Annotated in this window: 192 protein-coding genes, 2 tRNA genes, 1 other RNA gene, 2 pseudogenes and 1 riboswitch (1 of these 198 only partly in view); of the genes and pseudogenes, 79 read left to right on the forward strand and 118 right to left on the reverse strand. The window is 59.9% G+C overall.

What is annotated here, in order from left to right; all coding sequences use genetic code 11:
* The 7 genes from glk to pyrC form a co-directional block, all read right to left on the reverse strand.
* Positions 1-451, reverse strand: the 5' end (the start) of a protein-coding gene (gene glk / locus CV013_RS00825; RefSeq protein WP_102153373.1) for a glucokinase. The gene continues 533 nt to the left of window position 1, outside the view; the window shows 451 of its 984 coding nt (coding positions 1-451); the start codon lies at positions 449-451; the stop codon falls past the left edge of the window.
* A gap of 15 nt (positions 452-466) precedes the next feature.
* Positions 467-2,272, reverse strand: coding sequence for a phosphogluconate dehydratase (edd, locus tag CV013_RS00830; RefSeq protein ID WP_102153374.1), 1,806 nt, complete (start codon positions 2,270-2,272; stop codon positions 467-469).
* Positions 2,273-2,278: 6 nt separating this feature from the next.
* Positions 2,279-3,721 (reverse strand): glucose-6-phosphate dehydrogenase, encoded by a 1,443-nt coding sequence (gene zwf, locus CV013_RS00835; RefSeq protein WP_190276555.1) that lies wholly within the window; start codon positions 3,719-3,721, stop codon positions 2,279-2,281.
* A 149-nt stretch (positions 3,722-3,870) separates the two neighbouring features.
* Positions 3,871-4,266 carry a secondary thiamine-phosphate synthase enzyme YjbQ gene (locus CV013_RS00840; RefSeq protein WP_223805363.1) on the reverse strand — a complete coding sequence of 132 codons (396 nt, stop codon included), beginning with the start codon at positions 4,264-4,266 and terminating at the stop codon, positions 3,871-3,873.
* Between the two features lie 23 nt (positions 4,267-4,289).
* On the reverse strand, positions 4,290-5,171 hold the full coding sequence (locus tag CV013_RS00845) for an HpcH/HpaI aldolase/citrate lyase family protein (protein ID WP_102153376.1): 882 nt from the start codon (positions 5,169-5,171) through the stop codon (positions 4,290-4,292).
* 21 nt (positions 5,172-5,192) lie between these two features.
* Positions 5,193-6,419, reverse strand: a complete 1,227-nt coding sequence (kynU, locus tag CV013_RS00850) for a kynureninase (protein WP_102153551.1) — start codon at positions 6,417-6,419, stop codon at positions 5,193-5,195.
* Positions 6,416-7,462: a dihydroorotase gene (pyrC, locus tag CV013_RS00855; RefSeq protein WP_102153377.1), complete on the reverse strand. Its 1,047-nt coding sequence runs from the start codon at positions 7,460-7,462 to the stop codon at positions 6,416-6,418. Before pyrC ends, kynU begins: the two co-directional genes overlap by 4 nt.
* A 39-nt stretch (positions 7,463-7,501) precedes the next feature.
* On the opposite strand from pyrC, the gene ygfZ reads away from it, so the two are divergent.
* Positions 7,502-8,242 carry a CAF17-like 4Fe-4S cluster assembly/insertion protein YgfZ gene (gene ygfZ, locus CV013_RS00860; RefSeq protein ID WP_102153378.1) on the forward strand — a complete coding sequence of 247 codons (741 nt, stop codon included), beginning with the start codon at positions 7,502-7,504 and terminating at the stop codon, positions 8,240-8,242.
* Positions 8,243-8,245: 3 nt separating this feature from the next.
* Here the strand turns inward: ygfZ and CV013_RS00865 are convergent, their stop codons facing one another.
* The gene (locus CV013_RS00865; RefSeq protein WP_102153379.1) at positions 8,246-8,641 is read right to left on the reverse strand and encodes a response regulator; all 396 of its coding nucleotides are present in this window, start codon (positions 8,639-8,641) and stop codon (positions 8,246-8,248) included.
* Positions 8,638-9,327: an HWE histidine kinase domain-containing protein gene (locus CV013_RS00870; RefSeq protein WP_123639989.1), complete on the reverse strand. Its 690-nt coding sequence runs from the start codon at positions 9,325-9,327 to the stop codon at positions 8,638-8,640. The genes CV013_RS00865 and CV013_RS00870 overlap by 4 nt, the downstream gene beginning before the upstream one ends.
* Before the next feature lie 142 nt (positions 9,328-9,469).
* Here CV013_RS00870 and CV013_RS00875 point away from each other — a divergent pair, with 142 nt between their 5' ends.
* Entirely contained in the window at positions 9,470-11,080 is a 1,611-nt protein-coding gene (locus CV013_RS00875; protein ID WP_102153552.1) for a bifunctional GNAT family N-acetyltransferase/carbon-nitrogen hydrolase family protein, read from the forward strand.
* Between the two features lie 9 nt (positions 11,081-11,089).
* Here the strand turns inward: CV013_RS00875 and CV013_RS00880 are convergent, their stop codons facing one another.
* Positions 11,090-11,536, reverse strand: coding sequence for a COG3650 family protein (locus CV013_RS00880; protein ID WP_102153381.1), 447 nt, complete (start codon positions 11,534-11,536; stop codon positions 11,090-11,092).
* A gap of 284 nt (positions 11,537-11,820) precedes the next feature.
* Here CV013_RS00880 and CV013_RS00885 point away from each other — a divergent pair, with 284 nt between their 5' ends.
* Complete coding sequence (locus CV013_RS00885; protein ID WP_102153382.1) at positions 11,821-12,207, forward strand: hypothetical protein; 387 nt, start codon at positions 11,821-11,823, stop codon at positions 12,205-12,207.
* A gap of 161 nt (positions 12,208-12,368) precedes the next feature.
* Here CV013_RS00885 and CV013_RS00890 read toward each other — a convergent pair whose 3' ends face one another.
* The 3 genes from CV013_RS00890 to CV013_RS00900 all read right to left on the reverse strand — a co-directional run bounded on the left by CV013_RS00890 (position 12,369) and on the right by CV013_RS00900 (position 13,778).
* The gene (locus CV013_RS00890; RefSeq protein WP_102153383.1) at positions 12,369-12,581 is read right to left on the reverse strand and encodes a cold-shock protein; all 213 of its coding nucleotides are present in this window, start codon (positions 12,579-12,581) and stop codon (positions 12,369-12,371) included.
* 222 nt (positions 12,582-12,803) lie between these two features.
* Complete coding sequence (locus tag CV013_RS00895) at positions 12,804-13,433, reverse strand: hypothetical protein (RefSeq protein WP_102153384.1); 630 nt, start codon at positions 13,431-13,433, stop codon at positions 12,804-12,806.
* Positions 13,434-13,460: 27 nt separating this feature from the next.
* On the reverse strand, positions 13,461-13,778 hold the full coding sequence (locus CV013_RS00900) for an HPF/RaiA family ribosome-associated protein (protein WP_102153385.1): 318 nt from the start codon (positions 13,776-13,778) through the stop codon (positions 13,461-13,463).
* Between the two features lie 138 nt (positions 13,779-13,916).
* Between CV013_RS00900 and CV013_RS00905 the strand changes: the two genes are divergently transcribed.
* The gene (locus tag CV013_RS00905) at positions 13,917-14,225 is read left to right on the forward strand and encodes an alkylphosphonate utilization protein (protein WP_102153386.1); all 309 of its coding nucleotides are present in this window, start codon (positions 13,917-13,919) and stop codon (positions 14,223-14,225) included.
* A gap of 237 nt (positions 14,226-14,462) precedes the next feature.
* Here CV013_RS00905 and CV013_RS00910 read toward each other — a convergent pair whose 3' ends face one another.
* From CV013_RS00910 to CV013_RS00935, 6 genes are all read right to left on the reverse strand, one after another.
* Positions 14,463-15,083, reverse strand: coding sequence for a GNAT family N-acetyltransferase (locus CV013_RS00910; protein ID WP_102153387.1), 621 nt, complete (start codon positions 15,081-15,083; stop codon positions 14,463-14,465).
* Positions 15,084-15,124: 41 nt separating this feature from the next.
* The gene (thiC, locus tag CV013_RS00915; protein WP_102153388.1) at positions 15,125-16,966 is read right to left on the reverse strand and encodes a phosphomethylpyrimidine synthase ThiC; all 1,842 of its coding nucleotides are present in this window, start codon (positions 16,964-16,966) and stop codon (positions 15,125-15,127) included.
* Between the two features lie 35 nt (positions 16,967-17,001).
* Positions 17,002-17,109, reverse strand: a riboswitch (TPP riboswitch).
* Between the two features lie 37 nt (positions 17,110-17,146).
* The gene (locus CV013_RS00920; RefSeq protein WP_123639987.1) at positions 17,147-17,839 is read right to left on the reverse strand and encodes a hypothetical protein; all 693 of its coding nucleotides are present in this window, start codon (positions 17,837-17,839) and stop codon (positions 17,147-17,149) included.
* A 122-nt stretch (positions 17,840-17,961) separates the two neighbouring features.
* On the reverse strand, positions 17,962-19,791 hold the full coding sequence (locus CV013_RS00925) for a DUF885 domain-containing protein (RefSeq protein WP_102153390.1): 1,830 nt from the start codon (positions 19,789-19,791) through the stop codon (positions 17,962-17,964).
* A 117-nt stretch (positions 19,792-19,908) separates the two neighbouring features.
* Positions 19,909-21,435, reverse strand: coding sequence for a flavin-containing monooxygenase (locus CV013_RS00930; protein ID WP_102153391.1), 1,527 nt, complete (start codon positions 21,433-21,435; stop codon positions 19,909-19,911).
* Between the two features lie 182 nt (positions 21,436-21,617).
* Positions 21,618-22,433 carry a MipA/OmpV family protein gene (locus CV013_RS00935; RefSeq protein WP_232806543.1) on the reverse strand — a complete coding sequence of 272 codons (816 nt, stop codon included), beginning with the start codon at positions 22,431-22,433 and terminating at the stop codon, positions 21,618-21,620.
* Positions 22,434-22,669: 236 nt separating this feature from the next.
* Here CV013_RS00935 and crtY point away from each other — a divergent pair, with 236 nt between their 5' ends.
* From crtY to CV013_RS00960, 5 genes are all read left to right on the forward strand, one after another.
* Positions 22,670-23,851 (forward strand): lycopene beta-cyclase CrtY, encoded by a 1,182-nt coding sequence (gene crtY / locus CV013_RS00940; protein ID WP_102153393.1) that lies wholly within the window; start codon positions 22,670-22,672, stop codon positions 23,849-23,851.
* Positions 23,848-25,341 (forward strand): phytoene desaturase, encoded by a 1,494-nt coding sequence (locus CV013_RS00945; RefSeq protein WP_102153394.1) that lies wholly within the window; start codon positions 23,848-23,850, stop codon positions 25,339-25,341. The genes crtY and CV013_RS00945 overlap by 4 nt, the downstream gene beginning before the upstream one ends.
* Positions 25,338-25,919, forward strand: coding sequence for an LOG family protein (locus CV013_RS00950; RefSeq protein ID WP_102153395.1), 582 nt, complete (start codon positions 25,338-25,340; stop codon positions 25,917-25,919). The genes CV013_RS00945 and CV013_RS00950 overlap by 4 nt, the downstream gene beginning before the upstream one ends.
* A 26-nt stretch (positions 25,920-25,945) precedes the next feature.
* Positions 25,946-26,998: a phytoene/squalene synthase family protein gene (locus tag CV013_RS00955; protein ID WP_102153396.1), complete on the forward strand. Its 1,053-nt coding sequence runs from the start codon at positions 25,946-25,948 to the stop codon at positions 26,996-26,998.
* Between the two features lie 85 nt (positions 26,999-27,083).
* Positions 27,084-28,994: an acetyl/propionyl/methylcrotonyl-CoA carboxylase subunit alpha gene (locus CV013_RS00960; protein ID WP_102153397.1), complete on the forward strand. Its 1,911-nt coding sequence runs from the start codon at positions 27,084-27,086 to the stop codon at positions 28,992-28,994.
* A 198-nt stretch (positions 28,995-29,192) separates the two neighbouring features.
* Here CV013_RS00960 and CV013_RS00965 read toward each other — a convergent pair whose 3' ends face one another.
* A complete protein-coding gene (locus CV013_RS00965; protein WP_102153398.1) occupies positions 29,193-30,461 on the reverse strand; it encodes a multidrug effflux MFS transporter in 1,269 nt (422 codons plus the stop codon).
* A gap of 89 nt (positions 30,462-30,550) precedes the next feature.
* Between CV013_RS00965 and dinB the strand changes: the two genes are divergently transcribed.
* Complete coding sequence (gene dinB / locus CV013_RS00970; RefSeq protein ID WP_102153399.1) at positions 30,551-31,678, forward strand: DNA polymerase IV; 1,128 nt, start codon at positions 30,551-30,553, stop codon at positions 31,676-31,678.
* Between the two features lie 42 nt (positions 31,679-31,720).
* Here the strand turns inward: dinB and CV013_RS00975 are convergent, their stop codons facing one another.
* From CV013_RS00975 to CV013_RS00995, 5 genes are all read right to left on the reverse strand, one after another.
* Complete coding sequence (locus CV013_RS00975; protein ID WP_223805361.1) at positions 31,721-32,203, reverse strand: NUDIX domain-containing protein; 483 nt, start codon at positions 32,201-32,203, stop codon at positions 31,721-31,723.
* Positions 32,191-32,811: a 6-phosphogluconolactonase gene (locus tag CV013_RS00980; protein WP_102153400.1), complete on the reverse strand. Its 621-nt coding sequence runs from the start codon at positions 32,809-32,811 to the stop codon at positions 32,191-32,193. The genes CV013_RS00975 and CV013_RS00980 overlap by 13 nt, the downstream gene beginning before the upstream one ends.
* A gap of 72 nt (positions 32,812-32,883) precedes the next feature.
* Positions 32,884-33,345, reverse strand: a complete 462-nt coding sequence (locus CV013_RS00985; protein ID WP_102153401.1) for a Dps family protein — start codon at positions 33,343-33,345, stop codon at positions 32,884-32,886.
* Between the two features lie 91 nt (positions 33,346-33,436).
* The gene (locus CV013_RS00990) at positions 33,437-33,997 is read right to left on the reverse strand and encodes a hypothetical protein (protein ID WP_102153402.1); all 561 of its coding nucleotides are present in this window, start codon (positions 33,995-33,997) and stop codon (positions 33,437-33,439) included.
* A 10-nt stretch (positions 33,998-34,007) separates the two neighbouring features.
* Entirely contained in the window at positions 34,008-35,333 is a 1,326-nt protein-coding gene (locus tag CV013_RS00995; protein ID WP_102153403.1) for an alkaline phosphatase PhoX, read from the reverse strand.
* A 247-nt stretch (positions 35,334-35,580) separates the two neighbouring features.
* Between CV013_RS00995 and msrB the strand changes: the two genes are divergently transcribed.
* The 5 genes from msrB (at position 35,581) to CV013_RS01020 (ending at position 41,594) form a co-directional block, all read left to right on the forward strand.
* Positions 35,581-36,027, forward strand: a complete 447-nt coding sequence (msrB, locus tag CV013_RS01000) for a peptide-methionine (R)-S-oxide reductase MsrB (protein ID WP_102153404.1) — start codon at positions 35,581-35,583, stop codon at positions 36,025-36,027.
* Positions 36,028-36,029: 2 nt separating this feature from the next.
* A complete protein-coding gene (locus CV013_RS01005; protein ID WP_223805360.1) occupies positions 36,030-37,520 on the forward strand; it encodes a protein adenylyltransferase SelO in 1,491 nt (496 codons plus the stop codon).
* A gap of 440 nt (positions 37,521-37,960) precedes the next feature.
* Positions 37,961-40,099, forward strand: coding sequence for a TonB-dependent hemoglobin/transferrin/lactoferrin family receptor (locus CV013_RS01010; RefSeq protein WP_102153405.1), 2,139 nt, complete (start codon positions 37,961-37,963; stop codon positions 40,097-40,099).
* 20 nt (positions 40,100-40,119) lie between these two features.
* On the forward strand, positions 40,120-41,094 hold the full coding sequence (locus tag CV013_RS01015) for a DUF6607 family protein (RefSeq protein ID WP_102153406.1): 975 nt from the start codon (positions 40,120-40,122) through the stop codon (positions 41,092-41,094).
* 29 nt (positions 41,095-41,123) lie between these two features.
* A complete protein-coding gene (locus CV013_RS01020) occupies positions 41,124-41,594 on the forward strand; it encodes a hypothetical protein (protein ID WP_102153407.1) in 471 nt (156 codons plus the stop codon).
* 62 nt (positions 41,595-41,656) lie between these two features.
* Here the strand turns inward: CV013_RS01020 and CV013_RS01025 are convergent, their stop codons facing one another.
* From CV013_RS01025 to CV013_RS01040, 4 genes are all read right to left on the reverse strand, one after another.
* The gene (locus CV013_RS01025; RefSeq protein WP_223805359.1) at positions 41,657-42,589 is read right to left on the reverse strand and encodes a DMT family transporter; all 933 of its coding nucleotides are present in this window, start codon (positions 42,587-42,589) and stop codon (positions 41,657-41,659) included.
* Positions 42,590-42,682: 93 nt separating this feature from the next.
* Positions 42,683-44,131 carry a UbiA family prenyltransferase gene (locus CV013_RS01030; protein ID WP_102153408.1) on the reverse strand — a complete coding sequence of 483 codons (1,449 nt, stop codon included), beginning with the start codon at positions 44,129-44,131 and terminating at the stop codon, positions 42,683-42,685.
* Entirely contained in the window at positions 44,121-45,383 is a 1,263-nt protein-coding gene (locus tag CV013_RS01035) for a glycosyltransferase family 39 protein (RefSeq protein ID WP_102153409.1), read from the reverse strand. Before CV013_RS01035 ends, CV013_RS01030 begins: the two co-directional genes overlap by 11 nt.
* A 49-nt stretch (positions 45,384-45,432) precedes the next feature.
* The gene (locus tag CV013_RS01040) at positions 45,433-45,816 is read right to left on the reverse strand and encodes a DMT family transporter (RefSeq protein WP_198591815.1); all 384 of its coding nucleotides are present in this window, start codon (positions 45,814-45,816) and stop codon (positions 45,433-45,435) included.
* 223 nt (positions 45,817-46,039) lie between these two features.
* Between CV013_RS01040 and CV013_RS01045 the strand changes: the two genes are divergently transcribed.
* Positions 46,040-47,233 (forward strand): glycoside hydrolase family 6 protein, encoded by a 1,194-nt coding sequence (locus CV013_RS01045; RefSeq protein WP_223805358.1) that lies wholly within the window; start codon positions 46,040-46,042, stop codon positions 47,231-47,233.
* Here CV013_RS01045 and CV013_RS01050 read toward each other — a convergent pair.
* Positions 47,230-48,273, reverse strand: coding sequence for a LacI family DNA-binding transcriptional regulator (locus CV013_RS01050; RefSeq protein ID WP_102153412.1), 1,044 nt, complete (start codon positions 48,271-48,273; stop codon positions 47,230-47,232). The genes CV013_RS01045 and CV013_RS01050 overlap by 4 nt on opposite strands.
* 154 nt (positions 48,274-48,427) lie before the next feature.
* Between CV013_RS01050 and CV013_RS01055 the strand changes: the two genes are divergently transcribed.
* From CV013_RS01055 to CV013_RS01065, 3 genes are all read left to right on the forward strand, one after another.
* Positions 48,428-50,899: a glycoside hydrolase family 3 protein gene (locus tag CV013_RS01055; RefSeq protein WP_102153413.1), complete on the forward strand. Its 2,472-nt coding sequence runs from the start codon at positions 48,428-48,430 to the stop codon at positions 50,897-50,899.
* A gap of 37 nt (positions 50,900-50,936) precedes the next feature.
* The gene (locus CV013_RS01060) at positions 50,937-53,597 is read left to right on the forward strand and encodes a TonB-dependent receptor (protein ID WP_223805357.1); all 2,661 of its coding nucleotides are present in this window, start codon (positions 50,937-50,939) and stop codon (positions 53,595-53,597) included.
* Positions 53,598-54,038: 441 nt separating this feature from the next.
* Complete coding sequence (locus CV013_RS01065) at positions 54,039-55,847, forward strand: sensor domain-containing diguanylate cyclase (protein ID WP_102153414.1); 1,809 nt, start codon at positions 54,039-54,041, stop codon at positions 55,845-55,847.
* 42 nt (positions 55,848-55,889) lie between these two features.
* Here CV013_RS01065 and CV013_RS15785 read toward each other — a convergent pair.
* Both CV013_RS15785 and CV013_RS16085 read right to left on the reverse strand, forming a co-directional pair.
* Positions 55,890-56,035 (reverse strand): annotated as a pseudogene (locus CV013_RS15785) (IS5/IS1182 family transposase); the annotation flags it as partial.
* Positions 56,030-56,175 (reverse strand): annotated as a pseudogene (locus CV013_RS16085) (IS5 family transposase); the annotation flags it as partial. The pseudogenes CV013_RS16085 and CV013_RS15785, both read right to left, overlap by 6 nt.
* Positions 56,176-56,473: 298 nt before the next feature.
* Here CV013_RS16085 and CV013_RS01075 point away from each other — a divergent pair.
* Positions 56,474-58,639 carry a TonB-dependent receptor gene (locus CV013_RS01075; protein ID WP_102153415.1) on the forward strand — a complete coding sequence of 722 codons (2,166 nt, stop codon included), beginning with the start codon at positions 56,474-56,476 and terminating at the stop codon, positions 58,637-58,639.
* A 9-nt stretch (positions 58,640-58,648) separates the two neighbouring features.
* On the opposite strand, the gene CV013_RS01080 is transcribed toward CV013_RS01075, so the two are convergent.
* Positions 58,649-59,428 (reverse strand): tyrosine-protein phosphatase, encoded by a 780-nt coding sequence (locus CV013_RS01080; protein WP_102153416.1) that lies wholly within the window; start codon positions 59,426-59,428, stop codon positions 58,649-58,651.
* Positions 59,429-59,771: 343 nt separating this feature from the next.
* Here CV013_RS01080 and CV013_RS01085 point away from each other — a divergent pair, with 343 nt between their 5' ends.
* Entirely contained in the window at positions 59,772-60,923 is a 1,152-nt protein-coding gene (locus tag CV013_RS01085; protein ID WP_102153417.1) for a phosphotransferase, read from the forward strand.
* An 18-nt stretch (positions 60,924-60,941) separates the two neighbouring features.
* On the opposite strand, the gene CV013_RS01090 is transcribed toward CV013_RS01085, so the two are convergent.
* The 18 genes from CV013_RS01090 to CV013_RS01170 all read right to left on the reverse strand — a co-directional run bounded on the left by CV013_RS01090 (position 60,942) and on the right by CV013_RS01170 (position 83,664).
* Positions 60,942-61,748, reverse strand: coding sequence for an enoyl-CoA hydratase/isomerase family protein (locus CV013_RS01090; protein ID WP_102153418.1), 807 nt, complete (start codon positions 61,746-61,748; stop codon positions 60,942-60,944).
* Positions 61,749-61,788: 40 nt separating this feature from the next.
* Positions 61,789-63,216, reverse strand: a complete 1,428-nt coding sequence (locus CV013_RS01095; RefSeq protein WP_102153419.1) for an aldehyde dehydrogenase family protein — start codon at positions 63,214-63,216, stop codon at positions 61,789-61,791.
* Positions 63,217-63,349: 133 nt separating this feature from the next.
* Positions 63,350-63,526: a hypothetical protein gene (locus CV013_RS15470; protein ID WP_157935716.1), complete on the reverse strand. Its 177-nt coding sequence runs from the start codon at positions 63,524-63,526 to the stop codon at positions 63,350-63,352.
* A 3-nt stretch (positions 63,527-63,529) separates the two neighbouring features.
* Positions 63,530-65,278: an N-acyl-D-amino-acid deacylase family protein gene (locus CV013_RS01100; protein WP_102153420.1), complete on the reverse strand. Its 1,749-nt coding sequence runs from the start codon at positions 65,276-65,278 to the stop codon at positions 63,530-63,532.
* A gap of 54 nt (positions 65,279-65,332) precedes the next feature.
* Complete coding sequence (locus tag CV013_RS01105) at positions 65,333-66,325, reverse strand: DUF7064 domain-containing protein (RefSeq protein ID WP_102153421.1); 993 nt, start codon at positions 66,323-66,325, stop codon at positions 65,333-65,335.
* A 13-nt stretch (positions 66,326-66,338) separates the two neighbouring features.
* Positions 66,339-67,451, reverse strand: coding sequence for a phosphotransferase family protein (locus CV013_RS01110; RefSeq protein WP_157935717.1), 1,113 nt, complete (start codon positions 67,449-67,451; stop codon positions 66,339-66,341).
* Positions 67,452-67,944: 493 nt separating this feature from the next.
* Positions 67,945-69,102 carry an acyl-CoA dehydrogenase family protein gene (locus tag CV013_RS01115; RefSeq protein ID WP_102153423.1) on the reverse strand — a complete coding sequence of 386 codons (1,158 nt, stop codon included), beginning with the start codon at positions 69,100-69,102 and terminating at the stop codon, positions 67,945-67,947.
* A gap of 95 nt (positions 69,103-69,197) precedes the next feature.
* A complete protein-coding gene (locus CV013_RS01120) occupies positions 69,198-70,220 on the reverse strand; it encodes a phosphotransferase family protein (protein WP_102153424.1) in 1,023 nt (340 codons plus the stop codon).
* 20 nt (positions 70,221-70,240) lie between these two features.
* The gene (locus tag CV013_RS01125) at positions 70,241-71,050 is read right to left on the reverse strand and encodes an SDR family oxidoreductase (RefSeq protein ID WP_102153425.1); all 810 of its coding nucleotides are present in this window, start codon (positions 71,048-71,050) and stop codon (positions 70,241-70,243) included.
* 13 nt (positions 71,051-71,063) lie between these two features.
* Complete coding sequence (locus CV013_RS01130; RefSeq protein WP_102153426.1) at positions 71,064-71,942, reverse strand: crotonase/enoyl-CoA hydratase family protein; 879 nt, start codon at positions 71,940-71,942, stop codon at positions 71,064-71,066.
* Between the two features lie 33 nt (positions 71,943-71,975).
* On the reverse strand, positions 71,976-73,091 hold the full coding sequence (locus CV013_RS01135; protein ID WP_321196987.1) for an acyl-CoA dehydrogenase family protein: 1,116 nt from the start codon (positions 73,089-73,091) through the stop codon (positions 71,976-71,978).
* A gap of 53 nt (positions 73,092-73,144) precedes the next feature.
* The gene (locus tag CV013_RS01140; protein WP_102153428.1) at positions 73,145-73,930 is read right to left on the reverse strand and encodes an SDR family NAD(P)-dependent oxidoreductase; all 786 of its coding nucleotides are present in this window, start codon (positions 73,928-73,930) and stop codon (positions 73,145-73,147) included.
* 26 nt (positions 73,931-73,956) lie between these two features.
* A complete protein-coding gene (locus CV013_RS01145; protein WP_102153429.1) occupies positions 73,957-75,216 on the reverse strand; it encodes an acetyl-CoA C-acetyltransferase in 1,260 nt (419 codons plus the stop codon).
* Positions 75,217-75,268: 52 nt separating this feature from the next.
* Positions 75,269-77,593 (reverse strand): CaiB/BaiF CoA-transferase family protein, encoded by a 2,325-nt coding sequence (locus tag CV013_RS01150; RefSeq protein WP_102153430.1) that lies wholly within the window; start codon positions 77,591-77,593, stop codon positions 75,269-75,271.
* A gap of 165 nt (positions 77,594-77,758) precedes the next feature.
* Positions 77,759-80,080, reverse strand: a complete 2,322-nt coding sequence (locus tag CV013_RS01155) for an enoyl-CoA hydratase-related protein (protein WP_102153557.1) — start codon at positions 80,078-80,080, stop codon at positions 77,759-77,761.
* Between the two features lie 369 nt (positions 80,081-80,449).
* Positions 80,450-81,088, reverse strand: a complete 639-nt coding sequence (locus tag CV013_RS01160; protein WP_102153431.1) for a TetR family transcriptional regulator — start codon at positions 81,086-81,088, stop codon at positions 80,450-80,452.
* Positions 81,089-81,260: 172 nt separating this feature from the next.
* Positions 81,261-82,034: an SDR family NAD(P)-dependent oxidoreductase gene (locus CV013_RS01165; RefSeq protein WP_102153432.1), complete on the reverse strand. Its 774-nt coding sequence runs from the start codon at positions 82,032-82,034 to the stop codon at positions 81,261-81,263.
* Positions 82,035-82,545: 511 nt separating this feature from the next.
* The gene (locus CV013_RS01170) at positions 82,546-83,664 is read right to left on the reverse strand and encodes an NAD(P)-dependent alcohol dehydrogenase (RefSeq protein ID WP_102153433.1); all 1,119 of its coding nucleotides are present in this window, start codon (positions 83,662-83,664) and stop codon (positions 82,546-82,548) included.
* A gap of 326 nt (positions 83,665-83,990) precedes the next feature.
* Here CV013_RS01170 and CV013_RS01175 point away from each other — a divergent pair, with 326 nt between their 5' ends.
* The gene (locus tag CV013_RS01175; RefSeq protein ID WP_102153434.1) at positions 83,991-85,070 is read left to right on the forward strand and encodes an AraC family transcriptional regulator; all 1,080 of its coding nucleotides are present in this window, start codon (positions 83,991-83,993) and stop codon (positions 85,068-85,070) included.
* Positions 85,071-85,241: 171 nt separating this feature from the next.
* Here CV013_RS01175 and CV013_RS01180 read toward each other — a convergent pair whose 3' ends face one another.
* From CV013_RS01180 to CV013_RS01210, 7 genes are all read right to left on the reverse strand, one after another.
* Complete coding sequence (locus tag CV013_RS01180) at positions 85,242-86,795, reverse strand: acyl-CoA synthetase (protein WP_102153435.1); 1,554 nt, start codon at positions 86,793-86,795, stop codon at positions 85,242-85,244.
* 3 nt (positions 86,796-86,798) lie between these two features.
* A complete protein-coding gene (locus CV013_RS01185; protein WP_102153436.1) occupies positions 86,799-88,070 on the reverse strand; it encodes a cytochrome P450 in 1,272 nt (423 codons plus the stop codon).
* A 73-nt stretch (positions 88,071-88,143) separates the two neighbouring features.
* Positions 88,144-90,279: a TonB-dependent receptor gene (locus tag CV013_RS01190; RefSeq protein ID WP_102153437.1), complete on the reverse strand. Its 2,136-nt coding sequence runs from the start codon at positions 90,277-90,279 to the stop codon at positions 88,144-88,146.
* A gap of 365 nt (positions 90,280-90,644) precedes the next feature.
* Positions 90,645-91,751 (reverse strand): ABC transporter permease, encoded by a 1,107-nt coding sequence (locus tag CV013_RS01195; RefSeq protein WP_102153438.1) that lies wholly within the window; start codon positions 91,749-91,751, stop codon positions 90,645-90,647.
* Positions 91,748-92,887 (reverse strand): ABC transporter permease, encoded by a 1,140-nt coding sequence (locus tag CV013_RS01200; RefSeq protein ID WP_102153439.1) that lies wholly within the window; start codon positions 92,885-92,887, stop codon positions 91,748-91,750. Before CV013_RS01200 ends, CV013_RS01195 begins: the two co-directional genes overlap by 4 nt.
* A complete protein-coding gene (locus CV013_RS01205; protein WP_190276554.1) occupies positions 92,884-93,888 on the reverse strand; it encodes an HlyD family secretion protein in 1,005 nt (334 codons plus the stop codon). Before CV013_RS01205 ends, CV013_RS01200 begins: the two co-directional genes overlap by 4 nt.
* Complete coding sequence (locus CV013_RS01210; protein WP_223805356.1) at positions 93,885-95,396, reverse strand: TolC family protein; 1,512 nt, start codon at positions 95,394-95,396, stop codon at positions 93,885-93,887. The genes CV013_RS01205 and CV013_RS01210 overlap by 4 nt, the downstream gene beginning before the upstream one ends.
* 128 nt (positions 95,397-95,524) lie before the next feature.
* On the opposite strand from CV013_RS01210, the gene CV013_RS01215 reads away from it, so the two are divergent.
* Positions 95,525-96,157, forward strand: a complete 633-nt coding sequence (locus tag CV013_RS01215) for a TetR/AcrR family transcriptional regulator (RefSeq protein WP_102153440.1) — start codon at positions 95,525-95,527, stop codon at positions 96,155-96,157.
* A gap of 449 nt (positions 96,158-96,606) precedes the next feature.
* Here CV013_RS01215 and CV013_RS01220 read toward each other — a convergent pair.
* Positions 96,607-96,680 (reverse strand) — tRNA-Gly (locus CV013_RS01220).
* Positions 96,681-96,989: 309 nt separating this feature from the next.
* Between CV013_RS01220 and CV013_RS15610 the strand changes: the two genes are divergently transcribed.
* On the forward strand, positions 96,990-97,481 hold the full coding sequence (locus tag CV013_RS15610; RefSeq protein ID WP_198591816.1) for a hypothetical protein: 492 nt from the start codon (positions 96,990-96,992) through the stop codon (positions 97,479-97,481).
* Positions 97,482-97,492: 11 nt separating this feature from the next.
* On the forward strand, positions 97,493-97,801 hold the full coding sequence (locus CV013_RS01230) for an I78 family peptidase inhibitor (RefSeq protein WP_102153442.1): 309 nt from the start codon (positions 97,493-97,495) through the stop codon (positions 97,799-97,801).
* Between the two features lie 3 nt (positions 97,802-97,804).
* Here CV013_RS01230 and tatC read toward each other — a convergent pair whose 3' ends face one another.
* From tatC to CV013_RS01275, 9 genes are all read right to left on the reverse strand, one after another.
* Positions 97,805-98,635 carry a twin-arginine translocase subunit TatC gene (gene tatC, locus CV013_RS01235; RefSeq protein ID WP_102153443.1) on the reverse strand — a complete coding sequence of 277 codons (831 nt, stop codon included), beginning with the start codon at positions 98,633-98,635 and terminating at the stop codon, positions 97,805-97,807.
* Positions 98,636-98,642: 7 nt separating this feature from the next.
* Positions 98,643-99,056: a Sec-independent protein translocase protein TatB gene (gene tatB / locus CV013_RS01240; RefSeq protein WP_102153444.1), complete on the reverse strand. Its 414-nt coding sequence runs from the start codon at positions 99,054-99,056 to the stop codon at positions 98,643-98,645.
* A 29-nt stretch (positions 99,057-99,085) separates the two neighbouring features.
* Positions 99,086-99,331 (reverse strand): twin-arginine translocase TatA/TatE family subunit, encoded by a 246-nt coding sequence (tatA, locus tag CV013_RS01245; protein ID WP_102153445.1) that lies wholly within the window; start codon positions 99,329-99,331, stop codon positions 99,086-99,088.
* Between the two features lie 64 nt (positions 99,332-99,395).
* A complete protein-coding gene (scpB, locus tag CV013_RS01250; RefSeq protein WP_102153446.1) occupies positions 99,396-100,031 on the reverse strand; it encodes an SMC-Scp complex subunit ScpB in 636 nt (211 codons plus the stop codon).
* Positions 100,028-100,834, reverse strand: coding sequence for a segregation and condensation protein A (locus CV013_RS01255; RefSeq protein WP_102153447.1), 807 nt, complete (start codon positions 100,832-100,834; stop codon positions 100,028-100,030). The genes scpB and CV013_RS01255 overlap by 4 nt, the downstream gene beginning before the upstream one ends.
* Entirely contained in the window at positions 100,831-101,847 is a 1,017-nt protein-coding gene (gene nagZ, locus CV013_RS01260) for a beta-N-acetylhexosaminidase (RefSeq protein WP_102153448.1), read from the reverse strand. Before nagZ ends, CV013_RS01255 begins: the two co-directional genes overlap by 4 nt.
* A 99-nt stretch (positions 101,848-101,946) precedes the next feature.
* The gene (locus CV013_RS01265; RefSeq protein ID WP_190276565.1) at positions 101,947-102,654 is read right to left on the reverse strand and encodes an SPOR domain-containing protein; all 708 of its coding nucleotides are present in this window, start codon (positions 102,652-102,654) and stop codon (positions 101,947-101,949) included.
* Between the two features lie 2 nt (positions 102,655-102,656).
* Complete coding sequence (argS, locus tag CV013_RS01270; RefSeq protein ID WP_102153450.1) at positions 102,657-104,402, reverse strand: arginine--tRNA ligase; 1,746 nt, start codon at positions 104,400-104,402, stop codon at positions 102,657-102,659.
* Between the two features lie 128 nt (positions 104,403-104,530).
* Positions 104,531-105,187 carry a hypothetical protein gene (locus CV013_RS01275; protein ID WP_102153451.1) on the reverse strand — a complete coding sequence of 219 codons (657 nt, stop codon included), beginning with the start codon at positions 105,185-105,187 and terminating at the stop codon, positions 104,531-104,533.
* Between the two features lie 75 nt (positions 105,188-105,262).
* Here CV013_RS01275 and ispH point away from each other — a divergent pair, with 75 nt between their 5' ends.
* The 3 genes from ispH to rnhA are packed head-to-tail and all read left to right on the forward strand — an operon-like array spanning position 105,263 to position 107,697.
* Positions 105,263-106,237, forward strand: a complete 975-nt coding sequence (ispH, locus tag CV013_RS01280) for a 4-hydroxy-3-methylbut-2-enyl diphosphate reductase (RefSeq protein ID WP_102153452.1) — start codon at positions 105,263-105,265, stop codon at positions 106,235-106,237.
* A gap of 15 nt (positions 106,238-106,252) precedes the next feature.
* Positions 106,253-107,236 carry a homoserine kinase gene (locus CV013_RS01285; protein WP_102153453.1) on the forward strand — a complete coding sequence of 328 codons (984 nt, stop codon included), beginning with the start codon at positions 106,253-106,255 and terminating at the stop codon, positions 107,234-107,236.
* Between the two features lie 17 nt (positions 107,237-107,253).
* Positions 107,254-107,697, forward strand: a complete 444-nt coding sequence (gene rnhA / locus CV013_RS01290) for a ribonuclease HI (RefSeq protein WP_102153454.1) — start codon at positions 107,254-107,256, stop codon at positions 107,695-107,697.
* Between the two features lie 133 nt (positions 107,698-107,830).
* Here the strand turns inward: rnhA and CV013_RS01295 are convergent, their stop codons facing one another.
* The 3 genes from CV013_RS01295 to CV013_RS01305 are packed head-to-tail and all read right to left on the reverse strand — an operon-like array spanning position 107,831 to position 110,077.
* Positions 107,831-108,007 carry a YegP family protein gene (locus CV013_RS01295; protein ID WP_102153455.1) on the reverse strand — a complete coding sequence of 59 codons (177 nt, stop codon included), beginning with the start codon at positions 108,005-108,007 and terminating at the stop codon, positions 107,831-107,833.
* A 49-nt stretch (positions 108,008-108,056) separates the two neighbouring features.
* Positions 108,057-109,175: an NAD(P)/FAD-dependent oxidoreductase gene (locus CV013_RS01300; protein WP_102153456.1), complete on the reverse strand. Its 1,119-nt coding sequence runs from the start codon at positions 109,173-109,175 to the stop codon at positions 108,057-108,059.
* A complete protein-coding gene (locus CV013_RS01305; protein WP_223805355.1) occupies positions 109,172-110,077 on the reverse strand; it encodes an alpha/beta fold hydrolase in 906 nt (301 codons plus the stop codon). Before CV013_RS01305 ends, CV013_RS01300 begins: the two co-directional genes overlap by 4 nt.
* 171 nt (positions 110,078-110,248) lie before the next feature.
* On the opposite strand from CV013_RS01305, the gene CV013_RS01310 reads away from it, so the two are divergent.
* The 7 genes from CV013_RS01310 to CV013_RS01340 all read left to right on the forward strand — a co-directional run bounded on the left by CV013_RS01310 (position 110,249) and on the right by CV013_RS01340 (position 117,654).
* Entirely contained in the window at positions 110,249-110,737 is a 489-nt protein-coding gene (locus CV013_RS01310) for an A24 family peptidase (protein WP_102153561.1), read from the forward strand.
* Positions 110,738-110,824: 87 nt separating this feature from the next.
* The gene (cpaB, locus tag CV013_RS01315) at positions 110,825-111,919 is read left to right on the forward strand and encodes a Flp pilus assembly protein CpaB (protein ID WP_102153457.1); all 1,095 of its coding nucleotides are present in this window, start codon (positions 110,825-110,827) and stop codon (positions 111,917-111,919) included.
* 64 nt (positions 111,920-111,983) lie between these two features.
* Positions 111,984-113,630, forward strand: coding sequence for a type II and III secretion system protein family protein (locus tag CV013_RS01320; protein ID WP_102153458.1), 1,647 nt, complete (start codon positions 111,984-111,986; stop codon positions 113,628-113,630).
* Positions 113,631-113,646: 16 nt separating this feature from the next.
* Positions 113,647-114,306 carry a CpaD family pilus assembly protein gene (locus CV013_RS01325; RefSeq protein WP_102153459.1) on the forward strand — a complete coding sequence of 220 codons (660 nt, stop codon included), beginning with the start codon at positions 113,647-113,649 and terminating at the stop codon, positions 114,304-114,306.
* A 1-nt stretch (position 114,307) separates the two neighbouring features.
* Positions 114,308-115,585 (forward strand): pilus assembly protein CpaE, encoded by a 1,278-nt coding sequence (locus CV013_RS01330; protein ID WP_102153460.1) that lies wholly within the window; start codon positions 114,308-114,310, stop codon positions 115,583-115,585.
* A 79-nt stretch (positions 115,586-115,664) separates the two neighbouring features.
* Entirely contained in the window at positions 115,665-116,636 is a 972-nt protein-coding gene (locus CV013_RS01335) for a type II secretion system F family protein (protein ID WP_102153461.1), read from the forward strand.
* Positions 116,637-116,646: 10 nt separating this feature from the next.
* Complete coding sequence (locus CV013_RS01340) at positions 116,647-117,654, forward strand: type II secretion system F family protein (RefSeq protein WP_102153462.1); 1,008 nt, start codon at positions 116,647-116,649, stop codon at positions 117,652-117,654.
* 57 nt (positions 117,655-117,711) lie between these two features.
* Here the strand turns inward: CV013_RS01340 and CV013_RS01345 are convergent, their stop codons facing one another.
* The 5 genes from CV013_RS01345 to CV013_RS01365 all read right to left on the reverse strand — a co-directional run bounded on the left by CV013_RS01345 (position 117,712) and on the right by CV013_RS01365 (position 122,245).
* Positions 117,712-118,203, reverse strand: coding sequence for a MarR family winged helix-turn-helix transcriptional regulator (locus CV013_RS01345; RefSeq protein WP_102153463.1), 492 nt, complete (start codon positions 118,201-118,203; stop codon positions 117,712-117,714).
* Positions 118,204-118,247: 44 nt separating this feature from the next.
* Positions 118,248-119,114, reverse strand: a complete 867-nt coding sequence (mtnP, locus tag CV013_RS01350) for an S-methyl-5'-thioadenosine phosphorylase (RefSeq protein WP_102153464.1) — start codon at positions 119,112-119,114, stop codon at positions 118,248-118,250.
* Between the two features lie 12 nt (positions 119,115-119,126).
* On the reverse strand, positions 119,127-119,999 hold the full coding sequence (locus CV013_RS01355; protein WP_102153465.1) for a crotonase/enoyl-CoA hydratase family protein: 873 nt from the start codon (positions 119,997-119,999) through the stop codon (positions 119,127-119,129).
* Between the two features lie 167 nt (positions 120,000-120,166).
* Positions 120,167-120,952, reverse strand: a complete 786-nt coding sequence (locus CV013_RS01360) for an SDR family NAD(P)-dependent oxidoreductase (RefSeq protein WP_102153466.1) — start codon at positions 120,950-120,952, stop codon at positions 120,167-120,169.
* 120 nt (positions 120,953-121,072) lie between these two features.
* Entirely contained in the window at positions 121,073-122,245 is a 1,173-nt protein-coding gene (locus CV013_RS01365) for an acetyl-CoA C-acetyltransferase (protein ID WP_102153467.1), read from the reverse strand.
* 398 nt (positions 122,246-122,643) lie between these two features.
* Here CV013_RS01365 and CV013_RS01370 point away from each other — a divergent pair, with 398 nt between their 5' ends.
* Together CV013_RS01370 and CV013_RS01375 are read left to right on the forward strand one after the other, a co-directional pair.
* Positions 122,644-125,709 (forward strand): TonB-dependent receptor domain-containing protein, encoded by a 3,066-nt coding sequence (locus tag CV013_RS01370; protein WP_190276553.1) that lies wholly within the window; start codon positions 122,644-122,646, stop codon positions 125,707-125,709.
* Positions 125,710-125,931: 222 nt separating this feature from the next.
* Positions 125,932-127,917 carry a tetratricopeptide repeat-containing sulfotransferase family protein gene (locus CV013_RS01375; RefSeq protein ID WP_102153469.1) on the forward strand — a complete coding sequence of 662 codons (1,986 nt, stop codon included), beginning with the start codon at positions 125,932-125,934 and terminating at the stop codon, positions 127,915-127,917.
* A gap of 56 nt (positions 127,918-127,973) precedes the next feature.
* Here the strand turns inward: CV013_RS01375 and CV013_RS01380 are convergent, their stop codons facing one another.
* On the reverse strand, positions 127,974-128,621 hold the full coding sequence (locus CV013_RS01380) for a 2OG-Fe(II) oxygenase (protein ID WP_232806544.1): 648 nt from the start codon (positions 128,619-128,621) through the stop codon (positions 127,974-127,976).
* A gap of 346 nt (positions 128,622-128,967) precedes the next feature.
* Between CV013_RS01380 and CV013_RS01385 the strand changes: the two genes are divergently transcribed.
* Positions 128,968-132,054, forward strand: coding sequence for a TonB-dependent receptor domain-containing protein (locus CV013_RS01385; RefSeq protein WP_223805354.1), 3,087 nt, complete (start codon positions 128,968-128,970; stop codon positions 132,052-132,054).
* Between the two features lie 96 nt (positions 132,055-132,150).
* Here the strand turns inward: CV013_RS01385 and clpB are convergent, their stop codons facing one another.
* Complete coding sequence (gene clpB, locus CV013_RS01390) at positions 132,151-134,730, reverse strand: ATP-dependent chaperone ClpB (RefSeq protein ID WP_102153471.1); 2,580 nt, start codon at positions 134,728-134,730, stop codon at positions 132,151-132,153.
* 290 nt (positions 134,731-135,020) lie between these two features.
* Between clpB and CV013_RS01395 the strand changes: the two genes are divergently transcribed.
* Both CV013_RS01395 and CV013_RS01400 read left to right on the forward strand, forming a co-directional pair.
* Positions 135,021-137,960 (forward strand): M16 family metallopeptidase, encoded by a 2,940-nt coding sequence (locus tag CV013_RS01395; RefSeq protein ID WP_102153472.1) that lies wholly within the window; start codon positions 135,021-135,023, stop codon positions 137,958-137,960.
* A 76-nt stretch (positions 137,961-138,036) separates the two neighbouring features.
* Complete coding sequence (locus CV013_RS01400; protein ID WP_102153473.1) at positions 138,037-138,342, forward strand: hypothetical protein; 306 nt, start codon at positions 138,037-138,039, stop codon at positions 138,340-138,342.
* A 76-nt stretch (positions 138,343-138,418) separates the two neighbouring features.
* On the opposite strand, the gene CV013_RS01405 is transcribed toward CV013_RS01400, so the two are convergent.
* The 8 genes from CV013_RS01405 to rpsU all read right to left on the reverse strand — a co-directional run bounded on the left by CV013_RS01405 (position 138,419) and on the right by rpsU (position 146,061).
* Positions 138,419-139,510, reverse strand: coding sequence for an acyltransferase family protein (locus CV013_RS01405; RefSeq protein ID WP_123639984.1), 1,092 nt, complete (start codon positions 139,508-139,510; stop codon positions 138,419-138,421).
* 28 nt (positions 139,511-139,538) lie between these two features.
* Positions 139,539-141,035, reverse strand: coding sequence for an Asp-tRNA(Asn)/Glu-tRNA(Gln) amidotransferase subunit GatB (gatB, locus tag CV013_RS01410; protein WP_102153475.1), 1,497 nt, complete (start codon positions 141,033-141,035; stop codon positions 139,539-139,541).
* Positions 141,028-141,168: a hypothetical protein gene (locus CV013_RS15475; RefSeq protein WP_157935718.1), complete on the reverse strand. Its 141-nt coding sequence runs from the start codon at positions 141,166-141,168 to the stop codon at positions 141,028-141,030. Before CV013_RS15475 ends, gatB begins: the two co-directional genes overlap by 8 nt.
* Positions 141,165-142,649 (reverse strand): Asp-tRNA(Asn)/Glu-tRNA(Gln) amidotransferase subunit GatA, encoded by a 1,485-nt coding sequence (gene gatA / locus CV013_RS01415; protein WP_102153476.1) that lies wholly within the window; start codon positions 142,647-142,649, stop codon positions 141,165-141,167. Before gatA ends, CV013_RS15475 begins: the two co-directional genes overlap by 4 nt.
* A 106-nt stretch (positions 142,650-142,755) precedes the next feature.
* Entirely contained in the window at positions 142,756-143,058 is a 303-nt protein-coding gene (gene gatC / locus CV013_RS01420; protein WP_102153477.1) for an Asp-tRNA(Asn)/Glu-tRNA(Gln) amidotransferase subunit GatC, read from the reverse strand.
* 41 nt (positions 143,059-143,099) lie between these two features.
* Positions 143,100-144,812 (reverse strand): DUF4153 domain-containing protein, encoded by a 1,713-nt coding sequence (locus CV013_RS01425; protein ID WP_102153478.1) that lies wholly within the window; start codon positions 144,810-144,812, stop codon positions 143,100-143,102.
* A 294-nt stretch (positions 144,813-145,106) separates the two neighbouring features.
* The gene (locus CV013_RS01430; RefSeq protein ID WP_102153479.1) at positions 145,107-145,679 is read right to left on the reverse strand and encodes an FKBP-type peptidyl-prolyl cis-trans isomerase; all 573 of its coding nucleotides are present in this window, start codon (positions 145,677-145,679) and stop codon (positions 145,107-145,109) included.
* Between the two features lie 175 nt (positions 145,680-145,854).
* Complete coding sequence (gene rpsU, locus CV013_RS01435; protein ID WP_095012790.1) at positions 145,855-146,061, reverse strand: 30S ribosomal protein S21; 207 nt, start codon at positions 146,059-146,061, stop codon at positions 145,855-145,857.
* 196 nt (positions 146,062-146,257) lie between these two features.
* Here rpsU and crcB point away from each other — a divergent pair, with 196 nt between their 5' ends.
* The 6 genes from crcB to CV013_RS01465 are packed head-to-tail and all read left to right on the forward strand — an operon-like array spanning position 146,258 to position 150,059.
* Positions 146,258-146,665, forward strand: a complete 408-nt coding sequence (crcB, locus tag CV013_RS01440) for a fluoride efflux transporter CrcB (RefSeq protein ID WP_102153480.1) — start codon at positions 146,258-146,260, stop codon at positions 146,663-146,665.
* Positions 146,662-147,831 carry an RluA family pseudouridine synthase gene (locus tag CV013_RS01445; protein ID WP_102153481.1) on the forward strand — a complete coding sequence of 390 codons (1,170 nt, stop codon included), beginning with the start codon at positions 146,662-146,664 and terminating at the stop codon, positions 147,829-147,831. The genes crcB and CV013_RS01445 overlap by 4 nt, the downstream gene beginning before the upstream one ends.
* 47 nt (positions 147,832-147,878) lie before the next feature.
* Positions 147,879-148,478, forward strand: coding sequence for an FMN-binding negative transcriptional regulator (locus CV013_RS01450; protein WP_102153482.1), 600 nt, complete (start codon positions 147,879-147,881; stop codon positions 148,476-148,478).
* On the forward strand, positions 148,475-149,125 hold the full coding sequence (locus CV013_RS01455) for an HAD-IA family hydrolase (protein ID WP_102153483.1): 651 nt from the start codon (positions 148,475-148,477) through the stop codon (positions 149,123-149,125). The genes CV013_RS01450 and CV013_RS01455 overlap by 4 nt, the downstream gene beginning before the upstream one ends.
* The gene (locus tag CV013_RS01460; RefSeq protein ID WP_102153484.1) at positions 149,122-149,352 is read left to right on the forward strand and encodes a hypothetical protein; all 231 of its coding nucleotides are present in this window, start codon (positions 149,122-149,124) and stop codon (positions 149,350-149,352) included. Before CV013_RS01455 ends, CV013_RS01460 begins: the two co-directional genes overlap by 4 nt.
* Positions 149,349-150,059 carry an ATP12 family chaperone protein gene (locus CV013_RS01465; protein WP_102153485.1) on the forward strand — a complete coding sequence of 237 codons (711 nt, stop codon included), beginning with the start codon at positions 149,349-149,351 and terminating at the stop codon, positions 150,057-150,059. Before CV013_RS01460 ends, CV013_RS01465 begins: the two co-directional genes overlap by 4 nt.
* Positions 150,060-150,530: 471 nt before the next feature.
* Here the strand turns inward: CV013_RS01465 and CV013_RS01470 are convergent, their stop codons facing one another.
* Genes CV013_RS01470 through CV013_RS01485 form a run of 4 tightly spaced genes read right to left on the reverse strand, consistent with a single transcriptional unit; the run spans position 150,531 to position 154,113 of the window.
* Positions 150,531-151,118 (reverse strand): ABC-type transport auxiliary lipoprotein family protein, encoded by a 588-nt coding sequence (locus CV013_RS01470; RefSeq protein WP_102153486.1) that lies wholly within the window; start codon positions 151,116-151,118, stop codon positions 150,531-150,533.
* A 25-nt stretch (positions 151,119-151,143) separates the two neighbouring features.
* Positions 151,144-152,094 (reverse strand): MlaD family protein, encoded by a 951-nt coding sequence (locus tag CV013_RS01475; protein WP_102153487.1) that lies wholly within the window; start codon positions 152,092-152,094, stop codon positions 151,144-151,146.
* A 10-nt stretch (positions 152,095-152,104) separates the two neighbouring features.
* Complete coding sequence (locus tag CV013_RS01480; RefSeq protein ID WP_102153488.1) at positions 152,105-153,004, reverse strand: ABC transporter ATP-binding protein; 900 nt, start codon at positions 153,002-153,004, stop codon at positions 152,105-152,107.
* Positions 153,004-154,113 carry an MlaE family ABC transporter permease gene (locus tag CV013_RS01485; RefSeq protein ID WP_102153489.1) on the reverse strand — a complete coding sequence of 370 codons (1,110 nt, stop codon included), beginning with the start codon at positions 154,111-154,113 and terminating at the stop codon, positions 153,004-153,006. Before CV013_RS01485 ends, CV013_RS01480 begins: the two co-directional genes overlap by 1 nt.
* 104 nt (positions 154,114-154,217) lie before the next feature.
* Between CV013_RS01485 and CV013_RS01490 the strand changes: the two genes are divergently transcribed.
* The 3 genes from CV013_RS01490 (at position 154,218) to CV013_RS01500 (ending at position 159,817) form a co-directional block, all read left to right on the forward strand.
* Positions 154,218-157,070 (forward strand): valine--tRNA ligase, encoded by a 2,853-nt coding sequence (locus tag CV013_RS01490; protein ID WP_102153563.1) that lies wholly within the window; start codon positions 154,218-154,220, stop codon positions 157,068-157,070.
* A 546-nt stretch (positions 157,071-157,616) separates the two neighbouring features.
* Entirely contained in the window at positions 157,617-158,351 is a 735-nt protein-coding gene (locus tag CV013_RS01495; RefSeq protein ID WP_102153490.1) for a 7-carboxy-7-deazaguanine synthase QueE, read from the forward strand.
* Positions 158,348-159,817 carry an MATE family efflux transporter gene (locus tag CV013_RS01500; RefSeq protein WP_102153491.1) on the forward strand — a complete coding sequence of 490 codons (1,470 nt, stop codon included), beginning with the start codon at positions 158,348-158,350 and terminating at the stop codon, positions 159,815-159,817. The genes CV013_RS01495 and CV013_RS01500 overlap by 4 nt, the downstream gene beginning before the upstream one ends.
* Positions 159,818-160,095: 278 nt before the next feature.
* Here the strand turns inward: CV013_RS01500 and CV013_RS01510 are convergent, their stop codons facing one another.
* The 5 genes from CV013_RS01510 to CV013_RS01530 form a co-directional block, all read right to left on the reverse strand.
* Positions 160,096-161,772 (reverse strand): ATP-binding protein, encoded by a 1,677-nt coding sequence (locus CV013_RS01510; RefSeq protein ID WP_102153492.1) that lies wholly within the window; start codon positions 161,770-161,772, stop codon positions 160,096-160,098.
* Positions 161,773-161,868: 96 nt separating this feature from the next.
* Positions 161,869-162,588, reverse strand: coding sequence for a TIGR02186 family protein (locus CV013_RS01515; protein WP_102153564.1), 720 nt, complete (start codon positions 162,586-162,588; stop codon positions 161,869-161,871).
* 32 nt (positions 162,589-162,620) lie between these two features.
* On the reverse strand, positions 162,621-163,538 hold the full coding sequence (locus CV013_RS01520) for a sulfite exporter TauE/SafE family protein (protein ID WP_102153493.1): 918 nt from the start codon (positions 163,536-163,538) through the stop codon (positions 162,621-162,623).
* Positions 163,539-163,584: 46 nt separating this feature from the next.
* Positions 163,585-164,721 carry a YML083C domain-containing protein gene (locus tag CV013_RS01525; protein ID WP_102153494.1) on the reverse strand — a complete coding sequence of 379 codons (1,137 nt, stop codon included), beginning with the start codon at positions 164,719-164,721 and terminating at the stop codon, positions 163,585-163,587.
* A complete protein-coding gene (locus tag CV013_RS01530) occupies positions 164,718-166,118 on the reverse strand; it encodes a glycosyl transferase family protein (RefSeq protein ID WP_102153495.1) in 1,401 nt (466 codons plus the stop codon). The genes CV013_RS01525 and CV013_RS01530 overlap by 4 nt, the downstream gene beginning before the upstream one ends.
* 95 nt (positions 166,119-166,213) lie before the next feature.
* Here CV013_RS01530 and nhaA point away from each other — a divergent pair, with 95 nt between their 5' ends.
* A complete protein-coding gene (gene nhaA / locus CV013_RS01535) occupies positions 166,214-167,446 on the forward strand; it encodes a Na+/H+ antiporter NhaA (RefSeq protein ID WP_102153496.1) in 1,233 nt (410 codons plus the stop codon).
* Positions 167,447-167,766: 320 nt separating this feature from the next.
* Here the strand turns inward: nhaA and nhaD are convergent, their stop codons facing one another.
* The 3 genes from nhaD to CV013_RS01550 all read right to left on the reverse strand — a co-directional run bounded on the left by nhaD (position 167,767) and on the right by CV013_RS01550 (position 170,710).
* Positions 167,767-169,077, reverse strand: a complete 1,311-nt coding sequence (nhaD, locus tag CV013_RS01540) for a sodium:proton antiporter NhaD (protein ID WP_102153497.1) — start codon at positions 169,075-169,077, stop codon at positions 167,767-167,769.
* 88 nt (positions 169,078-169,165) lie between these two features.
* Entirely contained in the window at positions 169,166-169,603 is a 438-nt protein-coding gene (locus CV013_RS01545) for a VOC family protein (protein ID WP_102153498.1), read from the reverse strand.
* Between the two features lie 132 nt (positions 169,604-169,735).
* Positions 169,736-170,710, reverse strand: a complete 975-nt coding sequence (locus CV013_RS01550) for a TorF family putative porin (protein WP_102153499.1) — start codon at positions 170,708-170,710, stop codon at positions 169,736-169,738.
* A 327-nt stretch (positions 170,711-171,037) separates the two neighbouring features.
* Here CV013_RS01550 and CV013_RS01555 point away from each other — a divergent pair, with 327 nt between their 5' ends.
* Entirely contained in the window at positions 171,038-171,796 is a 759-nt protein-coding gene (locus CV013_RS01555; RefSeq protein ID WP_223805353.1) for a metallophosphoesterase family protein, read from the forward strand.
* Positions 171,797-171,844: 48 nt separating this feature from the next.
* Here CV013_RS01555 and rnpB read toward each other — a convergent pair.
* From rnpB to CV013_RS01575, 4 genes are all read right to left on the reverse strand, one after another.
* Positions 171,845-172,258: RNase P RNA component class A (gene rnpB / locus CV013_RS01560), an RNA gene on the reverse strand.
* 49 nt (positions 172,259-172,307) lie between these two features.
* Positions 172,308-172,673, reverse strand: coding sequence for a carboxymuconolactone decarboxylase family protein (locus CV013_RS01565; RefSeq protein ID WP_102153501.1), 366 nt, complete (start codon positions 172,671-172,673; stop codon positions 172,308-172,310).
* Between the two features lie 77 nt (positions 172,674-172,750).
* The gene (locus tag CV013_RS01570; protein ID WP_102153502.1) at positions 172,751-173,458 is read right to left on the reverse strand and encodes an N-acetylmuramoyl-L-alanine amidase; all 708 of its coding nucleotides are present in this window, start codon (positions 173,456-173,458) and stop codon (positions 172,751-172,753) included.
* Positions 173,458-174,102, reverse strand: a complete 645-nt coding sequence (locus CV013_RS01575) for a histidine phosphotransferase family protein (protein WP_102153503.1) — start codon at positions 174,100-174,102, stop codon at positions 173,458-173,460. Before CV013_RS01575 ends, CV013_RS01570 begins: the two co-directional genes overlap by 1 nt.
* Positions 174,103-174,266: 164 nt before the next feature.
* Here CV013_RS01575 and purU point away from each other — a divergent pair, with 164 nt between their 5' ends.
* Entirely contained in the window at positions 174,267-175,142 is an 876-nt protein-coding gene (gene purU, locus CV013_RS01580) for a formyltetrahydrofolate deformylase (protein ID WP_102153504.1), read from the forward strand.
* 9 nt (positions 175,143-175,151) lie between these two features.
* On the opposite strand, the gene CV013_RS01585 is transcribed toward purU, so the two are convergent.
* Together CV013_RS01585 and CV013_RS01590 are read right to left on the reverse strand one after the other, a co-directional pair.
* A complete protein-coding gene (locus tag CV013_RS01585) occupies positions 175,152-175,541 on the reverse strand; it encodes a M67 family metallopeptidase (RefSeq protein ID WP_102153505.1) in 390 nt (129 codons plus the stop codon).
* Between the two features lie 13 nt (positions 175,542-175,554).
* A complete protein-coding gene (locus CV013_RS01590; RefSeq protein ID WP_102153506.1) occupies positions 175,555-176,754 on the reverse strand; it encodes a low temperature requirement protein A in 1,200 nt (399 codons plus the stop codon).
* Positions 176,755-176,877: 123 nt separating this feature from the next.
* Between CV013_RS01590 and CV013_RS01595 the strand changes: the two genes are divergently transcribed.
* The 5 genes from CV013_RS01595 (at position 176,878) to CV013_RS01615 (ending at position 181,280) form a co-directional block, all read left to right on the forward strand.
* Complete coding sequence (locus tag CV013_RS01595; protein ID WP_102153507.1) at positions 176,878-177,822, forward strand: RluA family pseudouridine synthase; 945 nt, start codon at positions 176,878-176,880, stop codon at positions 177,820-177,822.
* A gap of 141 nt (positions 177,823-177,963) precedes the next feature.
* Positions 177,964-178,857, forward strand: coding sequence for an RNA polymerase sigma factor RpoH (gene rpoH / locus CV013_RS01600; RefSeq protein ID WP_102153508.1), 894 nt, complete (start codon positions 177,964-177,966; stop codon positions 178,855-178,857).
* A 134-nt stretch (positions 178,858-178,991) separates the two neighbouring features.
* Positions 178,992-179,519: a ferritin-like domain-containing protein gene (locus CV013_RS01605; RefSeq protein ID WP_223805352.1), complete on the forward strand. Its 528-nt coding sequence runs from the start codon at positions 178,992-178,994 to the stop codon at positions 179,517-179,519.
* A gap of 139 nt (positions 179,520-179,658) precedes the next feature.
* Entirely contained in the window at positions 179,659-180,327 is a 669-nt protein-coding gene (mtgA, locus tag CV013_RS01610) for a monofunctional biosynthetic peptidoglycan transglycosylase (protein WP_102153509.1), read from the forward strand.
* Positions 180,328-180,332: 5 nt separating this feature from the next.
* Positions 180,333-181,280: a cation diffusion facilitator family transporter gene (locus tag CV013_RS01615; protein ID WP_102153566.1), complete on the forward strand. Its 948-nt coding sequence runs from the start codon at positions 180,333-180,335 to the stop codon at positions 181,278-181,280.
* A gap of 150 nt (positions 181,281-181,430) precedes the next feature.
* On the opposite strand, the gene clpX is transcribed toward CV013_RS01615, so the two are convergent.
* Both clpX and CV013_RS01625 read right to left on the reverse strand, forming a co-directional pair.
* Positions 181,431-182,696 carry an ATP-dependent Clp protease ATP-binding subunit ClpX gene (gene clpX / locus CV013_RS01620; RefSeq protein ID WP_102153510.1) on the reverse strand — a complete coding sequence of 422 codons (1,266 nt, stop codon included), beginning with the start codon at positions 182,694-182,696 and terminating at the stop codon, positions 181,431-181,433.
* A 193-nt stretch (positions 182,697-182,889) separates the two neighbouring features.
* Positions 182,890-183,594 carry an ATP-dependent Clp protease proteolytic subunit gene (locus tag CV013_RS01625; protein ID WP_102153511.1) on the reverse strand — a complete coding sequence of 235 codons (705 nt, stop codon included), beginning with the start codon at positions 183,592-183,594 and terminating at the stop codon, positions 182,890-182,892.
* Positions 183,595-183,814: 220 nt separating this feature from the next.
* On the opposite strand from CV013_RS01625, the gene CV013_RS01630 reads away from it, so the two are divergent.
* Complete coding sequence (locus tag CV013_RS01630; RefSeq protein ID WP_102153512.1) at positions 183,815-185,911, forward strand: TonB-dependent receptor plug domain-containing protein; 2,097 nt, start codon at positions 183,815-183,817, stop codon at positions 185,909-185,911.
* A gap of 96 nt (positions 185,912-186,007) precedes the next feature.
* Here the strand turns inward: CV013_RS01630 and CV013_RS01635 are convergent, their stop codons facing one another.
* The 3 genes from CV013_RS01635 to CV013_RS01645 all read right to left on the reverse strand — a co-directional run bounded on the left by CV013_RS01635 (position 186,008) and on the right by CV013_RS01645 (position 188,558).
* Positions 186,008-186,565, reverse strand: a complete 558-nt coding sequence (locus CV013_RS01635) for a CHAP domain-containing protein (protein WP_102153567.1) — start codon at positions 186,563-186,565, stop codon at positions 186,008-186,010.
* Between the two features lie 259 nt (positions 186,566-186,824).
* Positions 186,825-188,411, reverse strand: coding sequence for a trigger factor (gene tig, locus CV013_RS01640; protein ID WP_102153513.1), 1,587 nt, complete (start codon positions 188,409-188,411; stop codon positions 186,825-186,827).
* A 62-nt stretch (positions 188,412-188,473) separates the two neighbouring features.
* Positions 188,474-188,558: transfer RNA gene (locus tag CV013_RS01645), tRNA-Leu, on the reverse strand.
* A gap of 152 nt (positions 188,559-188,710) precedes the next feature.
* Between CV013_RS01645 and CV013_RS01650 the strand changes: the two genes are divergently transcribed.
* Together CV013_RS01650 and CV013_RS01655 are read left to right on the forward strand one after the other, a co-directional pair.
* Positions 188,711-188,896, forward strand: coding sequence for a hypothetical protein (locus CV013_RS01650; RefSeq protein WP_102153514.1), 186 nt, complete (start codon positions 188,711-188,713; stop codon positions 188,894-188,896).
* A 48-nt stretch (positions 188,897-188,944) separates the two neighbouring features.
* A complete protein-coding gene (locus CV013_RS01655; protein WP_102153515.1) occupies positions 188,945-189,223 on the forward strand; it encodes a DUF3297 family protein in 279 nt (92 codons plus the stop codon).
* 271 nt (positions 189,224-189,494) lie between these two features.
* Here CV013_RS01655 and CV013_RS01660 read toward each other — a convergent pair whose 3' ends face one another.
* Entirely contained in the window at positions 189,495-190,316 is an 822-nt protein-coding gene (locus tag CV013_RS01660; protein WP_102153568.1) for a CHAP domain-containing protein, read from the reverse strand.
* A gap of 125 nt (positions 190,317-190,441) precedes the next feature.
* Here CV013_RS01660 and der point away from each other — a divergent pair, with 125 nt between their 5' ends.
* On the forward strand, positions 190,442-191,821 hold the full coding sequence (der, locus tag CV013_RS01665; RefSeq protein ID WP_102153569.1) for a ribosome biogenesis GTPase Der: 1,380 nt from the start codon (positions 190,442-190,444) through the stop codon (positions 191,819-191,821).
* Positions 191,822-192,557: 736 nt separating this feature from the next.
* Here the strand turns inward: der and CV013_RS01670 are convergent.
* A complete protein-coding gene (locus CV013_RS01670; RefSeq protein WP_102153570.1) occupies positions 192,558-193,565 on the reverse strand; it encodes an isoaspartyl peptidase/L-asparaginase family protein in 1,008 nt (335 codons plus the stop codon).
* A gap of 103 nt (positions 193,566-193,668) precedes the next feature.
* Between CV013_RS01670 and CV013_RS01675 the strand changes: the two genes are divergently transcribed.
* The 4 genes from CV013_RS01675 to CV013_RS01690 all read left to right on the forward strand — a co-directional run bounded on the left by CV013_RS01675 (position 193,669) and on the right by CV013_RS01690 (position 197,095).
* Positions 193,669-194,187, forward strand: coding sequence for a GNAT family N-acetyltransferase (locus CV013_RS01675; RefSeq protein WP_102153516.1), 519 nt, complete (start codon positions 193,669-193,671; stop codon positions 194,185-194,187).
* Between the two features lie 222 nt (positions 194,188-194,409).
* Entirely contained in the window at positions 194,410-195,555 is a 1,146-nt protein-coding gene (gene ispG / locus CV013_RS01680) for a flavodoxin-dependent (E)-4-hydroxy-3-methylbut-2-enyl-diphosphate synthase (protein WP_102153517.1), read from the forward strand.
* Positions 195,552-196,307, forward strand: a complete 756-nt coding sequence (locus CV013_RS01685) for a hypothetical protein (protein ID WP_102153518.1) — start codon at positions 195,552-195,554, stop codon at positions 196,305-196,307. Before ispG ends, CV013_RS01685 begins: the two co-directional genes overlap by 4 nt.
* On the forward strand, positions 196,304-197,095 hold the full coding sequence (locus CV013_RS01690; RefSeq protein ID WP_102153519.1) for a murein L,D-transpeptidase catalytic domain-containing protein: 792 nt from the start codon (positions 196,304-196,306) through the stop codon (positions 197,093-197,095). Before CV013_RS01685 ends, CV013_RS01690 begins: the two co-directional genes overlap by 4 nt.
* 6 nt (positions 197,096-197,101) lie before the next feature.
* On the opposite strand, the gene CV013_RS01695 is transcribed toward CV013_RS01690, so the two are convergent.
* On the reverse strand, positions 197,102-198,520 hold the full coding sequence (locus CV013_RS01695) for a L,D-transpeptidase family protein (RefSeq protein WP_408056997.1): 1,419 nt from the start codon (positions 198,518-198,520) through the stop codon (positions 197,102-197,104).
* 169 nt (positions 198,521-198,689) lie between these two features.
* On the opposite strand from CV013_RS01695, the gene CV013_RS01700 reads away from it, so the two are divergent.
* The 4 genes from CV013_RS01700 (at position 198,690) to CV013_RS15485 (ending at position 203,529) form a co-directional block, all read left to right on the forward strand.
* On the forward strand, positions 198,690-199,589 hold the full coding sequence (locus CV013_RS01700) for a DMT family transporter (RefSeq protein ID WP_102153572.1): 900 nt from the start codon (positions 198,690-198,692) through the stop codon (positions 199,587-199,589).
* Between the two features lie 177 nt (positions 199,590-199,766).
* Positions 199,767-202,439 (forward strand): aconitate hydratase AcnA, encoded by a 2,673-nt coding sequence (gene acnA, locus CV013_RS01705; RefSeq protein WP_102153520.1) that lies wholly within the window; start codon positions 199,767-199,769, stop codon positions 202,437-202,439.
* A gap of 217 nt (positions 202,440-202,656) precedes the next feature.
* Entirely contained in the window at positions 202,657-202,962 is a 306-nt protein-coding gene (locus tag CV013_RS15480; RefSeq protein WP_157935719.1) for a hypothetical protein, read from the forward strand.
* Between the two features lie 201 nt (positions 202,963-203,163).
* Complete coding sequence (locus CV013_RS15485) at positions 203,164-203,529, forward strand: hypothetical protein (RefSeq protein WP_157935720.1); 366 nt, start codon at positions 203,164-203,166, stop codon at positions 203,527-203,529.
* A 578-nt stretch (positions 203,530-204,107) separates the two neighbouring features.
* On the opposite strand, the gene ruvB is transcribed toward CV013_RS15485, so the two are convergent.
* From ruvB to ruvA, 3 genes are read right to left on the reverse strand one after another with little or no spacing between them, the layout of a single operon-like run.
* Positions 204,108-205,136 carry a Holliday junction branch migration DNA helicase RuvB gene (gene ruvB, locus CV013_RS01715; RefSeq protein WP_102153522.1) on the reverse strand — a complete coding sequence of 343 codons (1,029 nt, stop codon included), beginning with the start codon at positions 205,134-205,136 and terminating at the stop codon, positions 204,108-204,110.
* On the reverse strand, positions 205,136-205,675 hold the full coding sequence (locus tag CV013_RS01720) for a DsrE family protein (RefSeq protein WP_102153523.1): 540 nt from the start codon (positions 205,673-205,675) through the stop codon (positions 205,136-205,138). The genes ruvB and CV013_RS01720 overlap by 1 nt, the downstream gene beginning before the upstream one ends.
* A 54-nt stretch (positions 205,676-205,729) precedes the next feature.
* Entirely contained in the window at positions 205,730-206,335 is a 606-nt protein-coding gene (ruvA, locus tag CV013_RS01725; RefSeq protein WP_102153524.1) for a Holliday junction branch migration protein RuvA, read from the reverse strand.
* A gap of 125 nt (positions 206,336-206,460) precedes the next feature.
* Here ruvA and CV013_RS01730 point away from each other — a divergent pair, with 125 nt between their 5' ends.
* From CV013_RS01730 to CV013_RS01765, 8 genes are all read left to right on the forward strand, one after another.
* A complete protein-coding gene (locus CV013_RS01730) occupies positions 206,461-206,811 on the forward strand; it encodes a hypothetical protein (RefSeq protein WP_232806545.1) in 351 nt (116 codons plus the stop codon).
* 52 nt (positions 206,812-206,863) lie between these two features.
* Positions 206,864-207,169 (forward strand): hypothetical protein, encoded by a 306-nt coding sequence (locus CV013_RS01735; RefSeq protein WP_102153526.1) that lies wholly within the window; start codon positions 206,864-206,866, stop codon positions 207,167-207,169.
* Between the two features lie 130 nt (positions 207,170-207,299).
* Positions 207,300-208,367: a chorismate synthase gene (aroC, locus tag CV013_RS01740; RefSeq protein ID WP_102153573.1), complete on the forward strand. Its 1,068-nt coding sequence runs from the start codon at positions 207,300-207,302 to the stop codon at positions 208,365-208,367.
* Positions 208,368-208,513: 146 nt separating this feature from the next.
* Positions 208,514-209,080 carry an alkyl hydroperoxide reductase subunit C gene (gene ahpC / locus CV013_RS01745; RefSeq protein ID WP_102153527.1) on the forward strand — a complete coding sequence of 189 codons (567 nt, stop codon included), beginning with the start codon at positions 208,514-208,516 and terminating at the stop codon, positions 209,078-209,080.
* Between the two features lie 116 nt (positions 209,081-209,196).
* Complete coding sequence (gene ahpF / locus CV013_RS01750; protein WP_102153528.1) at positions 209,197-210,798, forward strand: alkyl hydroperoxide reductase subunit F; 1,602 nt, start codon at positions 209,197-209,199, stop codon at positions 210,796-210,798.
* A gap of 119 nt (positions 210,799-210,917) precedes the next feature.
* Positions 210,918-213,116 carry a catalase/peroxidase HPI gene (gene katG / locus CV013_RS01755; RefSeq protein ID WP_102153529.1) on the forward strand — a complete coding sequence of 733 codons (2,199 nt, stop codon included), beginning with the start codon at positions 210,918-210,920 and terminating at the stop codon, positions 213,114-213,116.
* A gap of 82 nt (positions 213,117-213,198) precedes the next feature.
* Positions 213,199-214,170, forward strand: coding sequence for an oxygen-dependent tRNA uridine(34) hydroxylase TrhO (gene trhO / locus CV013_RS01760; RefSeq protein WP_102153530.1), 972 nt, complete (start codon positions 213,199-213,201; stop codon positions 214,168-214,170).
* A complete protein-coding gene (locus CV013_RS01765; RefSeq protein ID WP_102153574.1) occupies positions 214,160-214,795 on the forward strand; it encodes a glutathione S-transferase in 636 nt (211 codons plus the stop codon). Before trhO ends, CV013_RS01765 begins: the two co-directional genes overlap by 11 nt.
* 20 nt (positions 214,796-214,815) lie before the next feature.
* On the opposite strand, the gene CV013_RS01770 is transcribed toward CV013_RS01765, so the two are convergent.
* Genes CV013_RS01770 through CV013_RS01780 form a run of 3 tightly spaced genes read right to left on the reverse strand, consistent with a single transcriptional unit; the run spans position 214,816 to position 217,240 of the window.
* Positions 214,816-215,388, reverse strand: a complete 573-nt coding sequence (locus tag CV013_RS01770) for a Smr/MutS family protein (RefSeq protein ID WP_223805349.1) — start codon at positions 215,386-215,388, stop codon at positions 214,816-214,818.
* Positions 215,385-216,563 carry a murein transglycosylase A gene (gene mltA / locus CV013_RS01775; protein WP_102153576.1) on the reverse strand — a complete coding sequence of 393 codons (1,179 nt, stop codon included), beginning with the start codon at positions 216,561-216,563 and terminating at the stop codon, positions 215,385-215,387. Before mltA ends, CV013_RS01770 begins: the two co-directional genes overlap by 4 nt.
* Before the next feature lie 20 nt (positions 216,564-216,583).
* A complete protein-coding gene (locus CV013_RS01780) occupies positions 216,584-217,240 on the reverse strand; it encodes a Tim44/TimA family putative adaptor protein (protein WP_102153577.1) in 657 nt (218 codons plus the stop codon).
* Positions 217,241-217,468: 228 nt separating this feature from the next.
* On the opposite strand from CV013_RS01780, the gene secB reads away from it, so the two are divergent.
* The gene (secB, locus tag CV013_RS01785; protein ID WP_102153531.1) at positions 217,469-218,005 is read left to right on the forward strand and encodes a protein-export chaperone SecB; all 537 of its coding nucleotides are present in this window, start codon (positions 217,469-217,471) and stop codon (positions 218,003-218,005) included.
* 30 nt (positions 218,006-218,035) lie between these two features.
* Positions 218,036-219,643, forward strand: a complete 1,608-nt coding sequence (murJ, locus tag CV013_RS01790; RefSeq protein ID WP_102153532.1) for a murein biosynthesis integral membrane protein MurJ — start codon at positions 218,036-218,038, stop codon at positions 219,641-219,643.
* The last annotated feature ends 237 nt before the right edge of the window (positions 219,644-219,880 follow it).

Here is a 219,880-nt window from a genome sequence, read left to right on the forward strand (position 1 = left end):
GCCACAGATGCGCCACTCCCAGTCCGGTTCCGGGTCCGAGCACCGAAATCGTCCCATCGCTGGTCAGCGGTTCATCCGGCCCGGCAACGTACATGAACTGGTCTTCCGGCGCTCGTGCAACCGCGTGCGCCACCGCTTCGAAATCGTTGACGACGGTATAGCGCGGGCAACCGAGTTTTTCCGGGATCAGTTTGGGACGGATCAACCACGGGTTATTGGTGAACCGGATCACCTCGCCGCCGACCGGACCAGCAATGGCCATAGCCACTGCATCGGGCAACGTGCCCCCCATCCGCTGGCGAAAATCCTGCCAGGCCGTCTGAAAACTGGCGTGATCTTCGGTATGGAGCGTTTCCGGTTCGCCCAGTGTTATCGTGCCATCTTTGGCCACTTTGGCGATGGCGAAACGGGCATGGGTTCCGCCGATATCGACTGTGACGATCTCGCTCATCGCGCCATTTTCTCCTTACAATCCGGCCAGCGCGAGCATCGAGCTGGCACCCTTCTCCGCCGAATCCGCGTTGGCGCGGAACATTGCAAAGAACTCGCGGCCCATGCCATTCTCGTCCTCGGTAACGACAACCGGTTCACGCACGTCGAGGTCCGCCGTGGTCGAGAGCTCTCCGGTTCGCGCGCACAGCCGAACAATGTCGCCATCGCGCAGGCGTGCCAGCGGGCCACCGCCCAATGCCTCTGGCGTGCAGTGGATCGCTGCGGGCACTTTGCCGCTGGCCCCGCTCATCCGTCCATCGGTGACGAGCGCAACGCGATATCCGCGATCCTGCAACACGCCCAGAGGCGGTGTCAATTTGTGCAATTCGGGCATTCCGTTGGCACGCGGCCCCTGAAAACGCACCACGACCACGACATCGCGATCCAGTTCGCCCTTGCTGAAGGCATCGGCAACCGCCGCCTGCGTTTCGAACACGCGGCACGGCGCCTCCACGGTCCAGCGTTCGGGCTCGACCGCACTTGTCTTGAAACAGGCACGACCAAGATTGCCTTCGACCAGTCGCATCCCGCCATCGGCCTGAAACGGATCGCTGGCCGGACGCAGCATTTCGGGATCGCCGCTTTCCCCGACATCGCGCCATTCCAGCACATCGCCGTCCAGCCAGGGCTCCTGCGCGTAGATCGACAGATCGTCGCCCCCGACAGTCACGATGTCGCGATGCGCCAGCCCTTCGCTCAGCAGAGTGCCGATGACATAACCCATGCCGCCCGCGTCCTGAAAATGGTTCACGTCACCCGAACCATTGGGATAGACTCGGGTTACCAGCGGAACCACGCCCGACAGTTCGGCCAGATCGTTCCAATCGAACGCAATTCCCGCTGCCCGTGCCATAGCAGGCAAGTGAATGGCATGATTGGTCGATCCGCCGGTTGCGAGCAGACCGACTGCCGCATTCACAATGGCCTTTTCATCGATGCACCGGGCAAAGCTGTGCGCCGGATCATCGGCGATCTGCGCCAGACGGTGCACCGCAGCACGGGTGAGCGCCTGCCGCAAAGGCGTGCCGGGCTGAACGAAAGCCGAGCCAGGAATGTGCAGCCCCATCATCTCCATCATCATCTGATTGGAATTCGCTGTGCCATAGAACGTGCAAGTGCCCGGCGAATGATAACTGGCGCTCTCGCTATCCAGCAATTCGGCGCGGGTCGCCTTACCTTCTGCGTAGAGCTGGCGAACCTTCTGCTTTTGCTTGTTGGCGATCCCGGTGGGCATCGGGCCACTCGGAATGAAGATCGCGGGCAGATGGCCGAACCGTGCCGCGCCCATGAACAGGCCGGGCACGATCTTGTCGCAAATGCCGAGCAGGAACATGCCATCGTACATCGCATGGCTCATCGCCACGGTCGTGCTCAGCGCGATTACATCGCGGCTGAACAGCGATAGTTCCATCCCATCCTGACCTTGCGTAACGCCATCGCACATCGCCGGCGTTCCGCCCGCCACTTGGGCCGTCGCGCCGACCTCCCGCGCCCAGACCTTCATCTGCGGCGGATAAGTACCATAGGGCTGGTGCGCCGAGAGCATGTCGTTGTAAGCTGTGACGATGGCGAGGTTCGGGCCGCGATTGGTCTTGATCGCCTGCTGATCTTCCAACGCCGCGGCGAAACCGTGCGCGAGATTGGAACATGACAGCGAATTGCGATCCGGCTGCCGGTCCCGCTCGCGATCCATCAGATCGAGATAGCGCCGTCGGCTGTCGCGGCTGTTAGCGACAATGCGCTGGGTTACGCGGTGAACGGTGTCGTTGATATTGCTCATGATCGGTTACTCATCATGCCAGGTCACGCCGTCGCGCTCGGCCAGAGCGATGGCGGCGCTGGGGCCCCATGTTCCGGCGGCATAGGTTTTGGGGGTCTGCGCTTCCGCAGTCCATTCGGCGCGGATGCCGTCGATCCATTCCCACTGCGCCTCCACCTCGTCGCGCCGCACGAACAGCGTCTGATCTCCGACGATGAGATCGAGCAGGAGTCGTTCGTAAGCGATCCGCTTGACCGCACCGGCGAATGCATCGGGCATCGAAATGTCGAGCGGCACAGGGCGCAAGCGGATACCTTCGCGATCCAGACCGGGTACTTTGGCCATCAGCGACAAGTGCACGTTTTCTTCCGGCTGAATGCCGATAACCAGCCTGTTGGGTTGTGTCTTGGCCCCCTTGCCTTCGAAGATCGAAAACGGGATCGGGCGGAACTGGATCACCACTTCGGTCACGCGTTCGGGCAGACGTTTGCCGGTACGCAGGTAAAACGGCACCCCGTTCCAGCGCCAGTTATCGACGTGCGCCTTGATCGCGACGAACGTTTCGGTATCGGAATCTTTACCCAGTTCCTCGTCATATCCGGGCACCGACTTTCCACCGATGGCCCCGGCACGATACTGGCCGGTCACGGTTTCGCCGTCCTTCACCGGACGCAATGCGCGCAGAACCTTCACCTTCTCATCGCGCACGGCAGTGGAATCGAAGCTGGTCGGCGGCTCCATCGCGACCAGCGCAAGCAACTGGAGCATGTGGTTCTGCACCATATCGCGCAGCGCCCCGGAATCGTCGTAATACGCAACGCGCGATTCCAGCCCGACCGTTTCCGCCACGGTGATCTGGACATGCTCGATATAGTTCGAATTCCAGATCGGTTCGAACATGATATTGGCAAACCGCAGTGCGAGCAGGTTCTGCACCGTCTCCTTGCCGAGATAGTGATCGATCCGGAAAATCCGGTCTTCGCTGAATGCGGATGCGACGGCGTCGTTTATTTCCTCGCTCGTCTCCAGCGACGTGCCGAGCGGCTTTTCCAGCCCGATCCGCACGTTGGCGCCAGCCAGCCCCGCCGATTGCAAACCGGCAATGGTCGGCTCAAAAAGGCTGGGCGCGGTGGAAAGGAAAATGGCCAGCCCTTTCTGTGGCTTGCCAACCTTCTTTGCCAGCTCGTCAAAACCCTCAATCGTGGTCGCATCGAGCGCCTGATAGCTCAACCGATTGAGGAAATCGGCCATGCCGCCACGGCGGCCTGCGGGCAAATATTTCTCAAGCGCCGCACGCGCGAAGTTTCTGAACTCCGCATCGCTCATATCCGAACGCGCCGTCCCAACGATTTTCAGTTCAGGGTCGAGCAATCCATCGTGATCGAGCGCACATAACGACGGCAGCAGCATACGCTGGGCAAGATCGCCGGTGGCGCCGAACAGCAGCAGACGATCTGCGGTAAAGTTCATAATATCTGGCCTTGGGTCATGACACTCCGGCAGTAAGAGTAATCTTGTTGCGCTGCAGCATCATGGGTAGCAATCATTCGCCATGTGGCAAAGGGCAGCGGATATGTATTCATAACGCAGGAGCCGCCGACACGGTCCCTGCGCCCATGCTATTCCCCAATCGCTGTCAGCACCACTTCGCGCTGATGCGATTGCCCGCGAAATTCGGCGAGATAGATCGCCTGCCATGTACCAAGCAGCAGGCGACCGGCGGCAAAGGGAACTGTCAGCGCATCTCCCGTCACCACCGATTTAATATGGGCGGGCATATCGTCGGGCCCCTCGCAATCGTGTTCGTAGCGATCACCTTGCGGCACGCTCCGATCCAGCCACAGCAGCAGGTCGCGCTGAACAGAAGGGTCGGCATTCTCGCTAATCAGCAGCCCCGCGCTGGTATGGCGGCAAAACAGCGAGAGGGTGCCAGTGGCGATCCTGGTTTGATCCAGCCATCGCTGCACGTCACCCGAAACGTCCGTCAGGCTCTCTCCCGACGTTCTGATATGCAATCGTCCGTGCGCGATTCCGACGCTCAATCCGCCAGCCCCAATGTGCGGCGGGCCGCTTTCAGATGGGGAATATCGACCATTTTGCCATCGATCCCCACTGTTCCCAGATCGGGGTTGGCGGCAAACGCATCGACAATCCGCTGAGCAAAGGCGACCTCTTCATCGCTGGGCGTAAAGCTTTCATTGATCGGCGCGACTTGCGCGGGATGGATAGCCAGTCGCCCGGAAAAACCCTCTGCCCGCGCCGCGCGGCTGCTGGCGCGCAAACCATCCTCATCGCGGAAATCGGCGTGAAGTGTCTCTATCGCCGGCACCCCGGCAGCATGGGCCGCCATCAGCGTCAATGAACGGACAAGCTTGTAGGTAAAGCCCCATTCGCCATTCGTATCGCGGTTGCCAGTCGCGCCCAGCGCAGCGGCAAGGTCTTCCGCCCCCCAGGTCAGCCCGGCAAGGCGCGCCAGATCGGCAGTGGCATATTCGCTCAGACGGAATGGTGCGATGGCGGTTTCTGTTGCAACGGGAATGATACGGATCGATCCCGGCGCAATACTGTGCGCCAGCTCCATATGATCAAGCAAGCCGGAAAGCTTCGCGACACAGTCTGACCCATTCGTTTTGGGTTGAACAATACCATGCGGCGCACCCGGCACCACCGCCGCCAGATCGCCTTCCGTCATTCCCGTATCGAATGGGTTGACCCTGACCCAGAGCTGCGGAGCACCCGGCGCATCGCGGTCAAAATCGCGGAGGAATGCTGCAACCAGCTTCCGTGCGGCATCTTTTGCCGAAGGTGCCACGGCATCTTCCAGGTCGAGGATGACCGCATCGGCCCCGCATCCCGCCACTTTGGCCAGCTTCTTTTCGCTATCGCCGGGAATGAACAGAAACGATCTCAACAGCTTCATCAGGAATCCTCTCGATATATGTCAGGTCACGGCCGCGCGGACACGATATTCCGAACGATCCCATGCGCCAGTTTCCATCACATCTGCCAGTATCGCAACAGCGCCTGCGATATCGGCGTGACTGAGATAGAGCGGCGTCAGGCCAAAGCGCATGACATCGGGATCGCGGAAGTCGCCGATCACTCCACGCGCCTTCAACGCCTGCATGATCGCGTAACCCTCTCTGTGGCGATATGAGATATGGCTACCGCGCTTTTCAGGGGCGTCGGGCCCGGTCGCCGCAAAGCCGAACCGTTGAACCAGCGGCCCCATGCGATCCTCGAAGACTTCGGCCAGCGACAGGGACTTGGCGCGAATATGCGACAGGTCCGCCTGTTCCATCAGGTCCACCCCGACCTCCAGCCCGGCAAGCCCGATTACCGACGGCGTCCCAGTCAGAAAGCGCTCTATCCCCGGCGCCGCCTCGTATTCGTCCAGGAATGCAAATGGCGCGGAGTGGCCGAACCATCCCGATAATGCGGGCAGCGCATCCGCCTGATGCCGCCCGGCCACGAAGATGAAAGCCGGTGCACCCGGCCCGCCGTTCAGAAACTTATAACCGCAGCCAACTGCGAAGTCGGCATCAGCATCGGTGAGATGCAGTGGCATCGCACCGGCACTGTGACTCAGATCCCAGATAGCCAGCGCACCCTTTGCATGGATCGCCGCAGTGGTGGCCGCCATGTCGCGCATCGCACCGGTTTTGTAATGGACGTGAGTCAGCAGAACGGCGGCCGTATCCGCATCGATCGCATCGATCACTGCCTCCGGCTCAACCGCCTTCGCAACGATGCGACCACCGCTCAAACGGTCGAGGCCCTGCATCATATACAGATCGGTGGGAAAATTGCCGGTTTCACTCAGGATCGTCTGCCGCCCGGAATTGAGAGAAAGAGCCGCCGCCAAAGCCTTAAAGATATTGATCGAAGTGGAATCGCAGGCGACCACTTCGCCAGTCCGGGCACCGATCAGGCGCGCGATCTTGTCACCGATCCGCCGCGGCGCACTCACCCATTCGGCATCGTTCCACGATGCGATCAGCCCGTCACCCCACTCGCGCTCCACCACTTGCGCGATCCGCAATGGTGCAGCCTTGGGCAAAGCGCCCAGCGAATTGCCGTCGAGGTAGATAACCCCGGCGGGAAGCGCAAACTGCTCGCGAAAATGCGCCAGTGGATCGGCGGCATCACGGGCAGCCAGGTCGATCACTGGCGTATGCGCCACTGCAAGGTTTCACCTGCATGAAACGGAACCAGTTGCGTATCGCCAACATCGATAGTGTCGGGCACCTCCAGTTCGGCCCGTTCAAGGGTGATCGTGCCTTCGTTCACTGGCAAATCATAAAACGCCGGACCGTGAAGCGAAGCGAACCCTTCGAACTGCTCGAAAGCATCTTCTTCGGCGAATACCTGAAGATAGCTTTCAAGAGCATACGGCGCGTTGAAGATGCCTGCACAGCCACACGCGCTTTCCTTTACTTCGCGGGTATGGGGCGCGCTGTCGGTTCCCAGGAAGAATCGCGACGATCCCGATGTCGCCGCTTTCCGCAAAGCCAGACGGTGCGTCTCCCGCTTGGCAACCGGCAGGCAATAGGCATGGGGCCGGATGCCGCCGACCAGCATCGCATTGCGGTTGATATGCAAGTGCTGCGGCGTGATCGTAGCAGCCACGTTCGGGCCAGCACTCTCGACGAACTGCACCGCATCCTGCGTAGTGATATGTTCGAACACGATCTTGAGTTCGGGAAAATGGCGCAGGATCCGGCTCAGATGCCGTTCGATAAAAACAGCTTCCCGGTCGAACACATCGACATCGCTGTCAGTCACTTCGCCATGGATGCAAAGCACCATGCCGATGTCCTGCATCCGGCTGAGCACAGGGGCGAGCCGGGCAATATCGCTTACCCCATGAGCAGAGTTGGTCGTGGCATTGGCGGGATACAGCTTTGCTGCCGTCAATACTCCACGCGCAAACCCGTCTGCCAGATCATCGGGATCGGTCGCATCGGTGAGGTACGCCGTCATCAGCGGCGTGAAATGCGTCCCCGGCTCGATCGCGCAGAGTATGCGTTCGCGATAGGCATCGGCCAATGCGGTCGTCGTTACCGGCGGAGACAGATTGGGCATTACGATAGCGCGGGCGAACTGGCGGGCGGTGTATTGGGCCACCCCTTCCAGCATCGCGCCATCACGTAAATGAACATGCCAATCGTCGGGGCGGCGGATGGTGATGGAATCGGGAACGATGCTCATGGGGCTTCCCTTAGTCCGCCCAGCGCCTATCTGTCACCCATGCCCGCTACTCACCTCGCCCGCCGCGCCATAGTCCGTGTCTCCCCACAGGCAGCGGAGGAAGACGCCACAGCCTTTCTGCAAGGTCTGCTTACCAACGATGTGACTGGCGCTGGCCCCACTTATGCTGCCTTGCTGAGCGCGCAAGGCAAGACGATGTTTGACCTTATCGTGTGGCATGATGGAGCCGACGTCCTGATGGATTGCGAAGCCAACGTGGCCGACGATCTGGTCAAACGCCTTTCGCTTTATCGCCTGCGCCGCAAGCTTGATATTGCGGTCGATCCGGCCATCGCGGTCCATTGGCAACTGACCGGAAAAACAGGGCAGCCCGATCCCCGCCTGCCTGCGCTTGGCCACCGCTGGCTGGCCAGTGCGGGCCCAAGCAACCCGCCGGAGTTAGCGGCGGACGAACAATGGCTGGCCCATCGCCTGTCATGCGGAGTGGCCGAAGGGCGCGCAGAACTGGGCGATATTCTCTGGCTGGAAACCAATGCTGCGGAACTCAATGGCGTAAGCTTTAGCAAAGGCTGCTACATCGGGCAGGAAAACACGGCACGCATGAACTGGCGGCAAAAGGTCAACCGTCGCCTGATCGTGGTTCCTCTCAATCGATCTGACGAGAAGAGACAGGTCATCGCCTACCCTGAATTGGGCAAGGCAGTGGATCATTTACGGATCGAGGCAATTTCCCCTGACTGGGTTCCCCCATGGATGGACTTGACGCCACAAGCCAACTGACAGCTATCCGGCAGCGCGGGTTTGCTCAGGCACGCCATCAGGATCGAGAAGCTCCAGAGCTTTTTCGATCACGCGCGCCGAGGATGCAGGTTTCGGGACGAGTTCGGCCTGCAACTGCCGGATACGTTCATCCTGCCGATCCAGATCGCCTGAATGAAGCAGGTACGGGACACCCAGACGGCGCAACTCGGTTGCAATCGGCACACACGTATTCCCGGCCTGCAGCGTAACGTCCAGCACAGCGACGTCGGGCAAGCCATCGCCGCCCAATGCCGCAAAAGCCTGCTCCACGCAGGTCGTGGCGAGGCAGGCACAGCCCCTGTCCTCTGCAGCCATTTCCAGATCCATCAGGATCAGAGGTTCATCTTCCAGCAGAAGAATCAACGGACGATGGCTCATACACCAGCCCCCGGTATCGATGGCATATGCAGAGTGACATCAAGCCCATCGGCACACCAATCGCGTTTGATCGAACCACCTGCGGTACGTAGCAGGCGATCCATTATGGCATAGCCGGTGCCTGGACTTGCTGCGGCCCCAGCAGCCACGGATCCGCCGCGTTCACGCCAGGTAATCTCCAACGCATCATCGCGCCAATACCAGTCGAGATCGACAAACCCATCGGGCGTGGTCCATGCTCCGTGGCGATTGGCATTGTCGGCCAGTTCGAACAGAACCAATCCAACGGTCGAAACAGTCTGGAAGGGCACCTGCAATCCGTTACCTTTGAATCTGATCGTCCGCCCTTCGGCTACATATGGGTCCAGTATCGCACGGATCGCCTGCCCCAGTTCGATGCTACCGCTTGACGCTTCGTCCAGAGTAGTTTCGTAAGCACGACCCAGAGCCTGTATCCGCCCGTTGATTTCACCGGCAACGCTCTCGGCACCGCGCGCGCGACCGGTAATATTGACGATGCCCGAAATCACGGAAAACATGTTTTTGGTACGATGGGAAAGTTCACGCGCCATTTCGCGCGCATGACGTTCTGCCGACTGAGCACCAGACAGCATGTCGCCGTTGTTCATAATTCCGGAAGCGGTGCTGCCAGTTCCACCGGCATGAGCGACATCACGCTGTGTCACGAAACTCAAAACCTCGTCAGTTTTTCCCTTGATGTGATTTGCGCTTAACGCCGAAACTTACGAATGGTTCCTATCATTTATACAGCGGAAGAATGACAGCGGCTTGCGTTGTCAGACCAGCCTGATGCCCTATATCCATGCGATGGATCAGACCCGCTCGAAACTCGTCATTCGCAACGCCCACCCTAAAGACGCCCGCGCCGTCGCGGCCCTCTCCGCAAAGGTTTACGGCAAACACGAAGCATATAGCGCCGCGATGATCCGCGGGCAGATCAACAATTTTCCCGAAGGGCAATTTATCGCGGAATATGAAGGCAAAGCTGTCGGCTATTGCGGGACGATGATTATCGCGCAGGAAGTCGCGTTTGCGCCGCACACCTGGAACGAAATCACCGGGCAGGGTTATGCCAGTCGCCACGATCCCGATGGCGATGTACTCTATGGCGTCGAAGTCTGCGTCGATCCCGAATATCGCCGCCTGCGGATAGGGCAGCGGTTTTACAGGAAGCGGCAGGACCTGTGCCGTGACTGGGAACTGAAGGGAATCGCATTCGGGGGGCGAATGCCTGGCTTCTCGCGCCGTCGGAAAACCTATCGCAAGCCGGAAGAATACCTTGCGGCTGTGCTGGACAAGCAGGTGTCCGATACGGTCATCAACTTTCAGCTCAATCAGGGGTTCGAGCCGAAGAAGGTCTTGCGCGGCTATCACCCGGAAGACCGCGATAGCGGGGGCAATGCCGTGCTGATGTTCTGGCCCGATCCACTGGCACCGGAAGGCAATATCCACCGCACCCGCTCTCTCGCGGATCGTTTGCCCGAAAGCGTCCGGGTGGCGACAGTGCAATTCATGATGCGCCGGATTACGAGCATCGATGAGTTCGAACAGCAGGTGGAATACTGGGTCGATGTCGCCAGCGATTATGGCGCAGACTTCGTGATTTTCCCTGAGCTGTTTACCCTGGAATTGTTGTCGATCCCGGAAAAGCCATTACCCCCGGCCGAAGCGATCGAGGAGATTGCGAACTATACCGACCGCTTCAAGGAATTCATGGAACGGCTCGCTGTCAGTTATAACATCAACATCGTGGGGGGATCGCATCCGACCCGTGTTCCCAACGGCGAGGTCCGCAACATCGCATACGTCTTCCTGCGCGATGGGGCGGTGTATGAACAGCAGAAGCTGCACCCCACACCTTCCGAGCGCAAATGGTGGAACATCAAGGGGGGCTTTGGCGCCGAAGCCATCCCGACCGATTGCGGCCCCATCGGAGTGATGATCTGCTACGACAGCGAATTCCCCGAACTCGCACGCCATCTGGTGGATCAGGGCGCGCTGATGCTGTTCGTGCCGTTCTGTACCGACGAACGACGCGGATTTCTGCGTGTGCGGTACTGTTGCCATGCGCGCGCGGTGGAGAACCAGTGCTATGTCATCACCAGTGGCGTAGTGGGCAATATTCCGAACGTCGAGAATATGGATATTCACTATGCGGAAAGTGGCGTCCTGACTCCATCCGACTTCCCTTTCTCGCGAGACGGAGTGGCTGCCGATACTGCACCCAACACCGAAACCATCGCCATCGCAGACCTTTCGCTGTCGGCATTGCTCACCGCGCGACAATCAGGCGCCGTTCAAAACCTCAAGGATCGTCGCTTCGACCTGTATCGCACCCGCTGGATCGAACACGATGCCGATCACGAGCCAGGCCCGCCAGCCCATAATGCACCGGTGACATCGTCCACCGGTGGATAACGGCCAGTATCAGGGATTTTCAGGCCCGCTAAACGGCTTCTTCTCGGTCCATGCACAGCCGCTGCGCTGCTCACCTGCAATCTGCAGCGTTGCCACGAACGGATAGGTGCGGTCGCTCATTCCATCGGAGCATTTTCCCGGCGTTACTGCCAGCACCAACGGTGCCCCGCCATACATTCCACTCCACGACACGCCACCCCGCCCGGCAAAGCGTTCGACACCGATCGCTTCACCTTCGGTGCTTTCAGGCGTGGAATAGATCAGAGTCTGCCCCGCCACACTGCCGCCCCAGAACGGCTCAGTACCAGTAAAGCTTACCGTCTCGCTCTCACCGATTCCGGCGTAAGGGCTCCAGTCTTCGGCATCGCCAGGCATATTGCCTTTGCCGCCTGAGGCCGAGCATCCCGCAAGCGAAAGCAGAGAAAGCGAAAGGATCAGAGGAACGATGCGCTGCATAGGCGGTGTTGTCGCCTCAAGCGCAGCTTTTCGCAAGCCCACATCGGCCCGAGCGGAACGCTTATGGCTGGTCGTGCATTATCTCCGGCAACTACAGGGTGCGGAACAGGAGCAGGAAAATGCGGCAATTGCCGTGGGTTATTGGGGCAATCGCAGCCACAGTCGCCGGCGTGGTTTGTGGCATCACCATAAACACAAGTCCGCTTTCCCGATGGGACGGGCAAACGCTGGGAGAGTTCGCCAGCCATCAACCTCCTGCGATTTCGCCTGACCGATACCGCGAAATGCAAGGTCCACAGGATCGCTATGCGATGACAACGCCGGACGGGGTAGTACCGGTGGAACAGCTTTCAGACCGAGGCCTTTATGCCAACGATCGCTTCGCGCGCACCTGGTACGCCAATGAGCCTGAGTTCGCAGACAGCAACACACAACGGCCACAGGACAGAGCAGCAAGTGCCTCAGTCAGCGACAGTTCGACCGCATCCAAACTGACGAACAAGGTTCACGCTATGGCGAGCGGAACCAAGCCGCTCAAGCTGGCTCATCCGATTCAGATTGCCGATGCTCGCCCAATTCCGACCAGTGATGGCAATAGTGCAGATGGCCCGAAGGTCGTGGACATGAATGCCAACGTGGCCTCGCAACCTGCTGCACGGACAATCCAATAACACAATCCAATAACAAAGGGACATTCAAAGGCTTATCGGCCTTTGAATGTCCCTCTCATCCCCCAATGCGCTAGCCATTGAAGGATCCGGCGCGCGCCGTAATCGGGCGCGCGCACCAATCCCGCGCCGAAGCCCGCCAAAGCAGGCCCCGGCGCATCGCATCAGTCAGCAGAGGAAAGGTTTACAGCACTTTCCTTGCCATTACGGCCCTGCTCAACATCATAGTTGAGGCGCTGCTCTTTATCGAGCGTGTTCATACCGGCTGCCTGAACAGCGGTGATGTGCACGAAGCTGTCGGCCGAGCCATCGTCGGGCTGAATGAAGCCATAGCCTTTGTCGGCATTGAAGAATTTTACGGTGCCAGTCTTGGCCATTGGATGTTCCTTTCAATAGAACAGATAATCGCACGCGAAATTGCGTGCAGGTCGTGCGTCAAATCGTCCAAGGAAAGGAAGTCGTCGTCTGGTTTGCGCCGGGGCTGCGAGGCAGCAAGCGGCGGTCGGCAAATTCGAAGTCCATCGCAATATTCGATGTCAGCGTGAGCATGATAGCATAGATAGAGCGGTTCTCCTAATCTTACTCGCGTCAGGCTCGCGTCAGGCGCATCCTTCGCTGTAAGTGAGCTGCGGCATCAGCCCGACATGTATCGCATCGACTGTGCGGTCCGCGCCGATTTCGAACCGCATGCGCGGATCGTTACCCGGTTGAGTCAGATACTTGGCCGGTGCTTCGACATATTCGTGCGGGCTCGCCTTGAAGCCCGGAAAATCGCGCAACACTTTCGCTTCGCTATCACCCGGCCCGATGCCTTCGACCAGCTTGACCTTCGACCCGCGTGAGATTGTGATCCGGCGCACCTGCCCGTCCTCCACAATCGCATAGGCATCGGGATATTCGGGCGAGGTGTAGATCAGGCAGGTATCGCTAGCCTGTGCCCCTCGCATCGCGAAATCGCTGCCTTTGGGCACAGGCTTGCCGATAGTGAGATCGCCCAACCCCTCAAGCCTGAGCGTGTTGGTTGCCACCGGCATCGCCGTGGCAGGCTGAGTCTCCGATTGAGCCGCAGCCTCCGACGCTGTCGGCAATGCTTCGCTGGCCGCAGCGGCGGGGGCAGAGCTGGCACTGGCACCAGCCCCTTCGCTCGATGCGGCGCTCTGGTCCGACTGGGAACATCCAGCCAGCAATGCCAGCGAAGCGAATGGGGCGATCAGGGTGCTCGTTTTCATAGCGATCTCACAAATTCGAAGCGGGGTTCAACGCGTGCGGTTGGCTTTGCCGAAATGCCTCTCCAGCAACGCGGTCAGTTTGCTGGCGGCATCGCGCGCGGCATTGTCCACGGTGTCGGAATGGGCGGTCGCACTCACCGGATCGCCGCCACGCGGACGCGCTTCGATCATGCAGCGTTTGTCGTCCCCGCCACCCTTGCGCGCGTTTTCATCTCCGACATGAACTTCCAGCCGCGTGAGCCGGTCGGAGAAGCGGTTCAGCTTGTGGCGGACCTGCTCCTCAATCCGCTCGGCCACGTTTTCCGTGCCCATTACGCTGCTGTCGGAGTTGAACTGGAATTCCATCCTTCGATCCTCTTCATATCATGATTCTGTGCCCCTGATATCAATGCCCCGGCATGGCGCCGGTTCCCCTTTTTCGGATGCGCGCTGGCTATACCGCGCGCGCCCTGCCAAAGGGCTGATAGAAAGGGGAACAGACACATGGCCAATGATGACGAAGAGTACGTTTACGACGAGGAAAGCGGCGAATGGATGCCCGCATCCGAACTGGCGGCAAAGCAAGCCGCAGCCGACACAGTGGAAGTGCGCGACGCAGTCGGCAATCTGCTGGCCGATGGCGATCAGGTGACTTTGATCAAGGATCTGGAAGTCAAAGGGGCCGGCCAGACTCTGAAGCAGGGCACGCTGATCAAATCGATCCGCCTGACCGGCGATGCACAGGAAATCGACTGCAAATATCCCGGCATCAAGGGGCTGGTTCTGCGCGCCGAATTCGTCAAAAAACGCTGATCCTACAGGTTCAGTGTTTTCAACGCGTTGGGTGAGACATGGACCACATGTTACACTGTCCTGAAGAAGAAAAGTCCACCACCCGCAGGACAACCCCGAAACGCGGGTTTCGAGGCCCGTTGGGATAGCGGAAACAGATATGGCCAGACCTCGGTGCATAGCCGGGATCTGGCCATATTTGCGCGATGTAGGAAAGGGGCTATCGGGCGGTAAGCCTGTTGCGAACTCGGTTCGAAGTTACAGGTCGAGGTAATCCGGGAGCGGGAAGAGCATTTCTGCAACTGCCGGATCGGGTTGCGGGCGATCATACACGTGGCTGTAAATGTCCCCGATCCAATCGCCCAATTGCGCCTTGCCGATTGTATCGGACGCGTAGTTGGTCAGCATCAGGCGCATCGGCGGCGGCAATTCCGCCCGCAGTTGCGGCATTCTATAGCAAAGCTGCGGCACCATGCGGCAGCCAAGCCTGCGGTAGAATTCGACGCGGCGCGCCTCGATGGAATTCGCCCCTTCTCCCGGCGCTTCCACTTCCAGCACCATTGGGGCCGGACAATGTCGGGCGGTCTCGCAAAACAGCTTCCCACCGACACCATGCCCGCGCAGCCGCTCGTTCACCGCCATGTATTCCAGCAGGCCAAAGCCAGCATTCGATACATAGAGCACGGAAAACCCGGCGACATCCTCCCCGATGCTTGCTGCAAGCAAGACATAATCGGAACGTGCCACAACATCGTTGAGAAATGCCGCAGGCTTGCGTTCGGATGCCGGAAAGGCCCGCTGGTACAGATCCGCTATCGGCGCAAAACGCCAGTCACCCCCATCGGTGATGGGGGTGACCTGAAAATCGGCGTCGGACATTGGAGAAACAGGCTCCCTATGCCGGACCAGTATATGCCGGATCAGTCATCGGCACTGACGTACAGATCGCCGCCATCGCGATACTTTGCGGCCATTTCGCCCATCCCTTCTTCCGCATCCTCCACCGGGGCGGTTGCGGCCAGATAGCTGTCGCTGTTCTGCTTCGCGGCGAAATCGCGCACTTCCTGCGTGATCTTCATGCTGCAGAACTTCGGGCCGCACATCGAACAGAAATGCGCGGTCTTGGCGCCTTCTGCGGGCAAAGTCTGGTCGTGGTATTGCTCTGCCGTGTCGGGATCGAGGCTGAGGTTGAACTGGTCGCGCCAGCGGAATTCGAAGCGCGCCTTGCTCAGCGCATCGTCGCGCACTTTCGCTGCCGGGTGCCCTTTCGCCAGATCGGCGGCATGGGCGGCGAGCTTGTAAGTCACGACACCCACTTTCACATCGTCGCGGTCGGGCAGGCCGAGGTGTTCCTTCGGCGTGACGTAACACAGCATCGCGGTGCCGTACCAACCGATCTGCGCCGCACCGATGCCGCTGGTGATATGGTCGTATCCCGGCGCGATATCGGTGACGAGCGGCCCGAGGGTGTAGAACGGCGCTTCGCCGCATGCCTCAAGCTGTTTGTCCATGTTTTCCTTGATCTTGTGCATCGGGACATGGCCCGGCCCTTCGATCATCACCTGCACGTCCTGTTCCCAGGCACGTTTAGTCAGTTCGCCCAGCGTGTACAGCTCGGCAAATTGCGCTTCGTCGTTGGCATCGGCGATGGAGCCGGGGCGCAGGCCATCGCCCAGCGAATAGGCGATGTCGTAAGCCTTCATGATCTCGGTGATTTCATCGAACCGTTCGTAGAGGAACGATTCCTTGTGATGGGCGAGGCACCATTTGGCCATGATGCTGCCCCCGCGGCTGACAATCCCGGTCACGCGCTTGGCGGTCATCGGGATATAAGGCAGCCGCACACCGGCGTGGATCGTGAAGTAATCGACCCCCTGTTCTGCCTGTTCGATCAGCGTGTCGCGGAAGATTTCCCACGTCAGATCTTCGGCAATGCCGCCGACCTTTTCCAGCGCCTGATAAATCGGCACGGTGCCGATTGGCACGGGGCTGTTGCGGATGATCCATTCGCGGGTGTCATGGATATTGCGCCCGGTCGAAAGGTCCATCACCGTGTCCGCGCCCCAGCGGATCGACCAGACCATCTTGTCCACTTCGCTGGCGACATCGCTGGCGACAGCGGAGTTGCCGATGTTGGCGTTGATCTTGACGAGGAAGTTGCGGCCGATTGCCATCGGCTCCGCTTCCGGGTGGTTCACGTTGCTGGGGATGATCGCCCGTCCGCGCGCCAGTTCGTCGCGAACGAATTCAGGGGTGACATATTCTGGAATTTCCGCGCCCCACGAATTGCCATCGAGTTCGCGCGCAATACGTTCGCGGCCGAGGTTTTCGCGTTCCGCCACATATTCCATTTCGGGCGTGATGATGCCGCGCTTGGCATAGTGCATCTGGCTGATATTGCCGCCCGGCTTGGCGCGCAGCACCGTCTTGCGGACATTGGGGAACGCAGGCACCCCACCGCTACGGTCGGGGCCGAGCTGGCCATTGTCTTCCGGCTTCACTTCGCGGGCGGTGTATTCTTCGACATCGCCGCGCGCGATCTGCCATGCGCGACGCAGTTGCGGCAGACCTTTACGAATATCGATCTGCGCGTCGCTGTCGGTGTACGGGCCGGAGGTGTCATATACCCGCACCGGCGCTTCGCCGCCTTCCAGCGCGATTTCGCGCATGGCGACGCCCAGCGGACCGACATGAACTTTCTTCGATCCGCGGATCGGGCCAGTGGTGACTCCGATATCGAATTTGCTGTTGATGTCGGCCATGCGATTCACTCTCCTCACAGGCGAAGGGTGCATGTCGGGTGCCGCATGCCACTCCCTCCGCCGATGTTAATCGGTTCAGGTTCAACGGGTCGGGCAGCGTGACCTGCCCCTCTCAGCCATCACTGGCTCCCCGGGGGTCCGACGGTTGTAGGCGTTAATTCCGCTGAGCGAAAGGGGCGATCAGTAATCGCCTTTGTTGAACGGGCCTTCCCGGCATTCATACGCAGTGCGCCCGTCGCGTTTCTCGATAATGCTCACCAGTCCGAAATAATCGCCGGGTCCGAAACCGGCGTTCTTATGGACCACTTTGGCCCCGCCACCCTCGGCCACCGGGAAGCCCAGACCGCCGAGAACCGAGGCGACCTTTGCCGGATCGTCTTGCAGATAGAGCGTCGTGCTTTCGGGCAGATCCGACCCCGGATTGAAGTCGTACCCCATGCCAACGACCTGCAAGCCATTCCATTGGCCATCGAATTCGTAGCGCACGCCATAGCGCCCATCGTTCTGCGCGGGTTGCAGAACCGTTGGCGCGATCTTGCGACCGAGACCGGGAATATCCCGTGGGCCGGATGCGCGATAGCCGCCCTTGCCATCCGAAATCGCAGAGGCGCTATAGAGCAGCACCCGGCCATCCATCGTAAACGGTCGGCAGATCGCCTTGTCCTTCGTTCCCAGCAGGGCACTCAGTTCCGGGCCGCGCAACGGGGCCGGTGTCGCTTGTGCAGGTTCAGCCGCCGCCACGGCCGCATTGGCGCTGGCCGCATCGCTGGCTGATGGCACCGCGGCTTTGGCGGTAGGGTCCGTGGTTTCGGAATTACCGCAACCAGCGACCATGCCGATGGCGGCAATCGCCAGAATATGTCGATACTTCAAAGCAACCCCCTCGTTGATCCATCCCCGTCAGAACAACATTCTGTCCGGACGGTGTCAACCGTCGGGTGGCAAGCGACACAGGCGGCAGGCAGGACAGCGAACGCCCCACCCGCCACATGCGATCAGTCCGCCTTGGTCGCGGCGATCCAGTCGTCGATCTTCTTTTCCAGAACCGGCAATGGCAACGCGCCGGTGTCGAGCACCTGTTCGTGGAAGGCGCGGATGTCGAACTTATCGCCCAGCACCTTCTCGGCTTTCTTACGAAGGCCCTGAATCGTCAGAGCGCCAACCTTGTAGGCCAAAGCCTGACTGGGAATGGCGATATAGCGTTCGACTTCCGCCGTGGCATCGGTGCGGCCCATGCCCGAATTGGTCAGCATGTATTCGATGGCCTGATCGCGGGTCCAGCCTTTGGCGTGGAGGCCGGTGTCGACCACCAGCCGCATCGCGCGCAACATCTCGTCATCCAGCGTGCCGAACCGCTGGTAGGGATCTTTGTAGAACCCCATCGGATAGCCCAGCGTTTCGGCGTAGAGCGCCCAGCCTTCGACATAAGCGGTATTGCCACCGAACCGCATGAAGGCGGGCAGCGCATCGTTTTCCTGTGCCAGACTGATCTGGAAGTGATGCCCCGGCGCCCCTTCGTGCAGGTACAGCGTGGTTTCGCCCGGCGTCGTCCGGCTCGGCAAATCATAGGCGTTGAAATAGAATACGCCCGGACGCGATCCATCGGGAGTGCCCGATTCATACGAACCGCCCGCTTCAAATTTTTCGCGGAATTCCTCGTAAGGCCGGATTTCCAGCGCGGTCTTGGGCACTTTCGAGAAGAACTTCGGCACCTGCTGATCGACTTCCTTGCCGATGGCGTAATACCGCTGCGTCAGGTCTTCCCGGCTCTTGGGCTTGAACTGCGGATCGGTGCGAATGAATTCGAAGAATTCACCCAGCGTTCCTTTGAAGCCGACCTCATTCTTGACCTCTTCCATTCCCTGCTTGATCCGCGCCACTTCGCTCAGGCCCAGATTGTGCAGGTAATCGGCGGTGAGCGGCAGTGTAGTGGTCTGCTCGATCATCGATTGATAGAGCGCCGCCCCACCCTTCATCTGGCTCAGGCCGACACTGTCGCGCGCGACCGGCAGATAATCGTCTTTCAGGAAATCGCGGAGCCGTGCGTTGGCGGCGTACACATCTTCGATCGATGCGTGATAGGCATCGGTCAGCCGCGCCTTCTCGGCATCGCTGAAATCGTCGGGCATCGCTTCGATCGGGCCCCAGTAGGGCGATTTCTCAATCGGCATTTCCAACTGGGTGTCGAGCTGCTGGATCACATTGTTGATCGTCAGCTTGGTTTCGACGACGCCGGACTTCATTCCTTCGCGAAATTTGCCAATCGACCGGTCGATAAGCTGGACATAATTGGCATTGCGCGACAGCCCGTTCTCATAATCCTTCACGGTCTTGTAAGGAGCCGCGCCCTTCCCGCTGGAGAAGGTGGGATAGAACGTGTGGAAACCATAGAAATGGTTGATCGGGCGTACTTCGGTCAGCGCCAGATATTCGGGTGTCAGCGTCTTCAGCGTCTCGCCCTGCGAATAGGCGAACACGTCGTAGGCGATCTTGTCTGTCGGGTTCAGCTTGGTCCGATCGATAGTCTTGAGTGCAGCAAGGCTGCTTTCAGCCTGCGCTTTCACTGCTGCGTTGTATTCCGGCGTCAGGAAATCGCCAATCTTGTCGGCATAGCGCGTATCGCCGCGAAAAATCGCCATGATCGGGCTGAGCTTGAGGCTCGCCTCGTCGTCCGCCTTGAAAATGGCAAACAGCTTGTCATGCTCAACCTGTTCTACGGATAACCCAACGGGCTTTACCGCCTCGGCAGGGTCGGCCGCATTTGCAGCAGTCGAAACCGCCAACGGCAGAGCAGCGGCGAGCAGTAGAATCGAACGCAATTTCATCGATAGTCCCCCGTAAACAATTGCAGGGAGATAGGACTATCACCCGGCATGTGTCGAGCGCCCGCCGCTCGACCAGCGACATATGCTATCGACGGGCGCATGCAACCATGCCTGCCGTCATGCAGTTTCGACGGACTTTTCGGATCGTTCGAACGCGCGCGTTCCGTCGTACACAAATTCGCGCCCCGCGCAGTCGATTACGGGAATTTCCTCCCGCTCTGCCCAATAGTCCTGATTGTGCCGCCACTCTGGTTTGTCGCCGCGCCGCGGCAACTGGTCCAGACCGCGCATCAGGTATCCGGGGTTGAAATTGTCGGCGTCGATCCAGGGATGCAGTTCCATTTCTTCGTCTTCCGGACGGAGCGCGACCTCCACCCGCTTCGCTCCGATTTCTACCATATGGTTCAGCAGACTGCAGATGAAATCGCCCATCATATCCACCCGCAGCGTCCAGCTCGCGCGGAAATACCCCATGACCCACGCCATATTGGGCACGCCGGTAAACATCATCCCGCGATAGGTGACGGTATCGTGCCAGTTCACCGGCTCTCCATCGACTTCGAACGGGATGTCGCCCATCACCGAAAGGCGAAAACCCGTGGCAGCCACGATCAGCTCCGCTTCGATTTCCTCACCCGATGCCGTGCGAACGCCCTTTTCAGTGAAACGGTCGATGGTGTCGGTCACAACAGTCAGCTTGCCTGCCTTGGCAGCACGGAAAATGTCGCCTTCCGGGCAGAACGCCAGCCTCTGCTGCCACACGCGATATTTGGGTGTGAAGTGCGGTTCGAAGGGAAAATCGGGATCGCCGGTGAATGCTCTCACCAGTTCCTTCAGATCTTCAAACACCGCCTCAGGCTCTGTCTGGCAGCGTTTGGTCAGTTGATCCTGATCGTACATGATCTGCTGGCGCACAACACGGTGCACGGTCGGTTCGTCCACCCCCACTTCGCGCAGACGATCCGCCAGTTCGTTCCTGTTTTCCGAACAATAGAAATAGGTGGGCGACCGCTGCAGCATCGTCACATGCGCGGCCTTCTCAGCAAATTGGGGAATAACCGTCGCCGCGGTGGCCCCCGATCCAATCACCAGAATGCGCTTGCCGCTGTAATCGTATTCCGGATCCCACAATTGGGCGTGGACGAAGTCGCCCCTGTAATCGTTCAAACCCGGCCAGTTGGGAATGTATGGCTTTTCGTGGTCGTAATACCCCTGGCACATCCACAGGAAGTTGCAGGTGAAAATCACCGTTTCATCGGTGGCGGTCTTGCGGGCTTCGACCGTCCATAAATCGGTATCGCGCGAATAGCTGCACTTCTCGATCCGGTGGCCATAGCGGATATGATCGTCGATGCCGTTCTCCGCGATCACCTCTCCCATATAATCGAGGATCGCCTGTCCGCTGGCGATCGGCGCACCGACCCACGGTTTGAAGCGATAACCGAAAGTATAAAGGTCGGAATCCGACCGGACACCGGGGTATTTGTGCGTTTCCCACGTTCCACCGAACGTGTCCTTCATCTCAAGGATCGCATATGTCCGCTCGGGACATTGCTGCTGCAGGTGATAAGCCGAACCGATGCCGGAAATCCCCGCTCCGGCTATCAACACATCGAAATGACTGGCGCTGCTTTCGTGAACCATAGTTGCAATTCCTCTCCATTATAGGTTCGGTTTTGCCACTTATGTTGAGCGTAATCCTTGATCCGGATCAAACGCCATTCGATCGGTTTGTCGAGCGCCTTCCCAACACCCCTCTGACCCAGCCCCGGTGACGACCACTTCGCAGAGGCAGCGTCAAAAGGAGGATCGGAGTATGGGGACGCTCAGAACGTGTAGCCGATTCCCACGCCGCCAAGCCATTGGTCGGCGCTACCGCGCATGGAGGTGTACGGCGTGTCTTTCGCATCGCCCAGCATGTGCGAATATCCGCCGATGAAGAGCAGGCCGAGGCCACCGTTCGTCAGGTCGCCATCGAGATCCACACCAACAATCAGATTGGCCCCTGCTTTGGTCCAGCCCGATCCGGCCGTATAAGTCGGCAAACCGCTGGCGGCGCTCTGCGTCGGGCTAACAGAATAATAGTAATCCATGAATTTACGGTCGCCATGCTCAGCGGATACCGAGAGCATTGCGATCATCCCGCGACTGAGCGGTGTAAAATAGCTGATGCCGGGGGAGATGGCAGTGCCACCGTGGGCACCATTGATGTCGTGCGTGACATCGACGCTGAAACTCAGCCGGTCGTATGGGTTGAGAACACCGGGCATAGAGACACCCGCGTTACCGCCGATCTCAATCGCTGTCTCAAGCTTCCCTGCGCTTGCTACAACCGGGTCTTCGATCTGGCGGGCACGATCGGACCGCAGGCGTACAACAGGGCCGAGTGAGAAGCCCACGCCATCTTTCGCATCGGGAATGAAATCGAGCGCCACGCCAGCCGGTCGCGGGCGTATCGACACCCCGCCAAGACTGCCCTGAATAAGCGGCACGGGGAACAGGACATAATCGTCCGAACCGGAATAGCTGGGACTGTATCCCACCCCTGCGCCAATCGAAACCCAATCTCCATCGAACACAGTGCCCGCTTCCGGATCGGCAGGGCGCTGTGTAGCGGGATCGGCTGCACTGTCATCGGCCAATGCCGGCCATGCAGCAAAAGCGGCGCCAGCGGCTAAGAGCGCTGGTATTACTCGAAATTTCATGGTGTGACGTTCCCCTGTCATTCGGTGTCTAAACGGCCCATACCTCCGACTGGTTCCTGCATCTCGTCGCAGCGCTTCACTTCATCGCGCAATCCATTGCGATCGTTCGGGTAATGCCAGAACTATGTTCAAGGTCGTTGCCCACTGCACAAATGCCGCCTAGGTCGGAGCGAATGACAGCGCGCAGGATCGATTTGGCAATTGCCGGAGGGGGGCTGGCCGGTGGCCTGATCGCGCTCGCCCTGCATCGCACCCGCCCGGAACTTCGCGTTGTGCTGGTCGAACAGGGGCAAGCCATCGGTGGCAATCATCGCTGGTCATGGTTCGCCAGCGATCTCGATGCCGATAGCGTTGCTCTTCTCAGTGGATTTCGCACCGCTTCGTGGGGCAGATATGATGTGCGCTTTCCGGGCTATCGGCGCGATCTGGGCACCGCCTATCACTCGCTGGCCTCAGTCGATTTCGATGCGGCGCTGCGCCGCGAACTGAACGAAGGAATGCTGGTTGCCGGCCGTTCGGTCTGCTCGCTCGATGCACGGGGGATCGATCTCGATAACGGCGAACGGATCGAAGCACGGACCGTCATCGACTGCCGCGGGATCGACAGCGCAGCGCAACTCACCGGTGGGTGGCAGGTATTCATGGGCCGTCACCTGCGAACCCCCCGCCCCCACGGTGTCACACAGCCGACGATCATGGACGCCGATCTAGAACAGCACGGGGCCTATCGTTTCGTTTATACCCTTCCCCTTAGCGCGCAGGATCTGTTCGTCGAAGACACGTATTATGCCGAGACTCCGCAACTCGACCGCAATGCCCTGTCAGGCAGAATCGACCGCTATTGCCAGCGTGCAGGCTGGCAGGGAAATCCCGTGGGCTTCGAAACCGGGGTGCTGCCCGTGATAACCGGCGGCAACTTCTCCGCTTTCCAGTCGGCCCACCGGATCGACGGAGTCGCCGTGGCGGGGACGCGCGGCGGGTTCATGCACCCGCTTACCAGTTATTCACTGCCATTCGCAGTCGAAACCGCACTCGCCATTGCCCGCGATGCCGATTTACCCGGCGTCCAGCTTGCCGCGATGCTGGAGGCGCGCGCACGGCAACATTGGTCGCGCACCCGATTCTATCGCCAGTTGGGTCGGATGTTATTCAGGGCCGGTACGGCAGACGAACGCTGGCGGATATTCGCGCGCTTCTATCGCCTGCCCCGCCTGCTGATCGAGCGATTTTATGCGGCACAGACCACGCGCCTCGATAGGGCACGGGTTCTGTGTGGAAAGCCTCCTGTGCCGGTAATGGGTGCACTCGCTGCATTGGTCGGGCAAGGGCGCGCGTTGGAAAGGGATGCGGCATGAGTACGGAAGGAAAAACCGCTTGCGTGATCGGTGCCGGGTTCGGCGGGCTGGCACTGGCCATCCGCTTGCAGGCGGCAGGTATTCGGACCACTGTCGTGGAAGCGCGCGACAAGCCCGGCGGGCGGGCTTATGTGTGGGAACGCGAAGGCTTCACTTTCGACGCAGGCCCCACAGTCGTTACCGACCCCGCCTGTCTGGAAGAGCTGTGGGCGCTGACCGGGCACGAAATGTCGGCGAATATCGAACTGATGCCGGTCATGCCGTTCTATCGCCTTAACTGGCCCGATGGCACGACGTTCGATTATTCGAACGACGAAGCGCAATTGCGCGAGGCCATCCTGCGTATCGCCCCGGCGGACCTTGCCGGATACGACGCATTCGCCCGCTATTCGGAAGGGGTTTTCGAAGAAGGTTATCGCAAGCTCGGTTCTGTCCCGTTTCTCGATTTCGCAAGCATGGTCAAGGCCGCGCCAGCATTGGCCAAACATCAGGCGTGGCGCTCCGTATTCTCGATCGTCAGCAAATATGTGAAGAGCGAATATCTGCGTCAGACGTTGAGTTTTCACACTCTGCTTGTGGGGGGCAACCCGTTCACTACCAGCTCGATATACGCTCTGATCCACAAGCTGGAAAAGGATGGCGGCGTGTGGTGGGCGCGGGGCGGCACCAACCGCCTGATCGCCGCTATGGTGCGCCATTTCGAACGGTTGGGCGGCACCATCCGCCTGAGTGATCCGGTGGTGCAAATTCATACGGTCGGAACTCGCGCAACCGATGTCGAATGCGCTTCCGGCTGGAAAGAACGCTTCGATGCCGTGGCCAGCAATGGCGACGTGGTGCACACTTATCGCGACCTTCTGAAAGGTACGAAGCGCGGGGACAAGGAAACCAAACGGCTGACTGCAAAACGGTTCAGCCCCAGTCTGTTCGTAGTGCACTTCGGGCTGGAAGGCGGCTGGCCGGGCATTCCGCACCACACGATCCTGTTCGGCCCGCGCTATCGCGGGTTGCTGGAAGATATCTACGACACGGGTGTATTGCCGCAGGATTTCTCGATCTATCTGCACCACCCGACAGTAACCGATCCGAGCATGGCACCGCCGGGCAAAAGCACGTTTTATGCGCTGGTGCCTGTGGCGCATATGGGCAAGCTGACGGTGGACTGGGAACAGGTCGGCCCCATTCTGGAACAGCGCGTTCTGGCGGAAGTCGGCCGCCGCCTGATCCCCGATATCGACGATCGGATTGTGACCAAATTCCATTATACGCCGCGCGATTTCTCCAGCGATCTGAGCGCGCATCTGGGCAGCGCGTTCAGCCTCGAACCGATCCTGACGCAAAGTGCCTATTTCCGTGCCCACAATCGCGACGATGAAATATCCAACGTTTATCTCGTCGGTGCCGGAACCCACCCCGGCGCTGGCATTCCCGGTGTTGTCGGCAGCGCAAAAGCGACTGCCAGATTGATGATAAAGGACCTTACCGAATGAACCGTCTCGCCATTTACTGTGGCTCTGCCACGCCTGCCGATCCGCGCTACATGGAACTGGCGCGCGAAGTGGGGCAGACATTGGCCGAACGCGGGATCGGAGTGGTGTATGGCGGCGGGCGGCTCGGGCTGATGGGTGCTGTAGCCACCGGCGCATTGGCAGCAGGTGGAGAGGTTATCGGCGTGATCCCAGATGCGCTGGCCGGATCGGAAGTCGCCAATACCGATTGCACCGAACTCTATACCGTTTCGGGAATGCACGAACGCAAACAGCGGTTCACCGATCTCAGCGACGGTTTCATCACGATCCCCGGCGGAGTCGGCACGATGGACGAATTGTGGGAAGCGATGAGCTGGGCCCAGTTGGGATATCACAGCAAGCCGGTAGGATTGCTCAATGCGTTCGGCTTCTATGACGATCTGATCGCATTCAACCGCCGGATGGCCGAGGTCGGCTTTGTCCGCCCCGCGCACCAGACCATCCTGATCGCAGACGAAGCCCTGCCCTCTCTACTAACAAAAATGGAAAGTTATCAGCCGCATACACCCATATTTTCGATGAAGGCAGACGACCTGTGAGTCCTCCGCGGCGCATATCGCCGCGGATGCTGGCGCCTTCGCGGATCATCCGCAGCACTCCGGCACAAGCTGGTGGCGGACGCGACCGTCGCGCTTTGGTAGAGAAAGCCCACCGCGCCATCGAACAGGGATCGCGTAGCTTTGCCGCGGCTAGCCAGCTGTTCGACCGCCACACGCGCGAACGAGTGTGGCTCCTCTATGCATGGTGTCGACGATGCGATGACATCGCCGATGGGCAGGACATGGGCGGCGAGCTTTCGACCGATGGCGATCCGGCCAAACGCATCCGCGCGATCCGCTTGCTGACGCAGCGCGCTCTGGATGGTTTACCCACTGCCGATCCGGCGTTCGATGCTTTCGGGCTGGTCGCGCGGGAATGCGGCCTCACCCGCGAAATGGCGGAAGATGTCATCGAAGGCTTCGCGCTCGATGCCGCCGGATGGCGCCCGCGCACCGAAATGGATCTGGCGCGCTATTGCTATCACGTGGCCGGTGCCGTCGGCGTGATGATGGCGGTCGTGATGGGCGTGCGGAAGGACGACAGCGAGTTGCTGGATCGCGCCTGCGATCTGGGCATTGCCTTCCAACTCGCCAATATCGCCCGCGATATCAACGAGGACGACAAGGCGGATCGCTGTTACCTTCCAGTGGAATGGCTGGTTCAGGAAGATATCGAGCCAGGCCAGCATATGAAGCCCCATCATCGGCAGGAACTGGCCGACATAACCGCCCGACTGATCCGGCGGATGGAACGGCACGAGGCGATGGCCCGCTTCGGCGCCGCGCATCTGCCATTCCGCAGCCGCTGGGCCGTGCTTTCCGCGGCCCGTATCTATGGCGCAATCGGACGCGAAGTCGTCGCGCGGGGCAAGGCAGCATGGGATCACCGCGTCGTGATCGGCTCTGCGGCAAAGGTGCGCCATGTCGCGGCGGCATTCTGGGAAGCTTTGCTCAACCGCCCTACCATTCCCACAGAGCCGCCCGAATGGACGCGCGGCGATATCCTGATCGAAGTGCGTATGGCTGGCCCCATTGCCCAGCCGTCGTTTGAGCCATTGCCAGACGAATTTGACGGATAAACACGCCGAAGCGACACATAGCAGGTTCAAGCCCATCGGGCTGCGAGCACTCGCCAATGATGCAAACTTTGGCTAACCCTCGACCATGATTTCTAAACTCCTCATTGCCAATCGCGGCGAAATCGCCTGCCGTATTATCCGTACTGCACGGGCTATGGGTATCCGCACCGTGGCGGTCTATTCGGACGCCGACGCAAAGGCGCTGCATGTGCGTCAGGCAGACGAAGCCGTGCATATCGGCCCCTCTCCCGCTGCCGAATCCTATCTGATCGGCGAGCGGATCATTGCAGCCGCGAAAGAAACCGGGGCAGAGGCTATTCATCCCGGCTACGGATTTCTGTCGGAAAACGCCGATTTCGCGCAGGCAGTGATCGATGCCGGTCTGATATGGGTCGGGCCTAAGCCGGACAGTATCCGCGCAATGGGCCTCAAAGATGCCGCCAAGGAACGGATGATCGCCGCCGGTGTGCCGGTGACTCCCGGCTATCTGGGGGCGGACCAGTCTGTCGAACGGCTGACTGCGGAAGCGGACAAGATCGGTTACCCGGTTCTTATCAAAGCGGTCGCCGGGGGCGGCGGTAAAGGTATGCGTAAGGTGGACGCCGCCGCCGATTTCGCGGCTGCGCTCGAATCCTGCCAGCGCGAAGCACGCGCCAGTTTCGGCAACGATGAAGTGCTGCTGGAAAAGTGGATCACTTCCCCCCGCCATATCGAAGTGCAGGTGTTCGGGGACAGTCATGGCAACGTCGTCCACCTGTTCGAACGTGATTGCTCGCTCCAGCGGCGCCATCAGAAAGTGATCGAAGAAGCCCCCGCCCCCGGCATGGACGAGACGACGCGCGAAGAGATCTGCGCCGCTGCCGTGCGGGCCGCCAAAGCCGTGGACTACGAAGGCGCAGGCACGATCGAATTCATTGCCGACGCCAGCCAAGGCCTGCGCGCCGATCGCATTTTCTTCATGGAAATGAACACCCGCCTGCAGGTCGAACATCCGGTGACCGAGGAAATTACCGGCGTCGATCTGGTCGAATGGCAACTGCGCGTGGCCAGCGGCGAAGCAATCCCATTGAAGCAGGAAGACCTCAGCATCAATGGCCACGCCATCGAAGCGCGGCTCTATGCCGAAGATCCGGCGAAGGGTTTTCTGCCCAGCACCGGGCGGCTCGACCATCTGATTTTCGGCAATGCCAACCGGATCGAAACCGGAGTGGAAGAAGGCGGCACCGTCTCTCCATTCTACGACCCGATGATTGCCAAGGTCATCTGCCATGCACCGACCCGCACCGCTGCTATCGACGATCTGGCGCTGGCGCTGGCAGAAACCGAAGTGTGGCCGGTGCGGACCAATGCCGGGTTTCTTGTCCGCGCTCTGGAATCGGATCGTTTCCGCGCTGCCGATCTCGACACCGGATTTATTGGCGATGCAGGCGATGCCCTGATCCCGATGGGCGAGCCGAACGACGACGAATGGTATGTCGCCGCGCAAATTGCGGCCAGCGAATTCGCCGGGCTTCCGATGTCCGGGTTCCGTCTCAATGCCGCACCGCGCCGGTCAGTCGCTCTGGCCAGCGGAGAGAACAGGCGCATCGTCGATCTGCCCACGGCAGAGGCCGCCACTCTATCGGCGGGAGCAGAAGAACCCGCATTCTATGCGGCAGATAGCACGACGATCTCCGGCTATCGCGCAAGCGATCAGGTAGTCGTATTCGCTAATGGAGTCGGTCACGCTTTCAACACCGCGATGCGCGGCACCGGGCACGCCTCCGCCGCCGATGGAGCGATCCTGGCTCCGATGCCAGGCAAAGTGATCGCTGTCGATGTGGCCAAAGGTGACATCGTCACCGCCGGGCAGCGCCTGATGGTGCTGGAAGCGATGAAGATGGAACATGCCCTCACCGCTCCGTTCGACGGCACCATCAGCGAACTGAACGCCAGCGAAGGTGGTCAAGTTCAGGTCGATGCGGTTCTGGCGGTGGTGGAGCCGGTGGAGGCGTAGCGCCATCATTCTGGCGCTTGTCGAAGCGCCAACCCCGCGATAGCGTCGCCTGAAACAATCGGGACACGGCATCGCGCGGCCCGCCCGGATGGAGAGCGATATGAGCTGGAGGCAGCAGAGGATCCCGCTGCCGAACTGGCAGAGGTCAGCGCGCGGCTGATCTGGGGTCAGCAATGCTGCGGCGCTGGCCCTTCCCGTTCAGTGCACCTCGTGCATCGCCAGATACTTGCGCGCGTCGTGCGGGCGACGGAACAGCCGCCACCGTTCGCTGAACAGCACCAGCCCCAACGACAAAATACTACACACCAGCAAGGCATGGGCCATCGGCCGGGCGCTGTCGTCATATGCCTGCCCGATCATGATGCCGACCCCGGCACCGATCAGCATACGCACGAATGACTGGACCGAGCTGGCCGCGCCGGCTGTATGTTCGAAAGGCTGCATTGCGATCGAACCGAAATTCGCGCCCATAAAGCCCAGCAGGCACAGATTGGCTGACATCAACGGCACGAACAGCATCAGCGAATGCGGCTGATAATGCGCGGCCCATACCTGCACCGCCGAAATCAGGATAAATGCACAGAGCGCGCTGTGCGACACGCGCCGGGCACCGAACCGCTCCACAATCCGTGAATTGGTGAAACTCGACACCGCCAGCGTCGATGCAGTGGCGCCAAAGATGACAGGGAACGCTTCGTTCGCGCCGAAATGATCGCCAATCAATTGCTGGGCACTGTTGATATAGCCAAACAGCGCGCCAAAGGTCAGCCCGCTGCCAATCACATACCCAACCGCCGTTCGCGTCCGCAAAGTCAGCGGCAGATTGTGCAGAACCGATTTGAACTCCATCGGCTGCACATCTTCGGGATGAAGCGTTTCGGGCAATCGCAGCGCGGTCCACAGCGCCACCAGCGCAGCCAGCGCAGCCATTGCCACGAACACCCAGTGCCAGCTCCCCACTTTCAGCACCGCATCGCCCATGCTGGGCGCGAGGACAGGCACGACCATGAACACGATGAAGATCGTAGATAGCAATTTGGCCATCTGATCGCCTTCGTAACGGTCGCGAATAATGGCTGCGGGCAACACACTCAGCCCGGCGGACCCGAAGCCCTGCAAACACCGCAATGCCAACAGCGCCCCAAACGAAGGGGCAACCGCGCATAACAAGGCAGTCGTGACATAGATACCCAGCGTCACAAGCAATACCGGGCGGCGGCCAAACCGATCGGCAAATGTGCCGGGCACCAGACACCCGACCCCGCTGGCCAGCAGATACAGGCCGACGACCAGTTGCCGCTGGTTCGGATCGGTCACACCCAATGACCGGGCGATTTCGTCCAGTGCCGGAAGCATCCCGTCGATTGCGAGAGCGCCAAGGCTCATCAGCGCAGCCATCATCGCCACGAATTCCCACTGAGGGACCGTGCGACCACTGCCATCGCTGGCTATTATTGCTTCCTTCATCACCGCCCATTGCCCAAGCCAGGCGCGGAAAGGAAGAGAGTAAGCGCGGCAATCTTCCTTAGCTCGGCACAAACGCGTAGATTACCGGCATGAGCACCGCCACCGACGACGATGATGGAGACGACCGCGACGACAGCGGCGGGCTACGCAAAATCATCCATGTCGATATGGATGCGTTCTTCGCCAGCGTCGAACAGCGCGACGATCCATCGCTGCGCGGCAAACCGGTGGCCGTGGGCGGCTCATCCGGGCGCGGAGTGGTCGCTGCGGCCAGTTACGAAGCCCGCAAGTTCGGGGTCCGCAGTGCGATGCCATCGGTCACGGCCAAGCGGCTGTGCCCCGATCTGATTTTCTGCAAACATCGGTTCGATGTCTATCGCGCGGTGTCCCAGCAAATCCGGGCCATCTTCCGCGATTACACCCCGCATGTCGAACCACTCAGTCTGGACGAAGCTTATCTCGATGTAACCGCCGACCTGAAGGGGATTGGCAGCGGCACTTTGATTGCGGAAGACATCCGCCGCCGCATCCGCGCCGACACCGGGCTGACCGCCAGCGCCGGGGTCAGTTACAACAAATTCCTCGCCAAGATCGCCAGCGATCAGAACAAGCCCGACGGTATCTGTGTGATCCGTCCGGGCGAAGGCGCGGCGTTCGTCGCCGGTTTACCGGTGCGCCGGTTTCACGGCGTCGGGCCGAAAAGTGCCGAGAAGATGGCAAAGCTGGGCATCGCCACCGGCGCGGACCTTGCGGGGAAGGATATCGCTTTTCTCCGCCAGCATTTTGGCAGCTTTGCCGAATACCTGTTTCGGGCTGCGCGGGGGATCGACCTGCGCCCCGTCCGGGCCAACCGCATCCGCAAATCGGTGGGCGGAGAGCGGACCTTTGCCGAAGATATCTCCAGCGGTGCGGCGCTTCGCAACACACTGGAAGATATCATCGATATCGTGTGGGACAGCATCGAAAGGGCAGAGGCACGCGGCCGCACCGTAACCCTGAAGATGAAGTACACCGATTTCCAGAATACCTCCCGCTCGCGCTCTGTCGCGCAGGCTGTGAGCGATAAGGATACCTTTAGTGCAATCGCACGGAGTTTGCTGGACGAAGCTCTGCCTTTGCCTCTGCCAATCCGATTGATGGGCCTGACCCTCAGTAATCTGGAAAAAGAGGGAGACGAACAGCCGCCATCGGATGAAGCACAATTGTCTCTGCTATAGTGACAGGCTCGCCTTCTGACGTAGTGACGACATCACTCCGTTTCAGCGTACATCATCTTCCCATACGGCGATCCGCTTGCGTGCCAATGGCGATATCGGTTCGGGCCATTCACCGCTCCCGAAAAACCGCGCTTCAATCACTTCACGCCCGTCAGGGCGAAGCTCTCCCACCGCCTGTGCCGCCACGAGATAAGCGGTATGCGGAGCACCGGAAATCGTCTCTTCCAGCTTTTCGATCAGTCGCATGTCCGCCAGATCGATGCCAAGCTCTTCCGCCATTTCCCGCCGGGCGGCATCGAGCGGATCTTCGTCATGCGACATACCGCCTCCGGGCAGCGACCATGCACCTGAACCGTAGCTATGCCGCACCAGCAGCAAGCCCCCCGTTCCGTCACCGACAAACACGCTCACTCCGGCAATCGCAGGACGGAACAGCAGGCGATAGCGATGGCGCACCCGGTGCGCGACCCGCAGAGCAAGCCGGTGGAGCCCACGCGGCAGCAATCGTTCGATCAGGTGAAGCACGTAACCGGCTGTGTCGCCGCGCCCAGCAGGCGAGCAATCGGCAGATCGCTTTCCCCAGCAACCGCCGCATCGAATACCGCGCGCTTATCCGCACCACGGATCACGAACATCATCGCCTCGCTATTCAACAACGAAGGAATAGTCAGCGTAATCCGGTCGAAGGGCGCTTCGGGTGGAAGCGGGTCGGGTGTCAGGCGGCGGATCGGTTCGCCATCGTTCACTTGCGGATCGGTGTTTGGAAACAGAGATGCAATATGCCCATCCGCCCCCATACCGAGCCACACCAAGGCGAAGTGTGGCACCTGCTCCATCGTAGTGAGCGTAACCACTTCCGCCCCCACCGGTTCGAACAGAGCGCGGATGCGACCGGTATTCGATGCCGTATGATCTTCGGGCACAATCCGGTCATCCCCCGGCCAAACGACAATCCGGCTCCAATCAAGGGGGGCCATCACCAGTTTTTCCAGAATGGGAAACGGAGTCGAACCGCCCGGCACCGCGATTTCGACCGGGCCGTCCCCTTCCGCCAGGGCAGCGATCAGGCGCGCTTCAATCCATGCAGCGATTTCCTCATCGGCGGCGTTTTCGATAACTTGCAAGTTTTCCATCCTGCTCACATATCACAAAGCCCGCCGCGGCACAGGCCGGGCGGGCATTGTGGATACGTTTTCGCGACGTGGTTATTGCAGCGTCTCGGTCAGGAACCAGACCCGCTGTTCAGCCTGATCGATCCACTCATCGACCATGCCATTGGTGGCATAATCGTCCGCCTGATCGCTCGTTTCCTTCACTTCTTTCAAGCGTTCGAGAAGTTTGACGTTATCGTCGCGCAATTCCTTGACCATCGCATCAGCTGAAAGTCCGGCATCGTCCTGATCCGAGATCCGGGTTGCCTGACCGACCGATGCGATCGAAGTCAGGGTCTTGCCGCCCTGCTTACGCACACGTTCAGCAATCAGATCGACGTTGCCAAACAATTCGGCGGCCTGTTCATCGAACAACAAGTGCAGGTTGCGGAAACGCGGCCCCGATACATGCCAGTGGAAGTTCTTGGTTTTAAGATAAAGCGCAAGATGATCTGCGAGCGCACCATTCAGCGCTTCGATCAAAGCTTTATGCGAGTTGTCGCCTGTTTTGGGCATTGAGTGGTCTCCTTCGTCCAACTGGATTACACACTATATACGCACAAACCGCTGATCGGTTCATTGAATTCAATCGATACCAATTATCGAACTAATCGATAATCCCGCGCACTCGCAGTCCGATCACGATGGCACCGATCAGCAAGATTACAGCAATAACAATGCGTACCGCGCGTAATGGCAAGCGTGCCTCGATATCGGCGCCTGCCAATATTGCCATAGCGACCGCGGCCATCCCGCCCAGCGCACCGCCCACCCCGGCCACTACGACCGATCCACTGGCGGCAAATGCAAAAACCAGAAATCGCGCCGCATCGCCAACCTGCCGTGCAATCAGCACGATCAGGATCGGGAGGAAAGAACGCGTTGGTTCCTGCGGCAAACGTTCTTTGCGTGGCCACGCCAGCTCCGCAGCCGCAACCAACAGCGCAATAGCAACCAGCATCGTCTGCGCCGGTCCGGGCATCAGGTTGGCGATCAACGAGCCGGAAAAAGCCATTGCCGCCGCCGACACGACAGACGCGGCAACTCCTGCCACTATCAACGCGGTCGTGTTGCCGAGCCGCTGCGAAAGCCGTGCCGCCAGTTGCCAGTCACGTCCACCGGTCGAGACGACCAGCACGGCAACGAAAGCGAACAGCAAAGTGGACAAATTCGCCCTCTCAGCCGCGCCAGGGGCCGGTTATCGCGATTGTCTTTGCCGGGCTGTAAGCGTTCACAAACAATGTCTTGCCATCTGGAGAGAAGCACGCGCCCGCCCATTCGGTCTGCTCGCGCAGCAATGCCAGAGGATAAGCGACACCTTGCGGTGTGATCCCACGCAAATGGTTTTCGACTGTATCTGTGTACTGGTCCTCGCACACCACCAGATCGCCAAATGGGGCAACCGTCAGATTATCCCCGTAATTGAATTCATCCTTGCTGTGGGACTCGAAGAACAGTTGCAGTCGATCAGGTGCTCCCGCCCTTCCCGGGACAAGGCGGAATATCTGCCCCAAAGTCGCAGCACCCCCGCTGGTACAGGCAAAATAGAGTTCGCCATCGCCCATATGAATGCCTTCGCCACGGGCGAATAACGCAGCCCCGGCCGCAGCGCCGCGCTGTCGCAAGTCATCGTTTGGCGCTTCGACATCGTCGAGATCGACCCAGTCCACCGGATTCCAGCTACCCGGCTCCACCGTCATGCCATCCCAGTTGCGCGTATCGGCAATGCCTTCGCGCAGGACCAGCGCCTGCAACTTGCCGCCTTTGGCCAGTTGTCCGGGCACGTCGGGGATGAAGCGATACAGCAGCCCATCCTTGCGATCTTCGGTCTGGTACACGATGCCGGTTGCCGGATCGACGCAGGCCGCTTCGTGATTGAAACGCCCCATTGCCTTCAACGGAACGGGATCGACCAGCCCGGCTCCATTAGCAGGCACTTCGAACACATATCCGTGATCGCGGTTTATCTTGCCATTGGCCCGGTCGACATTTTCTTCGCAACTCAGCCATGTGCCCCACGGGGTGACGCCACCGGCGCAATTGCGGATCGTGCCTGCCAGCGAGCGATATTGCCTCTCCACCGTCAGCGTCGCGGCATCCAGCACCAGAGTAGTCGTCCCACCCGGCAGCGGGACAAGGCTGCGCGCCACAGTATCGTAAGCCGGACCAGCAACACCGCCACCATCCTGACGCGGTTTCAGTTCGTGATTGCGGACCAGTGCAATCTTGCCACCGCCCAGATCGAAGCATCCCATGCCGTCCGCTGCATCGGGAACAGTGAAGCCATCGCTCATCTTGTCGCCAAGCTGAGAAATCACGCGATAGGAAAACCCGCGCGGCAAATCGATGAAGCCCGCCGGATCGGCCACCAACGGGCCATAGCCGGCCGCCGCGCCGAGGGGCGTGCTGGCAAGGCGAGTCGAACATCCACTGGCGGCAAGCGCAGCAAATGCGCTGCCCGTCGCGGCAAGAAAGTGTCGGCGGTTGATCGGCATGTGAGTCATACAATTCCATTTCTGGCAGGTTCGATGCCCGCCTGCGATAGCGGAATGACGATGCGATGACAGTCGAATTGAAAAGTAAACGGGAATATCCGGTGCACCCGATGCACCAGTTCCACAACACCGACGCAAAAGTCGCATAACCACCAACCGACCGGGTCGAAGCGATGACCGAGAGCAGCGCCAAGCGTTGAATCCGCGTTGGGCGGCACTACCTGTTCCCCGCTGCCCCGCTTAATCGGAGATTTTCATGCTCAACTGGGAAGATGTCGTTACCCGCGCCGCCGGTGGCAATCCAACTCCGCCACGACGGGTAAACAAAACCGAAGCCGAATGGCGTGACCAGTTGAGCGAAGAGCAGTTCTACGTCACCCGGCAGAAAGGCACCGAGCGGCCGTTCAGCAACGATATGTGCAGCCTGTTTCAGCCGGGCCGCTATGCATGCGCCTGTTGCGGGACAGAGCTGTTCGATTCCGCCACCAAGTTCGAAAGTGGAACCGGCTGGCCCAGCTTTACTGAGCCGCTCGATGAGACTGCGGTCGCCTATCACGGCGACAACAGCCACGGGATGATTCGCATAGAGGCGCTGTGCAATGTATGCGACGCCCATCTTGGCCATGTCTTCCCCGATGGCCCTCCACCCAGCGGCCTGCGATTCTGCATCAATGCGTTGTCGCTTGAAAAGGTCGGCACCTGATCGTGTCGTCCCATACTGGCCTGCATACCGGTTGGCATTTCGACAACAGTTATGCCCGCGATCTGGATGGGTTTTACGCTCCGTGGCAGATCGATCCGGCAGCAGCGCCGAAGTTATTGCAGTATAATTCCGAGTTGTCGGATCGCCTCGGCCTCTCGAACGAAGGCCTCAACGATAGTGCGCTGGCGCAGATACTCGGCGGGAGTGCCCTTCCCCAAGGGGCCGAGCCGATTGCGCTGGCCTATGCCGGGCATCAATTCGGCCATTTCAATCCGCAACTGGGCGATGGGCGCGCTTTGTTGCTGGGTGAACTGATCGCCCCCGATGGCGCGCGTTTCGATCTGCAGTTGAAGGGATCGGGGCGCACCCCGTTTTCCCGCAATGGCGATGGTCGCAGCGCTATCGGCCCGGCACTGCGCGAATATCTCGTATCCGAAGCGATGGCCGCACTCGGGGTGCCTACCACACGCGCTCTATCCGTTGTGGCAACAGGCGAGAAAGTGCAGCGCGAACGGACCCATCCGGGAGCCGTGCTGGCCAGAGTGGCAGCAAGCCATATCCGCATCGGCACCTTTCAGTTTTTTGCCACGCATTTCGGCCCCGACCACGTTCGGCAACTTGCCGACTACACCATCGAACGACATTATCCCGCAGCGGCAAATGCAGATCATCGGTATTTCGCGCTGTTCGAAGCAATTATGGACGCCCAGGTCGCGTTGGTCGCAAAATGGACCAATCTGGGTTTCGTCCATGGCGTGATGAACACCGATAACGTCGCCATCAGTGGCGAAACCATCGATTATGGCCCTTGCGCTTTCATCGATAGCTATGCCCCCGATGCGGTATTCAGTTCGATAGACCGACAGGGCCGCTATGCATTCGGAAACCAGCCCTTCATCGCACGCTGGAACATGGCGCAACTGGCACGCGCAATGCTGCCTGTTCTGGTGGACGAAGACCCGGATGCTGTCGACAAGGTCAACGCACTGATCGGCACTTTCCCCGAACGATACATCGCCGCCTGGCTGGACGGAATGCGCGCCAAACTGGGGCTATCCAGCGTGGAAGAGGGCGATGTCGATCTCGCCAGTCGCCTGTTCAAAGCGATGGAAGGGCAAAACGTCGATTTCACGCTGTTCTTCCGTCAACTCGCGCGCGTCCCCGATGAAGGAGCGGCGGTTGTCAGCCGCCTGTTTTCCGATCCTCAGGCTGCCGATCCCTGGCTGGCCGAATGGTTGACCCGGATCGATCGCGATCCGCTTTCCGCAGCGGATCGGCGGGCTGCGATGAATGCAGTGAACCCGCTATATATTCCCCGCAATCACATGGTGGAACACGCGCTCGACGCAGCGGAAGAGGATAGCGATCTTGCACCTTTCGAACGGCTGTTGGATGCTGTCCGCAATCCATACGCAGAACGCCCGGACCTGAACGACTACGCCCAGCCCGCACCACCCGAATTCGGCAAATATGTAACGTTCTGCGGCACCTGAAGCCGCAATTCCCGAAATCGCCCTATCCCACCTGATTCGCTTAGCGAGGCTGAGCGTGGTTCACGGCGCCAGCTGAGCGCCCCTGCGCCCGACGAATGCCGCACTGCTCCGAACGCGAAACGCATTTCGCGAGCAGCCGTGCGCCCCATCACATCGGCTTTCACCGCGGCGAAGATAAAGCCTTCAGTTCGCCATCCTCCGCGCCTCCCCCTTCGATATTCCCCAGCCATCGCAGCCTGCGGGTTGACGGACGGCGATACCGATGCGAGTAGATGGCTATTGCTAATCAATCTCATTATCAAAAAGGGGTGGGAATGAAGTTCCCTGCATCAGATAAAAGTGTCCGGCCAAGCCGCTGTTCTTTCCTGACGAAGTCGTCAGAGGGAGGCGTCCACCGTTATGCGCGCCCCGCTTGTGCCTCATTGGCCCTCGCGTTCGCGATGCTCACCACACCTGCACAGGCACAGGATAACGACGGCTATTTCTGGCTCAGCCGCATGAACCAGATTGTCGTCACGGCGACACGCACACCGGTCGAGATCGAAAATCTTCCGCTCACGGTATCGGTCACCACCGACGAGCAGATGGCGGACGAAATGGTGACGGACATCAAAGACCTTGTCCGTTTCGAACCTGGCGTCAGCGTCCAACGCCAGCCGGCACGATTTGGCGCCGCATTCGGCTCCACCGGGCGGGCTGGTAACGACGGCTTCAACATACGCGGCATCGGCGGAAATCGTGTATTGATTCAAGTCGATGGGGTGCGGGTGCCCGATGGTTTCTCCTTTGGCGCACAAAGCGTCGGGCGCGGCGACTATGTCGATCTCGGCCTGATCAAATCGGTCGAAATCCTGCGCGGCCCGTCGTCGGCGCTTTATGGCAGCGACGGTCTGGCAGGGGCCGTCAGCTTTATCACAGCAGACCCCACCGACTTCATCAGGAACGGCAACTCAGTTGGTGGACTGGTTCGGGGCGCTTATTCCAGTGCAGACAACGAATTCAGCGAAACCGCTATTCTCGCAGCGCGCAGCGGCGACTGGTCGGGCATGGTCGCCTATACCCGGCGCGATTACAACGAACTGGATAACATGGGCACTGTCGGCGGCACCGGGAGCAGCCGCACCGAACCGAACCCGCAAGATGGGCGCTCCAATGCTGTGCTCGGCCGGATCGTCTATGATCCCGCCAACGGCCACAAGCTGCGCCTGACGGCGGAATCTCTCGATACGCACCTGTTCACCGATGGTCTGGTCGGCCTCAGTTCCACAGTCGATCTGTTGCAGGCAGTCGATACCGGCAAGCGGCGCCGGGTCGGCCTCGACTGGAGCTGGGAAGGCGAAGGCGCGATCAACTTCGCACGGGCAGCGGTATATTGGCAGGATGCCGAAGATCGCCAGTTTACCGACGAAGACCGTACACCGGCTGCCGATCGTGAACGGCTCAACACATTCGAAAACCGGGTCTATGGATTCTCCGCAGACGCACGCTCCGACTTCGTCACCGGTCCGGCAAGTCATCGGCTCGTTTTCGGAGGCGATATCAGCAAGACCCGGCAACGCGGAGTGCGCGACGGGGTAGAGCCTCCCTATGGTGAAGTATTTCCGACGCGCGCCTTCCCGACCACCGACTTCACCCGCGCCGGACTGTTCGCAGGCGACGAGATCGCTGTCGGGCCTCTGACGCTGTATCCCGCCATTCGGTTCGACTGGTACGACCTGTCACCGCGTGACGACGCATTGCTCTCAAGTTTTGTCGGCAAAGAGCAGGATGGCTCGCGCCTGTCGCCCAAATTGGGTGCTGTGCTGAAAATCGACGATGGCGTTCGGCTGTTCGCCAACTACGCCACCGGGTTCAAGGCCCCGGAACCGACACAGGTCAACCAGTTCTTCGAAAATCTGGCCTATGGCTACACATCGCAGCCAAACCCCGACCTTGGCCCCGAACGCAGCGAGAGCTTCGAAGGCGGTCTGCGCTTTACCGGCAGCCATGTTAGTCTGGACATCACCGGCTTCACATCGCGTTATCGCGATTTCATCAGTCAGGAAGTTGTCAGTGGCAGCTTCACCCCCAGCGACCCCGCTGTGTACCAGTTTATCAATCTGGATCACGTGCAGGTGAAAGGGGCAGAAGCTCGCCTGGAAGGGCGCGCGGACAATGGCCTTAACGGTCGGCTCTCCCTGTCTTACGCGACCGGCGATGTGACGCGCCCCGGCGGCGCAACCACGCCGCTTTCATCGATCGATCCACTCAAACTGGTCGTCGGGCTGGGCTACCGCGATCCGCAGGGGCGCTTTGGCGGGCAGCTTATTGCGACACACAGCGCGCGCAAGGAACTGGATCGGACCACCGGACTCTGCACACCCGAATGCTATCGCCCCGGCGCCTTCACCATACTCGATGCCACGGCGAATGCCCGGCTGTGGGACGGGCTGACCCTGCGTGTGGGTGTCTTCAATATCTTCGACGAAAAATATGCGTGGTGGAGCGATGTGCGCGGCCTCGCGTCCACTTCAACCGTGACCGATGCCTACACCCAGCCAGGTCGCAATGCGAGCGCATCGCTCACGTATCGCTTCTGAAACACAACAGGGGAACGACTATGATCAATCTGAAGACAATTCTGGGCGCCAGCTTGCTAGCACTGGCCTGCACATCGTGTCCGGCACTGGCTCACCCACCAATCGATGCGAAGCAGGCAGCAGCGCACTTCGATCAGGACCGGGCCGATATTCTGGCGATGGCGGGCAATTATAAGGTTCGCTTCGATATGCAGGAATCGACTCGCTGGGATCCCGCCTACACCCCGATCGACAAGAAGACCTCCGGCGGGCACGAAGTCGTTCGTGTGATCGAAGATACCGGTCGCAAGATCGTGCTCCAGCACATCCTCGTCGTGAAGCACGACGGTCAGGATATGGTCATCAAACACTGGCGGCAGGATTGGGAATACGAACCGGCACGCGTGCTCGTCTATGCCGATACCGACACCTGGAAATGGGAAGACGTGCCAGAAAAGATGCGAACCGGTCGCTGGTCGCAAACCGTCTGGCAAGTCGATGATAGCCCGCGATACGGCGGATGGGGCCAGTTCGAAACGCAGGGCGGTATCCGTCGCTGGCGATCAAACTGGACCTGGCGTCCACTCGCTCGCCGCGATGCCGTGCGCCATCCCGTCTATGATCGGTATCTGGCAATCAACCGTCACCAGAACACGCCTGACGGGTGGATCCACTGGCAGGACAACACCAAGATGGGTTCCAAAGACGGCAAGCTGGTGCCGATCGTGCAGGAATACGTCCTCAACACCTACACGAAATTCGACGGCTACAACGTCCAGGCAGCCGACGATTACTGGGCTGCAACCCGCGATTACTGGGCCGCTGTCCGTGCTGAATGGGACGATGTCGCCCAAAAGAAAGGTGGCATTGGCATCAAGGAACAGGCCGACACCGGCACTGTCATCAGTGCAGAACTGATGCAGCTGGCAAACGACATTCAAAACAAGACGACCACCACGGCGAAAGCAATCGCCAAAGCCCGCAAGCTGATCGCCTACAATACCCGCCAGCTCTGATCTGCAAACCACCGAGGAAAGCGCCCGCTATGTATGATTTCATCGACCGTCCCGTCACCGATCTCGACAATGGCGGGCGCTTTATTGTCTGGGCCGCGCGAAGCTGGGTGAAGGCCGTGGGCGAACGGCGCTGCCCCGCGCACGGCATCGCCCCTGCCTTTGCCAAATGGAATATGTTGAGCGGGCTGCAACCGTTCCTTGGGATGATGGCGCTGTTAAATCGTCATGGATTGCAGAACTTCGAGTTTTGCGGGCTTCAGTGCAACCACGTGTCCGAACACGAAGCGATCATCGTAAGCCTGTTGTGCGGACTTCAGGAAGATGACCCGGTAAGTGTCCGCCATACGCTAGAATTGCTGATTTCGGATGATGCGATCGGGGATTTACTACTGGCGCTCAACATGCTCGACAAGGCAATGTACGCAGCAGGCATTCGCCCCGGCAGAGAAACCGCAGATACCCCTCCGGTCGATACCGCCGCAAAGAAACCCCGTCGCTGACTGGGCCAGTACGTCGTAACTGAATGAAGCGGGCAAGGCTGGACCGCATCGACGATAGCCATTTACCTAGCCACGACCCGGCGAACACCCACCGCAGATGTTATAATACCTCCGAATATCAGTAACATGCCGGTTATATGATAACTGTGCAGCGCCTCGCCCAGCAACGCCGCAGCCAGCAAGGCACCGAATAGTGGCATCAGCGTGATCATCTGACCTGCCGGAGCCGCCCCCAGCTTCGCCACCGCGGCATTGTAGAGCACATAAGCGACCAGCGAGGGGAATATGGCCACATAGACAAACGCCCCTATGACATCGGCACGCAGCGGAATCGTCGCCCCCGCGCGCATCTCGAATGCAGCAAACGGGAGCATGGCAATTGCTCCGATGGCAAACGTCACCACTAAAAAGCTCAGCGGATGGCAATCGGGCCGCAGTCGCAGAAACGCAGTATAAAGCGCCCAGCACACTACGCCGCACAAAATCAGGAAGTCCCCGAAGTTAAGCTGTAGATGGGCAAGCTCTGCCAAATGACCGCGCAATACGATGACAACCACGCCCAGCATCGACAAAGCAACACCGATGATTTGCAGCAAAGACGCCCGATCGCGAAAAAACAAACGATTGAATACCAGCACAAGTGCCGGGATCGCTGCCTGCAGCAACAGCCCATTGCTAGCTGTCGTGAAGCGAAGCCCTGAATAAACAAAGGCGTTGAACGCTGCCACGCCTGTTATTCCCAAGGCCAGAACCGTTCTCCAGCGCTCGATCAGAATGGCTTTGTCCGCAACCAGATGCCTCCAGGCAAATGGCAGCACCGCCAGCAATGCTCCGGTCCAGCGCACGAATGCCAGCGTAAATGGCGGAATCACTCCGTTCACCGCCCGCCCGACGATAAAGTTACCGGACCAGAACAGGATCACAATGCACAGCGTGGCATAAGGCCACAATGCCGCCGCCTTCCCATCGCCAGAAACCGAAGCACCTGCCCTCACCGACCATATCCTTTCAAACACACCCGCCTAAGCGCAGCGAAATCCGAATGAGCGACGGATGAGGGATTTCAGCCGTCGTTTCTCAGATCGCCACTATACGGCAACCGGTGAGCTAAAAAGTGCCACCACGAAGATACAGGCCATTATCAAGCCGATCAGAAGACTGCGCCGGTCTTTGATCGCAAAAGCAACCGGATCGCCTTCGACCTCACCGCGCCGTGCCATCATCCACATGCGATTCATCCAGTAGATGAGCGGGAGGCAGAGCAGCCAGAGTAAATCGGGGTTGCCGTAATGGACAGCGGTTTCCGGGTCGTGTGCGAACAACGCCAGCACAAGGATCGCGACCATGCCCGCTGAAACCCCTGACATCATTACTACATCGAGATCGCCACCAACATAACCGCGCCCCTTCAACAGGCGATCTGGATCGACTGCGTCTCGCATCTCAATATAGCGCTTAAGATAAGCAAGGCTCAGGAACAGAAAGACCGAAAACAGCAACAACCAAAAACTCAGCGTCACGCCGATCACGATGCCGCCTATCCACAAGCGAATGGTATATAACGCCGCAAGAACAAGGGCATCTCCGACCATCACCTCTTTAAGACGCAAAGAATACGCGGTTGTGATCGCCATATAGGCCAGCAGCCAGAGAGTCAGTGCAGGTCCACCGAGCAACCAGCCGCCAATCAGGCCGACACTGCCCAACATCAGCGATATGCCAAGCGCTGCAGGAATGGAAAGGTCGCCATGCGCGAGTGGCCGCGCCCACTTGGTCGCATGTGCACGGTCGGAATCCATGTCCAGCAAATCATTCAACAGATAAATGGACGAAGCGATAAGCGACATCAGCAGCGCTGCTGCCACGGCCGTCAATAACACCATAGGTTTGACGAACTGGCCGGAGGTGAATGCAGGCAGGATTACTAGTGCATTCTTCGCCCACTGGTGCGGTCGCATGGCCTTTACCACCGATCGGGAAAAACCAACTGGTGGGTTACCGAGGCGTTCGACTGTCGATTGCGGTGGAATATGACCGACCGACCAGCTTCGCCGCGCTTCGCACCACAGACAGTTGTCGGCACGACTGTCTCCGACATAATCGAAGGCGGTATCGGGGCCAATGCGATCGCGTATGGCAGCCAGTTTGGCCCGGCCCTTAAGGTTGGCTCGCCCATGTGTCGCAATCACCGGTTCGGAGAGGCCAAGGTGCGTCGCGATTGCGCGAATATGCCTCCAATGACTTGCACTTGCCAATATCACCGCGCGACCATCCGCCTGCGCCGCTTCGATCAGGTCCAGTACTTCGTGTCTGTAAGGGAGCCGTGCAGGATCGATACGATCCCGCCGTGCCGCCATGGTCTTGGCTACGGCACGTCCAGTAACCAACCATAGCAGCAGTGTAACACACGCAACCACGCCCGACCGCGCGATCCGCACGAAGCTTTCGAGCGATATGTCCGCGCGCGTTAGCGTACCATCGACATCGACGAAAAGAGGAACATGGTCCTGCGCAATGGTGGCATTCTCAGGCGGCATGTCGCGTTATCCGGCGCAAAATGAATTGCTCAAGCCACTTCGCAACCGGAATAACGGCTAATACGATCAGCAACGGCATCACCGGATCGCGATAGCGAGTGATGATATATGCTGCAGCATGGACCAGCCAGAAGCCGACGATCATCGCTGCGAATATCCACTTGGCATCGCTGGCGATCAGTCGCGAACGCAAGGCTGCCAAACCGAAAACAACTATCAGCCCATATTGAATGACCTCGACCAGTCTGATCAAAACAAAGGCTTTTGATGCCCCAACATCCTCAGCATCCATAAGATTGGGCTGCCAGAAATAGACAAGTTTGCACGCAGCCAACTCTGCCGCTCTGGCTGGATTTTCGCGAATCCAACGCATTGCTTCAGCTTGCAAACGATCGGCATTGCCAACCTCGCCAAGCTTCAATCGGGTCGCCTCCCAGTTTCTCCCCATCGGCGTATCGGCAATGCTCACGAATTTGCCTGTCGCCGCAGGATTATTGCCAAGATAAAGATTGAATGCTGCATTTGTGGTCAGAACCGGGCGGCCCACCATCTGGTCCGTCGCATAGAGCCATGGGGCGAGCATCACCGCAGCACCGACAAGAAAACCCAGCCCTCCTACCAGTGCGGGGGCGAAGAAACCTTGGGCTCGCCACAGCACCAGCAGAGCGATTGCTATTCCAGCGCAAAGCAGCAGGGCCGAGCCACCTGTCACCAGTGCTGCCCCCCAAAGCAACCCGCCAACCATCGCAGCGCGGATCGGACGCTTGTTACGCGCTACATCGATGGCACACAGGGCAATCGCAAGCAGCAATGGCGTCGATAGATTCTCCTTAGCGAGCATCGTCGCATTCCAGATTCCGGGAAGCCAGACTGCATAGGCAGCGGCGGCGAGCGCCCCCGCAAAGCGATTGCTGGAGATAGTGAGCGCAAGCCTGTAAATCAGCCACGTACCGATTACGCAGAGCACAGCATTGACGCCCAGCGCGACGCCAATCGAACTCCCAAAAATCGCAAAGAATGGGCTGAGGAACAGCGGGTATCCTGCGCTGAAAAAGACGTGCTGCCCATATATGTCGACCAGTTCCCCGCGCTCCGCCAGGCTCTGTGCCATGGTGAAATAGGAAAGAGAGTCGCTCTCAAGCGGTTGAGCCAAAACCCAGGCCGCAGCCAGTCGCATGACCACGGCACACAGGATAATCAAGGCGAGTATAAGCCGCCACCGCTCGTTTGACACGAAGACTGTACTTTTCATGCGGGTGCCATAACTGGCGCAGTATCAACCATTGGAGCAGCCGTTCATTTCAAGCTGATCGCGCGACCAGCACACAGCCAACAGCGATCAAAAGGGTGCCGGCAACACGGGCAAACGTAAGATTTTCATTCAGGAAAAAGGCCCCGGCAAGCATCGTCAGAATGAAACCGATCCCGACGAATGGATACGCCAGCGATAATGGTGCGCGCCCAAGAACGAATAGCCAGAGAATTGCTCCGATGCCGTAGAGGCCGAGGCCGACAAACACCATCGGGGAGTGCAAAAGCCCGCCCATTTCCCCCCCAACCCCGCTAGATCGGGCACTGGCAGCAGCAGTCGTGCCAACTTTGAGCGCCAATTGCGCCAAAGCAGACAGACTGACACTCACAAAAATCAGGAGAAACAGACGCACCGTCATCAAAAACGCCTTCATCCAACCAACAAGCGCCATCTATGCGAAGCGGGATCAAGATAAGGTTAAAGCAAGCGAAAGGAGTAGTCGCACGCACCGACAAATGACAGCGCACGGTCGCCCGAAACCTCTTTAACTTAAGCACCAGCAATTCCACCAAAACAGGCCCGCGCAGCAACAACCAATTTGCCTCATTGTCAGCGGTGCAGTTAACAGACGCGCGCCAATGGCTATGATAGGTGGCATGTCAGGATTTCTCGCCTTATCTCTCGGCACCGCGCTTAGCATGGCCGTGCCGGACCATGGACAGCCAGAGTTGTTCACCAACCCGGAAAGCACCACACGTGCGGCGGCAGAGCAGTTGCAGGGAGAGGCCAGGCAGGACGCTCTGGCGTTAAGTCGCTTCCCTTCTGCAACCTGGTTTGCGGGCGGAACACCCGCTGAGGTCGAGCGACAGGTCACCAGACTGGTAGACCATGCCGCTGCTGAACAGAGCGTGCCGGTACTGGTCGCCTACAACATTCCAGAACGCGATTGCTCCCTATACTCTTCAGGTGGCACCAATGAGACCGAAAGTTATCTTGCTTGGATGAGAGGTTTCGCGACAGGAATCGGCGACAGACCAGCAATTGTTGTTCTGGAACCAGACAGCCTGGGCATAATTCCGTGGTACTCCTCTCTCGACGGCAGCATGGGACAATGTCGACCGCCAGACGGTGACCCGGATGAAGCAGCCAGCAATCGCTTCATTCAATTGAGCGCGGCAGTCGATATCCTTGCCGCGCTACCAAATGTACGTGTCTATCTGGATGGCACGGGAAGTAGCTGGCTCGCGCCAGGCGAAGCAGCGGACCGGCTTATAAAGGCGAACGTCGCGAAGGCGGATGGATACTTCCTCAACGTGTCGAATTTCGAAAGTGATGCCCGCGTCACCGCTTACGCGCGGTGGATCAGCGATTGCCTGGCCCTCGTCATGGCCCGCGACGTCGATCCTCGTGAATGTCCAAGCCAATATGGCCCGGCAACGTTTGAAGACGTGGCAACATGGGGTGCAACCGACGTCGCCTACGATGTCCTGTTTGGCAAAGAGGGACTCGTCCGCGATCCCACGTCACAGAAGCGAGCCATCATCGATACCAGCCGCAATGGTGTCGGATCGTGGACACCGCCGGATTCCCGGTATTCTGACCCAGAAATCTGGTGCAACCCGCCTGATCGAGGGCTTGGTCGCAGGCCTATTTTGAATACCAACCATCCCTATGTGGATGCGTTTCTCTGGATCAAGATTCCTGGCGAGTCCGATGGCCAGTGCTATCGGGGTACTTCTGGCCCGGCAGATCCGGAGCGTGGCATTGAAGCGCCGCCTGCTGGCAGCTGGTTTCCAGATCAGGCCCGCGAACTAATCCGCTATGCAGTTCCGCCGCTGACCGGCAGTTAGCGCGGCGCGGCAGTGGACGCTCGCACGATCAACTCATAAGGATGATCGCCACGCAATGGAGGCGAAGCCTGCTCGCCGCTATTTGCATCGAGCATGGCAATCAACCGGTCCACCGCGTCCCATGCCATCTCATTTACCGGTTGGCGTACTGTCGTTAATTGCGGCCAGGTTGTTCGCGAGACTTCCGAATTGTCGAACCCTGCGACAGACACGTCCCCAGGCACCGACAGACCCAGATCACGGACGGCCGCCATCGCGGCCACTGCCATATCGTCGTTCTGAGCCAAAATCGCTGTCGGGCGTGGGGACTGGTGCAGCAATTTCGCGGCGGAGGCATAGCCTACATCATAGGTGAAGTCGCCAGATGCGATAAGTTCGTCGTTCAATTCAGCATCGAAATCGGCAAACGCCAATCGATATCCCTTCATCCGCGCAGCACTTGCTGCGTGGGAAGGATCACCCATTACGATGCCGATACGCCTGTGGCCAAGCTCAAGAAGATGTCTGGCAATTGCCCGGCCGGCCTCGATGTCGTCGATCACCGTTACGATGCCGCGATCCATCTCGCGATGCGGAGTAATCCGTGCGTATGGTAGCTTCTGCCGGTCGAGCATCGACAAGAGTTCATGCTGATCGCAGGCAGGAGGCGCGAGAATCACCCCGTCCAGTCCAGCGCGGAGCAGCAAACTACCGAGTTCTGTCGGTCGATTTGCCACGTCGCGGAAGGGCAATACCACCAGACGGTAACGGGAATTTTCCAGCCGGGCGAGTGCTCCATTCTGCAATTCGACGACATAACTCGGACTCGGTCGTTCGTAAGTCAGGCCGATCAGATAGCTGCGGCGGGCTATCAGGCTCTGCGCGGCGATATTGGGATGGTAATCGAGCGCTGCGGCGGCATCCTTGATCCGCTTGCGGGTTTCCGCGTTGACATGCGGCGCATCGTTTAACGCGCGAGATACCGTCTTGATGGATACACCGGCAAGGTCGGCAACGTCGATTATCGTAGATCGCTTCGAGATGGCAGCCCTCCGCGAGATGCTCCGTTACCCCAGTCGCCGGCATGACCGACATGCTTGATTAGCGTCTCTCTTGACTCTTGTCGATGCCCGGCGGTAAACGTTGTCATAGGAACGGTAAACGTTGTCATATGTGAGGGAGGAGATTCTGGTGCGGCCCCGCCGAGCTAAATTCATGTTTGAAGCAATCGCGGTGACGCTATGCTCCGGAATAGCGACAGCACCGCTGTTCGCGCAGCCGATCCCACAGGCGATCGCAAATCCGAATGCATGGCCCGCACAGGCTGCTCCGATCAAACCCGATCCGGCAATGGAGCGGCGAATCGACGCACTGATCGCGAGGATGTCTCTGGAACAGAAGGTCGGCCAGGTTATCCAGGCTGATGTCGGCAGCGTCACTCCTCAGGATGTCCGTCGATATCACCTTGGCTCCGTTCTCAACGGAGGTAATTCGACACCGACTGGCAAGTATAATGCTCCGGCCGAAGAGTGGCTGAAAGCCGCCGATGCATTCTATGCCGCTTCGATGGCGCCGGATGGCAATTTGCCGCGCATCCCGATTATCTGGGGCAGCGACGCAGTGCATGGTCACAACAACATTGTTGGCGCCACGCTATTCCCACACAACATCGGTCTGGGTGCCGCGCGCGATCCGGAACTGATGCGTCGCATAGGCGAAGTAACCGCAATTGAGATGCGGACGACCGGGCTCGACTGGACATTCGCCCCTACACTGGCGATCGTAAGGGATGATCGCTGGGGCCGAACTTACGAAGGTTTCGGCGAAACACCCGAAATCGCCACTTCGTATGCCGCACCTCTGATTGAAGGGCTGCAAGGTCGGATCGGAGACAAGGACTGGCTGCGCGGCCCGCACATCATTGCGACGGCCAAGCATTTCCTTGGCGATGGCGGAACCACAGGGGGCAAGGATCAGGGTGATACGCGGATCGCGGAAAATGGGCTTCGCGATTTATTCAGCCCACCATATCTCCCTGCGATCAAAGCCGGTGTGCAATCCATCATGGTCAGCTTTTCCAGCTGGAACGGCGCCAAGATGCACGGCAACGGATCGCTGTTAAACGGCGTCGTAAAGGGGCGCTGGAACTTCGACGGCTTTCTCGTCGGTGACTGGAACGGCCACGGGCAGGTTGAAGGTTGCACGGTGACGAATTGTGTACCGTCGATAGTCGCAGGACTCGACATGTATATGGCGCCCGACAGCTGGAAGGGCCTGTATAAATCGACACTGGCAGCTGCGCGCGATGGCAAGTTACCGATGGATCGGCTCGAAGATGCTGTGCGCCGAATACTACGGGTCAAGATGAGAGCCGGGTTGTTCGAAGCGGGCAAGCCCTCCTCTCGCCCCTATGCTGGCGAGTTCCAGCAACTGGGAAGCCCCGAGCACCGGGCAATCGCGCGCGAGGCGGTCCGGAAGTCTTTGGTGCTGCTCAAAAATGCAGACCGGATTCTGCCACTCGATCCCCGGGCAAATATCCTCGTGGCTGGTGACGGTGCCGATAGCATGACGAAACAGACTGGCGGGTGGACTCTCAGCTGGCAGGGCACCGGCACAAAGCGATCGGATTTTCCCAACGCGCAGACCATCTGGGAAGGAATCGCCCAGGAAGTCGACGCGTCAGGCGGTCACGCAACATTGTCGCCCGATGGAAGCTATTCCACAAAGCCAGATGTCGCGATTGTCGTGTTCGGCGAGAATCCCTATGCGGAGTTTCAGGGTGATCGCGCCGACGTAGGTTACGACGATGAACGCAGCCTCAAATTACTGCGCTCATTGCAAGCGGACGGAATACCCACAGTTTCGGTCTTTCTCTCAGGCCGACCGATGTGGGCAAACCCATTCCTCAACGCCTCCAGAGCTTTTGTCGCTGCCTGGCTCCCCGGATCGGAAGGAGGCGGCGTTGCAGACCTCCTTTTCGGCAAGGCCCAGTTCACAGGCAAGCTTCCGTACAGCTGGCCAAAAGCGAGCGACCAAACTGCTCTGAACATCGGTGACAAGGGTTATGATCCGCTGTTTGCTTATGGCTTTGGACTGACGACGAACGAGCCCGGCGATCTCGCCACCTTACCCGAAGATCGTGCTTCCCCTGCACAGGCAGACGACAATATCCTGTTTGGCAGCGGTCGGTTCGGCAACGGACGTCAACTGCTGATCGGTGCGCCAGGCGCACTGGCCACCAATCCGGGACCAACTTTGATCACGGTCGAAAGGACCGATCGCAACGCTCAGGAAGATTCACTTCGCCTGCGTTGGACGGGCACAGCGCGCGCAGCAGCGGCAATTGTGCAGGAAGAGTCTCGGGATCTCACGCGGCAGGCAAACGGCGATCTGGCGCTGGAACTGGATCTGAAAGTGAATGCCGTCCCAACGGCAGCCGTCAGCCTGTCCATGAATTGCGGTGAACAATGCACGAATGGTGTTCCGCTGCAAACTGCGCTCACAGCCATAAAAAAGACGGATCAGTGGACCCGCATTGCCATTCCGCTTTCCTGCTTCGCAGAAGCAGGCGTCGACCTCAGCCGTGTCGACCAACCGTTGATGCTGACCACTAACGGGCAGCTCGACATTTCCCTCTCGTCGGTGCGGATCGCGCCACCGTCGGGAACACAACTTTCATGTCACTGAATACTATCCGCAAAAGGCGGGCGCAGGGGAGGATATTATGACCAAGATGAAATTTACCAAAGCATTTGGCGCAATGTTGCTATGCTCGATTGCTACCGTTCCGGCTTACGCGCAAACCACGCCGGACAGCGATCCGGCAGCCGCCAAGAACCAGGCGACAAAAGACGAGGGCGACGACTCTATCGTCGTCACCGCCAACCGTCGGGCTGAGAATCTGCAGGACGTTTCGAGCGTCGTGCAGGCTTTTGACTCAGAACAGCTCAGACGAGACGGAATCTCTGAGCTACGCCAGCTTCAGGTCGCCGTACCCGGATTGAATATTGCCAATCAGGAAGGCAACGTTGAAATCTTCATCCGAGGTGTAGGTTCGGCCAACAATACCGAACTGGGCGATCCCGGTGCCGCGCCTCACCTGAACGGAACCTACATTCCCCGCCCGCGCGGGTTGGGATTGATGTTCTATGACCTCGAAAGAGTTGAGGTGAATAAGGGCCCGCAGGGAACCCTTTATGGCCGCAATGCGCTGGCCGGGACGTTGAACATCATCACTGCAAAGCCACGTTTGGGCGAGCTTGGCGGATATGTTCAGGCAGAAATCGGCAATCGCTCGTCATATGGTGCGGAAGGGGCGCTCAATATCCCGCTGGGCGACACCATGGCCGTGCGAGCCGCAGGATATTACATCAACCGCGATGCCGGTTTTCACAATGCGTCGACCGGGGCACAGGCACGAAACCTTAAACCTGCCGGGCTGGAAGAAAACTACGCCGGGCGCCTCTCGCTATTGTGGGAGCCAAGTGACCGGCTGACAGTCTCCATTATTGGCGACTACGGAAAAGAAACCGGCACCGGCTATCCAGGCGCAAACATCTATGGCGCTGTCATGGCCACTGGTCTCAGACCTGAAGACCTCGATATGCGAGAAGTCGTGTATCGTGGGATGCAGGGAGACATGGAAAACGAACTCTGGGGAATTCAGGGCAAGATAAATTACGATTTCGGCAAATTCGGTGCAGAGCTGACAGGCAGCTACCGCTCCGTCGACTTTTATCAGGCGAATGCCAGCAGCGACGGGATCAACTATCCTGGCCGCGACCTTGACGGCTTCCAATACGACAATTTCTCGAACAATTTCTGGCAAACGGAATCGCAAAGTCAGGTCTATGAACTCCGTTTGTTCGCCAATGAAAGCGAACGGTTCCGCTGGAACGTGGGTGGCTTCTATTTCAATGAAGATCAGGCCGTCGGCTACCTCGCCCTGGCGGATCGCGGATACTGCTGCTATTCTGCGACAGAGTTCACGATGCCGGACGTCAATGGCGAAAGCTATGCGTTCTACGCGGACGGCACCTACGATGTCACCGATAGACTCCGTTTCCTGGGGGGCATTCGCTACACCGAAGAGCAGAAATCTCGGTACGGTATTGGTGGCAACTGGGCACTGTCACTGGGCGGAGAAGAGCTGACGCTGGGCGGAGAAGACTACTCCTGCTGCTTCGCCACCCGAGTTGGCACTGAAGGCTTCAGACCCAACCTTCTCGACCGCCCGAATTTCGATGTAACGGGAATTGATACCTTACAAGGTCGGGCGCAATTCCTGATCGAAGGGATCAAAACTGCTGGCCTGCGCGATACACTGATCGATCAGATTGGCGCTATCGCCAATGGCACCAATCCAAATGGCACATGCACTAGTCGACCGGATATCGACAACGGTTTCATGCAATGCCCGACAGGATTTGATGGCGGCTTCAGCTTCGTGAATCTTACGATTCCCGATCAGCAGGTTGGCCACTCGAAATTCAATTTCGTAGACTGGCGCGTGGGCATGGAATTCGATCTGAGCCCGGACAACATGCTCTATGCCAAGGTTTCGACCGGCCACAAGTCGGGGGGCTTCAACGACAGTTTCAACGGATCGACAATCCCCGAAGCCTACAGCCCGGAAAAGCTGGTCGTTTACGAAATCGGCAGCCGCAACTCGTTTGATGCTTTTGGACGCCGGGCCATTTTCAACCTGACCGGCTTCTACTACGAATATTCCAATCAGGTTTTCCAGGATCTCACCTGCATTAATCTCGATGACACACAGACGCCGCCGGTGTGCAATGGGTATTCGCTAGTCAATCGCAATATCGGCGCTTCGCGGATCTATGGCGCAGAGGCAGAACTGCGTCTTAAACTCCCGGCGCACTTCGCGCTGGATCTCAACGCGGCTTACCTCGACACCAAGGTTACCGAGGGTGTCGTTGCTGACGCGCGGGCACAGGATTTCGACGCAGGAGGCGAGTCCCCTCTGGTCAGCCTGGTGGGCAATCGCCTCCCGCTGGCGTCCGAGTTCAACCTGAGCGCACGTTTGTCGCAATCGTTCGATGTCGGTTCAGGCAGGTTCGACTGGCAGGCGTTGCTCAACTATCGCTCCTCGTTCTTCCTTAGCCAGTTCAACGAGACCGATATTGTCTTTCTGGACGGCACACGACAGACCGCGCTTGAGGCAGGCTTTCCCGATCGTCAGAAAGGCTTTGCTACGCTCAATCTCGGGGTAGGTTATTCAATCGAGAACCTGCGTCTGGAAGCGTGGGCAAGCAATGTCCTGAACTCAGAAGCTTCACAAAAAGCTCTGGTCGGTTCTGCGCTCAACATCCGCTTTCTTAACGATGCGCGCACTTATGGTTTGCGCGCGCGCATCAGCTTCTGAATGTGAGAATATAAAGCGATGTGGGCCTGCTTGTCCCTGCCTCAAGTGGTTTAAGCAGGCCCACACAATCGATCGGTTGTGGAGCACCAGCACATAGATAATGGCATCCTCGCGTGGGCAACATCATGGGGCCTATATACGTGTGTGATCCGGCAGGGCGTCGGCCGAGGTTTTCATCTCGCCTTCGGGCTGCACAGACAGCACCAGCAGTGCGTATTTCCAGAGGTCCTTTGCCAGCTCCTGTCACCGAGTCTGGATGGCGAAAGTGCCCTGCTCCATCGCGCGGAGTCAGCGCGACCCCAGTAGCTGAAGAAGCTGCCGTTCCCCTGTAGCAGCTGGCATGCGATATCAGCCAATCGTTCGCCCTGACCGTTCGCGCTGGTGATCACTGCGTAGACGCACTTAAGCCTTTTCAAACGTAATGCCGGTACATCTCTTCCTATGCGGCTCGCTACGATCACCAACTGGGCTTACGGGACGACTGTCGTCCTGACGCTGGTTTCCGGCGCAACGATGATCCTTGCATCCAACGCGCAGGAACAGGAGCGAGCCCAGGTCGCTCAGCGATATAGGCTCGACCGGGCGACCGAGCGCCTGAGCGAAGAACTCTACGTCCTTACCGGTCAGACACGGCAGTATGTGATCACAGGCGACGAGACCCACATCAGCGTATATCAACGTGAAGCCCGTGCTCTTGCCGATATTAATGGTCGATTGTCCAAAGTGAGTGATGCCGGTGCGTTGCCTTCGGAGCTCAATGCCCTCCGCGATGCGCTGAAATGGGCCGAAACCCTGCATGACAAACAGCTTGCCGCGATCGCGGCGTCGAAGGCCGGCCAGGAAGACAAGGCCCGACAGATCATCTTTGGCGCTGAGTATGAGCGCGAGCTCGATCGAGCAGAGGCGTTTCTGGACAAGTTCCAGTATCAGGTCGATCAGCGGATCGCAGCCAATATCGACGATGCGACCGCGATTGCCAGGGCCTGGCGCACGATCTCCGAGATTCTGCTCGGATCTACGGCGTTCCTTTTCCTGTGTGTGCTTTACTTCGTTTTCAAACAGCGCGTCTTGCGGCCTGTCGTGCGCCTGAGCGATGTGATCAGCAGGCTCGCAGCGCAGGACTACGAAGTGGAGACGCCCGCCTATGATCAGATCGATGAGATCGGCGACATGGCGCAAGCAATCCGCATCTTCCGCGAAAACGGTCTCCAACGGCAACGGCTGGAAGAAGAGCGGGATCGCGATAGAGCCGTGCGCGACACGCTCTCGCGTATGACACAGCGTATGCAAGGTTGTGATACGCCGAGAGAAATCGGGGGAGTTGCCGAGCGGTTCATCCCCGTCATCGCACCGAGGTTCGCAGGTGCTCTCTATCTGCTCGATCAATCGCGCAACGTGATGACCCGGCTGTCTTCCTGGTCAGAGCCTACCCATTCCCTGGCAGAATTTCCAACGATTTCGTGTTGGGCACTGAGGCGCGGTACTTTTCATCGCCCGAGCGGAACTGCACTCGATATACCCTGCAATCACGTCATCCAGGGCGACACCTCAGTCGATACCATCTGCATACCCCTGACCGCACAAGATGAAACGCTCGGCCTTCTATATTTCGAGGCGATCGACAGCCTCAAGGTCGAGCAGAAGGCGCGTGATGTCTACCTGAACATGCTGGCGGAAAACATTGCTCTTGCGCTTGCCAATCTGCACTTGCGCGATGCGCTTCGAGCTAGCGCGCTGACTGATCCGCTGACTGGTTTGGGTAATCGTCGGTCGCTTGACAAAGTGCTTGAGCAGGTTGCTGCCAACACACTTAAAGCGGGCCATCCCCTCAGTTGTCTGATGCTCGATGTCGATAACTTCAAACGGTTCAATGACAGCCACGGCCATGATGCGGGAGATGCGATCTTGCGCCAGGTTGGGGCCTCCCTTCGGGACTTCACGCGCGATGGAGCTCTTGCGTTTCGCTACGGCGGTGAGGAGTTCGTGTTGCTGCTTCCCGACGTCGATCTGCGCACTGCTGTAGAGAGGGCCGAGGAGATCCGCACTCATATTGCGTCGGTAAGAATCAGTTTTTCTGGCCGGGAGGTTGGACCGGTCACTGTGTCCATCGGGGTAGCGACATCTCCCGACCTCGAAACCTGGACCGACCTTATCGCGACCGCCGACAGTGCGCTGCTGCGCGCCAAGCAAGCAGGACGCAATCGGGTCGTCGTTGCCAATCGTCGAACGGGCGAGGCCCCGGCCGGATAGGTTTGGGCGAGCTGATTGCCCCCTAGGCTCAGGACTCACTGATCAGAGCCAGAAGAGCACGGTAGCCGCCAGTGCAGGTGCGGGAAGCAAGCCGTTTGGTATCGGTCATATCGCGTTGGAGTACAGCGTCAGTCCTTGAGACGGCCAAACATGATCGCGATGCGGCGACACCGACTGCATCGCCGTTTTCCTTGGTTATACAATGCCTTGTACGGCCCGCATTCTCTCAGTGCATCGCGTCAGCGCGGCCGTTCCGGTTGATGGAGACGATCCCGCTCAGGATCCGCCGATCACCAACCCGCAGCCTACCATGACTCTTGAAAAAACATGACGATAGCCGGGCAGCTTGTTGAGACGAAGCAGAGGCCCGCCTCCCCGTCTCGCTGACACTGATATAAGCCGCACAACCGCAGCCAGCAGGACTGCAACGCTGAACTTTGGAGTTATCGCACCTCTTCACCATAACTTTCAAAGTGTAATCTCACGTTAGTATTTTGTCACAGCGAGTGATTGTGAACAGCATCGACAAGCGCACAGAGTGCTGACGCGGGGACGAACTACGCTGAGAGAATCGGTGAGCCTCGCCGGGCCGTAACCGGCCTGCAAACGGAGGGGGAGAAACTGACATGGCTCGACGGGTGAGTCTTGGCGTATCAACAGTTATCATCGGCTATTTGTGCTGTGGTTCCACAGCACAAGCCCAGGAAAAAAATCCGGAAGCGCAGACCGCCGATTCCGAGATCGTTGTCACTGCTCTGAAGCGATCGGAATCAGCGCAGCGCATTCCGGCGTCCATCTCAGCAGTGTCGGGCGAGGCCCTGGAACAACAGGGTATCCTCGATGTACGCGACATCGCAAAGATCATCCCCAACCTAAATTGGGGCGAGCATCTCGGTACGACACTGATAACGATCCGCGGCGTCGGTTCCAATGTCGAAAGCGGAGTGACGGAACCTACTGTCGCGATGTACGTCGATGGAACCTTTCTGCCTCGTTCGACCATGGCGACCTTGCGTGCCATAGATCTCGATCGGGTCGAAGTCCTCCGTGGCCCCCAAGGAACACTCTATGGACGCAACGCAACCGGCGGGGCTATCAACTTCATATCGGCCAAACCCACTCGCACACTGTCGGGGCGAGTGGAACTGTCTGCGGGTGGGCGCAACGAACGCGGGATCAGCGGTTTCGTATCGGGCCCGATCACGGACGGGGTTTATTTTCGCCTGAGCGGCGGGAGGGAAAAGCAGGACGGATTCATCAAAGTTCTCAACACCGGACAGACCATCGGCGGGGTCGACGCGACTTATTTCCGTGCTGCAGCAAGACTGGAACCGCTCCCCAACCTGACCATCGATTTATCCTACCGCTTTGACCGAAACACAGCGCCCGTCGCGATCCAGCAACTTATTGATCCCTCGCCGCTCGCGCCCCCGAGTGGCCAGACCACAGAGCCCAACAGGATCGTCGCCGATGGCCCTTTCCGGGGCTACTCGCGCACTTCCATCGCTTCGGGCACAATCAACTGGGAGGCGTCAGATCATCTGACTATACGCTCTATCACGAGCCACGTTTCGCACCTCAGCGATCTCGATCTGGATGGCGACGCCACCTCCACGCCGTTCTACGACGTCATCAATTTCAACCGTCCATCCAAATCGTTCTCGCAGGAGCTCAGCCTTGTCGGTGAAAGCGGCCGCCTGAGTTTCATCCTCGGCGGGTTCTACTTTCACGAGGATGCACAGGCTACCCTGCCGCTCGTTTTCGGCGCTGTTGGCGGACCGGCGTCAAGCCTTCCCGCCGGAGCAGTGCTGAGTCAGGGTGTCGTTTCAGAGACCAGCAATCTGGCGGCCTTTGTAGACGCCACCTATAAAATCACCGACGCGTTTCGGCTAAACCTGGGGCTTCGATACAACCACGAGAACAACGACTACACACAGCGCCTCAGCATCGATCCGGTCCTGCCGTTGACCTCGGTGGACCTGCATACGAGCACCAACAAGCTCCTCCCGAAAGTGGCCTTGCAGTTCGACCTCGCACCCGATGTAAGTTCGTATTTGCAGTGGTCGCGCGGCTTCAAGTCGGGCGGTGCAAACTGGCCGGGATCGGGTGGAGAGCTGTTCGGCCCGACATTGGGGCTGTACCAGCCAGAGCAACTCGATGCTTACGAGCTTGGCTTCAAGTCCAGGCTTCTCGGCCGCAGGCTGACGGCCAATTTCGCTGCTTTCTATTACGACTATCAGGGTCTGCAGATCACGCAGGTCGTCCCGCCCAACACCACGCTGATCTCCAATGCTAACGCGCGTATCTATGGCCTCGAAGCAGACCTGCAATTCCAGGTAACCGACGCTTTCCGCCTGCAGCTTGCGCCTACTTTCATGCACGCACGGTATAAGGACTTCGTCTCAATCGACCCCGTGTACAACTACACAGCCAATCTGGACGGATCGCCTCTGACCCGGGCGCCGGATTTCACCCTGAATGGAAGCGCCACATATCGCGTGGAACTTGGCGGAGAGCTGCTGTCCGCGCTGATCCTGAACGGCAGCGTCTACCATTCAAGTCGCACCGTGCTGCGCTACTACAACAATCCGGGCGAGAGCCAGGCCCCTTATACGACCGCAAACCTGTCTGCCACGCTCGAAGACGCCTCAGGCAAGACGCGTCTATCGCTGTTCGTGCACAATCTCTTCGACGAGACCTATCTGCAGAACATCATCAACTTCGGTCTTGGGCGGTTCGGCAACTACGCTCCCCCGCGCACTTGGGGTGTCCGACTGGTGCGTGACTTCTGATGGCGGAGATCACACGCTGGACGAAGACGATGCCAGGCGGCTTCCCATGCGGTTTCGCAAGGCGCCAATCTCGGACTGGCCGATCCCCGCCTCTGCGAAATAGTCCGCTACAGACCCGCTGCGAGCACTCACCGCATCGAACATGGCGACGATATAATCTGGAGAGACGGTCAACATCGCCGTGACCTCGGCCAAGGTCACGGTTTCGCCGGTCATTTTCTCCAACTGTTCACGCATGCTCTCGGTGAATTCCGGCGTCACGATACGAGTGGACTTGAGATAATCCTCGACTATCAAACTGCGGTCCACGCCCAGCAGGCTCAGGATCAAGGCAACCAGGATGCCCGTTCGGTCCTTCCCGGCCGTGCAGTGGACAAGAACCGGGCCTTCGCTTGCTGCGATGGCGCCGACCGCTTCAGCGAACAAAGGTCGATAGAGCGGGTCAAATGGAATCTCGCGGTAGAAGGACAGATTGACCGCGTCGATCCCGTGCGCCTCTGCGCGAGCGGCCATGAACATTTCAAGATGGGGTGCATCGCGGGAAGAGCCGCCGCCAACGTTCAACAATCGATAACGGGTCTCGTTCGGCCAGGGCGATGGATCGCGTCTGCATTCGTCAGGGTAACGTAAGTCAATGACATGCGACCAGGGTCGGGCCAGAAGATCACGTTTCGCCTCGTCATGAAGGCGGGCGAGATGCCCGCAGCGGAATAGTTGTCCGGCTGCGATTGCGGGATGTGAAGGATCGAGGCTCTCCCCTACATCCCTGAAATTACGTAATCCGTGCATTGCCAGATCCTTCCATCATTGTCCGTCCCGGTGAGGCAAAGCCCTGCCATCGGTAGTGCACTGCCCATGCAGGCACACCGGGCACGGGGCAATGACCCAATCGCGGGGCGATCGTGAGATATCAGCTCCGGCCATCGCCATCTCGACCTTGACGCCGGTTCGCACCGGCCTCCTGACGGAGCCCCGGCGTCGAATATCCTCGGCATTTCGCGATTTTTTGACCACTCGCTTGCCAATTGTAAAGCGAATAATGTAGTCGATTAATTAACTAGAGAATCGACGGGCCTACAGCACGCTTACACGACCGCTAAGCTACGTCGGAGTGGATGTTAAGGGGACCGGGATGAGCCTGAAAGAGCAAATTGTCGCACTGTACGAACGCGATCGGCGAGACCATCCCAAGGCGCTGACCGTCAGCGACATACCGATCGACTATGAAGCGATCACGACAAAGTGGCTGACCGCGATCTTATGCGAGGACGTACCCGGCGCAGCGGTGGAGAGCTTTACGCTTGGGGCGCCGGATGACGGAACGGCAAACCGAAGGCGCATACACCTCACCTATAGTGCCGCCGGCCGCCAGGCCGGACTGCCGGCATCGGTGTTTTGCAAGGCGTCGCATGATCTGCAGCATCGCCTGACGCTCGGCATCACAGGCGGGGCGCATTCAGAGGTGAAGTTCTATCACAATGTCCGGCCCGCCCTCGCCATCGATATCCCACAGGCTCATCATGCTGCCTATGATCCGCAGTCCTTTTGCTCGATCATCGTGCTGGAAGACATTGGCGATCGGGTGACCTTCTGCGGCCACAATGAGCCAATCGATCTGGATCGGGCGCGCGGGCAGATTGCGCTGCTCGCCGGGTTGCACAGTCGCTTCCACGGCCGCGCGGATTTAACGGCTCGGCTGGAACTCAACACCTGGCCGGACTTCTTCGCCAACGCTGTGAGTCTGGGGCAGGAGCATAGCACCAACCAGGGTTTTCAGGCCGCAGAACAGCAGATACCGGCGCGGCTGTTCGCGCGATACGACGATATCTGGCCCGCTACGGTAGCAAGCGTCGAATGCCACAAGAGCCTGCCCGGCACAGTGCTGCATGGCGATTGCCACCTGAAGCAATGGTATGTCGCTCATGATGGCCGGATGGGTCTGACCGACTGGCAATGTGCATCGATCGGCAACTGGTCGCGCGACCTCTCCTACGCTCTGGCAAGTTCGCTCACGATAGAGCATCGCCGCCTGTGGGAGCGGGATCTGCTGGCGGAATATCTGGAGCTGATCGCCGAACAAGGTGTCGCCGTTCCTGCATTCGAGGATGCTTTCGAGCTCTATCGCATGAACATGATGTCGGCACTCAACTGGTGGACGGGCACTCTCACCCCTGCCCCCGATATGCCCGAAATGCAGCCCACCGAATCCAGCCTCGTATTCATCGAGCGGCTTGCACATGCGGCCGATGATCTCGATGCGGTGGATGCCTGCCTGCGATATTAAGCAAGCGCAAACGGCAGTTCAGCTTTCGGGTACCGTTTCCAACATCGTGCCAGACTGCAACAGCGCATCGATGCCGGCCAGCGCGATGTCGCTGTCGCGCACCTGGCGTGCGAAGGCCAGCCTCTCGGCTGCCACCGCTTCGCTCAACGTGTCGCCAATCGTGTCGGCAATCAGCGACTTGATGGCTCTGATCGCCTGCGGATCGCGACTGGCGAGCCGTTCGCCCAGTGCGAGCGCGAAAGCGACGGCATCATCCGCAATATCGCCCACGATACCAAGGCAGTAGGCGCGCTCTGCATCGAAAGTACGGCCGCGCAGGATGATATCCGTTGCTGCCGACAGACCTATCAACCGGGTCAGCCGGGCAACTCCGCCACCGCCGGGGAGAATGTCGATACGCGCCTCCGGCAGACCGATATGCTGTACGTCGCGCTGAACGATACGCACGTCGCACGCCAACGCCAGTTCGAACCCTCCACCCATGCAGATGCCGTTGATCGCGGCGATAACCGGCACCGGCGCCTGCGCGATACAATCGATGAGGACCGCAAAGTCCCCCGACTGGAAAGCAACCTCGTCGATCAGCCCTTCGCGGATCGCCTTCGCGGCGCGCTGGATCGATCGCAGGTCGTAATGGCGAATGAAGACCCCGGGATCGCTGCCGCAAATGACGATGGCGCGCGTTTCACTGTCTGCCAACGTATCGCGAAAGGCCGACAGCAGCTTTGTGGCGCCACGCGCGCTCAAAATGCCGTGAGGCGGATTGCCGAAGCGGATCAGCCTGACCGCGCCGAGCTTTTCGACTGGCGGCAAGACCTCACTCATCGCCAGCCCCTCACAATCCCGCGATCACAGGTCGCCGAACTCACGCGGCCTTCGGCACGAAGATCGTCTTGGCTTGCGTGAACTCCAGCAGGCCCACTTGCCCGTTCTCCACCCCAAGGCCAGACTGTTTGGCACCGGAGAAGGGAATGTGCGGGGCGGACTGAAGGTTCTGGTTGATCCAGACAGTGCCGGTTTCCATCCGCGCGGCAATCGCCTTCGCCTGCGCGATGTCTTTCGACCAGACCGCCCCGGCAAGACCATACTCGCTGTCATTGGCGCGGCTCATCAGTTCGTCGATGTCGCTGAAGCGCAGCAGTGGCAAAACCGGACCAAAGGCTTCCTCGGTCACAACCGCTGCCGTATCGGGTGGATTGTCGACCAGAGTGATCGGCACGAAGTAGCCTTCGCCTTCCGGCACGTCGCTGCCGCGCAACAATGTCAGGCCATCGGCCTCGGCCTGCTCGATCAGCCCCATGACCCGCTTATATTGCGGCGCATTCTGCACAGGACCGAAAACCACTCCCTCCTCCGTGCCGTCGCCGACTTTCATCATCTGGGCGATAGCGTGCAGGCGGTCGCGCAAGGCGTCGTAGATGTCCTCGTGGATGTAGAGGCGCTTGGTCGCGATGCAGACCTGAGCGCTGTTGTAAAATGCCCCCATGAATATCTGCTCGGCAACGACATCGAGATCGACATCGGGCATGATGATCGCCGCGTCATTGCCACCCAGTTCCAGCGTCACACGCTTCAGATCCTTCGCAGCGGACTCCATCACCCGCTTGCCTGTAGCGGTCGATCCGGTGAAACTGATCTTCGCAAAGCCGGGATGCGCCGTCATCAACGGACCCAGCGCATCGCCGCCGCTCAGCACGTTGAACACGCCGTCCGGCAGAATGCCACGCGAAAGCTCGCCTAGCTTCAGGGCACACAGCGGCGTGAAGGGCGAGGGTTTGAGCACCATCGTGTTACCCGCGAGCAGTGCAGGCGCAATTTTCCAGATCGCCAGCAGGAACGGGAAGTTCCAGGGGACGATCGCGCAGACCACGCCCAAAGGCACATGATGAACCTCGACCGTGCGAGCCTCGCTATCTTCGACGATCTCGACCGGGATATCCTGTGCAGCAGCGGCGCGAAGCCACTGTATGCCCAGAGCGATCTCGGCCGCAGCGAAGCTCAAGGGACGCCCCTGTTCACGTGTGAACAACGCGGTAAACGCCTCGCTGTTCGCTTCTATCGCATCGGCGAGTTGCAGGAGAGCGGCGCGGCGTTGCTCTATGCCCAGCGCCCGCCAGCCGGGCAGAGCGAGGGTCGCCGCATCGACGGCGCTGTCGAGCTGCCCTGCGCCGGCATCGGGTGCCGATGCAAAAGCCTTGCCGGTCGCCGGGTTGATCACGTCCAGATGATCGTTGCTACCGCAAGCGCTGCCACCGATCGTGCCTTCGTACCCGGTGGTGAAATCAATGCTCATTGTGCTCACTCCATCGACCGCCTGCGGGGGTCATAATTGCGGTTGCTATCGACTATTCGAGACCGGAAAGGTCGCCCAGGGATGTAAAGTGCACTATCCGCGTGCCGCATTCGGGGATGCCCGACATCTACTTTCACCTCGCCGTCAGAATGCTGGCATTCAGCGGCTTGCGTTCGTCCGGCACCCCTTCGGTCCCGTGTGCAGCACGGGAGCAGATCGCCAGATCTGCCCCCGCTTCTGCATCGGGCCGCGCAAAACCACCGCCGATGCCCTTGCTGACACCTGTGATGATCGGACGCTTGCCCACCACGGCCTATTCGGCTGCCTCAGCTGCGAGCATCATCTGATCGACCAATGCGCCCATGTCGGGCAGGATCTTGCCCGGCCGCGCGTCATTGGGCACGCCGTCGACGAAGGTGATTTCACCGTTCACGATGATCATGTGATAGCCGCTCGTCACGAAGTAGCGGCGCCAATCGCCCTGCGGCTGGTCGAACCGCATCTCGTAGCTCTCGCCGCTGGCGTCGATATCGTCGATCGCATAGATCAGCAGGTCGGCAGCCATCCCTTCCAGCACCGCGCCGCGATCGCGAAGACCCATTACGCGGGCGGGCTGGTACGAGAAGTGATAGTGCAGTTCCTCCAGCGACATGAAGCCACCGTCGCGACCCAGGGTGCAGAGCAGTTCGGTCGCCCAATGGCCCCCGCAATAGAACTTCGAGTGAGCACCGCCGTCGGAACTGCCCGCCAGCACGAACGGACTGCTCATGATATCGGCCGCTTCGCAAACATCGGCGCCGGAATTGACTGTGGTCTGGAAATTGGCCCATCCATTGGTCGCAATCGACGTGTCGAACAGCACGTCCAGCGCATGGACACCGCGTTCTTCCGCAATGTCACCCAGACGCCGGCCGACCAGCGGTTCCAGCTCGGGCACATCGCCGCTGGCCGTCAGGACAATATCCTCGATCGCGCCGCTTCCGGTCATCAGCTGCGTGGGATCGTACTTGGCACGCATGGTAGCGCGATGGTTCTCGTCTGCGATCAGCGCCAGCTTCTCTTCGACAGTCGGCAGCTTGGAGATTGCGCGCCATTCGGGAATGCCGTCGTTGAGATTGAGGTCAATCAGATTGAACTCGTTCCACGAACGCTGGACGAAGGACTGAACGAAGATCTGGCGCCCCTGCTTCCACTGTTCGTCGACCCAATCGAGCAGTGGGCGATAGCATTCCTTCATCACTGCCGTCGAAAGGGCGACGTTCAGGATTACCGGCCGTTGCGTCGCGTCGAAGAAATCCGCCGCGAGCTGCTTCATGTCGCACAGGCCCGGAACGTAAGACAGGACCTGGATCGTGCCACGCCCGATTTCGCCGAGCGTGCGGCACAGTTCGATGGCGTCTTGCTGATCCATCGTGTCCGTCGGCATCGGCGTACCGTCGTAATCCGTGTGGCCGTTCTTGTCCTGCAGATGCGACAGACCGATACCTGCGGCGCCAGCATCCATCGCTTCGCGGATCAATTGCTTCATCTGCGAAAGTTCATCCGGAGTGGCCGACCGGCTCTTGGCCGCATCGATGCCCATGACATAGACCATCAGCGGGTTGAGCGGGATATACATCATGAAGTTGACGCCCTTGGGGAGCGAACGGAGATGCTCCAGCCATTCGGGGAAGCTCTCCCACGTCCAGGGCAATTCGGCCTTCATCTGTTCGTAGGGAACCTGCTCGGTATTCTCCATCATCAGCATCGCGCGTTCGCGATCCTGAGGGCGGCAGGGCGCAAACCCGAAGCCGCAATTGCCCGCCACCACAGTCGTCACACCGTTTTCGCCCGAGTTCGAGCAATAGGGGTCCCAATGGATCTGCGCGTCATAATGGGTGTGGCAGTCGACATGGCCGGGGGCGACAACCTTCCCGGTGGCATCGATGACCTTTTGCGCTTCCGACGGCTCGATCCGGCCGATTTTCTCGATCACACCGTTACGGATGCCAATGTCCGCCTGATAGCGGGGGAAGGTGGTACCGTCGATGATGGTGCCTGATTTGATAAGCAAGTCAAACATGGTTCTCTCTCCTCGACTTCGCGTTCTTGCGAGCGACAATTGTAATACGCGGGGTTAAATGGCGTAGCTGGCCGAAGGCGACAGCCCGAGGTCAACGGCCACGATGTCGGTGTCCGACTGGTCGGGCATGTGCGTTCCGCGAGCCGGATTGTTGTTGTGAATGGAATCGCAGAAACCGGTCTTCCCAGCGTAATCGACTTCGGAAATCGTATCGACGAGGAAGCCATTGTTGGCCGGAAACCTCGTCAGGTAGGCCTGAACCGGGCGATAGGGCAGCGTGAGTTTTTCACCCGACTGCAGAGTAATGACCGCCGTACCGCCCATCGACGTCAATCCATCTGCATCGATGGTGACGAGCACGCGCAGGTCGGCGATATCCTCATCCACGCCGTCACGCACGACGAACCCGGAGACGGTGCGGCCATTGGCGGTGTCGCACACGAAGGTGGCAAAGCTCAGTTCCGGGCCCACCGTGCCGGAAAACATCCGGAAGCGGCGGTAGTCGAAATGGGCAAAGTCGCGGAAGCCCCAGGATCTGTCACGATGCGCCAGCGCATCGATCGTATAGTCCCGGTCGCCAATCCGGATCTGCCCCTTGATACGGCCCGACACTTCGAGGTGCCCACCTGGGTTCATCGCTTCCATGAACTTGGCTTCGTGGCTCGATTTCGACCAGCCGCGCGGGGTGTGGAAGCTCTCGTAGAACTCGATATCCGCGCTGCTGCCGGGCTCGTCCCAGCGGAAGCGCATCCTGCCATCGCCCAGCGCATCGGCGCGATGGGATTCGACCTGATGGCCATCTTCCCAGCGATCCTTCGCGCCGATCGGGCGATCGCGCTCGAAAGCGTCGTTGACGGTGTAACGCTCTCCGTTCTTGTCGAACACGAACAGGGTGACCTGCCCGGTCCCGGCATTCGGCTTCTGGCCGATCCGCTGATAACCGCCGACGCCGGTATTGGCATCATAGAACCAGTAGCAATCGCTTTCCTGCCAGCCCAATTCCTCACCAGGCTGATGCGGCCGGTCCCAGGTTTCATCGTATGTCATGGTCAATCCTCGATCAGGCTTGCTGGCTGGAAGCAGAAGCGGCCTTCGCTTCCGCAAGATTTTCGGTGACGATCTTATCGACGATCGCCCACATCTCTTCGGGGTTAGGAAGCGCATTGGCCGCGAAAATCTGGCCGACCAGATAGCGGTAGGCCATGCAGAGCTTGAAATAGGCCCAGTGCTCTACTTTCTCGCCGCTTTCGGCTTCGTAGCGCGCGATATATTCCTCTTCCGTCGGCGTATCGTCGACGACGATGTCGGTCAGCTTCAGGATTTCGGTGGTCAGAACCATCATCACGATGTCAGTTTCGGCATAGCCGAGATGGGCAAGCTCCCAGTCGAGGACACCGGCCGGAACACCGTTGCGGAAGATGGTGTTGCAATGCTGGGCATCGCCGTGGATCAGAGTGGCTTCACGCACTGGCGGCTGGTTGGCCAGAAGCCAGTCATGCACCGACTTCACGCGCAGGAAACGCGGATCGTCCGGCTCCGTAATAAGCTGCGCCTCTTTGAGCCACCAGCTCAGCTCGCGCTCCAGCGGGGTCGCGCCTTCGCCGCGCTTGAGCAGATGAGGCACCCGGTCTGCGCCGATCGCTGCCTTACGCAACCGTCCGTGGAAGCCCGCCGGTTCGAGCATCATGCGATGGCGGTCTTCGTTCGAGAGCTTAGCGAACGGCCCGCGCGAATACATCGCCGAAGCGGGTATCTCGCCCACCACGCGCTCCATGACAAAACCCGGAGCGCCAATGCCCTCACCATCGGCATCCAGCCACATCACCGCCGGCACGGTAAGCCCTGCAGCATGGACCGCCTGCATCGTGAGAAACTCGTCTTCGAAGCTCTTCTGCTGCAGCAACGACACGCCAGGTGCATAGCGCAGCACCAGCGATTCACGTTGCGGGCCCTCTCCCCGGTCGATCACCGCGGTGAAGAAGGCAATGCCATTGCTCATGCCCGAACCGTCGGTCAGGGTATCGAAGTCTTCGATCGACACCGGACCGTGAACATCGGACTGAGCACTGATGAAAGCCGCCAACCGCTCCGGATCGATATGCGTAAAGCGTGCACGCGCTGTACGGATAGCATCATCCCATACGTTCGCGGGGGCCGGCGTAGTAAGTTCCATCGTCCAAACATCCTCCATAAAGGTCTGCTTACCGACTGGAAGAAAGACAGCGACACGTTGCCCGTCACTCGCAACCGCCACTTCTCCTCTCCAGCGGTGCAAGCTGCAACCGCACACGCCTGATCGGCGTTGTTATCGAGGAGAAATTACCCCCGCAGCACTCCGCCAACAATGACGATGCCTGACAAGAAATATACATGAGGAAGCATACTGCAGCAGTCGCACCCTCTGCTCGCAAGCGCCGGGGGCCACGGCAAGACCATATACCTTAGTTTTTGATATTACATATTTTATATCAATTTTTGGCCTTGAAAATGGCCCGTAATATGTCTGGCGAAGCGGAGGCAATGCCGTAACGCAATGGCATTTCAAGGCCCATCTGCGCTGCAAGCGGCGACTCGTCGGCTAATGCCCCAGGCAGACAAACAGTCAGGCAGCCAGGCTTGACCTGGATGCGACATCCGGCTTGCAGATTACCTCGACCTTTTCGGAGCTATCCCTTCAGATAGTCGCGCTTTATTTTCTTCGCGAGGCTCCATTTGTGCACTTCGGTCGGGCCATCGTAGATGCGAAATGCACGAATTTCCCTGAACAGCTGTTCGACAATGGTATCGCCGGTGACACCGTCGCCCCCCATAACCTGAACGCAATTATCGGCGATCTTCATCAGTGCTTCGCTCACCGACACCTTGGTCATCGAACTTTCGGCCGTTCCGAGCGAACCGCTGTCGAGCACTCCGGCGCACCAATCGATCATCAGTTCGCATTGCTGCAACAGAATCATATTCTCGGCCAGCATGAACCCGACGCCTTCATGGTCGATCAGCAGCTTGCCGAACGCCTCTCGCTGGCAGGCATAAGCGGTCGCAATCTCGTGCGCGCGACGGCAGCCGCCCAACCAGCGCATGCAGTGTGATAACCGGGCAGGACTGAGCCGGATTTGGGCATATTTGAAGCCTTCGCCACTCTGCCCCAGCATCTGATCGGCCGGTACGCGCAGATTGTCGATCCGCAACGCGGCATGGCCGCCTGGCATCGAACTGTCGATCGTGTCGAGTATAGTTTCGACAGTGATTGCAGGGGCCGGAAGGTCGACGAGGAACATGCATGCGCCATCGTCGGACTTTGCCATTACGATCCCCACCGCCGCCCCCTGATAGCCGGTGATGAAGCGCTTGCGGCCATTGATGATCCAGTGATTGCCGTCCAGGCGACACGTGGTCATCATCATCGACGGGTCCGAACCGGCCCCGCCTTCCGCCGCTGGCTCCGTCATCAGAAATGCCGAACGCGCGCCGCCCTGGATCAATGGCGTGAGGAAACGCGCCTTCTGCTCGTCGGTAGCCACATGGCCCAGCAGATACATATTGCCCTCGTCCGGGGCCATGGTGTTGACGGCCAGTGGCCCGAGCGGACTAAGCCCGGAAGCAATAAGCACGGTCGCTGTCTCGCGTTGGCTCAGGTGGCTCCCATCCGCCAATATGTGCGGCGTCAAAACGCCTGCGAGCTTCGCCTTTTCACGCATTTCCGCAACCAGCTCATCGGACGGCCCGTGGCCGCTTCGCGCGCGCGCATCCTTCTCGTATGGGATGACGACGGTCCGCACGAAAGCTTCCACGTCAGCGGCAATTGATGACGCCCGATCGGTCACAGATCTCTCCTTTGGTGCATGAATATCTTACGAATTTTAGAAGCAGTGGTGCAGTTCATAACACCCCCGCAGGCTTTATCGGGTTCCACCGTCTGTCAGCCTTGTTCTGCGGTGTGCCGTGCGATTGCGGCAAAATCATCCATGTGTCTTACCAGGTCAGCCGCCTCAGCGGACGAGGCAGTGCCGCGCAACATGCGCCCCTTTATGCCGTGGACAATCGCGGCGAACCGGAACAGGTTGAAAGCGATGTAGACATTCAGGTCAGCGATGTCGGCACGGTCAGTGCGGCGGCAATAGGCCGCGATATAGTCTTCTTCGCCAGGGATTCCGAGCGCGGGCAGATCGCGGCCAGCTAAGCCCCACCTGATGGAAGAGGGAACGCGATAAGCCATAAGATGATAGGTGAAGTCGACAATCGGATGACCCAGAGTTGAAAGTTCCCAGTCCAACACAGCGATCACGCGCGGTTCGGTGGGATGAAAAATCACATTGTCCACGCGATAATCTCCGTGGACGACACACGTCTCTTCAAGCTGCGGTGCATGATTGGGAAGCCACTCGACAAGGAAATCCATATCGGGCGAACGACCCGCCATTTCGTCCTCCTGATACTGGCGAGACCAACGCTCGATCTGGCGCTGCAAATAGCGCCCCGGACGTCCGAAATCCGCCAGCCCTGATGCAGTGGGCTCGAAACTATGCAGCTGCGCCAAGGTGGCGCCCATCGCATCGTAATACGCGCTACGCTCTTCGGCTGGAACAGCTGGGAGATCCCCGTCCCAGAAAATGCGACCTTCGACCATGTCCATGACATAGAACCACGATCCGATGACAGAATCGTCGGTGCAGAGTCCATATATGTGAGGGACGGGAAAGCCCTGCTGCGCCAGAGCCTTCATCACCCGCGCCTCGCGATCGACGGCATGGGCGCCTTTCAGCAATTCCCCTGCCGGCTTGCGCCGCATTACATATTGCCCGCTGGCAGCCGTCAGCTTGAAGGTCGGATTGGACTGTCCGCCGCTAAACTTCTCGACGTCCAGCGGACCGCGAAAACCAGTTACGTTCGCATCCATCCATCGTTCGAGCGCAGCGATGTCGAAACGGGTATTTGCGTCCATTACCACCAATTCATCTCTGTTTATGAACGTCTTTGAGGCACGGTCAGAGCATCGGCGGACGAGTCGCCCAGCAACAGCCCTCCATCGACTTCCAGAACGACCCCGGTGATGTAGCGGGCATTGTCGCTCGACAGGAACAGCGCGGCGTCGGCAATGTCCCGCTTCGCACCATAATCGCGCAACGGCAGGCGCCGCTTGATGGCGTTGGTCGCTTCATCGGTTGGCGCGAGCCGGGCCATGCCTTCGGTATCGCCGATCGGGCCGGGTGAAATGGCATTGACGCGAATGCCCGCAGGCCCCCACTCCATTGCCAGAGTTTCCGTGAGATTGTTGATCCCTGCCTTCGCAGCGCTGGCATGCGCCTGAAACATGATCGGTCGCTTGGCCTGTCCTGCGGTAATGGAAATAAGGCTGGCGCCCGGTTTACGCAGATGGTCGAACGAAGCGCGCATAACGTTGAACGTGCCCAGCAGATCAATCTCCACCACAGTGCGAAAGGCGTTTGCAGACAGCCCCACCGCCGGAGACAGGAAATTGCCTGCCGCCCCAGATATCACGACATCGATCGGACCCCACCGCTCCGATGTCTGTGCAAAGGCACGTGAAACGGCATCGAAGTCGCGAACGTCCGCTGCCAGGCCAATACAGTCCGCGCCAGTTGCCTTCACCTCCTCGGCCGCCGCTGCGACCCGCTCTTCGCTACGGCTTATCAGCGCGACATTGGCCCCCATTTCACCGAAGCGATGAGCGATGCCCAGATTGATCCCGGAAGATCCCCCGGCCACGAAAACTGTGCGACCCTTGAACGCACCGGCGCAAAACATGTCCATACTCAATCGTTCCTTACTTGTAGGCCGGCTCGTCCCACCAGGGGAAATAGTCCGGCATGTCGGTTGAAACTTTGTCGACAAAGCGCGCGGGCCGCTTCTCCAGAAAGGCACTGAGGCCTTCTGCAACATCCCGGCTCTGGCCGCGCGAGAGGATACCGCGGCTGTCGATTCTGTGCGCTTCCATAGGGTTGCTCATGCCCAGACCACGCCAGATCATCTGGCGCATCAACGCCACTGAAACGGGCGCAGTGTTGTCCGCGATCTCGCGAGCCAGCGCCCGCGCCGCGGTCAGGAGGTCGTCAGGCGCGTGGAGCGATCGAACGAGCCCCGCCGCCCTGGCCTCATTCGCGTCGAACACCCGGCCCGTTGTGCACCATTCGAGCGCCTGCGAGACACCTACGACACGCGGAAGGAACCAGGCCGAAGCTGCCTCACTGACGATGCCGCGCCGGGCGAAGACGAAGCCAATTCTGGCGCTGCCGCTCGCCAGACGAATGTCCATCGGCAAGGTCATTGTGGCCCCAATCCCCACAGCCGGACCATTGATCGCCGCAATGATCGGCTTAAGGCACCGGAATATCCGCAGCGCCACTCGCCCGCCGCTATCGCGCGCGGCATCGGAGCTGTAATTCAGCGAGCCATCGGCATTCACAAGATCGTCTTTCGGGACGAAAGTCTCCGGCCCGTCTGACAAGTCCGCGCCCGCACAAAAGGCTCGCCCGGCGCCGGTAAAGATAGCCACGCGCACATTGTCATCGGCATCGATGCGATTCAGCGCATCGATCAATTCCTCCATCATCCCATTCGTGAAGGCATTCAGCCTGTCCGGCCTGTCCAGCGTGACGGTGGCGATCCCTTCTTCGACGTCATAGCGAATAGTTTCATAGGTCATGCGCCACTCTTCCTGCTCTGAAGCGCCATTTCTTCAATCCTCCAGTGTGCGTGCGATCAGCAGCTTCATGACCTCGGTCGTGCCGCCGTAGATGCGCTTGACGCGCACATCCTTGTACATCTGGGCAATCGGATATTCGGACATGTAGCCATAGCCACCAAAGAACTGCTGGCAGCGATCAACAATGGCCTGCGCTCGTTCGGAAACCCAGTATTTCGCCATGCTGGCGGTCGCGGCGTCCAGTTCCCCCGCCAGATATTTCCCGATACAATCGTCGACGAAGAGGCGAGCGATGACAGCTTCGGTCTTGCATTCGGCGAGAGTGAATTGGGTGTTCTGGAAATCCAGCACCCGTTTGCCGAACGCCTTGCGCTCGCGCACGTAGGCGAGCGTGTCGTTCAGCGCCCGTTCGATGATCGCCAGGCATTCGATCGCGATGATGAGCCGCTCTTTCGGCAGCTCCTTCATCAGCTGATACATGCCCTGCCCCTCGACTCCGCCGAGCAGATTTTCGGCTGGCACGAAGACATCCTCGAAATAGAGTTCGGAGGTGTCGCCCATCTCCAGCCCGACCTTGTCGAGATTGCGGCCCCTCGCGAAGCCGGCTGCATCCTCGGTCTCGACCACCAGCAGCGAAATTCCCCGGCTGCCTTCCTGCGGGTTGGTCTTGGCCACCACGATGATCAGGTTGGCGCTCTGCCCGTTGGTGATGAAGGTCTTCTGGCCGTTGATGGCATAGCCATTGCCGCTGGCGCTGGCCGTCGTGCGAATACCCTGAAGATCGGAGCCTGCCCCTGGTTCGGTCATGGCGATGGCGGTGATATACTGGCCCGACACGATCCCCGGCAACCAGCGCTGCTGCTGTTCCGGAGTGCCGTAGTGCTGAATATAGTGGCCGCAGATGGCGTTATGCAGGGGGATGCCCCAGCCCTCTGCTCCGGCCAGACCGAGGTGCCGGATCAAGGTCGCTTCATGGCGCAGGTCGCCGCCCGCCCCGCCGAATTCCGGATCGATCGACAGGCCGAGCAGTCCCGCCTGCCCCACCTCGTCCCAGGCGCTGCGCTCAACGATCCCGTCGTCCCGCCAACGCTGCAACCGGGCGGGCGTAACCTTGTCGGCGAGAAAGCGCGACACGCTGTCATCGAACATCTGGATCTCGTCGTCGACCCAGCGAGATGGACTGTCGAATATCCCCGTCATGCTTAGCGGGGCGCCATCCGAATGCCACCGTCCAGACGGACATCCTCGCCATTGAAATAGCCGTTCTCGATCATCGAGAGCGCGAGCGCGGCATATTCGGAAGGATCGCCGAGACGCTTTGGGAACGGCACACTCGCCGACAATGAATCGATCACCTTTTGCCCCGCCCCCAGCATCAATGGTGTCATGAAGATGCCCGGCAGGATCGTGTTGACCCGAATGCCCTCGCCCATCAGGTCGCGCGCGACAGGCAAGGTGAGACTGGTGACGCCGCCCTTGGATGCGGAGTAGGCGGCCTGTCCGATCTGGCCGTCTTCAGCGGCCACGGATGCAGTCATGATGATCACGCCGCGATCATTGTCGCTCGTCAATGGGTCCAGCGTCAGCATACCAGCCGCCGACTTCGCAACACAGCGGAACGTGCCCACCAGGTTTATCTTGATCAGCCTGTCGAATTCCGCGACCGGGAAATGCCGGATCGAGCCGTCCTCCCGCGAGCGACTGGCGGTCTTGATCGCGCTGCCGGTGCCGGCACAGCAGACCATAATCCGCTCCTGCCCGTGCGCCTCGCGAGCTTTGGCGAAACCGGCCTCGACGCTGGCATCGTCAGTGACGTCGACCTTGCAGAAAATGCCCCCGATGGAGTGCGCGACCGCCTCGCCCTTCTCCTCGTTGAGGTCGAAGATCGCAACTTTGGCGCCTTTCGTAGCAAGCGCGCGCGCCGTTGCTTCACCCAGGCCCGATGCGCCGCCCGTAACAGCCGCGGCAATATCGTCGTTCAGTTCCATCGCAATGCCCCTCCCCGGAAAATCGTCTAGCCGTCGATCCGCTCAACGATGATAGCTGGCGCCATTCCTCCGGCAGCGCACATGGTGACGAGTCCATAACGCCCCCCCGTTCGCTCCAGCTCGTCGACCACCGTTCCGATCAGAATGGCTCCGGTTGCTCCAATCGGATGGCCAAGGGCAATCGAGCCGCCATTGACGTTCACTTTCGACCGATCGAGATTGAGGTCGCGAACGAATTTCTCGACCACCACCGCAAAGGCTTCGTTGATCTCCCACAGATCGATTTCGTCAATCGCGAGGCCTGCCTTCGCCAGAACCTTCTTCGCGGCGGGCACCGGCGCGTTGAGCATCAGCGTGGGATCGTCACCCATGTTGACCGCCGCCACGATCCGCGCCCGCGCCTTGAGCCCGTACTCTTTGGCATATGCGGGCGAGGCAATCAGGACCGCTGCCGCACCATCGACCACGCCGGAGCTGTTACCGGCATGATGGACATGCTCGATTTCCAGATCGGGATAACGGCGGTTGATCTGCTTGCGGAAGGTCGAACCCTTCTCGTCATAGGGATAATCCGCCAGCGCCACGAAGGCGGGCTTCAATTGCGCGAGCCCTTCCGCCGTAGTTTCCGGGCGGGGATATTCATCCTTCGCCAGCACGACATTGCCATCGTCGTCCTTCACCGGAACGAGTGACTTGTCGAAACGCCCTTCGGCAATCGCGACAGCCGCCTTACGCTGACTTTCAAGGCCAAGCGCGTCGAGCGCTTCGCGGCTGATCCCTTCCATCGACGCGATTGCATCGCCGCACACGCCCTGATGAGATTGCGGGTGCAGGACATCGAGATGGTCGTTCTGCGATCCCATCAGCGGTGCCCCCAGACCCGCAGCCACCTCATCTGCCGTGAGCGCATTGGCATAGCTCATCATTTCGGTGCCACCGGCGACGACCAGATCCTCCATGCCGCTCATCACCTGAGCCGCCGCCAGGCTGACGGCCGAAATGCCGCCGCCGCAGAAACGGTCGAGAGTGACGCCGCTGGCCGCGACATCGTAACCCGCGTCCAGTGCGGCCATCCGCCCCAGATCGCCGCCCTGCTTGCCCCTCTGCGAGGAGGTCGACCAGATAATGTCGCCTACGTCGGCAGTATCCAGATCGTTACGCTCGGCAATGGCTCGGAGGACAGTCGCGGCGAGATGCTGGGGGTGGAGATGGGCGAGAGAGCCCTTGCCCACCTTACCGATCCCTCGGGGCGTGCGAACTGCATCGATGATAAGCGCTTCGGTCATATGAATCCCACTCGGTTGGTTTGCACTTTAATTAATCGTTCGATTAACTCTGTCAAGCGCGACCCTGCTCAGACGGGGCAATGGTGTCCTCGATCGCCTTCCATTCGCGGGGATCAACCCCCTCGATGACGCCTGTTTCTTCCAACCGGGAGATCGTTTCGGCAGGAAGCCCGAGCCATTCGGCGATCACTTCGCTGCTGTGCTCGCCCGCCAGGGGAGCGGGCCGTGTCTCCGCATCGACCGTGGCTCGTCCAGTGACGTGGCGCCGTTCGACGAGGAAGTCCTCGGGCAGATAAGGGTGGCTCTCGGTGCGATAGAAATTGCGGTCGCGGTAATAGGCAAAGTCAGGCAGGTCTGCGAGCCGGAGCATCGGCGCCGCAGCGACCCCGTGCGTCTGCAATGCGGTCGCGGCCTCCAGGGGTGTCCGGCTGGCTAGCCAGGCAGTCAGCGCCGCGTCGATTCCTTCGCGCGCAGCAAGGCGTGCGGCGGGTGTCGTCAGGCCCTCTCCAGCGGAAAAGCCGATAGCCTCGCAAAAACCGCGCCAGCTCTGGTCCCCGTCCACGACCACGACGCACCATTCGTCATCACCGGCGGCAGGATAGACCCCATAGGGATGATCGGATGGAGTACCCGTAGGCAGACCAAGCGACACGCGCGCGACGTCGGCGGCGAAGTGACTCAGCATCACTTCAGACTGCGCTACGCTCGCAGTGCCCCCGCGCCCCGTCCGCAGGCGGCGGATCAGCAGAGCCACCGCCCCCATCGCCCCGACACGCCCGGCAACATGGTCCGGATAGATGGTAACGCTGTCGCAAAAGCCCTCGGGATCGTCGGGATAGCGCCAGGCCAATGCCAGCCCGGTAGCCGCGCGAACGAGCGGACCATAGCCCATGCGCCCGCTCCACGGCCCCGTTGCGCCGAATGCGGAGCTGTCGACCATGACGATCCGCGGGTTGATGGCACTGACCGTCTCGTAATCGAGGCCAAGGCTTTCCATGGTGCCGGGCTTGAAATTGGAAAGAATGACATCGGCCTGAGCAGCCAGTTCCAGAAACAACTTCCGCCCCTCCGGATCGCGCAAATTGATGCCCAGGCTGCGTTTGTTGCGGTGTCCGGCCGCGAAACTGACCGACATGCCATATTTGAGGTAGGACTGGCGGTTACCGTCAGGATAGGCGCGCGATTCCACCTTGAGGACATCGGCTCCCTGATCGCCGAGCAGTCGCCCCTGCTCCGCTCCGACGACGATCACGCCCAGATCGAGGACTTTCAGGCCCTCGAACGGCTGGCCGCTATCGCTTGAACGCTCTGGGGGCCTGAAAGCCTGCGCCTCTCCCTCCGCGCCCAATCCAGTGCGTAAACCGTCGATGCACAGCATTCCATTCGGCACTTTCGCAACACGGCCATCGGGGGTGCCAAGCGACGTAATGGCGTTCCGGTCGCGCACGTGATCGGTGTCGATGCTCTCTTCGAAGGTCAGTATCGCGGATACGGGGACGCCAAACTTCTGCCCTCCCGCCTCGATCTCTTCGCGGGTCATGTCCGCGAAAAAGGCGCCGATGGCAGGCAGCAACTCGGGCGACTTGTACCGCACGATCATCTTGTCGAATTCCGGCGATGCAAACGCCGCAGGTTCGCCCATCCAGCGGAACATCCCGCGCCATTGCCGCTTGGCCAGCAGGCACAGGCGCACATGGCCGTCGGCGCATTTCAGGACGGGGTACTGGAACCCTGCCGCCGGTCGTGCGCGGGCCAGCAGATTGGCAGGCTTTCCCATCGTCGCGCTGCCGTTCACGCCGTAACCGGGGTCGAGCGCCTGCACCGCGCCATCCAGCGCGGAGAAATCAAAATGATCGCCAACGCCGGTCTTCAACGCCCGGTACAGGCCGGTAACCAGAGTATATGCCGCCTGAGAGGCAGCGCACTGATAGGCAAGATCTCCGGGCGGCAGCAAAGGCTCTCGCCCGCGAATTCCCGACCGCGACAATTCCCCGGAAAGCGCATGCAGGACCGGCCCACTACCCTTCCAGTTCGTCATCGCCGTGTTACAGCCAAAATCGCTGACCGTCATCGTCACCAGCTCAGGCCGTTCGCGCTGGAGAGCCGCCAGATCAATCGGCTGATCGCTGTCGGCCACGATGATATGCGCGTTGTCGATCAGCGTCTGGGCCGCGGCGGACATGAGATCGATCCGGTGATGTTGCTTGCCCACGTTAGCGACAAGCGCCTCCACTGCGTCCATCGCACTTCCGGGTTCATCGATCCGGTCAACTCTCGCTCCCAATTCCGCGAGATAGCGTGTGATGGACGCCATAGGCCCTCTCACCAGATCCACGACGGAAATGCCGGAGAGTGGATAGTCCAGGCCATGAGTCATATGCTGATCCTAAATTTAGTCTCTTCGAAGATGCACAAACCTCTGTTTTTCGGCGCAGACTGATCTGGACATGAGCTGATGGCCGTCAGCGTCACCGCGATAATCCCAGCAGCCAGGCCAGAATCTTGGTAAGAATCCTGGGTCGAATCTCATCCACCATACGGCTCAACGCCCCTTCCATTGGGGCTTGCGCTTCTGCGCGAAGGCCAGCGGCCCCTCGCGCACGTCTGACGACCTGAACAATGCCGCCACGGCCGGCGAACGTTTCTGCTCTCCAAGAGCATCCTCCAACGAGGCAACGGCAAGTCCGCGCTGCACCACGTCCTTGGAAGCGCGGATCGACATCGGGCTGCATTCAAGGATAAGGTCCGCCCACCGCCGCGCGCTCGCCATCAGGTCCGCAGCGGGCACCACTTCGTTGACGAAGCCCAGCACCTGCCCTTCGTGTGCGGGAACGTGGCGACCGGTGAGTATCATACCCATCGCCTGCTTGAGCCCGATCTGACGCGGGAGGCGCAACAGCCCTCCTTCAAGCGCGGCTAAGCCGACTTTTGGCTCGGGTAAGGCGAAAACGGCGTTTTCGGATGCGATGATCAGATCGCAGGCGAGAGCAATTTCGAACCCTCCACCCATAGCCACGCCGTTCACTGCGGCAATCACGGGCTTGTCGAGATCATAGCGCGCGGTGAGGCCTGCAAAGCCCTTTACCGGCGATTCAAGCGGCGCGCCTCGGGCCATTGCGATGGAGGTCGCCTTGAGGTCGTTTCCGGCCGAGAACGCCTTGTCGCCCGCGCCAGTCAGGATGGCCACCCATTGTTCCGGGTCGGCAGCAAAGCCATCGAAGATTTCGGCCAGTTCGGCATTGGCCTCCGGCGTCAACGCGTTCATCGCCTCCGGGCGGTTGATCGTGACGATAGTGAGCGGACCATCGCGCTCTACCGCGCAATAGCGATATTCCCGCGCCGCCGTGTCGCCGATCGACCATGACGGCTTGCCGAACGCATCGACGCGCGCATGCCCCTCGGTTCCGATGATCGAGCAGTCGGTCGTCTGAAGAAGGGCGATAGTTTCCGCATCGTCCGCGCGGACACGCGCCATCGTGCGCTTGCCCTCAGGCGTACGCAGAATGACCATACCTTCTATCGGATTTCCGTCACGCCCATAGGTGATCGTGTAGGTTTCGATGGTTGCCGGGCCGACATAGTCTTCGACCAGTTCGGGAACCGCCGCGCGCGCCGCTTCCGCCTTCTCCTGCACCGAATAGTCGAGCGCCAGCGGCTCTTCAGGGGGCATGGCGCTGATGACCAGCGCGTGATGCTTGTTCACGTAACCGCCCTGCCCGTAAAGCAGCCCGACCTGCCCGGAATGCGTCCGCAGCCGCCGCACCATCGCGCACACCGCATGGCTCATATAATTATTGAGCGGCCCGCCGAAAAACGTCAGCCCGCCCGTTACCGTTGGAACCTTGTCGCCTTGCTTCAGCCCAAGAGTGTGCATCGCCATCTTGGGCACAACCGGGAAGCAACTGTAGAGCTCCATCGCGTCGAACCGGTCGACGTCCCCACCGACGAGGTCGAGCGCCCCTTCCAATGCGGCAGCCTGCGCCGTGCTGTGGTCATAGCGATCGCGCAGCAGATAATCGCCCGGCTCCTCAGCCGCAGCTCCACCCCAAATATGAATGAGCTGTTCCTCGGGCACGCCCGCCTCGCGCGCTGCAGCCAGGCTGGTGACGATGATCGCGGCGGACTGGTTCACACCCGGATTCGCCACCATCAATTTCGGATAGGGCCAGTTTATCAACCTGTTATCAGCCCCGACATCAGCGATAGCCTCCGCGTCGGGTGCACTGCGAATCCAGGCAGAGGGGTTATCGGCGGCAACGCGGGCATAGTCCGCCCATAGCTCCGCCGAAAGACGTTGCGCCTCCGCAGGCACGATGCCCCACGCATGCTGCGTCGCCATCTCGTAGAACGGATAAATTTGTGCAGGATCGAGCACCCGCAGCTTTTTCGCCACCGGACTGGCGGGGTAGCGCGATGAGGGGAATTTCACGGTATTTTCAGGGGATGCCAGAGGCGTCCAGTTTAATTGTGTCTTGGTCTTTCTGGCCTGATTGCGCGCATGGCTCGCCTCCCCGCCAACGATTGCGGCAGTCTGCAGTTCGCCCCGCGCGATGCGTACCGCCGCCTCGTGGATCAACCTGACTGGAGTTTCGCCGCCCATGCTGGCGTTGACCTGGCGGGTCGGCGCAATGCCCAGCCTTTCGCATAACAGCCCAACCGGATCTTCATAGCGCCAGCTTATCAGGCCGATGAGGTCGATCGATTCGATCTTCTGCAACCATCCGCCTCTGCCATCCACCTCGGCAGACCGAAGCGCCTCTTCCATCAGCGCGACTGGCTCCAATGCGTCATCAGGGGCAGCGGGACGATCGATCTTTTCACCGATAGCGACGATGACGGGAATATGCTCCGGTCCGCGAGTCATTTTCATCCAATCCCTGTCCGTTCGCGCTGGCACTATCCCTGCCCGCACGCCGCGGCAATACTAATCGTTCGATTAGTTGAATTCTGTACTCATACGATCATTTGCGCGAGATAATTTGACGGTAAATGACATCCCTCTAATCCCCATGCCCCGTTATGGAGGCCCTGAGATCACTCAAGCAGAGGGAATCGCGTTTCCATTACGCTAATTCGCCGTCATCATCGGTTGCGGAATGCCCAAATTATAATGGATAAAAATCAGCCGGTTGAGCGATTTGATAACAGCACAATTGCGAGCCAGCCCATAAGGCAGAATGCCGGAAGTAATACTCAGATCAGCAAGAAGCGACCCACTGAACTTGAAGCATGTTTAGGTTTTCAGGATGCCACCAAAGACCATATCGAGTAAGGTTCTTGTATACTCCCGCCGGACTGCATCATCGATAGCGTCCACACCAAATGCGAGCTTCATGATGTGCCGGCCAAAGAACAGATGGTCACATGCCCCCAGTATGATGAAGTAAAACATCATGGGATCAACCGGCTTGAATTCGCCCGCTTTGGCCCCCTGTTCAAGAAGGACGCGCTGTGCCTCTACAAGAGGCTTAGAGATTTTCTCCGCGACGACCTTGCTTGTTTCGGGATCCGTGGACAGATGATGGATCAACTGGTTTATAAAGGGATACCGGAAATATATGGTGATGATCGCCTGAATATGGAGCTTTAGCTTTTCTGTCGCACTGACATCCATCACTACAAGTTCATTCATGCGAATAAGGCTACGCCCAATCACATCTTCGGCAAGAGCTAGCATCATACCTTGCTTATCGCCGAAATAATATTTGACCATTGCTGAATTCAAACCAGAATGGCGCGCGATATCGCTAAGAGAAATATCGACAGTGCTGCGTTCCGTCATAAGCTCGCCTGCCGCCTTCAGCAGAATTTCACGAGACGAGAGCTTCGGCTCTTTTGCCGCAGACACACTATTTCCGACTTTCGAAGCCATGTAGAAAGCGCCCCCAGATCTAATTGGCCAATTGAGTACAATGCGCCTCGCGAGGCGTTGGCCAAATGTCAAGCTTGTTGCATCAGGGCACCGTCGTCATCGTTCAAAGTTGGTAACGACGTCTGCGACCTCGCTTGCCTGTCTTTACGTGCACCGGAAACGTCGATCGTCCCTACAACGATTGACCATCGTCGATCGTGAAAATCGAACCAGTTACCTGTGCACTCGCGTCGGAACACAGATACAGAATGGCGGGATCAAGCACGTCAATATCCATGATCCGCTTGCGTACAAAACCATCGATCAGCGATTGCCCCTTTTTATCGTCAAGATACTCTTCGTTGAGTTCCGTGCGAATATAGCCGGGGCATACGATATTGACGTTGATGCCTTTGTTTGCCCAATCGTGAGCCATGGTGCGCCCCATCTGAACCACGCCAGCTTTCGTCGAACTGTAAGAGACCTGACCGCCGTCAATAAAACTGGCAGTGATCGAGGACATCAACACGATCCGGCCGTGATGCCGCTCTGCAGAACCAGCTTTGATCATTCGCCGAGCCGCTTCTCGTGCGGTTAAGAACACGCCGCGCAGATTGACGGCAACAACCTGGTCGAATTGCTCCATTGGCATGCCCAGAGCGCTGCCGCCAATCGCCACTCCAGCGTTGGCGACGACGCTATCGACGGAGCCAAACACCGCTTCTACTGCATCGAACGCTGCTATGGTCGAAGCTTCATCGGTAACATCCATCGCCACTGCCAGCGCTTCGCCGCCGGCGGCCTCGATCTCCGCTTTCACATCGTCCAGCATGGCCGTTCGTCTGGCCGCGAGTGCGACCTTTGCCCCGCTTTCCCCGCAGCGCCGCGCCAAATGCTTGCCGATTCCTGACGATGCACCCGTAATCATCACCACACGGTTTGAAAGGTCGAAACTGTAGCCAGCCATAATCGATCAATTCCCCTTTAACCCACCTTTGCTCTTACGAAGAAATGCACAGATTCGATCTGCTGCATCAGCGGCGCGCCTCGCAAGCGGCCGCGTCCTGCAATCCTGTGCAATGCTTTGCCCACTCCGCATCGACCGCATACCCCCGCAATGGCGAGACTGCGTGACGCCATAAGCACTGGACGGCCGCCCCTCCCTCTCAAGCTCGAGATATCCGATTGCCATTCTGTTCAACCTCTCAACGGCAATCAGGAGTGCGGTGCAAATACCATTTAAACGATTAATTGCAAACTTTGATAATGGGATTTTGCAGACCACGGTACGGTCGCACCTGACAGTTACAGTTCTCGACAGAGAGTCTACCAGCCGAGGAGGTTCGCAAATATCACCCGTCATCGCAGCTCCGCAGAAAAACCGCTGCCCGCCAACACAAGTGTCGACGCTTTATCCGCGAGCAATCGATACCACTCCAGCCCGCACTGTGAGAACATCCGCAGTTTCAGCCTGAAACTCACGCGCCCGGTATAAGAACAGCCTTGATACAGCGACCTTCATGCTGATCGCGTATTGCGTCTTCGATTTTCGATAGCGGATACGTCTTGATCATACGATCGAACGGTAGCCTCCCCGCGCGATGGTGAGCCATCAATTCGGGAATGAAAACCGAAGGATCGCTATCTCCCTCGATGATACCCATCACGCGATGTCCGGACGCGGTCATCTTATTCACCTCTGCCGGCAGCGTGGTCCCTGATTTGGCCACCCCGACCATCCCAAGGAGGCCGCGCGGCGCAAGCGACGCAATCAGAGCAACAAGCGTATCGGTCCGCCCCGTTGTGTCGAACGCGAAATTTGCGCCCGTCGGCAAGATATCTCTTATACAGGACGCCAAGTCAGTCTCTTGGATTGGATTAATGACATGAGTCGCGCCGAATTCCAGAGCAAGCTGGCGGCGCTCAGCATGTGGTTCGATGACGACGATTTGCGCGCATTTCCGGATTGCCGCCCCCATCACCGCGCTTAGCCCGACAGCGCCACCACCGGCGATCACCAGGCTTGAACCTGCCGTACACGCCATCGAACGCATGACAGCCCCGGCGCCAGTCTGCACACCGCACCCCAAGGGCCCCATCAGTTCCAGCGGCAAGTCATCGGGAACCTTGACCAGATTCCTGGCGTAAGTGAGGGCGTGGGTTGCAAACGATGACTGGCCGAAGAAATTGGAGTGCACATCGCAGTCTCCGCTCCGCAGCGCCATAGACCCATCCGGGCGACACCCTGCAAAATTAAGCTGCGGCATAAGCTGGCAGTACGAAGGATAGCCATCTTCACACTGCGCGCACACACCACAGGATCGAAAGCTGATCGCAACACGATCCCCTGCCCTGAACTCTGAAATCCCATCTCCGACCGCTTCGACAATGCCGGAGCCTTCGTGGCCGAATACCGCAGGTCCGGTGTGGCCGAATACGCCATGTTGAGCGACGATATCGGTATGACAGAGGCCTACTCCCGCAATTCGCACCAAGACTTCGTCGTTGCGCGGCTCCTCCAATTGCAGCTTGTGCATCTCGAAAGGCTTCCCTGGCCCAGGCACAACTGCCGCCTCGATAATTTTCGCACCGGTCATTTACAGAGTTCCTGCAGATAGGGCGCACGTTGGCCCTGGCCTCTCCCAAGCGCAGCGGCGCATTTGCCGTCGGCGCACTATACAACATCTAGCACCATATTCACCGCCGACCGGCAATGACTGCCAAACGCAAAAATCTGACTTGAAGTTACACTCGGCTCTGTAGATACTGTGTCAGACTATCGCTAAGCACGGCAGCTTGCACATAAGCGGGGCGCTGAAAGGCGTATTGATCTGGAGGAATTCACTCGAAACTCCAAATGAATACGATAAATAATTACCTCGCTTTCAGGAATTGCATATTATCAAAATAATGTATGACATAAATGAATGATCTTACCACACCAGATTACGCAATAGGCGATCACGACGATCGATTTGATCCTCAGCCTGATCCACTATTGCGAGTGCCGGTTGATTATCCACGATATGCTATCAGCCGTGCACCAGACTTTGACGTAGATCCCAATCGCATTTTGCAGATAGCGGGGATTGATCCGGAATTATTAAAAGACGACGCCTCAACTTTCACGCCCCAGCAATTCTCTCGTGTGATGTTGACGGCTATCATGGTCATGCGCGACGAAATGCAAGGACACGGCCCTTCGCGCGTACCACCTGGCACCTGGTATATAATGTGCCATTCTATCATTCATTGCGATAACTTGGGCGATGCCCTGCGGCGCTTCTGCAAATTCTTCTCTTTGTTCGAAAATGGCATCCATCCCCGCCTCACTCTGGACGGAGAGAGCGTCAGCCTGTCATTCTACATGCCAGCTTCGAAGCCAGACTATAAACCGGAATTCTACGCGCTGGAGGCGCTGATATTTCCTATTCACAGGCTGATAAACTGGCTCATATCCGAATATATCCCTTTAAATACATTATCATACTCCCTTCCCGCCCCGACGTACCATCATCGGCTCAGGGAATATTTCCTCACAACACTTTTGCAGTTTGATGCGCCCGTCACCAGTTTGACATTTGATCGCCGTTTTCTTCAGCGTGGAATTCAGCAGAACAAATCGGATCTCAATCGTTTTCTGCGGACTGGGTATCTGGAGCTGTTCACGGCACGCTATGCGCCGGTAGGCTGGTCATCGCGCTTGAAAGCAGTGATCGGAAGCAACCTCGCCGAAGTACCCGCTTTCGAGGAAGTTGCGGCACGTTTTGCAATTCATCCACAAACTCTCCGACGCCGCTTAGCTGAGGAAAACACCACGTTTCGCCAATTGAAAGTCGATGTCAGGCGCGAAGCTGCCATGCTGCTCCTGCGATCCACATCGCTCAGCATCGAAGATATTGCAGCCAGGATCGGATTTTCACAAGCAAGCGCCTTCACGCGAGCATTCAAGGAATGGGCCGGCAGCCCACCCTATACCTTCCGCGCCAATCACTACGGCTAGCTCAGGATCTATTACTGGCACCGTTGAGGTTTGAAGCAAAGTGGCTCAACGCAAGGGTAAAGGGCGCTGGAATATGTTAATATTTCAAAGCCTTCTGATGCCGCAATGGGCCATTTTGGTCAAATTCCTGCGGGACGTCCAAATGGGTCCTGAGCCTAGAGTCGCGGAAGCCTACTTGCCAGGAACGATCTCACGCATGAGATCGGCATTCTCCCCACGATAGGCATCCTGCAATAAGCGCTTCATCAGCTTACCGGTCGGCAGGCGAGGAAGTTCGTACATGAAGTCGATGCGTTTGGGGGACTTTACGCGACTGAGATTACTCCGAAGATAGGTATGCAACTCCTCGGCAAACCCCTGGTTGGCGGCACCGCGATCGCTTGGCTGAATAACTGCAACAACCTTCTCTCCCAAATCGGGGTCTGGTGCGCCAAAAACCGCCGCATCTGCCACTCCGGCGTGGGTCAGCAATAGATTTTCGATTTCCTGAGGATAGACATTAACCCCGCCGGAAATGATCATAAAGCTTTTCCGGTCGGTCAAATACAGGAAGCCTTCCTCGTCAAGCCACCCGATATCGCCCATTGTCGTCCAGCCTCGGGCGTTATGCGCCGCGACGGTCTTTTCAGGGTCGTTATGATATTCGAAAGAGGGGCCGTTCGCGAAATAGACCGCCCCTTCGGTTCGAGGTGGCACTTCCTCTCCGTGTTCATCGCAAATATGCACTTCGCAACCAAATGCGCGTCCGACCGTCCCCTTGTGCGTCAGCCATTCCTCCGGCGACGCAACAGTAATGCCATTGCTCTCGCTGCCTGCATAATACTCATGAATGATCGGCCCCCACCAGGCCATCATCTGTTCCTTCACCTGTACCGGACACGGTGCCGCCGCGTGAATGGCCGCGCGGAGAGATGACAGATCATAACGTTCACGAACATGCTCCGGCAGTGTGAGCATCCTCACAAAATGGGTCGGTACGAACTGCGCGTGCGTAACACGTTGCGCCTCGATAAGGCGCAGCGCTTCCTCAGCGTCGAACTTTTCCATAACGATAACAGTCCCGCCCAGCGCCTGAACCGTCATGGCCCATCGCAGAGGTGCCGCATGATAGAGCGGTGCCGGTGACAGGTAGATCGTCTCTTCGTCCATTCCATAACGCACATTGGCGTGCGTCATCATCCGCGTCGGCTCTTCGACCTGCCCTTCGGGCAATGGGAGCTTGATCCCCTTGGGTCGCCCCGTGGTGCCGGAAGAATAGAGCATCACACTGCCCGGGGATCGATCTGCGACGGGCGTGTCAGGCATGGCATCACGCGCTTGTGCATATTCACCGATGTCAGAATCCGCATCCACAGCAAACAGTGCCACGTCCACCAGCTGCTCTGCTGCTTTTTGCGCTACATCGGTGAGCGATGCGGAGTGGAACAACATGCGCGCACCGCAGTCGGTGAGAATATATGCCACCTCGTCAGCGACGAGGCGGGCAGAAATTGGCACGGCATAGACACCCGCACGCTGACATCCCCACATTATCTCGAAATAAGCGGAAACATTTTCCAGCATCAATGCAACCGTATCGCCCCGCGTGACACCGTGGCTGCGTAACAGTTGTGCAACACGATTGGCGCGCGACTCCAGCTTCCCAAAGCTCATCCGGTATCCCGAACCAGCCATGATGAATGCTGGCTTTTCGGGATTGTTCAACGCGTGGATGCTTGGATGCATGGATCAGGCTGCAACGCTGAAACGCAGAGGAAAACGCTTGAGGCCGCCGACGAAATTCGACGCCAGCCACTGCGGCTCGCCGTCTAGTTCGAAGCCATCCACGCGTGACAACAATTCCTCGAAGAAAATCCGAATTTCCATTTTCGCAAGGTGCTGACCCAGGCACACATGCGGACCGTATCCAAACGAGATATGCTTGTTAGGAGAGCGCGTTATGTCAAAGCGGAACGGATCTTCGAACACATCTTCATCGCGATTGGCCGACGGGTAGCACATCATCAGGCTGTCGCCGGCACGTATACGCTTGCCGCGCAGCTCATAATCCTCAGTTGCTGTGCGGAAGAAATGCGTGACCGGCGTCACCCATCTGAGCATTTCTTCGATAGCAGCGGGCAACCGCTCCGGCTCCGCCTTAAGCAGCGCGAGTTGGTCGGGATTTTCGACAAGTGCCAACATGCCGCCCGCCGTAGTTGAACTGGTGGTATCATGCCCCGCAGTTGCCACCAGAATATAATAGGATAGCGCTTCCAGATCGCCGATCGGCTCACCGTCTATTTCCGCCTGAGCAATGACAGTGGCCACGTCGTCAGTCGGGTTTTTCCGGCGATCTTCCGTCAAGACCCGGAAGTAATCGAAAAACGTGTTTACGGTTGCGATAATGTCCGCATTCTTCTCGGTCTTGATATCCGGATCGTCGGGTCCGAAAATCTGCTGCGTCAACTGGAGCATCTTGGGTTCGTCCTCGGCGGGCACCCCCAAAATTCGCATGATTACGCGCAGCGGATACCAACTCGCTACGTCGCGGATGAAGTCACATTGCCCGTCCATCGCCACCATGCGATCGACATAGACCTTTGCAAGCTGCCTCAGGTCCGCTTCCAAAGCCTGCAAACGCGAGGGCATGAACCAGGACTGCGTCAGACGCCGCAGTTTGCTATGCTCCACCCCGTCGAGATTGGTGAGGTTGCGCATAAGGAACGGGCGGCCGCCGGTGACTTTCTTGATCTGCTCGTCAACCGCAATGCTGCGTAGCAATATCCGCGGCGCATTGATGAAGACGTCCTTCGTCCGCTCGACTTCCTGAATATCTGCATGCTTGGTCACAGCCCAGAAGGGGGCGAATCCGTCGGGCTCCACGAAAGCGACCGGGTCTGTCTGGCGCAAGTGCGTGAACAACCGGTCGTAAGCACCACGTTCGGTATATGTGGAAGTTGCGGTAATCGCGTTACCTATTTCCCGGGCCGTGCGTGGAAGCGCTTCGTTCTGGGCGAGCATCGTTCAGTCCTTCGCTCAAGTTGGTCTCAAACAGCGATAGCGGCATGGCCAAAGCCACGCCGCTATCCGATCATCAAAAGCGGAATTGCAACTCCGCACCATAAGTCGCAGGCTGCCCGTACAGTTGAGCGATACTCACTGCATTGGCCAGTACGCTGGAAAGGTAGGTCTGGTCGGTGATGTTCCGCCCATATACCGCGATGGTCCACGCCTCGCTCGGCGCAGTCCAGGCCGCCCTCAAGTCGACCAGCGCATATCCATTTTGCTTGGTGTCCTCGAAGAAATCGAAGTAAATCTTCGACTGGTACGTCACGCTCCCCGACAGCTCCAGATTGCCGTCTGCCAACGGAGTATCGTAGGTCAGCATCGCGTTGCCGCTGAATTTAGGGGTACGCTGCATCACATTGCCCGACGCATCGCCAGCACTGACCACTACCCCGGTTGTAGGCCCATATGTATAGCGGGTAGCCTTTTCGAAATTGCGGTACTGGCCGTCCACATAGGCTGCCCCAAGGTCAATGCGGAAATGATCGTTCAAAGCGCCGGATGCATGCGCCTCGAAACCATAAATTCGCGCATTGGCCGCGTTGAGAACCCGAGTTGCCGTTCCCACGAAGGATGCAACCTGAAGATCCTTGTAATCGTAATAGAAGCCAGCCGTTTCGAAGTTCCATGAACCGGATGCAGTTTTGAAGCCAAGCTCATATGCGGTGATGTTCTCTGGCTTGACTACGTTTTTGTCCTGGCCATTGGCGTTGAACACCGCTGCCTTGTTGCCCTGACTGACTGAGAAATAAACATTGGTACGGGGCGCGAATTCATAGCGAAGTACGCCACGCGGCTTGAAAGCGTCCCGCTCGTCAGTGGCACCGTCCTCCGTGAAGCTGGGAGCCGTGCCAAACGCTTCGCGGATATAGTCATGCGAATAGCGTCCACCGATAGTCAGGTAGAGATTGGGCAGCACCGGATAAGTCGCGTCAGCGAAAAACGCCAGGGAGTGGGTATAAACGCGCGAGAAGAACGTCGGAATCAGTCCGCTACCCCCGGTAGCGATGGCAAAATTGGGATTGTCGGATTTGTTATAGAAATAGTTTGCGCCGACAACCCATTGTAGTTTGCTCGACGGATCGGAATTCAGATTGAATTCCTGAGTGAAAACATCGTCGTTCTGATTCCAGAAAGCAGCAAGCACCGGCGCCGACGAAGCGTCGATATCATAGTTTTCACGGGCCCGATCCCGACGCCAGCCAGTCAACGATGTCAACGAAACTCCGCCCAGATCAAACTCACTCTTCAACCCGAGAAACTGCGAATGTACGCGGTTTACTCCGGGCACATCGTTGGAAATTTCACCGCGTCGGGTGGCGATGATGGTGTCAGGGAAAAGAACACCGGTCGTCTCTCCTTGATACGCCGACATCGAATAGGCCGACGGATCGTCGATCTCTTCCACTTTACCGATAAGGGTGAACTTCGTCGTGTCGGTCGGCGTGAAAACCAACTTCGCGCGCGCTGTGAAACGGTCGGACTTGCTGTCCTTGTTCCCCGTCACCAGGTTCGTGACGAACCCATCGTCATGTCGATAGTTCATGCCAAGGCTGGCGGTAAGGTTATCGCTCAACCCACCGGATACGAGCAATCCCGCACGCGCCTGGTTGAACCTGCCATAGCTGAAGTTCCCCTTGAGGCTAAAGTCCTGGCTAGGTTCCTCTGTCGTGATGACAATCGCGCCGCCCGTGGCATTCCGACCGAACAGAGTGCCTTGCGGCCCCTTGAGCACCTGGATGGAGGTCACATCCATCAGGTCGCTGTTGTTCGAAATCGGGTTCGCCTGATAGAAACCGTCAATATAGGTTGCGACGTTCGGACTGAGGCCAGGCCCGGCCAGGGCACTGCCCACACCGCGGATAGTCGGCTGGGAATAAGGCCCGGAGTTATCGAAACGTACTGCGGGCACCAGCTTGGTGATACCCGTTATGTTCGCGACACCGGCAGTCTCCAACGCCTTACCGCTCACAACGTTGATACTGATGGGAACATCTTGAAGCGATTCACTACGCTTCTGTGCTGTTACAACGATTTCTTGTGACGGTTTATCCTGGCTCGCAGTATCGGGTGTAGCCTGAGCCCAGCAAACGGTTGGCAATGTCAACGCCGTCACCGCTGTAAGCGAACGAACATACCTTCGCACTATTTCATCCTCCCTCAAAATCCGCCGCTATTGATCGACGTTTTGCTGCGGCCTTTGATTGCTCATGTAAGCAATTTCTCTCTGTCAAACCGCTGAGCACGGGATAAATCAGCTAATTTCTGATGCAAGTTATATCGTTCAAATGTACGATTAAATTCATAAAATGTACTGTAGATTACTTCCGATTCAGACAAAAATCACGGAAGGGGCGGGAGATCTGGCGTGCATCGGTGATCCGCGACGCGAATCTGTATGCAAACAGCGGGTCAATTGCCGCCTCGATGGCGGGCACATCAATGATCGGTCCGGACACGGGCGGGACCGACCGTTCAGATTTTCTCCTCAACCGTAGAAAACGCCTCGCCAGACCGAGGCAGAACGGATCAACCGGAAGCAGGAGTGCGAGATACGATCCGTTTGCCCGCGAGAATCACGAATACCGCAGCCAGGGCCAGCAGTATCCCGGCCGCACCTCTGACCTCATAGAGCGAAGCTCCCATCTGGTTGAGCGGAACAAAGGTATGCAAGCCCGCCGTCGACGGTATCAACCAAGCAATGGCGGCGACGAAGCGCGGCATCTGATCGAGCGGCCAGGCGGCGCCGGTCAGAAAGAAGAACGGCACCGATGCAGGCGCCAAGATGGCCATTGCTCGCTCGAACCGATCGAAAAAGCTGCCAACTCCCAGGCCCAGAGCGGCAACGCAGACTACGAACAAAGGCGTGATGGCGATCATCCCGCCAATATTTCCGCCCACCGGAACCCCCTGAACCCAGAACATCAATCCAAATAGAAACAGACAGGTCAAGGCGCCCGCCGAACTGAAGGCTGTTAGCACCCCCAAATACTCTCTGAGCCCCATCCGCCAGTTTCGCTCGCGGCGTCGTCCTGCCATGTAGCTAGCGGCACCCAGCAGTAACGTCTGCTGGATGATGACGACAGCAACTGCCGGAAATACATAGTTTTTATAACCACCCGTCCGGTTAAACAGCGGCTCGCTAACGATCGCGATCGGAGGGCCGACGCGCGTCACCTGGCCAACCGGCGGCAGATGCTCCTCAATCAGATTTTGTATGACGGCGGTAACCGCATCGCGGATCGCGCTCGCACGAACAAGGTAGGTGGCATTCACCCAGATACCGACCCCCGATCCGGGAGAGCCCGTGCGTAGCTGTCGCTCAAGCCCGTCCGAAATCAGGATCACGCCATCTGCCTCACCTGCGTTCATGGTGGCTCGAGCAGCCAGCATATTCGCCTCGACAGACACCACACGTATCGCGCGCGTTGCATCGAGTTCGCGCACCATGGCGCGGCTCAGCGCGCTATCGTCCTGATCAACGACGACAAGTGGCAGCTCCTGCGACGTTTGCTGCGCGTAAGGCGCAGGATAATAGAAGGAGTATAGCAACACTGCGAGTAAGGTTGTCGCGAGCAGTTCCCGCGATCTGAAGATAGCCCGCCACGTCGCCAGAAATGCTTCACCAATGGTCATAAGCGGCGCGCCACTACAGCGATGAGCGCTACCGCACCGCCGCCAGCTATGACGAGATAGGCGGCAAGTGCTGTCGTCGGTATGATAGCGCCTGCCATCGTGATGGTCCGGTCAGTCACCTGCCCCATCTGAAGATCAAGGTAGTGAGGCAATGGCAGCACATTGCTCCAGACGCGAGCGAAGATGCTGCCACCATTAAGCGGAAGCGTTGCACCGGAATAGGCGAGTGCCGAACCCGCATAAACGATACTGGCCGATAACGTCGCTGCGGTAACGCGCGTGATGGCGATCAGGAGCGCGGAAATCGCCGCTGTTGCCGCGTATAGTAGCACCTGAGCAAAGGCAACGAGGGCTATGCTTCCTTCAAATCGCCAACCGCACGCCAAAGTCAGCCACAGCATCCAGGCGACGCCCCACAGGCTGACGACTGTGACATAGGGCAACATCTTGCCCGCCAGAGCCGACGCGATCCCGCCGGTGGATCGAGCCCAAACGCCCAGTGATCCGTCGCGAAGCTCCCGCCCCAAAGCCATCGCGGTCGCGCACGCGGCAACCAGATGCAGCACCGATGGATAAATCAGCAGCCCGAGGAACCACTCATAGCTGCCCGATGCGTTGCCCACGGCAGTCGCCTCTACCGCCAGCCTGCGAGTGCGTGAGGACAACAAGGTGTGGTTCGCTAGCTCGTCGGCAAGAATCTGAACTGCGGCCGTCTGCATAGCGGCTTCCGCGGCGCTTGAAATCTGGCGACCAGTCGACAGGAAGCTGGCGTTGTAGAGGATGCGGACCACTGGCTCGCGATCGCGGGCGAGCCCCTCGCCGAGCCCGGGCGGCAGATGGACGAGAGCCATTGCCTCGCCGCTTCGCATCGCGCGCACGGCGTCGATCTCGCTTGGGTAGGAGCCTTCGATCCGGATCATCGGTGAAGCATCCAGCGCACGGATCATCGTCCGGCTCGCACTGGTGCCATCGCTGTCGACGATTGCCAGCGGAAGCTTGTGCATCGTCCCTTGCCACAACATTCCGGCCATCAGCGCTAGCAGGATGCCGGGTACGACGAACAGTCCAATCAAATCCCACCGATCGTGGCGCAGGTGACGCAGTTCAAGCGTCAGCGCCCGCCCGAACGCACTCATTGCGGCCAGTCGAAAAGAACACTCATCCCCGGACGAAGCCTGGCAATCCGTTTTACCGGTCGCAGCCGGACCTCGAACGTGCGGACGTCGTACCCCGATGCCTCGCGTGTCGCCCGCCACGTCGCGAAATCGCCGCGCGGTGAGATGAAATAAACCCGAAAGTCAGCATCGCGATCAAGCGCGGAAATGTGGCCGCGAACAACCTTACCCATCGAAAGGCTGCGATATTGATCCTCGCGCAGATTGAGCGAGACCCAGGGATGGTCGATGTCAATCACCTGGTAGGCGGGGATGACCGGGCTGACGACTTCACCGGGCTGAACGAGCTTGCGCGCAACCTCTCCTGCAATGGGCGAAACAAGGCGGGTTTCACGTTCCATTGCATTGGCAGTCTGCGCGCCTGCTTGTGCGATCCGGACCTGCGCGTTGGCGGCGGCCTTACTTTGGCGACGGGCCCCCGCCAGAGCTTTCTGATATTGCTGGCGCGCAGCCTCAGCAGTGCGTGCGCTGCTATCGCGTGCCGCCGCAGCCTCATCGCGGCGCTGTGCCGCAACGACGCCCTCAGCATAAAGACTGTCGGTACGGCGGCTTGTCACAGCCGCCAGATCGGCGGCTGCCTGGGCCGCCTGCCAGGCGGATCGTAACGTCGCGATATCCTCTTCCCGTGGGCCCTCTTCCGTCGCGGACGCGATCGCGCGCGCCGCATCCAGCGCCCCCTGAGCTTGCGCCTGAGCGCCGGCGATCTCCGGGCTCGATAGCGTGGCGAGCACAGCCCCCGCCTCCACCCGCTCACCTTCTTCGGCCATCAGACGTTCGACCCGCGCCAATGCCTTGGTCGCGACATTCACTTCTTCGGCGTCCACCATTCCCTGAAGCTGCTGGGAAGCTGGTCTGCTTGCAAGCCAAAGACCGACTATCACCACGGCGAGAACAATAGCGATGCCTGCGATTACGATGATGCGTTTACGGCGCGATGCCGGTGCAGCCGAAACGTCGTTCACTTGTATTCCTCCAAGCGTCGGTCGGCTTGCGCCAGAAAAGTGCTGAAGTCGCCGACCCGGTGACTGGCGGCGAGCAGGCCCGCCAGCGCCAGATCATACTCGTAAGCCGCGGCGATCCTCTGCGTCTTCGTTGTCGCCAGGACAGCTTCGGCATCGACCAGTGCAGATGATGGCGCCTCGCCTGCCGCAAAGGACAGTCGCTGCACACGCAGGTTCTCGTGTGCAGCAGCGAGATTGCTGTCGAGCAGCAGGAAGGATCGCCTTGCGGTTTCGACAAGGTTCCAGGCGCGAACGATCTGTCCAGTGACATCCTTGCGAGCCTGGGCGGCAGTGTCGGCCGCGGCAAGCTCGCGCTCCTGAGCCGCTTCGAGCGTTTTGCGCCGGTCGAAATTGGACATCAGTGTAAAGCGCAAAGTGACGCCCGCAATCCAGTCCGGATCGACCGGCAACGCGTTGTCGCGATTGGCGTTGTAACTGCCGAAGGCGAACGCCTGCGGCCGGTAGCGGGATTTCGCCAGGTCGACGCCGGCGCTGGCGATACCATAGGCCGCATCACTGCCGCGAACCATGGGTGTGGAATCGACGCTGGCGAGAAAAGTTTCAACAGGCGGAAGCGGTGTGGACCTGACGAACAGCGGTGTAACAGCAGAAATGTCGCCGGGGTGGTCGAGCAATCGTGCCAGCGCATCGGTCGCGGAGGCTTCCTCGAGCCGGGCACGCTCGTACGCCCGCTGCGCCGCATCATGTGCCACCTGTACCTGCAGCACCCGAGCGCGCGGAATAAACCCATTTTGTTCGAGCTTGATCGCATCGGACAGGTGGCGATCGAAACTCTGCAGCGTCTCGCGCGTCGAGCGGGTTAACTGCACGGCCACCTGTTGACCGAAATAAGTGCGAATGAGATTGACCCGCGACAGATCTCGCCCGCCAGCCTGCTTGGCGCGAGCAGCGCCGACCGCGGCATCTGCGCCATCCTGAATTGCGCCGATCGCACCGCCGGTGTAGATCGGCATTGCTGCTGTGAGCGTTGGGCGAAACACAGTATCGCGCGTCTGGAATTGGAACGTGTCGGGAATCTTGCCGAAAATCCCCGGCAGAGCCGCGCCAATGCGCTGAGTCACCTCCCCAACGATCTGCTGGAGACCTGACGGAAACTGGCCGGGCAATTCGGTCAGGAATTCGGTCGCGGCATTCTCGGCATTGCCGCGCGCGCCGCTAAGGTCGACCCCCAGCGTCTTCTGATATGTAATGAAACTGGCCGAAGCAGTCACTGTCGGCCGCCGCAGAGTGCGGGTCGCATCGGCGATCAGCTCGCTCGCGCGTACCGAGTGATCCCCTGCGGCCAGGTCAGGCGATGTCGCATCAAGCCGCGAAAGTGCGGCATTGAAGGTTATCTCCTGCGGGTTCTCTTGCGGGGCAGACATGTCCTGCGCCTTTGCGCCCAGAGGCAAAGCCGCAATCAGAAGAATCGCAGCGTCGAGCCAGTGCTTAACGCCAGATCGGTTCACGGAACGAGACACTGCTCTCCAACGCCGAAAGCGCAAATGGGAGGGTGGGTAAACTTACAATCCTCGTACATCACCCAAAGCCATCAGCATCATTGACAATAGGGCGTTCCTATCTCCTATTGCAATCAATGACAATAGCGTTCGATTCGACGCGCCGACGACGCCGCCAGCCGGATGAGGTCCGGACCGAAGCGATCGCAGCGGCCCGCCAACTGCTCGTTGCAGGTGGTCCGGATGCGGTCACCTTGCAAAGTGTGGCAGCGGCGCTGAACATGGCGCATGGCAACATCGCCCATCATTTCGGATCGGCGGCTAACCTCCAGGCCGCGCTCGCCGATACACTGATTGCCGACATGCTAACCGCCGTGCGCGAAGGGACGAACAGGTTGCGCGCCGGTGTCATCACCGAAGGCGACCTGGTCGATCTGGTATTCGATAGATTCGAAAGCCAGGGCATCGGTCGGCTAATTGGCTGGCTTGCCGCACAAGGCAACGATCAGCTGGAAACGATGTATGAGCGTCTCGGCAAAGTGCCTGCCGAACTCAGCGAGACTACGGCCGCAGGGAGCCTCCTTACACCTGAGGCACTGCCAAAAGTCATTGCGATTATCGTGATGGCCGGACTGAGCGCATCGCTGATCGGGCGGGGAATGTTGTCTGCGCTGGACTTGCCTGCGAATTTCTCGCGGGAGCGCGCAACCGAGTACCTGATATGCTGGCGACATTCGGACGGCACCGCGGATCATCCAATCGAGAGCTGACCTATTCAAGGTTCGGCACGGTCTCATCTTGCCCATCATGCGGCGCTGAATTGTTACCGAGCAGAGGGCCGAGCGTCGCGATCACATTCAAACGATTTTAGTCCCAAAGAGATGGCACCTGCGCTTCAGCAGCATACTCCCGGACCAGCTACTTCGCAGCGCGGAAGAAAGAACCACGGACTGTTTAAGAAGGAGATGAACTTGGCCCCTCGGAAACCTGCCATGTTGGCGTGAGCCGACACGCGCCAGACGGCAGCAGTCGCCAATGCCGATTCCATCTGGAGGCGAAATAGTCGGAGCGCGTTTCACAAGAATGCGTGTGTAGTTGTCGGAAAAGGCCCCAAAATTTGGGGAGACTAACCGGGCAAATGCAGGACTACGCGTAGCCCGAAACCATCGTGTTTACGAGGCCTTAGCGGCATTTTCGGGATATTTTGAGAAGGCGGCGGTGGAGCGGGTGAAGGGAATCGAACCCTCGTCGTCAGCTTGGGAAGCTGCTGCTCTACCATTGAGCTACACCCGCACAGCTTGCGAAATCGGTTGGCGCTCTTTCCACACCCCCGTCGCAACGCGGGCGCCGCTTTCTACGATATGCTGTGATTGGTCAATACGAGTTCGATGGCATCATGCGATCTTTTCGACGCCGACGTTGCTTACGCTCCTGCGAATGCTAAGAGCGCATTGGGCTGACATTGGCAGAATTTGTACTTTCTACCTCTGCAGACAAATATCGCATGAACGGGCGCAAAGAAACCACCATAAGTATGGCTGGTAGGAAAGGTCTGCCTATTAGGGCATTAATGGCTCAATCGATCACAATACCGAGAGCTCCATGCGCTATTTGCCAACTATCACGATCCTGTTGCTAACCCTCGCGGCCTGTGGTCGAAGCGAACCGAACCAAGGCAATACCGGCAACGAAAAGAGCCCTACAGGCAGCTTGTCCGGTTCGTCTGCTACGCCCACCCCCTCGGCAAGCCTCCCTCACTCCCAGCAAGGGATCCCCGAACAAGGAATTCCCGTCTCGATGCGTGGTCGCTGGGGGCTGGTGCCTGCCGATTGCAAAAAGGGGCGAAGCGATGCCAAAGGGCTCATGATCGTTTCGCCGACCACGATTACATTTTATGAATCCGTCGGACAGATTTCAGATATCAATTCATCATCAGACGACAAACTTGACGCGCAGTTTGCATTCTCGGGTGAAGGTATGAACTGGAACCGGGACGTTACATTTCAGCTTCGCGATGGCGGAGAAACTCTGCTCCGCACCGACGCTGACGAATCCGCCAGCAGCCGATTCACATATAAACGCTGTTCAAATTAGGGAGATCGATCATGCTGAAGTTGGCCGGGATTTGCAGTGGTGCTGCCTCTGCGATGCTGCTGGGCGGCTGCGCGACGACCTACACAACGGATGACACCACCCCTGCTGCAACCGCCGAAAGGTGCGATGCCAGCAGTGTGCAATCGAACGTGGGCGCAAAGGCGACTGCTAAACTCGCTGCGCGTTTAATCGAGCAGACCGGTTCACGCACGCTGCGATGGCTGCCCCCGCGGACAGCCATGACAATGGATTACCAGCAGGATCGGCTCAACATCGGGTATGACGACAACTACGTTATCGAACGGATCATGTGCGGCTGATCGTCACTCGGAAGCGGTCGGGCTGGCGCTATCCGCTTCTGCCTCTGTTGCACCAGCCGCCTGCCGCGCCTGTTCTTTCGCTGCTTTCTTTTCGCCGCGCCACATCAGCAGCAATGAGATTTCGAACAGGCCGAGCAAAGGAATGCCAAGCATCAATTGGCTGATGATATCTGGCGGAGTAATGACCGCAGCGACAATTGCGATGCCGACGATGACATAACGCCGCGCTTTCGACAGTTGCTGGCGCGTGACAATACCTGCCCGATTGAGCAACATAAGCAAGACCGGCAACAGAAAACTCGCCCCGAAGGCAAAGATGAATTGCATCACCAGGCTGAGGTAGTCACCCATCGCGGGAAGAGCTTCCTGCTTCAGTCCGCCACTCATTCCTTGAAAGCCGAGAAACCAGCGGAACGCCATCGGCATGACCACGAAATAGGCGAGGCTTGCCCCCATCGTGAACAGGATCGGAGTCGCAATCAGGAACGGCAGAAATGCCTTCTTTTCCTTCGCATACAAACCCGGCGCGACGAAAGCCCACATCTGGTTGGCGATAATTGGGAAGGCGAGGAAAAACGCCGCGAACAGCGCTACTTTGATTTCAGTAAAAAACGCTTCGTAGAGCTTGGTATAGACCAGCCTGCCTTGTCCTGCTGGGAACGCCTCCGTCAGCGGTCGAACGAGGAAGCCAAAGATATCGTCGGCAAAGTAAAAACAGATGGCGAAAGCCACCAGCAACGCAGCAATCGACCGCAAAAGCCGGGTGCGCAACTCGACCAGATGATCGAGCAGCGGGCTCTGTGTGTCATCGATATCGCTGATTTTGAAGGCCATCGTGCAATCAGCCCAGCGGCAATTCGGGCTCGTTACCCGATTTCTTTTCCGGCAACAGGTTTTCCGGCTTGTCGGATGCTGTCGGTTTGGGTTTACCTTCTGCGGCGCTGGCCAGATTTTCCGGCCCAAGCTCTTCCGCCTTCTGGTCGGGCAGCGATGTCATCTCATGCTCACCAAGATCGGCATTGGGGTGTTCGGCCATGATGCGGGCATTCTGTTCAGCCCATTTCTTTTCCATTTCTTCCATCTCTGCTTCGCGGATCATCGCATCCACTCCAGCACGAAAATGGTTGGAAACACGGCGCATCTGCCCGATCCACCGACCCGCTGTACGCAGAGCGGCTGGCAGTTCCCTGGGACCGATGACGACCACCGCCACGATCACAATCAACAATATCTCGGACCAGCCGATATCGAACATAATGGGCGACCTGCCCTTTTATCGCAGTCTCAGGAGTCGGATTTTTCTGCGGGCTTGGGATCGGCGGCGGCTTGCGATGCAGGTTTTGCTTCGTGTTGCGGCCCCTCCAGCTTGTGCGTTTCGCCCTTTCCGCCTTTTTCACCCTCGCTCATACCCTGCTTGAAGCTGTTGATACCTTTACCGAAATCCCCCATCATTTCGGAAATGCGCCCGCGCCCGAACAGCACGAGAATAACGAGAGCGATAATTACGAGTTGCCAGACACCGACTTGCATGGGTCAATTCTTCCGTTTGAGGATTTGTGAGGGCGATATAGGCGGTTTCGAGGGTCAGTGCCAGTCAGGCTTTGTTATCATCGGTTTCTGGCGAATTGCCCCCGCCTTCATCCTCTTCGACACGGTCTTCACCATCCCCCATCAGCGCATCGAAAGCATCGTCCACCGGGTCCAGCAATCCCGCCGCTTTCAATTCATCGATACCCGGCAGATCACGCCGCGAACTCAAACCGAAGTGAGCAAGAAACTCGGCTGTCGTGGCATAGATTACCGGGCGGCCCGGCACTTCGCGCCTGCCCGCCACACGGACCCAGCCCGCCTCCATCAACACATCGAGCGTACCGGACGAAGTCTGCACCCCGCGAATCGATTCGATTTCCGCACGGCTGACCGGTTCGTGATACGCAACGATAGCCAGCACTTCGGTCGCTGCGCGTGATAAGCGCCGAACTTGCTCCCGTTCGCGGCGCAGAAGATGAGCGAGATCGGGCGCAGTCTGGAAATGCCAGCGTCGGTCGCGTTCCACCAGATGCACCCCGTGCCCTTGGTAGCGTGCGGCCAGTGCCTTCAACGCCTGCCGCACATCGGGCACCGCCAGATCGCCCAGATGCCCGGCGAGCGATTCGGGCGTCATCGGTTCTTCCGCAGCGAACAAAGTCGCTTCGATAGCGCGCTCAAGGTCGGCAGGCCGCTCGCTCATGCCGTCGCGGGCCTGCGAAGACGCAAAGGACCGAAGGTCTCATCCTGCGCCAGTTCGGCCCGCCCCAGTCGCGCCAGTTCCAGCGCGGCGACAAAGCTGCTGGCAAGCGCCGATTTGCGTAGTCGCGGTTCGGCATGAGGTGGAAGGAACTGGCGCAATTCGACCCATTCAAGCGTTACACCGAGCATCGCCGAAACCCGCTCCAGCGCCGAATCGAGCGTCATCACCGGTCGTTCGCGCACCATGTGCACCACCGGTGCGGTACGGGCGTTGACCACGCCATAAGCGCGGACCAGCGCGAACCAGTCGCACTGCCACGTCGTTTTGCGATCGGTCCGCAAACCTTCAGGTGCACCACGCAGGAATACATCGCGCCCAAGCCGGTCGCGAGCCATCAGCCGCGCCGCTGCTTCACGCATAGCGCCCAGTCGCTGAAGCCGTAATTGCAAGCGAAGCGCGAGTTCTTCCGGGCTTGGGTCTTCCTGCTCTTCCTTGGGCAGCAACAAAGCCGATTTCAGATAAGCGAGCCAGGCTGCCATCACCAGATAATCGGCCGCCAGTTCCAGCCGCAATGCCTCCGCCCGGTCGATATAGCCAAGGTACTGATCGACCAGTGCAAGAATCGAGATTTGGCGCAGATCGACTTTCTGACGCCGGGCAAGATCGAGCAACAGATCGAGCGGCCCTTCCCACCCGTCGAGTTCAAGATAGAGCGCGGTGTCTTCGCCTTGCGTTGCCGCCGGGCCGCCCCATTCGGCCGCATCACCTTCAACCGGGTCGAGAGGAAGGCGTGCCTCGTTCACACAGAGACCTCGGCCAGAGCCAGCAGTTCGTCCCGCGTGGCGAGCAACGCGCTCTTATCCGCCGCCTGCGCCTGCCCCACCCCTGCCAGTGCACGATCAAGTCGCTCTGCTGCAAGAGAGGTTATTTCCGGCAGGCACTCCGCAATCCCGACCATCTCATCCATTCTGGCCCAACAATTGAGCACCAGATCGCAACCGGCAACAATCGCGCGAGCGGACCGATCGGGGATCGATCCGTCGAGCGCTTCCATATCGATATCATCGGTGAGCAACAGGCCATCGAAGCCGATCCTGCCGCGGATAATCCGCTCAATCACAGTGGACGAAAGCGTTGCCGGATTTTCCGCGTCCCATGCGGTGAACAGCAGATGCCCGGTCATCCCCATCGGCGCCCAGTTGAGCGCCCGGAAGGGGGCGATGTCGGTTTCCAACTCTGCCTCACTGGCCGTAATCGTTGGCATTTCCTTGTGCGTATCGCACTGGCTACGGCCGTGCCCGGGCATATGTTTGATACAGCCCGCGACTCCGGCGTCGGCCAGCCCTTCCAGAATGGCGCGGCCCAATGCAGCAACGCGCATCGGCTCGCTGCCTAGCGCGCGATCACCGATCACGTCATGCGCGCCGGGTTGCCGCACATCAAGCGGTGGGTGGAAGTCCACGGTGATTCCCGCCTCGGCCAGTTCTATGCCCAACGCCTGCGCGTTGGCGCGGGCGGCAGCGATGGCCGATGATGGGGCGATTTCGTACAGCGCATCGAAAGCCGCGCCGGCAGGAAAGGGCGACCATTCCGGCGGACGCATTCGGGCCACCCGGCCCCCTTCCTGATCGATCCCGATAAACAGCTTTTCCCGCCCGTGGATGGCGCGCAATTCGTCTGTCAGCGCGCGAAGCTGGGATGGGTTTTGAACGTTGCGCCCGAACAGGACATATCCCGCCGGATCGGCCTGCGTGAAAAAGGCGCGCTCGTCAGCAGTCAGGGTGAGGCCGGATATCCCGAAAATCGCGGGTGTCATAAGAGCAAGCGTTGCAGGAAGAGGCGATTAAGGCAAGCGCCCGATTCACTGCAGTGTGGGAAACCCCCTCCTGCACAGGCGGGAGGGGGCACTACTGTTTCAGCGCTTCACCTGGCAGGCCACACCATCGGCTTTCAGCGCGGCGCACAAGGCGTTGGCCGCGGCAAGATCGCCCGGCACCGCCTGCAGGCGATAGATAGTGCCGATGTCGACTTTTCCTTCGATCACGCGGTGACGCACGCCGTTCAGTTTATCGGTCTGACGCATCAGGCTTGCCCAGCCCTCCTCTGCCAATGCCTTGCTGGAATAGGCACCCACCTGAACGCCGGGTCCGCTGACAGGCGCCGCTGCCGCTTCGCCGCCAGCCTTGCCATCTTCCTTCGCGCCAGCGGCCGATTTCACTGAATCATCGGTGGCGATGCGGCCTTCGGTTTTCTTCCCTTCACCCACCGACGGAGCGATGTCGCCAGTCCCTTCAAAAGTCTGGCCGCCGGGGTTCGCAGGCTTGACCTTGTAGTCACCTTCAGGTGCCTCGATAGTGGAACCATCGGGGACCAGTTCGGGATCGGGGCCGCGTTTGCCGAGCCACCAGATCAGACCGACCAGTACAGCCAACGCCAACAGCGCCAGCAGGGCAAAGCCGACGATACGGCCGGTATCGACCCCACCTTCCTCCTCGTAATCCTCATCCGATTCGAGCCAGGGCAACCGTTCATTATCGTCTGCGAAGGCCAGCTCTTCAGGTTTCCCGACAACGCTGCCTTCGTCGGGACCGATCGGCCGTTCTTCGTTATCGCCCCCCGCCATCATCACATCTCCTCAACCGCCTGCACACCAAGCAGTGCCAAGCCATTGTGCACTACTTGCCCGATCTGGCGCGCAAGGAAAAGCCTCGCGCCAGTAAGAGCCGGATCGTGTGCCACGATGAAGCGCTTTTCCGGCTCGTCATTGCCGAGGTTCCAGAAGGCGTGGAGCGCAGCCGCCAGATCGTAGAGATAGAACGCAATCCGGTGCGGCTCACGCGCGCTGGCCGCCGCCTCCACGATCCGCGGAAATTGCGCCGCCAGACGGACGAGAGCGATTTCCTCGCCCCCCAACCGGTCGAGTGCCGCAGGATCGGGTTTCAGTCCTTCGCCCGCAGCCTTGCGTAGCGTGGAGCTGATGCGGGCGTGGGCATACTGGACATAGAAAACAGGGTTGTCCTTGCTCGCTTCCACCACCTTGGCGAAATCGAATTCCATCTGGGCCTCAGGTTTGCGGGTCAGCATCGTGAAGCGGACTACGTCTTTGCCAACCTCTCGCACAACGTCGGCCAGGGTGACGAACGTGCCGGAGCGTTTGCTCATTTTCACCGGTTCGCCGCCGCGCATGAGCTGAACCATTTGTACCAGCTTGACATCAAAGGGAATTTCTTTCCCTTCGCCCTGTGCGAGAGCGGCGACGGCAGCCTTGATCCGCTTGACGGTGCCGGCGTGGTCCGCGCCCCAGATGTCGATCAGGGCATCGGCGGTTTCCGCCTTCTGCATGTGGTAAGCGAGATCGGCTCCGAAGTAGGTCCATTTGCCGTCGGATTTCCTGATCGGGCGATCCTGATCGTCGCCAAACCGGGTTGCGCGGAACAGTGGCAGTTCGACCGGTTCCCAGTCGTCGATCGTCTTGCCCTTGGGGGCTTCCAGCTGGCCATCGTAGACCAGATCGTGCGCGCGCAGCCATTTTTCTGCTTCTTCCGGCTTGCCTGCCGCCTGCAGCTCCGCTTCCGACGAGAACACATCGTGTTCGATGCCGAGCAGCACCAGATCGGCGCGGATCATATCCATCATCGCATGGACCGCGCGTTTGCGGAACAGTTCCAGCCATTCACTTTCGGGAGCGGCAGCAAACCGATCACCATATTCGGCGGCCAGCACTTTGCCGATTTCGACCAGATAGTCGCCGGGATAGAGCCCTTCGGGGATCGCACCGATATCTTCGCCCAGCGCTTCCCGGTAACGCAGATGAACCGACCGCGCGAGCACATCGACCTGCCCGCCTGCGTCGTTGACGTAATATTCGCGGATCACATCGTGCCCGGCGTATTCCAGCAATGCAGCCAGCGCATCGCCCACCACCGCACCGCGGCAATGGCCCATGTGCATCGGGCCAGTGGGGTTGGCCGAAACGTATTCGACGTTGACCCGCGTACCCTGCCCCATTTTCGAGCGACCGTAATCGGGACCAAGCGCTGCAATCGCCGTCAACTCGTCACGCCAGACCGAATCGGCCAGCCGCAGGTTGATGAAACCCGGCCCGGCAATCTCCGCACTTTCGACCGAAGGTTCGCGATTGAGATGTTCAACGATCTTTTCCGCCAGCGCGCGCGGATTGGTTGCGGCCTGTTTCGCCAGAACCATCGCGGCGTTGGTCGCCAGATCGCCATGCGATGGATCGCGCGGCGGTTCGACCGTGACATTCGCGGTAGAAACACCCGCTGGCAACGCACCCTCCATTTCGAGGGCGGACAGGACAGCAGCGATACGCGCGGCGAATGCGGCGTGGAGTGTGTGGACTTCGGACATGGTCGCGCGACTAGCCGAAATGACCGAAAGAGCAAGGTTCGCCTTGCCCGACCCAGCAAAACCGCCGCCGCCCTATCCCCTTGTCCTTACGCAAAAGGGATAGTCGGCAGACCTGAATTTTCAGTCGATCAGCGGCGCACGTTGTATGCGAGCTGTTCCGGCGTGAGCTGGAAACCGACCAGCAATTCGAACGTCGCCCGTTCGACTGCCGCCTTCACCGAAGGGGTGGACAGCGGATCGACTGCGGCATCGGGATCGCCCGCCTTACGCGGCTTGACGATTTCCTTGCGAATTTCGGCAGGCAATGTAGCGGCTGCACGATCGACAAAGGCCCCGGCCTGCGCTGTCGCCTGAGTGCGGGCCTGTCCATCGGCAAAATTGAGCGTGACTTCCCCGACTCGCTTGCTGACGACCGAATTGCCGCCACGAGTCACGACAGAGAAGAAGGGCAAAGTCACTTGCCGTGCACCCCGCGTATCGGTGCGGCTGGCAACCACCTGAAACGTGGCATTGGAATAAATCTTTTCCCCGGCGGTCGCTTCGTCGCAAGTGGACCGGACATCGGTGATCGCAGCGCTGACATCGATATTGTTCGCCGTTTGCGCGCCTGCACTACGGAATGTCGTGATATCGCCTGTGTAATCAGGCACGCCCACTGCCGGGCATGGGGTACGGATGGCCGTGATCCCGACACCGTCGGACAACACGAGGTCCCCTCCGCGCTTGCAGCCGGCGAGCGCGGCCCCCATCATGAGAATGGTCAGGAGGCGATAGCGAGCGATCATGTCTGTTACGTTCCCAATTCAATCTGTCGTAACACGCCCTAGCGGCGCATACGCCGAAGCGCTAGGGGCCAGAGGATGAACGCGCCATTGCAAAATCCGCCCGCCGATCAAATGCGCCAGCCGCTGACCGTGCTGATTGCCGCACCGCGCGGCTTCTGCGCCGGGGTGGATCGGGCGATCGAGATCGTCGAACGGGCGATCGATCGTTATGGCGCGCCGGTCTATGTCCGCCACGAAATCGTCCACAACCGATTTGTCGTCGATGCTCTGAAAGCGAAAGGCGCGATCTTCGTCGAAGAACTGGACGAAGTGCCGGACGACGCGCCCGTGGTGTTCAGCGCCCACGGCGTGCCCAAAGCGGTCCCGTTGGAAGCAACCCGGCGGGGGCTCGAATGGCTCGACGCGACTTGTCCCCTGGTTAGCAAAGTGCACCGTCAGGCCGAACGCCAGATCGAATCCGGCCGCCATATCGTGTTTATCGGCCATGTCGGCCACCCTGAAGTGATCGGCACGATGGGTCAGGTTCCCGATGGTTCGATCACGCTGGTCGAAACGGTGGAAGATGTGGCAGACTTGCCGTTCCCGCAGGATATGGCGCTTGCGTTTCTGACGCAGACCACCCTGTCGGTCGACGATACGGCCAAAGTGGTGGCAGCGCTGAAGGAACGCTATCCGCATATCGTTGGGCCGAAGGCGGAAGATATCTGCTACGCCACATCCAATCGGCAGGCCGCGGTCAAACAGATCGCACCGGGCAGCGATCTGGTTCTGGTGATCGGTGCACCCAATTCATCCAACTCGCTTCGCCTGGTCGAAGTGGCGAAGCGATGCGGAACCGACGCCCACCTGATCCAGCGAGCAACCGACATCCGACCCGAATGGCTCGATGGCGTGGGCACAGTTGGCCTTACAGCGGGCGCTTCGGCACCCGAAACGCTGGTACGCGAAGTGGTGGACCGGCTGGCCGAATGGCGCGAAGTGGAAGAACACACCCTCGTTTCCGCCGAGGAAAAGATGGTTTTCAAGCTGCCCCGCCAGCTCGTCGGCTAACCGGGCAAGACTTTCATGGCTGTTTACACCCATCTGGGCGCAGAAGATCTCGCCTCTCTGATCGCCACTTACGATGTGGGCGAACTTGTTTCCGCGAAAGGTATCGCGGAAGGAGTCTCGAACTCCAACTGGCTGATCGAAACGACCGGAGCCGACGGTACGGGCGCACGATTTATTCTGACGATGTACGAACGACGGATCGAACTGGACGATCTGCCTTTCTTCCTCGGCCTGCTCGATCATCTGTCTGCCCACGGCGCGCCTGTGCCGCGCACAATTCACTGTCGCGACGGTGATGCCTATCAGTTGATCGATGGCAAGGCGGTGGCGCTGATCGAATTCCTGCCGGGCGTATCGGTGGATCAGCCCACACCCGCACAGGCACGGGCCGTGGGTGCCGCGCTGGCTGAAATGCACCGCGCCGCGCACGATTTTCCAATGGAACGCCCCAACACACTCGACATCGGGGAAAGCCTGCGTGTGTTGCAACATTGCGGCGGCAATGCGCTGGCGACAGTCGATCCTGCATTGCCCGAGATGATCGACCATGCCGCACGACTGAGCGCTGCCTGGCCGCAAGGCTTGCCACAGGCGGTGTGCCATACCGATCTGTTCCCGGACAACGTGTTGATGCGTGGCAGCAGCGTAACCGGCATGATCGATTTCTATTTCGCCTGCACCGATGCAATGGCTTACGACATTGCAGTCACACACGCGGCGTGGAGCTTCGATAAAAGTGGTGGCCGGTTCGATCCGGCCATCGGGCGCGCCTTGCTTGCCGGATATGAGTCGGTTCGCTCTCTCGACCCGGTGGAACGGCGGAGCTTGCCGGTACTGGCGCAAGGGGCATGTCTGCGCTTCGTCGCCAGTCGGGCGGAAGACTGGCTGGAAACGCCCGTCGATGCACTGGTGACGCGCAAAGATCCGATGGATTACGTTCGTCGGCTCCACTTCTACGCCGAAGCGGGCGATAACCCCTTCCATCCGGCAGCAGATTGAGCCACGCCGAGCCGACTATGAAACACGTTGAAATATTCACCGATGGCGCGTGCAAAGGCAATCCCGGCCCGGGCGGCTGGGGCGCTTTGTTGCGAATGGGGCCTCATGAGAAGGAACTGTCGGGCGGAGAGGCCGATACGACCAACAACCGCATGGAAATGACCGCCGTAATCCGCGCGCTGGAAGCGTTGATCGAACCGTGCGAGATTTCACTCTATTCCGACAGCAAATATGTGATCGACGGGATCACCAAATGGGTCGATGGCTGGCAGAAGCGCGGCTGGATCAATGCCAGCAAGCAGCCCGTCCGTAATAAGGATTTGTGGCACGAACTGATTGCCGCGACCAAATCGCACCAGATCGAATGGAACTGGATCCGCGGGCATTCGGGCCACCCCGAAAATGAACGCGTGGATCAACTAGCTGTTATCGCGGCGGAAAAGGCCGCAGCAGGCGAATAAAAAACCCTCTCCCACAAACGGGGGAGAGGGTTTGAAATCGGGGATTTGCGGAGACGGAACAGTGCCCGCCACTCAGCCCGCAAGGTAGCACGCGACCGGCCCCCTCTCTCCCTTTAATGGAAGAGAGCGCCGATCAGCTTTCGTCTACGGTTTCTGCATCCGGGCCATTTTTCTTGATCGATTCGATGGCGTTCTTGGCATTCGCCTTCGAGCTGTAGCCTTCGGTCCAGAAAATCGGCTCGGCATTGTACATGAAGTAAGCTACGAATTCGCCAGCCTTATTCTTCTTAATCTTAAAATGATGCGCCATCTGGCCACCTCCTTTACAGGTTAAGTTCAATCGGCAGCCTAGCTTCTGGTTAACGAGAGTCCAGTACGAACCGCGCCGGATCGTATAACGCCGCGTCGATCGCCTGAGTCAGTTCGTCCCGCTCAGCACCCAGCAACAGTTGCGCGCCCAGCCGGGCCGCTGCCGGTGCCGTCTGGATGCCAAATCCCCCCTGCCCCGCGAACCAGAAAAAACCCGGCATTGTGGGATCGAAGCCATAGACCGGGGCGCGATCGGGAGCAAAACTGCGTAAGCCCGCCCATTTGCGATCCACCCCCAGCACCCGCCAGTCAACCACGTGTTCGAACCGGTCGATGGCCTGCGCCACCGCCAGTTCTTCCGGGGCGGCATCGCATGGGGGCGACGGTTCTTCGTCATGCGGGCTCAGCCACAAACGGCCGCTTTCGGGCTTGAAATAGAACTGGCCGGAAATGTCGAGCACCAGCGGCAGATCGACCGGCAGAAGCGGGTCTGTGCGAAGCTGTACCACAGTGCGCCGCAATGGCTGGATATCCAATGCGGCGGCACCGGCCATCCGGGCCACATTATCCGCCCACGCCCCGGCGGCATTCACCAGAATGCGCGCGCGCAATGTATCGCCGTGCTCGGTGGTAATGTGCCACAAGTCGCTGACCCTCTGTGCTTGCGAAACGCGGGCGCGGTTACGCTGCTCCACTCCGCCCTGTCGGGCTGCGGCGAGGTAATGCTGATGCACCCCCGCCACGTCGATATCGGCGCATGCTTCTTCCCACAAAGCCATGCACCATTCGGGGCGCAAGCCGGGCAGGTGCCGCTCGATGCTCGCACGGTCGAGACGTTCGATAGAAACGCCACTGTTGGCAAAGCGCGCCACGAATGCATCCATCGCCGCGCTGTCTTCCGCTCTGCCAATATAGAGCGCACCGCGCGGCGTCAGAAACCCGTGTTCGCGCAACCATGTGCCCGATGGCAGAGTGAGTGGCACGATCTCGGGCCCGCCATAGCATTCTTCCCAGAATGCCGCCGAACGGCCCGTGGTGTGATAACCCGGACGATCCTCCGCCTCCAGCATCACAATCGCCCCGCCACCGAGTTGCGCCAGTTCCGCCGCGATGCTGGCCCCGGCCATTCCGGCCCCGACCACTGCGATATCGTAGATGTCTTCGTTCACTGCCCTGTTGCGATCCCGTCGAGAAATGAGTCGATTGCGCCAAGCGCTCTGTCGCGCACAGGGTCGGCTTCACGCAATAGTTCGTGGCTTGCCTCGTCGCCAAACACGACCAGCTGACAGTGCGGCATTCGTGCGGCGGCAGTTTCGATTGCTCCAAAATCGACCAGCTTGTCTGCTGTCGTCGCCACAACGATAGTCGAAGTGGTCACGCTTTCCAGCACGCCGGGCGCATACAACCGCCGCATGGAGGCATATCCCCGCTCGACCCAACCCCAGCTACCCGGTCCCATCACCAGTTCGGGCCGCTGTTCACGCCACCATATTTCATCGGCATAGCGTTCGCGGTCGTGAGTCAGCAGCAGTTCGCGCCCTTGCGGCACTTCGCCGGGCTTCTCGCTCCATTTCCATGCAGGCCGCCGTGCATCGCCCAGCGATTTCATCAGGCGGGCCGCAACATGCATTACACCGACTGGCAACGGCCCGATGAAACCCAGCATCGGTGCCGACAGCACCAGCCCATCGGGCGCCACCCGCTTGTCCGCCACCGCGCGCAAGACCAAATGCCCACCCATCGAATGCCCGGCCAGCAGATGCGGCCCCGGCGTTTCCGCACACCAGCGATCCCACAGCACCCCAAGATCAGCAATCCATGTGCCGAAATCGTCGATATGGCCAGTGACCGCATCTTTGCCTAACCGACCGGAACCCGCTTGCCCGCGCCAGTCCGAAGCAGTGACGTGCCAGCCCATGTCATGCCAGTGAGCCAGCGTTTCGAGGTACTTTTCGTAAAAGTCGCCCCGCCCCGGCATGAACAGGATGGAACCGCGCGGAGCGGCATCGCCTGTGCCGGGCTGCGCCCAGTCGATCCGCCGAACCGCGTGGCCATCGGCAGTATGCCACACGCTTTCCTTCGCGTCCGCGGGGATCGCACGGCGATCAAACGCTTTACCGGCACCGGAGCGGCCCGATCGTGCTTTATCGAACTGGCTAATCGCATCCCTCCGATCTTGGTTACTATTTGGTAAGCACTCGCCTGTAGCAACGACCCTCGACGGGGAACCTTGGGGGCTTCGATGCTTACGGAATACATTCACTACGGACTGCTGGCAGCATTGGCAATCGCACTGCTGATTGCTGCGTTCACCGATTGGCGCAGCCGCAAAATCGGCAACTGGCTGAACGCCACGATTGCGCTGGGCGCGCCATTATTCTGGTGGGCCGGCGGCCTGACGCTATGGCCCGAAGTCGCCACGCAGATTGGCATCGCGATCGCCACATTTGCCGTTCTTTCTGTGCTGTTTGCGCTGAAATGGATGGGCGGCGGCGATGTGAAATTGCTGACCGCGCTGGCGCTGTGGATCGAGCCGACGTGGTTCCTCAAACTGCTTATCATGATGGCGCTGCTTGGCGGAGCTCTCACGCTGGCAATGGGTGCTTGGCATATCGCGCGCCGCCAGCGGGATCGGCTGGCCATTCCATATGGTGTCGCGATTTCCGCTGCGGGCCTGTGGGTGCTCAGCGCTCACTACCTGCCGATCGCCCAATCTGCCCTGGCAAGTTGAACCTGATTTTAACCATTCGAGTCTTAATGATCGAAAATATACCCGCCCACATTTCAGGGCGTTGGTCATGAGGGGGCTATAATAGCCATGGACAGTAAAAAGCTGGTTTTGCTCGTTGGTGCTCTGGTGATCGCGATTGCGACCGCTCTGATGGCGCGCAGCATGTTCGCGGGGGCACCTGCACCGCAGGCAGAGGCCGCCGCCAAAACACCGACCGGGCCGAAGGTGCTCGTCGCGCAGCGTGTGCTGCCCACGGGCACGATCGTCACTGCAGATGCCATCGGTTTCCAGCAATGGCCGAAGGAACTCGTCAAGGATGCCTATTTCATCGATGGCGAATCCGACGTTTCCAAACTGCTCGGCACTGTCGTCCGGTTCCCGATCACCGCTGGTGAGCCCGTCACACAGGGTTCGCTGGTAAAACCCGGCGACCGTGGTTTTCTCGCTGCCGCACTTGGGCCGGGAATGCGGGCCGTCACTGTCCCGGTATCCGACAATACCGGCGTCGCAGGCTTCGTATTCCCCGGTGACCGGGTCGATCTGGTGCTCACACAGACAGTCAAAGGTGACGGTGAAGGCAGCAGCCTGAAGGCATCGGAAACCATTTTGCGTAACCTGCGCGTGCTGGCCACCGACCAGTCGACCACGCAAGACACTGTCGATGGGAAAACACAGGTCAAAGGGTTTCGCACCGTCACGCTGGAAGTAACGCCCAAGATCGCGGAAAAGGTCGCCGTCGCGCAGACCATCGGCACAATCAGCCTGTCTCTGCGCTCGATCGCTGACAATCAGTCTGAACTCGACTCGGCAATCGCGTCGGGCAAAGTCAAAATTCCGGACAACGCCACGCCGCAGGAAGAAGAACGTCTGCTGGCGAAAGCAGCCAGCTCGCCCAGCGATGGCCCGTCGACGTATCAGACCGGCGGTGACGTGTCGCGCTTCCAGCGCCGCACGATGCCCGCCGCAAGGCCCGATCCGAACCAGATGATGGTGCAGAATGGGAACGGCACAACCACCACCGTGGTGCAGCGCCCATCGGGACCGTCAGTCCGGGTTACTCGCGGCAAGAATACTTCGAGCGTGACGATCTCGCGCAGCACCGGTCAGGTGATCGATACTCAGGCCGAAGCCATGGGCAACGGCGGGCAGGCAGTCGCCGGCACGCTGGGCGCCTATCCATAAGGATTGCACGATGAACGCCACGCATTCCATTCCCGGTTTCGGATTTCACACGAGGGGCAAAGCTATGAAACGCCGCCTTATTTCTTCTCTGCTGATTGCCGGTGCCGCCGCGCTCCCGCTGGTGGGCCTGCCCGCTGCACCTGCCGAGGCACAGAGCACTGTATCGCCCAGCCGCAGCATCAACCTGTCGATCGGACGGGGGGAACTGATCAATATTCCGGGCACTATGTCCGATGTATTTGTCGCGAACGACAGCATTGCGGACGTACAGATCAAATCCGCCCGCCAGCTGTACCTGTTCGGCAAATCCGGCGGTGTGACCACTGTATATGCCAGCAACAAAGCAGGCGATGTGATCTGGTCTGCCGACATACGGGTAGGATCGAACATCGACAGCGTCGATCAGATGCTGGCGCTGGCCATGCCAGAGGCCAAGATTTCGGTTGCCACTATGGGGACGGAAACATTTCTGCTGACCGGCACAGTCGCCGCACCCGAAGATGCAGCGGAGGCCGAACGGCTGGTGCAGGCATTCGTCGGCGATAAAGCCAATGTCATCAGCCGCCTGAAAACCGCAACGCCGTTGCAGGTCAACCTGCAGGTCAAGTTCGCAGAAGTCAGCCGCTCGCTGGTGCGCGAACTGGGCGTGAACCTGAAGACCATCGACAGCACCGACGGTTTCCAGTTCGGTATCGGTCGCGGGCGTGAAGGCTTCTCCCCCAATCAATATGCCGGCCCCGGTCAGACGCTGGGCATGGGCCAATCGGTCAAGATAACCGTTCCCGATCCGACCGATCCGACCAAGATGATCCAAGTGGACGGTTCCTCGATCAAGCCGATCACAGGCGGATCAACGCTGGGTGCCGCAGGCCGCCTGTTCGGTCTCGACATTATCGGGGCGCTCGATCTGGCAGAGCGAGTCGGTCTGGTCACCACGCTATCGCAGCCTAACCTGACCGCACTGTCGGGTGAAACCGCGGACTTCCTGGCCGGTGGCGAATTCCCGATCCCGATCAGTCAGGGTCTGGGTTCGACATCGGTCGAATATCGTAAATACGGCGTCAGCCTTGCTTACACACCAACGGTTCTCGCCAACGGACGCATTTCGCTGCGGGTTCGCCCTGAAGTGTCGGAACTGTCGAGCCAGGGCGCTGTGACATTGGGCGGGTTCCAGATCCCGGCGCTGACCGTGCGCCGCGCCGAAACCACCATTGAACTGGGTTCGGGCCAAAGCTTCATGATCGCTGGCCTGATGAGCACTAACGCACAGAACTCTCTCGAAAAGGCACCGGGTCTGGGCGATGTGCCGATCCTTGGCAATCTGTTCCGTTCGACCTCGTTCCGTAACGGCGAGACAGAGCTGGTGATTATCGTCACCCCCTATCTCGTCAATCCGGTGAACGGCAACGAAATCAAGCTGCCAACCGATGGATATCAGTCCGCCAACGAACTGCAACGCTACCTCGGGATGCAGGATAATGACGGCAAATCCGGCGCCGCCGGTCAGCGCCCGGGCCCCACGCTCGGCAATGGCAGCGGGCAGACACCTGACGCGGAAATCTCGCAACTGGAAGCAATGCTGCCGACGCTGAGAGCTGCCGAACAGGCTCAGACACGCGGCAAGCAAGCCAAAAGCGACCGCAAGAAGAGCAAGCGCGACAAGCAACGCACCGCCAATGCCGGCGATGTGAAGCCTGGCTTCAGCTTCTAAGGAAAAGGTGAGACCGATGACCAACACCCTGAACCGCAAACTTGCCGGTGCCGTCGCCCTCACTCTGGGCCTTTCGCTCGCTGCCTGCGGCGGTATGCCGCAGAACCGCTCGCTTTATTCGACGAAACAACCAGTGGTTGAGCGGACGAATTTCACCTTCGATGTCGCTACCGGATACGATGGCCTCTCGATCCCCGAACAACAGCGGCTCGCCGGTTGGTTCGATGCGATGGAACTGCGCTACGGCGACCGTGTTTCGATCGACGATCCGCAGGCCAACGGCGCCACGCGCGATGCCATCGGGCAACTCGCGGCGCGCCACGGCATCCTGCTGAGCAACGGTGCACCGGTCACGACCGGCGCTGTGCCGATGGGCACCGCACGGGTAGTGATCACCCGTTCCACCGCACACGTTCCCGGCTGCCCCGACTGGTCTGCCAAGAGCGACGCGAACTACAACAACGCCACGTCGCCCAATTATGGCTGTGCAACCAACAGCAATCTCGCCGCGATGGTCGCCAACCCGGAAGACCTGATCAGCGGTCAGGCCAGCACGGGCGACACGACCATTATGAGCTCGAACAAGGCAATCGACACCTATCGCAAGAAAGCGCCGACCGGCGCAGGCGACCTCAAATCGAGTGGCACAGGCGGTAGCGGCGGAGGGAGCAACTGACATGAACGCACCATGGAAACCCAATGCAGGCGGACGCGATCCTTTTGCCGCGTTCATATGCGACGACTCTGCACTCGATACGTTGCGCCCGGTCGTGATCGAAATGGGCTGGCAGCCGGAAAAATGCGCCAAAGGCGGCTTGCGTAATGCCGTCCAGTCGTTGTCGGTATCGGCCAGCCCTAACATTCTGATGGTCGATCTGTCCGAAAGCGGCGATCCGCTGAACGATATCAACGCCCTTGCCGAGGTTTGCGAGCCCGGCACAGTCGTGATCGCAGTCGGTCAGGTGAACGATGTCCGCCTCTATCGCGACCTGCTTTCCAGCGGGATCCACGATTACCTGCTCAAACCTCTTTCGACCGGGCAGATTCGCGATTCGCTGACGCAGGCACAGGCCGTCTTCTCGGCTCCGAAGACTACTGACGGGGATGTTGCCAAGCGGCATATTTCCACGGCAATCGTCGGCACCCGCGGCGGGGTCGGGTCATCGACGCTGGCAACATCGCTGGCATGGCTGTTTTCGACCGATCACAAATTGCCGACCGCGCTGCTCGACCTCGACGTGCACTTCGGGACCGGCGCGCTGGCACTCGATCTCGAACCGGGTCGCGGGCTGACCGATGCGATCGACAACCCCAGCCGGATCGACGGGCTGTTCATCGAACGCGCAATGATCCGCGCAAACGACAATCTCGCGATCCTTTCGGCGGAAGCACCGATCAATGCCCCGCTGATGACCGATGGCAGCGCATTTCTTCAGCTGGAGGAGGAATTCCGCCAGGCATTCGAAATGACAGTCATCGATCTGCCGCGGAACATGCTGATCAACTTCCCGCACTTGCTGGCAGACGTGAATGTCGTGGTTCTGGCTACCGAACTGACGCTGGCCAGCGCACGCGATGCGATCCGCATTCTGAGCTGGTTGAAGACCAATGCCGCCCACGCACAGCCGCTGATCGTGACCAACAAAGTTCAGCCGGGCATGGCCGAAATCAGCAAGGCCGACTTCGAAGCGTCTATCGAATGCCCGATCGACTTTATGATCCCTTTCGACAGCAAGGCCGCCGCGAACGCCGCGAAACTGGGGCAGACTTTTGTCGAAGCCAATCGCAACAGCAAGGCCACAGCAGCAATCCGGCAGTTGGCGGAACGCGTGATCGGCAGCGGCGACACAGAGGCCGCAGAGGGAACTGGCGTTTCCAAAAAGTCGCTGCTCGGCAGCCTCGATCTCAAAGGGCTGCTGGCGAAGAAAGCGAAACCGGCAAAGGTCGACGCATGAGGCATCGCGGCGCACCGGTCCTGTCCGTTGCGCCGCGGGCCCGGCGAACACAATCGGTCAGCAATAAGCGAGAATACCGATGAATGTAGTGCAGCTTCTGATGTTGGCAGTCGGCCTCATGGCAACCTTTGGGCTTGCCTATGCCGCGTTCTCCGGGCCCTCCCCGGCGAAAGAAGGCACTCGCCGTCTGGAAGCCGTCCGCTATCGCCATTCCGAAAGTACGGACGCAAAGGTCGAATCGCAGCTTAAGAAAGCCATCGCTGCGCGTAAGCCCAAGATGCACAAGGTCGCTGGCTCCGGCTCAAAAATCGAAGCACTCGCGGTGCGGCTCGACCGGACCGGCAAGAAATGGACCATCTCGCAGTATCTCTATGCATCGCTGGGCATTGCCCTTGCGTTTGCCGTTATCATGTATCTGCGAACCGGCGCGCTGATGCTGTCGCTGGCTATCGGTATGTGCATCGGTGCCGGTATCCCGCATCTGGTGGTGAACTTCCTCATCAAACGACGGACCAATGCGTTTAATGCCAAGTTTCCCGATGCCATCGAACTGCTGGTTCGCGGCTTGCGATCCGGCCTGCCGGTCACTGAAACGCTGACTGTCGTCGCACAGGAAGTGCCCGGCCCTGTCGGCATCGAATTCAAGGGCATCGTGGAACGCATTCGCATTGGCCGAACGATGGAGGAATCGCTTCAGGAAACAGCCGACAGGCTGGGCATTCCCGAATTCAATTTCTTCTGCATCACTCTGGCGATTCAACGCGAGACCGGGGGCAATCTGGCGGAAACGCTGTCGAACCTTGCCGACGTGTTGCGGAAACGGGCGCAGATGAAGCTGAAGATCCGGGCGATGAGCTCTGAATCGAAGGCCTCGGCATATATCGTGGGTGCCCTGCCGTTCCTGGTTTTCGTGATGATCTGGTGGATCAACCCGGAATATGTTGGCGGCTTTTTCACCGAAGATCGCCTGATCGTGGCCGGCCTTGGCGGGCTGATCTGGATGTCGATCGGGGTGTTCATCATGGCCAAGATGGTCAGCTTCGAGATCTGAGGACGCGGTAATGATCAACAATGCACCCGGTCCGACCCTTCTCGGCGTCGATGTCATGTTCGTCGGCACAATCCTTGCCGGGGTTGCCGCCATGATGGTGATGCTGGCGATTTATGCCGCGATCACAGTCAAAGACCCGATGACAAAGCGCGTGAAGGCTCTCAACGAGCGGCGCGACGAGCTGAAATCGGGCATCGTTACCGCGAACGCCCGCAAGCGGCAGAGCCTCGTCCGCAAGACCAACCAGACCGAGAAGGTCAAGGAAACGCTGTCGAGCATGAAAGTGCTGCAGCAAAGCCAGATCGAAGTGATCCAGCAGAAACTGGCATGGGCCGGATACCGTAACAAGGAACTGGCCGTGTTCGTGATTTTCGCGCGCATGGTCATTCCCATTACGCTGGGCGTACTTGCATTTCTGGTGTTCTACGTTTCCAGCATGTTCCCCGAATGGGGCAGCATGAAGCGTCTGCTGGCGCTGACCGCTGCGGTGGGCCTTGGGTACAAGCTGCCCGAACTGTTTCTGCAGAACAAGGCGACCAAACGCACCGACGCGATCCGCAAGGGGTTGCCCGATGCGCTCGACCTGCTGGTGATCTGCGCCGAAGCCGGTCTGACGGTCGATGCGGCGTTCAACCGTGTCGCTAAGGAACTGGGCCGCGCCTATCCCGAACTGGGTGACGAATTTGCCCTGACCGCCATCGAACTGTCGTTCCTCAACGAACGCAAGCAGGCGTTCAACAACCTTGCCTATCGCGTGAACCTCGAAGCGGTCAAAGGCGTGGTGACGACAATGGTGCAGACCGAACGATACGGCACTCCGCTGGCGTCGGCTCTGCGTGTGCTATCGGCGGAATTCCGCAATGAACGGATGATGCGCGCCGAGGAGAAGGCAGCACGTCTGCCGGCGATCATGACTGTGCCGCTGATTTTGTTCATCCTGCCGGTACTGTTCATCGTCATTCTTGGCCCGGCGGCCTGCTCGATCGGCGATGCCTTCGCCGCGAACAGCGCCCAGTAATCAACTGCATGGCGGGGCTGGCTCTGGGCCGGCCCCGTTCGTGGGGGCAGCATCCGATCAGGTGGGATCTTCCATCGTGTCGGGCATCGTATCGGGATCGAGTTCGCCCGCCGCTTCACGCACACGGGCGAGCAGATGGCGGAAGCTTTCCTGCTCCGCATCGGTAAAGCTGGCGAACAGCTTCCCCTCCATCTCCAGCGCCAGCGGCATGATGCGCCCGTGCATTTCGCGCCCGGCATCGGTCAGCGCCAGATGGTGCGATCTGCCATCGGCCGCATTGGCGCGGCGCAGCACCAGTTTGCGGTCTTCCAGTTCGCGGCATGCGCGGTTGACGGCAACCTTGTCCATCAATGTGGCCGAAGTCAGTTCGCGCTGAGTCATGTCGCCTGCATCGCCCAGCACGGCCATCACCCGCCATTCGGCGATACGCAGACCGAAACGCGCGCGATACACTTCCGCCACACGCGTGCTGACGGCATTGGATGACACCGACAGAAGGTACGGCAGAAAATCCGCCAGGCGGGTGTTGGCTGCTTCAGATTCTCCCATGATTTTCGTTACTAGGGAAACCAACGCGCTTGGCAAGTGGGCGCTCAGCGCAATACACGTTTAGCTATCGCGTCGAGCTGCGTAATAATCTTCCATTCGCGGGCATCCGGGGCTGTAGCCAGCGCTCCGTCCAGTGCCGTATCGGCAGGCACCGGCGCGCGATCTTCCGGCAGACGGCCTGCAAGCGCCACCATCGCCGCGCGCGCAGTGGCTGCATTGGCTTTCATCGTGGCGAACACATCGGCCGCTTCGACTCCAGCCGCTTCGTCCCGCCAGGCATCGTAATCGGTCACCATGCCCAGCACAGCGTATGGCAGTTCCGCTTCGCGTGCCAGCCGCGCTTCGGGCATGGCAGTCATGCCGATCACATCGGCACCCCACTGGCGGTAAAGGCGGCTTTCTGCCCGAGTGGAGAACTGCGGCCCTTCAATCGCGATATAGCACCCGCCACGATGGACCTCTGCCCCCGCCGCCTGCGCCGCATCGGCCGCCAGTGCAGACAGCCGGGCACAGACCGGGTCGGCCAGCGACACATGCGCCACCATGCCGGCCCCGAAGAAGCTGCGTTCACGCCCCTCGGTGCGGTCGATGAACTGGTCGACTGCCACGAAATGCCCCGGCGCCATCTCTTCGCGCAACGAGCCGATGGCCGATAGAGAGACGACATCGGTCACACCGCACCGTTTCAGCACATCGATATTGGCGCGGTAATTCACCGAGGAGGGGGAGAACCGATGCCCTGCCCCATGCCGCGACAGAAAGGTGAAGCGCACCCCGCCCAGCTTGCCGGTCGTAACCGGGCCGGACGGTTCACCGAAAGAGGAGGACACGGCAATCTCCTGCCCATCCTCCAGATCGAGGCCGTCGTACAGGCCCGATCCGCCGATCACTCCGATATGCCATGCGTCCATTTGCGATATGTCCTATTCGTAACCCGGTTCTTCCCACCACGGGTAGAAGTCCGGCATATGACTGCTGACCGTGTCGGGATAGACCGGACTGCGTTTTTCGAGGAAGCTGGCCACGCCTTCCTTCGCATCGTCGCTGCGGCTGAGGCGATAGATTGCCCGGCTATCGATCCGGTGGGCCATCATCGGATGGTCCAGAGCCGAAAGTCGCCACAACATCGCCCGCGTCATAGCCACCGATACGGCAGAGGTATTGTCGGCAATCTCTTGCGCCAATGCCCGCGCCGCGCCAATCAGTTCGCCCTGCGGGTGAACCGATCGCACCAGCCCGGCGGCCAGCGCTTCCTTCGCGCCGAAGATGCGCCCGGTCATGCACCATTCCAGCGCGGTCTGCATCCCGACCAGCCGGGGGAGGAACCAGCTCGAACAGGCTTCCGGCGTGATGCCGCGCCGGGCAAACACGAAGCCGAACCGCGCATTCTCACTCGCGAGCCGGATATCGAACGGCAACTGCATCGTCGCGCCGACACCTACCGCCACTCCATTACACGCGCCGATCAGCGGTTTCTGCGAATTGAACAGGCGCAGGGTCAGCCGCCCACCACCATCGCGCACCCGCTCGTCCGACAGGTCTTCGACCGGATTGGGATCGGAGAACACATGGCCGCCACCTTCCGGAGTGAGATCAGCACCGGCGCAGAAAGCCTTCTCCCCGCTGCCGGTCACGATCACCGCCCGCACGCTGTCGTCGGCGTCGGTGACATCGAGCGCATCGGTCATCTCTGCCATCATCGTGCGGGTATAGGCGTTCATCTTTTCGGGGCGATGGAGCGTGATGGTGGCGATCCCATCCGCGATGTCGAGCTTGATCTGGGTGTAGCCTTTCATGGCCCTCTCTTTTCAATGCCTTGGCCGAGACATGGACCACATGGACCACTGTCCTGGCGCAAAAAAGAAAGCGCCCCGTTCCGTGCCGGAAATGGCAGGCGGAACGGGGCGCTCTGAATGGTCATGGCGGGCAGGTTATCCCCTGCCTCGCCAGTAGGAAACCTGCATCAACGCGGTGCCATGCGGATCGCGCCGTCGATGCGCACATCCTCGCCATTGAAGTATCCGTTTTCGATCATGCACAGCGCCAGCTTGGCATATTCTTCCGGGTTGCCGAGCCGCTTGGGGAACGGGACGCTGGCGGCCAGCGCTTCCTTCACCTGCGGCGGAGCAGCATTCATCAGCGGTGTGTTGAAAATGCCCGGCAGGATCGTGTTCACGCGGATGCCTTCGCTCATCAGGTCGCGCGCGATAGGCAGTGTCATCCCGATCACGCCGCCCTTCGATGCCGAATACGCCGCCTGACCGATCTGGCCGTCTTCACCGGCGACCGAAGCGGTGTTGACGATGGCCCCGCGCGAACCGTCTTCGTCCAGCGGATCGACCGACATCATCCCGGCGGCCGATTTGGCGATGCAGCGGAAAGTGCCGACAAGGTTGATCTGAATGATGAAGTTGAATGCATCGAGCGGGAATTGCTTGATTTCGCCCGTGTTGCGGTCGCGGCTGGCGGTCTTGATCGCGTTGCCCGTGCCGGCGCAGTTGACCAGAATACGTTCCTGCCCGTGCGCTTCGCGTGCCTTGGCGAAACCGGCATCGACGCTGGCATCGTCTGTCACGTTCACTTCGCAGAACACGCCACCGATTTCCTCGGCAACTTTCTTGCCCTTGTCTTCCTGCAGGTCGAAGATAGCGACCTTTACGCCTTTGGCAGCCAGCGCGCGGGCAGTGGCTTCACCGAGACCCGATGCACCACCTGTGACAACTGCGGGGGTATTGGCACCAATTTCCATAACTTTCTCCTAAGACTGAAATTCACACATTCGTTTGATATTGCCGGTATGCGCGGGCCATCCCGAACCGCTTTCGCACGGTTCGCAAATGATGGCCCGCGGGCGCCGGTCAGGCGCCGATCACACCGCTTCGATAATCGTTACGTTCGCGACACCGCCACCTTCGCACATTGTCTGCAAGCCATATTTTTTGCCCCGTGCGTGAAGCGCGTTGAGCAGTGTGCTCATCAGTTTGGTCCCGCTGGCGCCCAGCGGGTGACCCAGAGCAATCGCGCCACCGTTGACGTTCAGCTTTTCAGGATCAGCGCCGGTGTGCTTGAGCCATGCCAGTGGCACCGTCGCAAAGGCCTCGTTGACTTCGTAGAGATCGATATCCTCGATCTTCAGACCGGCGCGCGCCAGCGCCTTGTCTGTCGCAAACAACGGTTCTTCCAGCATGATGACCGGATCGCCTGCTGTCACCGTCAGCGTGTGGATGCGGGCACGCGGTGTGAGCCCGTAATCCTTCAGCGCCTGTTCGGATACGATCAGCGCCGCACTCGAACCATCGCAAATCTGGCTGGAGCTGGCAGCAGTCAGAACGCCGCCTTCCTGCAACAGTTTTACCCCGGCGATGCTTTCCAGCGAGGCATCGAAACGGATGCCTTCATCGACGGTATGCAGCGCCTCGCCCTCAGGCGTTTCGATGCGGATCGGCACAATTTCACGCTCGAACGCACCGGCTTCGGTGGCGGCGATCGCCTTCTTGTGGCTGGCCAGCGCGAACCGGTCGCAATCGTCTTTACTCAGGCCGTGTTTCTGCGCGATCATTTCTGCGCCTACGAACTGCGACCACATGATACCGGGATACTTTTCTTCCAGACCTGGCGATTTGTAGTGCCCCATGCCCTCTTTCATATGGAAGCTGGCGCTTGAGCCCATCGGCACCCGGCTCATGCTTTCGATTCCGGCAGCAATCACGGCATCCTGCGTGCCGCTCATCACCGCCTGCGCGGCGAACTGGATCGCCTGCTGGCTCGATCCGCACTGACGGTCGATGGTTACCGCAGGGGTCGTTTCGGGCAACAGCTTGCTGGCCAGCACGGCATTGCGCCCCACCTGCATCGCCTGTTCGCCTGCCTGCGTGACGCAGCCCATGATGACATCGTCGATCCTGGTCGGATCCATCCCCGTCCGCTCAAGCACGGCGTCGAGCGATGCGGCCGCCAGATCGACCGGATGAACCCCCGCCAATCGCCCGCCCCGGCGCCCCCCTGCAGTACGAACGGCATCGACGATGTAAGCAGTGGGCATAGCAATTAGTCCTCTCTTGAAACTGTTTGGCGCTGGGTAAGTGGGGGTTACGTTAAGGTCAACCTTTCAGACCGCCAAAGGAACTTGGTGATTGTCGATCCGCCGCTTGCCCGAAAGCATTGTCGATTCCGCTTTATTATTACTACTGGGCCATATGTAAATTCCCATACACAACAATGCTTTGCGAGTGCGCGACCGTCCTGGTCATGGCACTGTTGCAATGATGACACATGGGCCACCCAAACTCCCCCTACTCTTGGGATACGGATTGCTCTCAAACACTATCTCTCTCATCCCATGAAGTAGCAATTCTAACGCAAGTAATAAAAGAGCGTTGGCTTCTGCTCTCACAATGGGGATTCGCCTTTAGGCGAACCAAAATGGGGACACACAAACTCATGAAGAAATCATCCATCCTGAAGCTGGGTGCTGCTCCGATTGCTATCGGATTGGTTCTAGGCAGCGCTCCGGCAATGGCTCAAGATACTGTCGATCAGGACAGCGGTGCAGATTCGGCACCCAGTAGCGAAGCGATTGTTGTAACCGGCTCGCGCATCGTTCGCCCGAATATGGAAGCGAACAGCCCGATTGCTGTCGTGACGGGCGAAGACACCGTCAAGAACAGCGATATCACGCTCGACACCTACCTGAACACTTTGCCTCAGGTTAACCCGGCTGGCACGACAACGTCGAACAACCCCGGAAACGGCGGTCAGTCGAACATCAACCTTCGTGGGCTCGGTTCTAACCGCAACCTCGTATTGATCGACGGACGTCGCCCGATGGTTTCGTCGTCGAATCAGGACGTCGACCTCAACACCATTCCGCAAGGTCTGATAGATCGCATCGAAGTGGTCACCGGCGGTGCTGGCGCCGCCTATGGTGCTGACGCGATAGCAGGCGTCGTCAACATTCGTATGAAGGACGATTTTGAAGGCGTCGACATGCGGTATTCTTATGCCAATACAGGCGATATGGATGCCGAGGAATGGCAGGTTAGTGGCACAATCGGCGGCAACTTTGCTGACGGGCGCGGCAACATCGCCATTTCGGCGGAACACTCCGAGCGCCAGTCTCTCATTAAGTCGCAGCGCGCATTTGCTGAGCAGGCAACCTCGACCACCCGGACTTTCCCGACAGGTCGTCTGGTTGAAGGCTCAAATCCGATTCCTCAGTCTGCAATCGACGCAGTCTTCGCTCAATATGGTGTCGCGGCTGGTGCGGCACCGTCGTCCGGCGCCAGCAACATCGGGTTTAACAACGATGGTACACTGTTCGGCACGGGTATCTTCAACAATCCGGAAAGTGTAACCAACTTCCGCTATCAGCCAGGGCAGGGAGCGAACCCCAACACGAACTTCTTCCCTGACTTCTATTCGTACAATTTCGATGCCATCAACCTGCTGGTGCTTCCGCTCGAACGTGACTCGGTATTCGGTCGTGGGCATTACGAAGTATCTCCCGAACTGGAGTTCTTCGCACAAGGTTCGTGGACGAAGTACACATCCTCGACTGCGCTGGCGCCTACTCCTGTAAGCACCTCGATCAACAATCCTGCAACTCAGACTTCCGTACGGAACGCGGTTTCCGGGTTGGTAGAACCTGGCAAGCGTGCGACTGCGTTTGTTGTCCCGGTTACGAACCCGTTCATTCCAGCTGACCTCGCAGCTCTGCTTGCCGCACGTATCGATGATAACACCAACTTCGTCGGCAGCGGCGCAACGGAACCGTTTCAGATTTCCAAGCGTTTCCTTGATGCTGGCCTTCGTCTGGACAAGACTGATACCGAAGTCATGCAGGGCCTTCTCGGCGTTCGTGGCGATCTCGGCTCGAAATGGCATTATGAAGCATATGTCTCGACCGGAAAGACCACCATTCGGGACGATTTACAAGGAAACGTCGACGTTCAGAAGGTTCAAACCCTTCTGGAAGCACCCGATGGTGGCGCGTCGATCTGCGCAGGTGGATTCAATCCCTTCGGTGTTCAGCCGTTGTCTCAGGCATGCCTCGATTATGTGAAGTCGCCAGCCTCAACTACCACGACTTTCACGCAGCAGATTTACCAAGCTTTCATCACGGGCGACCTTTTCGAATTGCCCGCTGGCGCGCTATCAATCGTGCTCGGTGGCGAACATCGGAAATTCAAATATCAGTATGATGCTGGCAGCCTGAATGGTCCGATCGCCGGTTTCAACACTGGCACCGATGACTATGGCACGAACACCTTTACCGACATTTTCGGTGAAGTGTACGTTCCACTGATCCGGAACGGCTTCGTTCAGTCCGCGGACCTGACGTTGCAGGCCCGTCACTCGACAAGCGATTTCAATGATATTGAAAATGGCATTGACGGCGAGAAGCAAAACAGCTGGGCATACGGCGCATTGTTCAGCGTTCAGCCGATTGACGCGCTTCGCTTGCGCTTTGGTTATCAGCACTCGGTACGCGCTCCGAACTTCGGTGAGCTCTTCTCAGGTGGCGGTTCTTTCCCGCAGTATTTCGATCCCTGCTCGTCAACGACAAACTATCGCACCTCTGGGGGCACGGAAGCCCGACAGATGTGCATTGATACTGGTATTTCATCGAATACTGTGGACATCTATCAGCAAACTCCTGGCAGCCAAGTCTACCTGGGTATCGTTGGCAATACTGACCTGAAGCCGGAAAAGGGCGATACAATCACTGCGGGTGCCGTGTTCCAGTTCGCCGGGTTCACCGGTTCTCTGGATTATTATAACATTCGGATTTCCGACCCGATCCTTGCTCCAGATCCTAACCTGGTCATTGCTGCCTGCTATGGCTACCACGGCTTTAACTCTTCGAATGATGCGTCCAATCCTTATTGCACAGGCCTCTACCGTACGCCGGATATCAGCTTCATTTCGGTTCCGGCCGAGCTGGGCGGTGACGCATCGGGTTACTTCCAGTCGGTGAACGGCGGTAAGATCAAGACCTCTGGGATCGACTTCCAGCTGGGCTATCAAGTTCCGACCGAATTCATGGGACCGGATTCGAGCATCCAGTTCAATCTGAACATGAACTACCTGATCGATTACAAGGTTGAAGAACTTGCCGGTCTCACGCTGGATTATGCGGGCACCGTCACCTACTTCGGTGAAGGTCTTGGCACGAGCCAGCCGCGTTGGAAGGGCACACTGAATACACGCGTTAACTTCACCAGCGATCTCGCTCTCGATACACGCGTGCGATACATCGATAAGATGAAGAACCGGGCATCGGTGCAGTTCCCAGGTGAAACCTTCCAAGGAGTCGGTGCGGCGGCCTATGTCGACCTGGCTCTTCAGGCGAAGGTAGCAGAGAAGTTCACATTCCGGGTTGGTGTGAACAACCTGTTCGATCGCGGACCTGAGCTTTATGCTCCGAACGTTCAATCGGGCACCGATCCGTCGCTCTATGACGTCATCGGTCGTCGTTATTACGTAACGATGGGCCTCAAGCTCTAAGTCCGGTTTAATACGAATATTGAAAGGGCGGGGCCATGGCCTCGCCCTTTCTGTTTAATCACCACGTTAGGTATATAGCGCCCTGCAACACCGATTTTCTCTGATTTTCCATGAACTTGCCTGTTTCTCAATATTGAGCAAGAAAGACATACCGCATCCTTGCAATCACGCAGGATGTCCTTCACATCGAAGTCGAAAGTCTCCGGCTGAACGGCTCGCAAAATGAATAAACTCAATTCAATGATGGCGCAGGCCACTCGCGCATTCCAAAGTGGTAATTATGTTGCCGCACGCGACATCGCCACACGCGCCGCCAAAACCCAGCTTAACAATCCGCAGGTTCTCCAGTTTCTTGGTATTGCACAGGCGAAAGCTGGCGATCCCAGCGAGGGGTTTCGGACACTTAAACGTGCCATGGCCTTGGCGCCTTCCGACCCGAAATTGCGTTTAAATGCCGCCCGGGCCGCCATAGACGCCGGCGCCCATACAGAAGTTGGCACGATCTGCTACCCGCTTGGCAATAATCCCGCTGCCCAGCAATTACTCGCCGAGGCAGCGCGAATCGCAGGACAATCCAATGTCGCCGCAGAACATCTCGCGAAGCTTGCCAGACAAAATCCCGAGAACGCGCAATACCTGAACAATTACGGCAACGCCCTTCTCGACATGGGCGACGTTCAGCAAGCCGTAGATTTTCTAACCCGCGCAACTGTGCTGGCGCCGGGTGAAGCCAAAATATGGCTTAACCACGGTCGCGCCCTAATGCACATGCAAGATATTGAAAATGCAAGATTATCCTTCTCTAGAGCACTCAAGTTAGCGCCAGCTGATCCGGAAGTAAATCTGGAACTCGGCAAAGCCCTTTTGCGCAACGGAATCTACGAAGAGGCACTCTCACGCTTTGCGGAGGCTGCGAGAAATGGCATCCAAAATGTCGACGTATTTCTCCATATCGGCCTTTGTTTCCTGTCTCTAGAACGGCGCTCCGACGCCGAGCAGGCCTACCGCATGGCATTGCACGTCGATCCGCAATCGACCCGCGCCACGCTCAATCTCGCAGTACTTCTGGAACAGGAAAACCGAATTGATGAATTAGAAGCACTCACTATGTCCGCGACCGATTCTGGTATGTCGGGATCGGATATCGACTACTGCCGAGCCCTCGTTCTTCGGAGGGAAGGTCGCTTGAGTGAAGCTTTGGCGCTGGCGGAAAAGGCTGAGCCGGATTCTCTTGACGAAGTTATCCATGCTCAGTTCATCGGTCAGGTTGCCGATCGTCTCGGAGATTCCGATAAGGCATTCGCAGCCTTTCGATCCATGAATGCTGCAATGAGCCAAAAGCCAGAGGCACTCCTTTTCGACGGGACAGAGCATTGTGCTTTTATCGGGGAACGCACTAGAGCCATTACCTCTGATTGGTTTAAGGATTGGACCATCCACACCGCAGACGATGGTCAAATATCTCCAGTATTTCTAGGCGGTTTTTTGCGTTCGGGTACTACGTTGCTTGATACGGTACTGATGGCCCATCCCGACACCCACGTGCGCGAAGAGGAGGCCATGTTGGCGCGCCTTGAAGAAGCTGCACCGCCAATTGCGGACCTGCCGACACTCTCTTCAAAGCGAATTGAAACCATGCGAGCGGCGTATTTCGCCGAACTTCGCAATGGTGGAGAATTACCGCGCAACAAAATGCTGATCGACAAATATCCGCTTATGCCGGTACGGGCGGCATTTATTCATCGCGTATTTCCCGATGCGAAATTTTTATTCGCACTGCGGCATCCCTGTGACGTGGTATTAAGCTGCTACATGCAGAATTTCCGGGTTACGCGGGCAATGGCAAGTTTTCTAAGTTTGGAAAACGCGGCCCGACTATATGCAGCTACAATGACCCACTGGCAGCAGGCCCGCCGTGTTATGCCGCTTAACGTTCACACCATCCGCTATGAAGATCTGGTTCAGGATTTCGAAGGTCAGATTAGGGCGGTAATTGAATTTCTCGGGCTTAAATGGACTGATTCGCTGCTTGATTATCAAACAACAGCAGTAGAGCGCGGATATATTCGAACGCCGAGTTACTCGCAGGTTACTGAAAAAGTCTATACTCGGTCCAGTGGTCGCTGGCTCAAATATCGCGCTCACCTCGAACCAATTCTTCCGATCCTCTCTCCATGGATCGAACAATTCGGATACGAACCGCTTTAGCTGCCCTGTCAATCACTCCTCTCGACTTTGGCTAAAGTGCGCGTGGGATCACAGTTCTAAGGGATCTGGGTCCGAAGCCAGCCAGTCACTGAGATTCGTCGCTCGTCTACCCACGGCGCCACATAGCTAACGTGGTGTGCACATGGCACGCTAAATATGCGTAATGAATTGAAATCTGGAACAAAGCCGGAGAACTCATTTCCGTCCTCCATAACGAGTAATCCACCCCAGTCTGGTTGCCAGCGCGTGGTAAGGCTGTAGACGTAGGCTGCAACGCGATCTTTGCCCTCAACCCCGTCGTCATGAGTGGTGAGGAAATCGCCTGCTCTAAAATCCGTCGCTTGCGCGTCAACAAACCTCACGTCCGGCCGATCCACCAATTTGCGAAAAAAGCCGAGGATTTCCGGAGAGTTCATGAACTCCGCGAATTTATCAAGTACGCGACCTCGCCGCACACGAACAGCGGCATCGTCTGAGACACGGATCGCACGATAGCGATATTGCAATCCATCACGCGCTGCGTCTTCCACTTTGTTGCGCAAGATCGTTCGCTGAGCTCCATTGAGGGCAAGGTATGTAGAGTGCGGCATTTCGTAAACTTGCTCGCCAGCACGAAAAATTTCCAGCCAGTCAGCAGCTGATCCCAGTTCGTCCGACAAACGCTGAGCCATAGCGACTGACAAGAACTCGGGAATCGACACCATTCCCCTCACTCCAAACTCGGAAGTGAGTGTGTCGATGTCATCACGGGGTATCGAGACAAAGCGCATTTGAAGCCGATAGCGTTCAGCAGTGGAGGATACGAGAAATATGTGATAGATATTCCGATCCACGCGAGCTAGCGTCGCTCAGCGTTCACATCCACCGTGTGTTGCAGAAGAGTGACACAGGTTGCAGTTCCCGTAACCACGGACGGATTACAATTGCGACATCGCGGTCAATCTCCCATTAATGCCGCAGTAGTCCGACCATTGGCGACAAAGGTCGACAACACCGAACTCTGGCTTTGAGAGTCGGCTTCTTGCCGACATGACTTGGGGACACATTTACATGAACAACTCGCGTATTTCTGCCTGGAGCAGAAAGGGCCACCTATTTGCAGGTGCCGGTATCGCAGCGCTGATGCTGGTTTCCAGCCCGGCAGTCGCACAGGACGCCAGTGACGATTCGAACAGCGGCACCGCCGCGCAGGATAGCGCCGCTCGGGACAACGGATCCGCAATCGTCGTTACCGGTTCGCGTATTCAGCGCCCTGAACTCGTCGGACTTGAGCCCACTGTATCAATCGGTGAGACCTACCTCACTGACCGCAACCTCACCAATATCGCTGACGCGCTCAACGAACTTCCGCAGTTTCGGGGTAGCGTGACACCGAATGGTGCACAGTCAGGCTACGGCAGCGGCGTCAACTTCATCAACACGTATGGCCTTGGCTCGAACCGCACACTTACCTTGATCGACGGTAAGCGAGCTGTATCATCGAACCTTCCATCGCTCTTTGGACCTGGCTCGCCTGGCACACAGGTCGACCTGAACATTATTCCGTCGATCCTGATCAAGCGCATCGATTCAGTGACCATCGGTGGGGCACCTGTTTATGGCTCCGACGCTATCGCAGGAACAGTGAACATCATTCTTGATGACAACTATTCCGGCTTCAAGGCTCAAGCCACCAGTGGTCTTTCCGATCGAGGTGACAATTTCCGCTATAACGTCTCTGCCCTGGGCGGTATGGATTTCCTTGATGGGCGCGGACACCTGACCCTGGCAGCTTCATATGACAGCGTGAAAGGTGTGCGCGGCGTTGATCGCAAGCACATTCGGGACAACCTTGGCTATCTCAACAATTGCACGAGCGGGACCCCTGATCCCGATGATGGCCGGGTAAATCCCAATATTGGCTGTAATACAAGCACTTCCGACGGGATCCCGGCACGAGTTCTGTCGAAGAATCTGACTTCGCCTTACCTCTCATCTGGCGGGGTGGTTTTTGACGCCACTGGTGGAGGACTGGGTGCAACCGGCCTTCAGTTCGACAGTAACGGCAACCTTATTCCAGTGGCTCCGGGATCGCGTCTTACTGGTTTCTTCCAGTCTGGCGGTAACACGTATCAGACCTCTGATCAGACTCAGGTTACCAGCGATGTGCGGCGCTTTAGCGCATATGCAGCAAGCACGTACGAACTGTCTTCAGCGGCGACAATTTATGCGAATGGCCTGTATTATAATGCAGAAACGCATGAGCAAGGCAGCAATCCCACGTTCAACACTTGGGTGTTTGATCCTGACACAAGCGGCGGTTTGACATTTGATGTCGCCACGACACCTTTTCTCAACGACAGTGCACGCGCCGAACTTCTTGGCTTAGGCGTCGAAACACTCAATCTATCTCGCTCGAATGAAGACCTCTTCGACAACGGCGCTTTGACAAAAACCGAACTCAAGCGCGGTGTTGTGGGCGTACGCGGTGACTTAGGCCGCGGCTTGAACTACGATGTGAGTTTCAACTACGGAACCGTTGAAATTCAGAATATCTCTCAGGAGATTAACCAACAGCGCTTTATTAACGCAGTTAGTGTGGAGCAGGGGCCAAACGGAGCTGTCTGTACAGTAAATCCAACTGTACCTGTGGCACCGGATCAGCCGGTTCAGCCTACCGCTGATCCAAACTGCCAGCCACTTAACCTGCTTGGCTATGGTGTAGCCAGTGCCGCAGGGCTCAACTACATTCGCGAAACCGTTAACAATCCGGCATCGCTTGATCAGTGGGTTGTCAATGCCAACGTTGGTGGCAACTTGTTTGATACTTGGGCCGGCCCGATTGGTTTCAATGTGGGTTATGAGCACCGCAATGAGAAAGCCGCCTTTAATACGTCCAGCTTCACACAGAATGGCGGCGGGCGCAGCTCGGCGGTCGCGCCAACTGCAGGTAGCTACAATTTGGATGAAGTGTTCGGCGAAGTTCTTGTCCCACTTGTCTCGCCTGCTAACGATTTTCCCGTTATCTCCTCGGCGGAGGTTTTCGGTCGCGTGCGGTATGTTGACAACACTGTAAACGGTGGTTTCACAGCATTCGCTGCTGGAGGCAAGGTCGGACTATTCGATACACTTCAGTTCCGTGGTAACTTTACCCGCTCTTTCAGAGCGCCCTCGATTACCGAGTTGTATCTCCCACAGAGCCCGACCTTCGAGCGTCCGTCGGACTTGTGCACCGCGTCGGCGATCAATGCCGGTCCTTCGCCGGATATTCGCAAGCGCAATTGCACTGCGTTCCTCCAAGCAACGAACAACGATCCGGCAACATACACATTGCTCGCCTCTCAGGCTTCGGTGGCTGGCATCAGTGGCGGCAATCCAAGTCTGGCCAACGAACAAGCTGATAGCTACACCTTTGGCGTAGTCTTCCAGCCGAAGTTCATTCCTGGCCTGACAGCAACAGCTGATTATGTGAATATCAAGATTAAGGATCCAATTGCCAATCTGACAACTGCGCAGATTGCGAGCGGCTGCTTTGACAATCCTGATTTTGATACAAGCAATCCGATCCAGGGGAACAACTTCTGTAAGCAACTGGGCTTCGGATCGGATGGTCAGATTCCAAACACCCCGACCGACCCCGCTGTTCGTTCTGGCTTCGTTAATGGTCAGAGCACAGAATTTGAAGGCATTACCGGTGTTCTTGACTACCGTACTCGCCTGTTCAACTTGCCCGGTGTTTTCGGGCTTGGTGCTAACGCCCTGTATGTGATGTATCGTTTGGTCGATAATACGGGTATTGCGCCAATTCGCAGCGATGGCCTGCTTGGTGATCCCAAGTTCTCTGCCCAAGGGAAGGTATCATATGACTCGGACAGCTGGGGCTTTGCCACTTTTGTGAATTTCACAGGTAAGCAACTGGCTTCACAGACCAACCGTGGGCCTAGCCCGAACGACACTCGCGAATTCGATTCATATTCGGCATTTGCGACCTTCGATGCGAATATTTACTTCAAGACCGCAGATAACTTCCGGTTTAACGTGTCGGTAACCAACATCGGAGACCGTATCGGACAGAGCTACTATGGATATATCATCCCGGCTTCTGTATCGGACGATATCGGACGTCGCATCAGCGTAGGAATCACGAAAGAATTCTGATTTAGAATCCGATTGCTACATAAAAGAAAGGGCCCCGGGAAACCGGGGCCCTTTTGTATTAGGTATGCTGTGCGGCAAGTGGTGTCGGTCCCCCCCTCACTCCACCGTCATCTTCAACTCGCCATCGCCTTCGTCGATCCGCACGGTGCTGCCGTCTGGCACATCGCCGCTGAGGATTTTCTCGGCCAGGGGGTCCTGGACATAGCGTTGCACGGCGCGTTTTAGCGGGCGGGCGCCATAGACCGGATCGTAGCCGACACGGCCCAGCCATTTGCGGGCCGCTTCGGTCAGGTCGAGGGTGATCTTGCGATCTTTCAGCAGCTTCTGAACCCGTGCGACCTGTATTTCGACGATCGGCGCCATGTGCTCCGTGCCCAGCCGGTGGAACAGGATGATCTCGTCCAGCCGGTTGAGGAATTCGGGGCGGAAATGGGCGCGGACCACGTCCATCACCTGCGGTTCGACATCTTCCACCTTCTGATCGTCGGTCATGTTCGACAGGTACTGGCTGCCCAGGTTGCTGGTCAGGATGATCAGCGTGTTGGAGAAGTCCACCACCCGGCCCTGCCCATCGGTCAGCCGCCCGTCATCGAGCACCTGTAGCAACACGTTGAACACATCGGTGTGTGCCTTCTCGACTTCGTCGAACAGCACGACCTGATAGGGGCGACGGCGCACGGCTTCGGTCAGCACCCCGCCCTCTTCATAACCGACATAGCCCGGAGGGGCACCGATCAGGCGGGCGACGGCGTGCTTCTCCATGAATTCGCTCATGTCGATCCGCACCATCGCGCTGTCGTCGTCGAACAGGAACCCGGCCAATGCCTTGGTCAGTTCGGTCTTGCCGACCCCGGTCGGGCCAAGGAACAGAAAGCTGCCCAGTGGCCGGTTCGGATCTTGCAGACCAGCCCGTGCCCGTCGAACGGCCTTGGACACAGCCGCGACCGCCTGCTCCTGACCGATCACGCGCGTACCGATCAGCTCTTCCATCTTGAGGAGCTTATCGCGTTCGCCTTCCATCATCTTATCCACTGGCACACCGGTCCAGCGGCTGACGACCGAGGCGATATCGTCTTCGGTGACTTCTTCGCGCAGCAAAGCGTTCTGCGCCTGACCTTGCGCGGCCGCGAGTGCCTTCTCCAGTTCGGGAATGCGACCGTAGGATAGCTGCCCCGCCCTGGCGAGATCGCCTTCGCGCTGCGCCTGCTCCAGTTCGATGCGGGCCTGATCCAGCTCTTCCTTGATCTTGCTTTCCGCAGCGATCTTGTCACGTTCGTTCTGCCAGCGGGTCGTCAATTCGCTCGACTGCTGTTCCAGATTGGCCAGTTCCTCGCGCAGATAGGCGAGGCGGTCCTTCGACGCCTGATCGCTTTCCTTGCTGAGGGCCTGTTCCTCGATTTTGAGCTGGATGATCCGCCGGTCGAGGTTTTCGATTTCTTCCGGCTTGCTTTCCACTTCCATGCGGATGCGGCTTGCCGCTTCGTCCATCAGGTCGATTGCCTTGTCGGGCAGGAAACGGTCGGTGATATAGCGGTTGGAAAGCGTCGCGGCGGCAACGATCGCACCGTCGGTGATCCGCACACCGTGGTGCAGTTCGTAACGATCCTTCAATCCGCGCAGAATGCTGATGGTATCTTCCACCGTCGGCTCGCCCACGAACACCGGCTGGAACCGGCGCTGCAGAGCGGCGTCCTTTTCGACGTATTTCTGATATTCGTCGAGCGTGGTGGCACCGATACAGTGCAGTTCGCCACGTGCGAGAGCAGGCTTGAGCAGGTTGCCTGCATCCATGCTGCCTTCGCTGGCACCTGCCCCGATCAGGGTGTGCATCTCGTCGATGAACAGGATGATTTCACCGTTCGCGCCTTTGACTTCGTCGAGCACGGCCTTGAGCCGTTCTTCGAATTCGCCGCGATATTTTGCGCCCGCAATCAGCGAACCCATGTCGAGCGCCATCAGCTTGCGATCTTTCAGGCTATCGGGCACGTCGCCATTGGCGATACGCAGCGCCAGTCCTTCGGCAATCGCGGTTTTACCGACGCCGGGTTCACCGATCAGCACAGGATTGTTCTTCGTCCGCCGAGCGAGAATCTGCACCGTGCGGCGGATTTCCTCGTCACGGCCGATCACAGGGTCGAGCTTGCCCGAACGCGCCGCTTCGGTCAGATCGCGCGCATATTTGCTCATCGCATCATAGGCATCTTCCGCCCCGGCGGAATGCGCCTGACGGCCGCCGCGCAGTTCGGTAATCGCTGCCTCAAGAGCCTGCGGGGTAACATTGGCCGCCTTCAGCGCCTGCCCCGCATTGCTGGTCGTCGCCAGCGTCAGCGCCAGCAGCAGGCGTTCGACAGTCACATAGCTGTCGCCGCTCTTGGTCGCTGCCTGTTCGGCCTGATCGAGCACGCGCACACTGTCGTTATCGAGGCCGGGAGTCGATTGGGCGCCGGAACCGGACACTGCAGCGATCTTGCCCAGTGCCTTGTCCACTTCCTGCACCGCGATGGCCGGATTGCCCCCGGCGCGGGTTATGAGGCCTGCCGCCATACCTTCGCTGTCTTCCAGCAACGCCTTCAGCAGGTGATCGGGGGTAATCCGCTGATGGTTCATGCGGATGGCTACGGTCTGCGCGCTCTGGATAAAGCCCTTGGCGCGATCGGTGAATTTTTCGAGGTTCATTGTCTGTCCCTGTTCCTTTCAGACCACAGATAGTGTTGCGTAATGGCAACACAAGGCCGCCGCCGCGGTATTTTTCGGTAGCGGTGTGTTGTTTGACTAGGTGGGTGATCTGGCATGAGCGCGCAAGGGCCGACACGCTACGACCTCACCAAACCGGCGATGCGCGGATCATGGTGTTATCTCACGACGCCTGCACTCTGCCGTATGCCGTTCGTCGAAAAGGCGTGACGGGCCGCCTATGGCGAGATAGTTTCACACGCAGCTATATTCACAAGCTAAGAGGACTATTCATGAAGCTCCGCATCGCCCGCAAATGGGCTGCGACCAGTATGGTCGCGCTATCGCTCGCAACTCTTTCGGCAATCCCGGCACAGGCCGCACCTGCCTCTCAACAGTCTGCGATGGCCAGCGCGCCCGCTCCGGCCCCGGTGTCGGAACTGATCGATGCGGTGTCGATCCCCTATGAGCAATTCAAGCTCGATAACGGATTGACCGTACTGGTTCACACCGACCGCTCTGCCCCGGTGGTCGCGGTATCGGTGTGGTATGGCGTCGGCTCCAAGAACGAGCCGAAGGGCAAGACGGGCTTCGCGCACTTGTTCGAACACCTGATGTTCAACGGCAGCGAGCATTCGCCGGGCGATTTCTTCGAACCGCTGCAACAGGTCGGCGCGACAGATTTCAACGGCACCACCTGGTTCGATCGTACCAACTATTTCGAAACTGTGCCGTCCGCCGCGCTTGATACGGCGCTGTTTCTGGAAAGCGATCGCATGGGCTACCTGCTCGGCGCGGTTACGCAGGAAAAGCTCGATAACCAGATCGGCGTGGTCCAGAACGAGAAGCGGCAGGGCGATAACCAGCCATACGGACTGGTCGAATACGAACAGCTCGAAAACCTCTATCCGGTTGGCCATCCCTACCACCATTCGACCATTGGTTCGATGAAGGATCTGTCGGGCGCCACGCTTGACGATGTGAAGAACTGGTTCACCGATCACTATGGCCCGAACAACGCCATTCTCGTGCTGGCGGGCGATATCGACCTCGCCACTGCGAAGCAGAAAGTGACCAAATGGTTCGGCGCCATCCCCGCCGGGCCTAAAGTCGCTCCGGTCAGCGCCCCGGTTCCGACCCTGCCCGCACCGCTGACCAAGACAATTTACGACAAAGTCGCCACGCCGCGCGTCTATCGCATGTGGGCGGTGCCGGGGCTTGATAACCCCGACTACATCCCGCTGGCGATGGGCGCGACCGTGCTGGGCGGCCTCGCCAGTTCGCGGCTGGATAACGCGCTCGTCCGTCAGCAGAAAGTCGCTGTAAGCGTTTCGGCCAGCGCCGATATCTTCGCGCAGGCCGGGCAATTCGTGATCTTTGCCGATGCCAAACCGGGTGTAAGCGAAGAAGAACTAGGCAAAGCGCTCGACGCGGAAATCGCCAAATTCGTTGCCGAAGGGCCGACAGCAGACGAACTGCAACGCGCCAGCACTGTCTATGCCGCAGGACAGATCCGCGGACTGGATTCGCTGGGTGGCTTCAACGGCAAGGCGCCGACACTGGCTCAGGGCCTGCTCTACAACGGCGATCCGAAGCACTACAAAGCCGAGCTGGAAACGGCCGCTGCGATGACACCGGCGAAGGTTAAGGCAGTGACCGCCGAATATCTCTCGCGCCCTGCGTTCCAGCTCACCGTTACACCGGGCGAACGCAAGGAAGGCGGCGAAGATCGTGGCGGATGGGGTGCTGCCCCGATAGCGGCTGCGACCGATGGCACTGTGGGCGGCAAAGGCGCGCCAGCGCGCCATCCTGCCTACTACATGGCCCCCGGCAGCGAAGCAGGTGCCACGTTCGCCACTGCCGCGGACCGTGCGAAAGTGCCCGAAATCGGCACGATCAAGCCGCTTAAATTCCCGAAGATCGAACGCGCAAAGCTGGCTAACGGGATGGAAGTCTATTTCGCGCGGCGCGATTCCGTGCCCACCGTTAGCGTGAAGATCGATTTCGATGCGGGGTATGCCGCCGATCCACGCAATAAGCTGGGCCTGCAATCGCTGATGCTGCGGACCATGAACGAAGGCACAACCGATCTCGATTCGCAGGAACTGGCCATTGCCAAGGAACGGCTGGGCGCATCGCTCGGCGGTTATGCCAGCCTCGATGAAACCAGCTTCGGGCTGGACGCACTGGTGCCGAATTTCGCTGCGTCGCTCGACCTGATGTCGGATTATATTCGCCACCCGGCATTCGATAACGATGCACTGGAACGGGCACGCACACAGCAGCTTACCCGTATCAAGAACGAGATGAACAACCCCGGCGCCATCGCGCAGCGGGCGCTGTTCCCCACGCTGTTCGGCAGCCACCCGTATGGCATCGCGCCCAGCGGCACCGGCGACGCAGACGTTGTCGCCAAGCTGACCAGGGCCGATCTGGAGCAGTTCCACGATACATGGCTGCGCCCCGACCGCGCCAAAGTGTTTGTCGTGGGCGATACGACGCTGGCTGAAGTAACCAAGCTGCTCGATGCCAGCTTCGGCGACTGGAAAAACCCCGCCGGTCCCGCACCGAAGAAGGATTTTTCCGCTGCCATCCCGACCCAGCAGAGCCGCGTGATTCTGATCGATCGCCCGTCTTCGCCGCAGTCGGTGATCTATGCCGGTCGGGTTCTGCCGCATAAGGGTAGCGACGATCTGATCGTGCTCGAATCCGCCAACGAAGTGTTCGGTGGCAGCTTCCTCAGCCGGATCAACATGAACCTGCGCGAGACGAAGGGCTGGTCCTATGGGGTCCGTAGCTCGATCGTGGAACCGGATGATCGGACCACTTTCACCATCTACGCCCCGGTTCAGGCGGACAAGACCGGCGATTCTATCGTCGAACTGCGTAAAGACCTCGATGCCTACACCACAGGCGGTAAAGGCGTGACGCAGGAAGAGCTGGTTCGTCTGGTGAACGGCAACGTTCGCGAACTGCCTGGCCGTTTCGCCACATCGGGCGGCGTGTTGAACGGAATGGTCAACATCGTCGAGAACAAGCGCCCCGACAACTATTACGAAACGCTCGGCGCGAAATACACCGCACTCACCGCAGACCAGCTCGACAAGGCCGCTCTGGCCGATCTGAAGGGTAGCGATCTGGTGTTCGTCGTGGTTGGCGATGCCAAAGTTGTCGAACCGCAGCTCAAGCAGATTGGCCTGCCGGTTGAAGTACGAAAGGCAGATAGCGAGTAAGCTAGTGTTGACAGCAGTGTCAGTAACGGCAATTGATTGTCCCACTGACACTGCTGCACTCAAGAGGAGAAGAAATATGTCCGTAGGCGGAGCTTACGATTGCGTGACCAAGACCCCGATGGGCGATCAGAAGAGCGTGTTCACTGTCGTGCCGAGCGACGATGGCACCACCTTCACCGGCCAGAACGCCGGCGCGATGGGTACGATGGACGTTCAGGACGGTAAGATCGACGGTAACACGTTGACCTGGACCATGAACATGACCGTGCCGATGCCGATGAAGCTTGAAGCCACCGCGACTGTGGATGGCGACGCACTGACCGGCGAAGTGAAGGCCGGGGCGTTCGGTTCGATGGCCATGACTGGCCAGCGCCAGGGCTGATCGCAGACGCGAAATCACCGAAGGGGGCGTCGGGAGCGATCCCGGCGCCCTTTTTTCGTGTCATGTGTATTTCGTGTCAGGCACTGGTGGATGGGCGGGTCTGCATCCGCCGCGCCAGCACTGTGCCCCAGTCCCGCGCCGGATGTTCGATCCAGCGATAAGTCGCCAGCGCGATCAGATAAGTGCCGCCCACAGTGGCCAGCGTGATGGCCATTGCTTTGCCCCACCCGTCGATGCCGAGCGCCGCACAGGCCGCTGCTGTGACATACAGCGGGATCATGTGGATGAGGTACGTCGAATAGGAAATTTCCCCCTGATGCACCAGCGCGCGCGATCCCAGCAGTTGCGCCAGCAGTCGCAGCGGCCCACGATCCGATAGCGCAGCGATCAGCACGATTGCGATCATCGCCAGCGGCAGGATAATCCACACGCCGCCCTGCCAGACAGCGCAGCCCGCAGCGAGCGTCGCCGCTGCCAGCCAGCGAAGGCTGCCGCCCTGCCCCGTTGCCTTTGCGGCAAATATGCCCACTGCGAACAGGAACAGTTTGTTGCCGATAAAGGCGCTGCCGAATTGCGGCCCCAGCGCGAGCAGCAAAACGCATATTGTCAGCAGCAGGGCCAGCCTGTCCCACCGCCGCAGCGCCCACATCGCCAGCGGCGCGATCAGATAGAATTGCATTTCCAGCGAAATGCTCCACGCCTGCCCCAGTATCGTGAACGCCGCCTGTGGCAGCACACGATTGGGCACGATCCCTTGCGCCAGCGGCAGATGAACTGCCAGATGCGCTGGCAGGTTATCGAGCGCCAACCGCACCAACTCAATCCGGCCCGCATTGCGCGCGGTGTCTGGCAGCGTCTCCCACGCGAACTGCTGCACCGGCAACAGCGCGGCGGAAATCAGCAAGACAACCAGATAGAGCGGCGCCAGCCGAAACACGCGCCGGGTAATATACGGCGCAAATGGCTCGCTACGCCGGTCGATCAGCCCCGCGATCACAAAGCCCGACAGCACGATAAACACGTCGACCGCCAGCCCGTTGCGGTCGATCACCGGCAGGTTCCACCCCATCGCCAGCGACAGGTGCCCCAGCACCACCCACCACGCCATCACCCCCCGCAACCCTTCGAGCGGGAGGATTTTGGTGTGGGAGGTATGTGCAGCGCTCACGGGCGATCTGTCAGACGCTGCAAGCGCGTCAGCCCAGCTTGTCCTTCAAAATCTGATTGACCACTGCCGGATTGCCCTTGCCCTGCAGCGCCTTCATCGTCTGGCCAACGAAGAAGCCGAACAGCTTGTCCTTACCGCCGCGGTATTCCTCAACCTTGTCGGCATTGTTAGCCAAAACTTCGTCGATCACGCTTTCGATCGCGCCGGTATCGCTGAGCTGCTTCAGCCCTTCGGTTTCGGCAATCTCGGTCGGTTCGCGACCGGTTTTGAGTACGATTTCGTAGATTTCCTTGGCCTGCCCGCCGCTGATTTCGCCTGCATCCTGCATTTTCAGGATCGCGGCACTGGCGGCGGCGGTGTTGTTCTCAACCTTCGCCTCATCACCCAGAGCGTTGAGCACGCCCGGCGCGACCGAAAGCGTCCAGTTGGCAACCTGCGTCGCAACGTCCTTGTCACCTTTGCCCAGCGCGCTGGCGGTGGCGGAAAGCACGTCTTCGAACCGGCGAAACCCTTCCACTTCGGCGGTGAGCTGCGTGGCGTTGTATTCGCTCAGCCCCAGCTCTTCGACATAACGGCGCTTCTTCGCGTCGGGCAGTTCGGGCAGGCTTTCGCGGCATTCGACCAGAAAATCGTCGTCCAGGTCCAGCGGCAGCAGATCGGGATCGGGGAAGTAGCGGTAATCGTGCGCGTCTTCCTTGCTCCGCATCGACCGGGTTTCGTTGCGGTCCGGGTCGTAGAGGCGCGTTTCCTGCACCACTTTCCCGCCATCTTCGATCAGATCGACCTGACGGCGCGCCTCCTGCTCGATCACCGCCATCACGAAGCGGACCGAGTTGACGTTCTTGGTTTCGGTGCGGGTGCCGAATTCATCGCCCGGCTTGCGGACCGATACGTTCACGTCGGCGCGCATCGAACCCTGTTCCATGTTGCCGTCGCACGAACCGACATAGCGCAGGATCGAACGCAGCTTGCGGACATAGGCACCTGCCTCGGCCGGGGAGCGCATGTCGGGCTTGGAAACGATTTCCATCAGCGCCACGCCGCTGCGGTTGAGATCGACGTAGGACATGGTCGGGTGCTGATCGTGCATCAGCTTGCCTGCATCCTGTTCCACATGGATACGCTCGATCCCGATGCGCTTGTCCGCCGGGATACCCGCCTTCTCGTCCGCTTCGATCAGCAGCGAGCCTTCGCCTACCAGCGGATGATAGAGTTGGCTGATCTGATAACCCTGCGGCAAATCGGCGTAGAAGTAGTTCTTGCGGTCGAACCGGCTCCACTTGTTGATCTGCGCTTCGATGGCCATCCCGGTACGCACTGCCTGACGGATGCATTCGCGGTTGGGCACCGGCAGCATTCCCGGCATCGCCGCATCGACAAGGCTGACCTGCGCGTTCGGTTCCGCCCCGAATTCGGTGCTGGCGCCGGAAAACAGCTTGGCGTTGGAAGTAACCTGCGCGTGAACTTCCAGGCCGATCACGACCTCCCATTCGCCGGTTACACCCTGAATGCGGTAGCTACTCATCGTCGATCAACTTTCCATTCTTGTCGAAGCGCGCTTCGCCATGCGCCACCCGGCGGGCCAGAACGGCCGGCACCAGATAGAGCGTAATCATCACCGCAATGCCTGCGATTACCTCGATTAGACCGATGTTCACCACCACTTCTCCGGCCGAGCGGTGAACCCGGCGCGCTGTTCGATAGCGAGACCTGCGTTGAGCACGCCTTGTTCGTCAAACGCCTTGCCGATCAATTGCAGGCCGAGCGGCAGACCATCCTTGTTCAGCCCGGCGGGAACGCTCATCGCAGGCAGGCCCGCGAGCGAAGCGGGCACTGCGAACACATCGTTGAGGTACATCGCCAGCGGATCGTCGGACTTATCCCCCAGCGGGAAGCTGGCAGTGGGCGTCGTGGGTGCAAGGATCACGTCGCAGTGCTCGAACGCCGCCTTGAAATCCTGCGAGATCAGTGTGCGAACGCGCTGCGCCTGATTGTAATAGGCATCGTAGAACCCGGCGCTGAGTACATATGTGCCGATCATGATCCGCCGTTTGACTTCGTCGCCAAATCCGGCCGCGCGGGTGGCGGCATACATTTCCTGCAAATTGGCCCCTTCGGGCAAATCGCGCAGGCCGTAACGCACCCCGTCGTACCGCGCGAGATTGCTCGATGCCTCGGCAGGCGCGACGATGTAATAGGCAGGCAGCGCGTATTTGGTGTGCGGCAGGCTCACCTCAACGATTTCCGCCCCCGCGTCGCGCAACCAGGCAATGCCGTTGTCCCACGATTCCAGAATATCGGGGTCGGTCCCTTCCATCCGGTATTCCTTGGGAATGCCCACCCGGTGCCCGCTCATGTCCGCATCCAGACCATCGGTCCATTCGGGCACTGTCAGGTTCAGCGAAGTCGAATCCTTCGGATCGAACCCGGCCATCGCCTCCAGCATGATCGCACAATCGGTGACATCGCGTGCCATCGGCCCCGCCTGATCCAGACTGCTGGCGAAGGCCACGATGCCCCAGCGGCTGCAACGGCCATAGGTCGGCTTGATCCCGGTGATCCCGGTGAAGGCAGCGGGCTGGCGGATCGAGCCGCCGGTATCGGTGCCGGTCGCCGCCGGACAAAGGCGCGCGGCCACTGCCGCCGAACTGCCGCCCGATGAACCGCCCGGCGCCAGCCCGGCATTGCTACCCTGCTTGCGCCAGGGTGAGATCACATTGCCGAAATAGCTGGTTTCATTGCTCGACCCCATCGCGAACTGATCGAGGTTGAGCTTGCCCAGCATCCCCGCCCCGGCCTTCCATAAATTGGCCGAAACGGTGCTTTCATACTGAGGAATGAACCCTTCGAGGATATGGCTGGCAGCGGTGGTCTGCACACCTTGCGTGGCGAACAGATCCTTCATCCCGATCGGAACACCGGCCATCTTGCCCAGCGTTTCACCCTTGGCGCGGGCAGCGTCCACTGCCTCCGCCGCCTCCAGCGCCTTTTCCGGGGTGGCGACGATGAATGCGTTCAGCGCATCCTGCGCGGCGGCGACATTGGCGTTGAACGCCTCTGCCACTTCGCGGGCGGAAAACGTACCGGCAGCAACCCCATCGCGGATCGCCTTTACGCCAAGATCAGTCAGGTCGGTCATACTGTAAATGTCCCTGCGAAGAAGAGCGCGGAATGCCGCGCGGGCTTCGCCAGATTGATTGCGATCCCCGCCCGTGCGGAGAAAAGCGAACGGTTGCCCCGGCGGTTCATTCGATGACCTTGGGCACCCCGAAGAACCCGTGCTCAGCAGCGGGCGCATTGGCCAGCACTTTATCCCGAATGCCGCCACCGGTCAGCGGATCGGCATCGACGACATCGTCACGCAACCGTTGATGATTGGGGATGACCGCGGTCATCGGTTCGACACCGCTGGTATCGACTTCCCCCAATTGCTCCACCCAGGCGAGGATGCCGTTGAATTCGGGGACCATACGGTCAAGCGCAGCGTCATCCATCTGGATGCGCGCGAGGCTGGCGATCTTCGCCACGGTTTCTCTGTCGACGGACATGACTCTGCCGTTAGCCGCGAGCGCGCGGCGCTTCAAGCGGGTCAGTCGTCATCCAGTGGGCGATCGAGCGGTTTTCCGTCGACGAAAATGTAACGCTTCTCGATTGTGCGAATTTCAACCTTGCTGTCCGGCCCGCTGACCGATGGGTATTCCTTCGCCAATGCATCGCTCGGCGTGTCCGCTTCGGGCAAGGTAACTTCCGCAAATGACCTACCTTGCACGATGGCGACATGGCGTTTCCCGTCGCGTGGTGCGCGGGTTTCAATCGCAATGCAGGCTTCGTTACATACCCACCGGTTATCTCTGATATACTCGCGAACAAGCTTTTCCAGTTTTGGATCAGATGGTTGCAATCTAATGAGGAAATCGGTCACTTCCGCCGGTGTCATCGTGCGATAGGGGCGCGTTTTCTGCGCCTGCGCCTCTTTGGCGAATTTGGCGGTATCGCCTTCGCCCTGCGCCAGCCTGGCCAGAGCGCGGCGCCCGGCGTCGCCAAAATCCCACCGCAGCGCGGCATAGTCGAACCTGTCAGGGCTGACTTTGCCGCTTTCCAGCCGGGCGATCTGGCTGCGCGCGGAAATCGCCCCGAAATCGAGAATCGGCAAAGCAAGAAACAGCGCAACCACGCAGATCGCCGCCGCCAGATGAATGTTCGATTCGCGGATGCGCGCCATCCAGCCGCCTGACTGCGCTTTGCCGCGCCACCCGCGCAGCACCGCGACCAGCCATGCAAGGCCGTAAGCACAGGCCACGCCAATCGCCACCAGCCCCCACAGCCGCTCTGGACTGAGGCCATATTGCGCCACCCGCGTGCCCAGCGATACCGCTGCGAACACCGTCAGCGGCAGGATACTGAGCGCCAGCACCAGCCCGGCAATCCGCAGCACGCGATTGTGGCTGGCATCGACATCCGAATCGCGCACGATGGCATTGGCCAGCACCCATGCCCCGGCGGCGCAAGTCAGCAGGATCGGCGTAGCGCTACGTGTCGCTTCCCACAGCACATCCGGCCCCGAAACGATCATCGCCAGCAGGAACAGCGCCAGCCCCAGTGCCATCGGCACCGCGAGGATCGACAGCACGACCATCACCACCCGCTGCAACGTGCCGAGGATTTTCAATTCGTTCCGCAGAACACCCAGCGCCGCGCCGAACGCAGCGCCGCTCCATATCCAGCCGAACCAGTCCTTGTTCATCAGATCGCGCAGGAAATCGATTTTCAGCAGATGGAACAGCGCCGCCATCAGCGCCAGCATCAGCCATGCGGCACCCATGAACGCCAGCGCGCCCGCACCGCTGATCGCGTCGCTCCATGCCGACTCGTGCAGTGTGCGATAAGGCGTGGCAAAGCGGGTGCGGTGGAACCCCGCCTGATACATCGGCAGAGCCAGACCGGTGGCGATCACCCCGGCGAAGAAGCCATATTCGGGATCCGCAATACTATCGCCGCCGCCGACCGCCCGCCATGCAAGCCCCGCCATCACTACGCCTGCGCCCAGCGCAAATGCCAGCGCGCCTTTCCACCGGTCACGCTCGACCAGAAAAGCGAACGAGATCGACCCGAAGAACAGGAACGCGGCCAGCGCCGCGCGCCAGCCCACTTTCACATACGGCCCAGCCCCTCCGCCGGAAAAATGGATCGCCAGCCCGGCAGCGGCGAGCACGGCACCGAGCAACCACGGGCGCAAGGTCCATTCGCTGTGCGATTCGTCAGAGGTATCGTTCGGTTGCCGTGCCGTTTCGTGATCGTTCATATGCCTCTCCGCCCCTGCAATACTCTCGCATTATTGTTGAGGAGTAGCACGATCTGACGCGGCGCACCTGAAGAAAAGCGGGGCGCCGGATCAAGTCCGGCGTGACGATTTGGGGAAGCGGAAGTGAAGCAGGCATCTGCCTCACTCTCCCCGTCACCCCGGCCCCTGAGCCGGGGTCCAGCCACCTCCGTTGCAACCGTTCCCGCAACTTCGCCAGACACACGAAAGGGCAGCGTTCGCAATCGCCGTTCGCGACCCAAACGCTGCCCTTACGGCAATCTCAGAAAGGCTGGATTATTGCGGGCCGCCAGCACCCGGTGCAGCGCCGCCCTGACCCTGCATCTGCATTTGCATCATCTGCTGGATCGCCTGAACACGGCGTTCGAAATCGGCGCGGGCCATGATTTCGCTGACCTTGATATCGAATACCAGATCGGCGTTGGGCGGGATCGGCGCGCCGGGGGGCGGCGTGGCGCCATATGCCTTGTCAGCAGGAATATGCAGCACATAGTGGCCGCCCTTCTGCATTTTCATCAGCCCTTCGCGGAAACCGGGGATTGTTTCCCCTTCGCCCAGAGTCATCGGGGTGCCTTCAGGGAAAATGCCTTTCGCCACCGGCGGCAGGGGCTGCGACCGGTCGAATTCCTTACCATCGGCCAGCTTGCCGACATATTCGACGAACACGACATCTTCCGCAGTGGGGGTCGGCCCGCTGCCCGCTGTCAGCGTGTCAATCGAAACACCCTTGGGCGTGGCGAGCCAGGCAATGCCTGCCGCGATCAGCACGACAACGATCACACCCAGCCAGAGCTTGGTGAGCGAACCCTTGGCAATGGGTTGCAGCGGAACGCGGGTGATTTCAGTCATGGCAGACGTATTCCTGATACTGTGTGCCGGGAATCCGGCCTGATGCGAAACCCCACACGTCGATGCCGAACGGATAAAACCGAGCGAATACGACAAGGGGCGCAGATTGCTCCGCGCCCCGATGCCTTATCGTTGCCGTGGGTTCAAGACAATTGGGCCGCTGGCCCGCGTTGTCTTACTTGATCCCGTCGCGTTCCATCCGCTTGCGCTCCATCTTGCGGGCGCGGCGGACAGCGGCAGCCTTTTCACGGGCGCGCTTTTCGCTAGGCTTTTCGTAGTGGCGACGCAGCTTCATTTCGCGATACACACCTTCCCGCTGCAGCTTCTTCTTGAGCGCGCGGAGAGCCTGGTCGACATTGTTATCGCGAACGATGATCTGCATAAATCGAATACACCTCACAGCAAATGACGTGGAACCCGCGAACGGCGCGGGCAAACGCCTTTGAATTTCAACGAAAAACGCCCCGCATCCGTTCCCGGAGCGGTTCGAACAGGGGCGCCTGTAGCGAGAGATTCGCCATTTTGCAAGCTGCGAGGGGAGTTTGCACGCGCGCCGCAGGGCGCTAAGGGCGCGGTACATGGCTATTCCATCTCCCCTTACCGCCACGGCGTTCGTCTTTGCAGGCGGCGGCATTGGCGCAGTGCTGCGTTACCAGCTCGGCCGGTTCATGACCCACGTGCTTGGCCCCAATGTCGTGACCGCGTTCCCGTGGGCGACGCTGGCGGCCAACGTGATCGGCGGCCTGTCGATGGGGCTGCTCGCCGGATGGCTGGCCCGCCACGGCAGCCACGGGGAAACCTGGCGGCTGTTCATCGGCGTAGGGCTGCTAGGCGGCTTCACGACATTTTCCAGCTTCAGCCTTGAAACGATGCTGCTGATCGAACGCGGTCAGGCCACGACCGCAGCGATTTACGCCATCGTTTCGGTGCTGGCAGCACTCACCGGCCTGTATATCGGCCTGATTACGATGCGAGTCGCCGGATGAGCAAACCACAAAACCCAACCGACTCCAGCCCAACCGACTCCAGCGAAGTGCGCCAGTTCACTGTCGCGCCGGACGATGACGGTGTCCGGCTCGACCGCTGGTTCAAGCGGCATTTGCCCCAAATCGGCTTCGGCACGGTCAGCCGCTGGGCCCGTACGGGTCAGGTGCGGGTCGATGGCAAGCGGGCCAAACCGGAGGACCGCCTGAGCGCGGGGCAGGTGCTGCGCGTGCCGCCGGGCGGCGATACTCCGCATCGCACCGCCAAACCGCTCAAGGAACTGACACCCGATCAGGTGGCAGAGGCCGAAGCGATGGTCATCAAGCAGACCCGCGCGGCCATCGTGCTCAACAAACCGCCCGGCCTTGCCACGCAGGGCGGCACGAAGACTCACAACCATGTCGATGGCTTGCTCGATGCCTTTGCCGGCGATGGGGAGCCGCGTCCGCGACTGGTTCACCGGCTGGACAAGGATACCAGCGGCGTCTTGCTGGTCGCCCGTACTCCGGGCAGCGCGGCGTTCTTTTCCAAGCGGTTTTCCGGGCGCAGTGCCAAGAAAGTCTATTGGGCGCTGGTCGTCGGGCGGCCTGAACTGAGCGAAGGCATGATCGACGCACCTCTCGCCAAACAGCCGGGCACCGGCGGCGAGAAAATGCATGTCGACGAGGAAAACGGGCAACCGGCCAAGACCCGCTATCGCGTGGTCGAGCGCGCAGGGAACACAGCCGCATGGGTCGAGCTGGAACCGTTGACCGGGCGCACCCACCAGTTGCGCGCGCATATGGCGGCCATCGGCCACCCCATCGTGGGCGATGGAAAATATGGCGGGCAAAACGCATTCCTGACCGGCAGCGTCAGTCGCAAGATGCACCTTCACGCGCGCCGACTGATTATCGACCATCCCGATGGCGGCAAGCTGGACGTGACCGCCGACTTGCCCGAACATTTCGCCGCAACGATGGAACAGATGGGTTTCGACCTGTCGCTGTCCGACGCGGCACCGACACAAGGGCCGCCCCCGCCGGGCAAGACAGAGAAGAAGCAGGCCGCGCGCCAACATGCCAAGCAGGTTCGCAAATCGCGCCCGTCCCGCCGTGGCCGTGGCGCTGCGAACAAAGTCGCCAAGGGTGATCCGGGCAAAGGGGCTGGCCGGGGCAAACGCCCGTGATCGCGCCTGTCGTCATCGCCAGCCATCGCGCCGGGGCTAACCGATAGATGCACCCTAACGCCCTGTTCCGCAGCGAAGATCGCGCTCTGTTCGAAACGCTGATCGATGAAATCGGCTTCGGCATGGTGTTCACGACCACGCCCGATGGCCCGCGCGTGGCGCATACCCCGCTGCTTTCGACCGGGGACGGCGCGGTGCAGTTCCACATCGCGCGCGGCAACGCGCTGACCCGGTATCTCGATGGCGGCACCGTGCTGGTGACGATCAACGGGCCGGATGCCTATGTCTCCCCCCGCTGGTATGCCGACCGGGGAACTGTGCCGACATGGAACTACGTCTCGCTCGAACTCGAAGGGCGGGTGCGGCGGATGGGATCGGAAGGGCTGGAGGGGCTGCTCCACGCGCTGATCCTGCGTCACGAAGGGCGCGCAGGCGGCGAACAGTGGAAGGCCGAGGAAACCCCGCCCGACATGTGGCGTAAACTGCTGGGCGCCATCGTCGGCTTCGAACTGGAAGTGCTGGCGTGGCGGCCCACGTTCAAGCTATCGCAGAACAAGTCCGCTGCCGAGCGCGCCGCGATTGCCAGCGGGCTGGAACAACACGGCAGCCCCGCGCTGGCCCACCTGATGCGGACTCTCAGCGAATGACCCGGCTGGCAGTGTTCGATTGCGACGGCACGCTGGTCGATGGACAGGCGGCGGTGTGCGATGCGATGGATGCGGCCTTTGCCGCTGCGGGCCTGACACTGCCCGATCGCAATCGGGTGCGCCGCATCGTCGGGCTGAGCCTGCCGCAAGCGGTGCGCGTGCTCGCCCCGGATGCGGAGGCAGACCGGCAGACAGCGGCGGTCGACGCATACAAGGCATCGTTCCGCGCCACTCGCGAACAGGGACGTCTGGAAGAACCTCTGTTCGAAGGGATCGCCGCCTTGCTTCACGCGCTGCGTGACAATGGCTGGCAACTGGCAGTGGCCACGGGCAAATCCGACCGAGGGCTGGCCGCCTGCCTTGCTGCACATGGGATCGCAGACTTGTTCATATCGCTCCAGACTGCGGATCGACACCCCTCGAAACCACACCCCGCGATGCTGGAAGCTGCCCTGTTCGAAGCGGCGGCACAGCCGGGCGATGCCGTGATGATCGGCGACACCACCTTCGATATCGATATGGCCCGCGCCGCCGGAGTGCGCGCCATCGGCGTTGCGTGGGGATACCATGCCCCCGCCGAACTGATCGCAGCAGGTGCCGAAGCGGTCGCCGCGACCTGTGCCGAACTGGAAGGATTGCTGCAATGATCGGCGGAAACGACGGTGGCAACGAAGACAAAGCGCGCGGACGCTACATCATCATAAATGCTCTGCGCTTGTCGGGCGTAGCGATCATAATTCTCGGCCTGCTGATTCACGAGGGGCTATTCGACCTGCCGCAATGGATAAGCTGGCCCTTGCTGGCGATCGGCTTGATCGAAGTGTTCGTGACTCCGCAGATCCTGGCTCGCATGTGGAGGACACCGCCCGAATGAAGCGGTTTTGGAAAGAGGTGTCGGTGATCGCTGCGGAGAGTGTCTGGCAGATCGCTCTCGACGGGCGCGCGATCAAAACACAGGGCGGCAAGGCACAGATCCTGCCGACCCGCGCGCTGGCTGAGATGCTGGCCGGGGAATGGCGCGCGCAGGGCGATGACGTCGATCCCGCAACCTTCCCGCTGCGCGATATGGCAGACTATGCCATCGATCAGGTCGCCGCCGATCCAGCGGGCGCTGCTGCCAAGCTGCTGGCCTATGCCGAAACCGACACGCTGTGCTATCGCGCCGATCCCGACGAACCGCTCCATGCGCGGCAGCAGGAAGTGTGGGAGCCGATTGTCACTGCATTCGAAGCGCGCGAAGGGGTGCGGCTGGCGCGGGTCAGCGGCATTGTCCACCATCTGCAACCCGATGCGACAATGGATGCCTTGCGCGCGCGACTGGCCCGGCTCGATCCGTTTATTCTCGCTCCGCTGGAAGTGATGACCGCGCTGTCCGCATCGCTGTGCGTCGCATTGTCCGCTCTGGAGCCGGACGCCGATCATGCCGCTCTGTGGGCCGCCTCCGAACTGGAAGAGCACTGGCAGGCCGAATTATGGGGCCGCGACGAAGAGGCCAAGGCCCGCCACGATACCCGCACCAAAGCATTTATGCTGGCGGCCGATTTCGCGCGGGCGGCAACGGACAACAACGGCGAGGCGTGAAGGGGGGAATCCCCCCTCGTACCCGCTGGCCCTTCCCGCCCTCGTCATTGCGAGGAGCCATAGGCGACGTGGCAATCCATCGACCATACCTCGCCTCCATCGCAACCGATGCGATGAGAGGGGGCGTCGGGTGGAAGCTTGTCACACGAAGGCGCGAAGGCACGGAGAAGGTTTGGTTCTGGGGGAGAGGACGCACTGCCGATGGTTGGTCAATGCTATTACGCGTATCCCCTCCACTCGTCATTGCGAGGAGCCGAAGGCGACGTGGCAATCCATCGACCATACCTCGCCTCCATCGCAACCGCCGCGATAGGAGGGGGTGTCGGGACATGGATTGCTTCACTGCGTTCGCAATGACGAGCGGGGAGGCAGGCGCAGGAACCGAGCCCCGATACGGGCCGGGGTAACGAGAGGAAAACGCGCCTGAGAAGTGGGTGTCGGAATAGAACGATACGAACTTCAGTTCGCCGCTTACCCCACCCACTCCGCGACATCGCTGGCCACTTTGTTGGCCGCTTCGTTCAGCGCAGCACTTACCGGACCTGCTTCGGGTGCGGTCGCAGGAACTTGCGCTGAAAAGCGCCGGGTTTTCACTTTCTGTCCGCTGACGTCGAGCACCGCATCATACGTGACCACCGCCTGCATCGAACGGGCATCGTATCCGAATTCGGTGAGGGTTCCGCGCAACTGGCGTTTGGGCGTCAGCGCGGTTTCGTCGTTGTCGATCACCAGTTTGCCGGTCTTGGCGCGGATCGTTTCGCCCAGCAGATTGCGGAACAGCTTGGCCGGGGCATCAACCCATTGGGCATCCTTGAGATAGGCGACGCTGGTCGCATCGACCTGCACCGGCACCCGCGTGGTCGACAGTTTGGCCGCCGCCTCCGGCTCCGTCACAGCCAGCGCACCGGCAGCATCGCCAGAGATCGTCGTTCCCGCGGACACCGTGGCATCGGGGGTCAGCGTCAGCAAACTGTCGGGCACTTTGCCGCCGAGGCTGACGCAACCGGACAGCAGAACGGCAGGAACCAGCAGAGCGGCATAGCGGATAGGACGGATCATCACGGAAAGGTTCCTCGTCACGGGCTTATTTCGGATCGTAATCGGGCAGCTTTTTGCCCCCGATCAGACTACCGGCACCCTGGTTCTTGAGCTGGTCTGTCATTTCGCGCAGCGCCTTGCTGGTACGCCGCAGGTCCTGCATCGTCGCATCGACCGCCGGCAGTGTGCTTTCGCTCAGTTCGCGCGCAGCAGGCCGGGCATCGTTGAGCGTGGCGGTCAGCGCCTTGCCCGCCTGATCGGCGGATTTCAGCGTCTGGCGCATCTGTTCGGCCAGATTCTGGCCATCCTTGTTCACCAGATCGTTGGTCGAATTCATCACCTTCTCGAACGAATCGAGCGCTTCGCTGCCCTGCCGCAACGTAACCTGCAATTCAGCCAGCGTCCGCTTCACTTCGGGCGTCGCGCTCGAAAGATCCGCCGTCATCTTGTTGGTATTGGCCAGAATTCCCGCAATCGAATCCTGATTGCGGTCCGACAGCAGTTGCGTCAGCCGTTCGGTCAATGTGGCCAGTCGTTCCAGCAACAGTGGCGCATTGGCCAGCAATTCGTTGAAACCGCCCGCCTTGGGCGGAATCACCGGCACATCTTCCGGGCAGGCAGTGGTTTCACATGTGATCGGCGGCGCACCATTGCGCGCACCGTCGAGCATAATAGTCGAAACGCCGGTGAAGGAGCCCTGAATCGTAGCGGTCGTGCCAACCAGAATCGGCACGTTTTCGTCAATCTTCACTCTCACACGAACGAACTGGGGGTCTTTCTCCCACAACTGGATTTCGCTGACCTGCCCCGAGGGGACACCGGCGAAGCTGACTACCGACCCTTTCGCCAGGCCGGAAACCGACTGGTTGAAAAATATGTCGTAATCTTTCTGACTGCCTTTGTTCAGCCCGGCCAGCCAGACGAAAAACACCGCCAGCGCAGCGAGCAGGAGGAGCGTGACCGCCCCGACCCAGATGTGATTGGCCCGTGTTTCCATTGCGTTCTTCCTATGCCCCCTTGTCCGGGGCGCTGTCTATCGCTTTGCTATCGGCCCTGGCGCGCTGGTGGCTGTCTTTCGCCGCCCGGCCGCGCGGGCCGTTGAAATATTCGTCGATCCACGGATGGTCGCTTTCCAGCAATTCGGGGATCGTGCCGATAGCGATCACTTTCTTGTCCGCCAGCACCGCTACCCGGTCGCAGATTTCGTATAGCGTATCGAGATCGTGGGTAATCAGGAACACCGTCAGCCCCAGCGTATCGGCCAGTTCGCGTGTCAACCGGTCGAACGCCGCCGCGCCGATCGGATCGAGCCCCGCCGTCGGTTCATCCAGAAACAGCAGTTCGGGGTCGAGCGCCAGCGCTCGGGCGAGCCCGGCGCGCTTCTTCATACCGCCGGACAGTTCGGATGGATACTTCGCCGCCGCTTCCGCGGACAGCCCCGTCAGCACGACCTTGAACCGGGCGATTTCGTCGAGCAGCTCGGGCCCTATTTCTGGGTAGAACTGCTTAAGCGGCACCTGCACGTTCTCGCCCACTGTCAAAGTGGAAAACAGGGCCCCGCCCTGAAACAACACGCCCCACCGGTTACGCACGCCCAGCGTCTCGTCCGGATCGGCATCGGTGATCGAGCGTCCGAAGACCTCTATATGCCCTTCCTGCGGCACTTGAAGGCCGATAATCGAGCGCATCAGCACCGATTTGCCGGTGCCCGAACCGCCGACCACGCCGAGGATTTCGCCGCGCCGCACCTTGAGCGACAAATCCTCGTGGACCACCTGATCGCCAAACCGGTTGGTCAGGCCTTCCACCACGATAGGGTATTCGCCGGTATAGCGCTGCTCGCTGCCCGTCTGCTGGCTATTGTCCGGCTGTTCGTCCTGGGTGTCGATGGCGTCGGCCTCAGTCATCAGTCCCACCCGATCGACGTGAAGAACACCGCGAAAAACGCATCGAGCACGATGACAGAGAAGATACCGAGCACCACCGCCTTCGTCGTCCGCAGGCCGACATCTTCGGAATTACCCTGCACCTGCATCCCCTGATAACAGCCGGTCAGGCCGACGATCAGGCCGAATACCGGCGCCTTTATCATCCCGACATAGAAATCGGTCAGCGGAACCACTTCTTTGATTCGCAAAAGAAATGTTCCAAATGGAATGCCCAGCGAGAAACCTGAGACCGTCGCCCCGCCAATGATCGCCATGACCGAAGCATAGAAACCAAGCAGCACCATCATGAATGTCACCGCCAGCACGCGCGGCACGACCAGCGCTTCCATCGGGGAAATCCCGATTGTCCGCATCGCATCGATTTCTTCGGTCAGCTTCATCGTACCGAGTTGTGCAGCGAAGGCAGAGCCGGAGCGGCCCGCAACCATAATCGCGGTCATCAACACACCCAGTTCGCGCATAGTGATGCGGCCAACCAGATTCACAGTCAGCATTTCCGCGCCAAACTGAGCGAGCTGAACGGCACCCTGTTGCGCGATGACGATCCCGATCAGAAAACTCATCAAGCCGATGATGCCCAGCGCAGCCACGCCCACCAGTTCGAACTGACGGACAAGCGCTGTCATGCGGAAGCGGCGCGGATGGCGTATCAGACTGAAAATGGAAGCGATGAAGGCGCCGAAGAAGCCCAGCGCATAGAGCCCACCGCGACCCATCGCGAAAACCTGATCGCCCACCCCGCCGAACACACGCTGTGCGAATGGCAGGCGTTGGGGCGACACATCGATATCGTCGTCGATATCCCCGACAGCGCCCAGCAACCGTTTTGCCCGATCGCTTGCCCCGGTAACCGCTGCCCCGGTCTCGCGCGCCAGAGTGCACGCGATCCACGCGCCCACCGTATCGATTTCCGTAACTTCGGAAATATCGATTTCGGCAAACGGCCCGGTCAGTGCGCGCAAGTCGCTATCGACCGCGCCGACAGTGGATATCAGGTAGGGCCCGCGCAGCACCAGCCGCTGGCCCCCGCCGGTATCCTCGATGGAAAATTCTGCCCCTTCGCTCATGCCCTGTTGCCTATGCGGGTAAATCGTCCCGACGACAAGCGCGGGATTTCGCTTGCACATGGGCGTTGCGCCTCGCGCGCAGCGCTGGCAAAGCGCCCGGCATCATGACCAGCGAGCTCGCCAAGACATTCGACCCGGCCCCGATTGAGGCACGGTGGTACCAGCACTGGGAAAGCACGGGCGCCTTCCGGCCCGAGCGCCCCGACGCGCAACCTTTCACAATCGTCAACCCACCGCCGAACGTTACGGGCTCGCTTCACATAGGCCATGCCCTCGATAACACTCTTCAGGACATTGTGATCCGGTACGAGCGTTTGCGCGGTAAAGATGCCCTGTGGGTCGTGGGTGTCGATCATGCCGGAATCGCCACACAAATGGTGGTCGAACGCCAGCTGGAGGCGCGGCAGGACAAGCGCACCAATTACACCCGCGAACAGTTCGTGGACAAAGTGTGGGAATGGAAAGAGGAAAGCGGCGGCCAGATCACTGGCCAGCTCCGCCGCCTCGGCTGTTCGATGGACTGGAGCCGCGAACAGTTCACGATGGACCCGCATTTCACCAGGGCGGTGATCAAGGTGTTCGTCGATCTTCATGCCAAGGGCCTGATTTATCGCGACAAGCGGCTGGTGAACTGGGATCCGAAACTGAAGACCGCGATTTCCGACCTCGAAGTCGAAACGCGCGAAGTCAAAGGCAGCTTCTGGCACTTCAAATATCCGCTGGCCGATGGCGTCACCACCGCCGATGGCAAGGATTATCTGGAAGTCGCGACCACGCGCCCCGAAACCATGCTGGCCGATATGGCCGTGGCGGTGAACCCGGCGGACGAACGTTTCGCCAGCGTCGTCGGCAAGGACATCGTCCTGCCGATCACTGGCCGACGTATCCCCGTGGTGGCAGACGAACACGCCGATCCTGAGCTGGGATCGGGCTGCGTCAAGATCACACCCGGCCACGATTTCAACGACTTCGAAGTAGGCCGCCGCGCCGGTTTCGCTGCGGCGGACATGCTCAACATGCTCGATGCCGAAGCCAACGTTTGCCAGACGGCAGACGGGTTGGTGCCCGCCGAGTTCATCGGCCTGCATCGCTTCCGCCGCGATGGCGAGGATGGCGCGCGCGAACTGGTCGTCGCGCGGATGAAGGAACTCGGCTGCCTGATCCCGCATGTCACCACCGACAAGGAAGGCAACGCAGTCGAACACGATGCCGAACCGCGCACGATCCAGACCCCGTTCGGGGATCGCGGCGGGGTAGTGATCGAACCCTGGCTGACCGATCAGTGGTATGTCGATGCCGAAAAGCTGGCCGGCCCGCCGATGCAGGCAGTGCGCGACGGCAAGATCGAAATCGTCCCCAAAAGCTGGGAAAAAACGTTCTTCAACTGGATGGAGAATATCCAGCCGTGGTGTGTCAGCCGCCAGTTGTGGTGGGGGCATCAGATCCCTGTGTGGTATGGCCCGGCTAGAAATGGCGAGGAACCTGACGAACACGCAGTTCGGCCAGTACCATTTGTGGCAACAAGTGAAGAAGATCTGCTTCGGCAGGCAAGCGATTATTACAATAAGGAGATTGGCGAATTCTTGGTTTTCAATGGAACCGAGGATTATCTCCGCGATGGCCCGTCCCTCGATAGGATGTTGAAAACAGAGCTAGTTAGAGACGACGACGTCCTCGACACATGGTTCTCCTCTGCATTGTGGCCGTTCGCCACGCTGGGCTGGCCCGACGACACCGAGCTGCTCAGGAAGCACTACCCCAACGATCTGCTGATTTCCGGCTTCGACATCCTGTTCTTCTGGGATGCGCGCATGGCGATGCAGGGCATCGAATTCATGGGCGAAGTGCCGTGGAAGCGGCTGTACCTCCACGGCCTCGTCCGGGCGGACGACGGCAGCAAGATGTCGAAATCGAAAGGCAACGTGGTCGATCCGCTGGGCCTGATCGATGAATACGGCGCCGATGCGCTGCGGTTCTTCATGGCGGCGATGGAAAGCCAGGGCCGCGACATCAAGATGGATAAGAGCCGGGTCGAGGGATACCGCAACTTCGCGACGAAGCTGTGGAACGCGACCCGTTATTGCCAGTCCAACGGCATCGGTGCGAGCGACACGCTGGCCGCGCCCGAAAGCCGCCTCGCCGTCAACACATGGATCATCGGCGAAGTCACCGAATGCCTTGAGAAGCTGGATGCGGCAATGGCCGATCTGCGCTTCGATGCGGCGGCGAACACCGTCTATCACTTTGTATGGGACCGGTTCTGCGACTGGTATCTGGAGCTTATCAAGCCGGTGCTGGGCGCGGAGGAGGATTCCCCCGCCGCCACCGAAACCCGCGCCGTGGCCGGGTGGGTACTCGATCAGATTCTGGTGATGCTGCACCCGTTCATGCCGTTCATCACCGAGGAACTGTGGCACGCACAGGGCGAACGCGCTTACGATCTGATCGTCGCCAAATGGCCCGATCCGCGCGCCAGTGTCGATCCGGCGGCAAAGGCGGCCATCGACTGGGTAATCGACCTGACCACCGCCACCCGCGCAGCGAAGAACGAACTCGGCATCGCGCCGGGGGCCAAGCTGGAAGCATGGGTCGCCAATCCCTCCGACGTGGCGACGCGCACGATCGAACGCAGCGCGGCAGCGATCGAACGCCTCGCTCGCCTGACTCCGCTGCACGTGGGCGAAGCACCTGCCGGGGCCGCGATGCAAGTGACCGCGGGTGACGACGTGTTTGTGATCCCGCTGGAAGGCGTGGTCGATATCACCGCGGAAAAGGCCCGGCTGGAAAAGGCGCTGGCCACTTCGGAGAAAGAGGCGAAGTCGCTCGAAGGGCGGCTGTCCAACCCCAACTTTGTCGAACGCGCCAAGCCCGAAGCGGTGGAGAAAGCCCGCGCCGACCACGCCGCCCATTCGGCAGAGGCGGAACGGCTGAAGGCAGCGCTGGCCCGACTGGGGTAACTGTTCAGCCCCCGCCACGACAGTTGCGATGGGTGGGGGCGTCGGGCGATAGTTTGTCACACGAAGGCACGGAGTGGGTTTGGTTCGGGGGTAGGGGGCCGCACTGCCGGTGGCTGGCCAATACTGTTGCGCGCCCCTCGTCATTGCGAGGAGCGCAGCGACGTGGCAATCCATCGCCTGCCCTCGCCCCCGCCACAACCGCTGCGATGGGCGAAACCTTCCCGCAATCGATTGCTTCGCTACGCTCGCAATGACGAAGGGTGGGTTGGTGTGTAACGGGTGGAGTACTGAACGGGCGCCAGCCTGAGGGCACTGCGCCTCCAAGCAGAACACGCCACCCCGCACCCTTGCTTCCTCCCACATCCGCAAACCATTTTCCTAATCCCGCGCGCTGTGCGATGGGGCGGGGATGACCACCTTCGCCCGCCGCTATCGCCACAATGGACCGGGACCATCCGCACCATACGGCCCGGGGCAGGTTTTTCTTCTTCAGGACAGTGTAACATGTGTAACACTCGTTCAGCCTCACCCTGCAAAGGCTGAACGATGAAGCTGGTACTGGCGACACAGGCACCGGGCGAAGCGGAGATATTCGCTTCGCTGCAGGGCGAAGGGCCAAGCATGGGGCAGCCGAGCACTTTCGTGCGGCTGAGCCGCTGCAACCTCGCCTGCCAGTGGTGCGACACCGCCTACACCTGGCGGTTCGCAGGCGACAATCGCCCGCACCGCGATGCTGTCGATTTCGACCGCAAAGCCAACCAGTTATCGCTGGAGGTGGCAGATGTGGCCGAACGGATCGCCGCGCTGGCCCCGCGCCGCCTCGTCATCACCGGGGGAGAACCGCTGTTGCAGGCGGGCGCGCTGGCCGAACTGGCCGGCTTGCTGCCCGATCACCGGGTCGAGATCGAAACCAACGGCACAGTCGCCCCGCCCGCACGGCTCGATATCCATGTCGATCAGTACAACGTCAGCCCCAAGCTGGCGCACAGCGGCAATCCCGCCGATCTGGCGCTGGTGCCCGAACGGCTGCACCACTGGGCAGGCGAACCGCGCGCGTTCTTCAAGTTCGTGATCGCCACGCCCGACGATGTGGACGAAGCGACAGCGCTGGTCCGCGCATACCATATCCCACCCGCCCGCGTGTTCCTGATGCCGGAAGGGACCGACAGCGCCACTTTGCGGGAACGCGAACGCTGGCTCGCGGCTTTGTGCCTGCAACACGGATATCGCATCAGCGACCGGCTCCACATCCACCTCTATGGGGATACCCGCGGCACATGACCGACACGGTGCAATCCACTCCGCCGCGCAAAGGCGGTCCGCGCGATCTGACCAGCGGGCCGGTGCTGAAAACGCTGATCGCGTTCAGCTTGCCGACGCTGGCGGCCAACCTGCTGCAATCGCTGAACGGGACAGTCAATTCGATCTGGGTCGGGCGGCTGATCGGCAATGCCGCGCTGGCGGCAACCGCCAATGCCAATATCGTGATGTTCCTTGCCTTTGCCGCGATCTTCGGGCTGGGCATGGCTGCTACGGTCAAGATGGGGCAGGCGTTCGGCGCGCGGCAAGTCGATGCCGCACGGCGCACGTTCGGCACGGCAGTCGGGCTGTGTCTTGCACTGGCGCTGATGGTCGCAGTGCTCGGCTGGATTTTGGCACCTGCTCTGCTCGATCTGCTCGGCACACCGGGCGATGCCTACGATCTGACGCTGACGTATCTCAGGATCATCTTCGTTGCGATCCCCGGCGGGATGCTGTCGGTGATGATCGCAATGGGCCTGCGCGGAGCGGGCGATGCGAAAACGCCGTTCCTGTTCATGGGCCTGTCGGTAGTGCTCGACATCGCACTCAACCCGCTGCTGATCGCAGGGGTCGGTCCGATCCCGGCGATGGGCATTGCCGGTTCCGCCACGGCAACGGCAATTGCCGGCTACGTCTCGCTGTTCGCGCTTATCGCATGGCTATATGCGAAAGACCTGCCGCTGCGGCTGCGCGGGGCAGAGCTGGTGTATCTCATCCCGCGCCGGGAAGAGCTTGGCTATATCGTCACCAAAGGGGTGCCGATGGGGGCGCAGATGCTGCTCATCTCATCGGCAGGCATTGTCATGGTCGGGCTGGTCAACCGCGAAGGGCTGATCGCCACAGCTGCCTATGGCGCGTCGCTGCAATTGTGGACTTATCTCCAGATGCCCGCGATGGCGATCAGCGCCGCAGCCAGCGCGATGGCAGCGCAAGCCATTGGCGCAGGGCTGACAGAAGTGCGGCTGGATCAGATCAGCCGCGCGGGGATCGTCACCAATCTGGTGCTGACCGGGGTGCTGACTGCGCTGCTGCTGCAGTTCGACCGGGCCGCACTTGTGCTGTTCCTCGGGCCGGATAGCCCTGCGGTGCCGCTGGCCCGCCATATCCAGTTCCTCGCCAGCTGGAGCTTCATCCTGTTCGGAGTAACGATCGTGCTGTTCGGCACGATGCGCGCAGGCGGCGTGGTATGGACGCCGCTGGTGATCCTTGGTCTGGCGATGTTCCCGGTGCGGCTGGGCTTTATCGAGATCATGCGGCCCACGCTGGGGCAGGATGCGATCTGGATCGCCTTCCCGGTCGGATCGCTGGTGACGGTGCTGCTGGCCGCACTCGCCTACACCCGCCCCGGCTGGCGCAGCAAAGCCCGCGCGATCAGCCCGCAGGAAGCAGCCGAAGAAGTGCAGGCCGATGGCGAACCGGTGGGGCGCTTTGTCCCCGACATCTGACGGCTGCGCGGCTTAGGCTCAGGACCCATCACTGGTGCCATTGAGGTTTGAAGCAAAATGGCTCAGCGCAAGGAGAAAGGGCGCAGGAATATGTCAATATTTCAAGACCTTTCGACGCAGCGATGGGCCATTTTGGTCAAATCCCTGCGGGATGTCCAGATGGCTTCCATCTCAGGCCAAACCGCCCTTGGAAAGGCATATAGCCTTCCCGGCAGGCTGTTTGGCGCGATATGTTCGCCATTTGGACGCCTCAACGGCGCCAGTGATGGGTCCTGAGCCTAGCCGCCCTGCGAACGCCAGCGCTGGACGATACGGTGAACCCGCTCCTCCTCGCCGCCGGACTGGCGCCACAGATCGACGAAACTGGGGTCTTCCGACGCGGGGCGCTTGGCCTCTTCCAGATTGTCGAACGACACGCGAACTGGGATCGCCACACCTTCGCCGCACACAATGCATTCGCGGTTCCGCAGCGCCGGGATCGAATCGAGAAAACCGCGCGCCCCTTCGGGCATCGCCGCCTTCACGAACGACTGGTCGCGCTCGTTGTTCAGGCGCATCGCGATGATCGTGCCGCACTGCGACAGCACCCCTTCGGCAAGGTCGCTTGGCCGCTGCGTGATAAGGCCCAGGCTGATGCCGTATTTGCGCCCTTCCTTGGCAATGCGGCTGAGAATGCGGCCGACACTGGAATCGTCGGCATGTTTCTCGCTCGGCACGTATCGGTGGGCCTCTTCGCAAACCAGCAGGATCGGGCGCGTCTTCTCATCCCGGCCCCAGATGGCAAAGTCGAACACCAGACGGCTCAACACCGCAACCACAGTGCTGGTGATGTCGGACGGAACGCCCGACACGTCGATGATCGAAATCGGCCTGCCGTCGCCCGGCATACGGAAGATGCGGCACAGGAAATCGGCCATCGTATCGCCCACCAGCATGCCGGAGAACATGAACTGGTAACGCGGATCGGCCTTCAGCTCGTCGAGCTTGGTCTTCAGCCGCATATAGGGTGCGGTGTTGGTCGATTTGTCGAGCTTGCCCATCTCGTTCTGGATCTCGTTCGAGAGGTCCGAGAGGAGATAGGGGATCGGGCTGTCGACCGTGATCTTGCCCATGCTTTCCGCCAGCCGGTTCTTCGACCGGGCGCGCAGCAGGCATTTGGCGAGAATATCGGCATCGACCTGCCGGTCATTGCCCGTGCGGGTCAGCAGAACTTCGCAGTGCTCTTCGAAGTTCATCAGCCAGTACGGCATCTGCAGGTTGCTGACGTCGAGAACCATCCCGTTGTTTCTGAACGCAGCGGCATATTCGCCGTGAGGGTCCACCATTACGATATGCCCTTCCGGCGCCGCTTCGCAAATACGGTGCAAAATCAGCGCGGCGCTGGTCGATTTGCCGGTGCCGGTCGAACCGAGCAGCGCGAAATGCTTGCCCAGCATGGCATCGACATACAGCCCGGCGCGGATATCGCGGGTGGGATAAACAGTGCCGATCGGGATCGAAGTGCGACCGTCCGACGCGTAAATCTGGCGCAAGTCGGCAGTCGTTGTCGGATAGACGTATGCACCCGATATCGGGTAGCGGGTAACGCCGCGGCGGAATGCGTGAATCCGCCCCGTCAGCTTCTCTTCCAGCCCTTCGCCCAGAAAATCGACATCGGCGATGATCCCGCCGTTCTGCCGCCGATCCTGCTTCTGATTGCGAACGCTGGCGAGCAGCCATGCATTGCCGACCCGAATCTTGACCTGATTGCCGACTTGTCCGGCCAATGCCACCGAAGGATCTTCATCCTTCATGCATTCGTTCAAACGCTGGAGATCGAGCGCGATCTGCGACCCGGCCCCCGCAACGTCCAGCAAAACGCCAATCGGCTGCGAGGCATTGTCTTCGCCATCGCCCAGAAGATGATCGGTAGAGGCCGCCTGTTCGCGAAGCCCCGGTGCACTCATGTCGGTCATTCTCGAACCTGTCCCCAATTGGTTCCCCCGACGCGTATCTAGAGGAGACAGGGTTAAGATGCGGTCAACGCCGGTCAGGCTGCCGCTGAGGCGGCATCAGCCCATCGCGAACAACCGGCCTGCGATCCAGCCCATCGCGGTGGAGAGAGCAACCGCCAGCAGCCCGTACCAGAACGACCATATCTGGGCGAACACCTCGATAAACCGTTCGAAGCCCACTTTCCGCACATCGACTTTCGCGATAGCGGACGAGACGACACGACCATCGGAAATAGCAAAGGTTTCTGCGGTATATGTCCCGGTTTGCACGCTGGAAGGCAGCGCGATGCGCGCCTGATACAGCACCCCTCCGCTCAGCTTCACACCGTGCATGTCTTCCTTGTAGAGACCCTTACGACGCTTCAGATCGACCAGACCGCTGGTGAAGCGAACCTGCTCTTCCGGGTTGATCGTACCCGATGGGGATAGCTGGATGTAATCGTTACCAAGCTCGTAAATCGCTGCGGTACGATCATCGACGATATCCTTCACCGGGCGGGAGGCAGCGACCGCGAAGAACGACGGGGCAGAGCGGAAATCGGTGCTGTCGGCGTTGACCCAGATGCCGCCGATCCGGCTCTTCTCGCGAATACGCACCGCTTCGGTCGGCCCCTTGAGCACCACGACGATATCGTATCCCCGTGCCGCCCGTGTCCCTGCCGGGTCGAGCACTGCGCCGAACAGCAGCAGATTGGTGCCGGTGAACCCCTGCTGCACCTGAATTTCGTGCTGGCTCACTTCCGGCACCAGTATCGGTTCGCGTGCCGCAGTCAGCATCAGCAATGCCGCGAACAGGAAGCCGATGCGGATCACAGCGGGATCACCGTGAATATCTCATCCGGTCGCACGCTCAGACCATAGAGCATTCGCAAGGCGATCAGCAGCACGATGGCGGCGAGGATGAAACGCAGCGATTCAGGCTTGGCCTTCTGCGCCAGCATCGAGCCGAGTTGAGCGCCCGACACCGAACCAAGCAACAGCAGGGCGGCAAGTACGATATCGACCGCCTTCGTCGTCAACGCGTGCATCATGGTCGATACCATCGTCACGAACATGACGTTGAACAGGCTGGTGCCGACCACAACACCCGCGCTCATCCCCAGAATGTAGAGCATCGCCGGCACGAGGATGAAGCCGCCGCCCACCCCCATCAGCATCGTCAGAATGCCGACGAACATGCCCAGCAGCAACGGCGCCAGCGGCGAGATATACAGACCCGAGCGATAGAACCGCCAGCGCAGTGGCAAGCTGGCAACCAGTGGGTGATGCCGCCGCTTGGCCGCGCGCGGACGCCCTTCGCCAGAGCGGTTGGCCTTGATTGCGCCCCATGATTCCTTGGCCATCAGCGTGCCGATCGTGCCCAGCAGGACGACATAGAGAATATTGATCGCAGTATCGATCTGGCCAACGGATTCGAGGAAGTTGAACAGCAAGGCCCCCAGCCCGGTGCCAAGGACACCGCCAACCACGGTGACACCGCCCATCTGGTAATCGACACCGCCCCGGCGGCTATGCGCGATAACCCCCGAAACGCTGGCCCCGGTCACCTGTGTCGTAGCGGAAGCGGCCGCGACAGTGGGGGGAATGCCGTAGAAGATCATCAGCGGCGTCGTCAGGAAACCGCCGCCCACTCCGAACAGGCCCGACAGAACGCCCGTAAGCGCGCCGAGCAGGACGATAACCAGCCCGTTGACCGACAGGTTCGCGATCGGGAGGTATACGTCCATAGCGAATCCCTAGTCGCATGGTGCGACGGTTGGAAGTGCCGTGTGATCAGAAACCCGCAGAAAGCGTTACGGCAACGCCATCTGGCGGGTCTGCGTCACCTGCCAGTTTAAAACGGTAGTCCAATGCCAGACGCAAGGGAACCGGCCCGGTATCCCAGTTCACAGCCACCGATGGACCGATATCGAGCCGCCCCGCACCGCGCTGCACCCCGCCCGATACACCGCCCCCAACGAACAGGCGCGCAGTGGATGTAGTGATCGCTTCGCGTTCGGCCCGCAAATGGCCATCGATAAACGCCGTGGCGTACCCTCCCCCTACGTAGCCCGACTGGAGATAGCCCGTTGCCGTTCCGCCGAGCGGAAGTTGTGTCGCGGGCAATTCCGCAACAACGGCGAGAGCCGGGCGTACCTCGGTTTGGCCGCCCTGATCGAATACGCGCATTTCGGCCTGTATCTGCAAGGGCACGTCGGGCAGCGGCTTCCCCCCGATGCCGATCGCCAGCTCGCTCTGGCGCGGCTGATCGGGGGTGGCGGTCAGCCGGGTATAGAGAAATGGCCGATGGTCGTCGCGCGATAGCGCACGGCGCAGCACGATCCCGACCTGGCTGCCTCCATACGTCGACGGACGGTTGCCGCCGGACGCGAACCGTCGCGACGACGCGGTCGGGCGATAGAAAACCCAGCTATCGATTCGCCAGAGCGGCACTTGCGCCGCTCGGTGCGCGGGCTGCGTTGCATGAGAGGTCCGGGCCGCTGGTGAAACACGCTGCTGCTGCCGCAAAGTCGCCGCGCGCTGCTGGCGATGTGGAGAACAGGCCGGACATAAGGCCGGTGCAGTGCCGACAGCGACGGGGGGCGTATCGGGCGCAATGCGCCCCCGCACCGCCATCGGTCTTGTGGTTGCCCGCCATTTCGATCCGATGGCCACGCGCCTGTTCGGTGGCGCCATTCTCTCAGGGCTGCCGACAGGACTGCCAATCGGGGATACCATCACGAAGGGGATGTCATCTGGCACGCGGGGGATTGGCGGCTGGGCATATGGCACCGATCCGGCGGGCAGATGTGCTTCATCGGTCGGCCAGTTCCACACGACAAGACGAATGGAGATCCACACCGCCAGCAACCCGGCAAAGGCGACGATCGGCCTGCCGCGTCGCTGCGGCACGCGCCGCGATCCCGTCATGCCGTGGCCCTGGCATCGGGCATATCCGGGTGAACCCGATGGCTGGTCTTGTCCCAGCGCGGCGCATGTCCGCGTAAAGTCCGCAGATAGCTCCACAGAGCGCGTCGCCCGGCCATAATGGCGATAATGTTCGCCACCGGGATACGCAGCAATGCGCGCCCCCCTTCTGCCAGACCATATTCATGTGCAGTGAAGCCGAAGCGGAAAATGGCCCGCCAGATCACCCCGAACAGCATCAGCCAGAGGAACGCGCGCATCGCTGGAGAAGGCAACGTGGCTTCCGGCGGCCAGTTCACACCCACCAGCCCAAGAGCCAGCACCACTCCGTTCCATACGATTGTCAGATAGGCCAGTACCAGCGCCAGCGCCGCCAGCGGCCCGCGCCGGTCACGCATCCGCATCCACATATCCAGCATGGTCCGGCCCCAACCAAGCCGATCCCACGACTGGAAGGATATCCCCTGAATCCAGCGGGCCTTCTGGCGCACGGCCATGTCCAGACAGCTGGGAAAGGCAGCACGTGTCGCCACCAGTCGGCCATCCGGCGTACGGCACCGCAAAAACCGGCTACGCCCGCCCAGAGCGGCAATTTCGAGGCCAAGTGCATAGTCTTCGGTAAGGCTATCATCATCGAACGGACCATCCATTCCGCGCCGGGCAGAAAGCCTGCCCAGCATTGGCCGGGCGATGGCACAGCCGACCCCCGCCGTTGGAATGCCTGCCCCGATCGCATCGCGCACCAACATCGTCTTGGTATGCGCTTCGGCAAATTCCTCGCAGTAATGCGAACCGATCCAGCGTGAATCGGGCAGTGCAGCGGGGATCACCGGCAATTGCACCAGCGTGCATGTATCCATCGCCCGATCGAACACGCCCATAGCGGCCCGATCCACCATATCTTCGGCATCGTGGACCACCACCATGCGGAACGACACGCCCGATCGCCGTTCGTCGTCGCACAGCGCACGATAGAGGCGATTAAGGCAATCGGCCTTTGTCGTGGGCCCGGTATGATCGGTCATCACCAGCCGGATACGCGGATCACACGCTGCAACCTGCATCACTGCATCGATAGTGGCCGGATCGTTCGGGTAACATCCGACATAAATAGTCAGTGCATCGTGGCCCCATTGTTGCGTCATATGGCGCAAGGTGGGCCCGATTACCCGGCTTTCCCGCCATGCAGCAACGAATACTGCGGCCTTTCCCGACAAACTCTCATCGAACCGATCGGATACCCTTATTGCGCGGGATTGCCCTCGCCTCTTCATAACAAGACGAAACCATATTAAATCTATTATGAGTTCGTCAATAAAACCCAAAACAAATATTATAATGGACAACACTGATAATTCATATATAAAAAAGCATACAACAGAAATTAATGAATTAAACATTTCTTATTTATCATTTAGGCGAATCATTACTTATCCATCTAAAGGCGCAAGCTTCCGCTTGCAACGAATGATACAGTTCTCCAAAGACAGCATTCATGTCCAAACATCGCAGCCCGCTCGCCGCCGTTGTCGCCCCGGTAAAGGCCATCACCGTTGCCCCGGTGAAAGCCCTGTTTGTGTCCGATGCTCGCGAAGGCATCCTGCTGATTTTGGTGGCAATTGCCGCGATAATCATCGCCAATTCGCCGCTGGCCCATGCCTATCACGCGCTGTTCCATGCGACGCTGCCATTCACGCCGGTGCCCAAGCTGGATAATTTGCACCTGTGGATCAACGACGGTCTGATGGCGGTGTTCTTCTTCGTCGTCGGGCTGGAGGTGAAGCGCGAGCTGGTCGAAGGCGATCTGTCGAATCCAATGGCCCGCCGCCTGCCCGTGCTGGCCGCTGCAGCCGGCATGGCAATCCCGGCCCTGATTTACATACTCGTCGCCGGTGATGATCCCGTTCTCGCGCGGGGCTGGGCCATCCCGGCGGCAACGGATATCGCGTTCGCGATGGGCATCGTCGGCCTGCTGGGCAACAGAGTGCCGCAATCGCTGCGCCTGTTCCTGCTCACGGTCGCGATTGTCGACGATATCGGCGCAGTGGCCATCATCGCCTTGTTCTACACCGCACAGGTCAAGACCATGTGGCTGATTGCTTCGGTCGCTGTCGTGGCGATCCTGGCGGTGATGAACATGCGCCGGGTCGATAACCTGATGGTATATGCGCTGGCAGCGATCGTGCTGTGGGTCTGTGTGCTCAATTCCGGCGTCCACGCCACCATCGCCGGGGTTGTTGCCGCACTGATGATCCCGATGCGTAATCGCAAAGGCAACCCGCTGCTGGTCAAGGCCGAACATGGGCTGGCCCCTTGGAACGCCTATCTCGTGGTTCCCCTGTTCGGTTTCGCGAACGCCGGGGTCGATCTGCGCGGAATTGGGCTGGACGGCTTCTTCGCGCCGCTGCCGCTGGCCATTGCCGGCGGGCTGGTTCTGGGCAAGCAGGCCGGTATCCTTAGCGCGATACTCGGCGCCAAGTGGCTCGGCATTGCCAAGCCACCGGCGGGTGGAACATGGATGCACATCTGGGGTGTGGCCGCATTATGCGGGATCGGCTTCACGATGAGCCTGTTTATCGGCACGATGGCATTCGCCAACAACAACGAATTGTTCGAGCAGGCGAAACTGGGCGTGCTGACGGGCACGTTGATATCGGTCGCAATTGGTTACACCCTCCTGCGTCTGGCGCCACAGGTCGATGCCAATGAGGGCGCGAGCAAAGACTGACCGCCTCGGCGGGTTCTCCCTCCACCCTGAGGCCCGCCCCTGAGTGCTCGCCCCTGAGTGCTCGCCCCTGACCTCAGGGCCCTGAGTGCCCTGCTGTCCTACACGGCGGGCAACTGGCATGACGGGGCATGGTCAGCGCACATGATATCGGGGCAATTGCATCCAACTACGATCGGCTTACGCACTCATGCAAAGGCCTGACTTTTTCCGCTCAGGACAGTGTAACATGTGGTCCATGTCTCACTCCGCAGCGAGGAGCGGCGGGCTATCCGGCCATCACCTATTCAGCCGGAAACGGCACCGGCGATGCCATCGCCGGTTCAGCCTCCGGCCACTCTCACCAGCGCCTCGGTTTCCAGCAGATAGATGCTCGCCCCGGCAAGATAGCCAAGAATTGCCAGGGGGCTGAACTTGCGGAGATACCACAGGAAATCGATCTTCTCGATGCCCATTGCGGCAACACCCGCAGCAGAACCGATAATCAGAATCGAACCACCCGTACCAGCGCAATAGGCCATGAATTCCCACAGGAAGCTGTCCTGCGGGTAAAGGTCCATCGGGTACATACCCATCGCCGCAGCCACCATCGGCACGTTATCGACGATGGCGCTAACTGCGCCGAACACCATCACGATCACATCCAGCCTGCCGATCTCTGTATCGAGCCACTGAGCCACACTGGCCAGCACCCCGGCATGCTCCAGTGTCGCCACCGCCAGCAGAATACCGACGAAGAAGGTAATGGCGCTCATGTCGATCCGCGCCAGCGCGTTGACGATTGTCACCTGCTGCCGTTCTTCCCACGGTTTGTCGCGGTGCATCAGATCGCCCACCGCCCACACCAGCCCCAATCCGAACAGGATGCCAAGGAACGGCGGCAGATGGGTAATCCCCTTGAACACCGGCACCGCCAGCAATGTGCCCAGCCCCAGCGCGAACATCACATTGCGTTCGAGAGCAGGGGTTTGGTAAATCGGTTCATCACCGGCGCCCACTGTCACGGGATCGGGTGCGACGACCTTCCGCCCGCGCAGCCAGTAACTGACGATCATCAGCGGGACGAGCATGTTGATAAGGCTCGGCAGGATCAGCTTGCTGGTAATCGCAGCGGTGGTCACTTCGCCGTTGATCCACAGCATCGTGGTGGTCACGTCGCCAATCGGGGACCACGCACCGCCTGCATTGGCGGCGATCACCACCATGCCGGTCACCAACAGGCGGTCCTCCCGCTCTTTCAGCAGCTTGCGGACCAGCGAGACGATCACGATCGTCGTCGTCAGGTTATCGAGCGCGGCCGAAAGGAAGAACGTGACGAACGAGATGAACCACACCAATGTGGCCATTGTCTGCGCTCGCATACGGGATGTGATGACGGCGAAGCCATCATGGGCATCGACCACCTCGACCACTGTCATCGCACCCAGCAGGAAGAACGCGATCTGCGCGGTATTGACCAGCGATTCGGACAGGTTCTCGTCAACGACATCCGGGCTTGCCGAAGCAAGGGCGTAAACGGTCCACAACAGACCTGCCCCGATCAGAGCAGCCGCGGATTTGTTGACGCCGGTGGGTTCTTCCAGCGCGATGAATATGTAGGCGACAATGAAGATCAGGACGAGCGTGGTTACCATAGCCGCGCCCTTCGCAAATTCGCCGCGCTAAAGCCAGCGCAAGCGGCCCGTTTGCGACCAAAGTCGCCCGCGAGCCGCCTCCCCCGGATTACCAGGTGCCGGTGTTTTCCATGCTTGCCCAAGGCTCTTGCGGAGGGAGATGGCCATCCTGCAACAGCTCCACTGAAATACCGTCGGGCGATTTCACGAATGCCATATGCCCGTCGCGCGGCGGACGGTGAACCGTATGCCCAGCATCCATGATCCGCTGACAGGTCGCATAGATGTCATCGACGCGGTAAGCGAGATGGCCGAAATTGCGACCGTTATCATACATTTCAGGGGCGGAACCGTCTTCGGGCGGCCAGTTGTACGTCAGCTCAACCTCGGCAACGCCCTCTTCCCCCGGCGCGGCAAGGAAGATCAGAGTAAAGCGCGCGGCTTCGACGTCGAAGCGGCGGACTTCTTCCAGACCGATCAGATTGAAGAACGCAATCGTTGCATCCGGATCGGTCACACGAATCATAGTGTGCAGGAACTTTGTCATGGGGATACCTCCATTTCACCGCCCCCATCGCAGCCAACACCCCTGCCAGACAAGCCCCATGCGAATGAGGCATCAATAAAAACGGGGGGCACAATGGCCCCCCGTTCCCCCCTTAAACGCTGTCAGTCGGGATCAGAAGCTGACGCCCAGCGTGCCGACAATCGTGCCATCGGTGAAACCGTCGTCCACACCCAGCGCCTTCGCCTGGGGTGCTTCGACGCCGATGTACGACACACCGATTTCCAGCTTGTCGAGTACAGTCATGCTCGCCCCGATGGACCAGTCCCACGCTGTCTTGTCGGTGCTGAGCCCGGCGGTGTAATCCGGTGCGAGCGCCCCGCTGGTGTATCCGAGGTGGGCCGAAAGCGACACGGGCGTATTGGGAATGCCGACGCCCAGTTCGCCATGCAGATAGAGGTTGTCGTTTCCGCCCAGCGAGTCCTGCTTCCAGGCATAGTTGATGCCCAGGCTTGCCTCGACCGGCCCCAGCGTGGTGCTGACGGTGGCATAGGGTTCCCAGTAATCGACCGGGTCGAAAGCACCGTCGTTGGTCGGATAGACGAAATAGACCATGCCGATGTCGAACGTGACGCCATCGGAGACATCGCCGCTCCACCCGGCAATCAGATCGAGCTCCATATTGCCGTAAGACGCGCCGCCTGCAAGTGACGAAGCCCATGTGCCGACATACACGCCGCTGTCGTGGGTGACTGTGATGCCGCCCTGAATCGCCGGATCGCCCGCCGAAAGCGATGCGCCGCGGAAGCGGTAATCGGTCACCAGCGTTACGCTGCCCGATACGGTAAGGCCGGTTTCGCCCGCCTTGTTGCTGTCTTCGACCGGCTGGCTGGTGCGGATAACCGCACCCGATGTTTCAAGCGATGCAGCGGTATCGACGGAAGACAACGCATCGCTGTCGAAAGAAATGGCGCCGATAGCGCCGGTCGCAGCCGGAGTGGCATTCAGCGACACAGAATCGAGCGACGACACATCGACCGATGTATCGACAATCGCTCCACCGTTGTCGGACGCCAAAGCGGGCGCTGCGATGAGGGCGGACGAACTGAGAATCGTTGCAGCGGCAAGGCTGCGAATGGACGTGAGCATGGCAAACTCCTTTAAGTTTGTGCCTTCGTCCCTACCTGCGTATCCACCCGTTCCCATCTTTGATTGCGGAAATCTGCGGTAAATGCACAATAAATGTGCATGGACATGCTGCACCGCACAAGAAAAATGTCGCTACCTTTCGTAAATCACCTGCATAGTGTTGATTTTAGGCATCAGGGGGTGGTTCATTCCTGCGTCAGCCATTGCCCGCCATCGGGCTCTCGCCTATGTGGCGCCTGCGTGCTGCGCGCGCAAAGCACTTCCGGCCCAATCGTTATGCTATCATCTCTCCGTCGCCTCTTTCGTCCTGATACTCCTGCCTCGGCGATGACCGCCGTTCCGGCGGGCACACGCTATTATGCGGTGGGCGATATCCACGGGCAACGCGCGCTGTTCGATGCGTTGCTGGACGCGATCGCTCAGGACGATGCCGCCCGTGCGCCTGCCGATACACGCATTGTGCTGCTGGGCGATCTGGTGGACCGCGGGCCGGATAGCGCCGGGGTCATCGCCCGCGCCCGCCAGCTACAGGCGGAACGCCCCACCACTCTGCTGGCCGGCAATCACGAGGAAATGTTCCTCTCCGCATTCGAGGATACTGGAATGCTGCGCCATTTCCTGCGCCACGGTGGCCGGGAAACGGTGATGAGTTATGGTGTGAAGCGCAAGGAATACGACAACGCCACGCTCGATGAATTGCAGGACATCATGCACAAGGTCATCCCGGAGGAAGACCGCGCCTTTGTTGCCGCATTCGACACGCACCATCTGGCTGGCGATTATCTGTTCGTCCATGCCGGGATCGCGCCCGGCGTTCCTCTGGAACAGCAGAAGCGCCATCACCTGATGTGGATCCGCGAAGAATTCATCACCTATGATGCGCCGCACGAACACATGATCGTGCATGGCCATACGATCAGTGCCGAGGTCGACGCGCGCGCCAACCGGATCGGCATCGATACCGGTGCCTATAACACCGGCCGCCTGACAGCTCTGGCGCTGGAGGGGACATCGCGCCGCACGATTCAGGCAGTCAAAGGCGAAGACGGCGCGATCACGATCGAAACGGAATCCCTCTGCGCCTGATACTTACTGGCGTAGCCGGTTAATATGCAGATGTGAAATGCAGGCACAGGTGTCAGGGGGCCTGTAAGCCGGGTTCTGTACCGCCGACGGTATCCGAACATGCCGGACCGTATCGGCAGTGGCAGCCATTCATCTGGGCGACGGATTGCTCCGTGCGCTCAAGCAGCCAACCCGGGCGGGCGGGTCCGAAACAGACCTGCCCCGCTTTCGCGAAGGCGCGCCGCCCCTATTCGGCCTTGCTCCGGGTGGGGTTTGCCATGCGGGCCCTGTCACCAGCGCCCCGGTGCGCCTTTACCGCACCCTTTCACCCTTGCCTGTGAGGTTTCCCTCCATCGGCGGTATACTCTCTGTGGCACTTTCCCTCGGCTTGCGCCGGGCGGGCGTTACCCGCCACCCTTGCTTCGTGGAGCCCGGACTTTCCTCGACACGGGTTACCCCGCACGCGGCTGCCCGGCCCCCTGACGGAGCGGCATATAGTGGCACACGTGCCTGCAGGGAAGAGCGTCTGGCGCTACTCTGCCGCCTTGTCGGCATACTGATCGTATGCTTCGAGCGCCTGAGCCGCATACATCGCGCTCGGCCCGGCGCCCATATACACCGCCAGCCCCATAGTTTCGGCAATCTCTTCACGTGACGCGCCATGCTTCCGCGCACCTTCGACATGGAACGTAATGCAGGGATCGCACCGTGTCGCCACTGCAATGGCCACGGCCAGCAATTCCTTGGTCTTGGCATCAAGAGCGCCGCCTTCGTGTGCCGCAGCCCCCATGTCGCGAAACGCCTTCATCACGCCCGGCGCACCCTTGTGCAGTTCGCGTATCGCGGGAACGAGATTGGCGGCCATCGCGGGCCAGTCCTTGAATTCGGTATGTGCCATCTTTCACTCCTTCACATCTGTTGTTGCGTAATGTCTCACCGGACGCACGCGAGAACATTGATTTGAATCAAGAATGTTCAGCGCGAAAGGCCGCGATCGCGGTCGAGCAACAACTGGAAAAGGATCGCGCGCACCTGACCATCGATCTGGCCGTCGATCCGCTCTGGCCGCCAGCGGCGCTGGAACGCCTCCACCACTTTGTGCCCGTCGGTGATGTCGTACCCGAACCGTTCGAGCGCGAGATAGAACGCCGCATCGTTATCGAACGGATCGCCCCGCTCCAGCTTTTCCGGCTTGGGCAGGCAAAGGCCATATTCCGCCAGCCGGTCCCACGGAAACAGCTCCCCCGGATCGACCTTGCGCGCGGGGGCCACATCCGAATGCGCCACTACGTTGGCGCGCGGGATATCGTAGTGTTTCACGATCCGCGCCAGCAACGGCACAAGCGCGTCGATCTGAACATCGCTGAACGGACGATAGCCAAGCGCGTGGCCCGGATGGTCCAGTTCAATCCCGATACTGGCCGAATTCACATCGCGATGCCCACGCCAATACGATTGCCCGGCGTGCCATGCGCGCTGTTCTTCCGGCACCAGACGGATGACTTCGCCCGCCTCGCTGATCAGGTAATGCGCGCTGACTTCAGCCGCCGGATCGCATAGCCGGTCGAGCGCGACCTCCGCATTTTCCATTTCGGTATAATGCAGCACGACCATCGAGATCGGCAGCTTACGCTCGTTGCAATTGGGCGACAGCCGTTCGCGATGGACAAGCTCGTCGGCCATCAACCCTCCGGCAACACTGCGCCGAGCACGAGCGCATCGTCATGCAACGCATATTGCAGCCCGCCACCAGCTCGCTCCGCCAGCAGGGCCAGCATATGGGCCGCCGCAGTGCGACTGGTTATCTGGCTACCATCGAGATTCCCCTCCAGCGCCTCGCCAATGGATTCGTCGAAGGCGATTTTCGGGCCGGCCGCGCGCACAACGATTTCGCTGGTGCCGTCGCGCAGTTCCGCGCCGATATCCAGTGTCCCGCCCCGCACCAGCGCATCCAGCCCGATTTGCGCCAGATTGAGCAGCACTTTGACCGCCGACTTGGGTAAGCGATCAGCGGAAAGCGCCCAGTGCACTTCGACGCGTTTGGCCGACGCGACCAGCGATTCGATCACCGATTTCGCTTCGTCCACCGGCACGGCTTCCCCGAAACCGCCAGCGGCCCCGAATGCGAGACGAAAGAACTTGAGTTTATCGGCAGTCGTCCTCGCGCTTTGTTCGAGCAGTTCCATACATCGCTGGCGCATTTCCGGATCGCGCTCGTCAGCCAGCAATTCCAGCCCGTTGTTAAGCGCACCCACAGGCGACAGCATATCGTGGCACAGGCGAGAGCACAGCAAGCTGGCGAGATCGAGAGCGTCGGTATCGTTCATTTGAAGTCGTCGTCTCCTGACGATTGGAGCATTTGGTGAACAATCCTTAAACGAACTTTCGCGTCGTTCCACCCGCAGTTTCTGTTCGATGCGACATCGCGCCCCGCTTGCATGTAGAAATTCTTGGTTGCGGGCCGCTCGTCTCCCGGCAACTACTCCTCCTCATGGACAATTCGTGCGAAGACAAATCATATATTCTGGCCCTCTCGTGCAAGGATCAGGTCGGCATTGTCGCCGCGGTCAGCGCGCACCTGGCCGCCCACGATGGATTTATCCTCGATAGCCAGCAATATGCCGACCTTGCTCTCGGCAGCTTTTTCATGCGGGTCGAATTTGCCGGAGCGGGGCCGGCATTTCCCGACAGGATAGAACAATTGCGCGACGGATTCGCCCCTGTTGCCGCGCAGTACGGGATGCGTTGGGAACTCGTCGCCGCGGCAGAGCGTCCGCGCGTGCTGGTCGCTGTATCGAAGGGCAGCCATTGCCTCAACGATCTGCTGCACCGCTGGCGCACGGGCAACCTGCCGGTGGACATCGTCGGGGTCGTATCCAACCACCCGGATCTGCGCGATCTGACCGAATGGCACGGAATCGCGTTTCATCATCTGCCGATCGGCCCCGATGGCAAGGATGCACAGGAGCAGAAAATCCTCGCCCTGCATGAAGAACTGCGGGCCGATTATCTGGTGCTTGCGCGCTATATGCAGGTGCTGTCCTCCACCACCGTCGACAGGCTGGCGGGCAAATGCATCAACATTCACCACAGCTTCCTGCCCAGTTTCAAAGGCGCGCGGCCCTATCATCAGGCCCATAGCCAAGGCGTGAAGCTGATCGGCGCGACCGCGCACTTCGTGACCAGCGATCTGGATGAAGGGCCGATCATCGAACAGGATGTCGAACGGGTGGATCACCGCGCCACGCAAGACGATCTGGTGCGGATCGGTCGCGATATCGAAGCGCGGGTGCTGGCCCGCGCTGTTCGCTGGGTGGCGGAACGGCGGGTGTTCCTCAACGGAGTGCGAACTGTCGTGTTCCGGTAGGCGTCGGCTCTACCCGATACGGCAATCGACGGCAGCGAAACCATCTGGCAGATCGCGCCACCAGCGCACTTTCCCCTGCCCGAAAATCGCCCACACCCGCCCGTCGCCCGATGCCATCGCTGCATCGGTGGCGGATGGTGCAGGTGGCCCATGCGGGTGGGAATGGAAGTATCCCACCACGTCCGGCCCGCCCGCGCGCGCGGCACGGTGCGCGTCGATCAGCGCCTGCGGATCGATCTCGAAATGCGTCGCGGGCGAAAGGTGGACATTGGCGGTAGCGACTATGGTGTGAACATGCGCGCCTTCGCCTAGCAGCAGGCCGCAGGCTTCGTTCGGATGCGCTTCGGCTGCCAGACGGATCATCCGGTCGTACAGGTCGCCACTCGCAGTTATACCCATCGCCGCTTGTCGCTCAACTCTCTGCACGTATCCGGCGACGTGCCCGCGTGGCCATCACGCTGCGAACGAATACCGCCAGCACACTCAACACTGCCATACTTTCCAGCGCAGCAGGCATCAGCGCGCCTGCAATCAGCACCAGCACAGCGAATACAGGAAGAACCGCGCGGGCACCGCCGTCAAGCACGAACCGGTCGCGCACGAACCACAGCCCGGCCATGTAAAGCGCCAGTGGCAGAGCCACTGCGATATCGCCCGCCCGCAACGGGATGTGAGCATGGCCGGTGACGATATCGACCAGCACCCCAAAGCCTGCACCGACAGCGGCGGTCGCCGCGAAGGGAATCAGGTGGCCATAACCCCACTGGAAATGCAGACCTTCATGCTCGGTATGAACGCGCAAGTGATCGTCGCGCGAAAAATAGAGCCACCACATCGCAAACGCGATCACCAGCGATGCCAGCGCCACATGCAACAATGGCGATGTCAGCCCAATCTCCTCGCCCCCTTTGGCCAGCGATGCCGATCCTGCCAGCAGGATTTCCCCCAACAGGATAATCATCAGCAGGCCATACCGTTCGACGATATGATCGTCATGCCAGGGGGTCATGCCGGCCCTCTCGGCATAAACCGGAACCATCAGTTCGGTGACAGCGGCTAGCGCCAGTACCGCAAAAAACACCGCCGTCCCCGGCACCAGCAACCATGCAAGCGCCACCCACAGCACCTGCGCGACAGCGATACCGGCAGCGTAGCGATGAGCGGTCGTCGCATGCGACGGGTCGTTGCGCGCCGCGATCAGCCACAGAGCGATCATTCCGATCCGCATCACGACATATGCCATAACCGGCAAAGTAATATCCAGCCCATCGAAGAAACGCGGAACCGACGCGGCCAGCCACAGAAACCCGAACATGATCCAGAACGTCAGCAGTCGATAGATCGGGCCATCGTTGTCATAGGCCGAGGCAAACCAGGTGTAGTTCATCCATGCCCACCAGATCCCGAAAAACGCCACCATGAAAACGGGCAACGCCTGCATGGTGTGCCCTTCCGCTATTCCGTGGTGCAGGCCCACAGCGGCAGACGCTATCGCAATCACAGTCACCAGATCGAAAAACAGCTCCAGCGGTGTTGCTGCACGATGCGTTTCATGCGGGTCGCGCGGACCGAAAGGCCTGTAATCGAACAGTCGCCCCTTCACTTCGCTCATGCCATTCCTTCCTGCGGCATCAATGATCCCACTGAATGGCGTAGCGCAGGGCAGAGCGCACGCAAACCCACATCTCCCCCCTCCCGCTTGTCGAAGGGCATTGCTTCACCTAGGTCACTGCGCGTGACCCAGCCCGAAATCCTGACCGGCTCTCTCGCCAGCGATGGCAGGATCGACAAAGCCTTGTCGGAGGCGACCGGCCTCTCGCGCGAGCGGGTCAAGGCGCTGATCGCGGAAGGGGCGGTAACAGTCGGTGGCGCGGCGGCGAACAGCGCCTCTGCAAAAGTGTCCTCCGGCCTCGCGTATAGCGTTGCCCTGCCTCCTCCCGTTCCACTGGCGGCGGAACCGCAGGATATCCCACTGTCGGTCGTATTCGAAGATGAGCATCTGATCGTCGTGGACAAACCTGCCGGGCTGGTCGTTCATCCGGCAGCGGGCAATCCCGACGGAACGCTGGTGAATGCTCTGCTACACCACTGTGCCGGGCACCTTTCCGGCATAGGTGGTGTTGCGCGCCCCGGAATCGTCCATCGGATCGACAAAGATACCTCCGGCCTGCTGGTCGTCGCCAAAAGCGATGCGGCGCACGAAGGGCTGGCGAAACAATTTGCCGATCATTCGATCCACCGCCGCTATCTTTCCGTCACCGGTGGCCAGCCCAATCCACCCGAAGGGACGATCTCCGGGCGTCTGGGCCGGTCGGATGCCAACCGAAAGAAAATGGCAGTGCTGCCCGCCGCATCGTCGCGTGGGAAGCACGCTATCACGCATTACCGCACTATCCGTCGGCTCAATCATGCTGCGCTGGTCGAATGCAGACTGGAAACCGGGCGAACACACCAGGTACGGGTTCACCTTGCGTCAATAGGTCATGCGCTATTGGGTGACCCTGTTTATGGCCGCACACCCGCACCGTTACGCCCCATTCTCAAGGAGTTGGGATTCGCCCGTCAGGCGCTCCATGCCGCGACTCTCGGCTTCGTCCATCCTGTCACTGGCGCGGATTGCAGGTTCGAGAGCGACCTGCCGTGCGACATGGCGGAACTTATCGATAAACTCGCTCGTTAAAATCGACGAAATGCGCTGCAAAATTGCGCGCAAATCCCTATATACGGTGGTGTGTGCCCCATCCGGAGGATGCCCAGAAGGGGTCCGCCAAGCGAGGGCGACACTAGAAAGGTAAGGGTAATAGTGAGCAATTCCAAGCCAATGTCGGTCCCCGCGCTGGGCGGCGAGCAAAGCCTCAACCGCTACCTGTCGGAGATCAAGAAATATCCGATTCTCACCGCCGAGCAGGAATACATGCTCGCCAAGCGGTACGAGGAGCACGAAGATCCCGAAGCTGCCGCGCAGCTCGTCACCAGCCACCTACGGCTCGTGGCGAAGATTGCGATGGGCTATCGCGGATATGGCCTGCCCGTCAGCGACCTGATTTCCGAAGGGAATGTCGGGCTGATGCAAGGCGTCAAGAAATTCGAGCCCGATCGCGGTTTCCGTCTCGCCACCTATGCCATGTGGTGGATCAAGGCGAGCATTCAGGAATACATCCTGCGGAGCTGGTCGCTGGTTAAAATGGGCACCACCGCCGCGCAGAAAAAGCTGTTCTTCAACCTTCGCCGGATGAAGAAAAACCTCGACGCTTACGAGGACAGCGATCTGCACCCGGACGACGTGCGTAAGATCGCCACCGACCTCGGCGTGCCGGAACAGGAAGTGGTGAACATGAATCGCCGCATGATGATGGGCGGCGACGGTTCGCTCAACGTCTCCATGCGGAACGGCGAAGAAGGGTCGGGCGAATGGCTCGACTGGCTGCAGGACGAACGCCCGCTGCAGGACGAAACCACCGCCGAAGCAGAAGAAGCCCACGTGCGCCACGAAATGCTGGTGGAAGCGATGGATAGCCTCAACGACCGGGAAAAGCATATCCTGGCCGAGCGGCGCCTGACCGATAATCCGCAAACGCTGGAAGAATTGTCGCAGGTTTACGACGTCAGCCGCGAACGTATCCGCCAGATCGAAGTGCGCGCGTTCGAAAAACTGCAGAAGGCGATGCAGCGGATCGCGAGCGAGCGGCTGCTGCCTGCACCAGAGGCCGCATAAGCCAACGGCACACCGAATAGCCTGAAACGGGCCGCGATCCCCACGGGTCGCGGCCCGTTTTGCGTCCGGTCAATGTCAGCAAGTGTCGAACCTGCGACTACCGCCACAAGAAGGGGACAACAGGAGACTGACCGATGAACCGGTTTATGTCGGTGCTTGTTCGCCAGACCTTCGCCCCGCTCACTATCGCAATTTTCGGCAGCGCTGTCGCCTGGGCCGCGCCCTCTCCCCCGCCCGCTGCCCAGTCCACCGGCGACCGCGCCGCGCTGCAAACCGCGCTGGACGATGAATACAGGGCAGAAGCGACCTACCGTGCCGTGCTCGATCAATTTGGCGACGTGCGCCCGTTTTCGAATATCATTCGGGCAGAGCAGCGCCATGCCGAGATGGTAACTGCACAGATGGTCCGTCTGGGCATGACGGTTCCGCCCAATCGTTATATCGGCACGATTGCGGCCCCGAAGACCCTCCTCGACGCCTGCCAGACAGGGGTCGAGGCAGAGAAAGCCAATATTGCGCTATACGACCGGTTATTGCCGCAAGTGCGCGATCCGCAAGTGAAGGCAACACTGCAACTGTTGCAATCGGCCTCGCGCGAAAACCATCTGCCAGCATTCGAACGCTGTGTCGCGCGCGGCGGAATGATGGGTCGCGGCTGGTAACGGCATCCTGAGCGAAATCGGTCCGGCGCAGTTCTGTCAATCGCCGCAGGAGCCGGGCCGATAAGCGCTTCGTGCGAAACTCAGCAGTGAAGGCAAAAGCGCCATTTTCTTTTGCCTCTGCGACCGTTACCCCTTCGGCATGACCCGTGTCGCGATGCTTCTTGCCAAAATAGTTGTTGGCTTCATCCTGTTCAGCCTGCTGTGGGTGGTGCTGTACCGGTTCGTGCCAGTCCCTGTCACAGCCACGATGCTGATGGACCCCAATGGCATAACCAAAGATTGGGAATCGCTATCCAACATCGATCGCAACATGGTCGATGCAGCAATCGCCGGTGAAGACGGCAAATTCTGTTCGCACAACGGATTCGATCAGGAAGCGATTGAGAAAGCAATTGAGCACAATGCCCGTGGCGGGCGTATCCGCGGCGGCTCCACGATCAGCCAGCAGACCGCCAAGAACGTGTTCCTGTGGCAAGGCGGCGGCTATTTCCGCAAAGGACTGGAAGCGTGGTTCACTTTCCTGATCGAGCACCTGTGGGGCAAGCGGCGGATCATGGAAGTCTATCTCAACGTCGCGGAAACCGGGATCGGTACGTATGGCGTGGAAGCGGGCGCTCAGCGCTATTTCAAACGTTCCGCCGCCCGGCTAACTCCGCTGGAGGCGGCCCGGATCGCGGCGGTCCTTCCGCTGCCGAAGGAACGTGCGGCGATCAGCCCCAGTGGCTTTACCCGCCGCCACGGTAACACCATAGCCCGCCGCATCGGCATTGTCCGACGTGACGGGCTCGATTCCTGCGTTTACGAGTGAGCGATATGGGCGCAACAGATTCACATAGCGGCGGACACGATCACGCCGAACAAGGCCACCACCATGCACACGGTCATGGAGGCCATTCGCACGCCCCGGCCAGTTTCGGACGCGCCTTCGCCATCGGAATCGTGCTCAACACCGTGTTTGTCGGGATTGAGGCCGCATACGGTTTTATGGCCGGATCGATGGCACTGGTTGCCGATGCCGGGCACAACCTGTCGGATGTGCTCGCGCTGGCGCTGGCATGGATCGCCAGCGTTCTGGCTCAGCGCTCCCCCGGCGGACGGTTCACCTATGGCTACAAAAGCTCTACTATTCTGGCAGCGCTGGCCAATGCGGCGCTGCTGCTGATCGCCATCGGCGGGATCGCCTATGAAACCGTGCATCGCATCTCCTCTCCACCGGAAGTGGAAGGGTGGACGATGATCGTGGTCGCTGGCATCGGGATCGTCATCAACACTTTCACTGCCCTGCTGTTCATGCGCGGCAGCAAGCACGATTTGAATGTGCGCGGCGCGTTCCTTCACATGGCAGCCGATGCATTGGTCAGTCTGGGCGTGGTGATCGCAGGGGTCATGATCCTGTTGACGGGCGCGAACTGGGTCGATCCGGTGACCAGCCTGCTGATCGTTATCGTGATCGCATGGGGCACCTGGGGCCTGTTAAAAGACAGCGTCAAACTGGGCCTCAACGCCGTGCCGGAAGGGATTTCGGTGGTCGCGGTGCGCGAATACCTCGTCACTCTACCCGGAGTGGCTGCCGTGCACGATTTGCATATATGGCCGATGAGCACCACCGAGACCGCGATGACCGCGCATCTCACGATGCCCGGCGGCCACCCCGGCGACATATTCCTGCGCGAAGTGGCGGAAGAACTGGCCCACCATCACGGCATCGGCCACACTACGCTTCAGGTGGAAATCACGCGAGGATGCGATACCGGGTGCTGACCGGCAGATAGCAGCCCTCGCCCCCCAAAAACCGCCTTCCCAAAAACGAAACCCCGGCCTGCAAGCCGGGGTCACGCAATTTTCAGGTCGATAGAGTATCAGCTCGCCTGCGGCACGTGCGTGGCCGAGACAGCAAGAAGCGCCTAAAGCTTACGCTGCCTCTTCCTTATCCGTCTTGCCACCAACTACGCGGACTGGTTCCTTGCGCCCTTCGACAACGTCCTTGTCGATAACGATTTCGGTCACGTCTTCCATGTCGGGCAGGTCGAACATCGTATCGAGCAGGATACCTTCCACGATCGAGCGCAGGCCGCGCGCGCCGGTCTTACGGGCAATCGCTTTCTCCGCGATGGCGCGGAGCGCGTCATCGTTGAAAGTCAGTTCGACATCTTCCAGTTCGAACAGCTTGCAATACTGCTTCACCAGCGCATTCTTCGGCTCGGTAAGGATTTGCACCAGCGCTTCGACATCGAGATCGTTGAGCGTCGCGATCACCGGCAGACGACCAACGAACTCAGGGATCAGGCCGAATTTCAGCAGATCTTCCGGCTCGCACTTCTGCAGCAGTTCGCCCACGCGGCGCTTGTCCGGGTCGGCCACATGTGCGCCGAAACCGATGCTGCGCTTCTGCAGGCGGTCCGCGATAATCTTGTCCAGCCCCGCGAACGCACCACCACAGATGAACAGGATATTGGTGGTGTCGACCTGCAGGAATTCCTGCTGCGGATGCTTGCGCCCACCTTGCGGCGGGACGGAGGCAGTGGTGCCTTCCATCAGCTTGAGCAAAGCCTGCTGTACCCCTTCGCCCGAAACGTCGCGGGTGATGCTGGGATTTTCGGCCTTACGGGTAATCTTGTCGATTTCGTCGATATAGACGATGCCATGCTGTGCCTTGTCGACATTATAGTCGCTGGCCTGCAACAGCTTGAGGATGATGTTCTCGACATCTTCACCGACATAGCCAGCCTCTGTCAGAGTAGTGGCATCGGCCATCGTGAACGGCACATCGAACGTGCGCGCCAGCGTCTGCGCCAACAGGGTCTTGCCCGAACCGGTGGGGCCGACGAGCAGGATATTCGACTTGGCCAGTTCGACCTCGCCCGCTTTGCCCGAATGCTTGAGCCGCTTGTAATGGTTGTGCACCGCGACCGAGAGCACCCGCTTGGCGCGATCCTGCCCGATCACGTAATCGTTCAGCGTGCTGAAGATTTCGTGCGGGGTCGGCACGTCGCCTTCCTTGCGCCCGGCAAGGCCTGCCTTCGCTTCTTCGCGGATAATGTCGTTACACAGTTCGACGCATTCGTCGCAGATGAACACCGTCGGGCCGGCGATCAGCTTGCGTACTTCGTGCTGCGATTTGCCGCAGAAGCTGCAGTAAAGGGTGCTTTTCGAATCCGTTCCGGTCAATTTGGTCATTTCCTGCTCATCCCGAATCCCAGCCTACAACACAGGGATTCGCCGACCTTACGGCCAGTGATAATATAATCCAACAGCTTGTACCTATCATATGCGCCTTGCGGCAAGCTGAAGGTACAAGGTTGCCTATTTCCTGCTACCCGTGCCCTGAGATGGCACAACGGGCAGCCCAATGGTTACGGTCGTCGCCCTTTTATTCGGGCGCGCCACCCGACCCTTCGGCTTCGGGCGTTGCATCGTTTTCGGGGCGGGTTTCGAACACTTTATCGACCAGCCCAAATTTCATCGCCTCGTCGGCTTCGAGGAAGGTGTCACGGTCCATCGCTTTCTCGATCTCGTCCAACGTGCGGCCGGTGTATTTGACATAGAGATCGTTCATCCGGGCCTTGATACGCAGAATTTCCTTGGCCTGAATCTCGATATCGCTGGCCATGCCGCGGGCACCGCCGCTGGGCTGGTGGACCATAATCCGCGCATTGGGCAGTGCGATCCGCATTCCCGGCTCGCCCGCAGCCAGCAGGAAGCTGCCCATCGATGCGGCCTGCCCCATGCACACCGTCGACACGCGCGGCTTGATATATTGCATAGTGTCGTGGATAGCCATCCCGGCCGTCACCACGCCACCGGGCGAATTGATGTACATGCTGATCGGCTTGCTGGGGTTCTCGCTTTCGAGGAACAGCAGCTGCGCGGTAATCAGCGAAGCCATCCCGTCTTCCACCTGACCGGTGACGAACACGATGCGTTCGCGTAACAGGCGGCTGAAGATATCGAAGCTGCGTTCGCCGCGGCTGGTCTGTTCGACCACAACCGGCACCAGCGCCCCGGTAACGGGATCGCGCGTGAACTGGCCCTGTGTGCCGTAAGTTTCGCCGGAGTTGCCGAGCAGGTCGATCATTGTGGATGTGCCTTCATATTGGGTCGATTGCGAGCGCCTATGTCGCGAGTACCGGCGCGATGTTCAAGGGGCTTAACCGCAATCCCCACTGCCACAACAGGAAGCGGAACGATTACAAATGTCATTGAACGGCACGTAAGCGCCGTTGATCGAGTGCGCCCTGTTCCCTTCTCCCCAACGCCAATAGCACCATTCCCAGGACTATCGGGAGAGGGACTTCATGCGTTATTTCAATGGGATGCTGATGGCCTCCGCCGCTATCGCGGCACTTGGCACAACGCCTGCGCGCGCTGTCGACAAGCCAGCAGCTGTTGCTGCCGACTCCGCCGCAACCGCCCCTGACACCTCCCACATTCAGGGCACTTACCCGGCAGACTTCTTTACCGCATTCTCCCCCAAAAGCGCGCTGGACATGCTCCGAAATGTGCCGGGTTTCCAGATCCGCGAAGGAGATTCCAGCACGCGCGGGTTAGGTAAGGCGACCGAAAACGTGCTGGTGAACGGGCAGCGATTGTCGGGCAAATCCGATGGGCTTTACGATCAACTGGGCCGCATTCCCGCCAGCAATGTCGTCCGCATCGAAATCATCGACGGAGCGCGCTTGTCGATACCTGGTCTGTCGGGGCAGGTTGCCAATATCGTCACCGGTGGCAACAGCTTCTCCGGCCAGTTCGGATGGAACGGAGAGGTCCGGCCGCATTTCTCCCACCCCGGATATCTGGGAGGGGAGATTTCAGTGACTGGCAAACGGGGCCGGGTGGAATATACGCTGGGTCTGTCGAACGACGAAGGACGCGGCGCATATGGCGGCCCCTACTCCATTCGCGATGCCAACGGTTCCGAGATCGAGGCCCGCGATGGTCGGCTATGGTCCGACAGCGACGAAGCAAAGGTCAGCGCGGGACTGAAATACGATGGCCCCGGATCGACGGTGGGCAACCTCAACCTGTCATATCAGCGGGAGTATTCAACCTTTGCGGAGAATGAAGTCCGCCTGCCAGTGGACGATATCGCTCGCGACTGGCTCCTGACCGGGCGCTACCGCGCCTATAACTACGAAATCAGCGGCGATTATGAATTTCCGCTGGCAGGCGGGCGGCTCAAACTGATCGGGCTGGAGCGATATAAACTCGCCCATCGCGACGAACGCGCAGTCATCGGCTTTGCCGATGCAAGCGATCCTGTCGGCGGTCGTTTTCAGCAGGACCTGTCCAGCGGGGAGCGCATCGCACGCGCCGAATATGGCTGGAAATGGGGGCAGGCCGACTGGCAGATCGCACTGGAAGGCGCGTTCAACCGACTGGATCAACAGGGCGCGCTTTTCGACCTGTCGCCAACGGGCGAGTTCGTGACAGTGCCATTTCCGGGAGGGACCGGCGGCGTGCGGGAAAGCCGGTATGAGGGATCGCTTAGCTACGGTCGCCCGCTGAGTAGCAAAATTACTCTGCAACTGCTTGCAGCGGCGGAATCCTCGACCATTTCGCAGACCGGGGCCAATTCGCTATCGCGCACGTTCTTCCGCCCAAAAGGCACTGCCAGTCTGGCGTGGGCACCGGAAAAAGGGCTGGATATATCGCTCAAAGTCGAACGCGCAGTCGGCCAGCTCGATTTTGACGACTTTCTGGCCCGTGTATTTCTCGATCTGGGCAATCAGAACGACAACAACGCCGATCTCGTCCCGTCCCAGCAATGGAACTTCGATCTGGAAGGGAAGAAAGAACTGGGCCGCTGGGGATCGACCAACCTGCTGCTTTTTGCCCGACTGTACGACGATTATATCGACGTAGTGCCGTTACCTGACGGCGGCGAAGGGCGTGGCAATATTCCCAGCGCGCACCGTTATGGCCTGCAATGGACCAGCACCTTCAACCTTGACCCGATCGGTTTTCATGGTGCCAAGATCGATTCCGATATTGTCTTGCAGACATCGTCGCTGATCGACCCGGTGACACAAAAGAAACGGCAGATCAGCTATCTGGCAACGCGCGTCGTGAACGTGGCGCTGCGCCACGATATTCCACACAGCGACTGGGCGTGGGGCGCGGCCATCGAATCGCAGGAAGTCACTGACTATTACCGTGTGGGCGAGTTCGGGTACGACAACGAAGGCCCGGTGTTCGACATCTGGTTTCTGGAAAACAAAGACGTGCTGGGAATGACCGTGAAATTTCAGGTCATCAACCTCTTCAATGCGCGCCATCGGTTGTACCGCACGGTGTACGACGGCCCGCGCGACGTTGCACCGATACTGTTGCAGGAAGATCGCGCGCAGTTGATCGGACCGATGTTCCGATTGAGTGTGAAGGGAACGTTCTAGCCCGCCTTGGAGTGCCTTCGCCGGACCGGACTGACTTGCCGCTCCAGTACCGCAATCGAGGGGAGCAGTTCGACGCTCCCCCGGATTTTCAACGGACTACTTCGCAGCCAGTTGGATTGAAGCGCCTTCACCAGCACCGTTGCCCTTGGCAACATGGATTGGGCCGGTGTCGAGATCCTCGCTGCCGGGCGCTTCGGCATAAATGAAACCGAAGGTCGGATTCACCCGCGTACCGAGCCCGCCGATCGGCGCATACCATACGCGCACCGCGCTCCAGTCACCGGCGTCGGATACATCGACCGCCATCGCCGCGCGTTCGATCCGGCCCGGCCCCGACCAGTTCGCATGATCGAGCAGGATGTGCCGTTCATCGACGATTTTCGCGACGGTCGCGACATGGCCATACGGCATCGCGCCAGTGCTCTTGAATGCCAGCACAGCGCCGATTTTCGGCTGCTTGCCACGGGCATAAGTGCCTTCGGCCTGCCCCCACCATGTGCGGGCATTACCGTGGATCGAGATGCCCGATACCTGCCGCGCATAAGGGACGCATTGCAATGCCTTGGCCTGAACCGCCACTGGTGTGGCGACAGCGGCCATTGCGGCCAGCAGCGTAGCGATCATCGGCGATTTGCGGAAAAACGTGCGGAACATGCCGCGCGCGAATTGCGATCCCATTGTACTCGTGACCCCGCACGTATTCTTTAACCCGTCGGGAAGGGTATTAGCGGGGACTTAAATCGGCGGACACCCCACTGCCAAAGCGCCATCCTGTCTGTCGCACGACTCGTCGCAATACATGGAACGGCCGGACAGCAAGCCCTCCATTCGCCCCAAACGAAACGGGCGTAGCTGTCGCCAGCTACGCCCGTTTCATCACCACACCTGCGGCGTGGCAGCGTGTCGAATACACTTATTTCTTGGCCGGAGCTTTCTTGGCTGCGGGCTTCTTCGCCGGAGCCTTCTTCGCTGCAGGCTTGGCTTCCGCCTTATCGTCTGCCTTGGTAGCAGCCTTCTTGGCGGGCGCCTTTTTGGCCGGGGCCTTCTTTGCCGCGGGCTTCGCTTCTGCCTTGTCATCCGCCTCGGCATCGTCAGCCTTGGCTGCTGCCTTCTTGGCCGGAGCCTTTTTCGCCGGAGCTTTCTTCTTGGCAGCGGGCTTAGCCGCTTCGTCTTCGTCCGCTTCGATCGCGGCCTGCAGTTCCTCGCGCGTTACTTCGCGGTCGGTAATTTCAGCCTTCTCGAACAGGAAGTCGACGACCTTGTCTTCGTACAGCGGGGCACGAAGCTGAGCGGCAGCCATATCGTTGGTGCGGATCAGTTCCATGAACCGGTCGCGATCTTCGGGGCGATACTGCTGTGCCGCCTGCTGCATCAGCATCGACATTTCCTGCTGGGTGATCTGCACGCCATTGGCCTGCCCGATTTCGGACAGCAACAGGCCCAGACGCACACGGCGTTCAGCGATCTTGCGGTAATCGTCCTTCTCGGATTCGATTTCTTCCATCGCAGCCTTCGGGTCTTCTTCCCGTGCAGCTTCCTGCATAAGCTGCTGCCAGATCTGTTCGAATTCGGCATCGACCATCGACGGCGGCACGGGGAAATCGTGCCCTGCGGCCAGCTGATCGAGCAACTGACGCTTCATCGCAGTGCGGGTCAGGCCGTTCAGTTCCTGCTCCACCTGCCCCTTGAGCAGACCGCGCAGCTGTTCGAGGCTTTCAAGGCCGAGCGACTTGGCGAAATCTTCGTCGATCTTGGTTTCGTCTTCGACCTGAACCTTGTGCACCTTCACATCGAAGGTGGTTTCCTTGCCCGCGAGGTGTTCCGCCGGATAATCTTCGGGGAACGTCACGGTAATGGTCTTCTCGTCACCCGCCTTCGCGCCGGTGAGCTGTTCTTCGAAGCCGGGAATGAACTGGCCCGAACCGATCACCAGCGGCGCTTCTTCAGCCTTACCACCTTCGAATTCGACACCGTCGAGCTTGCCGACGAAGTCGATGATCAGCTGGTCGCCATCGGCCGCCTTCTTGGTCTTGGCGGCATCTTTCCAGCTCTTCTGCTGGCTGGCGATTTTTTCGAGCGATTCGTCCACTTCCGAATCGGCCACCGGCACAGTCAGGCGTTCGAGTTTGATGCCATCGGTAGCGGGCGCTTCGAGATCGGGCAGCACTTCGAGGCTGACCGACAGTTCGGCATCCTTGCCCTGATCGTATCCTTCGCCCAGTTCGATCTGCGGCTGCATCGCGGGGCGCAGTTTCTTGTCGCGCATCAGCGAATCGACTGCATCCTTGATCGTGTCGTTCACCACCTGCGCGTGAATCGAATCGCCGTGCATCTTACGCACGAGATTGGCGGGCACTTTGCCGGGGCGGAAGCCGGGCATCCGCACCTGCGGCGCGATCTTCTTGATTTCGGCAGTGATCGCAGCTTCGATCTCCGATGCCGGAATGGTGACGGAATAGGCGCGCTTGAGCCCGTCGTTGGTGGTTTCGTTGATCTGCATCTGAGCGAAAAGCCTTCTTGAGAAATCCGGTGTGTCTGTCCGGGCGCCCGTGCGCGGCGGTATGGTGCGGGCGAAGGGACTCGAACCCCCACATCTTTCGATACTGGTACCTAAAACCAGCGCGTCTACCAATTCCGCCACGCCCGCAAACCCGAACGAAGCCGCGCGAATGGCCGGGGCCATCCACGAACAAGGGAGCGCCGTTAGCCCGCCCGGCACGAAAGGGCAAGCCACGAGGCCACCGGAACAGACATGCTTTTCCATTCGTTGTGATTTTGCGACTTCAGGAGAGCCCGAAAATGACCCATCCGACCGCAGGCGAGCCCGCCCCTGCACCCGACAAAATCGAACCGGCCGCCCCGCCGGAGGCACCGCCCGCCCCGACACCAGATGAACAGCCGGTGCGCCAGCCCGACGAAATCGCTCCGCCTCAGCCCGATACAGTGCAGCCGGGCGAACATCCCGGCGAAATCCCCGCCCCCTGATATGCGCGATATCTTGCGGCCCGCCCCTCCTCGCACTAGGGGGCGCGCATGAGCGACGATAAAGCCCAGACCCCGCCCAATCGCCTCGCGGTCAATCCGCGCAGCGAATTCTTCGATGCCGACGCGCTGCAACGCGGCGTGGGCATCCGGTTTAAAGACCGGGTGCGGACCGATATCGAGGAATATTGCATCTCCGAAGGCTGGGTGCGGGTTCAGGCAGGCAAATCGATGGACCGCAAGGGGCAGCCGCTGACCATCAAGCTGACCGGCCCGGTCGAAGCATGGTTCGAAGATCTGGGCGAAGACGCACCCATCGCCAAGGCGTGATTCGGGAGGCACCTGTCGTGCTGACGGTGCCTACCATCCCGTTCCTCATTGTGTACGCAGTGAAGTGTTTGACCGGTCGACGGTCCTGCCCATCGCATCGTAAAAGACAGAGGTAACGCGCGCGCTATGGATTGCCACGTCGCCTGCCGCTCCTCGCAATGACGAGGGTGGGGATACGCGCAATAGTATGGTCCGGCCATCGGCAGTGCGCCCCCCCTATCCCCGAACCAAACCCACTTCGTGCCTTCGCGTCTTCATGTGAATACTCTCCCTATCGGTCGTATCGCGCCAGTGCAGCGGAAATCGGATCGTTGGATGCCGCCTGAGTGCGCGTTTCGCGGCGCGGAGCCGGTGCCGCCATCGCCATCCGCGCAGTTGCCGATGCAACGGTACGGCGCGTAAGGGACTGGCGTGGCACGGATGAGGCTTTCGGCGCGCCGATATCGGCAAAGGCAGACAGAAATTCCCGCGATGGCGCGCGAGCCGGACGCGGCGTGCTGGCAACCGGCACAACAGCGGGCGCAGGCGTGGCGGCGGCAATTGTCGTGCGCGGCGCGAAGTCAGCATTACCGCTATCGTCCCTATCGGGATAAATAAACCCGGCCACCGGCCACTCAGTGCGGCCGAGATCCTGAATCGGATCGTACCACACGCGCACTTCGCTCCAGTCGTTGGCGGGCGACACGTCCACTGCCTTCACCCCGCGTTCGATCTGCCCGCGCCGCCCGTTGATGGGCGACCAGTTGGCATGGTCGAGTAGAACAGTGCGACTATCGATCACTTTGGCGACCGCTGCGACATGGCCCAGTTGCATGTTGCGATAGGGGGTGAACGCCATCACCGCCCCTTTTTTGGGCCGGTTGCCACGTTTATAACGGCCCGCTGCCTTGTCCCACCAGGTCAGCGCGTCGCCATAGATCCGCACCCCCGTCCTTTCGCGGGCATAGGGCACGCATTGCAGATAAGGCGGCAGTTCGACCCCGGAGTTGCCCGACGCATCGGTGGAAACATCGAAATCGGCCGAATCGGCCAGCACGGGCGGCGTAGCGACGAGTGCGATGGCGAGCGCGAAGATGCTTGTGGTTACCCTCATATTCATCACGTTGCCGCAAGGTGGTTAGAGGGAGGCTTCGCACTGTGGTAAATTTGCCTTTAACCATATGTATGACAACGGCGCTTGCCATTCGCGCGCCAACAGGCCACCTGCGCGATGAAGTCATGAAACCGCAGGTCATCATTATCGGGCGCCCCAATGTGGGCAAGTCCACGCTGTTCAACCGGCTCGTCGGCAAAAGGCTGGCTCTGGTGGACGATCAGCCCGGCGTCACGCGTGACCGGCGCATGGGCGATGCGACGATTGCCGGGATGGAATTCACTATCGTCGACACCGCCGGGTGGGAAGACGATGACGCGGAAACCCTGCCGGGCCGGATGCGGAAACAGACCGAAGTCAGCCTGGAAGGCGCGGATGCCGCGCTGTTCGTGGTCGATGCCCGCGCTGGCCTGACTCCGCTCGACAACGAAATCGCCCGCTGGCTGCATAGTCAGAAAGTGCCGGTGGTGGCCGTGGCGAACAAGGCGGAAGGGCGAACCGGCGAAGCAGGCGTGCTGGAGGCGTATTCGCTCGGCTTTGGCGATCCCGTGGCACTCAGCGCCGAACACGGCGAAGGCGTGGCCGACCTGTTCGACGCCCTGTGGCCGATCATCGGTGAGAAGACCGAAGGCGAAGCCGCCGAAACGAACAGCGAGCCGACTGAAGAAGAACTGCTGGCGCAACCGCTCAAGCTGGCTATCGTCGGGCGGCCCAACGCGGGCAAATCGACGCTTATCAATCGCCTGCTGGACGAAGACCGGCTGCTGACCGGGCCGGAAGCGGGGATCACGCGCGATTCGATCGCTATCGATTGGGAATGGACCGATCCGCAAACCGGCGAGACGCGGGAAATCCGCCTGATCGACACCGCCGGAATGCGGAAACGCGCGCAAGTGGTGGAAAAGCTGGAGAGGCTATCCGTTGCCGATGCGCGCCGGGCGATCGATTTCGCGGAAGTCGTGGTCCTGCTGCTCGATGCGACACGCGGGCTGGAACATCAGGATCTGAAGATCGCCAGCCACGTGCTCGAAGAAGGGCGCGCCCTGATGATCGCGATCAACAAGTGGGACATCGCGGAAGATGCCAGCAAGTTGTTCAACGGCATCCGCGCCGCGCTGGACGAAGGGCTGGCGCAAGTTCGCGGGCTGCCGTTGTTCGCTGTCTCCGCGCGCACGGGCAAGGGGCTCGACACGATGCTCCATGCTGCGTTCGAAATTCGCGCTGCATGGTCGAAACGCGTGTCGACATCCGCGCTCAACCGCTGGTTCGACGATGCACTGGAAGCCAACCCGCCGCCCGCGCCCAAGGGCAAGCGGATCAAGCTGCGCTATATCACGCAGGCAAGCACGCGCCCGCCCCGCTTCGTGGTGTTCGGCACCCGGCTGGATATGCTGCCCAAAAGCTACGAACGCTATCTGGTGAACGGCATCCGCAAGGAACTCGGTTTCGATGCCGTGCCGGTGCGGGTCGTGCTGAAAACGCCGAAGAACCCGTTTTCGAAATAGGCGGTGCGGTCTGGCCGGTCGGGTGCGCTCGGATCAGGCGTGCTGATCACTGACGCAACAGATGCTCGCGGTGTTTCTGGCCAGCGGGTTTAGCCCTACCAGCCAGCTACAAAACCAGCCATTAGTCAGAGCCACCCATCACCCGCAGGCACCCTCCCCCCGTTGTCATGGCGAGCATAGCGAAGCAATCCACGGTGCTAGGATTGCGGCAATCTCCTCCCTCGCCCGGCGCTGCATGGTCGGTCGATGGATTGCCGCGTCGCTTGCGCTCCTCGCAATGACGAGCGGGCTCGGGGTGGCGCTGGTTTAGCCTCGCTCCGGTACGTATCGACTGGTGCATGGAAAGAACAGCGACCCCGTTGCCTCCTCGCCCCATCGTCATGCCGGACTTGATCCGGCATCCCGCTCCTCTGTCCCGCGACCGGCCGACACCCCGTACCCACTCCGCCAGAACATTTTCCTACATCGCTTCCGCCCGGCATGGTTGCGCGATGTGTGGAACCCCATCTTCGCAGCGGACCAACCGAACGAGCGGTGTAGTGTGTTCGGTTTTATGCAAGTCCACACAGCACCCTGTTGCAAGCGGTATCAACCACCTGTTCCAGTGGGATAATTCGCAGAAAGTCACAGTTTTCAAAACTTCAAGGAGCGGTCCATGTCTGGCGCTCGCAGTCATGGAAAAGGGCCGGCCCCGCGAAGGACCGGCCCTTTGCCAATTGCGCTGCCAAGGCGGGGATCACTCGTCTTCGTCTGCGAAGATGGCGACTTCGTTGGTGCCGCTGCTGGTCGCCCGGCCGCGATACATGCCGGGGGTGTTCATGCTGAACACTGCGTCGCCATCTTTCGACACCACGATCACCCCGCCATCGCCGCCCATCGTAGCGACTTCGCCGATCACCTTGTCGGCGGCAGTCTGCGCGTCTTCCCCGGCGAGCAGCATACGGTCGCAGATCTCGTGCGCCACGCCCACGCGAATGAAGTATTCGCCCCAGCCGGTGCCCGACACGGCGCAGGCGCGATCGTCGGCCCAGGTGCCCGCGCCGATCACGGGAGAATCGCCGATCCGGCCCCACCGCTTGCCCGTCATCCCCCCGGTAGAGGTGCCCGCGGCCAGATGCCCGTGTTCGTCCAGCGCCACCGCGCCGACAGTGCCAAACTTGAACTCGACATCGAGTGCAGTGAGGTTCTTCGCCTTCATCTGTTCCAGTTGCCGTTTGCGATCATCGGTCGCGAACCATTCGGGGCCGACGATTTCCAGCCCCTGTTGCGCGGCGAACTGTTCGGCGCCTTTGCCCGAAAGGAACACGTGCGGGCTGTGTTCCATCACTGCCCGCGCCAGCAGGATCGGATGCCGCACAGTGCCGACCCCGGCGACCGCGCCCGCCGCGCGGGTTTCGCCCAGCATGATCGAGGCGTCCATCTCGTTAGTCCCGTCCCACGTGAACACCGCACCGCGCCCGGCATTGAACTTCGGATCGTCTTCCAGCCGGGTAATCACGGCGGTGACTGCATCCGCCGCAGTGCCGCCGCCTTTCAGCACAGCCGAACCGGCATCGAGCGCAACCTGCAATGCCGCGCGATAGGCAGCTTCCTTCTCCGGCGTCATCCGCTCGCGGGTCAGCGTGCCCGCTCCGCCATGGATAGCGATCGACCATTTGGCAGTGGGCACAGGTTCCTCCGCATGAAGAGTGGTGCTGGCGGCAAGTGCCGCGAAACAGGCAATGGCTTTCCAGACAAACGACATTTCGGTCCCTCCAATGTCCGGGCAATGCGCGCCCGCACCGCGATAGGCAAGCCTGCCATAGCGATGCTTCCCAGCCGCGCTGCCGGTGTTTAGGATAAGAGCCATGCTGTTACGCCCCGCCTCCACCACCGACATCCACGCCCTCGTGGAGCTGAGCCGCGCGAGCTTCTCCGACGCGTTCGGCCACCTGTACGCGCCGGAGGATTTGCAGAACTTCCTCGATAACGAACGGTCGCCTGAAAAGCTGGGCGCGGCGATCCGTGATCCCGATACCGAAGTGATGCTGGCAGAAGATAGCGCAGGCCTGATCGGCTATTGCATCATGTACTTCGACGCGAGTTTCCCCGAACGACCTGCTCCGCAGCCCGCACGGGTCGCTATCCTGAGCCAGCTCTACTGCGCCCCGCAGGCCATCGGGCGCGGTGTGGGCGCAGCGCTGATCGAATGGGCGATTGGCGAAGCACGCATTCGCAGGCGTGAGGCGATTCAGCTATCGGTCTATAGCGAGAACTTCGGTGCTCAGCGGTTTTACCAGCGATACGGATTCGCCAAAGTGGCCGATATCGCGTTCTGGGTGGGCAGCCATCGCGACGATGAGTTCCTCTACGAACTCACGCTGTAGGCATTCATAAGATGCCGTTGCACCTGCCCGGTTTCCTAATCGCATGCAGCTTGGTATTGTCGCCGCGATGAACCACCGCCATCAATTCGGTCGCAATCGTGCAACGGTGCCCCCATATGCCCCCCTATATGGCGATGCGTCCGGTGCCCGCGCGGCAGTGGACTTTTTTGGTTCAGGACAGTGTAACATGTGGTCCACGCATTCAGGGTACAGGCAAACAGTATGAACGCGATACGTCCGTGGCGCACAATCGAACGGCGCAAATGTCGCCAGATCATGGTCGGTTCGGTGCCAGTCGGCGGCGATGCGCCGATCACCGTGCAGACGATGACCAACACGCCTACGTCCGATGCGAAGGCGACGATCAACCAGATTCGCCGCTGCGAAGATGCCGGGGTGGACATCATCCGCGTGTCGTGCCCCGATGAAGCGAGCACTGCCGCTCTGCCGGAAATCGTCCGTGCGGCGCAGGTGCCGATCGTGGCCGATATCCATTTCCACTACAAACGCGCACTGGAAGCTGCTGATGCGGGCGCTGCCTGCCTGCGGATCAACCCCGGCAATATCGGATCGAGCGACCGCGTGGCCGAAGTCGTCCGCGCGGCGAAGGCCAACGGCTGCGCGATCCGCATCGGCGTGAACGCGGGCAGTCTTGAGAAAGACCTGCTGGAAAAATACGGCGAACCCTGCCCGGAAGCTCTTGTCGAAAGCGCGCTCGACCATATCAAGCTGCTGCAGGATCACGACTTTCACGAATACAAGGTGGCAGTGAAGGCGAGCGAAGTGTTCCTCGCCGTGGCCGCCTATCAGGGGCTGGCCGACGCGGTCGATTGCCCACTGCACCTTGGCATTACCGAGGCCGGCGGGCTGATCGGCGGCACGGTCAAATCGAGCATCGGCATCGGCAATCTGCTGTGGGCGGGGATTGGCGACACGATCCGCGTCTCACTGTCGGCAGAGCCGGAACAGGAAGTGCGCGTCGGCTTCGAAATCCTCAAAAGCCTCGGTCTGCGGACGCGCGGTGTGCGCGTTGTGTCGTGCCCCAGTTGTGCGCGGCAGGGCTTTGACGTGATCCGCACCGTTCAGGCACTGGAAGACCGGTTGCAGCATATCAAGGTGCCGCTGTCGCTCTCCGTCCTCGGCTGCGTGGTCAACGGACCGGGCGAAGCGCGCGAAACCGATATCGGCATCACCGGCGGCGGTGCGGGCAAGCACATGGTCTATCTGTCGGGCGTGACCGATCATCACGTGCAAAGCGCCGACATGCTCGATCACATCGTCAGTCTGGTAGAAAAGAAAGCTGCCGAAATCGAAGATGAAATGAGCGACGCAGGAGAAGCGGACAGCGTGGTGGAAGCCGCCGAATGATCGGCGCATTCTTCCAGCGGTTTTGGGAGGCGGTGCGCGATGGTGTGCGCCTGTGGTGGCTCGCCCCGATCATCCCGCTGATCGCTGCGCTGCCCGAAATGGTGCAGCATGTGGCGGAAGTGAAGATGGGCATGTTCGCCAGCAAAGAAGCATTCCAGACACTGGCGATGGATCCCACCCGCTGGGCGTTCGGATATGGCAAGATTGCAGGCCTGTTCATCGCAATCGTCGCCGCACTGTTGTTCTGGGCCAATCGCGAGCGCGGGGCGCGCTGGTGGAACTTGCGCGGTATCCTGTGGGGCGCGGTGCTTGGCAGTGTCGCGCTTCAGGTCATCGTTGGACTGGCTGGCGAGAAAATCACGAAAGCGGTGCCGGGGCTTGCGGGTCAGGCAGCCAATCTCGCTCTGTCGCTGGCAACGCTGCCGTTGATCGTATGGTTTATCGGCGGTGTAGTGGGTGACCGGGCGATGACACTGGCTGCATCCTATCGCCGCGGCTGGTTGCCGTTGCTGCGGATCGTCGTCTTCCTTGGCCTGCCCTACCTTCTGCTCATGGGCATCCACATGGGCGATCACTACCTCGCATTCGGTCAGTCCCCGGCTGTAGTCTGGGCGCTGATGATCTGGGATTCGCTGATCGTGGGCACTATGGCCGCGCTGATGGGCACGGCGTTGCACCACGGATACCGCCCGCTCGGCAGCGGTGGGCATTCAGGCCCGGTTAGCCAGCCCGATGCGATGGGTGCGATATGAAACGTCGCGATCTGCTGAAAGGTACGCTGGCAATGGGGGCCGCCGGACTGGCTGTGCCAACCGCGCTCCGTGCCGCCCCCATCCCGGCGCAGCCGATGTCGCTCAATCCGCGCGACCGCAAATTGTTCGCCATCGCGCACGAACAATTGCAAAAGCATGGCCACCGTATGTGGCTGACCGATATCGTCGGGATTGCCGATTATGGCCTGCGGTCCAGCGAACCGCGGTTCCATTTCTGCAATTTCGAAACCGGGCTGGTCGAGTCCTTTCTGGTATCGCATGGCTCTGGCTCTGACCCTGAGCATGACGGGTGGCTCGACTGGTTTTCAGACGTTCCTGAGTCGAACTGTTCGAGCAAGGGCGCGTTCATGACTTTCGGCTGGTACACTGGCCGTTACGGCACCTCGATCCGGCTCGAAGGGCTGGATTCGACCAACGCCAATGCGCTCAGCCGCGCCATCGTGATGCACCGTGCATCCTATGCCGAACCGTCGTTTCTCGCCCGATGGGGCCGCCTTGGGCGCTCCAACGGATGCTTTGCAATGGGTGACGCCGATTTCAAACTGGCGCTGTTGCATCTGGCGGGCGGGCGGCTGCTCTATTCGGACAAGCTGGGGATCGGCCCCGACGGGCAGCACGTGGAAAAGCCTGTCGCCCCGCCGCCCGAACCAGTCACACCGCAGACTCCGCAGCAGGCGCCACAGCAAGGGTCGCAATCGCAAATGGACCTGCGCCCCCTGATGCCCGAAGGCGATCCGAAGGCGCAGCTCAATCCGGGGGTTTACTGATCCCGATCAGGTTTGCAGATCGTCAATGATCTCAACCACTTTCTCATCAGTCTTGCGGGCACGATTGGCCACGCGCGGCTTGTCGAAACTGGCCAGGACCGGGGCATCGCGGCCATAGATGTCACTGAACGCGCGCAGCTTGCCGTTGATGTCCACACCCATCGTAAAATAGGTAATGTAAACAGGCACCTGCTTCTCAATTGGCACGCGGGTGTACTTGCCTGAGGTGCTGATCGCGACCGCCTCGTCCGCCGCAGCCTTGCGGGTTTCCGGGGTATTGGCGAGATTACCGAGGATGGCGAGCGTGATGGCCAGCTCCTGCGCCCGCTCGGTGCGGATGCAACCATGACTCAACGCACGCTGATCGCGGTTGAACAGATTGCGCGAGGGCGTGTCGTGCAGGAAGATCGCATGCGGGTTCGGCATATCCAGCTTCATCAGGCCGAGCGAGTTGTTCGCCCCCGGCTGCTGAACCACGGTGACGAACCCGGTCTTGGGGTCTTTCCACCCCTTGTACCCGGCGGCCTTGGCCCAGCCCGGATTGTTCAGCACTTTGGCGCCCAGCCCTTCGCCCTTCACGATCGATTGCGGCACCGTCCAGGTCGGGTTGAAGATCACCCCTTCCACCGTCTCCGCCAGCTGCGGAGTGGCGGTCCGCCCCGGCTTGCCGACGATAGTCTTGTAGGTCGAGATGATCTTGTTGTTGACCGTCAGACGCAGTTGATATTCCGGCACATTGGTCAGCAGATATTGTTGCCCCAGATCGCGCGGCAGCCAGCGCCACCGGTCCATATTGGCCATGATCAGCTTGCGCCGTGCCGGGTCGGTCGTTTCCGCCAGCGCATCGCGCAGCCGGGCATAATCGGGCTTCGTCGGGTTCAGCGCCTTGAGCGCGCCGGCGATGTTGTGGCTCGCCAATGCATCGGCCATAATCTCGCCGGTGGGGTAAAGATCGGGATCCGGGTCGACGACGAACCACTGCTTGCGGTCGTCCATCGGGGTACGTCCGTCGCGCAGATCTTCCACCAGCCATTGAAATGCCTGACTGGCTGTCTGATTAAGCGTGTCGCCCGGCCCGGCTGCAATCGCCGCACTCAGGGCATCGGGGTTGTAATCCTTGGGATTCAGCCCTTCGCTGCCGATGCTGGCGATCACGCCGAGAAGCGCCTTCGCATCGCCAACCGACCACACCTGCACCAGCGGCGCGACCTGTTGCACCACAGGAGTCGCTTCCATAACCGGGGGAGGCGTAGTGGCTTGCTTCGGTGCAGTAACGTCATCGGCACCGCCCCGAACCGGTTGAGACGCCACGACGGGCGCTTCGGGCGGCAACAGATTTTCGGGCGCCTTGTCCTGCGCGAACGCGAACACCGGATAAGTCAGGGCAGTCGCCCCTGCCAGCAATGTACGCGTGTAACCCTTGATCACGGTCGTTCTTCCTCAAATGATGCGGTTGCCCCGAAACGGCGCAATCCGCCCTTCCGGGCCGGTTATATGCCGATGCACCCCCGCCAATCAATGAGCGCGCCTGACTGTGGCCTGAATCCCTGCTTAGCGAGTTGCCTTAGCGCACCACACGGTTATGCCGCATCATATGGGAAAATCGGAACACCCGTTGCTGCCGGTTCTTATCGCGGCATTGGCCATCGGGCTGCTGTCACTGATGGACGCATTCATGAAAAGCGCGGCGCTGGCCGTGGGCGCCTACAGCGCACTGCTGCTGCGCGCGCCGATTGGAATAGCGATCGCCGCGCCGATCTGGAAAGCAAGGGGCGGCACATGGCCCGCGCCACATGTGCTGCGCCTGCATGTGATTCGAGGCATCGTCATCACCGGCATGGGCTTCACGTTCTTCTTCTCGCTCACACGTCTTCCCCTGGCGCAGGCGATCGCCATCAGCTTCATCGCGCCACTGATCGCAATGTTCCTGGCGGGGATCGTACTGAAGGAAAAGGTAGAGCGACGGGCGTTTATTGGGGCTGCGCTCGGACTTACCGGGGTACTGGCAATCCTCGCCAGCAAGATCGTGCGCGAAACGATGGACGGTGGTGCCCCATTGGGCATCGCCGCAGTGCTGCTGTCCGCTGTGCTCTATGCATGGAATCTGGTGCTTCAACGGCAGCAGGCTCTGGTGGCTGGCCCATTGGAGGTCGCCACATTCCAAAATGGCATCGTGTTCCTGACTCTGCTCGGATTCGCTCCGTTCTTTGTCCAGTGGCCCGAAATTCCTGCATGGGGCGATATCGCGGTCAGCGCCGTTTTATCGACCATTGGCGCGATGCTGTTCGCATGGGCATATGCCCGCGCCGAAACCCAGCGACTGGCTCCCATAGAGTACACCGGGTTCCTGTCGGCTTCGCTATTCGGGTGGTTGTTTTTCGCTGAACCCGTAACGTCAGGGACACTCGTCGGCACCGTTCTGATTGTTGCCGGATGCTGGATCGCAACCCGCCGTCGGCCCGATATTCAGGTGCCCGAACAAGTCGTCGCCTGACAGGTCTTATCATGGAGCGGGCAAAGTAATCCTTCGCATCTGCACCATCGTCTTACTTGACGTTGCGCCGGGATACGCGCAGGTGCCCGGGCACATATCCCATACCCGCCGCAGGGGCCATCTAAGGCTGCCCGCGGCCTCACGTTTGAAGCCACAGGCGAAAGGATTGACGCGCGCATGACCCAGGTCGGTAAGGACACGCTCGGAACCCGCAGCACACTCAAGGTAGGCGATAAGGAATATGCCTACTACTCGCTGAACAAGGCGGCCGAAAAGATCGGCGACGTATCGAAACTGCCGTTCAGCATGAAAGTGCTGCTGGAAAACATGCTGCGCTTCGAAGATGACGGTTTCACCGTCGGGCGCGAACATGTGCAGGCCATCGCGGACTGGCAGAAAAATCCCGTGACCGGCGAGGAAATCCAGTATCGCCCGGCCCGTGTGCTGTTGCAGGATTTCACCGGCGTCCCCTGCGTGGTCGATCTGGCTGCCATGCGCGACGCCATTGCCAAGCTGGGTGGCGACACTGCCAAGATCAATCCGCAGGTGCCCGTGAACCTCGTGATCGACCACTCGGTAATGGTCGATGAATTCGGCACCCCCAAGGCGTTCGCTCAGAACGTCGAGCTGGAATATCAGCGCAACGCTGAGCGGTACGACTTCCTGAAATGGGGCTCCAAGAGCTTCCAGAATTTCTCCGCCGTGCCTCCCGGCACCGGCATCTGCCATCAGGTGAACCTCGAATATATCGGTCAGGGCGTGTGGTCGACCGAAGATGCCGATGGCAAACTGGTCGCCTATCCCGATACCTGCGTCGGTACTGACAGCCACACCACGATGATCAACGGCCTCGGCGTGCTGGGCTGGGGCGTCGGCGGGATCGAAGCCGAGGCCGCAATGCTTGGCCAGCCTGTTTCGATGCTGATCCCCGAAGTGGTGGGCTTCAAGCTGACCGGCGAACTGGCCGAAGGCGTGACCGCAACCGATCTGGTGCTGACCTGTGTGCAGATGCTGCGCGGAGTGGGCGTTGTGGGCCGCTTCGTCGAATTTTACGGTCCGGGGGTTTCGAACCTCAGCCTGGCAGACCGTGCGACCATCGCCAACATGGCGCCCGAATACGGCGCGACCTGCGGATTCTTCGGTATCGACCAGAAGACGCTGGATTACATGCACCTCACCGGCCGCAGCGAAGAAACCATCGCACTGGTCGAAGCGTATGCCAAGGAACAGGGCCTGTGGTTCACACCGGAAAACGAACCGGTGTTCACCAACACGCTTTCGCTCGACATCGGTAGCGTGGTGACCTCACTCGCCGGGCCGAAGCGTCCGCAAGACAAAGTCATCCTCCCCGAGGTTGACGAACTGTTCAATACCGACCTCAAGAAACTGTATGGCAAGGATGCGCCCGCGCGCGTCGATGTCGATGGCAGGGATCACGATATCGGTGATGGCGACGTTGTGATCGCCGCAATTACCAGTTGCACCAACACCTCCAACCCCGACGTGCTGATTGCTGCAGGTCTGGTGGCAAAGAAGGCCAACGAACTGGGCATGCAGCCCAAGCCGTGGGTCAAGACCAGCCTCGCACCCGGATCTCAGGTCGTGACCGATTATCTGGTGAAAGCGGGTCTGCAGGAACACCTCGACGCAATCGGTTTCGATCTCGTCGGCTATGGCTGCACCACCTGCATCGGCAACTCAGGCCCGCTGGCCGAACCGATCAGCAAGGCGATCAACGGCAACGATATCGTGGCCGCCAGTGTGCTGTCGGGTAACCGCAACTTCGAAGGTCGCGTGTCGCCCGATGTACGCGCCAACTTCCTCGCCAGCCCGCCGCTGGTTGTGGCCTATGCGCTGAAAGGCACCGTCACCACCGATATGGTCGACACGCCGATCGGGCAGGACAAGAACGGCAACGATGTGTACCTGAAGGATATCTGGCCGACCAACGCCGAAGTCGCGGAAATCCGCGCCGGCGCAATCGACCGCCAGATGTTCGAAAGCCGCTATGCCGATGTCTACAAGGGCGACGAGCACTGGCAGGCGATCGAAGTCGTCGGATCGGACACCTATCAGTGGCGCGCCGGTTCGACCTATGTCGCCAACCCGCCTTATTTCGACGGGATGGAAATGACCCCTGCGCCGATCACCGACATCGTCGATGCCAAACCGCTGGCAGTACTGGGCGACTCGGTCACCACCGACCACATCAGTCCGGCAGGTTCGATCAAGGCCGACAGCCCCGGAGGCGAATATCTGCTGGGCCATCAGGTCGCCAAGCAGGACTTCAACTCTTACGGCAGCCGCCGCGGCAACCATGAAGTGATGATGCGCGGCACTTTCGCCAATATCCGCATCCGCAACGAAATGGTCCCCGGCATCGAAGGCGGAATGACGCGCTATAACGGCGAAGTCATGCCGATCTACGACGCCGCGATGAAGCACAAGGCGGACGGCACCCCGCTGGTCGTGGTCGCCGGCAAGGAATACGGCACCGGTTCCAGCCGCGACTGGGCGGCCAAGGGCACTCTGTTGCTGGGTGTACGCGCTGTGATTGTCGAAAGTTTCGAACGTATCCACCGTTCGAACCTCGTCGGCATGGGCGTGCTACCGCTGCAGTTCACTGGCGGCGACACGCGCGAATCGCTGGGGCTTACCGGCGATGACAGCTTCACCATTCATGGCCTGGCCGATCTGACACCGGGGCAGGATGTTGAGGTGTCGGTCACCCGTGCAGACGGCACCAGTTTCACCTTCACGGCGAAGTGCCGCATCGATACCGCGAACGAGATGGAATATTACCGCAATGGCGGCATCCTGCAGTACGTTCTGCGGAAGCTCGCCGCCTGAGATCGGTAAATCGGCAATCGCCGGGCTGGCCTCAGATCAGCTCGGCGATGCTATCCATCGCGGATCGGTCATTCAGCGAAATACGATACCCGCCCGCTGATTAGCTGACCGCCGGAACGGTTGTTAGTTAAGCGCGCATAATGAAAGGGGCGGCCTCCTCTCGGAAGCCGCCCCTTTCGTATACAGCCGACCGGGGGGTCAGGCTGCTTGCTTAGTCTTGAACTTGCGCCGCGCCAGAACGGCCGCTGCCGCCGCTCCGAACAGAATGGTCATCGGCGGTGCCGGAACAGGCGTACCGCTGCTACCGCTCGAGGAAGAGCCGGAAGAGCTGCTGCTCGACGACGATGACGACGAACTGCTGCTCGACGAAGAGCTGGAACTCGTCGAACTCGTCATGTTGCCTGTGCTCGAACCAATCCCACTGCTGCTTGACGAGGAGGAGGAGGAGGAGGAGGAGGACGAACTGCTGGAACTCGACGAACTGCTGCCTCCCGAGCTGGTCCAGCCCGACGATGAACCGTGATGGCCGCTCGATCCGTGGTGTCCGCTGGAGCCATGATGCCCACTGGAGCCGTTACCCCCCGACGAGCTGCTGCTCGAAGAGCTGCTACTGGACGATGAGCTCGAAGAACTGCTTGAGGAACTGCTGGATGACGAGCTGGATACGTTACCGGACGAGCTCGAAACATTGCCAGAGGAACTGGAAACGTTGCCCGATGAGCTGGTGACGCCACCAGAAGAACTGGAGACGTTGCCCGAAGAAGACGAGACGTCACCAGAGGAACTGGAAACATTGCCCGAAGAAGACGAGACGTCACCGGAGGAACTGGACACGTTGCCCGAGGACGAGCTGATGGCCCCTGAACTCGACGAGGTCGAACTGGTCACTCCACCCGTCGTAGTCGAGCTGATCACGACGCTGCCGCCGCCGCTGGAACCACCGCCGAAAAAGCCACCAAAGAAGCCGCCACCAAATCCGCCGCCGAAACCGCCGCTACCGCCAATCACGGTTACACCGCTGCTGCCACCGCCCGACATCGGGGGGGCTGCGGGCAGCGGCATCGGCGCAGGGACCATCGCCATACGATAGACTGGCGGGCACTCTTCTGCACCTGCTCCGACCTGACGCGACGTGCCGCCTGTGAACATGCCACCGGCATAGCCGGATGCCGCACCGTCGATGGGCTCACAGCTCACTTCGCGGCGCACGATACGGCGCTTGCGCTGCACGGTTTCGGGCACCTTGCGTTTCGCAACGTGACGCACTTTCTTGACGTAGTGCTTGGGCGCCGCCTTGACCGATTTAATATTGGTCTGGTTCGCGATCGGTTTTTCGGCAACGTGCACTGCGCCACCTGCCAGCAGAGCGGTTCCTGCTGCGGTGGCGGACAGTTTCGCCAGGGCCATTTTTACCGACATGGGCACACACTCTCATTTCCAAACGGGGAATCCGGCCGACGATTCCGGCCCGGTTACTCCCCTGTGCTGTCAGGAAACGGCAGAGAGTCCTCACCGGCAATTAAATTAACCACGAAAAGTCGCGCCCGATGCGAATTTTCTGGGTCAAATGGGGCTTCGGTAACAGTCTGTCCCAAAGTGACACCACTTAGCTGATCGCGATTAACGAAATTTAACTCCAACCTACCAATCCTCACGATCTCTCGCGAATCATTTTCCGCTATCGAACAGGCCCCCCGTGGCCGGACGGGGAGGCTTCATATCGAGATGAGCCCACCCCGCATCGTTGAGGCAACGCCCACGTGCGGTGCGGGCAATCAGCCCCAATTGAATCAAATAAGGTTCGATCACTTCTTCGATAGTATCGCGGGGTTCGGAAAGACCCGCAGCGAGCGTTTCTACACCGACCGGCCCGCCTTTGTATGTGCCCGCGATCATCATCAAATACCGCCGGTCCATCGCGTCCAGACCAAGACGGTCGACTTCCAGACGGGTAAGTGCGGCATCGGCCATCGCAGCGGTAACAGTGCCGTTGCCTGCCACATGAGCAAAATCGCGCACCCGCCGCATCAGCCGACCGGCCACTCGTGGCGTACCTCGGCTGCGCCGGGCGATTTCGCGCGCACCGCCAGCATCGATTGGCAGATCGAGCAGTCGCGCGCCGCGCGTGACGACGTGTTCCAATTCTTCGACGGTATAGAAATTGAGCCGCACCGGGATACCGAACCGATCGCGCAGCGGAGTAGTCAGCAATCCCTGACGTGTGGTTGCCCCAACGAGCGTAAACGGCGGCAGATCGATACGGACAGAACGCGCCGATGGCCCCTCCCCGATAATGATATCGAGCGCCCGATCTTCCATCGCGGGATAGAGCACTTCCTCCACAACGGGATTAAGTCGATGTATCTCATCGATAAACAGAACATCGTTCGGTTCGAGATTGGTCAGCAGCGCGGCAAGGTCGCCTGCCTTGGCGATCACCGGCCCGCTCGTGGCGCGAAAGCCCACACCCAGTTCTCTGGCGATGATCTGCGCCAGTGTCGTCTTCCCCAGACCGGGAGGTCCAAAAAACAGGACATGGTCCATCGCCTCCCCTCGCCCGCGCGCAGCTTCGATGAATACCCGGAGGTTATCCCGCGCAGCTTCCTGCCCCACAAATTCGGTGAGCGATTTGGGGCGCAGTGCCGCATCGGGATCGTCCGGTTGGCGACTGGCCGTAAGGTTAGGATTATCGGTCATCAGAACGGATTTTCGCTGTAGCCTTCGTTTGCCAGCAGCGCATGTGCGGTCATCGCGGAAAGAGCCAGCTCCACTCCCGGTTCGAGATCGCCTTTCTCTATTCCCATTCGCGCCGCACTCTGCCCACACAGGATGATCCGTACACCTTGGTCGAGCAGTGCGCGGATGAGTGGCTGGTTGGGGTTTGCAGTTCCGCCATGTGTCTTGCTCCATCCGGGATTGGATAGAAGATCGGGCCCGGCCGTGCCGTGCACCACCACAGCCACATGGATCGCATCCCGAGGCATTCCGGCAGCAACATTCATGTTGATGAACCGCGCCACGCGGTCAAAAGTCTTGTTCAGCGCACCGTCTTCCGCGCCGATTGAACTGTCGAACGCGACCTTGAACTCAGTGCCCGGTGGTATCGGCATATCGGACTCAACGGAGGCATGCGGGCCAAATTCCGCAAAGACCGGGCCTTTGACAAACGTACCGGTGTCCGCCGCCTGTGCCGAAACAGCAAAGGAAAGTGCCACGAGTGTCATGACTATCCGCATCGAAGGTTCCTCAACTGATCCTGCACCAATGGCATATCTGCGGTGTATTCCGCATCATCCCGCCGCTTTTTTCAACGCGACACGAATCAGGTCGCTCTCGCCCGCTCCATCACCCAGTTCGCCAAGTGCAGCGGTCACGGCACGCGCCGCTACCGCTGGCTTAAATCCAAGGTTTTCCAACGCACTGACGGCATCGGCGCTGGCCCCGCCTTTGGGAGCCAGGGTCTGCGCTGCCACACCGCCGCTTATGGCGGGAAGAGCGCCCGCCTTATCCTTCAATTCATTGACGATGCGTCCAGCCAGTTTGGGCCCGACACCTTGCGCCCGCGCGACCATCGCCGCGTCGCCACCGGCACAGGCCGCCTGCACTTCTTCGGGTGACAGCGCAGACAAAATCGCCAGCGCCACCTTGCTGCCCACCCCCTGCACCTGAGTCAGCAAACGAAACCAGTCGCGCTCTGCCGCTGAGGCAAAGCCTAGCAGGCGCATGTCATTTTCGCTCACCTGCAGATCGGTGAATACCGTGCATCCCTCCCCCACTTCGCCGAGAGCAGCGAGCGTTTTGGTGGAACAGTGAACCAGATAGCCGACGCCGGAAACATCGATCACCGCCCAGTCGGTGCCGGTTTCGTCGAGCAGGCCCTTGAGCTTTGCAATCATGGTTTGTTCTTGCCTTCTTCGGCCGCGGATTGGAAGAGAGGAAGACAAACCTTTTCCCGACAAGCCAGCCGCACTTGCCGGACATGGCGATTGCAATCGACACTCCGCAAACCTAAAATTCAATTGTGACTGGCTCTTTTCCTCGCATGACCCAATGGTTCGCTGCGCTACTGCTGGCGATCATCGGCCTTCAGGCGATGCCACCCAGTCCGGTGCCCGTGCGCGTCGAACATGGCTCTGCCTTCAGTGCAAGCACGGTCGAAGTTGCGTTACCGATCCGGCGCGAGGCGACAAGCGAGACTCGGGAAATTGCCAAGGCACCTGCTTTGGTTCCACAAACGCCCGGCCCGCGCCTTGTCTGGAGCGTTCCGGTTGTTCAGGCCCATTGGCCTGCAAACCGGCAGACAGCGCCTCCGCAGCCCTTGCGCCCGCTGAAATCGCCACCGGCCCCCAGAGCACCACCTGTCGCGACCTGATCGTTCATCCGCGCACCGCGCGGACCAGCTTACGATTCAAGGACGCACAATTATGCATAATGCCGATTCCGGCATCGCCACCGGCGATGTCGACCGCTTCGATCAGGTCGAAACTTTGCTGGGACGCTATCCTGCGATTTCAGAGGACGAATTAAACGATCTCAAACATTGGTTTCGCAAGGAAAGCAGCGCATTCGAGGTAGCCAGCCTGGCCAGTAAGGAAGCAATCACCTCTGGTTATGCCGCGTTCCGGCGGGACCATATCGATGTCTTCTCTTTCAGTGACATCGGGAAAGGGCTCATCGCAGTAGCTGCGCTGATCGCCGTTGTCGGCGGCCTCTGGTTACTCGGCGTATAGAGCCATTCATGGGGAGCGGGGCCATCTCCGCTCCCCATTCACGCCTGAACCGGCCCCAAAAGACCCGCTTGCCGGTTAAGAAGTATCGGGCAAGTGGACTTGTCGGATGCTTTCGGCAAAAAGCGTCGCCATGAGCTGGAACACATTCGGTCGCGTTTTGCGCTTTACCACCTGGGGCGAAAGCCATGGCCCTGCCCTTGGCGCAGTAGTCGACGGCTGCCCGCCGGGTTTGATGCTAAGCGAGAGCGACATTCAGCCGTACCTCGATGCGCGCAGACCGGGGCAGAGCAAGTTCACTACGCAGCGTCAGGAACCGGACGCCGTCCGTATTCTGTCCGGTGTATTCGAAGGGCGTACGACTGGAACTCCAATCAGCCTGATGATCGAAAATGTCGATCAGCGGAGCAAGGATTACTCCGAAGTCGCGAAGGCATATCGCCCCGGACACGCCGATTATGCTTACGACGCCAAATATGGATTTCGTGATTATCGTGGCGGTGGACGTTCGTCAGCGCGGGAAACCGCAGCGCGTGTGGCTGCAGGCGCAGTCGCACGGATGGCCATTCCCGAGGTTTCTATCGTCGCCTATGTCAGCGAAATCGGCGGCGATGCCATCGATCGCAGCAATATCGATCTGAGCGAAATCGACCGTAACCCGTTCTTCTGCCCCGATCCTGCCGCCGCCGACCGTTGGGAAAATCTGGTGGATAGTGCCCGCAAAGCCGGTTCGTCACTCGGTGCAGTCGTAGAATGCATCGCCACCGGCGTACCTGCCGGTTGGGGCGCACCGATCTATGCCAAGCTCGATGCCGATCTTGCCGCCGCGATGATGGGGATCAACGCCGTAAAAGGGGTCGAAATCGGCGATGGATTCGAAGTGGCGAAACTGACTGGCGAAACCAACGCCGATCCGATGCGGCCGGGTGAAGATGGCCCGCAATTCACCGCCAATCATGCTGGCGGCATTGCTGGCGGAATCTCGACCGGGCAGCCAGTGGTCATGCGGGTCGCGTTCAAGCCGACCAGTTCGATTCTCACACCGGTCGAAACAATCGACCGCGATGGTAACGCCGCCGAGATTCGCACCAAAGGCCGACACGACCCTTGTGTTGGCATTCGCGGGGTGCCGGTCGTCGCGGCAATGATGGCTCTTGTGCTGGCCGATCATAAGTTGCTTCACCGGGCACAGTGCGGTTGAATTCAGCCACTTGCTTGATTAGCGAGCCAGTCGTTCACCTCTGATCGATAAAATCGATTGCTGCAATCGCACAAATCTACTTTTCCGCGTCGCAGCAATGACTAACTGATGGAGCGAGTTTCAAACCCTCCAGAGGAGAAAAGATCATGGGTATCATCGGCAGCAGCATCAAGCCGTTCAAGGCAACCGCTTTCCAGGCCGGCAAGGACTTCTTCGACGTGACCGAAGAAGATGTGAAAGGCAAATGGGCGGTATTCTTCTTCTATCCGGCTGACTTCACGTTCGTCTGCCCCACAGAACTCGAAGATCTCGGCAAGCAGTACGACGCACTGCAGGGCATGGGCGTGGAAGTATACGCAGTGTCGACCGACACGCAGTTCAGCCACAAGGCATGGCACGACACCAGCGAGAAGATCGGCAAGCTCAAGTATCCGTTCCTTGGTGACCAGCTTCACACGCTAAGCAACAACTTCGGTGTGCTGCGCGAAGAAATGGGTCTGGCCGACCGCGCGACTTTCGTCGTCGATCCCGATGGCGTGATTCAGGTCATGGAAATCACCTGCGAAGGCGTCGGCCGCAACGCGGAAGAACTGGTTCGCAAGATCAAGGCTGCACAGTACGTTCGCAACAACCCCGGCCAGGTCTGCCCGGCTGCGTGGGAAGAAGGCAGCGAAACGCTCTCGCCTTCGCTCGACCTCGTCGGCAAGCTCTGATCGCTTAACGCGACACAGGCTGAGCCTATTCACGGGGAGGCGGGCGGACACGTCTGCCTCCCCGTTTTCATGAAATCTGCACTTACAGACATTGCATAACCGGAAAGGGGCCCGCCGTGCTCGACGCCAACCTGACACAGCAGCTCAAAAGCTATCTTGAGAATTTGCGCGAACCGATCGAACTGATTGCCTCGCTCGACGATAGCGAAAAGTCGGCGCAGACGCGCGAACTGCTCACAGAGATCGCTGGTTTGCATCCCAAAGTGACGGCCAGTTTCGATGGCAACAACGAGCGCAAACCCAGTTTTGAAATTCGCAATGCGAACAATCCTCAGCGTTCGGTGCGCTTTGCCGGGCTGCCGATGGGGCACGAATTCACCTCGCTGGTTCTTACCTTGCTGTGGGCTGGCGGTCACCCGCCAAAGGTCGATTCCGAACTGCTGGAGCAGGTACGGGGCCTGACCGGACCGCTCGATTTCGAGATGTATTTCTCGCTCTCCTGCCACAACTGCCCCGATGTCGTGCAGGCATTGGCACTGATGGCGCTGGAAAACCCCAACGTAACGGCGACGCTTATCGAAGGCGGCGCCTATCAGAATGAAATCGACGCGCGTCAGGTGATGGGGGTGCCCGCGACCTTCCTCAACGGTGAACCGTTTTACAACGGCAAAATGGAACTGGCCGAAATCGTCGCGCGCCTCGACAGCGGAGCGAGTGAGAAGGCCGCTGCCAGGCTGACCGCACAGGAACCGTTCGAAGTGCTGATTATCGGTGGCGGCCCCGCCGGGGTGGCCAGCGCAATCTATACTGCGCGCAAAGGGTTCCGTACCGGGATCGCCGCCGAACGGTTCGGCGGCCAGTTGAACGATACGCTCGGCATCGAAAACCTGCCCGGCACCGAATATACCGAAGGTCCGCGCCTCGTCACCGACCTCAAGACTCAGGTCGATGCCAATGCCATCGAACTGATGAATCTCGCCTTTGCCGAACGTCTCGAACCGGCGACGCAGAAAGGGGCGCTGCACACCGTACATTTCGCCGGTGGCGGCACCTTGAAAGCACGCGCGTTGATTCTGGCCACTGGCGCCCGCTGGCGCAATCTCGGCGTGCCGGGCGAAACAGAGTATCGCAACAAGGGCGTGGCATATTGCCCGCACTGCGACGGGCCGCTGTTCAAGGGCAAACGCATTGCCGTGGTTGGTGGCGGCAACTCAGGCGTCGAGGCGGCGATCGATCTGGCTCAGATTGTAGGCCATGTCACACTGATCGAATTCGATCACCAGTTAAGGGCTGACAAGGTATTGCAGGACAAACTGCGCTCGATGGCCAACGTGGATGTCCTCGTTTCCGCTCAGACGACAGAAATCACCGGTGCCGATGGCAAGGTCAACGCGCTGAAGTGGAAAGACCGCAATTCGGGCGAAGAGCATACGCTCGCGTTGGAGGGTGTATTCATCCAGATCGGCCTCGTGCCCAACAGCGAATGGCTGAAAGATAGCGGGATCGAACTGTCTCAGCATGGCGAAATCGTCACCGATGCGCGCGGCGCAACCAACCTCCCCGGCGTGTTCGGAGCAGGCGATACGACCACTGTGCCGTATAAGCAGATCGTGATCGCAATGGGGCAGGGCTCGACGGCAGCGCTTTCCGCCTTCGATTACCTGATCCGCAACACCGCTATCGATGGTGAAGTTCAGCCCGCCAATGCGGCCGCGTGATCGTCTAAATCGATCATAATTACACATCTAATCTGTTGGACCGATAATAAGGAAACTCTCATACAGTGCGGCATTGGTCAGATGGCCACCCAATTTTTGACGCACTAGGAGAGTTTCCGATGAATGCAGAAGCAGGTTCGATGTCTGGCGGCGGTTGTCCGTTCCACGGCGGAAATGATGGCGGCGTGCGAAGCCTTCTGGGTCGCACCAACCGCGACTGGTGGCCCGATGCGCTCCAGCTCGACATTCTCCATCAGGGAACGAGCAACCCCGACCCGATGGGGGACGATTTCGATTACGCGGAGGCATTCAACGCCCTCGATTACAATGCACTGAAAGCCGACCTGAAAGCATTGATGACCGATAGTCAGCCGTGGTGGCCGGCTGACTACGGCCACTACGGCCCATTCTTCATCCGCATGGCCTGGCATGCAGCAGGCACTTACCGCACTGCCGACGGGCGCGGTGGAGCCAACAGCGGGCAGCAACGCTTCGCCCCCCTCAACTCCTGGCCAGACAACGCCAATCTCGACAAGGCACGCCGCCTCCTGTGGCCGATCAAACAGAAATACGGCAAGCATATCAGTTGGGCCGATCTGCTGGTGCTGACCGGGAATGTCGCCATCGAAAGCATGGGCGGCCCGGTCTTCGGGTTTGGCGGTGGACGGAAGGATGTGTTCGAGCCGGAAACCGATGTATACTGGGGCACGGAAGAACAGTGGGTCGGCGAAGGTGCGGAAACGCGCATTCAGCCCGACAAGGATCTGGATATCGAAAACCCGCTGGCCGCAATTCAGATGGGCCTGATTTATGTCAATCCGGAAGGGCCCGGCGGCAATCCCGATCCTTTGGCCTCCGCCCGCGACATCCGCGAAACATTCGATCGTATGGCGATGAACGACGAGGAAACCGTCGCTTTGACAGCCGGTGGCCACACGTTCGGCAAATGCCATGGCGCAGGCGATGCCTCGTTGGTCGGCGCAAGCCCGGAAGGCGCAGACATCGCATTTCAGGGCCTTGGCTGGACCAGCGGTTATAATAGCGGGATGGGTGGCGACACCATCACCTCTGGCCTCGAAGGATCGTGGACCAACACACCCATCGAATGGACGCAGAACTACTTCCGCCTCCTGCTCGATTACGAATACGAAATCGTAGAGAGTCCGGCAGGCGCAAAGCAGTGGCAGCCGATCGATCAGCGGGAAGAGGATATGGCCCCCGCTGCACATGATCCTTCCAAACGGGTGCCGACGATGATGACCACAGCCGATATGGCGCTGAAGGTGGACCCGGAATACCGCAAGATATCCGAAAAATTCCGCGCCGATCCAAAGGCTTTCGAAGACGCATTCGCTCGCGCATGGTTCAAGCTGACCCATCGCGACATGGGGCCCAAGGCCCGCTATCTAGGGCCGGAGGTTCCGGCGGAAGATCTGATCTGGCAGGATCCGGTGCCCGCCGGCAATGCCCCCGCCGATGCGGATGTGGCTGCTTTCAAACAGGCGATCCTCAACAGTGGTCTTTCAATCGGCCAGTTGGTCAAAACCGCATGGGCATCGGCTGCGACCTATCGCAAGTCGGATCATCGCGGCGGTGCAAACGGAGCACGTATCCGCCTTTCTCCGCAAAAGGACTGGGCAGTGAACGAACCGGCTGAACTTCAGACTGTTCTCGGCAAGATCGACGAACTGCGTGGCTCGCTCTCAATGGCCGATGCCATTGTGCTGGCAGGCTCCGCAGCGGTTGAAAAAGCAGCCAGCGACGCGGGTTACGCAGTCTCTGTGCCATTCACTGGCGGACGGGGCGATGCCAGTCAGGAACAGACCGACGCATATAGCTTCGAACCACTCGAACCGCAGGCTGACGGTTTCCGTAACTATCTGAAAACAAAACTGAGCGTGAAGACCGAGGATATGCTGGTCGACCGCGCTCAATTGCTCGGGCTTTCCGCACCGGAAATGACTGTGCTAATCGGCGGGCTGCGCGTACTCGGCGCCAATCAAGGCGATCGTCCCCACGGGGTTTTCACCGAACGCAAAGGGCAACTGACGACCGACTTTTTCACCAACCTGCTCGACATGAGCACCGCATGGAAAGCAGTGGATAACAGTGGGGACGAGGAATTCGTCGGCTCCGACCGGGCGACGGGCAAGGAGAAATGGCGCGCCACGCGCACCGACCTGATCTTTGGATCGAACAGCCAGTTGCGCGCCATTGCGGAAGTCTATGCCGAAAACGGCAATGAAGAGAAATTCGTCAAAGATTTCGTCAAGGCCTGGACCAAAGTGATGAACGCCGACCGCTTCGACCTGGCATAGGTTTTCCGCATAAGAGCCTCTCGACAGCAATGTCGGGGGGCTCTTTCTTTCCGGAGAACGCGGTTCACGCTATGGAGCCGCCATGCCTGTTACCGAGTCTTCCTCCGCTGCGCCTGTCCGCGTCGCAGCACTTTATCGTTTTACCCGATTTGCCGATCATACGGCTCTGCGTGAGCCGCTGCTCGCTGTATGTAAAGCAAATGATATTCGCGGCACGTTGTTGCTCGCGTCCGAAGGTGTAAACGGCACAATCGCCGGTTCACCGGACGGAATCGACGCAGTACTGGCCCATATCCGCGCGCTGCCGGATTGCGCCGACGTCGACGTGAAGTTTTCCGCTGCATCGTCGATGCCGTTTCATCGCATGAAAGTTCGGCTGAAGCGCGAAATCGTAACGATGGGGCAGCCCGGCATCGACCCACGCCACACCGTAGGCACTTATGTCGATCCAGCGGAGTGGAATGCCCTGATCGCCGATCCCGAAACAATCGTGATCGACACCCGCAACGATTATGAAGTGGCGGTTGGTACGTTCGAACGAGCAATCGACCCCAAAACCGCCACCTTCCGCGATTTTCCAGACTGGTTTCGGGCGCAGCGTGATCAGCTGTTAGGTGAAGGCAAAGCGCCCAAAGTGGCCATGTTCTGCACCGGCGGCATTCGCTGTGAAAAGTCGACAGCTTTCCTGAAACAGGAGGGGATCGACGAGGTATTTCACCTTAAAGGCGGTATTCTCAAGTACCTCGAAACGGTGCCGGAAGAAGAGAGCCTGTGGCGCGGCGAATGCTTCGTCTTCGATCAGCGCGTCACGGTTGGACATGGACTGGCCGAGGGGAGTTACGGCCTATGCCATGCATGCCGCCGCCCGGTGAGCGATGCCGACCGAGACTCTCCCCTATTCGAAGAAGGCGTCAGTTGCCCCGCCTGCCATGCGGAGCGAACCGACGTACAGCGCGAATCCTACCGCGAACGCCAGAGGCAGGAATGGCGCGCCGCTCGGCAGGGATTCGCTCACGTCGGCGCTGTGTTTGCCGACGGACATGATGACGAATAGCGCCGCGCCGGTTCTCTACAGCTTCCGTCGCTGCCCCTATGCGATGCGGGCGCGCCTAGCGCTGATGGTAAGTGAAACACGCTGCGAGTTGCGTGAAGTAAAGCTGTCGGCAAAGCCGGCCGCGTTGATCGCCGCTTCGGCCAAGGCCACGGTGCCTGTCCTGGTTTTGCCCGATGGGACAGTGATCGACGAGAGCATCGATGTGATGCGCTGGGCACTTGGTCGCAACGATCCCGAAGGCTGGTTGAAGCGCGACGATCCTGCGCTGATTGCCGCAAACGACCGGGGCTTCAAACACGCCCTCGACCGATACAAGTATCCGGATCGCCATCGGTCAGAACCATTGGAGCATCGCGAAAGCGGGCTGGAATTCCTGCGTGATCTCGACGCACGTCTGGCCACTGCCGGTCAGTTATGCGGCGCTGACAGAGGGCTGGCGGATATGGCTATCCTTCCCTTTGTCCGTCAGTTCGCCGCAGTCGACCGGGAATGGTTCGATACCCTGCCGCTGTCGCATTTGCAGCGATGGCTGGCGGGGCACCTCACGTCCAACCTGTTTGCAGCAATTATGATACGGCCCAAACCGTGGGCAGAGGGCGATGCTCCGATCTGGTTTGCCGATTGAGCGATGGCTGCAAGATATGCTCAGCCGCGTGGACGTCTGAGAACGAGATAGAGCGCGCCCTCGCCCCCATGGCGGCGATGCGCTTTGCGGATGGCTGCGATGACACTGCCATGTGGCCCGGCCGCCAGCCAGTCGAGTAATTTGGAGCGAATGGCTCCGCGACTGTCCCCCCGGTCTGCCGCCGGTGCGCCCCTATCCTTCCCTGCGATCAACAGCACCACCCGCGCGTCCATTGCCCGCGCCTGCGCCAGCCCTGCATCGAGACGCGCGTGGGCGGCCTCCAGTGTATGCCCATGCAGGTCGAGCGTGAAATCAGGCTCTATCGCGCCTCGCCCGAAGCGCCGGTCCCAGTGCGAATCCAGCCCTCGTCCGGTTGGAGCGACAGGTGGTGGTGGCGCAGCGCGAGGGGGACTGACCGGAGAGGGCTTCGGCTTGACGGGCCGGGTAAATACGGGGGGCGCCTTGCCCGCGGGCGGTATGGTCGCACCCTGTTCCGCGCTCGGCATGGTGCGCCCCGCGATCGGCGTCACGGTAGCGGCGACTTTCGCCCAGATCGCCGCTTCCTCCGCAGTCAGTCCGCGTGGAGGCTTCACTGGCTCCGCAGGCGCGCGAGCGTCCCCTTGGGCACGAATATCAGGGCATTGCCCCGCGTACTCATCCCGCCTGCAATTCGGCGCGCGTCTTCGCCGGCACCCCAGAAGGTATCGAAACGGTTGGAGCCCTTGATGGCCCCGCCGGTATCCTGCGCGACCCACAAACCATTCGCTTCCGGGCGATCCATCGCCAGCCACACCGGCGCGCCCAGCGGGGTGAACGCGGGATCGGCGGCGACAGAGCTTTCCCGGCGAACCGGCACCCCAAGCGCGCCCAACGGTCCATCGCCGGTCAGCTCGCGAAAGAAGATCCAGCTCTTGTTGAGGTTCATCAACGCCCTGCCATCTTCCGGGTTTTCACGCATATAGGCCATCAGGCCCTGCATCGAACCGGGGTATTGGCCGGGCCCGTCGCCGAGCAATCCGCGCTGGCGCATCACGGAGCCGATGCCGACGTATTCGCGGCCATTCTGCCCGGCATAGCCGATCCGCATTACCGTGCCATCGGGGGCGATCAGACGGCCAGATCCCTGTATTTGCAGGAAAAAGAACTCTACCGGGTCAGCCACCCAGGCAATTTCAAGGCCCCGCCCGGCGAGAGCACCGGCTTCGATCTCCGCGCGTTCGTAATAGGGGACGAAAGCACCGCTTTCATCGTATCGCCCCAGCGGAGCGCGCCCTGTCCGCTCGCTATCCGGCGTGGAAGCAGGCCAGGCGCGCACCAGATCGTCTGGCAGCGCATAGATCGGCACATCGTATCCGGGGATATGGGTGCGGCTGCCGTGAATCTCCGGTTCGTAGTAGCCGGTCGCGAATGCCGTGCCGTTTCCGACCCGCACAGTTTCGAAATAGCGCGCGAAAAATGCCTGTGCATCATTGGGCTGCCAAGCGGACGCCGCCGCACAGGCGGGCTGCCAGTCGGCGCTGATCGTCAGCCCCGAAGCATCGCTGCGGGTCAGCAATTTGGGGCAGCTTTCCCGGAAAGACGACAGCGCATCGAGCGCGTCGCGCGCGCCGATACCCAGCGTTTCGATCGCCGGACCCGGCGCGATTCCCGACTCTATAGCGTTGGCCGCAGTGGGCGGTTTAACCGCTTCCGTACGGGGTGATGACACACACGATGCCAGCAACATGGCACCCGCCAGCGCACCGGCAAGTCTGAAACGACCGGTCATCGCCCCCCGCATGATCGATGTCAGGCTTCGTCGGTTTCGTCGAGCACCCACTGCGGGCTGCTATCGCGAACGTCCCGACGGAAAGTCCACAGGTCGCGCGCTTCAATCGCATCGTCGAGCGATCCGGCCACGACATTGCCATCCTTATCGCGCGTTACCGCTGCAATATCGGCACAAAAGGCCACGCGGATGCGCGCAGTCTGGCCGACAAGTTCGGCCATATCGATTTTCGCGTCTTCGATCCGAACCAGGCGATTTTCCAGTGTCTCACCTGCCTGCTCGCGCGCGGTAATCGCCGCATCGAACCCGGCATAGACATCGCTATCGGTCAGCTCTTTCAACGTGTCGCGATCACCCTGCCAGAACGCCTCCAGTATCATCGCATAGGCACCTTTGGCCCCTTCGAGGAAGCCGGTGATATCGAAATTGCGATCGGCACCGGCGATGGCTTGCACTCCGCGTTCAACCGCCATCGGAGCTCCTTCCAGCGCAGCAGGGCGCAATTGCTGCACCGGGCGCTGCGCCGGAGCAAGCGTTGTCGGGTGAGCCGAATCACTGGAATCAAAGCGATTGGGAATCGATTCTTCCTCGTGCTCAGCACGTCGCCCAAGGACCGAATAGAGACGGAGCCCGAGAAACGCCGCGATCATGGCGAGGATGACGATCTGGAGTATCACTTGATTACCTGTCTTTCCCTGCGGGGTTTCCGGAACGGCTGAAAACCGACCCATATCCGCAAAATGTCACTACATAACTTGCCCGACATAAGAGCAAATTACAAATGAACAACGCATGAGGGGCATAAACGGGTCTGCCGTTGCGGTGGCGTGTCCACAGTGCTAACCGGCGGCCCTATTTCGGCACCGAACCGTGTCGTTCCAGCAAGATACAGGATAAATAGCAAGATGGCCGACGAAGGCGACGTTCTCACCGATCTCAACATGGACCCGGCTGCAGGCGCCAATGGTGCCGACAATCAGCCTGTTGCGGGAATTATCCAGCAATATGTCAAAGATCTCTCGGTCGAAAACCCCAACGCGCCCGCTTGTTTCCAGTGGCAATCGCAACCCGAAGTGGACATTCAGTTCAATATCGCGGCGCAGCAGATCGATGGCGAAGTCCACGAAGTGGAACTGAAGATCAACGTCACTTCCAAGGCGAAGGAAGGCACGATTTATCTCGTCGAGCTGTCCTATGCCGCATTGGTCGGGATGCGGAACCTGCCCGACGAACAGGCGCACCACTTCCTTTATGCAGAGGCACCGCGCCTTCTGTTCCCGTTCGCCCGGCGAGTCGTTGCCGACGCAACCCGCGATACCGGGTTCCAGCCGATGCAGATCGAGCCGATCGATTTCAACGGGCTGTACATGCAGCAGCTTCAGCGCCGTGCCGAAGAACAGGCCGCTGCCGGTGGCGACATGCCGCCCGCTGGCGAAGCCTGATTTTCGCCATCGCGTGAAAGCACCGGGGGCGTGAGTTCGCTCGTCCGCAGTGTCGGCACCATAGGGAGCCTGACTGCACTTAGCCGTGTTTTCGGTTTCGTACGCGACATGCTGCTTGCCCGTGTGCTCGGCGCCGGGCTGGCGGCAGACGCGTGGCAACTGGCGTTCACGCTGCCCAACACGTTCCGCCGCCTGTTCGCGGAAGGGGCGTTCAGCGTCGCGTTCGTGCCGATGTACACCCGGCGGCTGGCGGGCGATGGCGGGGAACAGGCGGCCGACGAATTCGCGGGCGATGTCCTGTCGATTTTCGTCTGGGTCTTACTTGGCTTTTCAGCCCTGTGCATGATCGCAATGCCCGGCATCGTATGGTTGCTGGCCCGCGATTATCAAAGCGTTGCGGGCAAGTTCGACTTGTCCGTCATGCTCAGCCGCGTGACATTCCCCTATCTGGCGCTGGTCAGCCTGGTGGCCATGTTGTCGGGCGTGCTGAATGCGCGATCGCGATTTGGGCCGGGCGCATTTGTACCGGTTCTGCTCAATATCGTGATGATCGCCGGTATCATCGCCGGGTATTATCTGCGGGGCGATAGTGGGGACGATACCATCGTCGCCGGCGCACTGGCGATATCGCTGTCGCTGGCCGGTGTGGCACAGCTGGCGTACATGTGGCGGGCCACCCGCAAGGCCGGAGTGAAACTGAAAATCACCGCGCCGAAGATAACGCCCGATGTCAAACGACTGGGGATGCTGATCCTGCCTGCGACATTCGGGGCGGGAATTTATCAGATCAGCCAGCTCGTCGATACATTCTTCGCCACCAGCCTGCCGCAAGGTTCGCTTTCGCTGCTCAAATTCGCAGATCGACTAAACCAGATGCCGCTGGGCATATTCGGCATCGCACTGGGCACAGCCATCCTGCCGATGCTGGCGCGCCATATCCAGTCGGGCGACAAGCGCGAAGCGCAGCGGTTGCAAACCAATGCAGTCGAAATCGCCATGCTGCTGTGCCTGCCGTGTGCCGTCGCGCTGTCGATCTGTTCCGAAGCGTTCACCTCGGGGATATTCCAGGGCGGCAAGATGACCGCGAACGATACCGCGATCATGGGCAATATCGTGATGGCGCTGGTTGCCGGATTGCCCGCATATGTGTTGGTGAAAGTGTTTCAGCCCGCCTTTTTCAGCCGGGAAGACACCCGCACCCCTGTGTTAGTTGCCGCAGGTGCGCTGATTGTGAACATCGGGCTGAATTTCTGGGTCGTGCCGCGTTACGGCATCGTCGGCCTCGCTGCGGCGACTGCGACAACGGCGACACTGAACGTGCTGACGCTTTATACTATCCTGCAAATTCGTGGCTGGTTTTCGATGAGCTGGAAACTGGCAGGGCGGATTGGCCGCCAGATCGTGGCGACAGCGGCAATGGGTGCAGTCCTCTGGTGGCTGACGCCTGCACTGCAACCGTATTGGAGCGGGCACGCCTTCGCGCGGATATGGTCGCTATCCGCACTGGTTGCGGTGGGTGCGATCGTGTTCTTCGTCACCGCCTACTTCGTTGGTGCGCTGGACAAGGATCTGATCGCACAGATTCGCCGTCGCCGCCCTGCTGCCAGTGGCAAATCCTCCGGTAGCTCCTCCGAATAGCTGAGGCAGCATAGTAGGTTCAGGACCCATTACTGGCACCGTTGAGGCGTCCAAATGGCGAACATATCGGGCCAAACTGCCCGCCGGGAAGGCTATATGCCTTTCCAAGGGCGGTTTGGGTTGAGATGGAAGCCATTTGAACGTCCCCCCATGAGGTCAGGTTGGGGGATTTGAGCAAAATTGCCCATCGCTGCGTCAAAAGGTCTTGAAATATTGATATATTCCTGCGCCCTTTCT

This window comes from Tsuneonella flava (assembly GCF_002870965.1).
GTDB lineage: Bacteria > Pseudomonadota > Alphaproteobacteria > Sphingomonadales > Sphingomonadaceae > Tsuneonella > Tsuneonella flava.

Bases quoted from the DNA above. Each gene is read 5' to 3' on its own strand.
- edd (WP_102153374.1), bottom strand. From the start codon at position 2,272: ATGAGCAATATCAACGACACCGTTCACCGCGTAACCCAGCGCATTGTC.
- zwf (WP_190276555.1), bottom strand. From the start codon at position 3,721: ATGAACTTTACCGCAGATCGTCTGCTGCTGTTCGGCGCCACCGGCGAT.
- CV013_RS00845 (WP_102153376.1), bottom strand. From the start codon at position 5,171: ATGAAGCTGTTGAGATCGTTTCTGTTCATTCCCGGCGATAGCGAAAAG.
- pyrC (WP_102153377.1), bottom strand. From the start codon at position 7,462: ATGAGCATCGTTCCCGATTCCATCACCATCCGCCGCCCCGACGATTGG.
- ygfZ (WP_102153378.1), top strand. From the start codon at position 7,502: ATGCCCGCTACTCACCTCGCCCGCCGCGCCATAGTCCGTGTCTCCCCA.
- CV013_RS00865 (WP_102153379.1), bottom strand. From the start codon at position 8,641: ATGAGCCATCGTCCGTTGATTCTTCTGCTGGAAGATGAACCTCTGATC.
- CV013_RS00875 (WP_102153552.1), top strand. From the start codon at position 9,470: ATGGATCAGACCCGCTCGAAACTCGTCATTCGCAACGCCCACCCTAAA.
- CV013_RS00880 (WP_102153381.1), bottom strand. From the start codon at position 11,536: ATGCAGCGCATCGTTCCTCTGATCCTTTCGCTTTCTCTGCTTTCGCTT.
- CV013_RS00885 (WP_102153382.1), top strand. From the start codon at position 11,821: ATGCAAGGTCCACAGGATCGCTATGCGATGACAACGCCGGACGGGGTA.
- CV013_RS00890 (WP_102153383.1), bottom strand. From the start codon at position 12,581: ATGGCCAAGACTGGCACCGTAAAATTCTTCAATGCCGACAAAGGCTAT.
- CV013_RS00895 (WP_102153384.1), bottom strand. From the start codon at position 13,433: ATGAAAACGAGCACCCTGATCGCCCCATTCGCTTCGCTGGCATTGCTG.
- CV013_RS00900 (WP_102153385.1), bottom strand. From the start codon at position 13,778: ATGGAATTCCAGTTCAACTCCGACAGCAGCGTAATGGGCACGGAAAAC.
- CV013_RS00905 (WP_102153386.1), top strand. From the start codon at position 13,917: ATGGCCAATGATGACGAAGAGTACGTTTACGACGAGGAAAGCGGCGAA.
- CV013_RS00910 (WP_102153387.1), bottom strand. From the start codon at position 15,083: ATGTCCGACGCCGATTTTCAGGTCACCCCCATCACCGATGGGGGTGAC.
- thiC (WP_102153388.1), bottom strand. From the start codon at position 16,966: ATGGCCGACATCAACAGCAAATTCGATATCGGAGTCACCACTGGCCCG.
- CV013_RS00925 (WP_102153390.1), bottom strand. From the start codon at position 19,791: ATGAAATTGCGTTCGATTCTACTGCTCGCCGCTGCTCTGCCGTTGGCG.
- CV013_RS00930 (WP_102153391.1), bottom strand. From the start codon at position 21,435: ATGGTTCACGAAAGCAGCGCCAGTCATTTCGATGTGTTGATAGCCGGA.
- crtY (WP_102153393.1), top strand. From the start codon at position 22,670: ATGACAGCGCGCAGGATCGATTTGGCAATTGCCGGAGGGGGGCTGGCC.
- CV013_RS00945 (WP_102153394.1), top strand. From the start codon at position 23,848: ATGAGTACGGAAGGAAAAACCGCTTGCGTGATCGGTGCCGGGTTCGGC.
- CV013_RS00950 (WP_102153395.1), top strand. From the start codon at position 25,338: ATGAACCGTCTCGCCATTTACTGTGGCTCTGCCACGCCTGCCGATCCG.
- CV013_RS00955 (WP_102153396.1), top strand. From the start codon at position 25,946: ATGCTGGCGCCTTCGCGGATCATCCGCAGCACTCCGGCACAAGCTGGT.
- CV013_RS00960 (WP_102153397.1), top strand. From the start codon at position 27,084: ATGATTTCTAAACTCCTCATTGCCAATCGCGGCGAAATCGCCTGCCGT.
- CV013_RS00965 (WP_102153398.1), bottom strand. From the start codon at position 30,461: ATGAAGGAAGCAATAATAGCCAGCGATGGCAGTGGTCGCACGGTCCCT.
- dinB (WP_102153399.1), top strand. From the start codon at position 30,551: ATGAGCACCGCCACCGACGACGATGATGGAGACGACCGCGACGACAGC.
- CV013_RS00980 (WP_102153400.1), bottom strand. From the start codon at position 32,811: ATGGAAAACTTGCAAGTTATCGAAAACGCCGCCGATGAGGAAATCGCT.
- CV013_RS00985 (WP_102153401.1), bottom strand. From the start codon at position 33,345: ATGCCCAAAACAGGCGACAACTCGCATAAAGCTTTGATCGAAGCGCTG.
- CV013_RS00995 (WP_102153403.1), bottom strand. From the start codon at position 35,333: ATGACTCACATGCCGATCAACCGCCGACACTTTCTTGCCGCGACGGGC.
- msrB (WP_102153404.1), top strand. From the start codon at position 35,581: ATGCTCAACTGGGAAGATGTCGTTACCCGCGCCGCCGGTGGCAATCCA.
- CV013_RS01010 (WP_102153405.1), top strand. From the start codon at position 37,961: ATGCTCACCACACCTGCACAGGCACAGGATAACGACGGCTATTTCTGG.
- CV013_RS01015 (WP_102153406.1), top strand. From the start codon at position 40,120: ATGATCAATCTGAAGACAATTCTGGGCGCCAGCTTGCTAGCACTGGCC.
- CV013_RS01020 (WP_102153407.1), top strand. From the start codon at position 41,124: ATGTATGATTTCATCGACCGTCCCGTCACCGATCTCGACAATGGCGGG.
- CV013_RS01030 (WP_102153408.1), bottom strand. From the start codon at position 44,131: ATGCCGCCTGAGAATGCCACCATTGCGCAGGACCATGTTCCTCTTTTC.
- CV013_RS01035 (WP_102153409.1), bottom strand. From the start codon at position 45,383: ATGAAAAGTACAGTCTTCGTGTCAAACGAGCGGTGGCGGCTTATACTC.
- CV013_RS01040 (WP_198591815.1), bottom strand. From the start codon at position 45,816: ATGAAGGCGTTTTTGATGACGGTGCGTCTGTTTCTCCTGATTTTTGTG.
- CV013_RS01045 (WP_223805358.1), top strand. From the start codon at position 46,040: ATGTCAGGATTTCTCGCCTTATCTCTCGGCACCGCGCTTAGCATGGCC.
- CV013_RS01055 (WP_102153413.1), top strand. From the start codon at position 48,428: ATGTTTGAAGCAATCGCGGTGACGCTATGCTCCGGAATAGCGACAGCA.
- CV013_RS01060 (WP_223805357.1), top strand. From the start codon at position 50,937: ATGACCAAGATGAAATTTACCAAAGCATTTGGCGCAATGTTGCTATGC.
- CV013_RS01065 (WP_102153414.1), top strand. From the start codon at position 54,039: ATGCGGCTCGCTACGATCACCAACTGGGCTTACGGGACGACTGTCGTC.
- CV013_RS01075 (WP_102153415.1), top strand. From the start codon at position 56,474: ATGGCTCGACGGGTGAGTCTTGGCGTATCAACAGTTATCATCGGCTAT.
- CV013_RS01080 (WP_102153416.1), bottom strand. From the start codon at position 59,428: ATGCACGGATTACGTAATTTCAGGGATGTAGGGGAGAGCCTCGATCCT.
- CV013_RS01085 (WP_102153417.1), top strand. From the start codon at position 59,772: ATGAGCCTGAAAGAGCAAATTGTCGCACTGTACGAACGCGATCGGCGA.
- CV013_RS01090 (WP_102153418.1), bottom strand. From the start codon at position 61,748: ATGAGTGAGGTCTTGCCGCCAGTCGAAAAGCTCGGCGCGGTCAGGCTG.
- CV013_RS01095 (WP_102153419.1), bottom strand. From the start codon at position 63,216: ATGAGCATTGATTTCACCACCGGGTACGAAGGCACGATCGGTGGCAGC.
- CV013_RS01100 (WP_102153420.1), bottom strand. From the start codon at position 65,278: ATGTTTGACTTGCTTATCAAATCAGGCACCATCATCGACGGTACCACC.
- CV013_RS01105 (WP_102153421.1), bottom strand. From the start codon at position 66,325: ATGACATACGATGAAACCTGGGACCGGCCGCATCAGCCTGGTGAGGAA.
- CV013_RS01110 (WP_157935717.1), bottom strand. From the start codon at position 67,451: ATGGAACTTACTACGCCGGCCCCCGCGAACGTATGGGATGATGCTATC.
- CV013_RS01120 (WP_102153424.1), bottom strand. From the start codon at position 70,220: ATGGACGCAAATACCCGTTTCGACATCGCTGCGCTCGAACGATGGATG.
- CV013_RS01125 (WP_102153425.1), bottom strand. From the start codon at position 71,050: ATGGACATGTTTTGCGCCGGTGCGTTCAAGGGTCGCACAGTTTTCGTG.
- CV013_RS01130 (WP_102153426.1), bottom strand. From the start codon at position 71,942: ATGACCTATGAAACTATTCGCTATGACGTCGAAGAAGGGATCGCCACC.
- CV013_RS01135 (WP_321196987.1), bottom strand. From the start codon at position 73,091: ATGTTCGATGACAGCGTGTCGCGCTTTCTCGCCGACAAGGTTACGCCC.
- CV013_RS01140 (WP_102153428.1), bottom strand. From the start codon at position 73,930: ATGGAACTGAACGACGATATTGCCGCGGCTGTTACGGGCGGCGCATCG.
- CV013_RS01145 (WP_102153429.1), bottom strand. From the start codon at position 75,216: ATGACCGAAGCGCTTATCATCGATGCAGTTCGCACGCCCCGAGGGATC.
- CV013_RS01150 (WP_102153430.1), bottom strand. From the start codon at position 77,593: ATGACTCATGGCCTGGACTATCCACTCTCCGGCATTTCCGTCGTGGAT.
- CV013_RS01155 (WP_102153557.1), bottom strand. From the start codon at position 80,080: ATGACTCGCGGACCGGAGCATATTCCCGTCATCGTCGCTATCGGTGAA.
- CV013_RS01160 (WP_102153431.1), bottom strand. From the start codon at position 81,088: ATGGCTTCGAAAGTCGGAAATAGTGTGTCTGCGGCAAAAGAGCCGAAG.
- CV013_RS01165 (WP_102153432.1), bottom strand. From the start codon at position 82,034: ATGGCTGGCTACAGTTTCGACCTTTCAAACCGTGTGGTGATGATTACG.
- CV013_RS01170 (WP_102153433.1), bottom strand. From the start codon at position 83,664: ATGACCGGTGCGAAAATTATCGAGGCGGCAGTTGTGCCTGGGCCAGGG.
- CV013_RS01175 (WP_102153434.1), top strand. From the start codon at position 83,991: ATGAATGATCTTACCACACCAGATTACGCAATAGGCGATCACGACGAT.
- CV013_RS01180 (WP_102153435.1), bottom strand. From the start codon at position 86,795: ATGCATCCAAGCATCCACGCGTTGAACAATCCCGAAAAGCCAGCATTC.
- CV013_RS01185 (WP_102153436.1), bottom strand. From the start codon at position 88,070: ATGCTCGCCCAGAACGAAGCGCTTCCACGCACGGCCCGGGAAATAGGT.
- CV013_RS01195 (WP_102153438.1), bottom strand. From the start codon at position 91,751: ATGACCATTGGTGAAGCATTTCTGGCGACGTGGCGGGCTATCTTCAGA.
- CV013_RS01200 (WP_102153439.1), bottom strand. From the start codon at position 92,887: ATGAGTGCGTTCGGGCGGGCGCTGACGCTTGAACTGCGTCACCTGCGC.
- CV013_RS01215 (WP_102153440.1), top strand. From the start codon at position 95,525: ATGACAATAGCGTTCGATTCGACGCGCCGACGACGCCGCCAGCCGGAT.
- CV013_RS15610 (WP_198591816.1), top strand. From the start codon at position 96,990: ATGCGCTATTTGCCAACTATCACGATCCTGTTGCTAACCCTCGCGGCC.
- CV013_RS01230 (WP_102153442.1), top strand. From the start codon at position 97,493: ATGCTGAAGTTGGCCGGGATTTGCAGTGGTGCTGCCTCTGCGATGCTG.
- tatC (WP_102153443.1), bottom strand. From the start codon at position 98,635: ATGGCCTTCAAAATCAGCGATATCGATGACACACAGAGCCCGCTGCTC.
- tatB (WP_102153444.1), bottom strand. From the start codon at position 99,056: ATGTTCGATATCGGCTGGTCCGAGATATTGTTGATTGTGATCGTGGCG.
- tatA (WP_102153445.1), bottom strand. From the start codon at position 99,331: ATGCAAGTCGGTGTCTGGCAACTCGTAATTATCGCTCTCGTTATTCTC.
- scpB (WP_102153446.1), bottom strand. From the start codon at position 100,031: ATGAGCGAGCGGCCTGCCGACCTTGAGCGCGCTATCGAAGCGACTTTG.
- nagZ (WP_102153448.1), bottom strand. From the start codon at position 101,847: ATGACACCCGCGATTTTCGGGATATCCGGCCTCACCCTGACTGCTGAC.
- CV013_RS01265 (WP_190276565.1), bottom strand. From the start codon at position 102,654: ATGGCGGGGGGCGATAACGAAGAACGGCCGATCGGTCCCGACGAAGGC.
- argS (WP_102153450.1), bottom strand. From the start codon at position 104,402: ATGTCCGAAGTCCACACACTCCACGCCGCATTCGCCGCGCGTATCGCT.
- CV013_RS01275 (WP_102153451.1), bottom strand. From the start codon at position 105,187: ATGATCGCTCGCTATCGCCTCCTGACCATTCTCATGATGGGGGCCGCG.
- ispH (WP_102153452.1), top strand. From the start codon at position 105,263: ATGAACGCGCCATTGCAAAATCCGCCCGCCGATCAAATGCGCCAGCCG.
- CV013_RS01285 (WP_102153453.1), top strand. From the start codon at position 106,253: ATGGCTGTTTACACCCATCTGGGCGCAGAAGATCTCGCCTCTCTGATC.
- rnhA (WP_102153454.1), top strand. From the start codon at position 107,254: ATGAAACACGTTGAAATATTCACCGATGGCGCGTGCAAAGGCAATCCC.
- CV013_RS01295 (WP_102153455.1), bottom strand. From the start codon at position 108,007: ATGGCGCATCATTTTAAGATTAAGAAGAATAAGGCTGGCGAATTCGTA.
- CV013_RS01310 (WP_102153561.1), top strand. From the start codon at position 110,249: ATGCTTACGGAATACATTCACTACGGACTGCTGGCAGCATTGGCAATC.
- cpaB (WP_102153457.1), top strand. From the start codon at position 110,825: ATGGACAGTAAAAAGCTGGTTTTGCTCGTTGGTGCTCTGGTGATCGCG.
- CV013_RS01320 (WP_102153458.1), top strand. From the start codon at position 111,984: ATGAAACGCCGCCTTATTTCTTCTCTGCTGATTGCCGGTGCCGCCGCG.
- CV013_RS01325 (WP_102153459.1), top strand. From the start codon at position 113,647: ATGACCAACACCCTGAACCGCAAACTTGCCGGTGCCGTCGCCCTCACT.
- CV013_RS01330 (WP_102153460.1), top strand. From the start codon at position 114,308: ATGAACGCACCATGGAAACCCAATGCAGGCGGACGCGATCCTTTTGCC.
- CV013_RS01335 (WP_102153461.1), top strand. From the start codon at position 115,665: ATGAATGTAGTGCAGCTTCTGATGTTGGCAGTCGGCCTCATGGCAACC.
- CV013_RS01340 (WP_102153462.1), top strand. From the start codon at position 116,647: ATGATCAACAATGCACCCGGTCCGACCCTTCTCGGCGTCGATGTCATG.
- CV013_RS01345 (WP_102153463.1), bottom strand. From the start codon at position 118,203: ATGGGAGAATCTGAAGCAGCCAACACCCGCCTGGCGGATTTTCTGCCG.
- mtnP (WP_102153464.1), bottom strand. From the start codon at position 119,114: ATGGACGCATGGCATATCGGAGTGATCGGCGGATCGGGCCTGTACGAC.
- CV013_RS01355 (WP_102153465.1), bottom strand. From the start codon at position 119,999: ATGAAAGGCTACACCCAGATCAAGCTCGACATCGCGGATGGGATCGCC.
- CV013_RS01360 (WP_102153466.1), bottom strand. From the start codon at position 120,952: ATGGAAATTGGTGCCAATACCCCCGCAGTTGTCACAGGTGGTGCATCG.
- CV013_RS01365 (WP_102153467.1), bottom strand. From the start codon at position 122,245: ATGCCCACTGCTTACATCGTCGATGCCGTTCGTACTGCAGGGGGGCGC.
- CV013_RS01370 (WP_190276553.1), top strand. From the start codon at position 122,644: ATGAAGAAATCATCCATCCTGAAGCTGGGTGCTGCTCCGATTGCTATC.
- CV013_RS01375 (WP_102153469.1), top strand. From the start codon at position 125,932: ATGAATAAACTCAATTCAATGATGGCGCAGGCCACTCGCGCATTCCAA.
- CV013_RS01380 (WP_232806544.1), bottom strand. From the start codon at position 128,621: ATGGTGTCGATTCCCGAGTTCTTGTCAGTCGCTATGGCTCAGCGTTTG.
- CV013_RS01385 (WP_223805354.1), top strand. From the start codon at position 128,968: ATGAACAACTCGCGTATTTCTGCCTGGAGCAGAAAGGGCCACCTATTT.
- clpB (WP_102153471.1), bottom strand. From the start codon at position 134,730: ATGAACCTCGAAAAATTCACCGATCGCGCCAAGGGCTTTATCCAGAGC.
- CV013_RS01395 (WP_102153472.1), top strand. From the start codon at position 135,021: ATGAAGCTCCGCATCGCCCGCAAATGGGCTGCGACCAGTATGGTCGCG.
- CV013_RS01400 (WP_102153473.1), top strand. From the start codon at position 138,037: ATGTCCGTAGGCGGAGCTTACGATTGCGTGACCAAGACCCCGATGGGC.
- gatB (WP_102153475.1), bottom strand. From the start codon at position 141,035: ATGAGTAGCTACCGCATTCAGGGTGTAACCGGCGAATGGGAGGTCGTG.
- gatA (WP_102153476.1), bottom strand. From the start codon at position 142,649: ATGACCGACCTGACTGATCTTGGCGTAAAGGCGATCCGCGATGGGGTT.
- gatC (WP_102153477.1), bottom strand. From the start codon at position 143,058: ATGTCCGTCGACAGAGAAACCGTGGCGAAGATCGCCAGCCTCGCGCGC.
- CV013_RS01425 (WP_102153478.1), bottom strand. From the start codon at position 144,812: ATGAACGATCACGAAACGGCACGGCAACCGAACGATACCTCTGACGAA.
- CV013_RS01430 (WP_102153479.1), bottom strand. From the start codon at position 145,679: ATGACTGAAATCACCCGCGTTCCGCTGCAACCCATTGCCAAGGGTTCG.
- rpsU (WP_095012790.1), bottom strand. From the start codon at position 146,061: ATGCAGATCATCGTTCGCGATAACAATGTCGACCAGGCTCTCCGCGCG.
- crcB (WP_102153480.1), top strand. From the start codon at position 146,258: ATGGCTATTCCATCTCCCCTTACCGCCACGGCGTTCGTCTTTGCAGGC.
- CV013_RS01445 (WP_102153481.1), top strand. From the start codon at position 146,662: ATGAGCAAACCACAAAACCCAACCGACTCCAGCCCAACCGACTCCAGC.
- CV013_RS01450 (WP_102153482.1), top strand. From the start codon at position 147,879: ATGCACCCTAACGCCCTGTTCCGCAGCGAAGATCGCGCTCTGTTCGAA.
- CV013_RS01455 (WP_102153483.1), top strand. From the start codon at position 148,475: ATGACCCGGCTGGCAGTGTTCGATTGCGACGGCACGCTGGTCGATGGA.
- CV013_RS01460 (WP_102153484.1), top strand. From the start codon at position 149,122: ATGATCGGCGGAAACGACGGTGGCAACGAAGACAAAGCGCGCGGACGC.
- CV013_RS01465 (WP_102153485.1), top strand. From the start codon at position 149,349: ATGAAGCGGTTTTGGAAAGAGGTGTCGGTGATCGCTGCGGAGAGTGTC.
- CV013_RS01470 (WP_102153486.1), bottom strand. From the start codon at position 151,118: ATGATCCGTCCTATCCGCTATGCCGCTCTGCTGGTTCCTGCCGTTCTG.
- CV013_RS01475 (WP_102153487.1), bottom strand. From the start codon at position 152,094: ATGGAAACACGGGCCAATCACATCTGGGTCGGGGCGGTCACGCTCCTC.
- CV013_RS01480 (WP_102153488.1), bottom strand. From the start codon at position 153,004: ATGACTGAGGCCGACGCCATCGACACCCAGGACGAACAGCCGGACAAT.
- CV013_RS01485 (WP_102153489.1), bottom strand. From the start codon at position 154,113: ATGAGCGAAGGGGCAGAATTTTCCATCGAGGATACCGGCGGGGGCCAG.
- CV013_RS01490 (WP_102153563.1), top strand. From the start codon at position 154,218: ATGACCAGCGAGCTCGCCAAGACATTCGACCCGGCCCCGATTGAGGCA.
- CV013_RS01495 (WP_102153490.1), top strand. From the start codon at position 157,617: ATGAAGCTGGTACTGGCGACACAGGCACCGGGCGAAGCGGAGATATTC.
- CV013_RS01500 (WP_102153491.1), top strand. From the start codon at position 158,348: ATGACCGACACGGTGCAATCCACTCCGCCGCGCAAAGGCGGTCCGCGC.
- CV013_RS01510 (WP_102153492.1), bottom strand. From the start codon at position 161,772: ATGACCGACATGAGTGCACCGGGGCTTCGCGAACAGGCGGCCTCTACC.
- CV013_RS01515 (WP_102153564.1), bottom strand. From the start codon at position 162,588: ATGCTGACTGCGGCACGCGAACCGATACTGGTGCCGGAAGTGAGCCAG.
- CV013_RS01520 (WP_102153493.1), bottom strand. From the start codon at position 163,538: ATGGACGTATACCTCCCGATCGCGAACCTGTCGGTCAACGGGCTGGTT.
- CV013_RS01525 (WP_102153494.1), bottom strand. From the start codon at position 164,721: ATGACGGGATCGCGGCGCGTGCCGCAGCGACGCGGCAGGCCGATCGTC.
- CV013_RS01530 (WP_102153495.1), bottom strand. From the start codon at position 166,118: ATGTTTAATTCATTAATTTCTGTTGTATGCTTTTTTATATATGAATTA.
- nhaA (WP_102153496.1), top strand. From the start codon at position 166,214: ATGTCCAAACATCGCAGCCCGCTCGCCGCCGTTGTCGCCCCGGTAAAG.
- nhaD (WP_102153497.1), bottom strand. From the start codon at position 169,077: ATGGTAACCACGCTCGTCCTGATCTTCATTGTCGCCTACATATTCATC.
- CV013_RS01545 (WP_102153498.1), bottom strand. From the start codon at position 169,603: ATGACAAAGTTCCTGCACACTATGATTCGTGTGACCGATCCGGATGCA.
- CV013_RS01550 (WP_102153499.1), bottom strand. From the start codon at position 170,710: ATGCTCACGTCCATTCGCAGCCTTGCCGCTGCAACGATTCTCAGTTCG.
- CV013_RS01555 (WP_223805353.1), top strand. From the start codon at position 171,038: ATGACCGCCGTTCCGGCGGGCACACGCTATTATGCGGTGGGCGATATC.
- CV013_RS01565 (WP_102153501.1), bottom strand. From the start codon at position 172,673: ATGGCACATACCGAATTCAAGGACTGGCCCGCGATGGCCGCCAATCTC.
- CV013_RS01570 (WP_102153502.1), bottom strand. From the start codon at position 173,458: ATGGCCGACGAGCTTGTCCATCGCGAACGGCTGTCGCCCAATTGCAAC.
- CV013_RS01575 (WP_102153503.1), bottom strand. From the start codon at position 174,102: ATGAACGATACCGACGCTCTCGATCTCGCCAGCTTGCTGTGCTCTCGC.
- purU (WP_102153504.1), top strand. From the start codon at position 174,267: ATGGACAATTCGTGCGAAGACAAATCATATATTCTGGCCCTCTCGTGC.
- CV013_RS01585 (WP_102153505.1), bottom strand. From the start codon at position 175,541: ATGGGTATAACTGCGAGTGGCGACCTGTACGACCGGATGATCCGTCTG.
- CV013_RS01590 (WP_102153506.1), bottom strand. From the start codon at position 176,754: ATGAGCGAAGTGAAGGGGCGACTGTTCGATTACAGGCCTTTCGGTCCG.
- rpoH (WP_102153508.1), top strand. From the start codon at position 177,964: ATGTCGGTCCCCGCGCTGGGCGGCGAGCAAAGCCTCAACCGCTACCTG.
- CV013_RS01605 (WP_223805352.1), top strand. From the start codon at position 178,992: ATGAACCGGTTTATGTCGGTGCTTGTTCGCCAGACCTTCGCCCCGCTC.
- mtgA (WP_102153509.1), top strand. From the start codon at position 179,659: ATGACCCGTGTCGCGATGCTTCTTGCCAAAATAGTTGTTGGCTTCATC.
- CV013_RS01615 (WP_102153566.1), top strand. From the start codon at position 180,333: ATGGGCGCAACAGATTCACATAGCGGCGGACACGATCACGCCGAACAA.
- clpX (WP_102153510.1), bottom strand. From the start codon at position 182,696: ATGACCAAATTGACCGGAACGGATTCGAAAAGCACCCTTTACTGCAGC.
- CV013_RS01625 (WP_102153511.1), bottom strand. From the start codon at position 183,594: ATGATCGACCTGCTCGGCAACTCCGGCGAAACTTACGGCACACAGGGC.
- CV013_RS01630 (WP_102153512.1), top strand. From the start codon at position 183,815: ATGCGTTATTTCAATGGGATGCTGATGGCCTCCGCCGCTATCGCGGCA.
- CV013_RS01635 (WP_102153567.1), bottom strand. From the start codon at position 186,565: ATGTTCCGCACGTTTTTCCGCAAATCGCCGATGATCGCTACGCTGCTG.
- tig (WP_102153513.1), bottom strand. From the start codon at position 188,411: ATGCAGATCAACGAAACCACCAACGACGGGCTCAAGCGCGCCTATTCC.
- CV013_RS01650 (WP_102153514.1), top strand. From the start codon at position 188,711: ATGACCCATCCGACCGCAGGCGAGCCCGCCCCTGCACCCGACAAAATC.
- CV013_RS01655 (WP_102153515.1), top strand. From the start codon at position 188,945: ATGAGCGACGATAAAGCCCAGACCCCGCCCAATCGCCTCGCGGTCAAT.
- CV013_RS01660 (WP_102153568.1), bottom strand. From the start codon at position 190,316: ATGAGGGTAACCACAAGCATCTTCGCGCTCGCCATCGCACTCGTCGCT.
- der (WP_102153569.1), top strand. From the start codon at position 190,442: ATGAAACCGCAGGTCATCATTATCGGGCGCCCCAATGTGGGCAAGTCC.
- CV013_RS01670 (WP_102153570.1), bottom strand. From the start codon at position 193,565: ATGTCGTTTGTCTGGAAAGCCATTGCCTGTTTCGCGGCACTTGCCGCC.
- CV013_RS01675 (WP_102153516.1), top strand. From the start codon at position 193,669: ATGCTGTTACGCCCCGCCTCCACCACCGACATCCACGCCCTCGTGGAG.
- ispG (WP_102153517.1), top strand. From the start codon at position 194,410: ATGAACGCGATACGTCCGTGGCGCACAATCGAACGGCGCAAATGTCGC.
- CV013_RS01685 (WP_102153518.1), top strand. From the start codon at position 195,552: ATGATCGGCGCATTCTTCCAGCGGTTTTGGGAGGCGGTGCGCGATGGT.
- CV013_RS01690 (WP_102153519.1), top strand. From the start codon at position 196,304: ATGAAACGTCGCGATCTGCTGAAAGGTACGCTGGCAATGGGGGCCGCC.
- CV013_RS01700 (WP_102153572.1), top strand. From the start codon at position 198,690: ATGGGAAAATCGGAACACCCGTTGCTGCCGGTTCTTATCGCGGCATTG.
- acnA (WP_102153520.1), top strand. From the start codon at position 199,767: ATGACCCAGGTCGGTAAGGACACGCTCGGAACCCGCAGCACACTCAAG.
- ruvB (WP_102153522.1), bottom strand. From the start codon at position 205,136: ATGACCGATAATCCTAACCTTACGGCCAGTCGCCAACCGGACGATCCC.
- CV013_RS01720 (WP_102153523.1), bottom strand. From the start codon at position 205,675: ATGCGGATAGTCATGACACTCGTGGCACTTTCCTTTGCTGTTTCGGCA.
- ruvA (WP_102153524.1), bottom strand. From the start codon at position 206,335: ATGATTGCAAAGCTCAAGGGCCTGCTCGACGAAACCGGCACCGACTGG.
- CV013_RS01735 (WP_102153526.1), top strand. From the start codon at position 206,864: ATGCATAATGCCGATTCCGGCATCGCCACCGGCGATGTCGACCGCTTC.
- aroC (WP_102153573.1), top strand. From the start codon at position 207,300: ATGAGCTGGAACACATTCGGTCGCGTTTTGCGCTTTACCACCTGGGGC.
- ahpC (WP_102153527.1), top strand. From the start codon at position 208,514: ATGGGTATCATCGGCAGCAGCATCAAGCCGTTCAAGGCAACCGCTTTC.
- katG (WP_102153529.1), top strand. From the start codon at position 210,918: ATGAATGCAGAAGCAGGTTCGATGTCTGGCGGCGGTTGTCCGTTCCAC.
- trhO (WP_102153530.1), top strand. From the start codon at position 213,199: ATGCCTGTTACCGAGTCTTCCTCCGCTGCGCCTGTCCGCGTCGCAGCA.
- CV013_RS01765 (WP_102153574.1), top strand. From the start codon at position 214,160: ATGACGAATAGCGCCGCGCCGGTTCTCTACAGCTTCCGTCGCTGCCCC.
- mltA (WP_102153576.1), bottom strand. From the start codon at position 216,563: ATGACCGGTCGTTTCAGACTTGCCGGTGCGCTGGCGGGTGCCATGTTG.
- secB (WP_102153531.1), top strand. From the start codon at position 217,469: ATGGCCGACGAAGGCGACGTTCTCACCGATCTCAACATGGACCCGGCT.